Origin of the sequence: Pseudomonas sp. TMW22089, assembly GCF_022496645.1 — a bacterium.
GTDB lineage: Bacteria > Pseudomonadota > Gammaproteobacteria > Pseudomonadales > Pseudomonadaceae > Aquipseudomonas > Aquipseudomonas paraversuta.
Genome location: NZ_SCFG01000002.1, coordinates 1 through 228625, shown reverse-complemented (window position 1 = coordinate 228625; position 228625 = coordinate 1). Strand labels below are relative to the sequence as shown.

Genomic DNA, 228625 nt, shown 5'->3' with positions numbered 1-228625 from the left:
AAGATGCGGGCGAACCAGAAGGCCACAAATGGCCGGTGATGACGTAGCAGGAGCGTTTGACTGGTCATTGAAAGGGTCGGGGCAGAGGGCTGGGGAGATTGAGATTATCATCATTGTGTAACAAATAATGACTCGAATTGGCCAGGCGAAGGGGGCTTGAAACTCTGTTGTCCGGGGCTTTTTCGAGAAAACATTCAATTCCTGCAAGGGTGTATTACTGGCCCTGGGACATCATGTCACGCGGCAACAAACCACATTAGCGCCCTGATGGGAATGGACTACTCTTTCAGCAATGTTTGATCCAGGTCAAAACCCGTTGCGGTTTATCTGGATGGCCAGCCGGCCAGACCCCTTGCGTGGTGGATGAAAAAGCGGACACCGATTCGCTGAGGCCATTATCGGCAGGGAAGTTGGATACAGGCGCCGCTTCTGTGTCCTGAACCACCTGATACCTGATAGAGGAAGACTTATGTTCGGTTTGGAGGCTCTGGATCTCGCCCGAATTCAGTTCGCGTTTACCGTGTCGTTTCACATCATCTTTCCCGCCATTACCATCGGTCTTGCCAGTTATCTCATGGTGCTCGAAGGCATGTGGCTGAAAACCCGTGAGGACACCTACCGCGACCTGTACCATTTTTGGTCGAAGATATTTGCCGTCAACTTCGGGATGGGCGTGGTGTCCGGGCTGGTCATGGCCTATCAGTTCGGCACGAACTGGTCGAGGTTCTCTGACTTCGCCGGAGCCGTTACCGGCCCCTTGCTGACTTATGAAGTACTCACCGCATTCTTCCTTGAGGCCGGTTTTCTGGGGGTCATGCTTTTCGGCTGGAACCGGGTCGGTCGCGGCATGCATATGTTCTCCACGGTGATGGTGGCCCTGGGTACATTGGTTTCGACCTTCTGGATTCTGGCGTCCAACAGCTGGATGCAGACGCCGCAAGGCTTCGAAATCATTGATGGCCGGGTTATTCCGGTGGACTGGCTGGCAGTTATTTTCAACCCTTCCTTTCCTTACCGTCTGGCGCACATGGCCACGGCTGCCTTTTTGGCCACGGCGTTCTTTGTCGGCGCTTCGGCAGCCTGGCACCTGCTGCGCGGCCGAAACACCCCCGCCATTCGCCGCATGCTCTCGATGGCGATGTGGATGGCACTGGTGGTGGCACCGGTGCAAGCCTTTATCGGCGACGCCCACGGCCTGAATACCCTTGAGTATCAACCGGTAAAAATCGCTGCGATCGAAGGTCACTGGGAGAACAAACCCGGTGAAGCGTCGCCGCTGATCCTGTTTGGCATCCCGAACATGAAAACCGAGACTACGGACTACAAGATCGAAGTGCCGTACCTGGGCAGCCTGATCCTTACCCACAGTCTGGACAAACAGATCCCGGCAATGAAGGACTTCCCGGCCGCGGACCGTCCGAACTCGACCATTGTGTTCTTCACATTCCGGATCATGGTTGCGCTGGGCATGCTGATGATCTTTATCGGCTTGTGGAGCCTGTGGCTGCGCAAGACCGGGACACTGTACGAGAACCGCTGGTTCCTGCGTCTGGTGTTGTGGATGGGGCCGTCGGGTCTGGTGGCGATTCTGATGGGCTGGTTTACCACTGAAATCGGTCGCCAGCCGTGGGTGGTGTACGGGCTCATGCGCACCGCCGACGCGTCGTCCAATCACAGCGTTACGCAAATGAGCATCACGCTGGTCCTGTTTGTGCTGGTGTACTTCGCGCTGTTCGGTGTGGGTCTGGGCTACATGATGCGTTTGGTACGCAAAGGCCCGATTACCCATGAAGGCGATACACACAACGAAGGTGGTCCAGGCCAGCCACGCACGCCTGCCCGTCCTCTGTCTGCTGCCCACGAGGGTACGGATGAAGGCCACAGCGACAGCCTGACTAAGGGGAATTGAGTCATGGGTATTGATCTGCCACTTATCTGGGCAATCATCATCATCTTCGGGATCATGATGTACGTGATCATGGATGGCTTCGATCTCGGGATCGGCATCCTCTTCCCCTTTATCAAGGGCGAAAGTGACCGCGATGTGATGATGAACACTGTTGCTCCCGTCTGGGACGGCAACGAAACCTGGCTGGTGCTGGGCGGCGCGGCATTGTTTGGCGCCTTCCCGCTGGCCTATGCGGTCGTATTGTCAGCCTTGTACCTGCCTTTGATCCTGATGCTGCTGGGCCTGATCTTTCGCGGTGTGGCCTTTGAGTTTCGTTTCAAGGCCAGGCCTGAGAAGCGTCATATCTGGGACAAGTCGTTCATTGGCGGTTCTCTGGTGGCTACGTTTTTCCAGGGGGTGGCACTGGGGGCCTTCATTGACGGCATACCGGTAGTCAACCGGGAGTACGCCGGGGGCGGCATGGACTGGCTCTCTCCTTTTACCGTGTTCTGCGGCCTTGCACTGATCGTGGCCTATGCCCTGCTGGGGTGTACCTGGCTAATCATGAAAACCCAGGGCGACCTGCAACAGCAGATGCACAAACTGGGGCGCCCGCTGGCCCTGGCAGTACTGGTGTTGATGGGCATCGTCAGCCTGTGGACACCCTTGGCACATTCTGAAATTGCTGCGCGCTGGTTCACCCTGCCAAATCTGTTCTGGTTCCTGCCGGTACCGATTCTGGTGTTGCTCACGATGTTCGGTTTGTTCAAAGCGATTGCCCGCAACGCCAACTACACGCCGTTTCTGTTGACCCTGGTGTTGATTTTCCTGGGCTACAGCGGTTTGGGCATCAGCCTGTGGCCGTACATCATCCCGCCATCAATCACGATCTGGGAAGCTGCCGCACCGCCGCAGAGCCAGGGCTTTATGCTGGTGGGCACCTTGTTCATCATCCCGTTCATTCTGGGTTACACCTTCTGGAGCTACTACGTGTTCCGCGGCAAGGTCACCCACGAAGACGGTTATCACTAGTTAGAAGTGCCGCTGCGGCCTGATGGTCGCAGCCTTTTTCCGAGAGGAGAGCGCAACATGGCTGGCAAGGACTATCTACATGAGGTGCAAGAGGCCGAGAAAAAGCCGTTATGGCAACGGGTCGGCTGGCTGCTGGTGATCTGGACCGCCAGTGTGGCGTCATTAGGCGTATTCGCCTGGCTGATCCGACTGTTCATGACCGCTGCGGGCATGAAAAGCCACTGATGGTCGCCACTCATAAAAAAACCCTCTACGGAGGGTTTTTTTGTTTGTGGGTAATTCTCTGGCCCGGCCCGGAGTAGGAGCGAGCTCTTTACCAGGCCCATATTGATCACAGAGTGAGCGCGGCCTTCTTGAAAAGCGCGCGAGCAATCGAGTGTGGCCCGGCTGCTCCCGCTGGGGGCTGTGCTTACTTGCGCGCCTTGAGAATGACGAACTTGGGCGTAGCAGCCACTTGTTCAACACCGCGAAACAGTTTGGCCAGCTTGCTGTGATAACCCAGATGGCGATTGCCGACGATATACAGCGCGCCGCCGACGACCAGGGCTTCCCGGGCTTGTTGAAACATGCGCCAGGCCAGAAAGTCGCCCACCACTTGCTGCTGGTGAAAAGGCGGGTTGCACAGCACGACGTCCAGCGAATCAGGTTCTTGCCCTGCAAGGCCGTCTGCGGCACGCACTATTACCTCACGCTCCCCCAGCGCTGCCTGCCAGTTTTCGCGAGCGGACTGCACGGCCATAAACGACTCATCGACCAGCGTGTACTGCGCATCCGGGTTATTCAGTGCACTGGCGATGGCCAGCACGCCATTGCCGCAACCCAGATCTGCTACCCGGGCCGAGCCCAGGTTTTTGGGAAGGTGGGGCAGGAATGCACGGGTGCCGATGTCCAGCCCTTCACGGCAGAAGACGTTGGCATGGTTGAGCAGCTCGATGGCCGGTTCGTCCAGTAAGTAGCGCGAAGGGTAGGGCGAGGTAAACGGCTCTTTGGCTTCAGGGGTGGCCATCAGCAAGCGGGCTTTTTTCACGGCCAGCGAAGCCTGGACCGGGCCGATATAACGCTCCAGCAAATCACCTGCCGCACGGGGCAAATGCTTGATCATCGCGCCGGCAATCACCTGTGCCCCCGGGGCCAGCTGGCCTTGCAACCGAATGAGTTGCTCTTCGAGCAGGGCCAGGGTTTTGGGTACGCGCACCAGCACACAATCGAAAGGGCCAACCAGAGGCTGGCTGGCGGGGATGACCGTGACGGCATCGAACGCCTGGCCATTGCGCACCAGATTTTTTTCCAGGGCCTGGATGGCGAGGAACGAGTCGCTGCTGCTGGTGACCTGCATATTGGCCACCAGACTGATCGCCAGAGCCCCGAAACTGTCATTGAGCACCAGAACCCGGCTGTTGGCGGGCAGACCCTGTTCGGCCAGATGGTTAAGCAAATACTCGTCCGCAGCGTCGAAAGCCTGTAGCGGCTCGTTTTGCTGTTCTGGTTGGCGGATCAAGCGGAGTTGGGCGAAAGGGCTTTCGAGCACAGGCATTTTTACAAACTCTGGGGAATCAACAGTGGCAACCGGGCCGCAGGGCCACTTCGCAGCACTGGCGTCCGTGGGTTTTACAGATGCAGGCGATTTTACTTTTTTTTGCCGGGGATTACCTGATGCGTTTACCCGGCGGGCAACATCCGCCTGGCAGTGGGTGCAAAGCCAGCACAAACCGTCGGTGTTCCTGTGTCTGTCTTTGCGCGACACTACTGCACTAGCCAATGGAGTGCGACATGACTGCCAGTGCAGAAAAATTTACCCGCCAGACGCTGCTTGAGGTTACCCCGCTGACCCCCGGTCTTTTCACGTTGCGTACCACCCGCGACCCGGGTTTTCGTTTCACTGCGGGTCAATTCGCCCGTCTGGGCGTGACCAAGGCCGATGGCAGCACGGTGTGGCGGGCCTATTCAATGGCGTCCTCACCCCATGACGAGTTCCTGGAGTTCTTCTCCATTGTGGTGCCGGGAGGCGAGTTCACCAGTGAGCTCAGTCGTCTGGAAGTTGGCGATACCCTGCTGGTCGAGCGCCAGGCCTATGGTTTTTTGACCCTGGACCGCTTTGTTGACGGGCAGAATCTGTGGATGCTGGCGACCGGGACCGGCATCGCGCCATTTCTGTCGATCCTGCAAGACTTTGAAGTATGGGAAAAGTTTGAGCATATCGTGCTGGTTTACAGTGCGCGGGAAACCAGAGAACTGGCCTATCAGGGCTTGATTGCCGGTCTGGTTGAGCGTGATTACTTGTCTGAATATGCACATAAATTTACCTATGTGCCGATTGTCACGCGCGAGCAGCATGAGGGGGCTTTAAGCGGGCGAGTCACCACATTGATTGAAAGTGGAGCACTTGAAGAGCGGGTGAAGATCAGCCTGACGCCCGAACATTCAAGGGTGATGTTGTGTGGCAATCCGCAAATGATCGATGACACCAGAAAGTTGCTCAAAGCGCGGGGGTTGCAACTAAGCCTGAGTCGCCGTCCCGGGCAAGTAGCGGTTGAAAACTACTGGTAACCGGCCGGCCATAAAAAACGGCGCCCGCAGGCGCCGTCTTTTTATCGGATCGTCAAGGTCGATCGTGTTGCGCCTTGAGCAGATCGCGAATTTCGCTCAGCAGCACTTCTTCGGCAGTCGGTACGGGCGGTGCGCTTGGAGCCACAGCCTCTTCACGCTTCAGGCGGTTGATCGCCTTGACGCCCATAAAGATGGCGAACGCGACGATGATGAAGTCGATCACGCTCTGGATGAACTTGCCATACGCCACAACCACGGCAGGTGCATCACCAACGGCGGCTTTGAGGGTAATGGCCAGGTCACTGAAGTCCACACCTCCGATCAACAGACCCAGAGGTGGCATGACTACATCGCCAACGAAGGATGAAACGATTTTGCCGAATGCCGCGCCGATAATGATACCGACGGCCATGTCGACCACATTCCCTTTGACCGCGAAGGCCTTGAACTCACTTATCACGCCCATAGGTTATTCCTTGTTACATATGAAGTTGGTGAGTGCAGTGTAAGTCAGCCTTGCTGATCTTGCCTGCTGTGATGCTTATTGGCTGTTTAATCGACCGGCTCAAGTGCCGATAGTTTTATAAAAAGCGCGGAAACTTGCGGTCGATACCCCCTCAGATGCCTTAATGCCAGACTTTTATTTCAATCAGGTAGTTGCGACCTTTCTATTTAGAATTTGCTCCCCGGCCCTCTAGCCTTTGGTCAGCGCCCGGATGCGCACCTAATAATCAGAGGACTTACCCATGACCATCCCCCTAGGCTCTGGAGCGTTTTCACAGCGTCGCCTGCTGTGTGTTTTGAGCGCCAGCCTGCTGTCGGTTTCAGTACAGGCCGCCACCTTGACTCGCGACAACGGTGCCGCAGTCGGCGATAACCAGAACTCGCAAACGGCAGGGGCAAACGGCCCGGTATTGCTGCAAGACGTGCAGTTGCTGCAAAAACTTCAGCGCTTTGACCGCGAACGCATCCCGGAGCGTGTGGTGCATGCCCGCGGCACCGGGGCTCACGGCACCTTTACCGTGACCAGTGACATGAGTGATCTGAGCAAAGCCAAAGTATTTGCCGCGGGTGAAACCACGCCGGTGTTTGTCCGTTTTTCGGCTGTGGTGCACGGCAACCATTCGCCGGAAACCCTGCGTGATCCACGGGGTTTCGCCACCAAGTTTTACACCGCCGACGGTAACTGGGACCTGGTAGGCAACAACTTCCCGACCTTCTTTATCCGCGATGCGATCAAGTTTCCGGACATGGTGCATGCCTTCAAGCCCGACCCGCGCACCAACCTTGACGACGACTCACGGCGCTTCGACTTCTTCTCCCATGTACCCGAAGCCACCCGCACCCTGACCGAGCTGTACTCCAACGCAGGTACGCCGGCCAGCTATCGCCAGATGGACGGTAATGGGGTACACGCCTACAAACTGGTGAACGCCAAAGGTGACGTGCGCTATGTGAAATTCCACTGGAAAAGCCTCCAGGGCCTCAACAATCTGGATCCCGCACAGGTCACCCGGGTTCAGGGCCGTGATTACAGCCACCTGACCAATGATCTGGTGGCCCATATCAACAAGGGCGATTTCCCCAAGTGGGATTTGTACGTGCAGGTACTCAAACCGCAAGATCTGAAAACCTTCGATTTTGACCCGCTGGATGCAACCAAAATCTGGCCGGGGGTACCTGAGCGCAAAGTCGGGCAGATGGTGTTGAACCGCAACCCGGCCAATGTGTTTCAGGAAACCGAGCAGGTCGCTATGGCCCCGGCCAATCTGGTGCCGGGTATCGAGCCTTCCGAAGACCGCCTGCTGCAAGGCCGGGTGTTCTCCTATGCCGATACGCAGATGTACCGCCTTGGTGCCAACGCCATGCAGTTGCCGATAAATGCCCCGCGCAATGGTGTCAACAATGGCAACCAGGACGGTTCGATGAACATCGGTCATACCGTCACCGGGGTGAATTATCAGCCGAGCCGCCTGATGCCGCGCGAAGAGCCGCAAGCTGCGCGTTACAGCGAAATGCCAGTGTCGGGCACCACCCAGCAAGCGAAGATTCAGCGTGAGCAAAACTTCAAACAGGCGGGGGATCTTTACCGTTCCTTCAGCAAAAAAGAGCGTCAGGATCTGATTGAAAGTTTCGGTGAGTCTTTGGCGACAACAGACGATGAGAGCAAACACATCATGTTGTCGTTTCTGTACAAGGCCGACCCTGAATACGGCACCGGCGTGACCAAAGTGGCCAAGGGTGACCTGGGCCGGGTCAAGGCACTGGCCGCCAGACTAGTCGACTGACTTAGTTACCAATCCTGCAGGAGCGAGCACGCTCGCTCCCACAGGGCGGTTAAGGTATGAACCTATGAGAACGCTTTTATCCCTGACTCTGCTTATTGTCAGCGGGCTTGCCCTGGCCGCCGAACCTGATGTACAGGCCGAACTCCGGAACTATTACTTCGATGCGGCGCGCCGTGGTGACGTGGCCATGCTCGATACCTTTATCGAGTCCGGCTACAGCCTCAATGTGCAAGACAGCAAGGGTTATACCGCGCTCATCCTTGCGGCCTACAACGGTCAGGGCGAGGCGGTTGAGCACTTGCTGAAGGCTGGCGCAAACCCCTGTGCCCAAGACTTGCGCGGTAATACAGCCCTGATGGGCGCGATTTTCAAGGGCGAAGTCCGGATTGCCCGCCGTTTACTGGGCACTGATTGCAACCCCGATCAGCGCAACGGCGCGGGGCAGACCGCGGCCATGTATGCAGGCCTGTTTCAGCGGGCCGAATTGCTCAGGGATTTGTCGCGCAAGGGGGCGGACCTGAATGCCGAAGATGCACAGGGCAATAGTGCCGCCCGGCTGGCCGATGGCGAAATCCGTATGCCGCGATCGCACTAATACGGGTGCGCTGGGCTATCATCGCGGTTTTTCCGTGGAGTTCAGATGGCCAAGCCCAAGCGCATATACGGCTGCACCGAGTGCGGCGCAACTTTCCCCAAGTGGGCCGGGCAGTGCGGTGAGTGCGGCGTCTGGAACACCCTGGTCGAAACCATTGTTGAAAGTGGTGCTGCCGCGCCACCCAGCGGGCGCACCGGCTGGACCGGGCAACAAGCCCAGATCAAAACCCTGGCCGAGGTCAGCATTGCTGAAATCCCGCGCTTCTCCACCGCCTCGGGCGAGCTGGACCGGGTGCTCGGTGGCGGTCTGGTGGACGGCTCGGTGGTGCTGATCGGCGGCGATCCCGGTATCGGTAAATCGACCATTCTCCTGCAAACTTTGTGTCATATGGCCTCGCGCATGCCTGCGCTGTATGTCACCGGCGAGGAATCGCAGCAGCAAGTAGCCATGCGCGCCCGCCGTCTGGGCTTGCCCCAGGATCAGCTCAAGGTCATGACCGAGACCTGCATCGAAAGCATCATCGCCACCGCCAAGCTGGAAAAACCCAAGGTCATGGTGATCGACTCGATCCAGACCATCTTCACCGAGCAGCTGCAATCGGCCCCGGGTGGCGTGTCGCAAGTGCGTGAAAGTGCGGCATTGCTGGTGCGCTATGCCAAGTCCAGCGGCACCGCGATCTTCCTTGTGGGCCACGTCACCAAAGAGGGCGCGCTGGCCGGGCCCCGGGTGCTGGAGCACATGGTCGATACCGTGCTGTATTTCGAGGGCGAGTCAGACGGTCGTTTGCGTTTGTTGCGGGCGGTAAAAAACCGCTTCGGCGCAGTTAACGAACTGGGCGTGTTCGGCATGACCGACAAGGGCCTGAAAGAGGTCTCCAACCCGTCTGCGATTTTCCTCACCCGGGCCCAGGAAGAAGTGCCCGGCAGTGTGGTCATGGCCACTTGGGAAGGCACACGCCCGATGCTGGTAGAGGTGCAGGCACTGGTGGATGACAGCCACATGTCCAATCCGCGCCGGGTCACCCTGGGCCTGGATCAAAACCGCCTGGCCATGTTGCTGGCCGTCCTGCATCGCCACGGTGGAATTCCGACCCACGATCAGGATGTATTCCTCAACGTGGTGGGCGGGGTCAAGGTGCTGGAGACCGCGTCCGACCTCGCACTGATGGCCGCCGTGATGTCCAGCCTGCGCAATAAACCGCTGCCCCACGATCTGCTGGTATTTGGCGAGGTGGGGTTGTCGGGTGAAGTACGACCAGTGCCCAGCGGTCAGGAACGCTTGAAAGAGGCGGCCAAGCACGGTTTCAAACGGGCCATCGTGCCTATGGGCAACGCCCCCAAAGAGTCGCCGCCGGGTCTGAAGGTAATTGGCGTGACCCGTCTGGAACAGGCGCTGGATGCATTGTTTGAGTAGCGCTTCAAACAGCGGCAAGCACCGCGCAGGCCTGACCGCGCAAACGGATCAATAGCCAAGCATAAAACCGTAAAAGAAGGCTCTAGACCAAGGTAAGGGGGTGGTCTTTAGAGCTGGGGGCGCTAAACTCCGGTGGCAGTCTTTCTTGTCCAACTGGCCGGAATATAAAAATGAATAATAAAAATAGCCTGCTACGCCACATCCCGTGGCTGGTGCTGGCAATTGTAGGAGCCTGCGCCCTTGGCGTAGTGGCCTTGCGCCGAGGCGAGGCGGTCAACGCCTTGTGGATCGTAGTGGCAGCCGTTGCCATCTACCTGGTCGCTTACCGTTATTACAGTTTGTTTATCGCCACCAAGGTGATGCAACTGGACCCACTGCGGGCGACACCGGCGGTGGTCAATAACGACGGTCTGGACTATGTCCCGACCAACAAACACATTCTTTTCGGTCACCACTTTGCAGCCATCGCCGGCGCCGGGCCTCTGGTCGGGCCGGTACTGGCCGCGCAAATGGGCTATCTGCCGGGCACGCTCTGGCTGATTGCCGGGGTAGTGCTGGCCGGTGCAGTACAGGACTTCATGGTCCTGTTCATGTCCGTTCGTCGCAACGGTCGCTCCCTGGGCGACATGGTGCGCGAAGAGATGGGCAAGGTGCCTGGCACCATCGCGCTGTTTGGCTGCTTCCTGATCATGATCATCATCCTCGCGGTGCTGGCGCTGATCGTGGTCAAAGCCCTGGCCGAGAGCCCGTGGGGCATGTTCACAGTGATGGCCACCATCCCGATCGCGATGTTCATGGGCATTTACATGCGCTACATCCGCCCGGGCCGTATCGGTGAAATCTCGATTGTCGGCGTGTTGCTGTTGCTGGGTTCCATCTGGCTGGGGGGCCAGATTGCGGCCAGCCCGGAGTGGGCGCCGATATTTACCTTCACCGGCACGCAAATCACCTGGATGCTGATCGGCTACGGCTTTGTGGCGGCGGTGCTGCCGGTGTGGCTGGTACTTGCGCCCCGTGACTACCTGTCCACCTTCCTTAAAATCGGCACCATCGTGGCCCTGGCGATCGGCATTCTGGTCACCATGCCCGAGCTGAAAATGCCGGCCCTGACCCAATTCGTCGACGGCACCGGTCCGGTGTGGAAAGGCGGTCTGTTCCCGTTCCTGTTCATCACCATTGCCTGCGGGGCGGTGTCGGGTTTCCACGCACTGATTGCCTCGGGTACCACGCCCAAACTGCTGGATAACGAATGCAACTCCCGTTATATCGGCTACGGCGCGATGCTGATGGAGTCATTCGTGGCCATCATGGCAATGGTTGCCGCGTCGGTCATCGAGCCTGGTGTGTACTTCGCCATGAACAGCCCGGCAGCCATTGTCGGCGGTGACGTGGTGACTGTGGCGCAAACGGTGAGCAGCTGGGGCTTTGCAATTACCCCGGACGCACTGACGGCACTGGCCCATGACATCGGTGAAACCACGGTTCTGGCCCGTGCCGGCGGCGCACCGACCCTGGCAGTGGGTATCGCGCAGATCCTGCACAACGTGCTGCCGGGCGAAAACACCATGGCGTTCTGGTATCACTTCGCCATTTTGTTTGAGGCGCTGTTCATTCTGACCGCGGTCGACGCGGGCACCCGTGCCGGTCGCTTCATGTTGCAGGACTTGCTTGGCAGCTTCGTGCCAGCCCTCAAGCGCACCGAGTCGTGGCCAGCCAACGTGCTGGCAACCGGTCTGTGTGTGGCGATGTGGGGTTACCTGCTGTACCAGGGCGTAATCGACCCGCTGGGCGGCATCAACACCCTGTGGCCGTTGTTCGGTATTTCCAACCAGATGCTGGCGGGGATTGCGCTGATGCTGGCCACCGTCGTGCTGATCAAAATGAAGCGCCAGCGCTACATTTGGGTAACCATGCTGCCAGCGGTCTGGCTGCTGATTTGCACCACCTACGCCGGTTTCATCAAGCTGTTCGACGCCAACCCGGCGGTCGGTTTCCTGGCCCTGGCGAAAAAATACAGCACCGCACTGGATGCCGGCCAAGTGATTGCCCCGGCGAAAAACATCGATCAGATGCAGCACGTGATCATCAATGCCTACACCAACGCCGGTCTGACCGTGCTGTTCCTGTTCGTGGTGTTCAGCATTCTGTTCTATGCCGTTAAAGTCGGTGCCGCGGCCTGGGGGCGTAAAGAACGTACGGATAAAGAAGCGCCGTACCACTCCCTACCGGATGCATGACAGAGGATTGCAAGCATGTTCAATGACCTGAGTCGCCTCGGTAAATACCTCGGTCAGGCCGCGCGCCTGATGGTCGGCATGCCCGACTACGACAATTACGTCGAGCATATGCAAACCAAACACCCGGACAAGCCGGTAATGACCTACGAAGCGTTCTTTCGGGAGCGCCAGGAGGCGCGTTACGGCGGCAAGGGCGGGCCCAAGTGCTGTTAATCCGCTAAGGGCGGGTTGTATCTGACTGTGGGAGCGGGTTTGTCCGCGATGGCATCGACTGTCGATACCTTCGCGGGCAAGCCCGCTCCCACATTTTTTTGTGTTCAACAGGAGACCCGACATGACCTCTCCAATCCCCGTCACCATCCTCAGCGGATTTCTCGGTGCCGGTAAAACCACCTTGTTGCGTCATCTGCTCAAGGCCGAGCACGGGCTGAAAATCGCCGTCATTGAAAACGAATTCAGCGATGCCGGAATCGACACCCAGTTGTTGGGCGATGAGCCGGTGCAAGTCATGACCCTGTCCAATGGCTGTGTGTGCTGCACCATTTACACTGATCTGACCAAGGCGCTGTACCTGTTGCTTGAGCGTCTGGACAGCGGTGAAATCACCTTCGACCGGCTGGTCATCGAATGCACCGGCCTGGCTGATCCGGCACCGGTGGCACAAACCTTCTTTATTGACGAAGAACTGCGTGAGCGTTATCTGCTGGACGGCATCATCACGCTGGTGGATGCCGCCCACGCCGAGGTTCACCTGAGCCAGACCATCGCCCAGGCGCAAATCGGCTTTGCCGACCGGCTGTTGGTGAGCAAGCGTGATCTGGTGGATGACGCCACGTTTGATGCGCTGTGCCAGCGCCTGACCCGGATCAATCGCCGGGCGCCGATCCGGGTGGTGGAGCACGGCAAGATTGATCTGGCCGAGCTGCTGGATGTGCGCGGGTTCAACCTGAATGCAGATCCAGGTGGCGGTCTGAATTTGCGCCCGGTACAGCCTGCGGCTTCTGCGGACCGTATTTCCAGCATGGTGCTGCGCACCGAAAAACCGCTGGATATCGACAGCCTCAGCACCTTTATGAACGAGCTGCTGGAAGAGCACGGCAAACAGCTGCTGCGTTACAAGGGTGTATTGAATATTGCCGGTGAAGACCGGCGCCTGGTGTTTCAGGGTGTGCTCAAGCTCTACGGTTTTGATTGGGACACCGAGTGGGCCGAGGGCGAGCTGCGCGAAAGCGTGATGGTGTTTATTGCCGATGAATTGCCGGAGGCCACCATTCGCGAAGGGTTTGCACGGCTCTGATCCATCACCGCCTTATATCTGTAGGCGCGGGCTGTTTATGGTTTGAAGAAGCTCGCGAGCAAGCTCGCTCCTACAGGGGGAGGGCGTGTCCGCAGAGCGCCCAGAAAAAAGCCCGGCTAGAAAGCCGGGCTTTTTTTCAGCTGTTTGCTATCAGTTGCCGTAAACAGGCAGCTTGGCGCAAATGGCTTTGACCTTCTCGCGAACGGCATCAATAACGGCTTCGTTGTTGATGTCGTCAAGGATGTCGCAGATCCAGCCTGCCAGTTCACGGCATTCTTCAACCTTGAAGCCGCGGGTGGTGACAGCCGGAGTACCGAAACGCAGCCCCGAGGTAACGAACGGGGAGCGTGGATCGTTCGGTACGGAGTTTTTGTTCACGGTGATGAAGGCTTTGCCCAGAGCGGCGTCAGCATCTTTACCGGAGATGTCCTGCTTGATCAGCGACAGCAGGAACAGGTGGTTTTCAGTACCGCCCGAGACCACGTCAAAACCGCGCTCGATGAACACCGAAGCCATGGCCTGAGCGTTCTTGACCACTTGTTGCTGGTAAGCCTTGAACTCAGGCTGCAGCGCTTCCTTGAAGCACACGGCCTTGGCCGCGATAACGTGCTCCAGCGGACCGCCCTGGGAACCCGGGAAAACAGCCGAATTCAGCTTCTTCTCGATGTCGGCGTTGGCTTTGGCCAGGATCAGGCCGCCACGTGGACCGCGCAGGGTTTTGTGGGTAGTGGTGGTCACTACGTCAGCATAAGGAACCGGGTTCGGGTAAACGCCCGCTGCAACCAGACCGGCCACGTGTGCCATGTCGACGAACAGGTAGGCGCCGACTTTGTCTGCGATAGCGCGGAAACGCGGGAAGTCGAGGATCTGCGAGTAGGCAGAGAAACCGGCCACGATCATTTTTGGCTTGTTCTCAACGGCCAGACGTTCAACTTCGTCGTAGTCGATCAGGCCATTGGCGTCGATACCGTACTGGATGGCGTTGTACAGCTTGCCCGAGGACGAAACGCTGGCGCCGTGGGTCAAGTGACCGCCGTGGGCCAGGCTCATGCCCAGAATGGTGTCACCGGCCGACAGCAGGGCCAGGTATACAGCGCTGTTGGCCTGGGAGCCGGCGTGCGGCTGAACGTTGGCGTAATCGGCGCCGAACAGTTCTTTTGCACGGTCGATGGCCAGTTGCTCGACGACGTCGACGTATTCGCAGCCACCGTAGTAACGCTTGCCCGGATAACCTTCGGCGTACTTGTTGGTCAGAACCGAGCCTTGAGCTTCCATGACCGCTGGGCTGGTGTAGTTTTCCGAAGCGATCAGCTCAATATGTTCTTCCTGGCGCTGAGCTTCTTGCTCCATGGCGGCAAAAAGGTCGGCGTCGAACTTGGCAAGTGTCAAATCACGGCTGAACATGGCGGTCCTCAAGGATCGGGGGCAGAAAAGGAGGGCATTCTAACCCAATGGGTTTTATCTGGCATATGAAAGCGATTCACGGCGTTCCTGATCAAACTGCAAGCAGGTAACGGCCACTTCAAATGGGTAATTCATCACTGGCAGTGTGCCGCTGCTTGGCCAGTAACTGTTTCTCTAACTGGTGTGCCGGCAGCGGTCGTCCCAGCAGGTAGCCCTGGACTTCGTCGCAGCCGTGCTCGCGCAGGAAAACCAGCTGTTCGTGGGTCTCGACGCCTTCGGCGATGACCGCCAGATTCAGGCTGTGGGCCATTGCAATAATGGCCCGGGCAATCTGGGCGTCCTGCTCGCCACAGGGCAAACCGTCGACAAAGGTACGGTCGATTTTCAGTACGTCGATCGGGAATTGCTTGAGGTAGTTGAGCGATGAATAGCCGGTGCCGAAGTCGTCGACGGCAATGCTCAGGCCGAGATTTTTTAGGCTGGCCAGAATTTGCAGCGCCTCGCTGACTTCGCGCATCAGGATGCTTTCGGTCAGCTCGAGCTCAAGACACGCCGGGGGCAGGCCCGTTTCCTTGAGGATGTTGGCAATCCGGTTGCCCAGCTGGCCGTCCGAAAACTGGCGCGCCGAGATATTGACCGAGACTTTGGGCACCCGCACCTTGGCCTGATGCCAGTGTTTGAGTTGGCGACAGGCTGCGGCCAGCACCCAGTCACCGACGTCGACCACCAGGCCCAGCTCTTCGAGCACCGGGATAAAATCCCCGGGCGGCACCAGTCCGCGGCGCGGGTGATTCCAGCGCAACAGTGCTTCAACCCCGGTTAGGCGTTTGCCGTCGCCACTGAATTGCGGCTGGTAATAGAGTATGAATTCTTCCTGTTCCAGGGCATGGCGCAAATCGCTCTCCAGTTCCAGGCGTTCCAGGGCGCTGGCGTTCATGTCGGCCTGATAGAACTGGAAGTTGTTCTTGCCGCGCTCTTTGGCGTGGTACATCGCCGTATCGGCGTTTTTCATCAACTGGCTGAGTTCGTTTCCGTCTTGCGGGCTCAGGGCTATGCCGATACTGGCCGTGACGAAGAATTCACGGCTTTCGAGGACAAAGGGTTGTACCAGGCTGGCGAGGATCTGTTCGGCCACGCTGATGGCCCGGTTCAGGGCTATTTGACGGGTTGCCCGTGGTTGCAGGAGCAGGGTGAACTCGTCCCCGCCCATGCGCGCCACGGTATCGTCGTCGTCCACACAGGCCAGCAGGCGGGTCGCCATGTCTTTGAGCATGCGGTCGCCGGCGGCGTGCCCCAGGGAGTCATTGATCGGTTTGAAACGGTCGAGGTCGAGGAACATCAGGACCACCCACGACTTGTTCCGGTCGCCCTGTTGCAGTGCGGTGTGCAGGCGATCCTGAAACAGTGTCCGGTTGGGCAGGTGGGTCAGGGCATCGTAATAGGCCAGGCGGTGGATTCGCTGCTCACTGGCCTTGCGTTCGCTGATGTCACTGAAAAAACACACGTAGCTGGCCAGGTCGCCTTCATCGTCCAGCACCGCGGTGATCCCGACCCATGCCGGGTAGTGTTCGCCGCTGCGGCGTTTGAGCCACACCTCGCCCTCCCATGAACGGTGCTGATTGAGTTGCTTGATCACGTAACGCAGATGCGCCTGTTGCTGTTCATCCACGGTCAGCATGCTTGGCAACTGGTCGAGCACTTGCGCTACGGCGTAACCGCTGACCCGGCTAAAGGCCTCATTGGCCTGGACGATATAGCCGGCCGGGTCGGTTATCAGGATCGCCGAGGTCGAGTGTTCGAATACCGTAGCCGCCATTCGCAGGTCTTTTTCTGCGTTGCGCTGCTGACTGATATCGCGGCCAACGCCGAGGATGCCCTCGAACGTATTGCTCTCGTCCCACACCAGTACCAGACGCAGCTCGATGGGGATTTTGCGTCCGTCAGCCCGCAAGCAGTCGAGCAGGAACACCTGGGTTTGCACTTGAGTGCGCAGGGGCGCCAGTTGCTCGGGAGTGTCCAGCGCGGCGCTGACCCGCGCCAGCAGGCTGTAGATACCCGCCAGTTGTTGCGGATTGGCGATGGTCGATTGCCAACCATGGTTGAACACCCATTGCGCGTCGTAGCCCAGCACAGTCTGTACCGACGGACTGACGTAATTCAGGCATAACCTGCTGTCGGTGGAGAAAATCACATCACTGATGCTTTCCGCCAGCATCCGGTAGCGCTGCTCACTGTCGCGCAGCGATTCGCTGGCCTCGATCTGGTCGGTGATGTCTTTGGCAACCCCGACAATCCGCGTTACCTGCTCCCCGGTACCCAGGGCCAGAGCCTGTTCGCGAATCTCAAAACTGCGCCAGACGCCACTGCGATGACGAAAGCGCAACTGGCATTGCAACCGGCGCACATAGTTGCCGTGACGTTGCTGGTGGCGCAGTTCGTGATAGTGCCCGGCGTCGTCGGGGTGCAGCAGCAGCTCCCAGAAATAAGCGCCCATTTGCTTGAGCTCGGCGGCGTTGTAGCCCAGGGTGTGGCCCAGATGGTGATTGCTGAAAATCATCATCTGGCTGGTGACATCCTGCACATACAGGTGATCCGGCACGGTGCGTACCATGTCGGACCAAAAGCTTTCGCGCTCCTGCAAGGACAACTCGATCAGCTTGCGATTGGTAATGTCGGTAATGCTCAGAATGACCGCGTGATAGTCCAGGCGGGTATCGGGCAGACGCAGCACCAGCCATAAATGCTGGTCACGCCCCCCGGCGTCGGCCAGTTTGATTTCCAGCTCCAGTTGTTGCAGCCGGTTGAGCACGGCCTCGACCAGTTGATAACCAATGGCCGAGCCGGTTTGCGGGGCGCCGCTGATCAGTTTTGACCAGGCGCCGTCCTCGGATTCGACCTCCAGCAACTGCATGGCGACCTGGTTCACTTCGGTGATGCGCAATTGTTCAAACAGCTGGCGCCGATGCTGCGGCTGGTTGTTCAGCCATTGTTTGAGGGCATGGCTGTCCTGGATTTTTTCGCGCTCAAGAAAGCCAGGCAGGCTGGACAGGTCGAGTACGCAAAGCGCGACGCCGGTGCCTTCAAAAATATCGTGATAACGACGCCGGCCTTCGTGCAGCTGGCGCTGGCGGCGGCGCATATTCAAAAGTGCGACCACCGGCAGCATCGAGAACAGCAGGCCGAGCAAGCATTTGCCAATCAGCCCGGGTAGCAGCTGTTGCGCCGCCATCTGGTCATTGAACAGCCCGCGCAACTGCCAGTCGCTGTTGCGCAAGGGGGTCAGCAGTACTGTGTCATCCATGTCCCGGGGATCGGAGCTTGATACCCGGGTGACAGGAGCGGTACTGGTGCTGAGCACCTGATCAGTCAGGGTGTTTTCGACCTGCCATTGGGGGCGGTTGCTGTTCAGGGTCTGGCGCGTGAGGTTTTGCAGCAGATCCGGGGTCATGCGCAGCAGCCAGTAACCGTTGGTCGTGTCACCGGTCTGGCGCAACAACAGATAAGCAACGCTGGCATCCCTGTTGTTGCCGTAAAAATACCCGGCTGTACGGCTGTACAACCGGATGTTTTTTATCCAGTCGGCCAGGAAGGCCGCATCGGGGCTGATGCCCGTGCTGTCGAGCAGCACTTCTCCGGCTGGACTCAATAAGGCCAGGCTTTGCAGGGGCGGCAAGGTTTGGCGCAGCCGTTCGAGCAGCTCCTGTAGCTGGAGCGAATCTTTGGGGGGTGCATAGGCAGGCAGCAGGTTGAGGGCGGTTTCGGCCCTGAGTTCCATACTCAGGTTGATGTGGTCGGCCAGGTCTGCGCTGTAATTGATGCTCGACAGGCGCTCCTGCTGGATCGCGTTCCGGAACTGTTCAATCAATAGCCAGAACAGCATTGCCAGCAGCAACAGGACCAGGGTTGCCAGTGCGCCTTTTAACGTGCCGCGCACAGGTGTGCCAAGGAGTTGGCCTGGTGTGCGGGGCAGTGTTGGCGGGGTGACATTGGGCAAGCTGTGATCCTGCGGTTTGGCAAACAAGGCGCGCGCGCACTATAAGCCGGACGCCCAGAGGGCGCCTAGCATGCCTTGGGTTGTGGCAAAGTGCCAGCCCTGTGCTTTGCTCTGGTTTGCCCTGATCAACGCATTCAGGTAGCTTTGCCGGTTATTCGAGCGCCTACACTCAGGCATATACGGTCAGCAGGTATTGATGCATATCAGTCCCTGACTTTTTCCTATTGCCTGATCCGGCAATGCTCGCGCCTTATTCATCAGTCACTGACGCTAGGTTCTCCATGGCTCAATACGTATTCACCATGCATCGGCTGAGCAAAGTTGTTCCGCCGAAGCGGGAAATCCTGAAAAACATCTCCCTGTCGTTTTACCCGGGCGCCAAGATTGGCGTGCTCGGTTTGAACGGTTCGGGTAAATCCACCCTGTTGAAAATCATGGCTGGCGTGGACACCGAGTTCGACGGCGAAGCACGCCCGATGCCGGAATTGAACATCGGCTACCTGCCCCAAGAGCCGCAGCTGGACCCGAACAAAACCGTACGTGAAGTGGTTGAAGAAGCCGTTAGCGTGATCAAGGATGCGCAAGCGCGTCTGGATCAGGTTTACGCTGAATACGCTGACCCGGATGCCGACTTCGACAAGCTGGCTGCAGAACAGGCCAAGCTCGAATCCATTCTGCAGGCAAGCGACGGTCACAACCTGGAGCGCCAGCTGGAAGTCGCTGCCGATGCACTGCGTCTGCCGGCCTGGGATGCCAAGGTTGAACACCTGTCCGGTGGTGAGAAGCGTCGTGTGGCCTTGTGCCGCCTGCTGCTGTCGGCCCCGGACATGCTGCTGCTCGACGAACCGACCAACCACCTGGACGCTGACTCCGTGGCCTGGCTGGAACACTTCCTGCACGATTTCCCGGGTACCGTGGTTGCGATTACGCACGACCGTTACTTCCTGGATAACGTGGCTGGCTGGATTCTGGAGCTTGACCGCGGTGCGGGCATTCCTTACGAGGGCAACTATTCGGGCTGGCTTGAAGCCAAGTCCGATCGTCTGGCTGCCGAATCCAAGCAGCAGTCGGCCCATGAAAAGGCCATGAAAGACGAGCTGGAATGGGTCCGTAAAGGCGCCAAGGCCCGTCAGTCGAAATCCAAGGCCCGTCTGCAACGTTTCGAAGAACTGCAATCGCAGGAATTCCAGAAGCGCAGCGAAACCAACGAAATCTACATCCCGGCCGGTCCGCGCCTGGGTGACAAGGTTATCGAATTCAAGAACGTGTCCAAGGGCTACGGCGATCGCGTGCTGATCGACAACCTGTCGTTCTCCATGCCTAAAGGCGCCATCGTTGGCGTGATCGGCGGTAACGGTGCCGGTAAGTCGACCCTGTTCCGCATGCTGATGGGCAAAGAGCAGCCGGACTCCGGCAGCATCGAAATCGGCGAAACCGTGCAGCTTGCCTGTGTGGATCAGAGCCGCGACGACCTGGATGGCAGCAAGACTGTGTTCCAGGCCATTTCTGATGGTTCTGATGTGATCCGCATTGGTAACTACGAAATCCCGTCGCGTACCTATGTAGGCCGTTTCAACTTCAAAGGTGGCGATCAGCAGAAGTTCGTCAAGGACCTGTCCGGCGGTGAGCGTGGTCGCTTGCACCTGGCCCTGACCTTGAAAGAGGGCGCCAACGTGCTGCTGCTCGACGAACCGTCCAACGACCTTGACGTTGAGACCCTGCGTTCGCTCGAAGAAGCGCTGCTGGACTTCCCGGGCGCTGCCATTGTGATCTCTCACGATCGGTGGTTCCTTGACCGCGTCGCGACTCACATCCTGGCGTACGAAGACGACTCGCAAGCGGTCTTCTTTGAAGGCAACTACACCGAGTACGAAGCTGATCGTAAAAAGCGTCTCGGCGAAGCGGCCAACCAGCCGCACCGTGTACGTCACAAGAAGCTGGCCCAGTAAGGCCGGTTTGCAAGAAACAACGGAGCCCCTCGGGGCTCCGTTTTTTTTTGTGCAGACAGGCATGATTTGCGTAGTTGCCTACGAGGAACGAGGGTTGCGCCTGGGGGCGGGTTTCAGTTGGTGCAAAACTGGGTACAAGAATCACTTTTATGGTGCGCAATGACTGCTTTAACTGGACTAATTTATATAAAAGCACCATTTAAATTCATAACTGCGACATTTTGCGCTGTCGCGGTGCTTCATGAGTTGATAAGGTTCTGGGCAATCAGCTTCTAACGACAACAAATTTGCCGAGACTTTTCCATGATCGAATCCGTCGACCACTTCCTTGCCCGCCTGAAAAAACGCGACCCTGACCAGCCTGAGTTCCATCAGGCCGTAGAAGAAGTTCTGCGCAGTCTGTGGCCGTTTCTTGAAGCCAATCCGCACTATCTGACTTCAGGCATTCTCGAGCGCATTTGTGAACCCGAGCGGGCGATTGTGTTCCGCGTGTCGTGGGTCGATGACGAAGGCAAAGTGCGGGTCAACCGCGGCTTCCGGATCCAGATGAACAGCGCCATTGGCCCTTACAAGGGCGGGTTGCGTTTCCACCCGTCGGTGAACCTGGGGGTTCTGAAATTCCTGGCCTTTGAGCAAACCTTCAAGAATTCCCTGACCTCGTTGCCAATGGGCGGCGGTAAAGGGGGCTCGGATTTCAATCCGAAAGGTAAAAGCGATGCTGAAGTGATGCGCTTCTGCCAGGCCTTCATGAGTGAGCTGTACCGCCACATCGGTTCCGATGTTGACGTTCCGGCAGGCGACATCGGTGTGGGGGCACGTGAAATCGGTTTTATGTTTGGTCAGTACAAACGTCTGAGCAACCAGTTTACTTCGGTGTTGACCGGCAAGGGCATGAGCTACGGCGGCAGCCTGATCCGTCCGGAAGCCACCGGCTTCGGTTGCGTGTACTTCGCCCAGGAAATGCTCAAGCGCAGTGGCCAGCGCATTGATGGCAAGCGTGTAGCGATTTCCGGATCCGGAAACGTGGCCCAGTATGCGGCCCGTAAAGTCATGGACCTGGGTGGCAAGGTGATCTCGCTGTCGGATTCCGAAGGCACGCTATTTTGCGAAGCCGGCTTGAGCGAGGAGCAGTGGGAGGCGTTGATGGAGTTGAAAAACATCAAGCGCGGGCGTATCAGCGAACTTGCCGGCCAGTTTGGTCTTGAGTTCCTGAGCGGCCAGCATCCGTGGAACCTGGCCTGTGACATCGCGCTGCCATGCGCCACCCAGAACGAACTGGACGCCGATGCCGCCCGCACTTTGCTCGGCAATGGCTGCGTCTGCGTGGCTGAAGGCGCGAACATGCCCACCACCCTCGAGGCGGTCGACATGTTTATCGAAGCGGGTATTTTGTTTGCCCCGGGCAAGGCTTCCAACGCCGGCGGCGTGGCAGTGAGCGGTCTGGAAATGTCACAGAACGCCATGCGCCTGCTATGGACAGCGGGTGAGGTGGACAGCAAGCTGCACAACATCATGCAGTCGATCCACCACGCCTGTGTGCACTACGGTGAAGAGAACGGCCGGATCAACTACGTGAAAGGCGCCAACATTGCGGGCTTCGTCAAAGTTGCCGACGCGATGCTGGCCCAGGGCGTGGTTTAAGCCGGATCAATCCTGATGATTTCGACCTGCAGATCCCCTGCGGGCCGAAACCACAGCACTTCATCTCCGAGTTGCGCGCCCAGCAGCGCGCGACCCAGGGGCGAGCCCCAATTGATCAGCCCCTGGCCTGCATCGGCCTGATCCTCGCCCACCAGTTGCACCCGTTGTTCATTGCCCGATTCTTCGGCAAAGGTTACCCAACTGCCAATCTGCACCTTTTGCGTTGATGTCGCAGGGGCGACCACGTGGGCGCTTTGCAGCCGCTGGCTGTAGTAGCGCAGGTCGCGCTCAATCTCGGCTAACCGCTGTTTGTCGGCGTCATCGCGGCGGGCGGACTCGGCACTGTGCTGGCGCTGCAATTCGCTGACTTTGGCTTGCAACTGGTCAAGGCCGGCAGCGGTGACATAGTTGGGCTGGTCGCTGATCTGGCGCTCAATCGGCGTATTGGCCTGCTCGGCGGCGGTGTCTTCGTTGACAAATGCGCGGCTCATGGCGGTGTCCCTCCGGGGCTGTAGGCTTTAGAGCCTGCGCCGGAATCAGGGTTCAGACTGGTTTGCCAGGAAACCTGTAGGAGCGAGCTTGCTCGCGAGCTTTTTCAATCCAGCAGCGAACAGCTCGCGCCTACAGTTTTATTTAGTCAGCCAGCTGCAACGCTGCATGCTCTGCCAGCTCCTGCTGGATAAAAGCAGCAATCATGGCGCGGTAGACGCTTTCGGTTACATCGGGGTTGGCTCCCAGCTCCTCTGCCAGGGCGCGGGCCTTGGCGATAACCTGTTCAACCCGCTGTGGCGCTTTCACCGCTGCACTGTCTTTCTTGAAGCCTGCGGCCTGGGAGACATAGGCTCCGCGTTCGGCGATCAGGCTGACGATCTGGCGATCGAGGCGGTCGATCTGCCCGCGCACTTGTTCAAGGGAATCACAGGTGACTGCCATGTTTTTAAACTCCATTCAGTAGTGATACCACTTCAGTTCCAGCATGACTTCGTTCACCGGGGAGCTGAGGTGGCTGAACTCACGTTGTGCGGTCAATCGCAGCCCGAGGTTGCGTGACACTTCCCATTGCTGGTTCAGGCTCAGGCTGCGGCGGATTTCGCCGTTGGTGAAGTAGTCGCCTTTGGCTTCCAGGCTCAGGTTGCCCAGCGGATTGCGCCACAACACACCGGTGTTGAAGCCCGCCGCTGGCGACACAAAGGCCGCGAAGTCGTTGTTGTGCTCTACGCGCAGGGTGCCCAGGGCGAATCCCAGCATATTTTCGCCCAATTGCCAGGTGCCGCCTGCGCCGCCATTGACGTGGCTGACCAGGTTTTCGTCGCCATGCTTGCCGAGGACGCGCTCGAGCCCGCCACCTACTTGCCAGGACCAGGGCTGCAGCAAGTCGTTGCGTGGGGTCAATGAACGGATATTGGCCAGGTCCAGCTGCTGGACCTGCCAGTGATTACCCTCGTACTGACGCAGCTTGAGTTGCAGAATTTCAATCTGGGCACCCAGAGGAAATCCCGGAGCGTTGTCGTTCAGGTCGTGATAGGCCATGCGCAGGCCGTATTCGGCAAACGCCTTGTCGTCCCGGCTACCGGCGCCCAGCTGCCAGGTGCGCGACTCGTGGCCGTTTTCGGGCAGTTCGGGTTTTTCGACCTCAAGCCCGGGCGCGGGATTCTGGTTAATGGCCCGCAGCAGTTCGAAGCTGCGCTGTGAGCGCTCGGTGTCCCGCTCAAGGCCATTGGCCCGGTAGCGTTCAAGGCGATAAGCCGCGTCGATAATCAGCGCCTGACGCTCTTTGGGCAGCGCCTTGAATTGCGGGTTTTGCAGCTGGGCCTGATCGGCGCTGACCTGCAGTACCCATTGCTGTTCTTCAGGATCCAGCACCTTGGCGCGATCCAGCAGTTCACGCTCGCGGGACGGGCGATATTCGATGCTTTCCACCAGCCCGGCTTCCTTTACCGCTTTCACGGTGTCGGTGGGGATCGCGGTCAGCGGGAACTGGCTGGTCAGTTGCAAGCCGGGGCGCGCTACTTGCAGCAGTTCAAGCAAGCGGTATGAACAGTTTTCGTCGAAGAAGAAATAGTCGAACTGGATTTGTTTGAGTTCCCACACATGTTCGACCATGCGCTGGGTTTCTTCGGGTGTCAGATTCAGGCGGTATTCCCACAGGTCGCGGTTCTCGAGACTGCGGTATTCCGAGAGCTTTTCCTGGTAGGGCACCAGGGCAAACAGGCCGGGATAGCCGCCGGCCAAACCTTTCCAGGCATACAGAATACTGTTGTCGGAACCTTCAATGTAGGCGCCGAAGTTGATCGCATAGCTGAGCAGCGCGGTCTTGTTGCTCTGCACGTCGGCCTGGTCGATACGCAACAGGGTGTGGCCGAACATCGACGACGGGCTGTTGAGGTAGGCCGCCGGGAAAATCATCACCGTGCTGTCGGGAGCCACATCTTTAAACCACTGGCTGAACTCTGCGCACTCGGCCTTGGGCAGGTCGGTCAGGTTCAGCTGGGCCTTGAGCCAGCGGGTGCGTGCCGGGTATACGCATTGCGGGTGCTTGTCTCCCAGGTTCAGGGGGGCATACAACGCCGTCAGGGTCGCGCGCAGTTCGGCATCCGGATGCTCGGCGCCGTCTTTGGCGAGAAAGAATTTGTCATCGCTGACATAGCTGCGCCAGCCGCCCAGTTTGCGGGCTTCATAATGGCCCAGGGAGATCCAGAACGGATCGTTGGCCAGTTGCTGCACTCGTTGATCGTCAATATGAGGTGCGGCATACAGCGGGGCGCAGGCACAGAGCGCCAGGTAGGCAAGGCGTTTGAGCATGGTGGGCAACTGTTGTCAGACAAATAGAAGTGAAGCTGGAGAATACCCGCTCCGGGAGGAGCGGGCGGTGCTCATTTGTTACGCAGCAGTTGCGTATTTCGCCAGGCGTGCGTCGCCTTTGAGGATGGCCAGAGTGTTGGTGTGTACATCGTCAGCGGTTACGTCGGCTTTGCTGAAGATTTGCTGGAAGTGCTCGTGGGTGACAGCTGCGAAATGATCGCGGTCTTCAGGGGCCACACCCAGTACCACCGCATAGGTGGTCAGTGCTTCGCCATTGCCTTTGGCCATGTCTTCGGACAGTTCGTTCATCATGCCGTTCATGGCAATCCACGATTTGCCGCCGTAAGTCAGGGCATCCTTGGTCGTACAGCCGTTGGTCCCGGAAGTCATACCGAAGGTAGCGTTGCCGGAGGTGCCGTTGGTGGTTGATGCGAGGAAGTGAGCCGGTGTGCCGCGCTGACCTTCAAACAACATGTTGCCCCAACCACAGTTCGGGCCACCCGGTGCTTGCGCCATGGCATTGAGGGAAACAACAGTAAAGAGAGTACCAAGAAGAATCCGTTTCATAAGCTTTGTTCTCTATGAGTGTGCAACCAATGGACAAGGGTGTCTGGCCCAGAAGCGCCAGAACGGGCCGGTTATTAATCCAGCCGCGTAACAAGTAGGAGTCTAGGCACGATCGGACGGTTCCGTGAAATTTTGTAAAACAATCTTCGATCGGGCACATTTTCAGCCTGTAAATACCGGGCCCTGATTTTTCAAGTGCTATGCGCCTTGCCAGTGGGATACAGCCAGCGCCAGAATGCGTTCATCTGCCCCGCCCGATGTAAGGAAGCCCGATGCCTGATCCTGTAGCTGCCAGCTTGCGTCTAGCGCCTGACGCGCTAACCCGTCCGTTCTCCGCTGAACAGTTCAGCTTCTCCAACACCAATGATCTGGAGCCTTTTCGCGGCATTCTCGGCCAGGAGCGAGCGGTCGAAGCCCTGCAATTTGGCGTGGCCATGCCACGTCCGGGTTACAACGTATTTGTCATGGGCGAGCCGGGTACCGGACGCTTTTCGTTCGTCAAACGCTACCTCAAGGCCGAGGGCAAACGCCTGAAGTCACCCAGCGACTGGGTCTATGTCAATAATTTCGACGAGCCGCGCGAGCCGCGCGCACTGGAGCTGCCTGCGAGCACCGCCGGTGCGTTCATCAGCGACATCAATGGTTTGATCGACAACCTGCTGGCGACCTTTCCGGCGGTGTTTGAACACCCGACTTACCAGCAACGCAAGAGCGCCATCGATCGCGGTTTCAATCAGCGTTACGACCGTGCCCTGGATGTGATCGAGCGTCTGGCGCTGGAAAAAGGCGTGGCGCTGTATCGCGACAGCAGCAACGTGGCCTTTACCCCGATGAGCGAGGGCAAGGCGCTGGACGAGGCCGAGTTTTCGCAATTGCCCGACGAAGAGCGTGAGCGGTTCCACGAGGATATTTCCGGGCTTGAGGAGCGGCTGAATGAAGAGCTTGCGAGTCTGCCGCAGTGGAAGCGTGAATCGAACAATCAGCTACGCCACCTGAACGAAGAAACCATCACCCTGGCGCTGCAACCTTTGCTGGCACCGCTGTCGCAAAAGTACGCCGAAAATGGTGCGGTCTGCGGATATATGCAGGCCATGCAGGTGTACCTGCTGAAGACTGTGGTCGAGCAACTGGTCGACGACAGCAAAACCGATGCCCAGGCCCGCAAGTTGCTCGAAGAGCAGTACCTGCCGAGCCTGGTGGTGGGCCAGCCCATGAGCGGCGGCGCACCGGTGGTGTTTGAGCCGCACCCGACCTACGACAACCTGTTTGGCCGCATCGAATACAGCACTGACCAGGGGGCGCTGTACACCACGTATCGCCAGCTGCGTCCCGGGGCACTGCACCGGGCCAATGGCGGCTTTCTGATTCTTGAAGCCGAGAAAATGCTCAGCGAACCCTTTGTCTGGGATGCTCTCAAGCGTGCCCTGCAGTCGCGCAAGCTGAAGATGGAGTCGCCGCTGGGCGAGATGGGCCGCCTGGCCACCATCACCCTCAACCCGCAAGTGATTCCGTTGCAGGTCAAGGTCATCATCATCGGTGCCCGCCAGTTGTACTACACGCTGCAGGATCTGGATCCGGACTTCCAGGAGATGTTCCGGGTGCTGGTGGACTTCGATGAAGACATCCCGATGGTCGACGAGAGCCTGGAGCAGTTCGCCCAGTTGCTCACCACTCGCACCTCGGAAGAGGGCATGGCGCCGTTGACCGCTGATGCCGTTGCGCGTCTGGCGACCTACAGCGCACGTCTTGCCGAGCATCAGGGGCGTTTGTCGGCGCGTATCGGTGATCTGTTCCAGCTGGTCAGCGAGGCAGACTTCATTCGCCATCTGGCCAACGACGAGATGACGGATGCCGGACACATCGAGCGGGCGCTCAAAGCCAAGGCCACCCGTACCGGCCGGGTTTCGGCGCGGATTCTTGACGACATGCTGGCCGGGATCATTCTGATCGACACCGATGGTGCGGCGGTCGGCAAGTGCAACGGCCTGACGGTACTTGAAGTGGGGGACTCGGCCTTCGGTGTGCCTGCGCGGATTTCTGCCACGGTGTACCCGGGGGGCAGCGGCATTGTCGACATCGAGCGCGAGGTTAACCTCGGGCAGCCGATTCACTCCAAGGGTGTGATGATTCTGACCGGTTATCTGGGCAGCCGTTATGCCCAGGAGTTCCCGCTGGCGATCTCGGCCAGTATCGCGCTGGAGCAGTCCTACGGTTACGTCGATGGTGACAGTGCCTCGCTGGGTGAGGCCTGTACGTTGATTTCGGCGCTGTCCAAAACAGCCCTCAAGCAGTGCTTTGCGATCACCGGTTCGATCAACCAGTTTGGCGAAGTGCAGGCGGTGGGCGGGGTCAACGAGAAGATCGAAGGCTTCTTCCGTCTGTGCGAGGCGCGTGGTCTGACGGGCGAGCAGGGCGCTATCATCCCGCAAGCCAACGTGGCGACCTTGATGCTGGATGAAAAGGTGTTGCAGGCGGTACGTGATGGCAAGTTCCACGTTTACGCGGTACGCCAGGCGGATGAGGCGTTGAGCCTGTTGGTCGGCGAGCCGGCCGGTGAACCGGATGCCGAAGGTCAGTTTCCGGAAGGCAGCGTAAATGCCCGGGTGGTTGAAAGATTGCGGGCGATTGCCGAGATGATCAACGACGAGGACCTCAAGGAAGCCGAAAAGGAACTACTTGCCGAGGCGCTGGCGGCTAAAAAGCCGGCCTGACGCTGGGGCAACTGTAGAAGCGAGCTTGCTCGCGAGCCTTTCACGGCTTGCACAAGCTCGTTCCTGCAGCGGCCAGGGCATCCGTTTGTCATGGCAGCCTCTGCTGTCAGATTCTTCCTCTATTCTCAATGCAGGACTTCCACTGTCGTCACTGGAATGATGCAGCCCGTAGTGCGTGGCTGATGACAGAATTTACCGAGGGTCGCCGCCATGTCGCGCAACCTTTGTCTTACCCGCCAATGCCTGGGTCTGGTCACCCGTATTGAATGCAGCATTCGTCCGCTGGCAGGCAATACCGGGATGTGGACGCTGTTGTTTGCTGCCGGTCTGGCAGGCGAGCAGCCGACTACGATCAAAGCCCAGGGTCCGTTCCCCGGTCCTTTCGTGGCCGAAACCATTCTGGAATCAATCGTTGAAAGCCTGACGCTGCATGGCTATCGGCTTGCCGATGACCCGCAGATCTGGTGCCTGCACGTGCAGGCCCAGTTGCGCCAGATCAACGGTGGACGCTGTCACGCCTCCCGCTAGGCCGCTGAATCAGCGGGGCGGGGTGACTTCGGGGACTTTGTCGAGCTTGACTTCAAATCCGTACTCGACAGGCAGCAGGTCTTTGCGGGCATAGCTTTCGAGCTGGGTGGGCTGTCCATAGAAATAATGCACGTCAAACAGCGCCGGGCCATTGGGTTCGGCGCTATGGCTTACGGCGAGCACTTCCTTGAGGTAGTTGCCGGTGTCGTCTTTGGCGTAAAAGCGCCAGGCCTCGGACGGGAACAGTTTCTGATCAACAACTAGTGCGTTGCCTTTGAGTTCGAGGCCTTTGGGCAGTTGAGCCGTGTTCAGGGGCTGTTTGTCGATGGCGGCGATAAACATGGGCATCGAGCCAATCGCGTAAGCCGGAGTTTCGGGGAACAGATTGAGGTCATAGGTGATGACCCCGGTATGCGGGTCAACATCGAAGGCTTCGATGGGCAGCTCCAGAGGCTCGCTGCGCTTGCCGTTGTCGTCTTCGGCGAAGAAGGTGACAGGTGCGTCAGCCGTGTCGGGCAACGCGCCCAGCAGCTCGTCATTGAAGGTTTGCGGGTGACTGAACTCAAGGGTGGCGGCGCTGGCGTCATCTACGGTCTGGCTGATGACGACGCTTTTTATCAGTTGCTCAGGCTCAAGGCTCGCGTCCTTGAGGTAGTTGACGGCCTGATCGTCATACACCACCACCGACAGCGGCAGGGGTTGAATGTCTTTGCCCACTACCGTCTTGTCGAGCCGGCGCACAGGCAGGTCGAGGTTTTTGCGGGTGATATTGGCCGTGGAGAAGTCGAGCACGCTGATGTCGAGGTTTTCGATATTTCCGTTGAAATACACCTTGCTGTAGTGATGGGTGTGTTTCTGGTCAAAGTCCTGCTGTTCGTTATCCAGCTGTTGTCCGAATGCTTCGCTCCACGCGGTTTGCTTGAGCATCTGCGCCAGTTGCTGCTGATAGAACGCCAGTTGCTCGGCGTTCTCATTGATCGAGCCTGAGCGCGACAGGAACTGCCCGCTGTGGTCGCGGGCCTGGATGATCAGCGGATTGAGCGGTGTATCGCGTACCTCTTCGGCCAGCTCGGCGCTGTTGTTGATATCGACTTCGGCGAAGTTTTTGCCCAATGCCAGCAGGGTCACGCTGATCGTACCCTCGGTGCTGGTTTTGCCCACATCCTTGCTGCTCAGGTTGAAGTGGACCACTTTGCCGGGCGCGATCACCTCGACCTTGCCGTGCAGCATCAGGGGCTGAGGTTGCTGAATGTTTTCAGTTTCAATCCCGTCGATATAGGGGTAGGTGACCGTGAGATCGTCCGGGTTGCTCAGATTGGCGCTGGAAGGGCTGAGCTGGATGCCGGGATCGGTTTCAGACCACTCGGTCTGGAAGGGCACCTCTTGCTTGTTGCTCAGGGTTACGGATTGCCATTCAAGTGCATGGGGGAACGGAAACTCGGAATCGCTGTTTGCCGGGAACGGGAACACGGGCTCAAGGTCGGTCAGATAATCGGAGCTGGAGTTTTTACGCACCACAAACAGACCATTGATGTAGGTGTCGCTCAGGGCCTGGCTGCTGGGGTAGTGCTTGAGCAGCGCCAGGTCGTCATCGCCATATTCGGTTTCAATCGGCTTCTCCTCGAGCTTGACCCGGGCCCGTTCGAGCAACAGCAACGAGCCACCCAGATCGGCTACCGCATCCTTGAGTTGTTGGTCCTGAATGGTATCGAGGCTCTTTTCGAATGCGGCGCTGCGCTCTTCCAGGCTGGCCTGCTGGTGTTTGTCGTCAGGCGAGCAGCCACCCGTGATGAGCAAAGCAATTGAAAGCCCGAGACAACCCAAGGGAAATCGCAGATCCATTGTTCAGTTTTCCTGTCCGAAAGCGGTGCTGAGGAGGTCGACACTAGCAGATAATTTATTTAACAGGCTGTTTCAAGGGCTTTATCTCTGACGATTTGTCACTGATATACTCGCGCCCATTTTTTTACTTCCTGTGAGTTTCAATGGAACGCTTTATCGAAAACGCAATGTACGCCTCGCGCTGGATTCTGGCGCCGATTTACTTCGGGCTCTCGCTGGGCTTGCTGGCCCTGGCGTTGAAATTCTTCCAGGAAGTGTTTCATGTAATTCCCAACGTGTTCGCGCTATCTGAGTCGGACTTGATCCTGGTCATCCTGTCGTTGATCGACATGGCCCTGGTGGGAGGGTTGCTGGTAATGGTGATGATTTCGGGCTACGAGAACTTCGTCTCCCAGCTGGACATCGATGACCACAAGGAGAAGCTTAGCTGGCTGGGTACCATGGACTCGACTTCGCTGAAGATGAAAGTCGCAGCGTCGATCGTGGCGATCTCCTCGATCCACCTGCTGCGGGTGTTTATGGATGCACGCAACATCGAGCCGCAGTATCTGATGTGGTACGTGATCATTCATATGACTTTCGTGGTGTCGGCGTTTGCCATGGGCTATCTCGACAAGCTGACCAAGCATTGATTGGTGTCGTGGCGCGCGTTACATGAAGGCGGGCTGCGAAGGCTTTGGGGGCTGTGGTAGTCTGCTCGCCCTTTTTTGGTTCTGGGCGGTTGAGGAACGGCTGTTTTTGCAGCTGGTTTTTTCTGAATCGCCCTACAGCGGAGCAGTGTTATGTCCGAAGTAAATCTGTCGACCGACGAAACCCGCGTTAGCTACGGCATTGGCCGTCAGCTGGGTGACCAACTGCGCGACAACCCGCCACCGGGCGTTAGCCTGGACGCAATCCTGGCTGGCCTGACCGATGCTTTCGCCGGTAAAGAAAGCCGTGTAGGTCAGGAAGAACTGAGCGCCAGCTTTAAAGTTATCCGCGAGCTGATGCAAGCTGAAGCGGCTGCCAAGGCAGAAGCTGCAGCGGGCGAAGGCAAGGCTTTCCTGGCTGAAAACGCCAAGAAGGACGGGATCACCACCCTGGCTTCGGGTCTGCAATTTGAAGTTGTGACTGCAGGTGAAGGCGCCAAGCCATCCCGTGAAGACACTGTACGTGTTCACTACCACGGCACCCTGATTGACGGCACTGTGTTCGACAGCTCCTACGATCGTGGTCAGCCAGCCGAATTCCCGGTCGGCGGCGTAATTGCTGGCTGGACCGAAGCCCTGCAACTGATGAACGCCGGCAGCAAATGGCGCATCTACGTGCCGAGCGAATTGGCCTACGGCGCCCAGGGCGTTGGCAGCATCGCTCCGCACAGCGTGCTGGTATTCGACGTTGAGCTGCTGGAAGTTCTGTAAGACTTCGGTGCTTTAACGGTGACCGCGGGTTTGCACGCAAGCCTGCGGTCACACCAGGCGCTTCATATTTCCAGTTTGGCGTGATGCTCGTGAGCATCGGTCGTGCCGATCGGGCGCAATGCCCGGGCATAGCAAAACAGAAACAGATTTCGCACCAGTTCTTTGAGCACCACCGGCTCACTTGAGTTGAGTCCGTTGAAATCCAGGTCGCCCTGATCCTGTAGCTCGTTGAGCGCTTCTTCTTCCAGCACCGCACAGACTTCCCCGGTTTCCCGATGCAGGATTCGCAGATAGGGATGTGGACGGTCCAGCCAGGCATCAATTAAATAAGTCATGGTCGTCATCTCCTTGATGAATACCAATGAGAATAATTCTTATTCAATTAATAGCAAGTGCCTATTGGCGGATTTGTTTTCTTTGTGGGTAAAAGCTGCTGCGGGTCAAAGTTGATGGCTTTTTGATGTTGCGCGGAAGTTTTGCGAGGGGAGTGGCACCTTCCTGCGCGGAACGCAGGAAGGAATACAGCAGGATCAGACCTTGCGCACGAACTCTGACTTGAGTTTCATTGGGCCGATACCGTCGATTTTGCAGTCGATATCATGGTCGCCATCGCACAGGCGGATGTTTTTGACCTTGGTGCCGACCTTGACCACCAGGGAGGTACCCTTGATTTTCAGGTCCTTGATCACGGTGATGGTGTCGCCGTCGGTCAGGACAGTGCCTGCGGAGTCTTTGTAGACTTTTACATCGCTGGCTTCTTCGGCGTCGCCGCTGGCGGACCACTCATGGGCGCATTCCGGGCAGATCAGCTGGACGCCGTCTTCGTAGGTGTATTCGGAATTGCATTTTGGGCAGGGTGGCAACGTGCTCACTAAAGCTCCTTAAGAGTCCGGATGGCTAAAAGGCACGCATTGTATAGGGTTTTGTTGGTGCGCGGTGGTTAGGGATGTGACGAACCTGTGGGAGCGGGCTTGCCAGCGATTGCATCACCTTGCCATCACTGATGGATCGAGGTGTATGCATCGCTGGCAAACCAGCTCCCACAAGGTTTAGTGCGTGCGGGCGACCGCGAACTCGCTCAGCTCAACCAGTGCGTCGCGGTATTCGCTGGGCGGCAGGCTTTCAAGGCAGGCAATTGCACGGGCTACATAATCACGCGCCAGTTGTGCGGTGTATTCCAGTGAACCGGACTCCTCCACGGCAACGCGAATGCTCTCCAGGTCTTCAATGCCACCTTTTTGAATCGCTTTACGAACCAGAGCGGCCTGTTCGGCCGTGCCTTCGCGCATGGTGTAGATCAGCGGCAAGGTCGGTTTGCCCTCTGCCAGATCGTCGCCCACGTTTTTACCCAGGGTTTCGGCATCGCCACGGTAGTCGAGCAAGTCGTCTACCAGCTGGAACGCCACACCCAGGTGATCGCCAAAGGTACGCAATGCTTCGCTCTGTTCAGGTGTGGCACCGGCCAGGGCCGCAGCGCTGTGGGTCGAGGCCTCGAACAGCATCGCGGTTTTGCCGCGAATCACTTCCATGTAGGTTTCTTCGGTGGTGCTGGCGTCGCGCACTTTGGACAGTTGCAGGACTTCGCCTTCAGCAATGATGCGGGTGGCTTGCGACAGGATTTTCATCACTGGCATCGAGCCCAGCTCGACCATCATTTCGAAGGAGCGCGAGTACAGGAAGTCGCCGACCAGTACGCTTGGGGCATTGCCCCAGGTTGCATTGGCGGTCTTGCGGCCGCGGCGCATGCCGGACATGTCCACAACATCGTCGTGGAGCAGGGTCGCGGTGTGCAGGAACTCAATGGTCGCGGCCAGCAAGCGCAAGTCGTCGCCTTCGCGGCCCAGGGCCTTGCCGCACAACAACACTAATAAAGGACGAAGGCGTTTGCCGCCGGCCGAAGTGATGTAGTCGCCGATTTTTGAGACCAGCGGGACGCGTGAAGTCAGCTGCTTCTTGATGATGTCGTCGACGGCGCTAAAATCGTCCGCCACCGCGCGGTAGAAAGCTTGGGGTTGCATCAGCGACAGTTGCTCCAGAAGGGTTGCGCGGCATGCTAGGTCGGGGGGCTGGGCCTGTCAAGGCGTGATGGGCGGCCCCTTGCAACCCTGACGTGGCTTGCGTACAATCGCGCACCCTGAACTTCCTGGGCAGCACCTGCCTTACGCAATTGCACTTGGGCCGTTCCAGCCCCATGCAGCCATGCCAGCCAATACCTTTACCTATAAAGAGCTGGGTGAGCAGGATTATCGGAGAAATACCATGTCGTACGCAGTAATCGTTACTGGTGGCAAGCAATACAAAGTAGCACCAGGTGAATACCTGAAGATCGAGAAACTGGAAATCGCCACTGGCGAATCCGTAACTTTTGATCGCGTTCTGTTGGTCGCCAATGGCGACGACGTTAACATCGGCGCTCCAGTTGTTCCTGGCGCCACTGTTGTTGCTGAAGTGATTTCCCAAGGTCGTCACGACAAGATCCGCATCATCAAGTTCCGTCGTCGTAAGCACCACATGAAGCGTATGGGCCACCGCCAGTGGTACACCGAGATCAAAATCACCGGTATTCAGGCTTAATTTCAGCCTAATTCCTCACTAGGAGAATTGACTCATGGCACACAAAAAAGCTGGTGGTAGTACCCGTAACGGTCGCGACTCAGAAGCCAAACGCCTTGGCGTGAAGATGTATGGCGGCCAGGCTATCATCCCGGGCAACATCATCGTGCGTCAGCGCGGCACTCAATTCCACGCTGGCTACGGCGTTGGTATGGGTAAAGATCACACCCTGTTCGCGAAAGTGGAAGGCGTGATCAAGTTCCAGGTTAAGGGCGCCTTCGGTCGTCGCTATGTAAGCATCGTTCCGAAGACTGCAGTCGTCGCGGCGTAAAAGCTTGGTAGCTGGAAGAGCCCTGTCTTGCGACGGGGCTTTTTCGTTTGTGGGGTGAGTCTCTTGCAAAACTGTTTGTATGGGCTGCCGGCGCTGGATTTAACGGTCGTTGATTGAGGTCGCTGCGCTCATTTTTGCAAGAGTCTTATGTCTTGGTTTTTATCGGCTCGTCCTGATGACGAGAGGCGCGTTTTGTTATGAAGTTTGTTGATGAAGTATCGATCAAAGTAAAAGCTGGCGACGGTGGTAACGGTTGCATGAGTTTCCGTCGCGAAAAATTCATCGAGAACGGTGGTCCGAACGGTGGTGATGGTGGTGACGGCGGCTCGATCTATATGGTCGCTGACGAAAACCTCAACACCCTGGTTGACTACCGTTACACGCGTCACTTTGACGCTCAGCGCGGTTCGAATGGCGGCAGCGCCGATTGCACCGGCCGTAAAGGCGAAGACATGATTCTGCGGGTTCCGGTCGGTACGACCGTGATTGACGCAGGCACCCAGGAAATCATCGGCGACCTGACCAAGGCCGGCCAGCGTTTGCTGGTTGTGCATGGCGGCTGGCACGGTCTGGGTAACACCCGTTTCAAATCCAGTACCAACCGGGCTCCGCGCCAGACCACTCCGGGCAAGCCGGGTGAGCAGCGCGACCTGAAACTGGAATTGAAAGTACTGGCTGATGTCGGTTTGCTGGGCTTGCCGAATGCGGGCAAAAGTACCTTTATCCGTTCGGTATCTGCAGCCAAGCCTAAAGTGGCGGATTATCCGTTCACCACCCTGGTGCCAAACCTGGGCGTAGTCAGTGTCGATCGCTGGAAGAGCTTCGTGATCGCGGATATTCCCGGTCTGATCGAAGGTGCTTCCGACGGTGCCGGCCTGGGGATTCGCTTCCTCAAGCACTTGGCGCGTACGCGTTTGTTGCTGCACCTTGTGGACATGGCGCCAGTTGAAGGCACCGACAGCGCTGCAGATACTGCTGAAGTCATCGTCAACGAGCTGACCAAATTCAGCCCGTCGCTGGCTGAGCGTGATCGCTGGCTGGTGCTGAACAAGTGCGATTCGTTGCCTGAAGAAGAGCACGATGCGCGGGTCAAGGAAGTTGTGGATCGCCTTGAGTGGACCGGTCCGGTGTATGTGATCTCGGCCATTGCCAAGATTGGCACCGAGAAGCTTTGCCACGACATCATGCGTTATCTCGAAGATCGTGCCGATCGTCTGGCCAATGACCCTGCCTACAAGGCTGAGTTGAGTGAGCTTGATCAGCGCATCGAAGATGAAGCGCGTGCCCAGTTGCAGGCGCTGGATGATCAGCGTGCCCTGCGCCGCAGCGGCGTGAAGAGCGTCCACGACATCGGTGAAGATGACTGGGACGAAGAAGATGTTGATGATGAAGATGGTCCGGAAATCATTTACGTCCGCGACTGATTCCTTGCAGTAAACTGAAGCGCCGCTCAATCGAGCGGCGTTTTGGTATCTACGAAACGGTAATCAAAATAATTCCATGGGCAGCGCTCGGTCGTGCTGCTCTCAGGCATAGGTTGGATGATGATGCGGAGCAAGGTGACGGGTGCGCGGCGTTGGGTCGTAAAGATCGGCAGCGCATTGCTGACAGCGGATGGCAAGGGGCTGGATCGCGCGGCGATGGGCGTCTGGGTCGAGCAAATGGTGGCCCTGCACGAGGCAGGCGTGGAGCTGGTGCTGGTGTCTTCCGGTGCGGTAGCGGCCGGGATGAGCCGCCTCGGCTGGACAGTCCGACCCAGTGCGATGCATGAGCTGCAGGCGGCTGCGGCCATTGGTCAGATGGGGTTGGTGCAGGCCTGGGAGTCGAGCTTCGCCGAGCATTCCCGGCACACCGCGCAAATTCTCCTGACCCATGATGACCTGTCTGACCGCAAGCGTTACCTGAATGCCCGCAGTACGTTGCGCGCGTTGGTCGAGCTGGGTGTGATCCCGGTCATCAATGAAAACGACACCGTGGTTACCGATGAAATCCGCTTTGGTGATAACGATACGCTGGCCGCGCTGGTGGCCAATCTGGTCGAGGCTGATCTGCTGGTCATTCTGACGGATCGTGATGGCATGTTTGATGCGGATCCGCGCAACAACCCGGATGCCAAAATGATCTACGAGGCGCGTGCCGATGATCCGGCGCTGGATGCTGTGGCGGGCGGTACGGGCGGTGCGCTGGGGCGTGGCGGCATGCAGACCAAGTTGCGGGCGGCGCGTCTGGCGGCCCGTTCCGGGGCGCACACCATTATCGTCGGCGGTCGTCTGGAGCGGGTGCTGGATCGCCTGAAGGCTGGCGAGCGTCTGGGTACATTGCTGTCGCCGGAACGCGGCATGCTGGCTGCGCGCAAGCAGTGGCTGGCTGGGCATCTGCAGACCCGTGGCACGCTGGTGCTGGATGATGGCGCTGTGTCTGCGTTGTCCCAGGGTAATAAAAGCTTGCTCCCTGTGGGTGTCAAAGCGGTGCAGGGTGGCTTCCGTCGCGGCGAAATGGTGGTGTGCGTGGCGGCGGACGGTCGAGAGATTGCCCGTGGTCTGGCCAACTACAGTGCGGGCGAAGCGCAGAAAATAATCGGACAGTCGTCAGATGCGATTGTCGGTTTGTTGGGGTATATGGCGGAACCTGAACTGGTTCATCGCGATAATCTGATCCTGGTCTGATTTTGAGGTGTGGCATGCGCTTGATTAGCGGTTTGTTGGGGTTGATGTTGGCGATGCCGTTGCTGGCTTCTGCCGAAGAAATCGGCACGGTGTCGACGGTGTTCAAGTTTGTCGGGCCCAATGACCGGATTGTGGTCGAGGCTTTCGATGATCCCAAGGTTGACGGGGTTACCTGCTATCTGTCGCGTGCCAAGACCGGCGGCATGAAGGGCGGGCTGGGGCTGGCCGAGGATCGTGCTGAGGCCTCCATTGCGTGTCGTCAGACGGGCGCTATCAGCTTCAAGGGTGACTTGAAGGATGGTGAGGAGGTATTCAAGGAGCGTACATCGCTGGTGTTCAAGACCATGCAGGTGGTGCGATTCCTCGACAAAAAGCGCAATACACTGGTTTACCTGGTGTATAGCGACCGCCTGATCGAAGGCAGTCCGCAGAATGCGGTGACGGCGATCCCGATTTTGCCGTGGCCGCACGAGTAACGGCTCTTAATAAAAAAGCTGCGACGGGGTAAAGCCTTTCGCGGCTTTTTTTGTGCCTGCGCAATGCTGGGGCTGTGGTGGTTCTGTAGGTGCTTACGAACGCAGCAGCCGTATATCTTGCGGGCGCTGTGCGCTCGATCGCAGTCTCGCGCAGCTCCTGCAGGCCGGGTCGTTCTGGCATAAAACGCAGGCAATAAAAAACCGACCCGGAGGTCGGTTTTTTAAAAAGCTTATCGCTTAAGCGGCTGTCGCAAGGTTCAGTGCCTTGACGTGGCCATTCAGGCGGCTCTTATGGCGAGCAGCTTTGTTCTTGTGGATGATGCCTTTATCGGCCATACGGTCGATAACAGGGACAGCCAGAACATAAGCAGCTTGCGCTTTAGCAGCGTCTTTTGCGTCGATGGCCTTAACTACATTCTTGATGTAGGTACGAACCATGGAACGCAGGCTGGCGTTGTGGCTGCGACGCTTCTCAGCCTGTTTTGCACGTTTTTTGGCGGAAGGTGTGTTGGCCACCGTCGAGCTCCTCGAAAGACTTTTGGGAAATAACAAACAAAATAGGCCGCGAATCATGCCGATGACGACAACTCTTGTCAAGGGCGATTGATACGATCCGCTGAGTGGTGGATCGAGGGAGACGGGAGATTTATTTCCGGCGCTTGACCTGTAAACTCGCGAGCTTGGCTCTGTGCTGTTGCGGCGCGCAGTATCGCATAAGTGGGCGCTTTGTTCGCCTGCTCTTTCTCTATAGGCAAAAACTCTTTCAATGAATTTGCTCAAATCGTTAGCGGCCGTCAGCTCTATCACAATGATTTCAAGGGTTCTGGGCTTTGTTCGTGACACCATTATTGCGCGCACCTTTGGTGCCGGAATGGCCACGGATGCGTTCTTTATTGCCTTCAAATTGCCCAATCTGCTGCGCAGGATCTTCGCCGAGGGGGCTTTTTCCCAAGCCTTTGTGCCGATTCTGGCCGAATACAAAAGTCAGCAAGGCGAGGAGGCGACACGTACATTTGTTGCTTACGTGGCCGGACTGCTGACATTGGTACTGGCGATCGTGACCATTTTGGGGATGATCGCCGCGCCTTGGGTGATCTGGGCTACGGCGCCGGGTTTTGCCACCACCCCGGAAAAGTTCGAACTCACTTCCGATATGTTGCGGGTTACGTTCCCTTATATATTGCTGATCTCGTTGTCATCGCTGGCAGGGGCGATCCTCAATACCTGGAACCGGTTTTCGGTGCCGGCCTTCGTGCCGACTTTGCTTAACGTCAGCATGATTATTTTTGCCCTGTTTCTGACGCCATACTTCGATCCGCCGGTCATGGCCCTGGGGTGGGCGGTACTGGTCGGCGGTTTAGCCCAGCTGTTATTTCAGCTACCGCACCTGAAGAAAATCGGCATGCTGGTGCTTCCGCGGCTCAACCTGCGGGATACCGGGGTGTGGAGGGTCATGAAGCAGATGCTGCCGGCCATTCTGGGAGTCTCGGTCAGTCAGATTTCGCTGATTATCAACACGATTTTTGCCTCCTTTCTGGTCGCCGGATCGGTGTCCTGGATGTATTACGCAGACCGTTTGATGGAGTTGCCGTCTGGCGTACTGGGTGTGGCGCTGGGTACGATTCTGTTGCCGACGCTGTCAAAAACCTACGCCAACAAGGATCGCCATGAGTATTCGCGAATCCTCGATTGGGGGCTGCGCCTGTGCTTTGTGCTCGTATTGCCGTGCTCTCTGGCGCTGGCCATCCTCGCAGAGCCGTTGACCGTGTCGCTGTTTCAATACGGCCAGTTCACTGCGCTGGACTCGGCCATGACCCAGCGTGCCCTGATTGCCTACTCGTTCGGATTGCTCGGGATTATTTTGATCAAAGTCCTGGCGCCGGGGTTCTACGCCCAGCAGAACATACGCACGCCGGTAAAAATCGCAGTATTCACTCTGGTCATCACGCAATTGCTCAATCTGGTATTTATCGTGCCGTTGCAGCATGCAGGCCTGGCGCTGGCGATCAGTGTCGGTGCCTGTATCAATGCCGGCTTGCTGTTTTGGCAGATACGCAAACAGAAGCTGTTTGTCGCTCAGCCGGGCTGGGGCAAATACCTGTTCAAGCTGGTGCTGGCCGTGGCTGTGATGTGCGCTGTTCTGTTGGGGCTGATGCAACTGATGCCGGCCTGGGACCAGGGCCATATGCTGGAGCGCTTCATGCGTTTGGGCGGGTTGGTGGTTGCGGGTGTACTGGTTTATTTCGGCATGTTATTGCTGCTGGGCTTGCGTTTGAAAGATTTCGCCCGCAAGTCTCTTGTGTGAGGTAATTGCAGGTCAGACGTCTATTTTGTCGATTTGACCTGATTTGCCTTGCGCTGTTGCCTGTCGTACAGGGCTGGGTGTGGTTATAATCGGCCACTTTATGAGCAAGAAGCGCGTTATGCAGCTGGTTCGAGGCCTTCACAATCTGCGGCCCCAACATCGGGGCTGTGTCGCCACTATTGGCAACTTTGACGGTGTACACCGTGGTCACCAGGCTATCCTGGAGCGGCTGCGTGAACGTGCACTGGAGTTGGGCGTGCCCAGCTGCGTGGTGATTTTTGAGCCGCAGCCGCGCGAATTTTTTGCCCCTGAGACCGCTCCGGCGCGTTTGGCCCGGCTGCGCGACAAGCTGCAGCTATTGGCTGACGCCGGGGTAGATCGGGTGCTGTGCCTGGCGTTCAATCAACGTCTGTGCGAACTCAGTGCTGCCGAGTTTGTCGACACGATTCTTGTCGACGGTCTGGGCGTACAGCACCTGGAGGTCGGTGACGACTTCCGTTTTGGCTGTGACCGGGTCGGCGACTTTGATTTCCTGCAACAAGCGGGTGTCATGCAAAACTTTACCGTCGAAGCGGCGCAAACCGTTGAACTTGATGGTGTACGTATCAGCAGCACCAAGGTGCGTGATGCCCTGGCCGGTGCTGACTTCGGTCTCGCAGAGCGCTTGCTGGGCCGTCCGTTTCAAATTGCTGGCAGGGTATTGCACGGGCAGAAGCTGGCGCGCCAGCTGGGTACGCCGACTGCCAATATCCAGCTCAAGCGTCGTCGGGTTCCGTTGACCGGGGTTTATCTGGTGAGCGTTGAAGTCGACGGGAAAACCTGGCCGGGCGTCGCCAATATTGGCGTCAGGCCAACCGTTGCAGGGGATGGCAGCGCCCATCTTGAAGTACATCTGTTGGATTACGCCGGCGACTTGTATGGTCGGCGTTTGACCGTGGCATTCCACCACAAGCTGCGTGATGAGCAGCGTTTCGCCTCCCTTGAGGCGCTCAAGACGGCGATCAATGCGGACGTCGCCGCCGCCCGAGCCTATTGGCTGGGTCAACCGCTTAAAAAGAGCCTGAAATGACCGACTACAAAGCCACGCTAAACCTTCCGGACACAGCCTTCCCAATGAAGGCCGGCCTGCCACAGCGCGAACCGCAAATTTTGCAGCGCTGGGACAGCATTGGCCTGTACGGGAAGTTGCGCGAGATTGGCAAGGATCGTCCGAAGTTCGTACTTCACGACGGTCCTCCGTACGCCAACGGCACGATTCACATCGGTCATGCGCTGAACAAGATTCTGAAGGACATGATCATCCGCTCGAAAACCCTGTCGGGTTTCGATGCGCCGTACGTGCCGGGTTGGGACTGTCACGGACTGCCGATCGAGCACAAGGTGGAAGTGACCCACGGTAAAAACCTGAGCCCGGATAAAACCCGCGAGCTTTGCCGTGCCTATGCCACCGAGCAGATCGAAGGCCAGAAGTCCGAATTCATCCGTCTGGGTGTGCTGGGTGATTTTGCCAACCCGTACAAAACCATGGACTTCAAAAACGAAGCCGGTGAAATCCGTGCTTTGGCCGAAATCGTCAAAGGCGGTTTCGTGTTTAAAGGCCTCAAGCCTGTGAACTGGTGTTTCGACTGTGGTTCGGCCCTGGCTGAAGCGGAAGTCGAGTACCAGGACAAAAAATCCGCGGCCATCGATGTTGCATTCCCGATTGCCGACGAAGCCAGGCTGGCCGAGGCCTTTGGTCTGGCGACATTGAGCAAGCCGACATCGATCGTGATCTGGACCACCACTCCGTGGACCATCCCGGCCAACCAGGCGCTTAACGTGCACCCCGAGTTCACCTATGCGCTGGTCGACGTGGGCGACCGGTTACTGGTACTGGCTGAAGAGCTGGTCGAGTCGAGCCTGGCCCGCTACAACCTGCAAGGTTCGGTCATCGCCACCACCACCGGTACTGCGCTTGAACTGATCAACTTCCGTCACCCGTTCTACGACCGTCTGTCGCCAGTCTATCTGGCCGAGTACGTTGAGCTGGGCGCAGGCACCGGCGTGGTTCACTCCGCCCCGGCTTACGGCGTAGACGACTTCGTGACCTGCAAAGCCTATGGCATGGTCAACGATGAGATTATCAACCCGGTTCAAAGCAACGGCGTTTACGTACCGTCGCTGGAATTCTTTGGTGGCCAGTTCATCTGGAAGGCCAACCAGAACATCATCGACAAGCTGATCGAAGTCGGTTCGCTGATGTTCACTGAAACCATCAGCCACAGCTACATGCACTGCTGGCGCCACAAAACGCCGCTGATCTACCGCGCAACCGCGCAGTGGTTTATCGGTATGGACAAGGAGCCGGTTGTCGGCGACACCTTGCGCACCCGTGCGATCAAGGCCATCGAAGACACCCAGTTCGTTCCGGCCTGGGGCCAGGCCCGCCTGCATTCGATGATCGCCAACCGTCCGGACTGGTGCATCTCGCGTCAGCGCAACTGGGGCGTGCCGATACCGTTCTTCCTGAACAAGGAAAGCGGCGAGCTGCACCCGCGTACCGTCGAAATGATGGAGGAAGTGGCCAAGCGCGTCGAAGTCGAAGGCATTGAAGCCTGGTTCAAGATGGATGCTGCCGAGCTGCTGGGCGACGAAGCGCCGCTGTACGACAAGATCAGCGACACTCTGGACGTCTGGTTCGATTCTGGCACCACGCACTGGCATGTTCTGCGCGGCTCGCACCCTATGGGCCACGAGACAGGTCCGCGTGCCGACCTCTATCTTGAAGGTTCCGATCAGCATCGTGGCTGGTTCCACTCGTCGCTGCTGACCGGTTGCGCCATCGACAACCACGCGCCGTACCGCGAACTGCTGACACACGGTTTCACCGTGGATGAGGCCGGGCGCAAAATGTCCAAGTCCCTGGGCAACGTGATTGCACCGCAAAAGGTCAACGACACCCTGGGTGCAGACATCATGCGTCTGTGGGTTGCTTCGACTGACTACTCGGGGGAAATCGCGGTTTCTGACCAGATCCTGCAGCGCAGTGCGGACGCCTACCGGCGTATCCGCAACACCGCTCGCTTCCTGCTCTCGAACCTGAGCGGCTTCAACCCTGCTACCGATATCCTGCCGGCCGAAGAAATGCTGGCCCTGGACCGTTGGGCGGTTGACCGCGCACTGCTGCTGCAGCGCGAGCTGGAGCTGCATTACGGCGAGTATCGTTTCTGGAACGTGTACTCCAAGGTGCACAACTTCTGCGTGCAAGAGCTGGGCGGCTTCTACCTCGACATCATCAAGGACCGTCAGTACACCACTGGCGCCAACAGCAAGGCCCGTCGTTCGTGCCAGACCGCGCTGTTCCATATCAGCGAAGCGCTGGTGCGCTGGATCGCGCCGATCCTGTCGTTCACTGCTGACGAGCTGTGGCAATACCTGCCGGGCGAGCGCAACGAATCGGTGATGCTCAATACCTGGTACGAAGGCCTGAGCGAGATGCCGGAAGGCACCGAGATGGATCGCGCCTACTGGGAGCGAATCATGGCGGTCAAGGTTGCAGTCAACAAAGAAATGGAAAACCTGCGCGCGGCCAAGGCCATTGGCGGCAACCTGCAGGCGGAAGTTACCCTGTTTGCCGAAGATGATCTGGCTGCAGACCTGTCCATGTTGAGCAATGAACTGCGTTTCGTACTGATCACCTCTACCGCCAGCGTTGCGCCGTTTGTCCAGGCACCGGCGGATGCAGTAGTCACCGAAGTCGCGGGCCTCAAGCTCAAAGTGGTCAAGTCGGCACACGCCAAGTGCGCCCGTTGCTGGCATTGCCGCGAAGACGTCGGTGTGAATCCGGAGCATCCGGAAATCTGCGGTCGTTGTGTCGACAACATCAGCGGCGCCGGCGAGGTACGTCACTATGCCTAATACCAGCAATGCCGGGCGCTTCGGGCGCCTGGGCTGGCTCTGGTTGACGTTGCTGGTCCTGGTCATTGACCAGGCCAGCAAGACCTACTTCGATGGCGCCCTGCAGATGTATCAGCGAATCGTGGTGATCCCCGATTTCTTCAGCTGGACCCTGGCCTATAACTCGGGTGCTGCCTTCAGCTTTCTGGCTGACAGCTCCGGCTGGCAGCGTTGGCTGTTTGCCCTGATTGCCGTGGTCGTCAGTGGGGTCCTGCTGGTGTGGCTCAAGCGTCTTGGACGTAACGACACCTGGCTGGCCATCGGGCTTGCACTGATCCTGGGCGGTGCGCTGGGCAACCTGTATGACCGCATCGCCTACGGGCATGTGATCGATTTCATTCTGGTGCATTGGGAACATCGACTGTTCCCTGCGTTCAATGTCGCAGACAGTGCGATTTGTGTCGGAGCAGTAATGCTGGCACTGGATATGTTCAAAAGTAAGAAGTCCGGAGAGTCAGCTCATGACTGAGCAACGTATTGGCCAGAACACAGAAGTCACCCTGCATTTCGCTTTGCGTCTTGAAAATGGCGACACCGTCGACAGCACGTTCGACAAGTCGCCTGCCACTTTCAAGGTCGGTGATGGCAGCCTGTTGCCAGGTTTTGAAGCCGCTCTGTTCGGCTTCAAGGCCGGTGACAAACGCACTCTGGAGATCCTTCCGGAAAACGCCTTTGGCCAGCCAAACCCGCAAAATGTGCAGATAATTCCACGTTCGCAGTTCAAGGACATGGAGTTGTCGGAAGGCTTGCTGGTGATCTTCAACGACGCGGCCAACACCGAGCTTCCGGGTGTGGTCAAAGTTTTTGACGATGAGCAAGTGACTATCGATTTCAACCACCCGTTGTCAGGCAAGACCCTGACGTTCGACGTGGAAATCAAAGACGTAAAAGCGCTGTAATTCAGTGCCCGGCGCAAGCCGGGCCTGATTGGCATTATTTTTCTGCGCGTCCCACGAGGCCCAGCATGCATATCAAACTCGCCAACCCCCGTGGCTTCTGCGCCGGGGTGGACCGGGCGATTGAAATCGTCAATCGCGCTCTGGAAGTATTCGGTCCGCCTATCTATGTTCGCCACGAAGTGGTGCACAACAAATTTGTCGTCGAAGACCTGCGCTCCCGTGGCGCAATCTTTGTTGAAGAACTGGACCAGGTACCGGACGATGTAATCCTCATTTTCAGTGCCCACGGTGTTTCCCAGGCTGTGCGTACCGAGGCTGCAGGCCGTGGCCTTAAAGTGTTCGATGCCACCTGTCCGCTGGTTACCAAGGTGCATATCGAAGTAGCCCGCTACAGCCGTGACGGCCGCGAATGCATCCTGATCGGTCATGCCGGTCACCCGGAAGTCGAAGGCACCATGGGTCAGTACGATGCCAGGAATGGCGGCGCCATTTACCTGGTCGAAGATGAAAAAGATGTCGCCAACCTGAATGTGATCAACCCGGAAAAACTGGCGTTTGTTACTCAGACCACCTTGTCGATGGACGATACCAGCCGGGTGATCGACGCTCTTCGCGCGCGTTTTCCGGCAATTGGCGGTCCGCGCAAGAATGACATCTGCTACGCCACGCAAAACCGCCAGGACGCCGTCAAACAACTGGCTGACGAGTGTGATGTGGTGTTGGTGGTGGGCAGCCCCAACAGCTCCAACTCCAACCGTCTGCGTGAGTTGGCCGAGCGCATGGCAACCCCGGCGTACCTGATTGATGGTGCCGAAGACCTGCAGCAAAGCTGGTTTGAAGGCGTCGAGTCGATTGGTATCACGGCGGGTGCTTCGGCGCCTGAAGTGCTGGTACGCGGCGTGATACGCCAATTGCATGCCTGGGGCGCAACGGGTGCCGATGAATTGGCCGGTCGCGAAGAGAACATTACATTCTCCATGCCTAAAGAGCTGCGCGTTCGCTCGCTGCTTTAAGCGCATAAATCTTGCGCCGCCTGATTGCGGCGCAAGCTGATACGCCCACTTTTTGCCAGTACCACTTGATAGTGACTCAGGGCTGTCTGTGCCTGGCAAACATGCAACGTCCCGGCCTGAAACGCTCCGCCGATCAGCAAAGGTTCACCCAGCGGGTTGAACCGGACGTAGCTCTTAACGGGCGTATTACCGGCAATCGGTACCTGAAAGCTGCCTTGCCTCTCGGCCAGCACCGGATTGTCCGGATCGAGATGGCCCTGGCCGCTCAGATCCAGAATGGTCTTCCAGCCTCGGCTCCAGTCTTGTTCCTGTGCCTGTACGATCACGTATTGATGGCGTACCAGCGCCTCTGTGCGGGCATTGCGCAGGCTGCCGGCCAGTTGCTCCGCCATGCCCAGGCGCCGTTGCTGTTCTATAAGTGTGTTGTAGACCGGGCTCGCGAACTGGGCGGTCAGCGCAACGATCAACAGCGTGAATGACAGTTGGATCAGGCTCATGCCTCGTTGCTTCATGATGTCCTCCGTGACCATGCGCAATCCTTGCGCCCTTTGATGTATAGATCAGAAAAAAGACGACCTGGCCGGGCAACGGTTTCATCATGTTTAAGCTGTATTGCCTGTCCCGTGGCGTACTTGATCAGACGAACTGTCCTCGCGCGTCTTAGGCGCACTCCTACATGTAGAACCATCTCGCCAGACTAGGCTCTGGTTATGGCGACGCAGGACGTGGCGCCAGGAAAATGCTCAGGGATGGCACATATGTTTCGATCTGAAAAAAACCGTCAAACCGGAATGACCCTGATCGAGGTTCTGGTCGCGACGTTGATTTTATCCGGGGGCCTGCTGGGGGGCGCCGTGGCTCAGCTCAATGCCCTCAAACACACTGACAGCGCAATGATGAGCACCCAGGCCAATTTTATTGCCTACGACATGCTCGATCGGATTCGTACCAACGCTGGCGCGGACTACAGTTTTTCAGGGGCGGACCTGCAGCAGGGGGTTGCCGGCCCGGGGAGCGTGCAGGGGCAGGATCTGAATGATTTCAAACGCAATATTCTTCAGTTCGGCGGTGCAAGTGCCAAGGGAGCCATCGCGCTCAGTGGTCAGCAGGTGACCATCACCCTGGAGTGGGATGACTCGCGCGCCAGCAATAGCCCCGGTTCGCTTCGAACCTTTACGCTGACCAGTCGAGTGGCAGCAGATGCCATTGAGCGTGCGTCGTGAGGCGCTCTGAAGCGGGGTTTGGCCTGATTGAGCTGATGCTGTCGCTGGGGTTGGGTTTGCTGGTGGTGCTGGGGCTGACCGAAGTTTTTTTAAGCGCGCGCGAAACCTACGCCAGCCAGCGATCATCCGCGTCGCTACAAGAAGACGCGCGCTACGTGCTGAGCAAAATCGCTCAGGAAGTTCGTATGGTCGGCATGTTCGGTTGTCTGTCGACTGATCGCATCATTGATGCACCTTCCGCTTTTCAGAGACCTATCTCCTGGCAGGGGCCGAAGGGATCCAGGTCGTTACATATGATCAGCGCTGACATAGGCCTTCAGGGGGCAAAGCCCGACTGGACCGTCATATCCGACTGTACGACGTTCGCGCAGGCATACAGCGGGGCGCGACTGTCTCTGGCACCCGGTGAAATAGCCTTTGCCCTGCGTGAGCTGCATTACCGTTTTGAAAACGGGCAATTGAAGTCCGGGGCCAATAATGCCGTGTTGCTGGACAATGTGGCGGCGTTTGATGTGAGCTTTGGGGTGGCCGATTCCTCGAGCGCGCAGTCAGTTTTGCGCTATGAAGACAGTCCTGCCGATGTGGCCGGTATCCGCAGCGTGCGTATCGCCCTGGTCTTGCGAGATCCCGGGGGGCGGGTAAAAGATCAGGGCTATAACGTGCTGGTGGCTCTACGTAATCGACTGGCGTAGGGCGCGTCATGTGTTTTTCTTCGAGCACGCAACGCGGCGTGGCGCTATTGGCCAGTATGGTTTTCTTGCTGTTACTCACTCTGCTTGGCCTGACCGCCATGGAGACTGCAGTGCAGCAGGAGAAAATGACCGGCAGCGTCCAGCATGCCAATCATTCATTTCAGGCTGCCGAAACTGCACTGCGCAGCGGTGAGTCCTGGGTGGCTCAGCAGTGGTCCGCAATCGCGGTCTGCAGCTCACCTGCAAGATGCGCCCCGCCAGCAGAGGTGCGCACTCAGCTATCACCCGGAATACACCCGGTATCCGCAGTTCACTGGATAGGAGCTGCGGATGGGCTCTACGGTGTCCAGAACCTTGGTTTGAGCATTGCTCCGGCAGATTTTCCTGCGACCACTTTGACCCGTTTGTACCGCGTCACGGGCATTGGCCTGTACGGGCAGTCACGTACCGTCCTGGAGAGTGTTTATGCGCATTATCAGGACGAGGATGCCGAAGAGGGTGGGGCAGGCTCCCGGCAATTGAGCAGGATCATGTGGCGGCAAATCCAGTAGGAGGGCGTGATGCGCAGGCATGGGGCAGGCTTTACCCTGATCGAACTCGTTATCGTGGTGGCAATCGTCGGTTTTCTTGGGGCAGTGGTTTATCCGGTTTACAGCGGCTCGGTCCAGCGTGCCTACCGCGCTCAAATAGTGGTCTTGTTGTCGGAGCAATCCCAAAGTCTGGAGCGTTTTTATACGAAAAAAGGTTTATACAGTGGGGCGGAAAATCTTGGTTCGGGCAACGAGCACTATCTGATTACCCACGACCTCGCTGATCATGCCTTCTTGCTGACGGCTACCCGCAGAGCGGGCTCGTCCATGGCGGACGATGCGTGTGGGAATTTCACCTTGGCCCATACCGGTTTGACCGCAATTACCCAGGCCGCTCCGGACCTGACAGTGCAGCAGTGTTGGGGGCGCTAACAATTTATTTTCATTTTGGGCTGAGTTGATTGATGGCTAAGCAACAACGCGTAGTGATTGTAGGGGGCGGCGTTATCGGGCTGCTGACAGCGTTCAATCTGGCAGCTGAAGTCGGGCAGGTAACGCTTCTTGACCAGAGTGCTGTAGGGCAGGAGTCCTCCTGGGCCGGTGGCGGGATCGTTTCTCCGCTTTATCCCTGGCGCTACAACCCTGCTGTTACAGCCCTGGCTCACTGGTCGCAGGACTTTTATCCACAGTTGGCAGAACGTTTGTTTGCCGCTACAGGTGTAGATCCTGAAGTTCACACCACCGGTTTGTACTGGCTTGACCTTGAAGACGAGGCGCAAGCCCTGGTGTGGGCCAAGCGTGAAGGCCGGCCCTTGAGTACGGTCGAAATCTCTGCGGTTGAAGGGGCGGTACCGGTATTGGGGGGCGGTTATTCAAGGGCCATTTACATGGCCGAAGTGGCCAATGTGCGTAATCCGCGGCTGGTTAAATCACTGAAGGCCGCGTTGCAAGCCATGCCCAATGTCACCATCCATGAGCAGTGCGAGGTTCTGGGATTTATCCGTGAGGGCGAGAATGTCTGCGGCGTGAACACGGCTCAGGGGGACATTCGCGGCGATGAGGTGGTGCTGGCGGCAGGTGCCTGGAGCGGTGAACTGCTAAGTAGTCTGGGCCTTGAATTGCCGGTAGTGCCTGTCAAAGGGCAGATGATTCTTTACAAGTGCGCACCTGACTTCTTGTCCTGCATGGTGCTGGCCAAAGGACGCTACGCGATTCCGCGGCGTGACGGGCATGTCTTGATTGGTAGCACCCTCGAGCACGAAGGTTTCGATAAAACCCCGACCCGAACAGCGCTGGAAAGCCTGCAGGCGTCTGCGATCGAGCTGATTCCGGCTCTGGCCGGTGTGCAGCCGGTGGGGCATTGGGCGGGATTACGGCCGGGCTCGCCTGAGGGAATTCCATATATTGGCCGGGTCGCAGGTGTTGGCGGGTTGTGGCTTAACTGCGGGCACTATCGCAATGGGCTGGTACTGGCTCCGGCGTCCTGTCAGTTGTTCGCCGACTTGCTGCTGGGGCGTGAACCGATCATCGATCCGGCGCCCTATGCACCGCAAGGACGCATCCAGAATATCGCTTGAAGCTTGTGGGAGCCCGCAATTGGCGGCTATTGCCGGCAAGCCGGCTCCCGCAAGTCCGGGGTGCTGCCTTTAATCCCGGGGCTTTGGTCCTTGTTCCAGATGGTTTTGCGTGCAATACCACTCTTGCTGCTGGTGCAGGGCGCGATCGCGGGGCAGGTGAACTCCGCAGTGGGCGCAACGAACCATGGGTTGAGCACCCGGGTCGACCGGGTTCTTAGTGGTTGCCAGCCCGGCTTTGTACTTGCGCCAAAACCACACGCCAGCAGCAATCAAAGCAGCCCAGATCAGTAAACGAAGCATGGTTATTCGCTATTCGAGAAAAGATGCGCCAGTTTAGCCAAGCTATTGGCAGGCGCACAGGACCAAATCGAACATAAAAAAAGAGCCCCGCAGGGCTCTTTTTACATGGGCTGGACGATTAGTCGAACAGACCCAGGGTCATGTAGCTGAACCAGGAGCGGCTTGGACCTTCCGGCTCAGGCTCCGGAATGACATTGCCGTCAGCATCTTTAGGCTTCAGATCAGACGGGATCGCGTCTTTGGCATCCTGATACTGCTTCTTGATGTCCAGGTTGGCACGGGTTTCACCCGGTGGCAGCGGTGTGCTGGATTCGATCAGGCCCAGTGTGGCCTTGCTCAACCAGGAGCGGTTATCCGAGTCGGAAACCTGTGGCACAAACTGACCGTCAACCAGGCTTGGGTGGTTCGGGTAGTTGTCTTTCAGTACTTCGAGGCTGGTGTTGGCCAGTTGATCGAGGTGCATGCGCTGATAGGACTCAACCATCACCGCAAGCCCGTCGCCGACTGCAGGGGTTTCCTGGAAGTTTTCGACCACATAGCGACCACGGTTGGCAGCAGCTACATAGGCCTGGCGGGTCAGGTAGTAGTCGGCTACGTGGATTTCATACGCAGCCAGCAAGTTACGCAGATAGATCATGCGTTGCTTGGCGTCGGGAGCGTAGCGGCTATTCGGGAAGCGGCTGGTGAGCTGGGCAAACTCGTTGTAGGAGTCGCGTGCAGCTCCAGGGTCGCGCTTGGTCATGTCCAGCGGCAGAAAGCGGGCCAGCAGGCCTACGTCCTGGTCAAACGAAGTCAAACCTTTGAGGTAATAGGCGTAATCAACGTTTGGATGCTGTGGGTGCAGGCGAATGAATCGCTCGGCAGCGGACTTGGCAGCTTCCGGTTCGGAGTTCTTGTAGTAGGCGTAGATCAGTTCGAGCTGGGCCTGATCGGCATAGCGTCCGAACGGATAGCGCGACTCTAAAGCCTTCAGCTTGGCGGTAGCACTGGTATAGCTGTGGTTATCCAGGTCGGCCTGCGCCTGCTGGTACAGCTCGACTTCGCTCAGGTTGTCGTCCACGACTTCTTTTGTCGACGAGCAGGCGGCGGTCAGTGCGAGGATGGCGATCAGCAGCAGGTGTCTCACTTGCATGGCGGCTTGCGTCCCTATGACGGCCGCTGTCTTGGGCGGGTCCGTCCTGTTATGATGAGCGCCCCGTGAAAAGCCTCGGGGCAAAAGACGCCGTATTTAACCACAAGCGCGCAGCCGAAACCAAAGGCTTGGCGCGGTCCTGATGAGCATGTCCGAGAAAATTCAACTTCGCGAAGAGGTGCCGTCCGAACTGGGTGGCCAACGCCTCGATCAAGTCGCCGCACAATTATTCGCTGAGCACTCGCGCTCGCGCCTTTCCGCCTGGATCAAAGACGGCCGCCTCACTGTGGACGGAGCGGTCATCCGCCCCCGTGACATCGTGCATGGTGGCGCCATCCTGGAGTTGACTGCCGAGCAGGAAGCCCAGGGTGAGTGGGTCGCCCAAGACATTCCTCTGGATATCGTTTACGAAGACGATGACATCCTGGTTATCAACAAGCCTGCCGGCTTGGTGGTACACCCGGCTGCCGGGCATGCCGACGGTACTTTGCTCAATGCGTTGCTGCATCACGTACCGGACATTATTAATGTGCCGCGTGCGGGGATCGTGCACCGTCTGGACAAAGACACCACCGGTCTGATGGTGGTCGCCAAGACCATCCAGGCGCAGACGCAACTGGTTACACAGTTGCAGAGCCGCAGTGTCAGCCGAATCTATGAGTGCATTGTCATTGGTGTCGTTACTGCCGGGGGCAAGATCGATGCGCCCATCGGCCGTCACGGCCAGCAACGCCAGCGTATGGCGGTGATGGAAGGCGGCAAGCAGGCGGTGAGTCATTACCGTGTGCTTGAGCGTTTCCGTTCCCACACCCATGTGCGGGTCAAGCTGGAAACCGGTCGTACGCACCAGATTCGTGTGCATATGTCCCACATCAACTTCCCGTTGGTCGGAGACCCTGCCTACGGCGGTCGCTTCCGTATCCCGCCGGCAGCCAGCGTGACGATGGTCGAATCCCTGAAAAACTTCCCGCGTCAGGCTCTGCACGCGCGCTTCCTTGAGTTGGATCATCCGACGACCGGTAAGCGCATGAGCTGGGAATCGCCACTTCCGGACGATTTTGTCTGGCTGTTGACGTTGCTCAAGCAAGACCGAGAGGCATTTGTCGGGTGAATACCTTCCTGATTCCTGACTGGCCAGCGCCGGCAGGCATCAGGGCCTGTGTGACCACCCGTGCGGGCGGCGTCAGTCTGGCGCCGTTCGACAGCTTCAACCTGGGCGACCATGTCGACGACGATCCCGTAGCCGTTGCACATAACCGCCAGCGCCTGACCCATGTTTTCGACGTACAGCCCGCTTGGCTCAGCCAGGTTCACGGGGTTGTGGTCGTGCCTGCCAATCCTGAACGTATCGTCGAAGCGGACGGCAGCTGGACAGCCACGCCCGGTATTGCCTGTACGGCGATGACGGCAGATTGCTTGCCCGTGCTGTTCTGCGATCGCGCCGGAACCCGGGTTGCTGCCGCCCACGCCGGTTGGCGCGGGCTGGCAGCAGGCGTACTTGAAGCAGCAGCCATGAGTCTCAATGTTGAGCCCCGGGAGATTCTGGTATGGCTGGGCCCGGCGATTGGCCCCAAGGCATTTGAAGTCGGTGCCGAGGTGCGGGAAGTCTTTATAAATGACCTGCCCGATGCTGATGCCGCTTTTGTGCCCAGCATCAATCAAGGTCGTTTTATGGCCGATATCTATGAGCTGGCGCGCCTGCGTCTGGCTCGCATGGGGATTGGCGCGGTCTACGGCGGTGGTTTTTGCACCGTGAGCGACCCGCGTTTTTATTCCTACCGGCGCAGTCCTCGTACTGGCCGTTTCGCGTCTCTGGTCTGGATCGAAAAGACCGCCTAGCTGATCTACGTCACTTCCTTCAGGCTTGAAACTCCCGGAATTGCCCGCATCTACTATGGTATCTGGCAGGTTTCTTCATTCAGGAGTTTCCATCCCTCCGGCCTGCTCATAAGGAAGGTGACGAATGCGTATAGATAGATTAACCAGCAAGTTGCAATTGGCCTTGTCCGATGCTCAGTCGTTGGCTGTAGGCCTTGACCATCCGGCCATTGAGCCGGCGCACTTGATGCAGGCATTGCTGGATCAGCAGGGCGGTTCGATCAAGCCGCTGCTGATGCAAGTCGGTTTTGATGTAAACAGCCTGCGTAAAGAGCTGACCAAAGAGCTCGATCAGTTGCCAAAAATCCAGAATCCTACTGGCGACGTGAATATGTCGCAGGATCTGGCTCGCCTGCTGAATCAGGCAGACCGTCTGGCCCAGCAAAAAGGCGACCAGTTCATCACCAGTGAAATGGTGTTGCTGGCGGCCATGGACGACAACAGCAAACTGAGCAAGTTGTTGCTGGGGCAGGGCGTGAGCAAGAAAGCCCTGGAAAACGCCATCAACAACTTGCGCGGCGGTGAAGCGGTCAACGACCCGAACGTCGAAGAGTCGCGTCAGGCGCTGGATAAATACACCATCGACCTGACCAAGCGTGCCGAAGAAGGCAAGCTCGACCCGGTGATCGGTCGTGACGATGAAATTCGCCGCACCATTCAGGTGTTGCAGCGCCGGACTAAAAACAATCCGGTCCTGATCGGCGAGCCTGGTGTGGGTAAAACTGCCATTGCCGAAGGCTTGGCGCAGCGGATCATCAATGGCGAAGTGCCTGATGGTCTCAAGGGCAAGCGCCTGCTGTCGCTGGACATCGGTGCATTGATTGCCGGTGCCAAGTTTCGCGGTGAGTTTGAAGAGCGTCTGAAAGCGCTGCTTAACGAACTGTCGAAGCAGGAAGGGCAGATCATCCTGTTTATCGACGAGCTGCACGTGATGGTCGGTGCCGGTAAGGGCGAAGGCGCAATGGATGCGGGCAACATGCTCAAGCCTGCGCTGGCCCGGGGCGAGTTGCATTGCGTGGGTGCGACCACGCTCAACGAATACCGCCAATATATCGAGAAGGACGCAGCCCTTGAGCGTCGCTTCCAGAAAGTGCTGGTTGAAGAGCCGAGTGAAGAAGACACCATCGCAATTTTGCGGGGTCTGAAAGAGCGCTATGAAGTTCACCACAAGGTGGCTATCACCGACGGTGCAATCATTGCCGCGGCCAAACTCAGCCATCGCTATATCACTGATCGCCAATTGCCGGACAAGGCGATTGACCTGATCGACGAGGCTGCCAGCCGTATCCGCATGGAGATCGACTCCAAGCCGGAAGTGCTGGACCGTCTGGAGCGTCGCTTGATTCAACTGAAAGTTGAAGCTCAGGCGCTGAAGAAAGAAGAGGATGAGGCGGCGAAAAAACGTCTCGAGAAATTGCAGGAAGAAATCGAGCGCCTTGAGCGCGAGTATTCCGACCTGGAAGAAATCTGGACCTCGGAAAAAGCCGAAGTGCAGGGTTCTGCCCAGATCCAGCAAAAGATCGAGCAAGCGCGTCAGGAACTCGAAGTGGCGCGCCGCAGCGGCAACCTCAACCGCATGGCCGAGTTGCAGTACGGGGTTATTCCCGATCTGGAGCGCAGCCTGCAGATGGTCGACGAGCACAGCAGCAAAACTGAGAATCAGTTGTTGCGCAGCAAAGTGACCGAAGAGGAGATCGCCGAGGTCGTGTCGAAGTGGACCGGTATTCCGGTATCCAAGATGCTCGAAGGTGAGCGCGACAAGCTGATGAAGATGGAAAGCTTGCTGCATGAGCGTGTAATTGGCCAGGACGAGGCTGTTGTGGCCGTGTCCAACGCGGTTCGCCGTTCCCGTGCAGGCTTGAGCGACCCGAACCGTCCAAGCGGCTCGTTCATGTTCCTGGGCCCGACCGGTGTGGGTAAAACCGAGTTGTGCAAGGCGCTGGCAGAGTTCCTCTTTGATACTGAAGAGGCGATGGTGCGGATCGACATGTCCGAGTTCATGGAGAAACATTCCGTGGCTCGACTGATTGGTGCGCCACCAGGCTATGTGGGCTACGAAGAAGGCGGTTACTTGACCGAAGCTGTACGGCGCAAGCCTTACTCGGTAATCCTGCTGGATGAAGTCGAGAAGGCCCACCCGGATGTGTTCAACGTGCTGCTGCAAGTGCTTGAAGACGGTCGCCTGACTGACAGCCACGGTCGTACAGTGGACTTCCGCAACACGGTGATCGTGATGACCTCCAACCTGGGCTCTGCACAGATCCAGGAGCTGGTGGGTGATCGCGAAGCACAACGGGCTGCGGTAATGGATGCGGTGAGTACCCACTTCCGTCCGGAGTTTGTGAACCGGATCGACGAAGTGGTGATCTTCGAGCCTCTGGCCCGTGATCAGATCGCCGGCATTGCCGAGATCCAGTTGAGCCGTCTGCGCAGTCGTCTGGCAGAACGCGATCTGAGCCTGGAGCTGGACAAGGATGCTCTGGAAAAACTGATCGCAGTAGGTTACGACCCGGTATATGGCGCACGGCCACTGAAACGTGCGATCCAGCGCTGGATCGAAAACCCGCTGGCACAACTGATTCTTTCGGGTCAGTTCATGCCTGGCACCACTGTGACAGCGAGCGTAAAAGACGACGAAATCGTCTTCGCGTAAGCTCCGGCGCCAGTGTTTTAAGGAAGGCCTCGCATTGCGAGGCCTTTTTTTACTTAGGGTGTTGATCTGTAAGGAAAACGCTTGTAAGATGCGCCCCGCAGTAAGTCACCCGCAACGGCAACTTGGCCCAAACCAAGAAGCCCGCTAGAAGAGCTAAATCATTGTCTTCTAACGAAAAATAAGGGTTGACAAGGGTTTGAAAGGTTGTAGAATGGCCCGCCTCAGAGACGCCAACGTAGAGATACGCTGAAGTCAACGAGAGTTGCAAAGAGTCACAATGTTGTAGATTGAAATATGTAGTTCCGCGATAGCTCAGTTGGTAGAGCAAATGACTGTTAATCATTGGGTCCCTGGTTCGAGTCCAGGTCGTGGAGCCATTTTCAAGCCGGGGTATAGCGCAGTCCGGTAGCGCGCCTGCTTTGGGAGCAGGATGTCAGGAGTTCGAATCCCCTTACCCCGACCATTTTTGGGTCGTTAGCTCAGTTGGTAGAGCAGTTGGCTTTTAACCAATTGGTCGTAGGTTCGAATCCCACACGACCCACCATTTTTGGCTTCAGTTAGTTCTGGAGCTAGATCTTAAGATCAGAGGCCAAAAGCACTGATCGCAGAAGGCGCCTCTAGAAGGTGCCTTTTTTTTACCGGGGTATAGCGCAGTCCGGTAGCGCGCCTGCTTTGGGAGCAGGATGTCAGGAGTTCGAATCCCCTTACCCCGACCATTTTCAGCCCAGCAGTAGCGGGTGCGAAAATAAGGCACTGATGACATTCTCATCAGCGGCCAATAAAAAAAGCGACCTTCGGGTCGCTTTTTTTATGCCTGCGAAAAACTGGACGGGTTGGCATGGGGCTTTGTGGGAGCTGACTTGCCAGCGATGAAGACACCTGGTCAGGCCGGCTCCCACATATTCGGCGTGCTACAAGCCGGCGCAGTTTGTGGTGCGTAATTATGCTCTCTGAGCATCAGCCGCCCCTGTAGGAGCGAGCTTGCTCGCGAGCTGTTCGAAAATGCCCCGAGCAAGCGCCTGCAGGTTTAGTGGTGATCAGTGCAGTTTCAGTCGTGGCTCGGTACCGCGTCCGATCCTGCTGCCGAGCATCAGCATCAAGGTACGGAACGTTCCGTACAGCGCCATTTGGTGCATGCGGTACAGCGAGATGTAAAACATCCGGGCCAGCCAGCCTTCCAGCATGACGCTTCCCATCAGGCTACCCATCAAGTTGCCCACAGCCGAGAAGCTCGACAGTGAAATGAGCGAGCCGTAATCACGGTAGTGGTAATCAGGCAGTTGCGACTTGCCTTCAATCCGCAGTTTCAGCGACTTGGCCAGCAGCGAGGCTTGCTGGTGGGCAGCCTGGGCGCGAGGTGGGACCATCTTGTCGGTACCCGGCTGCGGGCAGGCAGCACAATCGCCAAAGGCAAAAATGTTGTCGTCGCGGGTGGTTTGCAGCGTAGGGCGAACCACCAGCTGGTTGATGCGATTGGTTTCCAGCCCTGCAATTTCTTGAAGAAACCCCGGTGCGCGGATCCCTGCCGCCCAAACCTTCAGGCTCGCAGGAATGACCTGACCGTCCTTGGTGATCAAGCTGTCAGCAGTCACTTCGCTCACCGCTGAGTTGGTCAGAACGGTGACCCCGAGCTTCTCCAGGGTTTTATGCACAGGGCCGCCAATGCGTTCCGGCAGCGCGGGCAAAACCCGTGGCCCGGCTTCAATCAGGGTGATGTGCATGTTTTCCGGCTTGATGCGGTCCAGGCCATATGCGGCCAGTTCATGTGCCGCGTTATGCAGTTCGGCGGCCAGCTCGACACCGGTCGCGCCGGCGCCGACGATGGCCACACTGATCTGCTCGACCACATCGGTTTGCCCGGCATGGGCGCGCAGATAATGGTTAAGCAATTGCTGATGAAAACGCTCGGCTTGCTTGCGGGTATCCAGAAACAGGCAATGCTCAGCCGCGCCCTTGGTCCCGAAGTCGTTGGTGGTGCTGCCCACCGCAATCACCAGCGTGTCGTAGCCCAGCTCGCGGGCGGGCACCAGTTCCTGACCATTTTCGTCGAGAGTTGCCGACAATGAGATCTTTTTCTGCTCACGATCCAGCCCGCTCATACGGCCCAGCTGAAATTCGAAATGGTTCCATTTGGCCTGGGCGACGTAGTTGAGCTCGTCTTCGGAGGAGTTCAGCGACCCTGCCGCAACTTCATGCAGCAGCGGTTTCCAGATGTGGGTCAGGTTGGCATCGACCAGCATCACGCTGGCTTTGCCGCGTTTGCCCAGGGTCTTGCCCAGGCGGGTAGCCAGCTCCAGACCGCCGGCACCGCCGCCGACGATAACAATACGATGGTTCATAGGTATCACTCACAAGGCTTGAAAAATTCTGTGTTGCAACGATCCGGGCGAGCGCAATGCAGCTCATAGCGCCAGATAACTCAGGAGGCGGCTCAAAAAGCCCATGCCAATGACCACGATCACCACCACACCAAGGAGCAGCAAGGGCCTGAAAGGCCGGCGCTCAACCTGGTTTTGTGGCAGTTGCAGGTACTCTTCGACATGCTTTTGATCATCTGGGTTCAGGCGGCTGGACATAATTGTGGCCTCGTCAGATAGACGTTGCGGGAGGTGTAAAAGCTACAGCGGTGATTCAACCGGGATTAAAAGGAGCATAGCCGCTGGGCTGCAATGGCTCGACCCGCAGTTCGTCGTCTAGACGAATGATCCCGCTTTCGATTACCCGGGCCGTGATTCCGCCATGGCCACGCACTGCCTGGAAAGTGCCAGGGCCCAGCCGCTGCTCCAGTCGGGCACAGGGCTGGCACCAGCCGGTGGTCTCAAAAATGGCCTGGCCAATCCTGAAGCGCCTGCCTTTAAGGCTGAACAGATTGATCCCGCTGATCACCAGATTGCGTCGCAAATCCGGGGCCAACAGCGGCTGATCTTGCGGGCGCCCCATCAGCGAGTTGATAACGGCCAGATGCTCCCATTGAATCAACGTCACTTGCCGGGCATTGCGGGGCCCCGGGCGCGCATGATCGCCAGTCAGCCCGGCTTCGCGGCGGGCTTCCACGGCGTCGAGTTCCAGCATGTCTGCACGGGACTCGGGGCGTACGCCGATCCAGCGCACGCGGCCGGTTTGCGGTACCTCGGCAAGCAGTTCCTGCAGCGGGCTCACAGGCTGATCCCGACATCGAAAATAATGCTGCGCCCCAGGTTATTGCGCAAAAAGTCCGGCGCATCCGGTTGCGCGAACAACACCCGGGCAAAGGTAGGGCCCACCAGTGACAGCGAGCGCCAACCCATGCGCAAATATTCGGTAGGGGGCGGGAAGTGGCTGTTAAGGTCCAGAACTTCGCGCTTGAGGCTGGAGAAGGCAATGATGTCCAATTGACTTAAATCGATATCGCGTTCGCGGTAGTTGGTGGCTTTTTTGTGCAGGGTAGGGCCCAGTCGTTGCAGTAGCTTGCTCGCCGGAATTCGTTTGGGTCGTGCCTCGCGACGTACCAGCTGGCTCAGCGAATAGGCGCTGCGGCGGCGCTGGAGCTCTTCACGCCATTCATCATTCAAGCGTCGACCTTCATCAAGTACAAAGAACACTTCAAAGCGGGCCTCGCCAAACAATACATCCGGAGGTTCCTGGCTGGCCTGGGTGAAGTCTTCGGAGTGATACGGAATATTCAGGCCCTGGAGCAGGCGCTGGCAGACCCAACGCTCACGCTCCCACTTGCGGGCATTGGATAAAAAGGCATTGGCCTGTTCGGCCTGAATGGTGAGCAGGCGCAGATAATCAGAGTCGTCCATGGACGCAGCTTAGCCTTGAAACAGGTGTTCCTGAAAGTCTGCGGTGTAGACTCGTGTGCATCACCAACAGGGGCATCAAACACGGAGGGTTGAGCGGTGTGCTTTAACAGGATGAGGACGCGAACATGATCAGTGCCGCAGTGTTGTCCACTGAAACGATGTTGACCGGCTGGATGCTCTATGTGCCCGTGGTGGTCTGGGCGATCTGGCGAGCGCCGTGGGTTGAGCTGTTTGCCGACCCGCGCCGCCAGCACTTGCTGTTCGGGACTGTATTCGGACTGTTCTTGCTGTGGCTGGTGCGACGTGATTTCGATACGGGTGTGTCGTATCACTTTATTGGCCTGACAGTGGTCACATTACTGCTCGACTGGCCGCTGGCCGTTATCGGTGCGCTTATGGCGCAAGGAGGGCTGGTGCTGCTGGGGCGGCAGGACCTGGCCGCGATGGGCGTCAATGGCATGCTGCTGATTGTGTTGCCCATTGCAGTGACGGAATGTTGCGCGCGACTGGTTGAGCGTGCGCAACCGCGTAATCCCTTCGTATATATCTTTTGCTCAGGCTTCTTTGCGGCGGCGCTGGCGGCGTTGTTGTGTTTGCTGGCAGTGCTTGGCGTGTTGTGGCTGGACGGGATCTTCGTCATGGCGCAGTGGCTGGAAGACTTTATTGGCTATCTGTGGCTGATCATCTTTCCGGAAGCGTTCATCAACGGGATGCTGGTCACTGCACTGGTAGTGTTTTGTCCTGAATGGCTCGAGACCTTCAACCGTACCCGTTACCTGGCCGCCCCCTGGAAGGATGAAGACCCCAGGTGACGGTCAGGCGCTGGCCTGCCAGCGATACAAAGGGCGCTGTAATCGCTGACGAGCCGGCTGGCGCAGGGGGGATTTCAATGCAGGCGGTCTGGCAAGTCCTCGGAAAACAGGTCGTCCTCTGCATCCGGGCTTACCGGGATTTTGTGTTCTTCGCTGGCCCAGGCGCCCAAATCGATCAGTTTGCAGCGGTCCGAGCAGAATGGCCGGAACGCGTTGGTGGTTTTCCATTCCACGGCGGTGCCACAAGTCGGGCAGTCTACGGTCATAGGTTTGGTCATGGTTGGCCTCCACGCAAAGTTAAGTAAAAGTGATGCAGGCGCTCGACTTCAGTCTGGAGCGTCTTCAGGTCGCTATCGTTGACCAGGATGTCATCAGCGTGACTCAGGCGTTCTTCGCGGCTGGCTTGAGCCTTCAGAATGGCCTGTACCTGCTGTTCGCTGGTGTTGTCGCGCAATAACGTGCGCTCAATCTGCAAGGCTTGCGGGGCGTCGATCACCAGTACGCGCTGGGTGGTTGCGTACTGGCCGGACTCTATCAGCAGTGGCGAAACCAGAATGGCGTAGGGCGATTTTGCCTGGGCCAGGTTGAGCGCGATTTCTTCCCGAATCAATGGGTGCAGCAGGGCTTCGAGCCAGCGCCGAAGTTCAGGGTCGCTAAAGATCAGGCTGCGCAAGGCGCTGCGATCGAGCTGTCCATCGGCCTGCAGCACGGCATCGCCAAAGTGTTCGGCGATTTTCGCCAGCGCCGGGCGCCCGGGCTCAACCACCCAGCGTGCCGCATGGTCGGCGTCCACCACATGAACACCCAGGGCGGCGAAGTGCTCGGCAGCGGCGCTTTTACCACTGCCAATGCCGCCGGTCAGGCCGAGGATCCAGGGTCTGGAAGATGAGGTATTCATTTCAAACCGAAAGCTACCAATAGAAGGCGGTTATTTGACCACCCCAGAGCAATCCAATCCAGCCGGCAATTGCCAGATAGGGGGCAAAGGGAATCGGGGTGGAGGTTTTGGCCCGGCGTAATGCCAGCAGGCTCAGGCCTGCGATCGCACCCATCAGTGACGAGAGCACAATGGTCAAGGGTAATACTGCAATGCCGCCCCAGGCTCCGAGCATCGCCAGCAGCTTGAAGTCACCATAGCCCATGCCGTCCTTGCCGGTGAGCAGCTTGAAGATCCAGAAGATCGACCACAGGCTTGCATAGCCCAGCGCTGCGCCCCATACCGCTTGTGACAGGCTGGTAAAAGTATCGAAGCTGTTGAGCAGCAAGCCCATCCAGAGCAGGGGCAGCACCAGAACATCGGGCACGATCTGGTGCTCGGCATCGATCAGGCAAATAGCCAGCAGCCCCCAGGTCAGCACCAGCATCCAGCCCGCCTGCAGGCTCAGGCCGAAATGCCAGGCTATAAACGCCGACAATAATCCGCAAGCCAGTTCGGTCAGGGGGTAGCGCGGGCTGATAACGGTCCTGCACCGGGAGCACTTGCCACCCAGTAGCAGGTAGCTGAGCAGCGGAATCTTTTCCCACAGGCGCAACGGGTGCTGGCATTGCGGGCAGTGGGAGCGGGGCAGCATCAAGTTATACACAGGCATTTTTTCGGCTGCGGGCAACTCCAGCAACTCCCTGGCCTGTGCTCGCCAGTCCTGCTCGAGCATCCTGGGCAAGCGCCAGGCCAGGACATTGATAAAGCTGCCCACCAACAAGCCGAAGATCAGGGCGCAGACGATAAAAGCGTCGGGGTGGCGGGTGAAAAATTCAATCATGCTCAAATCACTTGGCCCAATTTGAAAATCGGTAAATACATGGCGATCACCAGTCCGCCAACCATGACGCCGAGTACCACCATGATTGCCGGCTCCATCAATGCTGTCAGGTTATCGACCAGAGTGTCGACCTGGCTCTCATAATAGGTGGCTACGTGGTTGAGCATCTCGTCCAGTGTGCCGGACTCTTCGCCAATTGCTGTCATCTTGATCACCATGCCCGGGAATACTCTGACATCGCCCATGGCAACATGGATCTGACTGCCTGTTGCCACCCGCTGCCTGAGTTGCAGTACCGCGTCTTTGAACAGGCTGTTGCCCGTGGCTCCGGCGACTGCGTGCAGCGCTTCAAGCAATGGAACTCCGGCGGCAACGGTGGTGGACAGCGTGCGGGCAAAACGGGCGATGGCCGAAAAATGCAGCAGGTTGCCCAGCACCGGGAGTTTCAACAGCCAGCGATCAAGGCGCTGACGCAACGCCGCGCAGTGTTTGTAGCGATAGCCCAGAGCTGCACACCCCAGGCCGGCCCCGGCGAGCAGCCACAGGCCGAACTGTTGCAGCGCCTGGGAGACAGCGATTACCCAGAGCGTGAACAGTGGCAGTTGGGCGTCAAAAGAGTCGAACACGCGCTGGAACTGCGGCACCACTTCAATCAATAAAATTGCGCAGACCCCTGATGCCACCACCAGCACGGCTATGGGGTAGGTCATGGCCTTTTTGATTTTGTTTTTCAGAGTTTCGGTTTTTTCCTTGTACGTCGCGATCCGCTCCAGCAACACATCCAGTGCCCCGGCCTGCTCGCCAGCCTCAATCAGATTGCAGAACAATGCATCGAACTGTGCCGGCCTTTTTCGCAACGCACTTGCCAGGCTGATACCTGCATTGATGTCCTGCTGCAGATCATTCACCAGCTTGCCCATGGACTGATGTTCCAGGCCGTTGGCAATTACCTCCAGTGCTTGCAGCAGCGGGATGCCGGCTCTGATCAGCGTGGCCAACTGGCGAGTGAAAAGTGTGATCTGTACGGCTTTGACGGGTTTGCCTGCGGGGGTGTTGCGGTCTGTATGCCGGCGAATTTTACTAACGGTAATACCTTGTCGGCGTAACCGGGCCCGGATCATTGCCTGGCTGTGGCCAGTGCTTTCACCACTGGCCGGAGCGCCTTGGCGATCAGTGCCTTGCCACCGATAAACACTGGTTTTATCTGCCTGCGCTGGCATTTTTTCCATCCCTGAATAGTTGATTGCTTTGTTGTGCTCCTGGCCTCAAAGGCTAGATGGCCCAAAGTCGGGACGGCCATTGGAGCGTTTCCACAGATGTCAGCCATGTAGTTGTGGAGCAACCGCCCGCTAACCTTGATAGCCTGTGCGCACTTTTTGGGCGGCTCAGTACTGCTTTGGCGTTTGGCCACAGGGCCGCGTCCCACTTTTGGAGATTTCATGTGAAACAACAAAAAGGCTTCACCCTGATCGAGTTGATGATTGTGGTTGCGATCATTGGCCTGATCGCCTCTTTTGCATTGCCGGCTTACAACGAACACACCATGAAGGCCCGTTTTGCCGAGGTGAACTCAATCAGCAACAGTTACAAGACCGCCGTCGCCCTGTGTTACAGCGAGAGTAATGATTTGACTGTCTGCGATGCGGGCAGCCACGGCATTCCAGGCCCGGCCGCAGCCACTGACAACCTGGCAGCGGGCATGACAGTGGTAGATGGCGTGATCAGCATGACCGGCACCCAGGCAGCCGGTGGCTGGACCAGCGTGATGACGCCTGCCTTGAGCGGCAGCACACTGGTGTGGACCCAAACCGGCACCTGTCTGCAAAGCGGTGCCTGTAAATAGTCAGGGTTCTGCAGGAGCCAGGTCGGCTCCTGCAATGTGAGATGCCGGAAAAAATGCCAGCCAGGGGCAATCTGATCAAACCCTCTGCCGGGCGCAGATGATTGCCGCTCATGCAGTACGGCCAGGGCGACGGTGCGGGCATTGGGGTGTGCAACCCCTCTCCAGAACCCGCTGATCGACGGCCGACATTGAGGTCCGAAAATGGCGAGAATCAGCCATGACCCAGTGCTATTGTGCGCTCCATGAACACACACAACAGCCTTCTTGCGCCCAGCACCGCCGCCTGCGAAATCGCCCGGTTAAGCCGTGATGCGCGTTTTGACGGGGTGTTTTTTACGGCGGTGCTCAGCACCCGGATCTACTGCCGGCCGGTATGCCCGGCGCGCCCGCCAAAGCCCGAAAACGTGGTGTATTACCCCAGCGCGGCGGCTGCTCAGGCCCAGGGTTTCAGACCCTGTTTGCGCTGTCGGCCAGAACTGGCGCCGGGCAATCTGCTGTGGCTGCATGGCGAGCATCTGGTGTCCCGTGGTTTGAAGTTGATCAATGAAGGTTTCCTGGCCGATCACTCGCTGGAGATGCTGGCCGATCGTCTGGATATCGGTGCCCGGCAATTGCGGCGCCTGTTCGTCAAGCACCTGGGCGCCCCCCCGATAGCGGTACACGCGACTCAGCGTTTGCTGTTTGCCAAGCAGCTCCTGAGCGAAACACACCTGTCGATCACCGAAGTAGCCATGGCCTCCGGCTTTGGCAGCTTGCGGCGCTTCAATGCCGCGTTTGCCGAGGCCAATCATGCGCAGCCCAGAGACTTCAGGCGCAGCCCGAAAGCCCGGGCCGACAAGGCATTGGTGCTGCGTCTGGGCTATCGCCCGCCTTACGATTTCAGCGCGTTACTGGGCTTTCTGCAGACTCGGGCCCTGCCAGGCATCGAACAGGTGGACGCCCACAGTTATCAGCGGGTATTTGGTGCCGGCGATGCCCCCGGCTGGTTGCGGGTCAGTGCCTGGCCGGGTGAGCAGCATGCGCTGCAACTTGAACTGTTGAATGTGCCGCCGAGCCAGATGCTTGGTGTGGTCACCCGGATCCGGCGGATGTTTGATCTGGATGCCGATCCTCTGGCAATAGCTCAGACCTTGAGTAGCAGTGCGCTGCTGGCGCCGCTTGTCGAACGCTATCCGGGCCTGCGGTTGCCCGGTGGCTGGGATGGATTTGAAGTGGCGGTGCGGGCGGTACTGGGCCAGCAGGTCAGCGTGGCAGCTGCACGGACCCTGGCCAGCCGCATAGTGCACCGCTACGGCATTGCGATTGAGAGCCCGCCAGGGGCAGGGCTTGATCGTCTATTCCCGGGGCCCGAGCAACTGGCAGAGGCCGATCTGGGGCATATGGGCATTACCCAGGCGCGGATAGACACAATCAAGGGTATCGCCCGCGCCCTGATCGAAGGCCGGGTGGATTTTGCCGTCGAGCAACCGTTGCACAGCTTTATCCAGCGCTGGGTACAGCTGCCGGGAATCGGCGAGTGGACCGCACATTACATCGCCATGCGGGTGCTCAAACACCCCGATGCATTCCCGGCGGCGGACCTGATACTGCGCCGCGAAGCCAATCCCCACGACACGCCGTTGAGTACCCGGGCCCTGCAAACCCTGGCCGAAAGCTGGCGTCCGTGGCGGGCCTATTCAGTAATGTATTTATGGCGTGCGGCCACTGACTCGGCCGCCGCCCGCAAGGAGTCAACATGACCCGGATTTACTACGATCAAATGCCGTCACCCATTGGCCCGCTGTTTCTGGTGGCCGATGACGAAGGGTTGCGCGAAGTGCGTTTTGAGCTGGATCGTCGGCCCCATACGCCACTGGCGGGCTGGGTGCATTCAGCGCCAAAACTGGCTGAAGCGCGGCGTCAGCTCGAGGAGTATTTTTCGGGTACACGGCTGGCTTTCGATCTGTCGCTCAAGCCTGTGGGCACGGCGTTTCAACAGTCGGTTTGGGGGGCACTGACCACCATTCCCTACGCGGCCACCACCAGCTACGGGCAGATCTCGCAACAAATCCTTAGGCCCAAGGCATCGCGTGCGGTGGGGGCGGCGAACGGGCGTAACCCGATCCCGATCATCATTCCGTGTCATCGCGTGATTGGCAGCAATGGCACGCTGACCGGCTTTGGCGGCGGCCTGGCGGCCAAGCAATGGCTACTGGAACATGAGGTGAAGTGTCAGGGCTTTGTATTGTCCTGACTGCAACCCTGAGGGAGCGAGCTTGCTCGCGACTCAGGCAACGTGCAGTTTCGGGCTGACTGCGCTGATGCCGTCGCGAGCAAGCTCGCTCCTGCAGGTGCGGGTTTTTTACAGGCTCAACCGCATCGACAGATCCACCGCTTTGACATCCTTGGTCATTGCGCCAATCGAGATGTAGTCAACGCCGGTTTCGGCGATCGGGCGCAAGGTGGCATGGTTGATGCCGCCACTGGCTTCCAGCTTGGCTTTGCCTGCATTCAGGCGCACCGCTTCACGCATGTCGTCCATGCTCAGTTCGTCGAGCATGATGATATCGGCCCCGGCTGCCAGCGCTTCCTTGAGTTCGGACAGGCTCTCGACTTCGATTTCCACCGGTTTTCCCGGAGCGATCTTGTGCGCGGCACTGATCGCCTGGGCAATGCCGCCGCAGGCCGCAATGTGGTTTTCCTTGATCAGGAATGCGTCGTACAGGCCTATGCGGTGGTTGTGGCAACCACCGCAGGTCACCGCGTATTTTTGCGCCATGCGCAGGCCCGGCAGGGTTTTGCGTGTGTCCAGCAACTTGACCCCGGTATCCGCCACTTGATCGGCCAATGACTGGGCGTGGGTGGCTACCCCCGATAACAGTTGCAGAAAATTCAGCGCGCTACGTTCACCACTGAGCAGTGAGCGGGCCGGCCCTTCGAGGTGAAACAGCACTTGATTGGGGCTCACGCGCTCGCCGTCGACCACTTGCCAGTGCACTGCAACGCGTGGATCAAGCTGGCGAAATACACAGTCGACCCAGGCCGTACCACTGATGACAGCGGCTTCGCGGGTAATGATTGAGGCAGTGGCCAGACGTTCGGCCGGGATCAGCCGTGCAGTGATGTCGCCACTGCCAATGTCCTCGGCTAACGCACGGCGTACGTTGGCTTCGATTTCGGCGGTGAGGTCGGCCAGGCATAAATTCGGCATAACGGGCTCCACAAACAAAGTGCGCCGATTATAGGGCCATGCTGGCGGTGAACCCAAGGAGCGTGCGGGGTAACTGCCGGTTCTCTGCAACTGTGCGGCTTTTGGCACTTTCGGGATTAATTTGCCGGCGCACAGACTGAAATGCAGAGTCTGCTGGCACAAGCGACAGCTTTTACAAGATAATCCGCCTTCTATTTGGCGTCATGAGTTTGACGTCCAGCGCTGGAGGCCGGGATGCACATTGACGGGAAAGCGGGGGCTGACCACAGGTCCTCAATCGAGCTGGCGATTCACTCGCCTCTCGCCCGCCTGCCTGTGATCCTGTTGCAGGTCCATGACAAGGCCGCACAGCAGCTCAAGTCCCACTTGCAAGTACTGTTCGATAACGCCGATGCAACCCTGTTCGAAATGGCCGACAAGGCCCGCAGCGACGCAGAACAGAGCCTGTTTTTTGAAGCCATGCGCGATGTACGGCTCAAGCGCAAAAACATCGAGCGCAGTTTTCTCGAGCGGTTGCTCTACGCGTTTATCAAGTTGACCCAACCCGCTGCCAGTGACTCCACGCTGTTGATGGCAACCCCCGCGCAGGGCGTGTTTTCGCTGTTGGGCAACGACCTTGAGCGCGCCCAGGTCATCAATGCCATGGTGGCGAAGGTGCTGGTACGCGATCAGTCGGCCCTGTGCCACTTGAGCACTCGCCTCAATACGTTGAGCCGGGTCGTGCTCAATGAGCAGAACAACCCGCTGGGGCCGGCCATGCTGTGCGAATACTTTTTGCAGGCCGAGCGTGATCAGGGCATCGAGATCAAGGTCAAGTTGATCATGCTGCAACTGTTTGAAAAGTATCTGCTCAGCCATACCGGGCAATTGTATGCCGATGCCAACCAGCTGCTGATCGCCACTGGCGCGCTGCCCGACCTGGTGTCCGCAACGTCCTGCTGCTCCGCACAACCGGCCGGGCACCCGCAGCAATCCCCTGAAACGGGTGAATATGCGGGCAACCTGGTGGAGTTGTTATTCGATTACATCCGCGGCGATCGCAACCTGTCGGCGCCGTTGCAAAACATCGTCGGCCAGTTACAGGCGCCGATGTTCAGAATTGCGCAGATGGATCAGAACTTTTTCAGCTGTGATAGCCACCCGGCGCGCCGTTTGCTCAATGCAATCGCCAGTGCTGCCATCGGTTGGGACTCCAGTGTCGATTGCCGTAGCCATCCGTTGCACCGGCAAATCAGTCACGTGGTTCAGCAACTGGCGAGTTACTCGGGGCACGATCCCGGTCTGCTCGAGTCCTGGTTGCACGACTTTTTGATGCTTACCCAGACCGAACATGACCGTGTTGAATTGCTTGAACAACATATCCGCGACAACGAACTGGCGACACATCGCCAGCTGCAGGCAATCAGGCCGTGGCTGGTGTCGTCATTGCCTCTGCCCGTCCTCGACGAACAGGACCATTTAGGGCTGCTGCTGGTCAGCCAGTTGCGAATCGGTACCTGGATCGACCAGCAGGACGATCAGGGTTCGCATCTGCGCTGCAAGCTGATCGCGATAGTCGAACCCGAGGGCAGGTATGTTTTTGTTAATCGCAGTGGCATCAAAACCCTGGAAAAAAACCGTTCCGAATTAATTCGCCAACTGCGTTGCGGCACGATATTGCTGCTCGACGACAGCCTGCTGTTCGACCGGGCACTGGCCTCGGTGATTGAGAGCCTGGGCCAATCCGCCGCGCAGTAATACGCGGCGTTACAGATTGCTCCCCATCGGCCTGCGCATCGCGGCATACTGGGCCTTTCGTTTTTCCCGTTGAAGGAGCCTGTATGCAGCTGGACCCCGCGAGCGGTTGGTGCCAAGGCGTATGCCATTGTCCGTCACCCAACTTCAATGCGCGCCCGAACGGCGAAGTCTCCTTGCTGGTTATCCACAACATCAGCCTGCCACCGGGGCAATTCGCTACCGGCAAGGTTCAGGAATTTTTCCAGAATCGCCTGGATGTCACAGAACATCCCTACTTTGAAGGCATCAGTGAGTTACGGGTCAGCGCGCACTTTCTGATTGAACGTGACGGCAAAATCACTCAGTTTGTGTCTTGTCTGGATCGTGCCTGGCATGCAGGTGTCTCGAGCTTCGAGGGGCGTGAGACCTGCAATGACTTTTCGCTGGGGATCGAGCTTGAAGGCACCGACGACCTGCCGTTCAGCGATGCGCAGTATCAGGCGCTGATCGGGTTGACCCGGCAATTGCAAGCGGCTTTTCCCGCCATTACCCTGCACCGGATATGTGGCCACAGTGACGTGGCCCCCGGGCGCAAGACTGACCCTGGCCCGGCTTTTGACTGGACGCGCTTTCGCGGCGCGTTGCAGCACACAGGAGAGATGCAATGAGTTTTGTGGTGTTACTGCTGGCGATACTGATCGAGAAACTCTCGGGTTTGCGTCAGCGTCTTCAGTGCGATGGCGGCTGGCTGCGCGAGCTGCACAAGCTGGAGTCCAGCCCCGGGCTCGGGCGCAGGCCATGGTGGGTACTGGCTATCCTGATTCTGTTCCCGGTGGCTGTATTGGGGCTGCTGCTATGGGTGCTGGAACCTGTGGCCTATGGCTTGCTGGTGCTGCCGGTGCATTTGCTGGTGGTGATTTACAGCTTGGGGCGAGGCGACTTGCTGGCCGGGCTCGGACCGTTCCGGGATGCCTGGCGCCGTGGTGACTTGCAGGCCTGCGCCCATGTTGCCGAGCGCGATCTGGGCGAAACCGCCGACAGTGGCGAGCAATTGCTGGAAAGGGTGCAGAGCCATTTGTTATGGCAGGCGTATCAAAGTTTCTTCGCCGTGATTTTCTGGTACTTCCTGCTGGGGCCGGTCGCCGCCTTGAGCTATCGCCTGCTGGCGCTGGCTGCCGAGCATGGCAACAACCCGGAACTGGTCGAGCGTGCACAGCAGCTGCGTCACGCTTTTGACTGGTTGCCGGTTCGGTTGCTGGGAGCAAGTTTTGCGCTGGTGGGCAACTTCGCGGCCGTCAGCCGGGTGATGTTGCATGAACTGCTGAGCTGGGACATCAGCGCCGAACAGTTGATCAACAAGGCTGGCTGTGCCGCCGCTGAAATCCCCGCCCCCCAGGCCGGCCCTGAAGGCGTCGCCAGCCTTGATACCCTGTGGGCGCTGCTGCTGCGGGCTGCCGTGCTGTGGTATGCAGGTTTTGCGGTATGGACATTGTTGCTCTGATGGCCATTTAAAACCCTTGCGAGCAGGCTCGCTCCTACACCGGCAGCGTCCAGCCAAACACTTCACAGGCATTGGCTGTTGAAGCCTTGGCCAGTTGCTCCGGGTGCAAGCCCATCACTTCGGCCAGTGCCCGGCAAATATCCGGCAAATGTTCGGGGCTATTGCGCTGGTTGGGGTACATGGCCGGGGCCATGTCGGGCGAGTCGGTTTCCAGCACTATTGTGTCCGGTGCCAGGTCGGCAAGCACTTTGCGCAGGCGCAATGCCTGTGGCCAGGTCGCCGCACCGCCCAGGCCCAGTTTGAACCCCAGCTTCAGGTATTCACGCGCCTCTTCCCGGCTACCCGCAAACGCATGAATGATCCCGCCGCGCTGGAGCCGGAAACGCTTGAGCGTGGCGATCACTTGCGCATGGCTGCGGCGAACGTGGAGCAGGGCCGGGAGCTGGAAGTCCGACGCCAGCTTCAGCTGCGCTTCAAACAGCTGTTGTTGAGCGTCGCGGTCAAGTTCGGGAAGGAAGAAGTCGAGGCCGATTTCGCCTACGGCGCATAGTTGCGGATGCCCGGCAAGACGGTTCAGCCATTGACCCAGTTCAGTCACATGCTCAGGTCGATGCCGGTCGAGGTACACCGGGTGCAAACCCAGGGCGGCATATAGCTGACTGTCTGTTTGCACCAGATCCCACAACCGCTGCCAGGTATTCTGCTCAACCCCCAGCACCACCATCTGCTCAACCCCCAGTGCTCTGCTGCGTGCCAGCAACGGCAGGCGGTCGGCGTCAAAGTCCGGGAAATCGAGATGGGTGTGGCTGTCGATCAGTTGCATGCTCAGGCCTGATGGATGCGCTGTTTGAACACTCGGGCAATGGCATGAATGCCGGGCTCATAGTGCTGCTCTTCAATCGCCGACAAGGCCAGGCTCAGGGCTTTTTCGGCAATCAGCCTGTGTTGCTGGCCCATGGCATTGACCGGCAATGGCAGGAAGTCCAGCAGTTGAGTGTCGCCAAAGGTGGCAAGACGCAACGGCGGACGCTGGCTCGGGTGCTCCAGCAGTGCATCAAACATCCCTTGCAGCAGAACGTATGAGGTCGTGATCAGCGCCTCGGGGAAGTGCCCCTGGCGAGCCAGCAGATCATCGATGATCCGGCGTCCGCATTCGCGGCTGAAGGCAGCACCATGCTCGATCAGGATTTCGCCGTCGAAATTTTCCAGGGCTTGCTTGAACCCCGCCGCCCGGGCCTGGCTGATACTCAGCTCGGGGCGCGCGCCGATCAATGCAATTTGCCGTGGCATCGGTTGTAGCAAACTGCGGGTCAATTGCAGACTGGCTTCGCAGTCATCGCTGATGACCGAGCAAAAGCGCGAAGGCTCCAGAGTCCGGTCAATCGCAATGATCGGCATGCCCAGGTCTTGCAGTTGACGGTAGCTGTCATCGTCCGCAGGCAAGCAACTGGCGACGAACAGGGCGTCACAACGGCGGGCGCGAAACAGTTTGAGCAACTGGCGCTCACTGTCCGGCGCATCGTCCGAGCTGGCGATAAGCAATTGATAGCCGCGGGCCCGGGCCCCTTGTTCCAGTTGCTTGGCCAGGCGCGCATAGCTCGGGTTTTCGAGGTCCGGGAGGATAAAGCCCAGGGTGCGCGTGTGCCGGCTGCGCAGCCCTGCGGCTTGCGGGTTGGGGGTAAAACCATGCTCTTCGACCACCGCGCGGACACGCTCGACTGTGCTGCTGCTAATGCGCTGCTGTTCGGCCTTGCCATTGATGACGTAGCTGGCGGTGGTCACGGAAACACCTGCCAGTTGAGCGATATCACTGAGCTTCACGCCGGAAATTCCTTATTTTTTGTAGTACATGTCGACATTTTGGCCAATCCTAACCGATAAAGGCAGTCGATCTTCGTCTGCCTTGTCGGCATCTGGTTTTTTTGCAAGCCCGGCCGTTTTGCATTGATCAATACGACAAGTTGGGCTTCAAGCGCGGGCAATTATGCAGTAACGTGCCGGACATTCTTGGTTAAACGTTTCAGCAAGCGTGTTTAATGGATCTTTACCCCGCAGAGCAATGTGCTTGCCACACATGACTCAGGCCTTCGGGGGGAGCTATCTACGCTGACTTAATTCAAAACAATACCTGGTGCCATGGAGCACCGGAAAAGGAGAACGCATGCTCGAGCTCACCATAGAGCAGATTTCCATGGGCCAGACGGCTGTGGATAAGTCTGCGGCGCTGCATTTACTCGCCGATAAGCTGGTCGCCGATGGTTTGGTGGCCGAAGGTTATCTGAAAGGCTTGCAAGCGCGTGAGGCTCAGGGCTCGACCTTCTTGGGTCAGGGAATTGCCATTCCCCACGGCACTCCTGAAACCCGCGACCTGGTGTATGCCACGGGCGTGCGTTTATTGCAGTTTCCCGATGGAGTGGACTGGGGCGACGGTCAGATCGTGTACCTGGCGATCGGCATTGCGGCCAAGTCCGACGAGCATTTGCGCCTGCTGCAACTGCTGACCCGGGCTTTGGGTGAAACCGATCTGGGCCAGGCATTGCGTCGTGCCAGTTCCGCCGAAGCCTTGCTCAAATTGCTCCAGGGCGCGCCACAGGAACTGGCACTGGATGCGCAGATGATCGGCCTCGGTGTCTCCGCCGATGATTTCGAAGAACTGGTCTGGCGCGGTGCCCGCCTGCTGCGTCAGGCCGATTGTGTGAGCAACGGCTTTGCTGCGGTGTTGCAACAGGTGGACGCATTGCCCCTGGGCGATGGTTTGTGGTGGCTGCACAGCGAGCAAACAGTCAAGCGCCCGGGCCTGGCTTTCGTGACCCCGGACAAGCCGATGCGCTATCTGGGCCAGCCACTGAGCGGGCTGTTCTGCCTGGCAAGCCTGGGAGAAGCCCACCAGGCATTGCTTGAACGCTTGTGTGCGCTGCTGATCGAAGGTCGCGGGCATGAACTGGGACGCGCCACCAGCAGTCGTGCAGTACTTGAAGTGCTGGGCGGCGAATTACCGGCTGACTGGCCGAGTGCCCGTATCACCCTGGCCAACGCCCACGGCTTGCACGCCCGTCCGGCGAAAATACTCGCGCAACTGGCGAAGAGCTTTGATGGCGAGATCCGTGTACGAATTGTTGACGGCCAGGAGTCGGCAGTATCGGCCAAGAGCCTGAGCAAATTGCTCAGCCTGGGCGCACGTCGCGGCCAGGTGCTGGAGTTTGTCGCCGAACCCGCAATTGCCGGTGATGCATTGCCGGCGATACTGGCCGCCATTGAAGAAGGCCTGGGCGAAGAAGTCGAGCCGCTGCCGCTGCTGGCCGAGTCAGCAGCGCCCGTGGCCGACATCGCCACGCTGCTCACAGCCCCGGCTGACGGCAGCGTGATCCAGGCCATCGCCGCCGCGCCCGGAATTGCCATCGGCCCGGCACACATTCAAGTGCTGCAAATTATCGACTACCCGCTGCGTGGCGAATCAGCGGCGATTGAGCGTGAACGTCTGAAAAAAGCTTTGGCCGAGGTACGTCAGGACATCGAAGGCCTGATTCAGCGCAGCCAGTCCAAGGCCATTCGCGAAATTTTCATCACCCATCAGGAAATGCTCGATGACCCGGAGCTGACGGATGAGGTCGATACCCGGCTCAAGCAGGGCGAAAGCGCCGAGGCCGCGTGGATGTCGGTCATCGAGGCGGCTGCACGTCAGCAAGAGTCGTTGCAGGATGCATTGCTGGCCGAGCGCGCCGCGGATTTACGTGACATCGGGCGCCGTGTTCTGGCGCAGTTGTGTGGCGTGCAAACCCCGGCCGAACCTGATCAACCCTATGTGCTGGTGATGGACGAAGTGGGCCCGTCCGACGTGGCGCGTCTTGATCCGGCACGGGTTGCAGGCATTTTGACGGCCCGTGGTGGTGCCACCGCGCACAGTGCGATTGTCGCCCGGGCCTTGGGGATTCCTGCATTGGTCGGAGCTGGCGAAGCGGTATTGCTGCTGGCGCCCGGCACTCAACTATTGATTGATGGCCAGCGTGGCCGCCTGCATGTCGCACCGGATGCCGACGCCCTGCAGCGCGCCACTTCTGAGCGTGACAGCCGCGAACAGCGCTTATTGGCTGCCTCCGAGCAACGTCATGAACCGGCCGTTACTGTGGATGGGCACGGGGTCGAAGTGTTTGCCAATATCGGCGAGAGCAAGGGTGTGGCCAACGCGGTCGAGCAGGGCGCCGAAGGTATAGGCCTGCTGCGCACCGAGCTGATTTTCATGGCCCACAGCCAGGCGCCGGACGAAGCCACCCAGGAAGCCGAGTACCGTCGGGTGCTCGATGGCCTGGACGGGCGGCCTCTGGTGGTACGCACCCTGGACGTGGGCGGCGACAAGCCGCTGCCGTACTGGCCGATCGAGAAAGAGGAAAACCCGTTTCTTGGAGTACGGGGTATTCGTCTCACCTTGCAACGTCCGCACATCATGGAAAGCCAGTTGCGGGCGCTGTTGCGCTCAGCGGATAACCGCCCGCTGCGCATCATGTTTCCGATGGTTGGCAGCGTGGCCGAATGGCGCGCCGCCCGTGATATGACCGAACGTCTGCGCCTGGAAATCCCGGTGGCTGACTTACAGCTGGGGATCATGATTGAAGTGCCGTCCGCCGCCTTGCTGGCCCCGGTGCTGGCCAAGGAAGTCGATTTTTTCAGCGTCGGCACCAACGACCTGACCCAGTACACCCTGGCCATCGACCGGGGCCACCCGACCCTGTCGGCACAGGCCGACGGTTTGCATCCGGCGGTGTTGCAATTGATCGATATCACCGTGCGTGCCGCCCATGCCCATGGCAAATGGGTCGGCGTATGCGGCGAGCTGGCGGCCGATCCGCTGGCGGTGCCGGTGCTGGTTGGCCTGGGCGTGGATGAGTTGAGTGTGTCTGCGCGCAGCATTCCCGAGGTCAAGGCGCGGGTTCGCGAATTGAGCATGGAGCGTCTCAAGACCCTGGCTACCCAGGCCTTGAGCGTCGGTAGCCCGGAAGAAGTCCGGGCCTTGGTGGAGGCGCTCTGATGGCCAGAATCCTGACCGTAACCCTTAACCCGGCCCTGGACCTGACCGTGCGCCTGTCCCATCTGCAACCGGGGCAAGTCCACCGCAGCCAGGCTTTGCTGAGCCATGCCGCGGGCAAGGGGGTGAATGTCGCACAGGTGCTGGCCGATCTGGGTCACAGCGTCACCGTTAGCGGTTTTCTCGGTGAAAACAATCAAGCGCCGTTCAACGCCTTGTTTGCCAGCCGCGGTTTTGTCGACGCCTTTATCCGCGTGCCCGGTGACACCCGCAGCAACATCAAGCTGGCTGAAGACGATGGCCGCGTAACCGACCTCAACGGGCCGGGGCCACAGGTCAGTGAGCTGGCGCAACAGGCCTTGCTCGACAAGCTCGATCAGATTGCCGCCAGCCATGACGCGGTGGTGGTGGCTGGCAGCTTGCCCCAAGGCATCAGCGCGCAGTGGTTGTGTGAATTGCTGCGACGTCTGAAGTCCCTTGGCCTGAAAGTGGTGCTGGACACCAGCGGCGAAGCCTTGAAGCAAGGTTTGAGTGCGGGCCCCTGGTTGATCAAACCCAACACCGAAGAACTCAGCGCCGCGCTGGGGCACGACATTGCCAGCCTTGAGGCGCAGACCGCGGCTGCCGCGCAATTGCAGGCCCGGGGCGTTGAGCATGTGGTGATTTCCCACGGTGCTGAAGGGGTGAACTGGTTCAACCCGGCATTTGCCTTACAGGCGCGGCCGCCCAAGGTTCGCGTCGCCAGCACCGTGGGTGCCGGCGACTCACTGCTGGCGGGCATGCTGCATGGCCTGCTCAGCGGCCACACCCCCGAGCAGACCTTGCGCACCGCCACCGCCATCGGGGCGCTGGCGGTCACTCAAATCGGTTTTGGCATCAGCGATGCGGTGCACCTGGCGACGCTTGAAAGCGGTGTCAGCCTTTGCCCCCTGACACAAGAATAAGAGGACTGCACATGAAATTAGCCATTGTCACGGGCTGCCCCAACGGCATGGTCACCAGCGTGCTGTGCGCCCGATTGCTGGACGCAGCGGCGCAACGTCAGGGGTGGAGCACCAGTGTCGAAGTGCATGACCCCAAGCATCCGGAACGCCAGCTGTCCCAGGCAACCATCGATCAAGCGCAATGGGTCCTGGTGGTCAGCAGCACGCCTCTGGACATGCAGCGCTTTGTTGGCAAACCCGTGTTCCAGAGCACCCCGGCCCAGGCCCTGCAAGATGTCGAAGCGATACTGCAGCGCGGCGCCCAGGAAGCCCGGGTGTATGTCGCTCCAGTAGTCTCTACCGAGGCTGAGAGCCCGCAGCACGGGCCGAAAATCGTCGCCATCACCGCCTGTCCGACCGGGGTGGCGCACACCTTTATGGCCGCCGAAGCATTGCAGCAGGCGGCCAAGCGTCTGGGCTACGAGCTGCAGGTCGAAACCCAGGGCTCGGTCGGTGCGCGCAATCCGCTGAGCCCGCAGGCCATCAGAGAAGCCGATGTGGTGCTGCTGGCGGCTGATATCGAAGTGCCGACCGAGCGTTTTGCCGGCAAGAAGATTTACCGCTGCGGCACCGGCATCGCCCTCAAGCAAGCCGAAGCCACCCTGAACAAAGCCTTGAGCGAAGGCCGGGAAGAGACGGCAGCGGCTGATGGTTCAGCGCCGGCCAAGCAAGAGAAAACCGGGGTCTACAAGCATCTGCTGACCGGCGTGTCGTTCATGTTGCCAATGGTGGTGGCGGGCGGCTTGCTGATTGCCCTGTCCTTCGTGTTCGGGATCACGGCCTATAAAGAGCCCGGCACGCTGGCGGCGGCACTGATGCAGATCGGTGGCGATGCGGCGTTCAAACTGATGGTGCCATTGCTGGCGGGCTATATCGCCTACTCGATTGCCGACCGCCCGGGCCTGGCGCCGGGGATGATTGGCGGGCTGCTGGCCAGTACCCTGGGTGCCGGGTTTATCGGCGGGATCATTGCCGGGTTTATCGCCGGTTACTGCGCCAAGGCGATCAATCGCTATGCGCGATTGCCGCAAAGTCTGGAAGCGCTGAAGCCGATTCTGATCATCCCGTTGTTTGCCAGCCTGTTTACCGGCCTGGTGATGATCTATGTGGTCGGCAAGCCAGTGGCCGGCATGCTCGAAGGCCTTACCCACTTCCTCGACAGCATGGGCACCACCAACGCCATTTTGTTGGGCGTTCTACTGGGCGGCATGATGTGTGTCGACTTGGGCGGGCCGATCAACAAGGCGGCCTACGCGTTTTCGGTGGGGCTGCTGGCTTCGCAGAGTTACGCGCCGATGGCCGCCACCATGGCTGCCGGCATGGTGCCGCCGATCGGCCTGGGGATTGCGACCTTTATTGCCCGGCGCAAATTTGCCCAGACCGAACGCGAGGCGGGCAAAGCCGCGTTGGTGCTGGGACTGTGCTTTATCTCCGAAGGTGCGATTCCGTTCGCCGCCAAAGACCCGCTGCGGGTGATTCCGGCGAGCATTCTGGGGGGCGCCTTGACCGGTGCACTGTCGATGTACTTCGGCTGCAAGCTGATGGCACCGCACGGTGGCTTGTTCGTGCTGCTGATCCCGAATGCGATCAACCATGCGCTGCTGTACTTGCTGGCGATTGTCGCCGGTAGCCTGGTGACGGCAGTGGTATATGCCGTGATCAAACGTGCGGAACCGGCGGAAATGGCGCTGGAGACTGCCAAGGCCTGAGGCCTTGACTCAAACCGCTCGCGAGCCCTTGAACCGCTCGCGGGCAAGCCCGCTCCTGCAGGGGGGCGGGCATCGGTTCAATACACATCCCGCCGATAACGCCCTTGCTCGATCAGTGCTTGCAGCGCTGGCTCGCCCAGCAGCTCGGTCAAGGCCTGATCCACACCCGCCGCCATCCCTTGCAGACTGCCGCAGATATAAATAGCGGCGCCGTCTGCCAGCCATCTGCGTATTTCATCAGCTGACTCGCGCAAGCGATCCTGTACATAAATCTTCTGTGCCTGATCCCGTGAAAACGCCAGATCCAGCCGCGCCAGATCACCACTGGCCAGCCAGCCCTGCAGTTCTTCGCGGCAGTGGAAGTCATGGGCGGCATTGCGTTCACCAAAGAACAGCCAGTTACGCTGCTGGCCCTTGGCAATGCGCGCTTTGAGCAGGCTGCGCAGCCCCGCCAGGCCGGTGCCATTGCCCAGCAAAATAAGCGGACAAGGTTCGGCGGGCAGATGGAAACCACTGTTGCGCCGTACCCTCAGGCTGATGGCAGAACCCACATTTGCGTGTTCCGTCAGCCAGCCCGAACCCAGGCCCAGGCTGCCATCGGCATGGCGCTCCTGACGCACGATCAGTTGCAGCAGGCCATCTTCGGGGATCGAGGCAATGGAGTATTCACGCATGTGCAGCGGGATCAAGGCGTCGACCAATGCCTGTGCATGCATGCCCACCAGATGCCCGCGATTGTCCGGCAGCTGACGCCCGCCCAAGGCCTGGGCCAGGGTTTCTTGCAGACCATCGAGCTGTACCCGGGTGTCTGCCGACAGACCCAGACCTTGCAGGAAATGCTCAATCGCTGCCGGGGACTGCCGTGGCATGACTTCAACCAGATCACCTGCCTGCCATGAATCGCTGGCATGGGGGGCCTTGAGCCCCAGCAGGTAAACCCCGGAGCCGCTGCTGCCAGGGTTGAGCAGTTGGCGTTGTTCAAGGGTCCAGTTGTTGTAACCCGGTGCCTGCCAGTTGGCCGCCGGCGCAGTACCGGTCAGTTGACCGAGCTGTTGCTGCCAGTGCTGCAGCGCCTCGGGGTCGCCGCTGTCGACCTGGACCGGAGTGAACAATGATTGTGCGCCACGCTCGTTCAGCCATTGCTGAACCCGGGTCGCAAAGCCGCAGAAGTGCGGGTATTGGCGATCGCCCAGGGCCAGCAACGAATACTTGAGACTGCTCAGGGCCAAAGGCTGGTTCAGGACTTTGCGTTCAAAGCCACGGGCACTGTCGGGGGCTTCACCATCGCCAAAGGTACTGACGACAAACAGTGCATTGCTGGCCTGCAGCAAGTCCTGCTCGCTGAGCGCTGCCAGCGGTTGCACCCGCACTGCAAATCCGGCGGCCTGCAATTGTCCGGCGCTCTGCCAGGCCAGTTGTTCGGCCAGACCGCTCTGGCTGGCAAAGCCGATCAACCAGGGCGATGCATCGCTGTGCGCCGTGGACAAACCCTGGCGCGCCTGTTTGATCTGACGCTTTTTACGACGCCGGTCCAGGTACAGCAACCAGCCGGTAATAAAGAACAACGGCATGCTGAGGCTGGCGATGGTCACCAGGATGCGCCCGGGGAGGCCCCAGTAACTGCCCACGTGAAGCGCGTAAATGCTGGTCAGCAATTGCGCCTTGTAGCTTTTGTCTGCGTAGCGCTGGTGTTGTTTGATTACGCCAGTGACCGGGTCGAGCACGATCTGATTGAAGGCGCGCTCATGGGGCGAGTCGCTGCGCAGATAAAAAACCGTGGCCGGCTGCCCGGCCACCGGTGGCATCCGCACGTTGTACAGGCTCAGTTGCGGCCCGGCAGCCTGCTGGATAGTGGCCCAGATGGCATCGTAATCGGCTACAGGGGCCGGGGCCGCAGGGCCGGGCTGACCGCGACCGCCTTTGCGCTGCTGGCTGTTGGGGCTGTCCGAAAACAGTTTTTGCAGGCCTTTGTTGTACCACTCGTAGGACCACGACAAGCCGGTCAGGGCGGCCAGCAGGTAAAAGATCATGCACCAGGTACCCGCCACGGAATGCAGGTCCCAGTTGAAGCTGCGGCCTTTTTTGGCCCAGTCCAGGGTCAGCCAGGCACGCCAGTTCAGTGCCTGGCGCGGCCAGCGCAGGTAGAGGCCCGAGAGGCAGAAGAAAATCAGCATCAGGGTGCAGGCACCGGTGATCTGGCGACCGGTTTGGCCCATGGCCAGAAAGCGGTGCAGTTGCAGCATCAGATCGAAGAAGCCCTGGCCGCTGGCGTCGCCCTGATAGGTGCCGGTGTAAGGGTCGACATAGCGCAGTTGACCGCGGCGCTCCCCCGGCGGCGGGGTGAAGAAAATCCGTGCGGCACTGTCGCTGTCCACCCCGACCCAGAGCATGGACACCTGTTTGCCTTCAGTGGCCTCGACCCGGCGTACAAGTTCGGCGGGCGCCAGGGTGCCGCTGTCGAGTTTCTCGACCTTGAGCACCGAGGGGTTGAGCAAGTTCAGCAGTTCGTCCTGGAACGACACCGTCGCGCCGGTAATCCCCATGAGGGCCAGGACCAGCCCTGCGGTGATCCCGAAAAACCAGTGCAGCTGAAAAAGGGTTTTCTTAAACACGACGACCGCCTTGCTCGCTCAATTGAATGCTTCACGGCGCAGTTTGCCGTGCAGGTTGTTTACACACAAAAGCCCCGACCATCGTTGGACAGGGCTTTGCGCTAAAGCTGTGGCATCTCTGTGTGGGCGGCTGGCTTGCCAGCGATTGCAGCTGCGCGGTTTAACGGTAAAACCGTATCGCTTGCATCGCTGGCAAGCCAGCTCCCACCAGTGATCATTACCAGGTTGGCATCAAAAATGAACGCTGGTGGTCAACAAGGCTGTACGGCCCGCCGCCTGGTTGGCGAAGTGGGTCGAAAAGGCTTTGTCGTAGTAAGTCTTGTCGGTCAGGTTCTGTACGTTCAGTTGCAGATCAACGTTTTTGGTCAGCTTGTAGCTGGCCATTGCGTCGTAGCGGGTGTAAGCCGGAACGTAAGTCGAGTTGGCGACGTTACCGAATACTTCATCCACGTAGAACGCACCGCCGCCGATGGTCAGCTTGGGTGTGATCGCATAAGTGTTCCACAGGCTGGCGCTGTTTTTCGGGGTGTTGGGCAGCTGGTTGCCATCGGTAGCCTTGTTCAAAGGGCCGCCATCGCGCTGCTTGCCGTCCAGATAGGTGTAGCCCGCAAACACTTGCCATTGCTCGGTGATTTTACCGGAGGCAGACAGTTCGATGCCGTCGACGCGGGTTTTGCCGGCGTTCTCGTAGGTATCAGCGTCTGTCTGGACCCGGGTGTTCTCTTTTTCGGTGCGGAAGATGGCTGCCGTCAGAGACAGGCGGTCGTTGAACACATCCCACTTGGTACCGAGTTCGTAGTTGGTGGTTTCTTCCGGTTCCATGTCGCTGGCCAGAATCTTGCCGGTGCGATCCGGAGTACCGCTCAACGGGTTGGTTTCATTGCTGTCCAGCATCGAGCCCGGCGGGGTGGCCGAGGTGGCGTAAGACACGTACACGCTGCCGTTAGGCTGGACTTTCCACACCAGGCCGAGCTGGCCGGAGAAGAAGTCGCTGGTGTCAGATCCCTTGTAAGTGGTCGCTCCGGCGGCCGTGTACGATTTGTACTTGGTCTCGAAGTGGTCGTAACGCAGGCCCATGTTCAGCAGCCACTCAGGTGACAGTTCCAGCGTGTCCATCGCATAAATGGCGCGTGTGGTGTTGGCGCTGTCAGTACCGGCATAGTTGCGTGCGATCGAGCCGTTCCATGGATCATTGGCATTCGGGTTGCCCAGGGATGTGCAGTTCCAGTCGCTTGGGGCGCCGATCATGCCCGGAGTGCAGTTAGTGCCGCCAGCGGTACCCGGGGTGGTGCTGGTATTAACGGTATAGGACGACTTGCTGCTGGTCTCGCGGCTGAGTTCGATACCGGTGGAGTAGCTGTTTTTGAAGCCGGCGATATATACGTCACCAAACAGATCGGTCTGGTTGGTGGTGGTGGCGGTGTTGCTCACACGGGTGTTGGCCCGGCGCCAGACGCTGCCGTTGTTGACGTTGCCTTTACTGTCGTCCGGCTGGGTCAGGATGTAATCCTGCAGGGTGTTGCCGTGGCGCAGGGTGTTCTTGACGTGCAGGTCTTCGCTGAAGTCGTGTTCAAACGAAAAAGTAGTGATATCGGCGCGGGTTTTGCGGAAATCACGATCTTTCAGGCCGTAGAAATTGCTGCTGTCGCCACCGTCGTTCGGCTTGTCCGGGCTGTCTGCGGTATGGGTTTTGCCCACCGAGAAACCGTAAGGAATACCCGAATCCGGCAGGTCGTTACTTTCCATGTGGTAGTAATCGACGTTGACCCGGGTATCGGTGCCCAGGCCAAACGCCAGGGAAGGAGCAATACCCCAGCGGTCGTAATTGACATTGTCGCGACCGGCCACATTGCTTTCGTGGCTCATCAGGTTCAGACGACCGGCAACGGTATCGCTGAACTGATAGTTACCGTCCAGGGTATAGCGTTGGGTCTGATCCGAGCCCCAGGTGTAGCCGCCATCAAACGAATTACCCAGATGGGCTTTCTTGCTGACCATGTTGATGGTGCCGCCGGCTGCACCGCGACCGCCGAAGGCCGAGTTCGGGCCTTTGGCGACTTCAATCGATTCTACGGCGAAAATCTCGCGGGTCTGGGCGCCGGTATCGCGTACGCCGTCCAGATAGGTGTCGCCCTGGGCGTCAAAGCCGCGAATGAACGGCCGGTCGCCTTGCGGGTTACCGCCTTCACCTGCGCCGAAGGTAATGCCTGGAACGGTGCGCAATGCGTCTTGCAGGGAAGTTGCGGCCGTATCCTTGATCAGTTGTTGCGGGATCACGGTGATCGAGCGGGGCGTATCAATCAGGGGCGCGGTGTACTTCGGGGAGTCGGCTTTTTCAATCTGGTAGGACTGCTCGTTCTGCTCGCCTGAAACCGTGGTCGCGCCAAGGGAAATACTGTTGCCCTGTGCTTTGCTGTCCGTGCTTTCGGCAGCCTGAGCCATATGGGCTGCAGAGGTCGCGGTAATCGCGACACCGATAGCCGAAGCCAGTAAACGCGGTGAGCTGACAGGTATTTTTATAAGTTGGCGCGACATGTGAAGATCCCTTGCCCCAGAATTTGAGCCGCGAAATATAGTGCAAACAATTCCTTGTATCAATTGAGATCAATTACTATTAGCGCTAAATTTACAATCTTTACAATTTCCCTTTACGGTTTTTTCACACTCATTCGTCTCCGGTGTCCTAACAGGGTTTTACACGAACAATAAGAATCAATACCATTGCCGTCCCTTCGCTAACTGGTATCGCGCCATGCTGTTGCATATTCCCGGCTTGTTTTCCCGTGAAGAGGTGCAGCGCATTCGTGAGGCGCTGGAGCAGACCGAGTGGGCTGACGGCAAAATCACCGCCGGCTTTCAGTCCGCCAGGGCCAAGCACAACCTGCAGTTGCCTGAAGGGCACCCGTTGGCGAAGGAAATTGGCGCGGCAATGATTGACCGGCTGTGGCAAACCCCGTTGTTCATGTCGGCTGCCTTGCCGCACAAAGTCTTCCCGCCGCTGGTCAATTGCTACACCGGCGGTGGCAGTTTCGATTTTCATATCGACAACGCCGTGCGCCAGCCCAAGGGCAGTCCCGAGCGGGTGCGGACTGACTTGTCGGCCACCCTGTTTTTCAGCGACCCCGATGACTATGACGGTGGCGAGCTGGTGATTCAGGACACCTACGGTGTGCAGCAGGTCAAATTGCCTGCTGGCGACATGGTCCTGTACCCCGGTACCAGCCTGCACAAGGTCAATGCGGTCACCCGTGGCGCACGCTATGCCTCGTTCTTCTGGACCCAAAGCCTGGTGCGTGAAGACAGCCAGCGCACCTTGCTGTTTGAAATGGATAACGCCATTCAGCAGCTGACCCGCGACGTACCCGATCACCCCTCGTTGATCCGGCTCACGGGCACTTATCACAACCTGTTGCGGCGCTGGGTTGAGGTTTAGGGATGCCATTTCAACTGCGTCGTGAAGAAGTACTCGACGGCGAGCAGCTCAAAGCCATGCTCGCTGAAAACCCGGCGCGGGCAGCGCAGGCGATTTTGCTCGCGGCCCGCCAGGGCATCGTCGACGGTCAGGCCTTGCTGGGGCAGATTCTGTTGGACGGGCAGGGGATTGAGCGTGATCCGGTGCTGGCCAGACGCTGGTTTCAGATTGCCGCCAATGCTGATCACCTGATGGCGCGCAACATGTTGGGGCGCTGCTGGGAACTGGGCTGGGGCGGGCCTGTGGACTGGACCCTGGCCAGCCTGGAGTATCGTCAGGCGGCTGAAGCCGGGCTGGACTGGGCGATGTACAACTACGCCAACTTGCTGGCCACCGGGCGCGGCGTGGCTGAAGACCAGATCACGGCTCAGTTTTATTACCGTCGGGCGGCGCAGTTGGGGCACGCCAAATCCATGAACTTGCTGGGGCGTTATCTGGAGGAGGGTGTGCATTGCCCTGCCGATCAAGAGGCAGCATGCCTGTGGTACCGGCGCTCGGCTGAAGCGGGGGACTTTCGTGGGCAGTTCAGCCACGCCTCGGTGCTGGCCGAGTCGGGGGAAATCGATCAGGCGTTGATCTGGTTTGAGCGCGCGTTGGCGGGGGGCAATCTTAAATTTCTCAAGGTCGCAGCCCTGACCTTATTGAATGCCGGGCACCCGCAAATCCGGGCATTGGCCACGGCTTACCAGCAGCGGGCAGCCGAGATTCTGTAGGCGCGAGCTCGCGGCTACAGGCTGCGGGCTGCGGGCTGCGGGCTGCGGGCATAAAAAAACCCATGACAGGTCATGGGTTTTTTTAGGGGCTGCGTTTACAGGTAGAAGGATTTCAGCGGCGGAAAGCCATTGAATTCAACTGCGCTGTAGCTGGTGGTGTAAGCACCGGTGGACAGCCAGTACAGGCGGTCACCGATTGCCAGGTTCAGTGGCAGGCCGTATTTGTAGTTTTCATACATGATGTCGGCGCTGTCGCAGGTCGGGCCGGCGATGACCACTTCTTCCATCTCGCCTTTCTTCTCAGTCCAGATCGGAAACTTGATGGCTTCGTCCATGGTTTCGATCAGGCCCGAGAATTTGCCCACATCGGTGTAAACCCAGCGCTCGACAGCGGTACGGGATTTACGCGCAACCAGCACCACTTCACTGACCAGGATCCCGGCGTTGGCAATCAGCGAACGGCCAGGCTCAAGGATGATTTCCGGCAGTTCGTCACCGAAGTCTTCCTTGAGGAAACGGATGATCTCTTCAGCGTAGGTTTCCAGGCTGTTGGTGCGGGTGATGTAGTTGGCCGGGAAGCCGCCGCCCATGTTGATCAGCTTGAGAACAATGCCGTCTTCTTCCTTGAGGCGCTCGAAGATCACTTTGACCTTGGCAATCGCCGCGTCCCACACGCTGATGTCCCGTTGCTGCGAGCCCACGTGGAACGAAATGCCGTAAGGCACCAGGCCCAGGTCACGGGCGAGGATCAGCAGATCCATGGCCATATCGGTCTGGCAGCCGAATTTGCGCGACAGTGGCCAGTCAGCCGTAGTCGAGCCTTCGGTGAGGATGCGCACGTAGATTTTCGAACCCGGGGCGGCCTTGGCGATGTTGCGCAGGTCAGCTTCGGAGTCGGTGGAAAACAGGCGCACGCCCTTCTCGTAGAAGTAGCGGATGTCCTTGGACTTCTTGATGGTGTTGCCGTAGCTGATGCGATCCGGGGAAACGCCCCGATCCATCACTTTGTCCAGTTCATAGATCGACGCGATGTCGAAGCTTGAGCCCTTGTCGCGCAGCAGGTCGATGATTTCGACTGCCGGGTTGGCCTTGACCGCGTAGTACACCTTGGCGAACTCGAAACCTGCGCGCAGGTCATCGTAAGCCTTGCTGATCATGGCGGTGTCGATCACCACGAACGGGGTTTCCTGGGTGTCGGCAAAAGCCTTCATTTTGTTGAAGGTTTCGCGCGCGTAATAGTCTTCGACCTGAATCGACATGAGGAGGGACTCCAAGTGGCAAACGTCATAGATAAATGGGTGCAACTGAACATCCTCCGTATCCCCACTTTGGTTCGCCTACTTCCCAAGGCATGTCCGCCGAAAGCAAAAAAGGTAAATGGACCTTGCTGTCTCGTCGTCAGTACTTGAGCCGGATGGATCGTTTCCAGCATGGATGTTCGGCGCGAACTTTAGGGCGTGATTGCCCTTTGATCAACTAAAAATGTCGCGTATGTGCACGAATTCGTCGGGGGTTCAATTTCGGCTATTTAAGTAACCGACCTTGATGACAGTGTGATGTTCCCGCAGAAGGGGATTTGAAGGGGAGCGATGAGTTGTGCCCTGCTGCGCGAGCCTGGCTTGCCAGCGATGGCATCTTCACGGTCTGTCAGTAAAACCGCGTAGTTTGCATCGCCGCCAAGCCAGGCTCCCGCAGGATCGGTTATCTAGGCAGTGGCCATATCAGCCGGTGAAACAATGCTGGTCTTGGCCCCGCGGGAGCGGCCGGAGCTCAAGTAGGCAGCGATGGATTCCTGGGTCACTTCACCGAGGAATACCCGTTCGGCATCCATTACCGGCAACCATGAGCGGTTGAACTCGTACATGCGCGACAGCAGGATGCGCAAGTGTTCGTCGGAGGCTGCAGTGGCGGTGAACTCGCGCAGGTACTGGCCGCAAGTGCCGGTCTGGCGATGCAGGTCGCGACGGCGCACATAGCCCAGGGCCTTGTTGTCGGCACAGGTGACGACGACGTAGCGACGGTCCAGTTCGTCCATCAGTTCCAGTGCTTCGGCCACCGGTGTCTCAGGGCTGACCGACGGCGCGTTGTCGGCCGCGTCTTCAGCCTTGACCAGCAACAGGCGCTTGAGGGTGCTGTCCTGACCGACAAAGTTGCTGACAAAGTCGTCGGCCGGGTGGGCGAGCAGAGTGTCCGGGTGATCCATCTGCAGCAGCTTGCCGCCGCGGAAGATGGCGATTTTGTCGCCCAGCTTGATCGCTTCGTCAATGTCGTGGCTGACCATGATCACGGTCTTGTTCAGCGCGCGCTGCATCTCGAAGAATTCGTTCTGGATCATTTCGCGGTTGATCGGGTCGACCGCGCCGAACGGCTCATCCATTAATAGCAGCGGTGCGTCGGCGGCCAGGGCGCGAATCACGCCGATGCGCTGTTGCTGGCCACCCGACAGTTCACGGGGGTAGCGGGTCAGGTACTGCTTGGGCTCGAGCTTGATCATGCTCATCAGTTCGCGGGCACGGTCATGGCACTTTTGCTTGTCCCAGCCCAGCAGGCGCGGAACGATGGTGATGTTCTCCTCGATGGTCATGTTGGGGAACAGACCGATCTGCTGGATCACATAACCGATATTGCGGCGCAGGGTGACCGGGTCGAGGTCGGTGGTGTCTTCGCCGTTGATCAGGATCTTGCCGGAGGTTGGCTTGATCAGGCGGTTGATCATTTTCAGCGTGGTGCTTTTACCGCAACCCGAAGGCCCGAGGAACACGCAGATTTCGCCTTCGTTGACGGTCAGGCTTACCGAGTCCACGGCTTTTACATCTTTGCCGTTGCTTTGGAAGGTCTTGCTGAGGTTTTGAAGTTCGATCATTTGAGTAATCCTTTTGGAGTCAGCGTGCGTTGCAGCCATTGCAAAAGCAGGTCGGCGAAGATGGCCAGAAGACTGACCAGTACCGCGCCGACGATCAGCATCGACATGTCGCTACGGCTGATTGCAGCAAGAATAAGTACACCCAGACCGCCGGCACCGATGGTGGCGGCAATCGTCATTACACCAATGTTCATCACCACGGCGGTGCGCACACCGGCCAGGATCACCGGTACCGCGATCGGCAGTTCAACCATGCGCAGGCGCTGGGCGAAGGTCATGCCGATACCGCGGGCGGCTTCACGTATGCCCGGTTCCACGCCGGTCAGGGCAAGGAAGGTGTTACGCATGATCGGCAGCAATGAGTACAGGAACACGGCGGTGATGGCGGGCATCGGGCCCAGGCCCTGGCCGAACTTGGAATAGAACGGCAGCAGCAGGCCGAACAGGGCAATCGAGGGGATGGTCAGCAACACGGTGGCGCTGGCCTGCATGGGGCCGGCCAGTGACGGGAAGCGCGTCATCAGTACGCCCAGCGGTACGCCAACCACAATGGCCAGGGTCACGGCGATCCCGACCAGAGCAATGTGTTGCAGGGTCAGGTGCATGACCTGATTCCAGTCCATGTTGGAAAAGGCGTTTAGAAATTCCATGTCTTTTCCTCCGGGTCAGTTAGCTAAAAGCTGTGGGTGCTGGCGCAGGAAGTCTGCGGCCACCTTGGACGGGCTTTCGTGGTCGACGTCGACCCGGGCGTTGAGTTGGCGCATGGTTTCGTCGTCAAACAGGTCCGCCAGTGGCTTGAGCAGGTCAGCCAGATCCGGGTGCTGGTCCAGGTAGGCTTTGCGTACTACGGGAGCGGCGGTGTAATCCGGGAAGTAATGCTTGTCGTCGTCGAGCAACTTGAGGTTGAAAGCGCTCAGGCGACCGTCAGTGGTGTAGACCAGCCCTGCAAACACCTGGCCGTTTTTCAGCGAGGTATAGACCAGGCCAGCGTCCATTTGCCGGATGTTTTTGCGGGTCAGGTCCATGTCATACAGCTCGGCCATGCCGATCAACCCGTCGGAGCGATTGGCAAACTCGGTATCCAGTGAGACCAGGGCGCCTTTATTCGCCGGGTCGCGCAGGGCCTTGTTCAGATCGCTGATGCTGTTGATTTCCGGGTGTTCCTTGGCCACGTTTTCTGGCAGCGCCAGGGCATAGGTGTTGCTGAACTTGGACGGGTGCAGCCAGACCAGGCCTTTTTTACCGTCGAGCTCTTTGACCCGCTCGAAGGATTGCTCGCTGTCGAGTTTTTCGGTCACGTGGTTATAGGCCACCAGTGACACGCCGGTGTATTCCCAGATCAGGTCCAGCTGCCCGGACTCCTGGGCGCTGCGCGCCAGGCTGCTGCCCAGCCCGCCGGTTACCTGAGCGTTGTAGCCCTTGCTCTTGAGGTATTGCGAGGTGATTTCAGCGAGCAGGGTTTGCTCGGTAAAAACCCGCGCCCCAATCCGGACCAGGGGTTTTTCTGCGGCCTGGGCAATTCCTGCGAACAGCAGGATGCAGCCTAAAAACAAGCTTAATTTTTTCATGCGTATTCCTTTGCTCAGCCAGACCTTATGCAGGTCGTAGACCGCGTTCCAGCCAGCGGCGGCTGATGAAGATCACCAGGCCGTCAAGCAGCAATGCCAGCAGCGCGGTACAGGCTGCGCCGAGGATGAGTTGCGGCTGATTATTGAGGGCGATACCAGGGAAAATCAGGCTGCCCAGGCTGTTGGCGCCAATCAGGAACGCCAGGGGGGCGGTGCCGACGTTGATCGCCAGTGCGACCCGTACGCCACCCATGATGATGGGTACGGCGTTGGGCATTTCGACTCGCCACAGCACTTGGCGCGGGGTCATGCCGATGCCGACGGCGGCTTCTTTGAGTGAACCCTGAACGTTTTTCAGGCCCTCATAGGTGTTGCGCACAATGGGCAGCAACGAGGCGAGAAACAGGGCGAAGATGGCAGGGCCGCTACCGATCCCCAGAAAGCCAAGCGCAATGGCCAGTACGGCCAGCGGTGGCACGGTGTTGCCGATGTTGAAGACTTGCATGAAGCGTTCCGCACGTCCGGCCATACTTGGTCGGCTGAGGAAAATGCCCGCGGGGATCCCTACAAGGAGGGCGGCAAACATTGAAACGAGTACGAGGTACAGATGGGCTTGCAGGTAGAACAACAGATCATCTTGATAGTGTTCGATAGTGCTGATGCCGATCCAGTGGACCAACAGGGCCAGGAGTGCGAGAACAATCACACCTCCTATAAGCCCTTTTCCATAGCGATTAGCCACAGGCGGACTCCTTGCGATTAGCCACAGGCGGACTCCTTTTTTTTCTTGGTCGGCGAACACATTGTCGTGTGGCAATGCCATTCCTGGCTGCCGACGATGAGTTCGCGAAGAGCAACGGGTGGGGGGCGAAAATGCGCCGCCATCACCTGTCATTAGCGCAGCCTCGTCAGGCTAACTTGCTGATATTTCAGCACCTGACGGTTTGTCGTATCAGGAGAGTGGACGCCTCCACTGCACAAAAGGTTCACATTTTTTACGGCAGATTGCCACCCTTGTCCGACGAGCCATGGCACCAACGGTGGCTGCATGGGCCTAATTTGAGCTATAATCCGCGCCCTTTTTTGAATCAATCGTCAGGCGATTTCCCATGACCAACCAGGCCGCCGAAGTCGCGAAACGCCGCACTTTCGCCATTATTTCCCACCCCGATGCGGGTAAGACCACCATCACCGAAAAGCTGTTGCTGATGGGTAAGGCGATTGCGATCGCCGGTACGGTGAAATCGCGAAAGTCCGACCGCCATGCCACCTCCGACTGGATGGAAATGGAGAAGCAACGGGGTATTTCGATTACCACGTCGGTCATGCAGTTCCCGTATCGCGACCACATGATCAACCTGCTCGACACCCCGGGCCACGAAGACTTCTCGGAAGATACTTACCGCACCCTGACCGCGGTCGACTCGGCCTTGATGGTGCTCGATGGCGGTAAAGGTGTTGAGCCCCGGACCATCGCCCTGATGGACGTTTGTCGTCTGCGGGACACGCCAATCGTCAGCTTTATCAACAAACTCGACCGCGATATCCGTGACCCGATCGAGTTGCTGGACGAGATTGAAGCTGTCCTCAAGATCAAGGCCGCGCCGATCACCTGGCCGATTGGTTGCTACCGCGATTTCAAGGGTGTTTACCACCTGGCCGATGACTACATCATTGTCTACACCGCCGGTCATGGCCATGAGCGCACTGAAACCAAAATCATCGAGAAGCTCGATTCCGATGAGGCCCGTGCGCACCTGGGTGACGAGTACCAGCGCTTTGTTGACCAGCTGGAGCTGGTCCAGGGTGCCTGCCATGAATTCAACCAGCAGGAGTTCCTCGACGGCCAGCTGACACCGGTGTTCTTCGGTACGGCACTGGGCAACTTTGGTGTCGATCACGTGCTCGACGCGGTGGTCAACTGGACTCCGGAGCCGTTGCCCCGGGTGGCCAACGAGCGCACGGTGGAGCCGACTGAAGAGAAGTTCAGTGGCTTCGTGTTCAAGATCCAGGCGAACATGGATCCCAAGCACCGTGACCGTATCGCTTTTATGCGTATCTGCTCGGGCAAATACGAAAAGGGCATGAAAATGCGCCACGTGCGCACCGGCAAAGACATCCGTATCGGCGACGCCCTGACGTTCTTCTCTTCCGAGCGTGAACAGCTGGAAGAGGCGTTTGCCGGGGACATCATCGGCTTGCACAACCACGGCACGATCCAGATCGGTGACACCTTCACCGAAGGTGAGAGCCTGAGCTTTACCGGTATTCCGCACTTCGCCCCGGAGCTGTTCCGTCGCGTCCGTCTGCGCGATCCGCTCAAATCCAAGCAGCTGCGTCAGGGTTTGCAGCAACTGGCCGAAGAGGGCGCCACCCAGGTGTTCTTCCCGGAGCGCAGCAACGACATCATTCTGGGTGCCGTTGGTGTGCTGCAGTTCGACGTGGTCGCCAGCCGCCTGAAAGGCGAATACAAGGTGGAATGCTCCTATGAGCCGATCACCGTGTACTCGGCGCGCTGGATTGATTGCGACGATAAGAAGAAGCTTGAGGAGTTCAAGATCAAGGCAGTGGAAAACCTGGCGATTGACGGCGGTGGTCACCTGACCTACCTGGCGCCGACCCGGGTTAACCTGGCGTTGATGGAAGAGCGCTGGCCAGATGTGAAATTCCGCGCCACCCGTGAGCATCACTAAGAGCCACGGAGTTCTGGTTAAAAAAGCGAAGCCTGCGGGCTTCGCTTTTTTTTGCCCGTAAATCCTCGAACCTCGGGTTACAAAAGCCCATAACAATTTCGGTCGGGTAAGTCCAAATAGATCTATTGCGGGCAAAAGCTTTTAGGGAAAAAGCGCCGCAGGCGGACTAGGTTTAAATCGTATCTTTCCTACGACAAGGTGGAGTTCGCGATGAGGCTTTTTCAACGCATGGTGTTGTTGCTCAAAGTATTGGTCTTGCTGACGGTGAGTGCTTCAGCCGCATGGGCGAGCAATCCGCTGACGCTTCCGGGAGTCGGGGCTTCGGCCACTGGTGTCGCTGGCCCCACGGTGCATGCCATCTACAAGTCTGACTCTGAACCTGGTGATCAGGGGCAGGGCGGAAGTTCGGGGGATGATGATCAAACGGACGGTGATGGTGGCGCGGATGGCGGTGGCGACAACGGCGACAACGGTGATGAAGGCGACGAGGGGGACAGCCAGTCCTGACAGTCAGAATCCGGCTTTGTCCCTGCTCCCCGGCCCGGTGACGCGGTGACATGATGTAGGAGCGAGCTTGCTCGCGAGCTTTTTATCGAGCGCTGTATTGTTGAGAGGCTCGCTCCTGCAGGGTTATGAGCTGGATGTTACATGGCCCGTGGGAGCTGGCTTGCCAGCGATAAGGGTGCCCGGCTCCCACAGGTTGTTTGTCGGTGTTATACGCTCAAGAACTGCTCCGCGTGATGGCAGGCAACCTGGCGGTTGTCCAGCAGGCGCAGGGCAGGTTCCTCTGTACTGCACAGCTCGGACGCATAGGGGCAGCGCTTGTGGAAGGCGCAGCCCGACGGCGGGTTCAACGGGTTGGGCAACTCGCCGACGATTTTGATTTTCGGCTTGTTCGGGTCCGGGTGGATGGTCGGTGTGGCCGACAGCAGCGCCTGGGTATAGGGGTGCAACGGGCGGGTGTAGATCTCCTCCTTGGGCCCCATTTCTACCGGGCGGCCGAGGTACATCACCAGGACCTGATCGGCGACATGCCTGACCACCGCCAGGTTGTGGGAGATGAACACGTAGGCGGTGTTGAATTCCTGCTGCAAATCCATGAACAGGTTGAGCACCTGCGCCTGAATCGATACGTCGAGGGCGGAGGTCGGTTCGTCGGCCACCAGCACCTTGGGTTGCAGCATCATGGCGCGCGCCAGGGCGATCCGCTGGCGCTGGCCACCCGAGAACATGTGCGGGTAGCGATGGTAATGCTCAGGGCGCAAACCCACTTGCTTCATCATCGCCTGCACTTTATCGCGGCGTTCGCTGGCGTTCAGGCTGGTGTTGATCAGTAACGGCTCGGCCAACTGATCACCGACCTTTTGCCGCGGGTTGAGCGAGGCGTAAGGGCTCTGGAACACCATCTGAACGTCTTTGCGCAGTTGCTTGCGTTCAGCCTTGTTGGCCCCGGCGACTTCCTGGCCGGCGATTTTCAGCGAACCTGAAGACGGCTCTTCGATCAGGGTCAGGGCGCGGGCCAGGGTGGATTTTCCGCACCCGGACTCGCCAACCACGGCGAGGGTTTTGCCTGCCTCCAGTTCAAAGGATACGCCGTTGAGGGCGCGTACCAGGGCGTGGCCCTTGAACATGCCGCGGGACACTTCGTAGTGACGGGTGAGGTCACGGGCGGTAAGAACGACAGTCATTACGCCACCTCCTGGTTCAAGGGGAAGAAGCAGCGTACCTGGCTGTGAGCCCTGGGCTCCAGCGCCGGACGTTGCTGGCGGCAGGTGTCTTGTACATAAGGGCAGCGCGGCGACAGCAGGCAGCCCTGGGGACGGTCGTAACGCCCCGGCACGATGCCGGGCAAGGTCGCCAGACGGGAAGCCCCCATGCTGTGTTCCGGGATCGCCGCCAGCAGGGCTTCGCTGTAAGGGTGAGCCGGTACGTCAAACAACCCTGGCACGCTACCGACTTCGACCGCCTGGCCGGCGTACATCACGCACACCCGTTGCGCGGTTTCGGCAACCACCGCCAGGTCGTGAGTGATCAGCACCAGGCCCATGTTTTGCTCACGTTGCAGATTGAGCAGCAAGTCCATGATCTGGGCTTGAATGGTCACGTCCAGCGCAGTGGTCGGTTCGTCGGCGATCAGCAGTTTCGGTTCGCCGGCAATCGCCATGGCGATGGCTACGCGCTGGCTCATGCCGCCCGAAAGCTGATGCGGGTAGGCTTCCATGCGGCTGGCCGCGCCGGGAATTTCGACCTTTTCCAGCAGCTCGATGGCGCGTTTGCGTGCTTCTTTCTTCGACATCTTCAGGTGCAGGCGCAGGACTTCTTCGATCTGGAAACCCACGGTGTAGCTGGGATTGAGCGCGGTCATCGGGTCCTGGAAGACCATGGCCATGTCCTTGCCGACGATTTTCCGGCGTTGACGGGCGCTGAGGGTCAGCATGTTTTTGCCGTCGAAATTCAGCGCGTCGGCAGTGACGATACCCGGATGCTCGATCAGGCCCATCAGCGCCATCATGGTCACGGATTTACCGGAACCGGATTCGCCGACAATGGCCAGAACTTCGCCTTTATCCACAGACAGGCTCAAACCGTCGACCACAGGCACAGCCTTGGCGTCGCCAAAACGGACGTTGAGATTCTTGATTTCTAAAAGTGACATGGGAATCTCCTCAGGCGGCGTTCTTGAGTTTCGGGTCCAGCGCATCGCGCAGACCGTCGCCCATCAAGTTGATTGCCAGCACGCTGAGCAAAATGGTCAAACCGGGCAGACTGACGACCCACCAGGCGCGTTCGATGTAGTCACGGGCCGAGGCCAGCATGGTGCCCCATTCAGGGGTTGGCGGTTGTACGCCCAAACCGAGGAAGCCCAGAGCCGCAGCGTCGAGAATCGCCGAGGAGAAGCTCAGGGTGGCCTGTACGATCAGGGGAGCCATGCAGTTGGGCAGTACGGTGACGAACATCAGGCGCGGCAAGCTGGCACCGGCCAGGCGGGCAGCGGTCACGTAGTCGCGGTTCAGTTCGCCCATCACCGCAGCACGGGTCAGACGCACATAGGACGGCAATGAAACCACGGCAATTGCGATCACGGTGTTGATCAGGCCAGGGCCGAGGATGGCGACGATTGCCACCGCCAGCAGCAAGGACGGCAGGGCCAGCATGATGTCCATCAGACGCATGATGCCCGGGCCGAGGATGCGCGGGAAGAACCCGGCAAACAGGCCCAGAATCACGCCGGGGATCAGGGAAATGACCACCGAGGACAAGCCGATCAGCAGTGACAGGCGCGAACCTTCGATCAGGCGTGACAGCAGGTCGCGGCCCAGTTCGTCGGTGCCCAGCAGAAATTGCCATTGGCCGCCTTCCAGCCACACCGGCGGGGTCAGCAGGAAGTCGCGGTATTGCTCACTCGGGTTATGGGGTGCGACCCAGGGGGCAAACAGGGCGCAAAACACAATCAGGCACATGAACATCAGGCCGGCAACGGCCCCTTTGTTCCTGGAAAAGGCGTGCCAGAATTCTTTGTAAGGCGAGGGATAAAGCAGGCTTTGATCCACTTCGGTAGCGTTGGTCGATGTACTCATGGTCAGAATCTCAGCGCTGGTGGCGAATGCGTGGGTTGGCAAAGCCGTAGAGGATGTCCACTACGAAGTTGACCAGAATCACCAGGCAGGCGATTAACAGGATGCCGTTTTGCACCACGGGATAGTCCCGGGCACCAATGGCTTCGATCAGCCACTTGCCGATGCCGGGCCAGGAGAAGATGGTTTCGGTCAGGACGGCGCCGGCCAGCAGGGTGCCGACTTGCAGACCCACGACGGTCAGTACCGGGATCAGCGCATTGCGCAGGCCGTGCACGAATACGACCCGGGCAGGTGACAAGCCTTTGGCGCGGGCCGTGCGGATGTAGTCTTCGCGCAGCACTTCGAGCATGGATGAACGGGTCATCCGGGCGATCACGGCCAATGGAATGGTGCCGAGCACGATGGCCGGCAGAATCATGTGGTGCAGCGCGTCCCAGAAAGCTTCTGGCTCGTCGCTGAGCAGTGTGTCGATCAACATGAAACCGGTTCTCGGCTCAATGTCGTAAAGCAGGTCGATACGTCCGGAAACCGGGGTCCAGCCCAGGGTTACCGAGAAGAACATGATCAGAATCAGGCCCCACCAGAAGATGGGCATCGAATATCCCGCGAGGGAGATGCCCATCACCCCGTGGTCAAATAGCGAGCCTCGTTTGAGTGCTGCAATGACCCCTGCCAGAAGCCCGAGGATGCCGGCGAACAACAGCGCGGCCATCGACAGTTCAAGGGTGGCCGGGAACAGCGCTGAAAACTCGGTCCATACGCTTTCACGGGTTCTCAGTGATTCACCCAGGTCACCGTGGGCGAGCTTGCCGATGTAGTCGAAATACTGCTCATAGAGCGGCTTGTTCAGGCCAAGCCGTTCCATGGCCTGGGCGTGCATCTCAGGGTCAACCCGACGTTCACCCATCATGACTTCGACCGGGTCGCCCGGAATCATGCGGATCAGGGCAAAAGTCAGCAAGGTAATGCCGAAGAAAGTGGGTATCAACAACCCCACTCGGCGGGCAATAAAACTAAACATCGTGTGGTGTACCTCATCAGCCGGTTAGGCAGGTCCGCCAGAGCCCGGGTGGGCAATGGCGGGTGTTTTTATTGTTCTACTTCACCCGGGTGGTGGCGAAGTTGTTGTTGGTCAGGGGGCTAAGGATGTAGCCCTCGACGTTTTTGCGCATGGCGGTAAAGAGCATTGGGTGTACTACGTTAATCCAGGGTTGATCCTGATGGAATATCACCTGTGCCTGCTCATAGAGTGCAGCGCGCTGCTCGGGTTCAGTGATGTTGCGGGCCCTGGTGATCAGTGCTTCGAAGTCCTTGCTGCACCAGCGGGCGTAGTTTTCGCCGTTTTTGGCCGCCTCGCAACTGAGCAGTGGAGTCAGGAAGTTGTCCGGGTCGCCGTTATCTCCGCCCCAACCGGTGGAGACCAGATCATGTTCGCCACTTTTTGCACGCTTGAGCATTTCGCCCCATTCCATGACCCGGATGTCGAGTTTGATCCCGATCTTCTGCAGGTCGGACTGTAACAGCTGCGCTCCGAGCATCGGGTTGGGATTGGTCGGACCCCCGCCATTGCGGGTGAAGAGGGTGAGTACCGTGCCTTCGGGAACGCCTGCTTCCTTGAGCAGCGCCCGGGCCTTGTCCAGGTCCCGGGGCGGGCTTTGCATGTCCTTGTTGAAGCCAAGCATGGTCGGCGGGTAGGGGTTGATGGCAACCAGAGCATTGCCTTCACCGTGCACGGTGTTGAGGTAGGTCTGTTTGTCGAAGGCCATGTCTATGGCTTTGCGCACCCGCACATCGCTGAGGTATTTGTGGCTGGAGTTCATGGCGATGTAACTGGTCATCAGTGCGGCCAGTTCATCCACCTTGAGGTTCGGGTCCTTGCGGATGTTTTTGACTTCGTCGGGCTTGGGGTACAGCGCGATCTGGCACTCGTTGGCCTTGAGTTTCTGCAGGCGTACGTTGCTGTCGGTGGTGACGGCGAAGATCAGTACGTCGCTGGGCGGCTTGCCACGGAAGTAATCCGGGTTGGCCTTGAAGCGCACCTGTGCGTCCTTGTTGTAGCGCACAAAAATGAACGGCCCGGTGCCGATCGGCTTGCTGTTCAGCTCTGCGGTTTTACCGGCCTTGAGCAACTGGTCGGCGTACTCGGCAGAGTAGATAGAGTTGAACGGCATGGCGATGTCCCGCAGAAACGGCGACTCGGCGTGGTTGAGGGTGATCTTGACGGTCATGTCGTCAACTTTGTCGACGCTCTTGAGCAGGTCTTTAAAGCCCATGCTTTCAAAGTAGGGGTAGCCGACCAGGGAAAGTTTGTGCCACGGGTGATTCGGGTCCAGCTGGCGCTGAAAGCTCCAGAGCACATCATCGGCATTGAGGGTGCGGGTCGGTTTGAAATAGTCGGTGCTGTGGAACTTCACGCCGGGGCGCAGGTAGAAGGTGTATTCGAGTCCGTCGGGGCTGATGTCCCAGCGTTCGGCCAGGGCCGGTTCTACATCGGTGGTTCCGGGGGCGAAGTCGACCAGGCGGTTGAGCACGGTTTCCGCAGAGGCGTCGGCCGTCACGGCAGTGGTGTACTGAACGATATCAAACCCTTCCGGGCTGGCTTCGGTGCAGACCACCAGGTTTTTCGCCGAAACACTGACTGCTGTACTGAGCAGTGCCACAGCAAGAGCGGTGCGTAGTGGAAGTCTTTTCATGGCAACCCTTCTCCAATCGCTTGAACCAGCTAGAGGGTTACGGCTGATGCCCGGATCAGCCGTAACCTTGTTTTTTAATCGGGTGATTAAAGGATGTTGAATGGAATGGTTGTTACCAGACGGAACTCGTTGATGTTGCCGTCAGACTGGTTTTTGCTGGCGCGGTGCGTGGTATAGGTCGCGCGGATCGCGGTGGCCTTGAGTGGTCCGCTCTGGACAGCATAAGACGTGCCAACGCTGTACTCGTAGTGGGTTTCGCCGTCCATGTTCTTGACGTCATAGGCGGTGCCCTTGTAATGGGTACCGTCAATGTCCCAGCCACGGGCGTGGTAGGCGTTGAACTTCAGACCCGGAATGCCGTACTGCGCCATGTTGATGCTGTAGGCCAGTTGCAGCGATTTCTCGTTCGGGCCGTTGAAGTCCGAGAGCAAGGAGTTGGCCAGGTAAATGCCGTTGGTTTCGTGCAGGTAGTCGAAGTACTCGTCACCGACGATTTGCTGGAATGACAGCGACAGGGTATGAGCCTGGTGGCTCAGGGCGAAGGCCAGGCTGTAGGCGTCGTTGTTGATGTTGCCCAGGGCCTTGCTGCCGGTGTCGAGGGTCTTGTAGTAGTTGAAGTTGGTGTTCAGGCCCAGTACGGCGCTGTCACCGATATCGTGCACGGCGCCGAAGTAGTACTGGTTCCAGAAATCTTCAACGTGGGTGGCATACAGCGTGGTTTTCAGATTTTTGAACGGCTGGTAGTTAAGGCCGGCCACACTGGCGCGATCGGTTTCTACGCCGGTGGCGCCGTATTCACTGCGGAACTTGCTCAGGCTTTGCTCGGTCCGTGGCGATACACGATCGAAGGAGCCGGCGTCGAAGGACAGGTTGTTGAACTCTTCACTGTGCAATCCCACGCCCTGGAAGCTGGAAGGCAATGCGCGGTTGCCGATCACGTCGATGGTCGGGCTGCTGAAGTTCTGTCGGCCTACGGTCAGCGTGGTGTTGGAGATGCGGGCGCTGAGGTTGGCCAGGCCCAGCTTGCTCCATTGACCGACAGCATCACCATCGCTGTGGGTCAGGGTGCGGTTGTTCGGTCCGGCGATGTCCTTGGCGTCGCGGTCAAGGGCAACGGCGTTGTAAGCCGCGACCTGGGTGCTGAAACCGACGGTACCCTCAGTGAACCCCGACCGGTAGTCGATGATGGTGCCCTGTACCCAGTTGATCCGGCGCGGAGTGGTTTCCCGGGTGCCGTTGTGGTTGTAGGTAAAGCGGTCATCACGGCGTTTGAGCTCGTTGGCGTACCAGTTACGCGTGGTACCGCCCAGTGTCTGCTCTTCAACAAAACCCTTGGTTTCACTTTGCGCGCTGGCGCCGGTTTTAAGTTCAGTCGCGATGAATTCTTCAGCAACTGCCATCGAGGCAAGGCCGCTGATGGATAAAGCTAACAATGCGCTGCTTGTGACTTTCATGGTTGAGGCTCCTTGGCTTTCTTTTTTTATTGCCGTTCTTTTTTGTTTGAATCGGCTGTTGTGGAACGTTTTGAAGCATTGCAAACGTTTGCGCTGCGCACGATCGGCGACACTTCAGCGGGCCACTGGAGGTGGCCTGCCGAGGTTGTAGCGAATCGGAGCAGTTAGTCGTTGAGACTCACGCCGGAGAAGGCGTTACGACCAAACGGGCTGACCTGGAAGCCTTCCACCTTGGCGCTGAGCGGCTGGTTGACCGTCGAGTGCGCTATCGGAGTCATCGGCACCTGTTGCTTGATCAATTGCTGGGCCTGTTTGTAGAGCACTGTGCGCTGGTCGCGATCGGTAACGATCTTGGCGTTCTTGACCAGGGTGTCGTACTCCTTGTTGCACCACATGGAGTAGTTGTTGCCGCCGATCGCATCGCAGCTGTACAGGGTGCCGAGCCAGTTGTCCGGGTCACCGTTGTCACCGGTCCAGCCAATCAGGCTGATGTCATGCTCGCCATTTTTGGTGCGCTTGATGTACTCGCCCCATTCATAGCTGACGATCTTGACCTTGAGCCCGATCTTGCCCCAGTCCGACTGCAGCATTTCAGCCATGAGTTTGGCGTTCGGGTTGTACGGGCGCTGTACGGGCATGGCCCACAGGGTGATTTCGGTGCCTTCCTTGACGCCTGCGGCCTTCAGCAGCTCTTTGGCTTTTTCGGGGTTATAAGGTGCGTCGACAATGGTTTCGTCATAGGACCACTGCGTTGGCGGCATGGCGTTGACCGCTTTTTGCCCGGCGCCCTGGTAAACCGCCTTGAGGATGGCGTCCTTGTTGACCGCCATGTCCAGCGCCTGACGCACTTGCAGCTGGTCGAAGGGCTTGTGTTGCACGTTGTAGGCGATGTAGCCCAGGTTGAAGCCCGGCTTTTCGATGACTTGCAGCTTGGGGTCGGCCTTGAGGGCTGCCACGTCCGCAGGGCGCGGGCTAAGGGAAACCTGACATTCGTTTTTACGCAGTTTTTGCATGCGCGCAGACGCGTCGACGTTGATCGAGAAAATCAGGTTGTCGAGTTTGACCTGGTCCGGCTTCCAGTAATCCTTGTTGGCCGCGTAGCGAATGTTCGAGTCTTTTTGATAGCGCTGAAATACGTACGGCCCGGTGCCCACAGGTTTCTGGTTGATGTCGCTGGGCTTGCCGGTCTTGAGCAACTGGTCGGCGTATTCGGCCGACAGGATCGAGGCAAAGCTCATGGCCAGGTTCTGGATGAACGCCGCGTCCACCGAGTTGAGTTTCATGACCACGGTCATCGGGTCGGTCTTTTCGACGCTGGCGATGTTCTTGTCCAGGCTCATCCCGGTGAAATACGGGAATTCGGTCGGGTAGGCCTTACGGAAGGGATGGTCGGCGCTGAGCATGCGGTTGAAGGTGAACAGCACGTCATCGGCATTGAAATCACGGGTCGGGGTGAACCATTTGGTGGTGTGAAACTTGACCCCGTCGCGCAGATGGAAGGTGTAGGTCAGGCCGTCTTCGGAAATATCCCAGCGGGTGGCCAGCGCCGGACCGGCAGCAGTGCCGCCTTTTTCAAATTCGGCCAGGCGGTTGTAAATGGGTTCGGCCGCGTCGTTGTCGGTGGCGGTGGTGTATTGCGCAGTATCAAAACCGGCCGGGCTGCCTTCGGAGCAGAACACCAGGCTGTTGGCGGCGTTCGCGAGCGGGCTGCCGGCAAGTACGCCGGCGCTCAATAGCACAGATAAAACCAGTGGGTTGCGCATGGCGTTCCCAATCCTTTTTTTTGTTTTTGGTCCCTGAACGCGCGCCGTGGGCTGGGCTGTTCAGTGGTTCGGTAGCATCAGCCAGAGAGCCGCACCCTGCGCAATAAACTTGCTGTACCTCGACGTTAGGACGTCGGCGTGCAGCCGTAAATGCGCCAGGCCTGACAATCACGTAGGAAACGTCTCGACGTCCTATAGCCTCTGCGTCAGTACGCAGCAGCTTCAAGATGAGGGGGATTTCCGTTGTCCTGGCAGGCAAGCGAGTGCGCCATTCAGGCCGCACTCGCCAGTGCTTTTATTTGCTGATGCCTACGCCGTAGAAGGACGTCAGGCCAAGGGGGCTGATTTTGAAGTCCTGGACGGTGCTGCGCATCGGTTGATACACCGTCGAGTGGGCGATAGGTGTCATCGGAACCTGCTCTTTGAGAAGGTGCTGCGCCTGTTTGTACAGCTTGGTGCGCTCAGCCACGTCGGTGGTGGCCTTGGCAGTCTTGATCAGCTTGTCGAACTCTGGATTGCACCACTTGGAGAAGTTGTTGCCTTCAATGGCATCGCAACCGAACAGCGTACCGAGCCAGTTGTCCGGGTCACCGTTGTCGCCGCTCCAGCCAATCAGCATCGCACCGTTTTCACCGCCCTTGGAACGCTTGATGTACTCGCCCCATTCGTAGGTCATGATCTTGGCCTTGATGCCAATCTTGCTCCAGTCCGACTGGAGCATTTCAGCCATCAGCTTGGCGTTGGGGTTGTAGGGGCGTTGAACCGGCATGGCCCACAGGGTGATTTCGGTGCCTTCCTTGATGCCGGCTTCCTTGAGCAGCTCTTTGGCTTTCTCAGGGTTGTAGGGCGCGTCCTTGATCGTGTCGTCATAAGACCACTGGGTGGGCGGCATTCCGTTAACCGCCAATTGCCCCGCCCCCTGATATACCGAATCAATGATTTGCTGTTTGTTTACCGCCATGTCCAGTGCCTGTCGCACCTTAAGCAGGGCCATCGGGTTGGGTTCGTTGCTGCCCTTGATCTTGTCCATGACGTTGTAAGCGATATAGCCGACGTTGAACCCAGGCTTTTCGGGCATCTGCAGGTCTTTGTCGGCTTTAAGTGCCGCGAGGTCAGCCGGGCGCGGGTAAATGGTGACCTGGCATTCGTTCTTTTTCAGCTTCTGGATGCGCACTGACGGGTCAGTGGTGATGGCGAAGATCAGGTTGTCGATTTTGACGTCTTCAGGCTTCCAGTAATCCTTGTTGCCGGTGTAGCGGATGTTGGAGTCTTTCTGGTAGCTCTTGAATACAAAAGGCCCGGTGCCGATCGGCTTTTGATTGATATCGGAAGGCTTGCCTTCCTTGAGCAGTTTGTCGGCGTACTCGGCAGAGCCTATGGATGCAAAGTGCATCGCCATGTTCTGGATAAACGCAGCATCAACCGTGTTCAGCGTGAACTTGACGGTCTTGTCATCGATTTTTTCCACCTTGGCGATGTTTTTATCCATGCCCATGTCGGTGAAATAAGGGAATTCGGTGGGGTAGGCCTTACGGAACGGCATGTCTTTATCGAGCATGCGGTTGAAGGTGAAGAGCACGTCATCGGCGTTGAAATCGCGCGTAGGCTTGAAATAAGGGGTGGTGTGAAACTTGACCCCATCGCGCAGGTGGAAGGTGTAGGTCAGGTTGTCCGGCGAAATGTCCCAGCTGGTGGCCAGACCGGGCTCAACGTTGGTGCCTCCACGTTCGAACTGGCTCAGGCGGTTATAGATGGTTTCTGCTGATGCATCGAAGTCAGTACCAGTGGTGTACTGACCCGGGTCAAAACCGGCCGGGCTGCCTTCGGAGCAAAACACCAGATTGGTCGCCGCCTGGGCGAAAGGTGCACTGGCGAGCAGGCTGGCGCCCACTAGAAACGGAATGACCGCGTGTTTGAACATGGTGACCTCATGATTTTTGTCATTTTTGGTTTGAGGGCGACCTTGTGAGTCGACCCGGCGATACTTATGCACAGCCCATACCCAATGCAATATGCGTAGGCCAACGAACTGATAAAACGTGGAACGATCGTACAAGAATGTCGCTTATGTATAACTTCTGGCGCATTTGATCGTTTGCGTGGCGTTTTTCGACTCATTTAGTTACACGTATGCGACATTTCGGGTGCTGCTCTGCACTGGTATGGAGCGGGCTGTTACTTATCTGGATTTCAGTCGGGAAAAGATGTCAGCCAGTGCTGATTGGGGATGTAGGATTTATCCGATTGTTCATCCGTATGTTCCGGGTGCGGCTCCTGAAAACGCAAAAGCCCTTGCGGCGTGAGCACGGCAAGGGCTTTTGGTGTTGCGTCGGGGACTTATTGCATCTGGACTTCAATCACGCCATCGGCGCTCATGCTGACTTCGCTGGTGCCGGCTTCGACATCGGGAGTCGGTGCGGAGTCCATCGCCGGTGCGGCGGCTTTCATCATCATCGCGCTGCGCATGTAGGGTTGCGGATAACCGTTGGTGTTGAGGTTCAGGTTGACGATCTTGTAACCCTTGCCGCCCAGTGCGTCGGTGGCCAGTTGAGCACGGGCCTTGAATGCGTTGACGGCATCCTTGAGCAATGCGTCTTCACTGGTTTTGCGGGTGGCGTTGGCGACGGTGAACTGCATGTTGCCCATTTTCAGGGTTTGCATCAGATCGCCGGTGAGCTTGGACAGTACGGCAAAATCTGTACTCTCCAGGCGTAGCTCGGCGCGCTCGCGCCAGCCGGTGATCTTCTGGGTCTTGTTGTCATAGATGGGGTAGCTGCTGCGATTGCCCTGGCGCAGGGTCACGGCCTTGACTTGCTTGGCCTCGCCAATGGCCTTGTTCATCGCGGTGGTGATTTCTGCGGCCAGCTTGGCCGAGTCGGTGTTCTGGGCTTCGGTGTACAGGGTCACGATCATCAAGTCGCGCGGCACTTCCTGACTGGCTTCGGCACGCAAGGAAACCTGATTGTAATGAACCTCTTCAGCCAGGGCTGGCAAGCTGGCAAGTGCGCCGAGGCTCAGGGTCAAAAGGGCAGCGGTGGGCTGGAAAGTAGACATAAAGGCTCCTGGGGTGGGGAACGCAGTCCAGTCGTGCCAGCTGCGTCAGATCCTTAAGACTGTAGAGAGTGGCCATCAGTTCGCCCAGTTACATTTTCAATACATCTTCCAGCCGTATGCAGGAGCGAGCTAGCTCGCGAGTTCTTCGCTGCTGGATCCAGGCTCGCGAGCAAGCTCGCTCCTGCGGGTTGAGGGGCTGTTAGCCTGTTTTCTGACAAATACACTGTGGCCGTTTGCCGCACTTCTGTCTGTCAGGTCGCCTGCTTGGTTATACTCCCGGCGATTCGCCTGCAGCGCTCATCAGGAGAGCTCATGCTCGCCCCCGTACAGTTATTGTCAGAAACACGCCAAAACCTCTGGCGTCTTACCCTTATCCGCACTCTGGTGCTGGCCGCGCAGGCAGGTTCCGTCGGTATTGCCTACGCATTCGATCTGCTGCCGCTGCCCTGGTTCCAGCTGAGTGTGACCCTCGGGTTTTCCATGCTGTTGTGTGCGTTTACCGCTATCCGGCTGCGTACCACATGGCCGGTGACTGAGCTGGAGTACGCGTTGCAACTGGCGTGCGACCTGTTTATCCACAGTGCATTGCTGTATTTCTCGGGCGGCTCGACCAATCCGTTTGTCTCGTACTATCTGGTGCCCCTGACCATTGCCGCAGTGACGCTGCCCTGGCGTTTTTCCGTGGTGCTCTCCGGCATCGCCCTGGCCCTGTACACCCTATTGATGATGCAGTCCTACCCGCTGGATGCGGGCGCCTTCTTCCGCGAAAAGCTGCAGATTTACGGCATGTGGCTGAGCTTTGCGTTATCAGCGGCAGTGATCACTTTTTTTGCCACGAAAATGGCCCATGAGCTGCGCCGTCAGGAAGAACTGCGCGCCCTGCGCCGTGAAGAAGGTTTGCGCGACCAGCAATTGCTTGCGGTCGCCACCCAGGCGGCAGGTGCGGCCCATGAGTTGGGGACGCCCTTGTCGACCATGAGCGTGCTGATCAAAGAGATGCGCCGCGATCACCTCGATCCGGAGCTGCAGGATGATCTGAGCGTGCTGCAGGACCAGGTCAAATTATGCAAAGAGACGTTGCAGCAGTTGGTACGTGCCGCCGAAGCCAATCGCCGCCTGGCCATTGAAGAGCAGGATGTTACCGACTGGCTGAACGAAGCCTTGAATCGCTGGCACTTGATGCGCCCGGAAGCGACCTATCGTTTTCAATGCCTGGGACACGCGCCGGTTCCGCGTATGGCACCGCCCCCCGATCTGACCCAGGCATTGCTCAACTTGTTGAACAATGCAGCGGATGCCTGCCCTGAAGGGCTGGAGGTTTGCCTGGACTGGGATGCCGTGGATTTGACGATCAGTATTCGCGACCACGGTCCGGGTGTACCGTTGGCCATCGCCGAGCAAATCGGCAAACCTTTTTTTACCACCAAGGGCAAAGGTTTCGGCCTGGGCCTATTCTTGAGCAAAGCCAGCGTGACACGCGCCGGCGGCTCGGTAAAACTCTACAGTCACGAGGATGGCGGCACGCTCACCGAGCTGCGCCTGCCACGTGTCGCCCGAGGAAACGAAAATGAGTGAAGAAATCCAGGTCGAAGGCGAAGAGCTGCCACATTTGCTGCTGGTGGATGACGACGCCACATTTACCCGCGTCATGGCACGGGCCATGGGCCGCCGCGGATTTCGCGTCAGCACCGCAGGGTCGGCTGAAGAAGGCCTGATCCTGGCACAGCAGGACCTGCCTGATTATGCTGCGCTGGATCTGAAAATGGAGGGTGACTCGGGGTTGGTATTGCTGCCCAAGCTGCTCGAACTTGACCCGGAAATGCGGGTGGTGATCCTCACCGGTTATTCGAGCATCGCCACTGCTGTCGAGGCGATCAAGCGCGGCGCCTGCAATTATCTGTGCAAGCCGGCCGATGCTGACGATGTGCTGGCAGCCTTGCTCTCCCAGCATGCCGACCTTGAAACCCTGGTGCCGGACAATCCGATGTCGGTTGACCGCTTGCAGTGGGAACACATCCAGCGCGTTCTGGGTGAGCATGAAGGCAATATCTCTGCTACGGCCCGCGCCCTGGGCATGCACCGCCGCACGTTGCAGCGCAAATTGCAGAAGCGTCCGGTTCGACGCTGAACCGCAGCTGTAGCCATGGTGTTGCGGCTTGCAACAAAATGGCTGCAGCCCCTAATCTGTATCGAAACGTGTCATAGCGTTACAGGCCGGTTGTCCTGACCGGCCTGCAGAGTGCTCTTTACTCCAACCGAGGCTGAACGATGAATCAGAACGCTGAGGCTTCTGTGGTGAATGATGCTGTGCGTGGAGATTTCATACCTCGGGTCTGGGGCCTCATAACACCCTACTGGCGCAGTGAAGAGCGGGCCAAGGCCTGGCTGTTGTTGATCGCGGTGATTGCCCTGTCGTTGGTCAGCGTGGGCATCTCGGTGTGGATCAACCACTGGTACAAGGACTTCTATAACGCGCTGGAGAAAAAGGACGGCGAGGCGTTCTGGAGCCTGATCGGTTACTTCGGGATCATCGCTGCGGTGGGGATTGTCGGTGCGGTGTACCGGCTGTATCTGACCCAGATGCTGACTATCCGCTGGCGACGCTGGCTGACCGAGCAGCATTTTTCACGCTGGCTCGCCCACAAAAATTATTACCAGCTGGAGCAGGGCGGTTACACCGACAACCCTGACCAACGTATCAGTGAAGACCTCAACTCGTTCACCGACAGCACCCTGACCCTGGGTCTGGGCTTGATCCGCACCGTGGTCAGTCTGGTTTCGTTCTCGATTATTTTGTGGGGCGTTTCCGGCAGCATCGAAGTCTTCGGCATCACTATTCCCGGTTACATGTTCTGGTGTGCGTTGCTGTATGCCGCTGTCGGCAGCTGGCTGGCGCACTTGATCGGTCGACGTCTGATCGGTCTGAACAACCAACAACAACGCTTTGAAGCTGACCTGCGTTTTTCGATGGTCCGGGTACGTGAAAACGCCGAAAGTATTGCCCTGTACAACGGCGAACCCAATGAACATGAGCGCCTCAGCACCCGCTTCGACAAGGTCTGGAAAAATTTCTGGACCCAGATGAAGGTGCAAAAACGCCTGACGTTCTTCACCGCGGGCTACTCGCAAATCGCCATTATCTTTCCGTTTATCGTTGCGGCACCGCGCTACTTCGCCGGCAAGATCGAGCTGGGCGAGCTGATGCAAATCAACTCGGCCTTTGGCAACGTACAAGAGAACTTCAGCTGGTTTATCGATGCCTACGTCACCCTGGCCGCATGGCGCGCCACCTGCGACCGTCTGCTGAGTTTCCGGCAGGCCATGACCGACAACGAACAGCGTCCGCCGGCGATTGACCTCGAGACCCGGGGCCATGCCTTGAAGATTGATGATCTGAGCCTGGACCTGGCCGATGGCCGGCATTTGTTGCATGAGGCCAGCCTGCAAGTGGCGCCGGGGGAACGATTGATGCTCAGTGGTCGTTCCGGCAGCGGTAAAAGTACCTTGCTGCGGGCAATGGGAGGCCTCTGGCCGCAAGGCGGCGGGGCGATTCGCCTGCCGGAGGAACGCGGGCTGTTTTTGCCGCAGAAACCTTATTTGCCCATAGGCACTTTGCGTGACGCATTGAGTTATCCACAGACCGGCGACAGCTATCCGTCCGAACGTTATGAGCAAGTGCTGCGTACCTGTCGCCTGGAGCATCTGATTCCCAAGCTGGATGAGCCCAACCACTGGCAGCGCCTGCTTTCCGGGGGCGAGCAACAGCGGCTGGCCTTTGCCCGTGTGCTGCTGTATCGCCCGCAGTGGCTGTATATGGACGAGTCGACCTCGGCGATGGATGAGGAAGATGAGGCCATGCTGTATCAAGCCCTGATTGATCAGTTGCCGGGGCTGAGCATTGTCAGTGTGGGGCATCGCAGTAGTCTGACGCGCTTCCATCCACGGCATGTGCGGATTCAGGACGGGCAGTTGATTGCCCGCTAGGGAGGCGGGCGGGAGGCTGCGAGGGTCTCCCGATGCCCGCAGCCCGCATGCTAGAGTGCGGCTCCCTGCGTTCTGGAGCCCTACATGAGTCTTTTACTTCGCTGTGCTGCTCTGAGCCTGATGCTGGCCAGCCTGCCTCTGGTGGCGGCACCCGCCGCTACACCGCCCCTGCATGGGCAGTTCTTGCCTGCCGATGATCTTCAGCTGCGGGCCGGACAGCCCGAGCAACAGCAGTTGATGCTGGTGACCTCGTATTCCGTGGTGCTGGGCAGTCAGCGCCAGTCCAATCAGCAGCCGATTCCCGTAACGTCTCCCTTGTCGGTGCGATTGAAGGGCAAGCCGATGAGTCAGGGGGCGACCGTGCGCCAGGTGCTGATATCGTTCGATGGCGAAAGCAAGAGCCTGAAAAAGCCTGTGTTTGACAGCAAAACCCGGACCTTGAGCCTTTCCTATCCGCAGTCCCAATACCGGGTGGTGATGGATCTGCTGCGCAACGACACGGTCTACTGTCAGTTTTTGACCTATGCCAATGGCCATGTTTGGGCCGACTTGCACACCGGCAGCGTGCGCGCGCGTTGAGCCTTGGGTAAACTGCGGGCCCCGTGAAGTATCAGCAGGCTGGAGTCGGACATGCGTAAAGATAAGAAACAGTTGATTGGTGACGAGATCGGCGATGAGCAGATCAAATTGTTCCTGGACTTCGAGCCCGTGGACGCCACTTCGCCGTCGCTGCACAAACTGATCAAAGCCTATCGTGGTCTGCGCATCGACGATTTCGAGCGTTTCCTGACCTTCTTCAAGGAAGCCGGGTATGACCTGGATGGCAAGGATGAACATGGCCAGACGTTCGTCGAAATCATCAAGGATCAGCGCCACGCTGCCGATTACATCGAGCTCATCGACAACGCCCGCGGTTAACCAGACGAGCGGTCAATGTAGTCGCTGACGAGGTACGAGGCGGCGACCAGGGTGCAAGCATTGTCGAAGCAACAAAAAAGCCCGTCCCCCAAAAGGGGACGGGCTTTTTTTCAGGCGCAGAGGTTACGCGATGCTGGTGGTGGTCGGTTCAACCAGTTCCAGCAACTCGGAGTTGCGGGTGCTGACTTCACGGTACAGCTGAGCATCGGTTTCGAGGACCTTCTCCCGGGCCGGGAAAATTTCCTTGAGCTTGGTCGCCCATTCGCCAGCAGCCTTTTGAGGGAAGCAACGTTCGATCAGGTCGAGCATGATCGAGACAGTTACCGAAGCACCCGGAGACGCGCCCAGCAGAGCGGCCAGCGAGCCGTCCCTTGCTGCAACCAGTTCGGTGCCGAACTGCAGCACGCCACCTTTTTTCGGGTCTTTCTTGATGATCTGTACCCGTTGTCCGGCCACTTCAAGACGCCAGTCTTCGGCTTTGGCCTGCGGGTAGAAGCGACGCAGGGAGTCCAGGCGTTGCTCCATCGACTGACGCACTTCGCTGACCAGGTATTTGGTCAGGTCCATGTTGTCCCGTGCCACAGCGAGCATTGGCCCGATGTTGCCCGGACGAATCGACATCGGCAGATCAAGGAATGAACCGTGTTTGAGGAACTTGGTGGTGAAGCCGGCATAGGGTCCGAACAGCAACGATTTCTTGCCATCCACCACCCGGGTGTCCAGGTGCGGTACTGACATCGGTGGCGAGCCCACTGCCGCCTGGCTGTAAACCTTGGCCTGGTGCAGTTTGACCACTTCAGGGTTATCGCAACGCAACCACTGGCCACTTACCGGGAAGCCACCGTAGCCTTTGCTCTCTTCGATGCCTGAAGCCTGCAGCAACGGCAATGCCGCGCCACCAGCGCCCAGGAATACGAACTTGGCATCGATGTGCCGGGTAGTGCCGCTATTGGTGTCCTTGATGCTCACCGTCCAGCCGCTGCCGTTGCGCTTGAGGCCGGTGACCTTTTTGCTGTACTTGATCTGCGTGTCCGGTGCGCTGCCCAGGTGTTTGAGCAGTTGCTGGGTCAGGGCCCCGAAGTTGACGTCGGTACCCTGCATCACGCGGGTCGCCGAGATGGCCTGGTCCGCAGGGCGGCCCTGCATCATCAACGGCATCCATTCGGCCATTTTGCCTTTGTCTTCGGTGTATTCCATGTCTGAAAACGCGTGGTGCCGGCTCAGCACTTCAAAGCGTTTTTTCAGGAAGGACACGCCTTTTTCGCCTTCGACATAGCTCAGGTGAGGCACCGGGCTAATAAAGGATTTGCAGGAGCCGAAGGTCCCTTTTTGCGCCAGATAGGCCCAAAACTGCTTCGATACCTCGAACTGGGCATTGATATGCACAGCCTTTTTGATATCGATCGAACCATCTGCCGCCTGCGGCGTGTAGTTCAATTCACAAAGGCCAGCGTGACCGGTGCCTGCGTTGTTCCACGGGTTGGAACTTTCCGCGGCACCCGAGTCCATCTGCTCAACAACTTCCAGCTTGAGGCCGGGGTCGAGCTCTTTGAGCAGTACGGCGAGGGTGGCACTCATGATGCCCGCTCCAACCAGTACTACGTCGACTGCTTCGTTATGCGCCATTAACGCGTCTCCAAAATCTACGGCACCAAATTGACGGCATAGCTGCCAGGTCACCCGGGGCATGTTTGAGTCAGGGCCCCGGGTCACTCATGGCCAGGATCGCCATGTCCGATTATTCGCAATTTCTTGCAGCTTCAGCGCACGCTCAGACCAGGGCCTTCAGGGTTCATATGAACGCATTTCAGTACCCGTGAGGCAATTCGACTTAAGGTCTAGAGCGTCCGTTTGTGCAACCAAATCCGTAAGCGGACAGGCTTTCAGTCGTGTGCGCAGTAGCCCGCGACTGTCCTGCTTGGTGAGACTGTTTCAGACGCTAATGGTGCATGTTCAGACGCAAAACTTTTCATTTGCTCGCCACACTCTTGTGAAGTTGTGAAACCCGTTTTTTTTTCACGCTCTTTTGAAGACGTGAACCTCAAAAAAGGGCTGCCGCAAGCCTGGTACCTGACCCGTGAATGGCATGCCGCAAACGGCATAACGGGAAAAAAGCAGTGGCCTGGCCAATGGCAGTTCTGGCAGATCGAGTAAAGGCGGTGGTTTGCGCAGTGAACAGCAAGCTCGCCAGCTTCACATGATCTGTGTGGGCGACTCTCTGTGGGCGGTGCCGGGGAGCTAATACAAGCGCATTAGCGGTGCTGCGAGGCCCGATCAGGAGACGTCCTTATAATCGGGGGGAGATTGTAACGAAGAAACGCGGGCAATTGATCCTGTTAAATGACTTTTATTGGTTCGCCAGTCAAAGACCTAACAGCGGTAGCACCGCCGAACGCGTTGCACGCGAGGGGATACAGGCGCTGGAGGGTAGTACCTGGTGTAACCAGTTGAGGCGGATTTCTTCGATTTCGACCCAGGCATCGCCGACGGGCGGTTGTTTGCATTGCTTGAATGCCTGGCAGCGGCCTGCGCTGTCCAGTCGGGCGAAGCAGCGACGGGGGCGGGTAAAGCTGAGCAGCGACCATAGACTGTTCATGGGCGGGCACCTCGGGAGTCAGTAACGCAAACACTACCGGCATGAGGTGACAGCCCCATGTATCGGTCATGACAAGGGGGTGACAGCAAGCGGCTAGTTAGCAAGTGCAGTGCACCGCTATACTGGCGACCTGTTTTACCCAGTCCTGGAGAGATGAGCATGTTGCAACGCCTGTTGTTCGGTTTGATTACTGTGACCAGTTTGACCCTGGTCGGCTGTGCCCACAGCCCGCAACAACTCAGCCCGCAACCCAAGCTGACCGCGCAACTGGCGCCAGTGGGACGTGGTCAACCGGTGGTGGTGCGTGTGGTGGACGGTCGTCCGGGGCCGACTCTGGGCACCCGTGGCGGCATGTATCCGGAGACCAGCGCGATCAGCGTCAGCAGCGCAGATCTGATCCCCAAGCTGCAAGCCCAGGCCGAAGCGGCTGTGCGTCTGTTGGGCTACACGCCGACGTCCAATGCGATGAATGCGCCAACCCTGACCGTGACCCTGGCCGAACTGAAATATCAGTCGCCCAAGGACACCATGTACGTGACCGAAGCGACCATCGGCGCAACCTTTCGCTCTGATGTGAAAAACGGCGGCCGTACCTATAGTGGCCGTTACGGCGCGTCGCTGGACCAGCGCTTTGGCATGGCACCGAACCAGGAAACCAACACCAAACTGGTGAGTGACGTACTGAGTGATGCCCTGACCCGAGTGTTTAAAGACCCGGCTATTGGTCGTTTGCTCGGCGAGTAATGCCAGTAAGACAAAAAGCCCGGACTCTGTGAGTTCGGGCTTTTTTATGGGCAAAGGTTTCAGGCGGCTTCGGCATACAGTTCAAGCCGGCTGACGCCGGTCAGCAGGTCCAGCTCGGGCAAGTCGGCATGGGTGTGGCCGCTGAGTGCGCAATAGACCAGCCAATGGTGATCCTGGACGTTGAATGCCAGACCTTCGATCAACGCCTGCTGTTCATCGCTGGGAGTGATGAGGTAGAGGCGGTCCTGGTTTTCTGCGTGCAGCATGACAAGCTCCGTGTCGGTGTCGAGGGGCCATAGAGTGACCTCTCTACATGACGATACGGTGACAGCTGAAATTACCCTGTGCCTGCAGGCGCGAGCTCTTGAAATCTCGCGAGACCGCGCCTGCAGCAGAGAAGGGGTTACAGAGGCAGGCCGGCCTTGACCCGATACTGGTTACGTACCGGCATCGCATACTGCAACACCAGATACGGCCGGTGTTCAACAGGGCAGGCGTCCATGCGGCGTTGCCATTCTTCCTGGGCCTTGGCCAGTTCTTCGGCAGGGAATACTTGCGCAGCCAGTGGAACCTGCAGTTGCGGGTCGGCATCACTCCATTGTGCGTACGCCAGGTAGTGCGCCGGGAACAGGCGATAGCCGCTCAGAATGTGCCGGTCCATTTCGCTGGCCAGCAATTTGCTGTCCTCGAATGGCTCGCTGACAGGTGTCGAAAAGTTAACGTGCACACGGCCCTTGTAGCCGGTAATGCCGTTGGCAATGCTGGTGTCGTCTTCGCCCGCAGCCTTGCTGTAAGTGCCCGTGGTGGCGCGTATGTACAGCTCGCGAGCCTTGGCCTGGTCACAGGGGTCGTATTCGTAGCTGATGGACACCGGAGTCAGGTTCAGTGACTGAATAACCTCGGCAAACGGCTCGTTTTTACGGCTCATATGGAACATTTTCAGAATCGCCGAATCAGTACGGTCATCACCGTCCTTGGCGCGGCCTTCAGCCTGTGCAATCCAGATCGACTGGCAGTCGTTGCGAATCGAATGGTTGATATAGGCCGACAGCAACTGATACGCCGCCAGCTTTTCACGGCGGCCGGTGATCGAGCGATGCACGATGAAGCTCTTGTTGAGGCGCATCAGATCGCTGACAAAGGGTTTTTGCAGCAGGTTGTCGCCAATGGCGATCCGCGGTGTTGGCAGGCCAGCGTGATAAACCGCGTAGTTGACGAAGGCCGGGTCCATCACGATATCGCGGTGGTTGGCCAGAAACAGATAGGCATTGCCGGCCTTCAACTGCTCGACGCCGGTGTAGGTCACACCGTCGGTTGCGTTTTCGATGGTGCGGTCGACATAGACTTCGACCTTGTCCTGTAAGGTGGCGACAGAAGTAACGCTGGCGAACTCTTTACGCAGACGATGCGCTATAAGGGGTTTTAACAACCAGCCGAAAGCGCCGGCCAGGCGCGGAAAGCGAAAGTGGGTCAGGATATCTAGAAACGCCTTGTCGCCGAGCAGCCGGGCCAGCACTGCTGGGACTTCTGCGTCGTCGTAAGGTCGGATGGTATCGAATTCGCCCATCATGCTCTCTTGTTGGAAACGGCTAGGGTTAGTACACAGGGCAGGACAAAAATAATAGCCCTGCAAATAGACGGCGATTATACGCACAAGTCACTCTGGAGACCGCGATGCTTGAGACTGAACACTACGATTGCCCGTATTGCGGTGAGGTGGCTGAAGCCGTGCTCGACCTCTCGGGTGGCGATCAGACCTACGTTGAAGATTGCCCCGTGTGTTGCCGGCCGATTGTGTTCCATCTTCAAACCGACGGTCAGGAGTGGATGCTTGATGTGCGTAGCGAGAACGAGTGATCACCATGCGCCGCATCTACGAGCCCCAGAATCTGATGGAAGCCGAGCTATTGCTGGGCATGCTTGCCAGTGAAGGGGTAGAGGCCCGACTGGACGGGGCTGATCTGGTCGGGGGGACCGGCGAGTTGCCGGCGCTCGGGTTGCTGGGGTTGACGGTGGCCGATGATCAGGCGCAATACGCGCGCCAGTTGATCGATGCGTACAATGCGGCGTCACCCGTGGCGGGCGATGAGCCTGAAAGCTTCCCGGATGTACTGATCTGCTGATCAGTGAATATTTTTTGCATCTATATAGAAGAGTTGTGCTGCCCCATGTGTGGACGTTTTGCCCTGTTTCGCTGGAACCCTGCATTTGCAGCCTTGCCCGGTTTTCCGGCGGATCAGCAGGCCCAGTGGAACATTTCACCCAATGACTCGGTATTGATCCTGCGTGCCGGTGCCGAACCCGGCCAGCGTGAACTGGCGCGGGCACGCTGGGGGCTGACCCCGCCGTGGCTGACTGACCTGTCGCGCACCCCGGCCCATGCCCGGGCCGAAACCGTGGCCGAGCAACCGATGTTTCGCGATGCCCTGCGCCAGCGCCGCTGCCTGATCCCGGCCAACGGTTTTTACGAATGGCGTGGGACCACGCGTAAAAGACCCTACTGGCTGACGCCGGGTGAGGGCGCTTCGCTGTTTTTTGCCGGCATCTGGGAGGCCTATCCGGTCGAGGGGCATGTGTGGCTCAGTACTGCGGTGATTACTCAGGCCGCCGCCAGTCAGCGTCGACCGCTGATTCTGGATGAGGCCGGGCAGCAGGCCTGGCTCGACCCTGAAACCCCGCTGCAGGACCTTCAGGCATTGCTCGCCAGCCCGCAAACGCCATTGCGCGAACGGCCGCTGGCCAATCTGGTCAATGATCCAAAACTTAATGCGCCCGAGTGTCTGACACCGGGTTGAGATACGATGCGCGCCATGTTTATGGAGAGTCATGATGGGTAAGTTAGCGGTAGTGTGCGCGGTGGGCGCCGGGGTATTGCTCGCAGGTTGCCAGGCGGTGAACACCACCAGTGGCGGCGCGGTAGGGGTTGAGCGCAAGCAGTACATGTTCAGCATGCTGTCGAGTCAGCAAGTGGATCAGATGTATGCGCAGTCGTACCAGCAGACTGTCACCGAGGCCAGCAGCAAAGGCGCACTGGACAAAACCAGCGCCAACGCCAAGCGTTTGCAAGCCATTGCCAACCGCCTGGTTGCCCGGGCGCCGTTTTTTCGTCCGGATGCCGCGCAATGGAACTGGGAGGTCAATCTGATCAAGAGCGACGAGCTCAACGCCAACTGTGGCCCGGGCGGCAAGATCATTTTCTATAGCGGGATCATTGATCAGCTCAAGCTCAGCGACGACGAAATCGCCGCCATCATGGGCCATGAAATTGCCCACGCCTTGCGCGAGCACGGGCGTGAATCCATGTCCAAAGCCTATGGCATCGAGATCGCCAAACAGGGCGCGGGTGCGTTGTTGGGCCTGGGCCAGGACAGCCTGCAACTGGCCGATACCGTGGTCAACTACAGCCTGACGCTGCCCAACAGCCGCAGCAACGAAAACGAAGCCGACCTGATCGGCCTTGAGCTGGCTGCCCGGGCGGGTTACAACCCGAATGCAGCGATTACCCTGTGGCAGAAAATGGCCGCGCAAGCGCAAGATGCGCCGCCGGAATTCATGAGCACCCACCCGGCGTCCAGCAGCCGGATTGCGGCATTGCAAGCGGCGATCCCCAAGGTGATGCCGCTGTATGAGCAAGCGCCGAAGACCCAGTAGGGTTAAGACCGCAGTGTTCCCATAGCCGGCAAGCCAGCTCCCACAATTCAGACCGCCTTGTGGGAGCCTGGCTTGCCGGCGATTGCATTGGCCTGCATCGCAGAACGCCTGCAGGGATCAGTGGCCGTTACAGCCAGCCGCTGATCACCATCGCCTTGTACACCGCCACTATGGCCAGCACGAAGAACGCGGTCGCGGCCAGTCGGCGAATCAGGGTCAATGGCAGTTTGTCGGCCGCAAAGTTACCCGCCAGCACCACCGGCACGTTGGCAATCAGCATGCCCAGGGTGGTACCGATAATCACCAGCCACAAATCCGGGTATTGCGCCGCCAGCATCACGGTCGCAACCTGGGTCTTGTCACCCATTTCAGCGATGAAGAATGTAATCAGCGTGGTGATGAAGGGGCCGTATTTGCGGGCTGTACTGGCCTCGTCGTCGTCCATCTTGTCCGGGACCAGAGTCCACAGGGCCGTGGCGGCAAAGCTCGCGGCGAGCACCCAGTGCAACATCACATCGGTGAAGAAGGTGCTGAACCAGGCGCCCACGGCACCGGCTGCCGCATGGTTGGCGAGGGTTGCCACCACGATGCCGGCGATGATCGGCCAGGGTTTGCGAAAGCGTGCGGCGAGAATCAGCGCGAGCAGTTGCGTCTTGTCACCGATTTCGGCCAAGGCAACGATTGCTGTAGGAACGAGTAAGGAATCGAGCATCATCAGGTAGTTTTCCAGGGGCGGGTCGACACGGCTATGACACGTACAGCCTTCCCGCCCCGGGTAAGGTGTTCGTGTCATAGGTCTTGTCAAACCCCGGTCCGTCTGTGCGGACACCTGGGTCGCATGCACCATGGTCTGTTGACCAAGTATGTTGACGCATGCCGGACGAGCGCGAGGCTCGTGGGAGACTACTCCCCTAGGACGGAGCGGATTTTGCCTAGGCAAATCCGATCCGGCAAGCCCTTATTGCGCTTTTCTGTCAGCGGCGTTTGGCGCTGTAAATCCGGAAACCCTGACCTTGCGCCTTGACTGTGCAGTGGCCGAACTGCTCTTCGATCAGCGGCTGGTAGCGCAGGAAGCTATTGGCTACAAGACGAAGTTCGCCACCTGTTTTCAGATGTTTGACTGCTTTTTGCAGCAAGTTTTCTGTGGCGTGGTAATCGGTATGAACCCCGACGTGAAACGGCGGATTGCTCAAAATCGAGTTCAGGCCCATGGGCGCCGCATCAATGCCATCGCCGGTAATGACCTCGGCTTCCAGACCGTTTGCGGCAAGGGTCAGACGACTGCTGGCGGTGGCAAAGGCATCGACATCGAGCAGGGTGACGTTGTTATGCGGGTAGCGGCGCTTGACTGCGGCTCCCAGCACCCCGGCACCGCAGCCGAAGTCCAGCACGTGGCCGCTGGGCAGTTTGTCCAGGTGCTCCAGCAACAGGGCGCTGCCCCGATCCAGGCGGCCATGGCTGAACACACCCGGCAGGCTGACGACTTTCAACGGGCCTTCGGCCAGCGGCAGTTCGTAATGCTGGGCGAGGTCGGCGAGCACCGGTGCGGCCGGGGCGTTGACCACAGTGACTTGCCACAGCTGGCAATGACGCGCGCTGTCGAGCTTGCGCGGCTTGCCAAACGGAACCAGTTGCTTGGATGCGCCTTCGATTCCGCCCTTCTTTTCGCCCACCAGAAATACGTCCGCACCGGGCAGGCGAGCCGCCACGGCGTTGAGCAGATAATCAGCCAGTTCCTTGGACTTGGGCAGAAACACCACGGCGGTGTCGAAGCTGCGCTCAGGCAGCTCGATGCCGAAATGCACCCGTCCTTCAAAGCGCGCATCCAGGGTGGCCTGGTCGCCGGCGCGCCAGCACCAGCCGTGGGCATTTGGCAGTTCGCCGAGCAATTCGTCAGCCGGTAATCCTACCAACAGCAACGAGCCCTGAAAGTATTCAGGCTGACGAAGCAGTACTTCACTGCGCGGATCCATAATCTGCTCCTCAAAAAGGGCCGCAGTCTATCAACTGACGACCCGCAGCGCTGTACCGTTAAAGAATGCTTCGGCGTTTTGCGTCAGTTGGCCGACGATCCGCTGGCGCGCTTCACGACTGCCCCAGGCGCTGTGCGGAGTAATGATCAGGCGCGGGATGTCATGGGCAAGCAGCGGGTTGCCGTCGCGCGGCGGTTCGACGCTCAGTACGTCGGTGGCCGCGCCGCCCAGATGGCCGCTGCGCAGCGCATTGGCCAGGGCCAGTTCATCAATCATGCCGCCGCGGGCAGTGTTGACCACAAAGGCCCCCGGCTTGAGCAGTGCCAGTTCACGGGCGCCGATAAAATTGCGAGTGTGTTCATTGAGCGGGCAGTGAAAGGTCAGGGCGTCGACCTGTGGCAGCAACTCATCCAGTGGCAGCCGGTCGGCTCGGGCCGGACGGCCGGGGATCTGGCCCAGCAAGACGCGCATGCCAAAGGCTTCGGCCAGCCGGGCCACGGCGCTGCCCAGTTCACCGTGACCGAACAGGCCCAGGGTCTTGCCTTCGAGTTCGACAATCGGGAAGTCCAGCAAGCAGAACTGCCTGGCCTGTTGCCACTGGCCCGCAGTCACGGCTTTGTTGTAGTCGACAAGGCGGGTGGCCAGTGCCAGCAACAGCCCCAGAGTGTGCTGGGCCACCGAGGGCGTGCCGTAGCCCTGGCAGTTGGCGACGGTAATGCCGCGTGCGCGTGCGGCTTCAAGGTCAACGTTATTGGTGCCGGTGGCCGCCACCAGAATCAGCTTCAGCTCGGGGCAGGCCGCGAGGGTTCGGGCATTGAGCTGGATTTTATTGCTGATGGCCACGCTGGCGCCTTGCAGACGTTCGATCAGGTTATCGGCGTCGGTGTCCGACCACAGCTGCAACTCGCTGAAACACTGGCGCAGAGGGGCAAGGTCGAGGTCGCCCAGATCCAGTGAGGTGTGATCCAGGAATACTGCGCGCTGAGTGTTCGTCATCAACTGTACCTTTTGTGCTGTCGAGTGAAGGCGTAATGTGGCGAGCCTAACAGAAGAAACAATTTGTAATGGAGCCGTGCATGTACTGGACAGAATTTTTGACCGTTGCCCTGATTCACTTGCTGGCCGTGGCCAGCCCCGGGCCCGACTTTGCTGTGGTGGTGCGTGAAAGCGTGACTCACGGCCGTCGCGCCGGGATGTTTACCGCCTTCGGTGTGGGCACGGCAATTTTCGTCCATGTCGGCTATTCGCTGCTGGGGATCGGGATCATTGTCTCGCAGTCGATTGTGTTGTTTAACGCCCTCAAATGGCTGGCAGCTGCCTACCTGCTGTACATCGGGATCAAGGCATTGCGCGCCAGGCCTGCTGATCCGGCAGCCGTGGCTGCTTCTTTGCCGGTTGGCGAGCGCACTGCGCGCGGAGCCTTCACTTCGGGCTTTGTAACCAATGGCCTGAACCCTAAAGCCACGCTGTTTTTCCTGTCGTTGTTTACCGTGGTCATCAATCCGCATACGCCACTGTCCATTCAGGCCGGGTATGGCGTGTACCTGGCGGTCGCGACGGGGCTGTGGTTTTGCATGGTTGCGATGTTGTTCAGCCATCAGCGCGTGCGCACCGGCTTTGCACGCATGGGCCACTGGTTTGATCGCACCATGGGCGCGGTGCTGGTCGCCCTGGGTGTGAAGCTTGCGTTCACTGAGATGAATTGATTTTTCGTATCGCTCCATGGGCCCACCCCGGCTAGCGGGAACGCTGCAGGGGCTGGCTTGGCCGCAACGCGAGCCAGCCAGTTGGCCACAGGTTTGGCGTTGCGCCACCGGCGATCTTGTCAATTTCTGGTTTTCCTTCATCCTTGCGGCTCATTGTGCGTGCCCTCGGAGAAGTATCGATGTCCTCAGTCAACCGGTTCTGGCGCCAGGTCAAACTGCCACTGGCAGTCAGCCTTGTCTCGACGCTCGCCGGGCCCGCCTGGGGCGTGAGCTTTAACATAGGCGAGATCGAAGGCCAGATCGATTCCGAACTGTCCATTGGCGCCAGCTGGTCCACGGCCAAGGCCGATCGCAAGCTGATCGGCGCCAACAACGGCGGCAAGGGGCAATCGCAAATCTCGGATGATGGCCGCCTCAACTTCAAGCGCGGCGAAACCTTCTCCAAGATTTTTACCGGCATCCACGGGCTGGAGCTCAAGTACGGCGACAGCGGTGTGTATGTCCGGGGCAAGTATTGGTACGACTTTGAACTGCAGGATGACAGTCGTCCCTTCAAACCAGTCAGCGACAGTGGGCGCAAAGCCTCGGCCCAGTCTGCCGGAGCCCAGTGGCTGGATGCCTACGCCTATCACAACTACGCCATTGCCGATCAGCCCGGGGCCGTGCGCCTGGGCAAACAGGTGGTCAACTGGGGTGAGAGCAGCTTTATCGGTGGCGGGATCAATGCCATCAACCCGACAGATGTCGCGGCGTATCGGCGACCGGGCACTGAATACAAAGACGGACTGGTGCCGGTCAATCTGTTCTACATTTCGCAAAACCTCACCGACAACCTCTCGGCCCAAGCCTTTTATCAACTGGACTGGGAGCAGTCAGAAACCGATAACTGCGGAACATTTTTCTCCCAGTCCGACGTAACCGCCGACGGTTGTGACGGCAATTATCGAGTGATGAGCAAACGTTCGGCACTGAATGTGGCGGACCTTTCAGCCCTGACGTCGGCGGGTGTCGATGTGAACGGCGAGGGCGTGCTGGTGCGTCGTGGTGCTGATCGCGATGCGCGCAACAGCGGGCAGTTCGGCGTGGCCATGCACTACGTGTTCGAGCCGCTGGACACCGATTTCGGCGCCTACTTCATGAACTACCACAGCCGCGATCCGATCCTCAGCGGGCGTGCAGCATCGCAGTCGGCCTACGACTCGGCCTCGGCTGCAGGCGCTCTGGCGCCGATGATCGTCGCCGGTAACTCCAGTTACTACGTCGAGTATCCCGAGGATATCCGCCTGTACGGCCTGAGCTTCGCCACCACCTTGTCCACAGGCTCGGCATGGAAAGGTGAACTGAGTTATCGGCCCAATGCGCCGGTACAGCTCAACAGCAATGATCTGCTGTACGCCAATGTGACCCTGTTGCCGGGACTGGCCGCTGCATCGCCGCTGAGCGTTACTCCGGGTGCCGATTCCCAGGGCTATCGGCGCAAGGAGATCACTCAGTTTCAGACCTCTCTGACCCATGTCTTCGACAATGCCATGGGAGCTGACCGGCTGACCTTGATCGGTGAGGTTGGCGTGAGCCACGTGGCCGGTCTCGGCGGCAGTTTGCGCTACGGGCGTGATCCGGTATTTGGTAGCGACGGCAACGACGGCTTCACCACGGCTAATTCATGGGGCTATCGCGCACGTGCCGTATGGGCCTACAACAACGTGTTTAACAGCCTCAACCTGAAGCCGAATCTGGCCTGGTCCCACGATGTCAGCGGCTATTCGCCGGGCCCCGACAATACCTTTGCTGAAGGGCGCAAGGCAGTGAGCATGGGCATTGATGCCGAGTACCAGAACACCTACACCAGCAGCCTTTCATACACCAATTTCTTTGGTGGGCGTTACAGCACGGTCAGCGACCGGGACTTTATGACGCTCACGGTGGGGGTGAAGTTTTAAGCCGCAGCTCAGAGCCCGTGGAGAAGGGGTTGGCTGGCGCTTTTTGATATAAATATTTTCACTTTGTTGATTTCTGAAATAATACGTGTCATCTATAGCCGCACACAGTCGACGGACTGATCCTGCGCGCCAGCTTGGATGGCAAGTGTTTCTTCACCCCCGAACGCCCTTCAGGAGTCAATAATTTGAACAAGACAGTACTTCTAGGTGCACTGGCCCTGTGCGCTTTCAGCTTTGTGGCCCGCGCCGATGACGCGCCTCTGCGTATTGGTATCGAAGCGGCCTACCCACCGTTTTCGATGAAAACCCCTGAAGGTGAGATCAGCGGTTTTGACTACGACATTGGCAACGCGCTGTGCGAGGAGATGAAAATCAAATGCACCTGGGTGGTCCAGGAGTTCGACGGCATGATTCCTTCGCTCAAAGTGCGCAAGGTTGATGCGGTGCTGTCTTCCATGTCGATTACCGAAGACCGGCTCAAGTCCGTCGATTTCAGCAAAAAGTACTACCACACGCCCGGCAAGTTCGCGATGAAGGCGGGCACTGTGATCAACGATCCGCTGGTGGATCTCAAGGGCAAACGTGTCGGGGTGCAGCGCTCTTCGACCTATGACCGCTTTGCCACCCAAAAGCTTGAGACGGCCGGGGTCGTGGTGGTGCGCTACTCGACCCAGAGTGAAGCCTTCCTCGATCTGGTCTCGGGCCGTCTGGATGCCACGCTCGCCGATATCATCTACACCGATGAAAGCTTTATCAAAACCCCGCTGGGCCAGGGATACGCCCTGGTCGGACCGGATATCAACGACCCTGCCTTCTTCGGCCGGGGCGCAGGCATCGCTGTGCGTAAAGGCGACACGGCCAACGCCGAACGCCTGAATGCCGCCATTGATGCAATCCGCGCCAACGGCAAGTACGAACAAGTGATGACCAAGTACTTCACGTACGACATCTACGGTCAAAGGTAAGTCAACCCGTATCCCTGATGCGGCTCCCCCGGTGGGAGTCGCCGGGGCTTGTCTCGCGCGTTTTTTGGCGCTCGCTTGAGGAACTTCATCATGCTCCACGGCTACGGATCGAGCATTCTCGAGGGTGCCTGGCTGACCGTAAATCTGGCTCTGACCGCCATGGCCCTGGCCATTGTCCTGGGACTGATTGGCGCGACGCTGCGCTTGTCACCGATCAAGTGGCTGGCACGGCTGGGAGAGGTCTATACCACCCTGATTCGCGGTATTCCGGATCTGGTACTGATTCTGCTGATTTTCTATGGCGGTCAGGATCTGGTGAACCGCATCGCTATGGCCCTGGGCTCCACGGACTATATCGATATCAACCCCTTTGTCGCGGGGGTCTGCACCATGGGCTTCATCTTTGGTGCCTATCTCTCGGAAACCTTTCGCGGTGCATTTATGGCCATCCCCAAAGGCCAGATCGAGGCGGGGCTGGCGTATGGCATGGGCAGCGCCCAGGTGTTCTGGCGAATTCTGGTACCGCAGATGGTCCGTTTCGCACTGCCGGGGTTCACCAATAACTGGCTGGTGCTGACCAAGTCCACTGCGCTGATCTCGGTCATTGGCTTGCAGGACATGATGTTCAAAGCCAAAAGCGCAGCAGATGCGACCCATGAACCCTTTACGTTTTTTCTCGCCGTGGCGGGGCTGTATCTGATGCTGACCAGCGTGTCATTGCTGGTGCTGCGCTTTCTGGGACGACACTACTCGGTCGGCATAAAAGCCGCTGAGTTGTGATTGGGAGCACCTCATGATTCTTGATTACAACCTGATCTGGGAAAACCTGCCGCTGTATTTCGGTGGCGCGCTGATAACCCTCAAGGTACTGCTGATTTCCCTGTTCTTTGGCCTGGTGCTGGCGATTCCGCTGGCGCTGATGCGAGTCTCGCGATCGCCTTTGATCAACTTTCCGGCCTGGCTCTACACCTATGTCATTCGTGGCACGCCGATGCTGGTGCAGCTGTTTCTGATCTATTTCGGGCTGGCGCAGTTTGAAGCCGTGCGCCAGAGCGTGTTTTGGCCATACCTGTCCAGCGCCACCTTTTGTGCGTGCATGGCGTTTGCGATCAATACCAGTGCCTACAGCGCGGAACTGCTGGCGGGCAGTCTGAAGTCCATCCCCTATGGCGAGATCGAAGCGGCCAAAGCCATGGGCATGTCGCGAGTGACTTTGTATCGGCGGATTCTCCTGCCTTCGGCCCTGCGCCGGGTGTTGCCGCAGTACAGCAACGAAGTGCTGATGATGATGCAGACCACGAGCCTGGCGTCGATTGTCACCCTCGTCGATATCACCGGGGCCGCCCGTACGGTCAGTGCACGTTATTACCTGCCGTTTGAAGCGTTCATTACCGCGGCGGTTTTCTATCTGGTGCTGACCTTTATTTTGACCCGTCTGTTCAAGCTGGCCGAGCGCCGCTGGCTGGCGTATCTGGCACCGCGCAAATACTGAGGGGCGTGTTATGGAACACATTAAATACCTGTTGCCGTGGAGCGCCTCGGGCACTGAGCGCCACCTGTCCCTGTTTCGTTTTGGCCAGGGCACGCGCAAGGCCTACATCCAGGCCTCGCTGCACGCGGACGAGCTGCCGGGGATGCGCGTTGCGGTGGAGCTCAAGCGTCGCCTGCTGGAGCTTGAGGGGCAAGGCCGGTTGAACGGGGTGATCGAGCTGGTGCCGATGGCCAACCCCATCGGCATTGCCCAGATGTTTCAGGCGACCCACCAGGGGCGCTTTGAGTTTTCCAGCGGCAAGAATTTCAATCGTGACTTCCCAGTGCTGGCAGACGGCGTGGCTGAGCGGGTGGCCGGCCAGTTGGGTGGCGATGCCGAGGCCAACACACTGCTCATCCGCCGGGCCATGCTCGATGTGCTGAGTGAGCAGCCAGCCCCGGCCTCGGAGCTCGATGGCTTGCGTTGCCTGTTGCTGCGCCATGCCTGTGACGCCGATGTGGTACTGGATCTGCACTGTGATTTCGAGTCGATCATGCTGCTGTACGCCTTGCCGCAAAACTGGCCGCGCTTGCGCTCGCTGGCCGCGCGTTTGCGCGCCGGGGTGGCCCTGTTGGCAGAGGATGCGGGGGGCAGTGCGTTTGATGAAGCCTGTGCGCTGCCCTGGTTGCACCTGGCCGAGCGCTTTCCCGAGGCTGAGATTGCCCTGGGCTGTATCGCCACCACCATTGAACTGCGCGGCATGGCGGATACCGAGTCGGGGCCATGCGTGGAGAGTGCGGAGGCGATTCTCGGCTATCTCGCCGAGCAAGGGCTGATCAGCGGTGCATGGCCGGACGCCCCGGTTCACAGCTGTGAGGCCATGCCGTTTGCGGGTGCCCAGTACGCCTATGCACCGCATCCGGGGGTTGTGAGCTTTATCCAGCCGCTGGGGGCGCGGGTCAAAGCGGGCGATCCGCTGTTTGAAGTGATGGACCCGCTGACTGATCGCCACAGTGTGGTGCGTGCCAGTACCGACGGCATCCTCTATGCCCGTGAACGCCTGCGCTTTGCCCAGCCCGGTTTGTGGCTGGCCAAAGTTGCCGGCAATACCCTTATTCGCCAAGGTCGCTTGCTTAGCGACTGATCCCGAGAGTGGATGTCATGTACAAACTTGAAGTTCAGGATTTGCACAAAAGCTACGGCTCCCATGAAGTGCTCAAGGGCGTTTCGTTGCAGGCGAAGGCCGGGGATGTGACCAGTATCATCGGTTCCAGTGGTTCCGGGAAAAGTACGTTCTTGCGGTGCATCAACCTGCTGGAGCAACCCAGCGGCGGCAGTATCGTGCTCGACGGCGAACCGCTCAAACTGATCAGTAGCAGGCGGGGAGGGCTTGAGGCGGCAGATCCGAAACAGTTGCAGCGCATGCGGTCGCGACTGTCGATGGTGTTTCAACATTTCAATCTGTGGTCGCACATGAATGCTCTGGAAAACGTCATGGAGGCCCCGGTGCACGTGCTCGGCATGGGCAAGGGCGAAGCGCGGAACAGGGCCGAGCATTACTTGAACAAGGTCGGCGTGGCGCACCGCATGCGCGCCTGGCCGGCCCATATGTCCGGCGGTGAACAGCAGCGTGTGGCGATTGCCCGGGCCCTGGCCATGGAGCCGGAAGTGATGCTGTTCGACGAGCCGACTTCGGCCCTGGATCCTGAGTTGGTGGGGGACGTGCTCAAAGTGATGCAGGATCTGGCGCAGGAGGGGCGGACCATGGTGGTGGTCACTCACGAAATGGGCTTTGCCCGTGAGGTTTCCAACCAGCTTGTGTTCCTTCATCAGGGTGTGGTTGAAGAGCGTGGCGACCCGCGCAAGGTGCTGGCCAATCCTCAGTCTGAACGCCTGCAGCAGTTTCTTTGCGGCAGTTTGAAATAGCCGGCGACCGCTTCGGATACACTTCGGGGCGTCACAAGTCGACGCAGTGTCTACTGCACGGACCGGCTTTGGGCGCCACCCCTTTTTTATCCACAGGGAATGTTGAGCCGGATATGCCAAGCCCATCCAAAGACACCACGATTTATGCCGCCGCGGTCATGCGCAAGCTGGCAGAGATCGTGCCCGAGTTGCAGCCTTCATTGCGCAAGGTCGCCGATTTTATCCTGCGTCATCCGCTGCGTGCCGCGACCCTGACGATTGAGGAAATGGCCCACGAGACCAGCACCTCGCCAGCGGCGGTCAATCGCCTGGCCAAAGCCCTGAATCTGGGCGGGTACAGCGGCATGAAGGCCGAGCTGGTGGCAACACTGCAACAAGTGGTGTCTCCGGTGGACAAGCTGCGTAACGAACTGGCCCATCGTCCGGACGGGGCGTTTGGCCTGCATGAACAAATTCAAAGTGCCAGCAGCAACCTGGCCACGGCCGCGACCAGCAATCATCCGGACACCTTTGAAGCCTTTGTGAATCACCTGGTCAAGGCGCGCAAGATTTACATCCTGGGCTTCGGTAACAGTGTCTATTTCGCGGGCCTGGCGGCCTCGACCCTGATTCCGTTTTGTGCCGATGCCACGGCTATCAGCATGGAAGGCGGTAACGAAAACGCCGCCTATCGACTGGCTGCGATTACTGATCAGGATGTTTTACTGGCGATCTCTCTGCCGCGGTATTCCATCGACACCCTGCAACTTTCCCGCTTCGCCAGCGAGCGCGGTGCCACGGTGCTGGCCATTACCGACTCACCTGCCTCGCCTCTGAGCAGCATTGCCCGGCATGTGCTGTTTGCCCCGGCCGACCATCCGGTGCTGACCAGCTCCAGCATCGCAGTACTTGCCTTGATCGAAGGACTGGTGGCGGGGGTCATGGCGCGGAACAAGGAGGCGGTCAAACTGGCGACAGAACTGACAGAGAGCGTCATGTCTTACCTGCATATTCCTGTGGGCAGTAAATTGACTAAAAAGTAATCAGCGATGCCGGTGTGGGCAGGGCATATCTATTTGTGGGCAGGCGATCGGACGACTATCGTTTATGGAACACGAATATTGGCGGCCTGAGGAATTTTTACCGCTGGTCGCGTTCCAACGCCCACAGAGGTCTAATGCCAACGACCTTTGCCTCCAGAAAGACTGACAGGAGCTTCACCATGTTCACCTCGCGTCGTTTGATTATTGCCGCAAGTGCTATCGCCTTGCTGGCAGGCTGCGCCTCGCCCAACCCATATGACAATCAAGGCCAGGCCTCTTCGGGCATGAGCAAAACCGCTACCTATGGTGGTCTTGGGGCGTTGGCCGGTGCCGTTGCCGGTGCTGCCATCGACCATAACAACCGTGGCAAGGGTGCATTGATCGGTGCCGCAGTGGCAGGTCTGGGGGCCGCAGGTTACGGCTACTACGCAGACAAGCAGGAAGCTGCGTTGCGCGCGAGTACGGCCAACACCGGGATTGAAGTTCAGCGTCAGGGCGACAACATTACCCTGGTGATGCCGGGCAACATTACGTTTGCCACCAGCTCGGCGAACATTGCTCCCAGCTTCTATCAGCCGTTGAACAACCTGGCGAACTCGCTGAAGCAGTTCAACAACCAGAACCTGATTCAGATCGTCGGCTATACGGACAGCACCGGGAACTACAACTACAACATGCAGTTGTCCCAGCAGCGTGCGCAAAGCGTGGCGACCTATCTGACGTCCCAGGGTGTCAGCGGTCAGTACCTGTCGGTCAGCGGTAAAGGCCCGGCCGACCCGATTGCCAGTAACGCCACGCCTGATGGCCGTGCTCAGAACCGCCGCGTGCAGATCACCCTGGCACCGATTCCGGGCGTGAACTACCAGCAGCAGGGGCAAGTTCAGCAGTACCCGTAAGACCCAGGTCTTGCAGGTGCCGCAGGCATTTGCTGGCAGCATAAAAAAAGCCCCGTGATCCTTACCGATCACGGGGCTTTTTGTTGAGCGCTTTACCGGATGAATTACTTCTTCAGGCCGTAATGCTCATCGAGCATGCCGGGGGCGTTCGGGGTTTTTGGCGCGTAGTCCAATGGTGGCTCAGTGCTGTGCGGCGGGGTGATGCGCTCGCGATGCGGTTGAGGGACATCAGAGTGCAGAGCGGCCAGCAGACGTTGGCGAGTTTGCTCGTCCAGGGCCAAACGGTTGGCGCCCTCGGCGAGGTGGTCTTGTACGTCCTGGTAGCTCTGAGTGAGTTTTTTCACCAGATTGGCGGTGCTGTTGAAGTGGGTAACCACTTCACTTTGATAACTGTCAAAACGTTTCTGAATGTCGTCCAGCTGACGCTGCGTGCTGTTAGGCGCGGCATTAGGCAGCAGACGCGCGATCAGAAAACCAATGGCGACACCTGCAACCAGGGCTAGAGTCGGCAATAACCAAATCAAGAGCGAGTGTTCCACGAGTCCTTCCTCTATAAACGGCTTTGCTTTACGTTAACGGCTCGGACCTGCGCTGTATACCGCGATGCACTCGCAAATATGCCAGACAGAATCTATCAGCTAGACGAGTCGACCCAGTTTGAGGTCACGGAGTTCCTTCTTGCTTACCCGCGAAACCCCTGTAGTAATTGATGGCCCTGTGGGCCAACTGGAAGCCTTGTACCTCGATTTGCCTGAGCCAAAAGGCCTGGCGCTACTGTGTCACCCCAACCCGGTTCAGGGTGGGACGATGATGAATAAAGTGGTTTCGACCCTGCAACGTACCGCCCGTGATGCTGGCCTGATTACATTGCGATTTAATTATCGCGGTACGGGAGCCAGCGAAGGCAGCCATGACATGGGCAGCGGCGAAGTCGACGATGCGCTGGCGGCTGCCCTCTGGTTGCGCGCCCGGCACCCGGAACTGCCGATCACCTTGCTCGGTTTTTCGTTTGGCGGTTTTGTGGCAGCCAGCCTGGGCGGTCGCCTTGAAGCCCGGGGCGAGAAACTGTCGCGCCTGTTCATGGTGGCCCCGGCGGTGATGCGTTTGCGCGCCGAAGACGATTTGCCCCAAGCCTGTGCGGTGACCGTAATTCAGCCCGAAACCGATGAAGTGATCGACCCGCAACTGGTCTATGACTGGTCAAACGCGCTGTCACGCCCCCATGAGCTGCTTAAAGTGGCAGAATGCGGGCACTTTTTTCACGGCAAGCTGCCTGAGCTCAAAGAGTTGGTAGCGCCACGCCTTTCGAATTGATTGCAGCCTGATAAGCGATTACCCATGACCACTCGTACCCGTATTCTCACCGGTATCACCACCACCGGCACGCCGCACCTGGGCAACTATGCCGGGGCTATTCGCCCTGCAATCGTGGCCAGCCTGGACAGTAATGCCGACTCGTTTTACTTCCTGGCTGACTACCATGCCCTGATCAAATGCGATGACCCGCAGCGCATTCAGCGCTCGCGTCAGGAAATCGCTGCGACCTGGCTGGCGGCAGGGCTGGATGTCGAGCGTGTGACCTTCTATCGCCAGTCAGATATCCCGGAAATCCCGGAGCTGACCTGGTTGCTGACCTGCGTAGCGTCCAAGGGCTTGCTCAACCGTGCTCACGCCTACAAGGCTTCGGTCGACAAGAACCTGGAAAACGGCGAGGACCCGGATGCGGGCATCACCATGGGGCTGTTCAGCTACCCGGTGCTGATGGCTGCAGACATCCTGATGTTCAACGCCAACAAGGTGCCGGTCGGTCGCGACCAGATCCAGCACGTTGAAATGGCCCGTGATATTGGCCAGCGCTTCAATCACCTGTTCGGCCAAGGCAACGATTTTTTCGCCATGCCGGAAGCGATAATTGAAGAAAGCGTTGCCACCTTGCCGGGGCTTGACGGGCGCAAGATGTCGAAAAGCTATGACAACACCATTCCGTTGTTCAGTAGCGCCAAAGACATGAAAAGCGCGATTTCGCGGATCGTCACCGACTCCCGTGCGCCGGGCGAAGCCAAGGACCCGGACAATTCGCACCTGTTCACTCTGTATCAAGCCTTCTCTACGCCTGAGCAGTGCGCAGAGTTCCGTGGCGAGTTGTTGCAGGGCCTGGGCTGGGGCGAAGCCAAAGAGCGTCTGTTCAAGCTGCTGGATGCCGACCTGGGCGAGTCCCGCGAGCGTTATCACGAACTGATGTCGCGCCCGTCCGATATGGAAGAAATCCTTCTGGCCGGGGCCCAGAAAGCCCGCAAAACCGCGACCCCGTTTCTGGCGCAGTTGCGTGAAGCGGTTGGCCTGCGCTCGTTTGTCGGCGCTGCCCAGACGGCCACGACCAGCAAGAAGAAAGCCACCAAGGGCCCGCGCTTCGTCAGCTTCCGCGATGAAGACGGCAGCTTCCGTTTCCGCCTGCTGGCAGCCGATGGCGAGCAACTGCTGTTGTCGCGCAACTTTGCGGATGGCAAAACCGCAGGTCAGGTGAGCAAACAGCTGCAAGCGGGGGGCGTGCTTGATATTCGTCCTCAGGACCTGAGCTTCAGCGTCTGGCTGGATGACGGGTGCGTCGCCGACAGCCCGGCATTCGCCGATAGTGCGACCCGTGACGCGGCAATCGAAGCCTTGCGTGTGGCGCTGGTGCCTGCGCAGGATTAAAAAGTGCGGCGTTTCGACTCAGGGTTGATTGCCATTCCCAAGGGCCGTCGCTACAGTGGCGGCCCGTTTCTGTTGCCTTGCTAACGAATTATGACGCCTCTAGAACGATATCAAGCTGATCTGAAACGCCCGGACTTCTTCCACGATGCCGCGCAGGAAAACGCTGTGCGCCATCTGCAGCGTCTGTATGACGACCTGGTTGCCTCTTCGCAGAGCAAGCCAGGCCTGTTCGGCAAGCTGTTCGGCAAAAAAGAACAGGCTCCGGTCAAGGGGCTGTATTTCTGGGGCGGTGTGGGCCGGGGTAAAACTTACCTGGTCGATACGTTCTTTGATGCGCTGCCGTTCAAACAGAAGGTGCGTACCCACTTTCACCGTTTCATGAAGCGTGTGCATGAAGAAATGCGCACCCTCAATGGTGAAAAGAACCCGCTGACCATCATCGCCAGGCGGTTCGCCGATGAAGCGCGGGTGATCTGCTTTGACGAGTTTTTTGTATCGGACATTACCGATGCCATGATCCTCGGCACCCTGATGGAAGAGTTGTTCAAAAATGGCGTGACCCTGGTCGCGACCTCGAACATCGTGCCGGACGGTCTGTACAAGGACGGTCTGCAGCGGGCGCGCTTCCTGCCGGCGATTGCGCTGATCAAGCAGAACACCGATATCGTCAACGTCGACAGCGGCGTCGATTATCGTCTGCGCCACCTGGAGCAGGCCGAGCTTTACCATTTCCCGCTGGATGAGGCTTCCGAGAAGTGCCTGCGCGAGAGTTTTAAAGCGTTGACGCATAACTCTTCCAAGGTGATCGAGAATGACGATCTGGTGATCGAGAACCGGACCATTCGCGCGCTGCGTACCTGTGATGATGTGGCCTGGTTTGATTTCCGCGAGCTGTGCGATGGCCCGCGTAGCCAGAACGATTACATCGAACTGGGCAAGATTTTCAATGCGGTGATCATCAGCGGTGTGGAGCAGATGGACGTCAAGACTGACGACATCGCGCGACGCTTTATCAACATGGTCGATGAGTTCTATGACCGGGGCGTAAAGCTGATCATCTCGGCTGAAGTCGAGCTTAAAGATCTGTACAAGGGCGGGCGCCTGAACTTCGAGTTCCAGCGCACCCTGAGCCGCCTGCTTGAGATGCAGTCCCATGAATACCTGACGCGGGCGCACAAGCCATAGTCGAGCGCTGTATCAAAAAAGGCCTGCATTGCAGGCCTTTTTTATATCTCGCGATCCATGCAGGAGTCGGACTCGCTGCCACAGAGCGCCTGGTTGAAGGTCAGGCGGCCTGCTGGAACTGCTGGCGGTATTGATTGGGCGACAGTTCGGTGTGCTGCCTGAACAGCCGTGCAAAGAAGCTGGCGTCGTCGTAGCCCACGTCGTAGCTGATGGTCTTGATGCTCTTGCGGGAGGCCGAGAGCAGGCCCTTGGCGGTCTCTATGCGCAGGCGTTGCAGGTAGTGCAAGGGTTTGTCGCCTGTTGCCATCTGAAAGCGGCGCATAAAGTTGCGGATGCTCATGCCGTGTTCACGGGCTACGTCTTCAAAGCGGAACTTGTCCGCAAAATGCTCTTCGAGCCAGTGCTGGATTTGCAGGATTATCACGTCCTGATGCAGCTTTTGCCCGCCGAAACCGATGCGCCCGGGGGTGTAGTTGCGCTGCACTTCGTAAAGGATGTCGCGGGCCACGGCCTGGGCGATGTTGGCGCCGCAGAAGCGCTCGATCAGATAAATATAGAGGTCGCAGGCTGAGGTCGGGCCGCCGGTGCAGTAGAGGTTGTCGGCATCGGTCAGGTGTTTGTCCTGGTTCAGGTGCACCCGTGGGAAACGTTCGGCGAAGGTGCTGAAAAAACGCCAGTAGGTGGTGGCTTCCTTGCCGTCCAGCAGCCCGGCTTCGGCCAGCCAGAACGCGCCATTGGCTTCTGCGCAGAGAACGGCACCGCGGGCATGTTGTGCGCGTAGCCAGGGCAGGATCTGCGGGTAGCGTTGGCACAGGGTGTCAAAGTCGTCCCAGAAGGCCGGGAGGATGATGATGTCAGTGTCTTCCAGTGCGCCATCGACCGGCAGTACCACGTCGCTGAAGCTGGTGACAGGTTTGCCGTCGGGACTGACCAGTCGGGTTTCGAAGCTGGCGTTGAGGCCCTGGCCCAGTTGTTTGCCATGGCGCAGGCTGGCGAGGTGAAAGAAATCCTTGGCTTGCATCAGGGTCGAGGCAAATACCCGATCGATGGCCAAAATGCTGACGCGCCGCAGGGGCGTGGAGAGATGGTTAGACATGATTTGATTATTCTTATAGGTGAAATTGGTCAACTTACGGCTGGATCGTCTTATTTTTTATCCTGTATGTCTAGGGGGAAGGGGTAGAGGCTAATTCCGTAGCAGCCAAAGGCTGCTACGGAGGCCGGACAGCTAGGGGGCCGGGTTCGGCTGGTCCCTGTGGATGGCTTCAATGCCGGCGAGGACTTCATCCGACAGTTTCAGGTCGAAGCTGCCAATGTTGCTGGCAAGTTGCTCCATCGTCGTCGCGCCGATGATGTTGCTGGTGACGAAGGGCTGTTGCGTGACATAGGCCAACGCCATTTGCGCCGGGTCCAGGCCGTGTTCGCGAGCCAAGGCCACGTAACGTTCGCTGGCAGCCACTGCCTGCGGGTTTGAATAGCGCGAGAAGCGGCTGTAGAGGGTCAGGCGGCCTTTTGCAGGTTGGGCGCCGCCGTTGTACTTGCCAGAGAGCATGCCGAACGCCAGGGGCGAATAGGCGAGCAGGCCGCATTGTTCGCGAATGGCAATTTCAGCCAGGCCGACTTCAAAACTGCGGTTAAGCAGGCTGTAGGGGTTCTGGATCGAAACGGCGCGCGGCCAGCCACGGCTTTCAGCCAGTTGCAGGAATTTCATGGTGGCCCAGGGTGTTTCGTTGGACAGGCCGATATGGCGAATTTTGCCGGCCCTGACTTGTTCGTCCAGGGCTTCGAGGGTTTCTTCGAGGGGGGTAAAGTCTTCATCGGCGTTGTGCTTGTAGCCCAGTTGCCCGAAAAAGTTGGTACTGCGCTCTGGCCAGTGCAGCTGGTAGAGGTCGATCCAGTCGGTTTGCAGGCGTTCAAGGCTGGCATCCAGTGCCTGGACGATATGATTGCGGTTGTGTTTGAGCTGGCCGTCGCGAATGTAGTCGATGCCATTGCCGGGGCCGGCGATCTTGCTGGCCAGGATCCAGTCGGCCCGATCACCCCGGCTTTTGAACCAGTTGCCGATGTAACGCTCGGTGCTGGCGTAGGTTTCTGCTTTGGGTGGCACCGGATACATTTCGGCGGTGTCGATGAAATTGATCCCGGCGTTTTTCGCGTAATCGATTTGTGCGAAGGCTTCATCCTGGGTGTTTTGCTCGCCCCAGGTCATGGTTCCGAGGGCAATGGCGCTGACTTGCAGATTGGTGCGGCCTAGCTGGCGATAGTCCATCAGTGACTCCTTCGGGTAAAGAATCATAAAAGCAGGTTGTATTTTTTTTCGCAATCTGGATAATTGCCGACCTCTTTCTGCGGTGGAATTGATGCGCCGCCTGCCGAAGAATCTTGCCGTTGAACGGACGCGCTGACCCGAGCCCCCGATAGCGTCTGTATCCGGCTGCCTTTGACTTGTCAAAGTACGCACTATTCAGTAAGATCCGCCGTCTAATTTACAGGGCGGCCCCTGAGGCTATAAAGAATGAAAACTTTTACTGCTAAACCGGAAACAGTTACGCGCGACTGGTTTGTCGTCGACGCGGCTGGCCAGACACTGGGTCGTCTGGCCACCGAAATCGCGAGCCGTCTGCGTGGCAAGCACAAGCCTGAATACACTCCGCACGTTGACACCGGTGACTACATCGTTGTTATCAATGCCGAGCAGATTCGTGTCACTGGTGCTAAAACCACTGACAAAATGTACTACTCTCACTCCGGTTTCCCGGGCGGGATTAAGTCGATCAACTTCGAAAAGCTGATCGCCAAAGCTCCTGAACGCGTGATCGAGACCGCGGTTAAAGGCATGCTGCCTAAAAACCCGCTGGGTCGCGACATGTACCGTAAGCTGAAAGTATATGCGGGCGCTGCTCACCCTCATACTGCTCAGCAGCCCCAAGAACTGAAGTTTTAACGGAATAGTTCATTATGTCGGCGACTCAAAACTACGGCACTGGCCGTCGTAAAACCGCAACTGCACGCGTTTTCCTGCGTCCAGGTACCGGTAACATCTCGATCAACAACCGCACTCTGGAGAATTTCTTCGGTCGCGAAACTGCCCGCATGGTAGTTCGTCAGCCGTTGGAACTGACTGAGACTGTCGAGAAATTCGATATCTACGTCACCGTGATCGGTGGTGGTGTAAGTGGTCAGGCTGGCGCAATCCGCCACGGTATCACTCGCGCACTGATGCAGTACGACGAAACTCTGCGTGGCGCTCTGCGCAAAGCAGGCTTCGTAACTCGCGATGCTCGTGAAGTTGAACGTAAGAAAGTCGGTCTGCGTAAAGCGCGTAAGCGTCCGCAGTACTCGAAGCGTTAATTCGCAGCTTCGTTCAAAAAAGCCCAGTCTCCTTAGGAGCTGGGTTTTTTTTATGGGTGATGAATTGTTGGTGTGACAACTTGCCACATTCAGCAAATGCCTATACTACAAGGCCTGTAGCCGACCCAGAGCGGTAATTACCTTGTCAGAGTAGGGGCTTTTCATTACCATTCTGCAAAATTTTTATAAGTTCAGATTTTTACTTAGTAGATGCCTGATTTAACAGGCCACAAAGCTGATGGGAGAGGACTGAATGAGCAATGACGGCGTAAATGTCGGCCGGCGTCGCTTCCTCGTAGCAGCCACATCCGTGGTGGGTGCTGCAGGAGCGGTGGGGGCGGCGGTCCCGTTCGTGGGGTCGTGGTTTCCCAGTGCCAAGGCGAAAGCCGCAGGCGCACCGGTGAAAGTGAATATTGCAAAGATTGAGCCAGGGCAGCAGATGATTGCTGAATGGCGTGGTCAGCCAGTATTCATTGTCCGCCGCACTGAGGAGATCCTGGCAAATCTCAAGAAGATTGAAGGGCAGCTCGCTGATCCCGAATCCAATCAATCCGATCAACCTGAAAACTCAAAAAACGAGTGGCGATCCATCAAGCCAGAAGTTTTGGTGTTGATCGGAATTTGCACTCACTTGGGTTGTTCGCCGACTTTCCGCCCCGAGGTCGCTCCTGCTGACCTGGGCAAGGATTGGGTAGGGGGTTATTTCTGCCCTTGCCATGGTTCCCACTATGACCTGGCCGGCCGCGTCTACAAGTCGCAACCTGCTCCATTGAACCTGCCAGTACCGCCTTACTACTATGTTGAGGGCAGTGACAATGTGATTGTCGTTGGCCTTGAAGGGGAGAGCGCGTAATGAGCAAGTTCATGGACTGGATTGATGCCCGCTTCCCCGCGACTAAAATGTGGGAAGACCATCTCAGCAAGTACTACGCCCCGAAGAACTTCAACTTCTTCTATTTCTTCGGTTCTCTCGCATTGCTCGTTCTGGTTAATCAGATTGTCACCGGTGTGTGGCTGACCATGAGCTACACGCCGTCGGCAGAAGAAGCTTTTGCTTCTGTCGAATACATCATGCGTGACGTCGAATACGGTTCCATCCTGCGCTATCTGCACTCAACGGGTGCGTCGGCGTTCTTTGTGGTGGTCTACCTGCACATGTTCCGTGGCCTGCTCTACGGCTCCTATCAGAAGCCGCGGGAGCTGGTCTGGCTGTTCGGTATGATGATCTATCTGGCCCTGATGGCAGAGGCCTTCATGGGCTATCTGTTGCCTTGGGGGCAGATGTCCTACTGGGGTGCCCAGGTGATCATCTCGCTGTTCGGTGCGATTCCGGTTATCGGTAACGACCTGACACAGTGGATTCGCGGTGACTACCTGATCTCCGGCATTACCCTGAACCGCTTCTTTGCCTTGCACGTTGTGGCCTTGCCTATCGTGATTCTGGGTCTGGTGGTGCTGCACGTTCTGGCCTTGCATGAAGTCGGCTCGAACAACCCTGACGGCGTGGACATCAAAAAGCATAAAGACGAAAACGGCGTACCGCTGGATGGCATTCCCTTCCATCCGTACTACACCGTGAAGGATATCGTCGGCGTAGTGGTGTTCCTGTTTATCTTCTGTTCGATTGTGTTCTTCTTCCCGGAAATGGGTGGCTACTTCCTGGAAAAACCGAACTTTGAACAGGCTAACGCCTTTAAAACGCCGGAGCACATTGCGCCTGTCTGGTACTTCACACCGTTCTACGCGATCTTGCGTGCAATCCCGGACAAGTTGCTTGGCGTCATCGCCATGGGGGCTGCGATTGCCATGCTGTTCGTATTGCCATGGCTTGACCGTAGCCCGGTCAAATCCATGCGCTACAAGGGCTGGCTGAGCAAAATCTGGCTCTGGGTGTTTTGCATCTCGTTCGTGATTCTGGGCGTGCTGGGTGTATTGGCGCCGACCCCGGGTCGTACGTTGCTGTCGCAGGTCTGTACGTTCCTGTACTTCGCCTACTTCATTCTGATGCCGTTCTACACCAGGCTTGAGAAGACCAAACCGGTTCCGGAAAGGGTGACTGGCTGATGAAAAAGCTATTTGCTGTATTGATGCTTGCGGTGATGCCTGTGCTGTCCTTTGCGGCGGAGCAGGGCGTTCAGCTCGACAAGGTCGACATCGATGTTTCTGACAAGGCAGCCATGCAGGACGGCGCACGTACGTTCGCCAACTACTGCATGGGTTGTCACAGTGCCAAGTTCCAGCGTTACGAGCGTGTAGCCGATGACCTGGGGATTCCCCATGAGCTCATGCTCGAGAATCTGGTGTTCACCGGGGCCAAAATCGGCGACCACATGAACATCGGCATGCAGCCGGAAGACGCCAAGGCCTGGTTCGGTGCTGCACCGCCAGACTTGACCCTGGTGGCGCGTGTGCGTGGTACTGACTGGCTGTATAGCTACCTGCGGTCTTTCTATGAAGACCCGTCACGGCCATGGGGTGTAAACAACAAAGTCTTCCCGAATGTGGGAATGCCGAACGTTCTGGCACCGTTGCAAGGTCGTCAGGTGGTAGGCTGCAAGCAAGTTCAGATCGTCGAAGACGGCAAGAAGCAGTATGATCCGCTCACTGGCACGCCTTTGACACATGAAGCATGCGACCAGCTGACAGTTTTGCCTAAAACCGGCACGCTGACTGAAGAGCAGTTCGATGAGAAGATCAAGAACCTTGTGACCTTCCTGGCCTATTCGGCCAACCCGGTGAAGCTGGAGCATCAGCGCATCGGTACCTACGTACTGCTCTATCTGGCCTTCTTCTTCGTATTCGCTTATCTGCTCAAGCGCGAATACTGGAAAGATGTGCACTGATATCGTTACACGCATCGCTGTTAATCGTGCGCGCCCGAGGGTGTCTCTGAAAAGGTAACAGTGCAGGATGAGTGGCGGGCAAGGTCGCAAGGCCTTGCCCGCCCGGGTTCTGCGGTTGCCAGAGACGTTCCTTGGGCGCGTTCGTTTTTCCGCTCCTGATAATTTCAACAAGCGAGGAGGACCGCCATGGGCGTGACCAATCGGTTGGCCTGTTACTCCGACCCCGCCGACCACTATTCCCATCGAGTACGTATCGTGCTCGCCGAGAAAGGTGTCAGCGCCGAGATCATCAGTGTGGAGGCGGGCCGTCAGCCGCCGAAGCTGATCGAAGTGAACCCCTACGGCAGCCTGCCAACCCTGGTCGATCGTGACCTGGCGTTGTGGGAGTCGACTGTGGTGATGGAATATCTGGATGAGCGTTATCCGCATCCGCCGCTGTTGCCGGTTTATCCGGTGGCGCGGGCCAATAGCCGTCTGCTGATTCATCGCATCCAGCGCGACTGGTGTGTGCTGGTGGACCTGATTCTCGATTCGCGTACCAAGGAGCCGGCTCGGGTCCAGGCGCGTAAAGAGCTGCGTGAGAGTCTGACAGGCGTGTCTGCATTGTTTGCAGACAAACCTTTTTTCCTCAGTACAGAGCTAAGTCTGGTCGACTGCTGTCTATTGCCGATACTCTGGCGCTTGCCCATTTTGGGCATTGAATTGCCGCGGCCGGCCAAGCCGCTGCTTGACTATATGGAGCGCCAGTTTGCGCGTGAGACCTTCCGGGCAAGTTTGTCTGGTGTCGAACGCGACATGCGCTAAGGCTTTAGGAGCCCCTTGATGAATTCAAGTCGACCTTATCTGGTGCGTGCGCTCTATGAGTGGATTGTTGATAACGATTGCACTCCGCACATGCTGGTTAACTCTGACTACCCGAAGGTGCAAGTGCCCCAGGGTTTTGCCAGTGACGGGCAGATTGTCCTGAATGTTTCGCCAACCGCCGTGCGTCAATTGCACATGGACAACGAAGCAGTGAGCTTTGAAGGGCGTTTTGGTGGTGTGCCGCACACGTTGTACGTGCCTATTGCGGCCATTCTGGGGGTTTACGCCCGCGAGAATGGTCAGGGTATGGTGTTTGACCTGGAAGAGCCTATGGACGGCGATGACGAGGTTGAGCCGGATGACGATGGGCCGCCGCCAGGTACTGAGCCGCCAAGACCTACGGGTCGGCCTAGCCTGAAAGTGGTCAAGTAACAAAAAAAGGCGACCTGCAAGGGTCGCCTTTTTTGTGTCCGGGCTGCAGGAGCGAGCTTGTCAGTCGATGTACTCAAACAGCTTCACGATTTTCTGTACGCCGGAAACACTTTGCACCAGATTGGTTGCGCGGGTGGCTTCCTGTTTGGTCACCAGGCCCAGCATGTAGACAATGCCGTTCTCGGTAACGATTTTGATCCTTGAGCCCGGGATCTGGCTGTCGGTCAGCATCTGGGTCTTGATCTTGGTAGTCAGCCAGGCGTCGTTGTTGCGGGCGAGGATCGAGGACGGAGCCATGACCTGCAACTCATTGTTGACCTTCTTCACCCGTTGAACCGCGGCGGCAGCCTGCTCGGCCTGGGCCTTGAGCTCGGCGCGGGGAGTCTGGCCGGCCAGCAATACGATGCCGTTGTAGCTGGTGACGACGATATGCGAGCCGGTGTCCAGGTCAGGGCTGGCTTTGGCCACGTTCACGGCGACCTTGGTTTCAATCAGCGAGTCATCGATCTTGCTGCCGAAAGTGCGGGTGCCGCGATCATCTTCAATAGGCGTATCGCGGGTAGCTGTCAGCACCGAGCTGCAGCCGGCAGTCAGGCCCAGGCACAGAGTCAGTGCCACAAGGCTAAGGCGTTTAAAGGTCATTCTTCACTCCCGAACAGTTGGCTGTCGATCAGGTCGCACAAGCAGTGGATCGCCAGCAGATGGACTTCTTGAATACGTGCAGTGACATTGGACGGGACGCGAATCTCCACGTCCTCGGGCAGCAGCAGCGAGGCCATGCCGCCGCCGTCGCGGCCGGTCATGGCAACCACGATCATTTCGCGGTCGTGGGCCGCCTGGATTGCCTGGATGATGTTGGCCGAGTTGCCGCTGGTGGAAATGGCCAGCAATACATCCCCGGGCTGGCCAAGGGCGCGGATCTGCTTGGAGAAAATCTCGTTGAAGCTGTAGTCATTGGCGATCGAGGTGATCGTCGAGGTGTCGGTGGTGAGTGCAATGGCGGGCAAGCTGGGGCGCTCGCGCTCAAAGCGATTGAGCAGCTCGGATGAAAAGTGCTGGGCATCGCCTGCCGAGCCACCGTTACCGCACGAAAGCATTTTTCCTTCATTGAGCAGGGCATTGACCATCACTTGGCTGGCTTGCTCGATGTGGGGTGCAAGAACGTCCATCGCCTGCTGCTTGGTGTCGATGCTGGCCTGAAAAAGCTGGCGAATCCGGGATTGCATGTCCATCTATGTGACCTTAAGTAGGGCGGCTGGTCGAGCGTGATCCAGGTGTTCCTGGGTGACTTCCCGGCACAAGAATGTGCAGCCCGCAAAGCAAAGCAAAATCGTTTAATAAAAGGGTGCTGGAATCGGCCTGACAGCGGGTCAGCTGTCAAAGGCATTCCGTAGCCAGTTCAAGTGAGGTGTTGCGCTGTCCATTGTTACGACATCAAAGCGGCAGGGATGATTGGCCCAGCGCGACTCGCGTTGCAAAAAGTACTGAGCTGCAAGTATCAGCTTTTGCTGCTTGCGTGCGTCAATGCTGGCCAGTGCGCCACCCCATTGCGCGTGTTGCCGGTAACGAACTTCGACGAATACTACTGTATCGCCGTCAAGCATGACCAGATCCAGCTCGCCGCGCTTGCAAAGCCAGTTCTGTGCCAGCAAGCGTAAACCCTGTTGCTCAAGATGCCGCAGCGCCAGGCGCTCGGCATCCTTGCCTGTTTGCAGGCTTGAGCGCTCGGGCATCAGTTGGGAGTATCGGGCAGGCGTTGAATCTGGCCGTTAACGAACTCGGCCCACGGCAGCTGACGCTCGACATGTTGTGTCGGGCTCATGCCGAGGCTGCCCGACAAGCCGTCGATCCGGCTGTCTGGCAGAGCCTTGAGCTGGCCCAGGCGCGATGCCAGGGTGTAAGCGTCAACGCCCATGGCGTACAGGCGGCCCATGCTGCTTGAAGCCTGTGGCCATTGTGCAGCCACTTGCTGGCGTAGCGGGTTGCCGGGCTCCAGCAGCCATGGGGTCTCGCAGAAGCGCACGCCATTCATGTCTTTGTACTGGTCCTGATTGCCGCTGGCACTGAAGACGTGGGACGTGGCGTAAACCGGCAGATCGCCTGCGTATTGGTAGTTCAGGGTCGGCTTGATCTGCTGGGCTTGCTGGGGCGTGGCGGCGAGGAACAGGAACTGCAGCGGCTCGGCGGCGTTTTTACGCAGTTGCACCAGATCGCCGACCTGCTGGGCCAGGGCTACGGGTTTGTCGATGTACTCGATACCCACGATGGAGCCGCCGTGGGCGACCCATTCCTGACGGAATGCATTGAGTACGCGCTCGCCCCATTCGCCTTTCGGAACCATGGCGCCGGCGTGGGTCAGGCCGTCGGCGCGTGCGCGGCGAGCCACTTCACGGGCTTCGTCTTCAGCGGCGAGGCCAAACTGAAACAGCTGGGCCGGGCCATGTGCGCTTTCGCTGTAATTGAGGGCCAGTGTAGTGATGGGCAGCTGCGGGCGAGCACTCAGCTGCTTGACCAGTGATTTCTCCAGCGGGCCGATCACCAGTTGCACGCCATCGGCTTGTGCCTTGTTGTAGAAGTCGTCCAGGGATACCAGGCGCGAGCTGTCATAAAACTGGATGCTTGGCGGGTTTTGCCCGGCCTGCTGAGCTTGATAGTGAGCAGCCATGAAGCCGTCGCGCAATGCCTTGCTCACAGAGGCCAGCTGGCCGTCCTGAGGCAGTAGCAGGGCGATTTTGGTCAAAGGCTGGCTGGCCAGCTCCTTGAGCTTGATCAGTGGCGCGGGTAGCTGGATGGCAGCGGGGTGATTCGGGTTTTGCGCACGCCACTGGTCTATGGCGTTTTGCTGGTCCTGAACGGTGCCGGCGCTCTTCACGGCCAGGGCCAGGGACATCCATCCGCCCAGAACATCGTTGCTTTGTGCCTGCAGTTGCTCCACCGGCAATGCGGCAACCAATGTCCAGATGGCGTCATTGTTGCTGTTGGCAGCATCGCCGGTCAGGATCGGGCTCATCGCTACACGTTCGCGTGCTGCGGCCAGTGTTTGCCCGTCTGCTTCAAGGGCACGGGCGTGCACGGTATGGGTGCGTACTTGCAAATCGTTCGGTAGCTCGCCGATGCGCGACACGCTTGGATGATTCAGGGCGGCCACGGCAGCCTTGGGATCATTGCGCTTCATTGCCAGTTCGGCTGTCAGCGTGCTGGCAAAGACTTGCTGTGCTGGCTTGAGCTGATCCAGCGGGACCTGGGCCAAAATCTGCGCGGCGCGCTGATCATTGTTCTGGCCCATGGCCAGATCAGCCGCGGACAGGCGCAGCAAGGCGGCCTTCTCCGGATTTTTGGTTTCGGAGGCCTGCTGCAGCAACTGCTCAAGGCTGGCATCCGGGGTTCGGGGGAGTTCGCCAAGGCTGGACGAGGGCGAGCTGGCGCAAGCCGCCAACAGGGCAGCAAGGCAGAGGGCAGTGAACAGCCGCAGGCAAGCGATCATGTAGTGTTCCTGTTACTCGAACAAAAGAGCGGGAATTGTACCCAAGCACTGGCCGGGGCGCGATGTTACAGGCGATAAAGCCTGAATTTAGATGAGTTCTGCGGGTTGTGGCGGTGAAATTTTTGCGAATAAGCACTCTGCAGTCTGACTGGAAGGTGCGTTCAGGAGGGGTCTACGCGCTACAATGGCGCCTTTAACTCTCATGAGGTGTGCGTTTTGACTGCTCCAGGTGCTATGAATTCCGTTGTCGGGTCGCTTTATGTGGTGGCGACGCCCATCGGGAACCTGGACGACATCAGTGCGCGTGCGCTCAAAGTGCTGCGTGACGTGTCGCTGATTGCGGCCGAAGACACGCGTCACTCCCTGCGTTTGATGCAGCATTTTGGCATCACCACTCCCTTGGGTGCCTGTCACGAACATAACGAACGTGATGAGGGTAGTCGCTTTATTCAGCGCTTGCTGGCTGGCGAAGATGTCGCCCTGATCTCTGATGCCGGGACGCCGTTGATCTCCGATCCGGGGTATCACCTGGTACGCCAGGCACGCGCGGCCGGGGTCAAGGTGGTGCCTGTGCCGGGTGCCTGCGCCCTGATTGCGGCGTTGTCAGCTGCAGGCTTGCCTTCCGACCGATTTATCTTCGAGGGATTTCTTCCGGCTAAGGCTGTTGGGCGCCGTACGCGCCTTGAGTTGCTGAAGGAAGAGCCGCGCACTCTGATTTTTTACGAGGCACCACATCGTATCCTTGAGTGCCTGCAAGATCTGGAGCTGGTATTTGGTCCGGACCGCCCGGCCTTGTTGGCGCGGGAACTGACCAAGACCTTCGAAACCCTCAAGGGTTTGCCATTGTCCGAGTTGCGCGCCTTTGTCGAGGGCGACAGTAACCAGCAGCGTGGCGAGTGCGTGGTGCTGGTTGCAGGGTGGACTGCGCCTGAAACAGACGAAGCAGTCAGCAGTGAAGCGATGCGCATTCTCGACTTGCTGCTAAAAGAAATGCCGCTAAAACGCGCGGCCGCACTTGCAGCTGAAATAACCGGCGAGCGAAAGAATGTGTTGTATCAAGTGGCGCTGGAAAAACAAAAAGTTGATTAAGGCCTCTGTTTAAGTAGTGGCCTTTTGCTATTTTTTTGTTGTCCGGGCTGGCAGGCAAAGGCTTTGCGCAGGGTGAATGAAACTGCCATCTGGCTTTTAACGCTTGTTCTATACGCTCTGTACAGTTAATCTTCGCGCCGGAGAGTCGATTGGACAGTCGCTGCCCTCTATGAAAATTAGGGGGGGGAGGAAAGTCCGGGCTCCATAGGGCGAAGTGCCAGGTAATGCCTGGGAGGCGTGAGCCTACGGAAAGTGCCACAGAAAATAACCGCCTAAGCGCTTCGGCGCCGGTAAGGGTGAAAAGGTGCGGTAAGAGCGCACCGCACGACTGGCAACAGTTCGTGGCTAGGTAAACCCCACTTGGAGCAAGACCAAATAGGGTTCCAAGGCGTGGCCCGCGCTGGAACCGGGTAGGTTGCTAAAGATGTCCAGTGATGGCCATCGTAGACGAATGACTGTTCACGACAGAACCCGGCTTACAGATCGACTCTCCACCTTTTTTCTTCTGCTTGCGCTGCAGGCAGATTGCCACAAGAAACAAGCGCTCCATCTCCCCCGATGTATTCGCAAGAAAATCTGCCGAGTAATGCCAAAAAGTTCTTACTCTTAACAAACTACTTTAAGTTTGAAGTCCAGGGCTTTGAGTTTGTTGCACTTCGCGAGTCAAAAAATCCCTCCGGTTATTGCTGCACGTCTGTTTACCCTCCTAAATCTCAGTTATGTAAGGATTTTCCTTCGGGCCGCTCCTTGACGGTGTGGTGGGCGCATTCCTATAGTGTGCGCAAGTGGCGAAAAGTGGCATAAAGTGGGTTTTTTAGACGTAAAACGCTAATTTTGGGAGTGACGCCTCGTGTTTCGCGGAGCTAACGCAATCAGTCTCGATGCCAAGGGCCGTCTCGCAATGCCGAGCCGGTACCGTGACGAGTTGATTTCGAGAAGTTCCGGGCAACTGATCGTGACCATTGATGCGGTAGATCCCTGCTTGTGTGTGTACCCGCTCGATGAGTGGGAGCTGATTGAAACCAAGCTTCGGGCGTTGCCTTCGTTGCGTGAAGAGAACCGCCGTTTGCAACGTCTGTTGATTGGTAACGCCGTCGACCTAGAGCTCGATGGCAGTGGTCGTTTTCTGGTGCCGCCGCGTTTGCGTGAATATGCCAGGTTGGATAAGCGCGCGATGTTGGTAGGCCAGTTAAACAAGTTTCAACTGTGGGACGAGGATGCCTGGGAAGCTGTTTCTGCCGCTGACCTTGCAGCCATTCAACAACCGGGCGCGATGCCTGAAGAACTGCGTGATTTAATCCTGTGACTATAGATAGCGACTTCAACCACATCACCGTACTGCTCGACGAAGCCGTAGAGGCTCTCGCCGTACGTCCTGATGGATGCTATCTGGATGGCACCTTCGGTCGCGGCGGACATAGCCGCCTGATACTCCAGAAGCTTGGCCCTGAGGGCCGTTTGCTCGGGTTTGATAAAGATCCCCAGGCGATTGCCACCGGGCAAGCGCTAGCGGCCGAAGACGGCCGCTTTGTCATTGTGCAACGCAGCTTTGCCGAGATGGGCTCCGAGATCGCCGCCCGCGGCCTGGCCGGAAAGGTCAGCGGTGTTCTCCTCGATCTGGGGGTTTCTTCGCCACAGCTCGACGATCCTGAGCGCGGCTTCAGTTTCATGAACGACGGCCCGCTGGACATGCGCATGAACCCTGATGAAGGGATCAGCGCGGCTGAGTTTGTAAACACCGCATCCCAGGACGAAATTGCCCGTGTATTCAAAGAATATGGCGAAGAGCGTTTTTCCGGGCGTATGGCCCGCGCAGTGGTTGAGCGCCGGGCAATTACCCCGTTTGAACGCACGGGCGATCTGGCTGAAGTGCTGAAAGTGGCCAACCCGGCCTGGGAAAAGGGCAAGCACCCTGCAACCCGCACCTTCCAGGGCCTGCGCATCCACGTCAATAACGAGCTGGGTGATCTCAAGGCCGGCCTCGAAGCGGCACTTGAATCCCTGGAAGTCGGCGGTCGCCTGGTGGTGATCAGCTTCCACTCCCTGGAAGACCGCATCGTCAAATTGTTCATGCGTGACCTGGTCAAAGGTGAACCCGACAACCTGCCCCGCGGCCTGCCGGTTCAGCACACCAGTTTCGATCCCATTATAAAAATCCATGGCAAGGCCCAGTTCGCATCTGAAGCGGAGCTCAAAGCCAATCCGCGCTCGCGCAGCGCTGTCATGCGCGTCGCGGAGAAGCTTCGTTGAACAAGCTCTTCGCCAAACCACTTCCCGGCGGAAGTTTTTTCATGCTGCTGCTGTTTATTGCCGTATTGGTTTCGGCAGTGGGCGTTTCCTATAGCGCCCACTGGAACCGCCAACTGCTCAACACCCTGTACGGGGAGCTGAGTGTGCGTGACAAGGCCCAGGCCGAGTGGGGGCGTCTGATCCTCGAACAAAGCACCTGGACTGCCCATAGCCGTATCGAAACCCTGGCCAGCGAACAACTGAAAATGCGCATCCCGGGCGCAGCAGAAGTTCGGATGGTGGCGCCATGATCAAACTCGAAGGCGCACTCTATCCGTGGCGTTTTCGTGTAGTGCTGGCATTGCTGGCACTGCTGGTAGGTGCGATTGCCTGTCAAATTGTCTACCTGCAGGTGATCGACCATGACTTCCTCAAGGGGCAGGGCGATGCCCGCAGTCTGCGTCACATCCAGATCCCGGCACACCGCGGCCTGATTACTGACCGTAATGGCGAGCCGCTGGCCGTCAGTACCCCGGTGACCACGTTGTGGGCCAACGCCAAGGAAATGCAGGTGGCCAAGGATCGCTGGCCGGCCCTGGCCCACGCGCTTGGGCAAGATCCCAAGGTGCTGACGGCGCGTCTTGAACAGCAAGCCAATAAAGAATTCATCTATCTGGTCCGCGGCTTGACACCCGAGCAGGGCCAGCTGGTGCTCGACCTTAAAGTGCCGGGTGTATATGGCATCGAAGAGTTCCGTCGTTTTTACCCGGCGGGTGAAGTGACTGCGCACATGGTCGGCTTTACCGATATCGACGATAAAGGCCGCGAAGGTGTTGAGCTGGCCTATGACGAGTGGCTGGCCGGCGTGCCGGGCAAGCGACAGGTGATCAAGGATCGGCGCGGTCGTCTGATCAAAGACATTCAGGTTACAAAAAACGCCAAGGCAGGGAAGACCTTGGCGTTATCGATTGACCTGCGCCTGCAGTATCTGGCCAACCGCGAACTGCGCAATGCGCTGGTCGAAAACGGTGCCAAGGCCGGCAGCCTGGTAATTATGGATGTGAAGACCGGCGAGATTCTGGCCATGGTCAACCAGCCGACCTACAACCCGAACAACCGTCGCAACCTGCAGCCAGCGATGATGCGTAACCGCGCCATGATCGACGTGTTCGAGCCGGGCTCAACGGTAAAGCCGATTTCGATGAGTGCTGCGCTGGAAACCGGACGCTGGAAACCCACCGATAAAGTCGAGGTGTATCCGGGCACGCTGCAACTGGGCAAATACACCATTCGCGACGTATCGCGCACTGAAGGCCCGATCCTTGATCTGACGGGCATTCTGATCAACTCCAGTAACGTCGGCATGAGTAAGGTTGCCTTCGATATCGGTGGTGAAGCGATTTTCCGCCAGATGGCCAAAATGGGTCTGGGTCAGGACACGGGCCTGGGCTTCCCGGGTGAGCGCGTCGGCAACCTGCCGAACTACCGCGAGTGGCGCAAGGCTGAAACCGCGACCCTGTCTTATGGCTACGGCGTTTCGGTGACGGCGATCCAGCTGGTACACGCATTTTCGGCGCTGGCCAACAACGGCAAGCTCGCCCCGCTGACCCTGCTCAAGGCCGACAAGCCGGCGCAGGCCGCGCAAGTCATGCCCGAGCAGGTCGCCAAGACCGTTCAGGGGATGCTCCAGGAAGTTATCGAGAACCCGCGCGGCGTCTGGCGGGCCAAGGTGCCGGCCTATCACGTGGGCGGCAAGTCCGGTACTGCGCGTAAAACATCCTCGGGTGGCGTCAAGGGTTATGCCGTCAACTCGTACCGCTCCCTGTTTGCCGGGTTTGGCCCGATGAGCGATCCGCGTTACGCAATCGTTGTGGTCATCGATGAGCCAAGCAAGGCGGGCTACTTCGGTGGTCTGGTTTCGGCTCCAGTATTCAGCAAAGTAATGTCCGGCACCCTGCGCCTGATGAACGTGACGCCGGATAACTTGCCGACGGCCGCGGAGCAACAAGCAGCCGCGACCGCTGCAGCAGCCAAAGGAGGGCGCGGCTAATGTCCCTGAGCCTGAACAAGATTTTCCCTCACGCAGGTCACGATCTGTTGATCCGTGAGCTGACCCTCGACAGCCGCAATGTGCGAGCCGGGGATCTGTTCCTCGCGGTACCGGGTGGCAAGCTCGATGGTCGTGAACATATCGCTGACGCCCTGCAACGTGGCGCAGCAGCCGTGGCCTATGAAGTAGAAGGCGCGGACGTATTGCCGATCACCGCCGTACCGCTGATCCCGGTCAAGGGGCTGGCGGCGCAACTGTCGTCTATCGCCGGGCGTTTTTATGGTGACCCGAGCCATCACGTGAACCTGGTGGGCGTTACCGGTACCAACGGCAAAACCAGCGTTACCCAGCTGGTTGCGCAAGCGCTGGACCTGCTGGGGCAGCATTGCGGCATTGTTGGCACCCTGGGCACGGGCTTTTATGGCGCACTGCAAAGCGGTCGCCATACCACCCCGGACCCGATTGCCGTACAGGCCATGCTGGCTGACCTGAAGAAAGCCGGTGCCAAGGCCGTGGCGATGGAAGTGTCGTCCCACGGGCTGGATCAAGGCCGGGTCAGTGCTCTGGCGTTTGATGTTGCCGTCCTGACCAACCTGTCCCGCGACCATCTGGATTATCACGGCACCATGCAGGCGTATGCCGAGGCCAAGGCCAAGCTGTTTGCCTGGCCTGACCTGGGTTGCCGCGTGCTTAACCTTGACGATGACTTCGGTCGCCAGCTGGCGGCAGAAAAACATGATTCACGCCTGATCAGCTACAGCCTCGAAGACAGCAGCGCCTACCTTTACTGCCGCGAAGCGACCTTCGACGACGATGGCGTGCGCGCCACACTGGTCACGCCACAGGGCGAGCACCATTTGCGCAGCAGCCTGCTGGGTCGTTTCAACCTGAGCAACGTACTGGCTGCGGTCGGCGCCTTGCTCGGCCTGGACTACGCGCTGGATGAAATCCTCGCCGTGTTGCCAAAGCTTGAAGGCCCTGTGGGGCGCATGCAGCGTCTGGGCGGCGGCACCAGGCCGCTGGTAGTCGTTGATTACGCCCACACGCCGGATGCCCTGGAAAAAGTCTTGCTGGCCCTGCGTCCTCACGCCAAAGGCCAACTGCTGTGCCTGTTCGGTTGCGGCGGCGATCGCGATCGCGGCAAGCGCCCGTTGATGGCCGAAGTGGTTGAACGCTTGGCGGACGGGGTTTTGGTTACGGACGATAACCCCCGTTCGGAAGCACCTGGACAAATTTTCGACGACATCCGCGCAGGTTTCGTTACGCCCCAGAGCGTCACCTTCGTCGCCGGTCGCGGTGAGGCCATTGCCCGATTGATTGCAGGTGCCAACGCCGAAGACGTCATTGTGCTGGCCGGTAAAGGTCACGAGGACTATCAGGAAATCAATGGCGAGCGTCATGACTTCTCTGATCTGGTGCAAGCCGAGAAAGCCCTGAATGCCTGGGAGGCCGCCCATGCTTAAGCCTCTGTTGCTGAGCGAAGTTGCCGCTGCCCTGGGTGGTCGGCTGGTCGCTGCCGACAGCCTTTTCAATGGTGTCAGCATCGACAGCCGCGGGATCACCAAGGGCCAGCTGTTTATTGCCCTGACCGGCCCGCGTTTCGATGGCCATGATTATTTGAATGAAGTGGCGGCCAAAGGTGCGGTTGCGGCACTGGTCGAACGCGAAGTGCCCGAGTCGGCATTGCCGCAGCTGGTGGTCAAGAATGCCCGGGTGGCATTGGGTCAGCTGGGTGCGCTCAATCGTGCCGGCTACCACAAGCCGGTTGCCGCGATTACCGGTTCCAGTGGCAAAACCACAGTTAAAGAAATGCTCGCCTGCATCCTGCGCACCCGTGGTCCGGTGCTGGCGACCAAAGGCAACTTGAACAATGACCTGGGCGTGCCGCTGACGTTGCTCGAACTGACCCAGGAACACACGGCGGCAGTGATTGAGCTGGGTGCTTCGCGCCTGGGTGAAATTGCTTATACCGTCGGCATGACCAAGCCCCATGTTGCCGTGCTCAACAATGCCGGAACCGCCCATGTTGGCGAATTCGGCGGGCCGGAAAAAATCGTCGAGGCCAAGGGCGAAATTCTCGAAGGGCTGGACGCTGATGGCGTCGCGGTTCTGAACCTGGATGACAAGGCTTTTGGTATCTGGCAGGCCCGGGCTGCTGGCCGCAAGGTACTCAGCTTTGCCCTGACAAACCCAGAAGCAGACTTTTACGCCAGCAATCTGGCCCGCGATGCACGGGGTTGCCCCGGGTTTGATTTGCACTGCCCGTTGGGTGTTTCCCGCGTTCAGCTCAACCTGCTGGGCACGCATAACGTCGCCAATGCCCTGGCCGCAGCAGCTGCTGCCCATGCCCTGGGCATCTCGCTGTTTGGCATAACCAGCGGCTTGCAAGCCGTGCTTGCGGTCAAAGGTCGCGCGGTGGCGCAACTGACCGCTGGCGGCCTGCGAATTATTGATGACACTTACAACGCAAACCCCACCTCAATGTGCGCTGCCGTTGATATACTCGCCGCCTTTTCCGGCCGCACCGTCCTGGTGCTCGGAGATATTGGCGAGTTAGGTGAGTGGGCGGAGCAAGGACATCGTGAAGTAGGCGCTTATGCCGCCGACAAAGTTTCAGCGCTCTATGCGGTGGGACCCATGATGGCTCATGCCGTCACTGCATTTGGACACCATGCTCGTCACTTCGCCAATCAGGCTGACCTGATCCAGGCGCTTCGTGCTGAGCACGAAACAAACACCACTATTTTGATCAAGGGCTCGCGCAGCGCAGCGATGGAAAACGTCGTTGCGGCTTTGTGCGGTTCCAGCGGGGAGAAACATTAATGCTGCTGCTTCTAGCGGAGTATCTACAACAGTTCTACAAGGGCTTCGCAGTCTTCCAGTACCTGTCCCTGCGCGGGATTCTTGGGGTGCTCACCGCGTTGACCTTGTCCCTGTGCCTGGGGCCGTGGATGATCCGCACCCTGCAAAACCGTCAGATCGGCCAGTCGGTGCGTAACGATGGTCCGCAATCGCATTTGTCCAAGTCCGGTACGCCAACCATGGGCGGCGCGCTGATCCTGTCGGCGATCACCATCAGCACCATGCTTTGGGCTGACCTGAGCAACCGCTATGTGTGGGTCGTGATGATTGTGACTCTGCTGTTCGGTGCAATTGGCTGGGTCGATGACTACCGCAAGGTGATCGAAAAAAACTCTCGCGGTCTTCCTAGCCGCTGGAAGTATTTCTGGCAGTCGGTGTTCGGTCTGGGCGCGGCGATCTTTCTATATATGACGGCACCCAGCGCAGTCGAAACCACGCTGATTCTGCCCATACTCAAAGACGCCAGCATTCCGCTGGGTATCGGCTTTGTGGTGCTGACCTACTTCGTGATCGTAGGCTCGAGCAACGCAGTCAACCTTACTGATGGCCTGGACGGTCTGGCGATCATGCCGACCGTTATGGTTGGTGGTGCCCTGGGTATCTTCTGCTACCTGTCGGGTAACGTGAAATTTGCCGACTACCTGTTGATCCCGTATGTCCCGGGCGCAGGCGAACTGATTGTGTTCTGCGGCGCACTGATCGGTGCCGGTCTCGGATTCCTGTGGTTCAACACCTACCCCGCACAAGTCTTCATGGGCGACGTTGGCGCACTGGCGCTGGGCGCAGCCCTGGGCACCATTGCCGTGATCGTGCGTCAGGAAATCGTGCTGTTCATCATGGGCGGTGTGTTCGTGATGGAAACCCTGTCTGTGGTGATCCAGGTAGCGTCTTTCAAGTTGACCGGCAAGCGGGTGTTCCGCATGGCGCCGATCCATCACCACTTTGAACTCAAGGGCTGGCCTGAGCCACGCGTGATTGTCCGTTTCTGGATCATCACCGTGATTCTGGTACTGGTCGGCCTTGCCACGCTGAAGCTGAGGTAGAATCTGTGTCTCTGATCGCTTCTGACCACTTCCGCATCGTTGTCGGCCTCGGCAAGAGCGGCATGTCCCTGGTGCGCTTTCTGGCGCAGCAGGGCGTGTCCTTTGCTGTGGCGGATACGCGGGAAAATCCGCCGGAGCTGGCCACGCTGCGCCGTGACTACCCCCAGGTGGAGGTGCGTTGTGGCGAACTGGATGTCGAGTTCCTGTGCCGCGCCGATGAGCTCTACGTGAGCCCCGGCCTGGCATTGGCGACTCCGGCACTGCAGGCAGCGGCTGCCCGTGGCGTGAAGTTGTCCGGTGATATCGATCTGTTCGCGCGTAACGCAAAGGCACCGATCGTGGCAATCAGCGGTTCCAACGCCAAGAGCACCGTGACCACCCTGGTGGGTGAAATGGCCCTGGCTGCCGGCAAGCGTGTTGCCGTCGGCGGCAACCTGGGCACGCCGGCGCTGGATCTGCTCAGTGATGACATCGAGCTGTACGTCATGGAGCTGTCGAGCTTCCAGCTGGAAACCACCAACCAGCTGGGCGCAGAAGTGGCCACCGTGCTCAATGTCAGCGAAGACCACATGGACCGTTACAGCGGTCTGCCGGCCTACCACCTGGCCAAGCACCGGATTTTCCGCGGTGCCAGGCAGGTGGTGGTCAACCGTCAGGACGCCTTGACCCGGCCGCTGATGAGCGAAGGGCTGCCGTGCTGGACCTTCGGTTTGAGCGCGCCCGACTTCAAGGCTTTCGGCCTGCGTGAAGAAAACGGCGAAAAATATCTCGCCTTCGAATTTGAAAACCTGATGCCGGTCCGCGAGCTGAAAGTGCGCGGCGCCCACAATCAGGCCAATGCCCTGGCGGCACTGGCGCTGGGGCATGCCGTGGGCCTGCCGTTCGACGCCATGCTGAGCGGCCTGCGCAGCTTCACCGGTCTTGAACATCGCTGCCAGTGGGTACGCGAATTTGAGGGTGTGAGCTACTACAACGACTCCAAGGCCACCAACGTGGGGGCCGCACTGGCCGCCATCGAAGGCCTGGGAGCGGACATGGACGGCAAGCTGGTACTGATCGCCGGCGGTGACGGCAAGGGTGCAGACTTCAGTGGCCTGCACGACTCAGTGGCCAGGTACTGCCGCGCAGTGGTCCTGATGGGCCGCGATGCCGGCCTGATCGCCGACGCCTTGGGCGATAGCGTGCCCCAGGTGCGCGTCAGCTCCCTGGACGAAGCCATTGCCCAAAGCCGTTCGCTGGCCCGCCCGGGTGACGCGGTATTGCTGTCGCCGGCCTGCGCCAGTTTCGACATGTTCAAAAATTACGAAGAGCGTGGCCATCTGTTTGCGCGTGCAGTGGAGGCCCAGGCATGATTTTCGGCATTCTGAAACCTTACCCTTCGCCGTTGATCACGGGCCGTGGCATTGACCTCGACTTCCCGTTTCTGGCCGGTTGCATGGCCTTGCTCGGCCTGGGCCTGGTGATGATCACCTCGGCATCGTCTGAAGTGGCCGCCCTGCAGTCGGGCAACACCCTTTATCACATGATCCGCCACCTGTTTTATATCGTGCTTGGCCTTGTTGCATGCGTGCTGACCATGATGGTGCCGATTGCTACCTGGCAGCGCCTGGGCTGGTTATTGCTGATCGGTGCGTTCGGCTTGCTGGTGATGGTGCTGCTGCCGGGCATTGGCCGTGAAGTGAACGGTTCGATGCGCTGGATCGGCTTCAGTTTCTTTAACGTACAGCCCTCGGAAATCGCCAAGGTTTTCGTGGTGATCTACCTCGCCGGTTATCTGGTCCGTCAGCAGAAGGAAGTCCGCGAAAGCTGGATGGGCTTCTTCAAGCCTTTCATCGTGTTGCTGCCGATGGCCGGTCTGTTGCTGATGGAGCCTGACTTCGGTGCCACCGTCGTAATGATGGGGGCAGCGGCAGCGATGTTGTTCCTGGGCGGTGTCGGCCTGTTCCGCTTCGCCCTGATGGTGGCGCTGGCAGTCGGTGCGGTCTTCGTGCTGGTGCAGGCGCAACCTTATCGTATGGCCCGCTTGATCACCTTTACCGACCCGTGGTCCGACCAGTTTGGCTCCGGTTATCAGCTGACCCAGGCCCTGATCGCATTCGGTCGTGGCGAGTGGTTCGGGGTCGGTCTGGGCAACAGCGTACAGAAGCAGTTCTACCTGCCGGAAGCGCACACCGACTTCGTATTCTCGGTACTGGCTGAAGAGCTGGGTGTGGTCGGCTCCTTGCTGACCGTGGCCCTGTTCGTATTCGTCTGCGTGCGCGGCATGTACATCGGCATGTGGGCCGAGCGGGCCAAACAGTATTTCGCCGCCTACATGGCGTACGGCTTGTCGTTCCTGTGGATCGGCCAGTTCCTGATCAATATCGGGGTGAACGTCGGCCTGTTGCCAACCAAGGGTCTGACCTTGCCATTCCTCAGTTATGGCGGCAGTTCCCTGGTGATTTGCTGCGTATGTATGGGTCTGCTGCTGCGAATCGAGTGGGAGAGTCGAACCCACCTGGGCAGCGAAGAGACTGATTTCAAAGAAAGTGATTTCGCAGAGGAGCCGAACAATGGGCGCTAATGTGCTGATCATGGCGGGCGGTACCGGCGGACACGTGTTCCCTGCGCTGGCCTGCGCCCGTGAGTTTGAAGCACGCGGCTACAGCGTGCACTGGCTTGGAACCCCGCGCGGGATCGAGAACGAACTGGTTGAACCTGCCGGTTTTACCCTGCACCGGATCAACGTCACCGGCCTGCGTGGCAAGAGCAAGCTGTCGTTGTTCAAGGCGCCGTTTGTATTGCTCAAGGCCATGTTTCAGGCGCGCAAAATCATTCGCCAGCTCAAGCCGGTCTGCGTGCTCGGGTTTGGTGGCTATTTGACCGGGCCTGGTGGTCTGGCAGCCAAAACCTGCGGTGTGCCGGTGATCATTCACGAGCAAAACGCCGTGGCCGGTACTGCCAACCGCTTGCTGGTGCCGATGTCGAGCCGTGTGTGCGAAGCCTTCCCCGGAACCTTCGCGGTATCGGACAAGCTGCGCAGTACCGGTAACCCGGTCCGCCCTGAATTGTTCAGCCTGGCGCCACGGGCCGCACTCGAAGGCCGCAAGGCGCGCCTGCTGGTGCTGGGCGGCAGTCTGGGGGCCGAGCCGTTGAACAAGTTGTTGCCTGAAGCACTGGCCAAAGTACCGGTTGAGGTGCGTCCTGAAGTGTTTCACCAGGCCGGCAAACAGCACGACCAAATTACCGCCGAGCGCTATGGCGCGGTCGGCGTCGAGGCTCAAGTGCAGCCTTTTATCAAAGACATGGCCCAAGCCTATGGCTGGGCCGACCTGGTGGTTTGTCGCGCAGGCGCGCTGACCGTCAGTGAACTGGCTGCGGCCGGTCTGCCATCGCTGCTGGTGCCATTGCCCCACGCGATTGATGACCATCAGAGCCGTAATGCCGACTTTCTGGCTCGCGAAGGTGCTGCCTTCCTGATGCCGCAAGCGACAACTGGCGCAGCCGAACTGGCCGCACGCCTGACAGAGGTTTTGATGCAACCGGAACGACTGAACAGCATGGCGACCAATGCTCGCCGCCTGGCCAAACCTGATGCAACCCGCAACGTTGTAGATATCTGCCTGGAGGTGGCCAATGGTTGAGAATCAGAAAGCCATGCCGCAACCGGAAATGCGCCGTATCCGTCGCATCCACTTCGTCGGCATCGGCGGCGTGGGCATGTGCGGTATTGCCGAGGTGCTGCTGAACCTGGGTTATGAAGTGTCGGGTTCCGACCTGAACGCATCGCCAGTTACCGAGCGTCTTGAGTCGTTCGGTGCGCACATCTTTATCGGTCACCGCGCCGAGAACGCTGCCACTGCCGATGTATTGGTCGTGTCGAGTGCGGTCAACACCTCTAACCCTGAAGTCGCGACTGCCCTGGAACGCCGTATTCCGGTGGTGCCGCGGGCTGAAATGCTGGCCGAGCTGATGCGTTATCGCCACGGCATCGCCGTAGCCGGTACCCACGGCAAGACCACCACCACCAGCCTGCTGGCCTCGGTGTTCGCAGCCGGTGGCCTCGATCCGACGTTCGTGATCGGTGGCCGACTGAATGCAGCGGGCACCAATGCACAACTGGGCACCAGCCGTTACCTGATTGCCGAAGCTGACGAAAGCGATGCCAGCTTCCTGCACCTGCAGCCGATGGTTGCGGTGGTGACCAACATCGACGCCGACCACATGGCGACCTATGAGGGTGACTTCAACAAGCTGAAGAAAACCTTCGTCGAGTTTCTGCACAACCTGCCGTTCTACGGCCTGGCCGTGCTGTGCCTGGATGATCCGGTGGTGCGTGAAATCCTGCCCCTGGTCAAGCGTCCCACCGTCACCTACGGCTTCAGCGAAGCCGCCGATGTGCGTGCGATCAATGTTCGCCAGCAAGGCATGCAGACCTTCTTCACGGTGCTGCGCCCCGATCGCGAGCCGCTGGATGTGTCGGTGAACATGCCGGGTAACCACAACGTGCTGAACGCTCTGGCGACCATCTGCATCGCATCTGATGAAGGCATCAGCGATGAGGCCATTGTCCAGGGCCTGTCCGGCTTCGAGGGTGTAGGCCGACGCTTCCAGGTCTACGGCGAGCTGCCGGTTGAAGGCGGTCACGTGATGCTGGTTGACGATTACGGTCACCACCCGACCGAAGTCGCGGCCGTGATTAAAGCAGTGCGCGGTGGCTGGCCGGACCGTCGTCTGGTCATGGTTTATCAGCCCCATCGCTTCAGCCGTACCCGCGATCTGTACGACGATTTCGTGCAGGTGTTGGCCGACGCCAACGTACTGCTGTTGATGGAAGTCTACCCGGCCGGCGAAGAGCCGATTCCGGGCGCCGACAGCCGTCAGCTGTGCCACAGCATCCGCCAGCGTGGCCAGCTGGACCCGATCTACATCGAGCGTGGCGTTGAGCTGGCGCCGATCGTCAAGCCGCTGCTGCGTGCCGGCGACATCCTGTTGTGCCAAGGGGCGGGCGATATCGGCCGTCTGGCACCGCAACTTATTAACAGTCCACTATTCGCCGGTGCCGTTGTCGCAGCCAGCGGGGGGAAGTTGAAATGACCGCTGCCTACGCCAATCTGTTCTCCACCATTGCCCCTGCCGACTTCGGTCGCGTTGCCGTGTTGTTCGGCGGCAAAAGCGCTGAGCGCGCAGTGTCCCTGAAGTCGGGCAATGCCGTGCTTGAAGCACTGCAAAGTGCCGGCGTGAATGCCTTCGGGATCGATGTCGGCGACGATTTCATCGCCCGCATCACGCACGAAAAAATCGACCGTGCCTTCATCATTCTCCACGGTCGTGGCGGTGAAGACGGCAGCATCCAGGGCCTGCTCGAATACATGGGCATCCCTTACACCGGCAGCGGCATCCTTGCCTCGGCGCTGGCAATGGACAAATTGCGCACCAAGCAGGTGTGGCACAGCCTGGGTATTCCAACCCCGCGTCATGCCGTGCTGACCAGCGAAGCCGATTGTATTTCTGCGGCGAAGGAACTGAGCTTCCCTTTGATCGTCAAACCGGCACATGAAGGTTCAAGTATCGGTATGGCCAAAGTGAACAGCGCTGACGAGTTGATCGTTGCGTGGACAGAGGCCAGTAAGTACGACTCGCAAGTGTTGGTTGAGCAATGGATCACCGGTCCCGAGTTCACCGTCGCCACCCTGCGTGACCAAGTGCTGCCACCTATTGCACTGGGCACCCCGCATTCGTTCTACGACTACGACGCCAAGTACCTGTCCTCGGATACTCAGTATCGGATCCCGTGCGGGCTCGATAGCACCAAGGAGCAAGAACTCATGGACCTCACGGCTAAAGCCTGTGAGGCGATAGGTATCGCCGGTTGGGGCCGTCTGGACGTGATGCAGGACACCGATGGCCAGTTCTGGCTGCTCGAAGTCAACACCGCTCCGGGCATGACCGATCACAGCCTGGTGCCGATGGCGGCCCGTGCTGCCGGTCTGGATTTTCAACAGCTGGTGCTGTCGATTCTGGCAGCCAGCGTCGAGGCTCGAGGTTAAAAACATGCAAGGCGCATCGCTTCGTCATCAGCAACCCGTTCCCGGCCGCAAGCCGGTGCCTCGGGGCGCAAGCCGGATGGTGGCTAAAGAGCCGATGTCAGTGCGTCTGCCGAAAGCCAATTTTGGCTTCCTGAAAGTGTTGTTCTGGCCCGTGTTGCTGGTGGTGCTGGGGTACGGCACGTACGAAGGTGCGCAGCGCCTGATGCCGTACGCCGACCGGCCGATCACCAACATCAACGTGCAGGGTGATTTGACCTACATCAGCCAGCAGGCCGTGCAGCAGCGCATTGCCCCTTACATGGCGGCGAGCTTCTTCACCGTCGACCTGGAAGGCATGCGTACCGAGCTGGAACAGATGCCCTGGATTGCCCACGCCGAAGTCCGGCGCGTATGGCCTGACCAGGTGGTGATCCGTCTCGAAGAACAGTTGCCGGTAGCCCGCTGGGGTGATGAAGCGCTGTTGAACAACCAGGGCCAGGCATTCACCCCGCGTGAGCTGGCCAATTACGAACACTTGCCGCAGCTGTTCGGCCCACAACGGGCTCAGCAGCAAGTGATGCAGCAGTATCAGGTGTTGAGCCAGATGCTGCGTCCGATGGGCTTCTCCATTGCCCGGCTGGAATTGCGTGAACGCGGTAGCTGGTTCCTGACCACCGGAGCCGGCAGTGCAGGGCCCGGGATCGAGTTGCTGTTGGGGCGCGATCACCTGGTAGAAAAAATGCGTCGCTTCATAGCCATCTATGAAAAAACGCTGAAAGAACAGATTACAAACATAGCGCGCATCGATTTGCGTTATGCCAACGGATTGGCCGTCGGCTGGCGGGAACCTGTGGCACCGACGATAGCCCAACCCGCTGTCGCGAAGAATTAAGAAGAGGCAGGACCCATGGCAAACGTGCAAAGCGGAAAAATGATCGTCGGTCTCGATATCGGCACCTCCAAGGTGGTGGCGCTGGTGGGCGAGGTCGGGGAAGACGGCACCATCGAAATCGTCGGTATTGGCACGCATCCGTCCCGTGGCCTGAAGAAAGGCGTGGTGGTGAATATCGAGTCCACCGTGCAATCGATCCAGCGCGCCATCGAAGAAGCGCAGCTGATGGCCGGTTGCCGGATTCACTCGGCGTTTGTCGGTGTTGCCGGCAACCACATCCGCAGCCTGAACTCCCACGGCATCGTGGCAATTCGGGACCGTGAGGTCAGCTCCGCCGACCTTGAGCGCGTGCTTGACGCTGCTCAGGCCGTTGCGATTCCGGCAGACCAGCGCGTGCTGCACACTTTGCCCCAGGACTACGTGATCGATAACCAGGAAGGCGTTCGTGAGCCACTGGGGATGTCGGGCGTACGTCTGGAAGCCAAGGTGCACGTAGTAACGTGCGCAGTGAATGCAGCACAGAACATCGAGAAATGTGTGCGCCGCTGTGGCCTTGAGGTGGACGACATCATCCTCGAGCAACTGGCGTCGGCTTACTCGGTGTTGACCGATGACGAGAAAGAACTGGGTGTGTGCCTGGTCGACATCGGCGGCGGTACCACCGATATCGCGATCTTCACCGAAGGCGCCATTCGCCACACGGCGGTGATCCCGATTGCCGGTGACCAGGTGACCAACGACATCGCGATGGCGTTGCGTACACCGACCCAGTACGCCGAAGAAATCAAGATCCGTTACGCCTGCGCCCTGGCCAAACTGGCCGGCGCCGGTGAAACCATCAAAGTCCCGAGCGTAGGCGACCGTCCACCGCGCGAACTGTCCCGTCAGGCCCTGGCCGAAGTGGTCGAGCCGCGTTACGACGAGCTGTTCACCCTGATTCAGGCCGAGTTGCGTCGCAGCGGCTACGAAGACCTGATCCCGGCCGGCATCGTGCTGACCGGCGGTACCTCGAAAATGGAAGGTGCGGTCGAACTGGCCGAAGAAATCTTCCATATGCCGGTTCGCCTGGGCGTGCCGCACAGCTTCAAGGGCTTGTCCGATGTTGTGCGCAATCCGATTTACTCCACCGCTGTGGGCTTGTTGCTGTACGGGCTGCAAAAGCAGTCAGACGGCATCTCCATGTCGGGTATCAGCAACCGCGACAACTACAGCAGTGATGAACAAAAAGCCCCTGTGCTTGAGCGCCTGAAGCGCTGGGTCCAGGGCAACTTTTAAAGCTTGAGCAGTAAAAGATTCAAAGCAGTAGAAGTAGGCGAAAAAACTAGAGAAATGAAAGGAGAGGGAAAATGTTCGAACTCGTAGACAACATCCCGCAAAGCCCGGTAATCAAGGTTATCGGTGTTGGTGGTGGCGGTGGCAATGCTGTTAATCATATGGTTAAGAGCAACATCGAAGGCGTGGAATTCATCTGCGCCAACACTGACGCGCAAGCGCTGAAAAGCATCGGCGCCCGAACCATCCTGCAATTGGGCACCGGTGTGACCAAAGGCCTGGGTGCGGGTGCAAATCCTGAGGTCGGTCGTCAGGCCGCTCTGGAAGACCGAGAGCGCATCGCTGAAGTGCTGCAGGGCACCAATATGGTGTTCATCACCACGGGCATGGGCGGAGGTACCGGTACCGGTGCAGCGCCGATCATTGCCGAAGTGGCCAAGGAAATGGGGATCCTCACCGTTGCGGTGGTGACCCGTCCGTTCCCGTTTGAAGGCCGCAAGCGCATGCAGATCGCTGACGAAGGTATTCGTCTGCTGTCCGAAAGCGTTGACTCGTTGATTACGATTCCGAACGAAAAACTGCTCACCATCCTGGGCAAGGACGCCAGCTTGCTGTCGGCTTTCGCCAAGGCCGATGACGTACTGGCCGGTGCCGTTCGCGGTATCTCCGACATCATCAAGCGTCCGGGCATGATCAACGTCGACTTTGCCGACGTACGTACCGTGATGAGCGAAATGGGCATGGCGATGATGGGCACTGGCTGCGCCAGCGGTCCGAACCGTGCACGTGAAGCAACCGAAGCGGCGATCCGCAACCCGTTGCTCGAAGACGTGAACCTGGAAGGTGCACGCGGCATCCTGGTGAACATCACCGCCGGTCCTGACCTGTCCCTGGGTGAGTACTCCGACGTGGGTAGCATCATCGAAGCCTTCGCTTCCGAGCACGCCATGGTCAAGGTCGGTACCGTTATCGATCCGGACATGCGCGACGAACTGCATGTGACCGTGGTTGCGACCGGTCTGGGCGCGAAAATCGAGAAGCCGGTCAAGGTTATCGACAACAGCGTTCAAGCCTCTTACGCAGCCTCTTCGGCACACGCAGCTTCTACTCGTCAGGAAGCACGTACCGAGCGTCAGGAACAGCCAGTGGTTAACTACCGTGATCTGGACCGCCCGACCGTGATGCGTAATCAGGCCCAGCAAGGTGCGACTACCGCTGCCAAGCTCAACCCGCAAGACGATTTGGATTATCTGGATATCCCGGCTTTCCTGCGTCGACAGGCTGATTAATGAAATCAATCAGGGGGATTAAGGTGATTGGTATTCAGCAAAGGTTCGGTCTGCTATTATCGCCAGCCTTTGTTGATACCAGTTCGCAATTTGCGCTGAAGCGGCCAATGCCATGATTAAACAACGCACCCTGAAAAATATTATCCGTGCCACAGGTGTCGGCCTGCACTCCGGTGAGAAGGTCTACCTGACCCTCAAGCCTGCGCCTGTGGATACCGGCATCGTGTTTTGTCGTGCAGACCTTGACCCTGTTGTGCAGATTCCTGCCCGCGCGGAAAACGTCGGCGAGACAACGATGTCGACCACGTTGGTCAACGGCGATACCAAAGTAGACACGGTAGAGCACTTGCTCTCGGCCATGGCTGGCCTGGGGATCGATAACGCCTACGTCGAACTCTCCGCGTCTGAAGTCCCGATTATGGACGGTAGCGCCGGACCTTTCGTGTTTCTGATTCAATCTGCCGGCCTGGAAGAACAGGACGCGCCGAAGAAGTTCATCCGTATCCTGCGTGAAGTGACAGTGGAAGATGGCGACAAGCGCGCCACTTTCGTCCCTTTCGAAGGCTTCAAAGTGAGCTTTGAGATCGATTTCGATCACCCGGTTTTCCGTAACCGTACCCAAAGCGCAACCGTGGATTTTTCCAGCACTTCGTTTGTAAAAGAAGTCAGCCGCGCGCGTACTTTCGGTTTCATGAGTGACATCGAGTACCTGCGCAAGCACAACCTCGCACTCGGCGGTAGCGTTGAAAACGCGATCGTGGTCGACGCCAATGGTGTACTGAACGAAGACGGGCTTCGCTACGAAGACGAATTCGTGAAGCACAAGATTCTCGACGCTATTGGTGACCTCTACCTGCTGGGCAATAGCCTGATTGGTGAGTTCAAGGGCTTCAAGTCTGGCCATGCACTGAACAACCAGCTGCTTCGCAAGCTGATTGAACAGAAAGATGCGTGGGAAGTCGTGACCTTTGAAGACGCCAGCACAGCACCGATCTCGTACATGCGTCCGGTTGCAGCAGTTTAAGTAAAACTTCTTTCTCTAGTTTTTGAAGGCCACCCCCGGGTGGCTTTTTTTTGCCCTGAAATTGGTGGGGGCTGTACGAGTTCTGTCGGAGCGAGCTCTTGGGCCTGGTTGAAAAGATCGCGATCAAGCCAGTTCCTGCAAAATCTGCTGCCGCTGGGGAAGTCTTCAGGCCTCCGGCTTCGGCTGCAGCGCGTTCAGTCCCGTTTCATTGATGCAAACCACCCGGTTGCGCCCGCCTTTTTTGGCCTGGTAAAGCGCCTTGTCGGCCGTGCTGATCAGGGCTTGCTGGTCATCCCCGGGTTTTGCGTAGCGGCTGCAGGCGCCCAGGCTGATGGTCAGTTTCCTGTGCTCGGCAACAGGCTCCAGCTGCTCCACTGCGCAGCGAATCTTCTCGGCCAGCAGGCGTGTACCTGTTGCCTCGGTCTCGGTCAGTATCACGGCGAACTCTTCACCGCCATAGCGGGCGGCCAGATCGGCGGGGCGACGGGTGTGGGACTTGATCACCTGGGCAACCCGCCGTATGGCTTCATCCCCGGCTTGATGGCCGTAGCAGTCATTGAAAGCCTTGAAATTATCTATATCAATCATGACCAGGGATACAGGATTGCCCGAGCGCTGCGCCCGGCGCCATTCCAGATCCAGGGTTGTGTCCAGGGTACGGCGATTGGCCAGTCCGGTCAGGGGGTCGGTTGCGGCGAGCTCGGCCAGCACCCGCTCGGCCTTGCGCCGCAAGCGCAGCTCCCGCGTCAGCAGCCAGGTGAGCCACAGCAAGCCCAGGCAGAGCAGAAGGGTGGCACTGCCGATCAACAGGGCGGTATGCCACCAGTTGTCGAAAATACTCGAGGTGGAGATGGCGACCACCACCACCAGCGGCAACTCGCCCACCTGAGCGAAGTTGTACAGACGCTCCTGATGATAGACCCCGGACATGGCAGTAAAGCTGCCATGTCGTTCTTCCAGGAAGCGAATGAAGTTAGGGGTCCGGCTAAGGTCCTGGCCGATACTGACGCGGTTTGTCCCGGGATATTGGGTCAACAGAATTCCGTCAGCGCTGACCAGACTGATGTTGCCGGTAGGCCCTATGTCCAGACCGCGGAACATGCTCTGGAAGTAGCTCAATTTTATCTGGCCCACCGCAACCCCCCGGAAATCGCCTTCCGGGCCTGAGACTCTGCGGCTAAGAATAATATTCCAGTCATTGGCGCCCTGGCCGGCGAGAAATGGGCGGCTGATGAAGATTTTGTCGTCTGCCGCACCGAGGTGGGCCTTGAACCACGGCTGCTGGCTGGCCTGGTCCGGCACGGGCATACCCGGTGCAGAGCTGGCAATCAGTTGGCCCGCGGCATCCAGAACGAAGAATCCGGCATTGGACGGGGCTTCATTGGCCCTGGCAAAGAGCAGCGACTGTCGGGTTGCAGAGGGAAGGGTGGAGAGCTCCCGGCTTTGCAGAAAATCGATCAGGCTGGTGAGCGCGGAGTCATAAATCGAAAAGGTGTTACGAATGTCGCGATTGATCAGTTGCACCAGGTTCAGGGCTGAACGCGTGGCATCCTGCTCGGTATTGCGATACTCCCTGACCAGCAAATAGCCAACGATGCCGAGGATGGCAACCACTGACAGCGTTGTTGCCCTGATCAGCATGCGCCGGGTAATGAAGGATGTGCGGCGGGAATGTGGAATGGCCTTGACCTCACTGATGCGTTTGGTGCCCAGACCTAAGGTTACGCCATATTGGCATAAGGCCAGCTGGGATGCTGGCCTTATGGTCATTGTTTAGAACACATCGATAGGATAGTCGATGATCACGCGGTATTCGTCTACATCGTTGTCCACCGTCCGGTAGGCATCGTTGCCGCGGTTGGTTGCCCAGCGCAGGCTAACCGCCAGATCCTTGGCCTTGCCATCCTGAACCACATACTTCAGAGCCATGTCGCGCTCCCAGTGATGGGCATTCTTGCCCTGTGGGTTGTACCAGTTACCGTAACCGATACTGTTGGTGCTCGCCTTGGTCAGGTCCAGTTCGCCGCGCGAATACGAGATGCTGGAAGTCAGACCGGCGATACCCAGACCGGCAAAGTCGTATTCATATTGCAGCTTCCAGGAGCGCTCGTTGGGCCCGTTGAAGTCCGAATATTGCTGCGAGTTGTCGAGGTAAACGCTGTCGCCCTGATTGATGTAGTCAAACGGCGTGTTGCCATTGACCTTTTGCAGCACGGTGGTGAACTTGTGGCCGGCCATGGCAAGCGCAAGGTGCAGGCTGAAGGTGTTGTTGTTGATATCCCCCAGCAGTGCTTTACCGCTGTCGCGGGTGTGATAGTAATGCAGCCCCGGGTTCAGGCTGATGCTGTCAGACAGGGCGTAGGTGTAATCCAGATCGTAGTAGTACTGATCCCACACATCCTTGAGCTGGGCGGCATACAGGTTGCTGGTGATCTCGGGAATGGCGCTCCACGACGCGCCGGCCCAGGTCAGGTGTTTGCTGGTCTGGTCGTCAAGGTTGCCGTAGGTGGTCGTCAGGCGACGCATACCGCTCTGGTTGTAGGGTTTGTTGAAGCTGGCCTGGCCGCCCTCGAACATCCAGCCGTCGAAACTGTGGTTGGTCAGGCTGACGCCACGGAAGGTCTGCGGCAGCATGCGGGTTTCGCCGCCGGCGATGACCGGGTTGGTCAAGAACAGATCACCGGCTTTGAGCTCGGTATCAAAGGCGCGGATTTTCAGCGCCGCACCGGCTGATGAAAAGGCAGTAGGCGCTTTGCCATTGCCATCACTGACCGGCAGGATGCTGCTGCCATCGGTGCCGCCACCGCCGTCCAGTTTCAGGCCGAGCATGCCGTAGGCATCCAGGCCAAAGCCGACTACACCCTGGGTGAAGCCCGACTCAAATTTCCCCACAAAGCCCTGGCCCCATTCCTTGCTGTCATCGGCATGGGGGCTACGGATATCGTGGTTCATGTAGTAGTTGCGGGTATGAATCTTGAGGCTCGAGCCTTCAATAAAACCGTCTTTGGACGCTTCGTCGTCTGCGTGGGCGAAAGCGGGGATCGTTGCAGCCAGGGCAATGAATAAAGGACTGAGTTTGAGTGAATGCTTCACCGGTTTGGAGCTCCTTTTTAGTGCTGAAAATTGTTGTAATTCTCGATGAATCCGGTGCCCGGCATAGGGCGCCAAAGGAGCAGGCGCCTTAATTAAAGACCAAAAAAAAGCCGCTATGATAGCGGCTTTTGAAACAGTTAGTCACATCTGTAACGAGTGACCAACTGGGTCGGGAAGTTTTCAGGTGGCTGTTCAGCTGTCTTCAGACTCATCAGAAATGCTGTGTTTTGCCTGTGTTTGCTGGGGCTTGGCGTCGCTGTCGGGACGTGTTGCCAACTCTGTTCGAGCCTGATCAAAAGAAGCTGCGCGGGCTGCATTTTGTGCGACAAACGCGGGTGACTCTTCCGCCATGGCCATAGGCGACAACAACAAAGACGACAAAACGAAAACGCTGGCCATACCCATACTGCTGGACATTTCAAAGACCTTCTTGCTGAGCAAGTTCTGTGTGGTGTCAGCAATTTATAGCGATCCTGACCAGTGAAAAAGCCCTGTTTCATACAAGGACTTTTGCGTTTGGGGTAACAAACCCGGGGAGGTGCCGGGTAGACACATTGAGTGTTCAGGCACTGCTGAGTCTTGTGGGAGCTGGCCTAGCGATAGGATCAAGTCAGTGACACCGATGTGCCTGTATCCCCATCAAGCTGGCTCCCACAGGGCCCGGAGCTGACACATACACTATTGTGGGAGCTGGCTTGCCAGCGATGGCATCAAGTCAGTGAAACCAATGTGCCTGTATCGCCAGCAAGCTGGCTCCCACAACAGGCCCGGGCCTCAAGCCGGTAAAAACAGGCCAAAGGTATTGCGCCCTTCGGCGCTGCGCACAAAGACATCCCCGCCATGCATCTGCGCAATGGCTTTGACGATGGCCAGCCCCAGACCATGATTGGCTCCGCTGTTGTGACGCGAGGCATCCACGCGATAAAAACGCTCGAACAGCCGCGGCAGGTGCTCGTCGGCAATCGGCTCGCCCGGGTTGCTGATGCCGATGGTCACGCCCCCGGGGCTTTGATCGATCTGCACCTCAATCCGTTGTCCGGCTTCGGTGTGCTGTACGGCATTGCTCAGCAAGTTGATCAACGCCCGGCGCAGGTGGGGCTTTTCGATATTGACCTGGGCATCGCCGTTGACCTGCACCTCGACCCGCGCGTCTTCAAGAATGAACTCCAGATACTCCAGGGTCGTCGCCACTTCATCCGCCAGTGAGGCACGGGTCAGCTTGCTGGCCTTGCTGCCTTGATCGGCGCTGGCCAGAAACAGCATGTCGTTGATGATGCTGCGCAAGCGCTCCAGCTCCTCCAGGTTGGACTGCAGCACCTCAAAGTAGTGTTCGGCAGAGCGCCCCCGGGTCAGCGCCACCTGAGTCTGGCCAATCAGATTGGTCAGCGGCGAACGCAGTTCATGGGCCACGTCGGCATTGAACGACTCCAGTCGCGTATAAGCCTGCTCGACCCGCTCCAGGGTTGAATTGAAAGCGCTCACCAGTTGATCCAGTTCCGGCGGCAGTGGCGACAAGTGCAAGCGCCCGGACAGGCGTGGCGGGGCCAGTTTCAGCGCTTCTTCAGAGAGCTTGATCAAGGGTTTAAGGCCGATTCTGGCCACCCAGTAACCCAGCAGTGAGGCCAGGACCACACCAATAGATGCCAGGCTGATCAACGCCACCAGCAAGTGGTGCTGGGTCTGGCGGAAGGTTTCGGTATCGATGGCGGTCAGGAAGCGCAGGGCCGGTCGTTGTTCCTTGGCCGGGATCTGGCTGATCAACACCTTGAGCGGGTAGGTATGGCCGGGCAGATACAGGTCGCGGATCCCGGTCGGGCCCCTGGCAAACTCGCGTACCGGCGCCTCGGGATTGCCGTACTCATACTCCGGGTCGCCACTGATGGCCCAAAACCGCAGGCGCTTGTCTTCTTCACTGAGCAGCTTGAGTTTGGCGCTGATCTTGGCCCAGTGCTCGGGGGTTCCATAGCGATTGATCGAGGACTCAAGCACGCTGAAGCGCGCATCCAGCTCGGCCTCGGGCAGACGGCCGATACCCTTGTCGACCTGCTGGTACAGCGCCCAGCCGATCAGCACGAACACCAGCAGCGCCACCAGGGTGAACATCGCGCTCAAGCGCAGGGCGATGGAGTTCAGGCGACCGGGCCGCTTAAACACTGCGCCGCTCCAGTACGTATCCCATGCCGCGAATGGTGTGCAGCAGCTTGTGCTCAAAGGGGCCGTCGAGCTTGGCGCGCAGGCGTTTGATCGCGACTTCGACCACGTTGGCGTCGCTGTCGAAGTTAATGTCCCAGACCATTTCGGCGATGGAGGTTTTGGACAGAATCTCCCCCTGACGCCGCGCCAGTACGCTGAGCAGCGAGAACTCCTTGGCCGTCAGGTCCAGGCGGCTGCCGGCGCGGGTAGCCTTGCGGCTGATCAAATCTATCCACAGGTCATCGACCGTTACCTGCACCGGTTCGTGGCCGCCGCTGCGCCGGGTCAGGGCCTGCAGACGGGCTACCAGTTCCAGAAATGAAAACGGCTTGCCCAGATAATCGTCGGCGCCTTCGCGCAAGCCGCGAATCCGGTCTTCGACCCGCTCGCGGGCCGTCAGCATGATCACCGGCGTCTGCTTGCGCGCGCGCAGTGCCCGCAGCACGCCGAAGCCATCCAGGCCGGGCAGCATCACATCGAGCACGATTACGGCGTAATCGCTCTCCAGCGCCAGGTGCAAACCCTCGATCCCCTCCCGCGCAACATCCACCGTGTAGCCTTGCTCGGTCAGGCCGCGATGCAGGTAATCGGCGGTTTTTTCTTCATCTTCAATTATCAGGACTCGCATAACCCGCCTCAGTGATTCGTCGCCAGCAAGCTGACGGGTTTGGAACGCTGGAACAGTCGTTCCAGCCACAAGTATATGACCGGCGTGGTGAACAGCGTCAGCGCCTGGCTCACCAGCAACCCGCCGACCACGGCGATCCCCAGCGGCTGGCGCAGTTCGGCACCGGTGCCATAGCCGAGCATCAGCGGCAGGGCGCCGAGCAAGGCGGCGAGGGTGGTCATGATGATCGGCCGGAACCGCGTCAGGCAGGCTTCATAGATCGCTTCTTCCGGGCTTAGCCCGCGAGTGCGTTGTGCGTCGAGGGCGAAGTCGATCATCAGGATGCCGTTTTTCTTGACGATGCCGATCAGCAGTACCAGCCCGATCAGCGCCATGATCGAAAAGTCCTGGCCGCAGATCCATAGCATCACCAGCGCCCCCAGGCCTGCGGAGGGCAGGGTGGAAATGATCGTCAGCGGATGCACGAAGCTTTCGTACAGCACCCCGAGAATGATGTAGACCGCCACCAGCGCCGCCAGAATCAGCCACGGCTGGCTGGCCAGCGAGCTCTGGAAGGCTTGCGCCGCGCCCTGGAAGTTGCCGCTGATGGTGCTTGGCATGCCGATTTCATTTTTCGCCTGATTGAGCATCAGTACGGCATCGCCCAGGGCTACGCCGGGGGCAAGGTTGAATGACAGGTTGGCCGCCGGGAACATGCCGTCATGGCTGATCGACAGCGGACCACTGACTGGCGCATCGACTTTGGCCACGGCCGACAGCGGCACCATCTCGCCCGTCAGCGGCGAGCGCAGGTAGAAATAATTAAGGCTTTCGGCCTTGCCACGCTGCTGCGCGTCGACCTCCAGAATCACGTTGTACTGGTTGGTCTCGGTCTGGAACTCATTGACCTGACGCTGACCAAAGGCGTCATACAGGGCTTCGTCGACATCGGTGGCAGTCAGGCCGAAGCGGGCGGCGGCGTTCCGGTCGATGCTGATATGGGTGATGCTGCCGCCCAGTTGCAGATCGTTGGACAGGTCGCGGAATGCCGGATTGGTGCGCAGTTTTTCGGTCAGACGCTGGGTCCAGGTATTGAGCGTTGGCCCGTCATTGCTCTTGAGCACGTACTGATACTGGCTGCGGCTGGGGCCCGAGCTGAGGTTGATGTCCTGGCCGGCGCGCAGGTACAGGACGATGCCCGGGACTTTGGCCAGCTGCGGGCGAATCCGGTCGATAAATTCACTGGCCGACACATCGCGGTCGCTGCGGTCCTTGAGGGCAATCCAGAAGCGACCGTTGGCGATAGTCTGGTTGCTGCCGGTCACCCCCACCGAATGGGAGAACGCCTGCACCGCCGGGTCGGCACTGATGATGTTGGCCAGTTGCAGATGTTTTTTGCGCATGTCGGCAAATGAAATATCCGACGCCGCTTCGCTGGTACCCAGCACGAAACCTGTGTCTTGCACCGGGAAGAAGCCCTTGGGGATCAGTACGTAGCCGGCAATGGCCATCGCCAGCGTCACCGCGAAAACCCCCAGCATCAGCCGTTGGTGGGCCAGTGCCCGCTTCAGGCCCTTGTCATACAACGCCAGCAGGCGTTCACCAAAACCGGGGCGGGCATCGGCGTGGTGCACTGGCGAGCGCATGAACAGCGCCGCCAGGGTGGGCGCCAGGGTCAGGGATACCAGCACCGAAATCAAAATGGTCGAGGTCGCGGTCAGGGCGAACTCCTTGAACAGCCGACCCACCACTCCGCCCATGAACAGCAGCGGAATAAAGGCGGCCACCAGCGAAAGGCTGATCGAGACCACGGTGAAGCCAATCTCGCTGGAGCCCTTGATCGCCGCATCGCGCATGCTCTGGCCCGCTTCGAGATGACGGTGGATGTTCTCCACCACCACAATCGCATCGTCGACCACAAACCCCACGGCCACCACAATCGCCACCAGCGTCAGGTTGTTGAGGCTGAAGCCGAGCACATACATCAGGGCAAAACTGGCAATCAGCGACACCCCCAGTACCGCCGAAACGATCAGGGTTGCCGACCACTGGCGCAAAAACAGCGCCATCACTGCGATCACCAGCAGCACCGCAATCAGCAGGGTAATTTCCACTTCGTGCAGCGAGGCCCGAATGGTTTTGGTCCGGTCGCTGAGGACCGTGACTTGCACCGAAGCCGGGAGCATGGCCTGCAGGGCGGGGAGGGCGGCCTGGATGCGGTCCACCGTTTCAACAATGTTGGCCCCCGGCTGGCGCGAGATCACCAGGTTCAGCCCCGGCTGATGCCCGGACCATGCCTGCACGTAGTCGTTCTCGGAGCCGTTGATCACCCGCGCCACGTCGCGCAACTGCACCGGGGCGCCGTCCTTGTACGAGACGATCAGCTGGCCGTACTCGTCGGCATCGAACAACTGGTCGTTGGTCGACAGGGTGGAAATGCTCGAGGGGCCGTACAGTGCACCTTTGGCCAGGTTGAGGCTGGTTTGCTGAATCGCCAGGCGGATATCGGCCAGGGTCAGGCCGATGGCCGCCAGCTTGTCGGCTGAGGCCTGGACCCGGATCGCCGGACGTTGCTGGCCGGTGATGTTGATCAGGCCTACACCGTCGATCTGGCTGATCTGGCGTGCCAGCAGGGTTTCGACGTAATCGCTGAGTTCGGTGCCGGGCATCTGCATCGAGCTGATGCTCAGAATCAATACCGGGCTGTCCGCCGGGTTGACCTTCCTCCAGGTCGGCAGGGTGGGCATGTCTTTGGGCAATTTGCCGGACGCGGTATTGATTGCCGCCTGTACCTCCTGGGCAGCGGTATCGATGCTTTTATCGAGGGTGAACTGCAAGGTCAGGGTAGTGGAGCCCAACGCGCTGCTGGAGGTCATTTGGGTCATGCCGGGGATGGCGCTGAATTGCACCTCCAGCGGTGTGGCCACCGACGATGCCATGGTGTCGGGGCTGGCGCCGGGCAGTTGCGCCGACACTTGAATGGTCGGGAACTCCGCTTCGGGCAAGGGGGCGACGGGCAGCCGCGGGAAGGCGATCAGCCCCAGCAGCACCAGGGCAAAGGTCAGCAACACCGTGGCGATCGGGTGATCGACACACCAGGCTGACAGTGAACGACCGTTATTCATGGTTGCACCGCTTGGGCGCTGGTCAGCGCTGGCTCGCTCAAGACTTCAACCCGTGATCCCGGTTTGAGACGCGACTGGCCATCGCTGACCAGGGTGTCCCCCGGGTTGACGCCGCTGATGATGTTGAGTCCGCTGTCCTGATACAGCATCTGTACCGGCACGGTTTCGACCTTGTCGCCCACGATGCGATACACAAAATAATTATCCAGGCCGCGCTGCACCACCTGGGGCGGTACCACCAGTGCATTTTGCGAAACACCGGTCTGAATCTCGACATTCACCAACTGGCCGGGCCACAGGTTGTGCTCGGGGTTGTCGAACCGGGCTTTGACCTTGATCGTACCGGTGCTGGCCGACACCTGATTGTCGATCAGGCTCAGCCGGCCTTCGCCCAGTGCCGTGCCGCTGTGGCTGGAGTCGCCAAGGAAGGCTTTGACCAGGGCCGGGTCTTTGGCGCCGAGCAACTTATGCAAAGTGGGCAGGAGCTGCTGGGGGAGTGAGAACTCCACGGCAATCGGATCGATCTGGGTGACGGAAAACAGCCCCTGGGTATCACTGACCCGCAGGAAATTGCCCGGGTCGACAGCGCGAATCCCTACTCTGCCGCTTACCGGCGAGTGAATCCGGGTGTACGACAATTGCACCTGCGCCGCTGCAATCGAGGCCTGATTACCTTGTGCGGTGGCTTTGAGCTGATTGACCAGGGCCTGTTGCTGGTCGAGGGTTTGTTTGGACACGCCGTTGTCGACACTCAGCAACTGATAGCGTTTGAGGTCGATCAGGGCGACTTGCAGCTGGGCCTGGTTTTGCCCCAATTGGGCCTTGGCCTGATCGAGGCTGGCCTGGATCGAGCGGTCATCCAGGGTTGCCAGCAGGTCACCGGCCTTGACGGTCTGGCCTTCCTTGACCAGCAGTTGGGTGAGGATGCCGTCGATTTGCGGACGAATCATCACGCTGTGCAGCGACAGCACAGCGCCTATGCCGCTGACATAGTGCGGCACATCTTGCCGGGCCACCTGAACCACCCGGACCGGAACCGCCACACCGGCGGTCGATTTAACGGGGGTCGGGCGAGCCGCCCACCAGGCGCCGCAACCAATCAGGGCTACCATAAGCATGCCCAGCAGGATTTTTTTTGTTTGAGTGCGCATGCCGGGTAAACGCCGTGTACGTGGAATTAGGGGACGCTAAGGTTATAGCCGGTCAACCGGGTCAATAAAGTGACCGCAAACTGACATTACCGACAGGCAGATAAAAATAGTGTTCTGGTGGTCAAGTAAACCGCCCCGGCGTCGATAGTTCTTTAAAGGGAGCACTTACGCGTTCCCATTCAAGGGGCGGTCATCATGAAAAACCTGGCGTTGGGTTTTGCAGCTTGCTCGATTTTCCTCCTTTGTCAGCCGACTCAGGCTCAGACCCTGATCGGCAGTGGCCAGATTCAGTTCCATGGCGCTATTGTCGAGCCGGCCTACGAGCTGGGGCTGGCCAGTAATGTGGACTACGGCGAGTCCGGCCAACTGATTGAAGTCGCGCCGGGTGTGGTCATCGCCATGAATATGGCCTTGCGCAAAGGCCGTGGCAGCGAGCCTCTGTATTCCATGTCTTTCACCGAGCTGAAAAATCCGCCAAACCCCGGCGCAAACCTGTCGTCGGGGGAAAAAGGCGTGGTGACTATTTCCTACCGCTGATTGCTCCGCGGGGAAGGTCAGGCAGGTATACTGCGCGGTCTTGCGCCACCCGGCCTGATCATTTCCCCCGTATTACGGAGCTTTCATGACTACTCCTACACCAACGACCGCTCCTGATGCCGTGGGCACTGAGCAGGTTGACAGCGAAACCGGCCTCGACACCCCGAAAAAACCGGTCATTCCAGCCTTCACCTTTCCGTTCAAGCCTTCGGAGTTTGCCAAGGCCAAGGCCGAAGGTCAGGCCTACTACCAGAAAAGCGGTCTGGGCGGTCACGATAAAACCCCGGGCGCTCCGCCCCACGGTACCCGTCGCACCATGGGCAAGCGCTGATTTCAGGTTCTACAGTGCCAGCCGTTGAACCTGGCGCATGCCGTGTTTGTGGTACAGGCGCAAGGCCCGCTGATTGTGCTCCATGACTTTAAGGTCAACCCAGGCTTCATTGCGTTGCCGGAACACTGCAAACATATGGCGCAATAGCGTGCCGCCCAATCCTCGGCCCTGCTGCCGGGGATGCACCACCAAATCCTTGAGGTAGGCGCTGGTCCAGGCCTGGGCAACTGCCACCACCTCGCCTTCGAGCAGCACCACAAAGCACAGTTGCGCATCGTATTCGGCGTCATGCTGCAGGCAGTCTTGCCACTCTTGCAGCGACGGGACACTGCCCTCGCCCTGTCCGTAGCCCTGAACCAGCAAGTCATGGACGGGTTGCAGCAGCGCTTCGTTGAGCGTCACCAGAGTTACTCCCCGGGGCCACTGTACAGGCTCCGGCGGCTGGTTCAGGTCTTTGCGCAACAGCAGGCAATACGCGCTCATTGAATTCAGTAACCCTGCTCGGCAACCGTGCGCGCGGCCTTGATCAGGCACTGGGTCAGCTCCGGCGACGAGAACTTGGTCAGCACTGCGTTGGCTCCGGCCAGGCGTGCTTTTTCGCTGTTCATGGCACTGTTCAGCGAGGTGTGCAGCAGCACATAAAGATGAGCAAAGTCCGGGGTTTCGCGCACGGTGCGGGTGAAGGCATAGCCATCCATCTCGGACATTTCGATGTCTGACACCAGCACATTGATTTGCTCCGGCGTTCCCTGCAGCTCCAGAAGTCGCTCGATGGCCTCCTTGGCGCTGCGGGCCGTGTGGCAATGCAGCCCCAGGTTGCGCAAAGTAATCACCGACTGTTGCAGCGCGACCTGACTGTCATCCACCACCAGAATCCGGGCCCCGGCCAGCAGTTTGCTGTCTTCGCGGCTGAGGGCCTCGGGGAGGTCTTCGATCCGGGCGGGGGCGATGCCATGAATCACTTTTTCGATATCCAGCACCTGCACCAGCGCCCCGTCGACCTGGGTCACCCCGGTGATATAAGAGCGCTTGCCCGAACCGTAGGGTGGCGGGCGAATGTCGGTGCTCAGGCAGTGCACGATTTTGCTTACCGCCTGTACGTGAAGCCCCTGTTTGGAGCGACTGACGTCGGTGACGATCAGGCAGCCGCCGTCAGGATCAAGCAGCGGTTGTTCGCCGATGGCGCGACTGAGGTCGATCACCGCCAGGGATGCGCCGCGCAATACCGCCACCCCTTTCACGTGGGGGTGCGACTCGGGCATTTTGGTCAGCGCCGGGCAGGGAATGATTTCACTGACCTTCAGCAGATTGATTGCCATCAGCTTGCCGCTGCGCAAAGTGAACAGCAGAAGCGAAAGTGAATCTGCGCGAGCGTTGTTCGATGACATAAAAACCTTCTGGAGGGGGCAGTGATACAGGGTTATCGACCTGGAACCGGAATTCTGTAATCGCCGCAGCCCCGTTCCTCGTCAGCGACTACGTTTATTTCAACCCCAGCCGCCTGGCCATCCGCCCGAGGTTGGCCCGGTCCAGCCCCAGCTCCCGGGCCGCACTGGCCCAGTTATGTTGATGGCGTTCAAGGCAGGCACTGATGAGCTGGCGCTGATAATTTTCGGTGGCCAGGCGCAAGTCACCCACGGTGTCCGGTACGGCCTCAGGCTTGGCCATTGCCGGAACAACAGTGGTTGTGGGCAACTGCAGATCGGCCGCGGTCAATGTCAGGATCCGTGGCCGCGGATGGCAGCGGCCCAAGGCCTTGAGCGCGCTGCGACCAATCAGGTGCTCCAGTTCGCGCACGTTGCCCGGCCAGTCGTAATGCAGCAGGGCGGCCTGGGCGTCCGCGCTCAGACGCAAGCTGCCAAGACCCATACGTGAACGGTTCTGCTCCAGAAAAAAACCGCTTAACAGCAGCACATCACGGCCGCGCTCACGCAGGGCGGGGACCTTGAGCGGGTAAACGCTCAGGCGATGATAAAAGTCGGCGCGGTAACGGCCGGCACGCACTTCTTCTGCAAGATCACGGTTGGTGGCTGCGATCAGCCGCACATCAACCTGATGCTCCTGATCCGAGCCCAGGCGCTGCAACTGTCCGCTTTGCAGCACCCGCAGTAGCTTGGCCTGCACCGTCAGGGACAGCTCGCCCACCTCATCCAGAAACAGGGTGCCACCATTGGCCAGCTCGAACTTGCCCCGTCGATCATGGGTTGCGCCGGTAAAGGCACCACGCACATGGCCGAACAGCTCGCTCTCCACCAGGGTGTCGGGCAGGGCGGCGCAATTGAGGCTGATCAGCGGCTTTTCAGCCCGGGGCGAAGCGGCGTGAATAGCCTGGGCCACCAGCTCCTTGCCGACCCCGGTTTCACCGGTGATCAGCACGGTCAGATCGCTGCCGCCCACCAGAGCGATTTCTTCGAGCAGGTGTTTGTGGGCTTTGCTTTGCCCTATCAGTTCTTTATTCGGGGTGCCGTGGGCCTGTCGATAGAGCTCGGCTTTTTGCTGCTCGTCTTCAACCCGTAACGCCAGACGCTCGATGCGCCGGGCCACGTTGACCGTGGCGGCGGCCAGGCTGGCAAAGGCTTGCAGGTCGTCCAGATCGATGGGTTCGAAGCGCTTGGGGTCAAGTGCATCGAGGGTCAGCAATCCCCACGGCCGCTCTTCGACAAACAGCGGGCAGCCCATGCAGTCGTGCACTTCGAGGTGCTCGGCCAGTCCGTCGACCAGGCCGTCATAGGGGTCGGGCAGCTCGCAGTTGCCGGGAAAGCGCGTTGGCCCCGGACTGCTGAGCAGCGCTTCAAAGCGCGGGTGTTCACTGATTCGGAAACGTCGGCCCAGGGTGTCGAGACTCAAGCCGTCAACGGCCAGCGGCACCAGCCATTCGCCGTCCAGCCGCAACAGGGCCGCAGCGTCGCAGGGCAACACGGCGCGCAGCGCTTGCAGCAGGCGGCGAAAGCGTTCGCTGTCCGGCAGATCCCGGGACAGGTCGGCCACCAGCGGCAGCAGGGCAGTGAGTAGGGGTTTTGCAGTCATTTTGACCTCATCTAGTCGATATGACTCTAAATCAGGGTGAGTCAAAATGACAATAATGTTTTTATCTTATTGATTTTAAAGGTTTTTATACTTGGCACGAATACTGATAAGTAAAGGGTAATAGTCAAGTCTATGTACTCAGGAGTCACCCTATGCTTACTGCCCAGGACCGTGCCATCGTCAAATCCACCGTGCCATTGCTCGAAAGCGGCGGTGAGGCCTTGATCACCCACTTCTACCGCATGATGCTCGCGGAACATCCCGAAGTCCGCTCGATGTTCAATCAGGCCAACCAGGCCAGTGGTGACCAGCCGCGGGCGCTGGCCACCGGGGTTTTGATGTATGCACGGCACATCGATCAGCTAGACCAGCTGGGCGATCTGGTGGCCCGCATCATCAACAAGCATGTTGCTCTGCAAATTCTCCCCGAGCATTACCCGATCGTCGGCAGCTGCCTGCTGCGGGCCATCGAAGAAGTACTGGGCAGCGACATTGCTACTGCCCAGGTTCTGGCGGCCTGGGGCGCAGCCTACAACCAGCTGGCCGATATCCTGATCGGTGCCGAGGCTGCAATTTACGACGAACAGGCCGCTGCGCCCGGCGGCTGGAGAGGCGGGCGTGAGTTCAAGCTGGTGTCCCGGGTTGAAGAGAGCTCGGAAATCACCTCGTTCTACTTCCGTCCGGTGGATCAACAGGCGATTCTTGATTGCGCCCCCGGCCAGTACATAGGCCTCAAGCTGATCATCGATGGTGAGGAAGTGCGTCGCAACTACTCACTGTCGGCCCTGGCCCGGGTCGGACGCTATCGCATCAGCGTCAAACGCGAGGCCGGTGGTGTGGTCTCGAACTTCCTGCATGACCGGCTGCAAGTCGGCGACACCCTGGAACTGTTCCCGCCGGCAGGCGAGTTCACCCTGACCCACAGCGAAAAACCGCTGGTATTGATCAGTGGCGGCGTGGGTATTACCCCGACCCTGCCGATGCTGGAAGCCGCGCTGGCCACCCGGCGCCCGATCCACTTTATCCACTGCGCGCGCAATGCCGATGTGCATGCATTCCGTACCTGGGTCGACGAGCTGGCAGCGCAGCACCCGCAGTTGCAGCGCTTCTACTGTTACGCCGAGCAGCATGCTGCGGCGGATCATGTCGGCCTGTTGACCGAAGACGTGCTGGCGCAGTGGTTGCCTGCCGATCGCGACGTGGATGCCTACTTCCTGGGGCCTAAAGGTTTCATGGGCGCGGTCAAGCGTCAGCTCAAGGCCCTGGGCGTGCCCCAGAGCCAAAGCCGCTACGAGTTCTTTGGCCCGGCAGCTGACCTGCAATAACCCTGGAATCGCGAAAACCTGCGGGAGCGAGCATTTGCTCTTGAAACAGCTCACTCCTGCAGGGTGTCAGGGCGGGGCGGGGGCTTAACACTGGATTAATCTGCCTGCGCCACCGTCGCCGCTCCGTTCAGATACCTCCAGGCCGCAGGTCTGGGTGTAAACTGCGGGTTTTACACACTCAGGCTAAGGGAAGCGGGATGACGGAAGACATGATGCGATTGGGCCCGGAAAAGCGCTTTCTGGTCTTGTTGGGGCTGATCTGCCTGGCACTGATCGGCGGCGCGCTGTACATGCAAATCGTGCTCGGTGAGGCCCCTTGCCCACTGTGCATCCTGCAACGCTATGCGTTGCTGCTGATCGCGATCTTTGCCTTTATTGGCGCGGCGATGCCGACCCGGCGCAGCATGACGGTGTTTGAAGTGCTGGTGGTGCTCAGTGCCATTGGCGGAATCGTCGCTGCTGCACGCCACGTCTTTATTCTGGCCAACCCGGCGGTGAGCTGCGGGCTTGATGTGCTGCAACCGATCGTCGATGGCCTGCCCCTGGCGAGCATTTTCCCGCTGGGCTTTCAGGTCGACGGGTTCTGCTCCACGCCATACCCGCCGGTGCTGGGCCTGTCCCTGGCGCAATGGGCGCTGGTGGCCTTTGTGCTGACCGCGGTTCTGGTACCCCTGGGGATTTATCGCAATCGCAACAAGGCCGTTTGAATTAAACCTGCGCCGCCCCGTACTTCGGTCTTGAAGTGCGGGGCGTTTTTTGTCGCCGCTCAAATGTCAACAGCCTGTGATGAAGCCCCGCAAACAGGGGGTGCGACACTGCGACATATTGTCACGGATAAGTGGTCGCAGCCTGTGGCCGGAACTGATTCAGCGCTGAAAAAACCCTGCGCCGGGTACAACTGGCAACCGTTGATTTTCTGAGCGCGGGGGGGCTTGAAAAGGTCCCTTGGTGGCTCCATGAAAATCGCCTGTAGCCCTTTTTATTTGGGCGTTCAGGCGGGTTGGCAGTCATGGGGGCATGCGCTAAAAAGGGGCGCGTATCGACTGTGGCAATGACGTGCTACATGCCGCCGCAAAGGAGGTTTTCCGGCTCGCAGCGTAACAATAAGTAGGGATTGTTACCGTAGTCGAGAAGAATTATTTCTGGATGAGACATGGTTTATAGGGAGCTACCTAACTACAATCGCCCGCACTGAACGTCCAGCCTGCTCGTCCCTGAGCCCAAGCGGGAAGTTGAAGGGCGACTGGGCAGTTCATGACAGGCGTCCCATGCGACTCCCAGGTACTGGCAACCCTTCTAAGTTCCGCACCAAATGGAATTGGTCTGTAACAAGGCCATTGACCACGTATCGAATAAGAAACCACTGCTAACCCGGAATTTGCCTATCTGCCTGATGGTGATAGAGCAGGGCGACATGCAATTCCGGAAAAGAGCCAACCCTTGGCAGGGCGAAGTGTTGGCGAAAAAAACCAACTGCATTGTGCAAGCTGTTTTAGAGGTCGTGAGATGACTAAAAAAAGGTACACCAGACTCCTTGGCTTATTGCCACTTTTCGGCACGTTGCTGCTGGGAGGTTGCAATTGGACATTGCTCAATCCGGTGGGGCAGGTCGGGATCGAAGAGAAAAATCTGATCATCACCGCAACACTGCTGATGCTTCTGGTCGTGGTTCCGGTCATTGCGATGACTTTTATCTTCGCCTGGAAATACCGTGCGTCGAACACCAAGGCGACCTACGCACCAAAATGGTCTCACTCCACCAAGATCGAAGTCGTGATCTGGACTGTACCTATCCTGATCATCATCGCCCTGGGCATCCTGACCTACAAGTCGACCCACGCGCTGGATCCATATCGTCCGCTCGAATCTGACGTCAAGCCGATTACCATCGAAGTGGTGGCAATGGACTGGAAGTGGCTGTTCATCTACCCGGAACAGGGTATCGCCACTGTCAACAAGATCGTGTTCCCGGCTAACACTCCGGTTAACTTCCGCGTCACTTCCGACACGGTCATGAACTCGTTCTTCATTCCAGGCCTGGGCGGTCAGATCTACGCCATGGCCGGTATGACCACCAAGCTGCACTTGATTGCCAACCACAACGCTGAGCTGGAGGGCATTTCTGCCAACTACAGCGGCGCTGGTTTCACGGGCATGAAATTCAAAGCGATCGCGACTTCTCAGGCTGACTTTGATGCCTGGGTAAGTGAAGTCAAAGCATCACCTAAACAGCTTGAACAAGCTGAATACGAAGCTCTGTCCAAGCCAAGTCAGAACAACCCCGTTGAGCTCTACTCCTCGTTCACCCCGAACCTGTTTCAGAAAATCGTCGACAAGTACGAAGGTATGAATCCAGGCAAGCCGGTGAAACACGAGAAGAAAGAAGTGGCCGGGACCGATGGGTTGGACACGAGTTCGAATTCAGCTGCCGGGGCAGAGGAGTAAACGATGTTTGGTAAATTAAGTTGGGAAGCGGTCCCGTTCCACGAGCCGATTGTCATGGTCACTATTGCCATGATCGCGCTCGGTGGTCTGGCACTGTTTGCAGCAATCACCTATTTCAAGAAGTGGACCTACCTGTGGACCGAATGGCTAACGTCAGTCGACCACAAGAAAATCGGCGTGATGTACATCATCGTCGCCATGATCATGCTTCTGCGCGGCTTTGCCGACGCCATCATGATGCGTACCCAGCTGGCCATGGCCACCGAGGGTTCGCCTGGCTACCTGCCGCCTGAACACTATGACCAGATCTTCACCGCTCACGGTGTGATCATGATCATCTTCATGGCGATGCCATTCTTCACCGGCCTGATGAACCTTGCAGTGCCGCTGCAGATCGGCGCGCGTGACGTGGCCTATCCGTTCCTTAACTCCCTGAGCTTCTGGCTGCTGGTGTCCGGCGTTGTGCTGGTCAACCTGTCGCTGGGCGTCGGCGAGTTCGCCAAAACCGGTTGGGTTGCCTATCCGCCACTGTCGGGCCTGCAGTACAGCCCTGGCGTGGGGATGGACTACTACATCTGGGCGCTACAGCTATCGGGGCTAGGTACGACGTTAACCGGGGTTAACTTCCTGGCGACCGTGCTGAAAATGCGTGCTCCTGGCATGAAGCTGATGGACATGCCGATCTTCACCTGGACCTGCACCTGGGCCAACGTCCTGATCGTGGCTTCGTTCCCGATCCTGACCGCTACCCTGGCACTGCTGACACTTGACCGTTACATGGATTTCCACATTTTCACCAGTGAACTTGGTGGCAATCCGATGATGTACGTCAACCTGTTCTGGGCGTGGGGTCACCCTGAGGTATACATCCTCATTCTGCCGGCATTCGGGATCTTCTCTGAAGTCATCTCGACCTTCACCGGCAAGCGTCTGTTCGGTCACCACTCGATGGTCTACGCCAGCGGCGCGATCTCGATCCTGGGCTTCATGGTCTGGCTGCACCACTTCTTCACCATGGGTTCGGGGGCCAGCGTCAACGCCTTCTTCGGCCTGGCGACGATGCTGATTTCGATCCCGACGGGGGTGAAGCTATTCAACTGGCTGTTCACCATCTATCAAGGTCGTCTGCGTTTCACCAGCCAGGTTCTGTGGACCCTGGGCTTCATGGTGACCTTCGCCATCGGCGGCATGACCGGCGTACTGCTGGCCATTCCGGGTGCTGACTTCGTACTGCACAACAGCCTGTTCGTAATTGCTCACTTCCATAACGTGATCATCGGCGGCGCAGTATTCGGCTACATCGCAGGCTTCAGCTTCTACTTCCCTAAAGCGTTCGGCTTCAAGTTGAACGAATCCTGGGGCAAGGCAGCATTCTGGTTCTGGATCTCGGGCTTCTTCGTCGCGTTCATGCCGCTCTATGCACTGGGCTTCATGGGCATGACCCGTCGTCTGAACGCCAGCACCAACCCTGAGTGGGTGCCTTACCTGTACGTGGCTCTGTTCGGCGCTGTACTGATCGCTATCGGTATCGCTTGCCAGCTGATCCAGCTGTACGTCAGCGTGCGTGACCGCAAGCTGCCACAGAACGCCTGCGAACACGGCGATCCATGGAATGGCCACACCCTGGAATGGTCGACTTCGTCGCCACCTCCTTTCTACAACTTTGCTGTCGTGCCACGCGTTGACACCATCGATGCGTTCACCGAAGCCAAGGAAAACGGCACTGCTTACCAGGCTCCGGCCAAGTACTCGCCGATCCACATGCCTAACAACACCGCTACCGGTGTGTACATGGGTGCTTTGCTGACCGTGTTCGGTTTCGCAATGATCTGGCACATCTGGTGGCTGGCCATCGTTGGTCTGGTTGGCACTGTCGTGGTCTTCGTTGCCCACGCTGCCCGTGACGACCAGGGCTATATGGTGCCGGTTGAGACCATCGAGCGTATCGAGGCCGAGCAGCACAAGCGTCTGGTAGCCGCCAAAGCAATCCCGGCTACCCGTGTTGAAACCAAGTTGGAACAGGCTTAAACCATGTCGAACTTAGCGACCACTGCTGGACACGCTCATGGTCACGACCATGAGCACGAGGAACACCACGACGCGGGCGAGACTACCGTATTCGGTTTCTGGCTCTACCTGATGACCGACTGCATTTTGTTCGCGTCGATCTTCGCGGTATATGCAGTTCTGGTTAACAACGTAGCGGGTGGCCCGTCGGGCCACGACATCTTCGAGCTGCCTTACGTACTGGGTGAAACCGCCCTGTTGCTGTTCAGCTCGATCACCTACGGCTTCGCCATGCTGGCGTTGTTCAAGGGCAAGAAACAGCAGGTATTGTTCTGGCTGGCCATGACGTTCCTGCTGGGCGCCGGCTTTATCGCCATGGAAATCAACGAATTCCATCTGTTGATCTCCGAAGGCTACGGCCCTAGCCGTTCAGGCTTCCTGTCCGGGTTCTTCACCCTGGTCGGTACCCACGGTCTGCACGTGACCAGCGGTCTGATCTGGATGGCGATCATGATGTATCAGGTGCAGAAAAATGGCCTGACGTCGACCAACAAGACCCGTCTGAGCTGCCTGAGCCTGTTCTGGCACTTCCTGGACGTGGTCTGGATCTGCGTATTCACCGTTGTTTACCTGATGGGGACTTTGTAATGGCTAACGCACATTCCGACGGCGCCAACCACGGCAGCGTGAAGTCCTACGCAATTGGCTTCATCCTGTCTGTAATCCTGACTGTCATTCCGTTCGGCCTGGTGATGTACCCAAGCCTGCCGAAAATGACCACCCTGGCGATCGTGCTGTTGTTCGCCGTGGTGCAAGTAGTTGTTCACCTGGTGTACTTCCTGCACCTGGACCGCTCGGCGGCACAACGCAACAACGTCACGGCGCTGGTATTTGCCGCGATGGTTATCGTTCTGCTGGTGGGCTTGTCCCTGTGGATCATGTTCAGTATCCACACCGAAATGATGGCGAAGTGAGGTAAAACCCGATGTCCTTCAAGCACTTTATCCAAATCACCAAACCGGGGATCATTTTCGGTAACGTGCTTTCTGTGGCAGGCGGGTTTTTCCTGGCCTCGAAGGGGCATTTCGATCTTGCCCTCTTCCTGGCCGCGGTAATCGGCACCTCCCTGGTGGTTGCGTCCGGTTGCGTGTTCAACAACTGCATCGACCGCGACATCGACATCAAGATGGACCGCACCAAGAACCGGGTACTGGTACAAGGTTTGATCTCCCTCAAGGTGGCATTGATCTACGCCACCTTGCTGGGGGTTGCCGGCCTGGTACTGCTGTATCGCGTGGCCAACCCGCTGGCGGCATTGTTCGCCGCGATCGGCTTCGTGATCTACGTCGGTCTGTACAGCCTGTACTTCAAGCGCAAGTCGGTTCACGGCACGCTCATAGGCAGTCTGTCGGGTGCAATGCCGCCGGTTATCGGCTACGTCGCAGTCAGCAATAACTTCGACATGGCCGCGCTGACCTTGCTGGTGATGTTCAGCCTGTGGCAGATGCCGCATTCCTACGCCATCGCGATCTTCCGCTTCAACGATTACCTGGCCGCATCGATTCCGGTGTTGCCAGTGAAGCGCGGGATCAAGGTTGCCAAGAAGCACATCCTGCTCTACATCCTCGCGTTCCTGATCGCGACCCTGATGCTCACCCTTGGCGGTTACGCCGGCATGAGCTACATGGCCGTGGCAGCTGCGATGGGCATGTACTGGCTGTACATGGCGTGGACCGGTTACAAGGCGGTCGACGACAAGGTCTGGGCACGCAAGCTGTTCGTGTTCTCGATCTTTACCATTACCGCCCTGAGCGTCATGATGTCCCTGGACTTCAAAGTGCCTGCTGAGTTGTTACTGACTTACGCGCACTGAGTTAGCCAGATCAAAAAAGCCCCGCCTTCGAAAGAAGAGCGGGGCTTTTTTTTGCCGCCGATTCCTGTGGCTCAGGGGTTTAACCGGGTTGCCGCATTATCGGCATAAGGCCGCAGCACGCTCAGCAGCAACCCGCTGGCCAGCAGGTAGCTGCTGGCACAGATCACCAGCGACCAGCGCAGTGCATCCACTCCCAGTGCGGGCGTCAGATGGTCGCTCAGTACCCCCACCGCCAAGGGTCCGAAACCCGCACCCAGGGCCATGATCCCGAAGTTATACAGGGCAATCATGGTCGCCCGGCGCTCAGGGGCGACCAGCTGGGCGATGGCGGTGTAGCTCGGTGCCATCCACCACATGCCGAACACTGACATGCCGAACATGAAGACAGCGGCTTGCGGTACTTGCAGCGCCCCCAGCGACCAGGGATTGCCCGCCGGGTAAAGGGCAAACGCAATGGCCATCGGGCAGGCGATCAACGCCCCGACAATGGGCACACCCAGTTGCCAGCGGCTGTCATGCCGGGCCAGGCCTGCGCTCAGCCAACCGCTGGAAAGTGAACCGATAATGGCCCCCGGCCCGGCAGCGAGGCCCATGATGATCCCGGCGTCCTTGAGGCTCAGGCCGTGGCTGCGCACCAGAAAGGCAGTGCTCCAGATGCTGAAGGCGTAACTGGCAAAGGCCAGCAGGGCTCCGGCCATGGCAATCCGGACAAAGGTTGTGCACTGCCAGGCGGCTCGCATCACCTGCATCAGGCTTTCATGGGGTAAGTCGGGGCGTGACTGGCTGGCTTTTTCCCAGAGTCCGCGCAACGGCTCGGTCGCCGTAAAGCGCAGCAGCACGGCGGCAATGATCCCCGGAACAGCCATCCAGATAAACGCTTCGCGCCAGCCGTGGTAATACGCGATCCAGGCTCCCAGGCTCATGCCCAGCAGGGCGCCGATGGGAGCACCGAGCATGAACACGCTGATGGCCTTGGATCGCTGCTGCGGTGGATACAGATCCACGATCATCGACATCGACGCGGCACCGCTGCCGGACTCGCCTACAGCGACACCGATGCGGGCCAGTGCCAGGCTCAGGAAGTTCCCGGAAAACCCGCAGAGCATGGCCATGACGCTCCAGAAAGCACAGCACCAGCCAATCAGATTGCGTCGGTTGCCACGGTCGGCGTAGCGTCCCAGGGGGATCGCAAACACACAGTAGATCAACGCAAAAGCCAGGCCGGTGAGCAGACCGATCTGGGTGTCGGAAACCTGAAACTCGGCCTTGACCGGTTCAATCACCACGCCCATGACCTGGCGATCAATCAGGCTGACAGCCGAAATCAGGAACAGCACAAACAAGGTGTAATGACGGCGAAATCCGCTGACCTGGGTGTTCATCATTTCAATCCTGTGCGGCAGTGTTGATGGTTGAGGGTGTTACAGCTGCGGGCGCCGACCGGCCCAGGGGCTGGCCAGTTCGAGTTGCCCGGCCAGTTGCAGCAACAGGTCTTCGCGGCACAGGCCAGCGGTAAACATCATGCCCACGGGCAAGCCCTCAGGGCTGGTGCCCAGCGGCACCGACATCGAAGGCTGGCCAGTGACATTGGCCAGCACGGTGTAGCCGATGCTGGCGACGACACCCTGAATATAATCCCCATAGTCCTGGTCCAGGCTGGCGAGCCCCAGCTCGGGGGTGACACTGCTGGTGACCGGGCTGAGCAACAGATCGTAGTCGTTGAATACATGCTCCATGCCACTGCCGATCAGTTCAAAGGCGCGTCGCGCACGGTACAGGCTTTCAGCGCTGAGGGCGGTGGCGTCCGTCAGTAAATGACGACTGATACGCTCCAGCTCATGGGGGTGAAAGCTGCGGCCCAGCACCGCTTCGCGATCACGTACGGCGGCCAGCAGGGTTGCCGCACCGACAGTCCCGTGGGCGCTGTATAGCTGTTGTGGATCAATCGGCAGCGTCAAAGGCGTAACCCGGTGTCCGAGGCTCAACAGCAATTCAACAGTACTGTGCAGAATCGAGCGGATATCGGGGGCCAGTTCAATGCCGGTCATGGCCTGATCAACCACGCCAATGCGCAACGAACCGGGGGCTCGCCCCACGGCTTCGCTGAAACTCCCGGTCTGCGGTGCCAGCCAGTACGGGCTGCCATATTCGTGACCGTGGCTGGCATCCAGCAACAGCGCCGAATCGCGCACGCTGCGTGACACCACATGCCCGCAACTGGCACCGAACCAGCCTTCAAAGGCCTGTGGCCCCTGGGGGTTGCGGTAGCGGGTGGGCTTGAGGCCAAACACCCCGCAATAGGACGCCGGGATGCGGATCGAACCGCCGCCGTCGGTGGCGTGGGCCACCGGCACTATGCCTGCCGCCACGGCCGCTGCCGCCCCTCCCGACGAGCCACCGGCACTGTGGGCCAGGTTCCACGGGTTACGGGTCTGGCCCCACAGCGACGACTCGGTGGTGGTGCTCAGACCAAATTCGGGGCTGGCGGTTTTGCCGAAAATCAGCATGCCTGCGTCCTGATAGCGCTGGACGATGGTGCTGTCAAAGGTGGCAGGCGGGGCGTCTGCCAGTAGCCGCGAGCCATTGCTGGTCACGGTGCCCCGCAGGTGGGTGTTCAGATCCTTGAGCAGCATCGGCACCCCGGCCAGAAGCCCCGAGCGTTCTGTACCGGTGGCACGGCGTGCCTGCAGGATCGTCGCGGCATGGTCGTCATGGCGCATGTTCACGGCGTTGATCTGCGGGTTGACTGCATCACAGCGGGCTTGCGCCCCATGGAGCAGTGCCTGGCCCGAGAGTTCGCCGCAGCGGACCGCTTCGGCCATGGCCGTGGCGTCCAGCGACAAGTAGTCAGCGGCGGATAATTGATTCACTTCAGTGCTCATGTTTTCTGGCCTCGCGAAAGGATTTCGCCCTGCAGATGACGGGGCGAAATCAGGCTGCTATGGGCTGCGGTCCGGGTCTTAAAACAGGAAGTTCAGCGATTCCTGCCACAACAGGGCATCGGAATGAATCGGGGTAAATACCGGGTTTTTGGTGTAGGTCAGGCCGCTGATCAAGTACACCCCGGGGATCAGCCGGGCGGCATAGGAGGCGGTCACGGCCAGGGTATAGGGCGCGCTTTCCTGGCCGTAGGCCCGGGTGGCTTTGCGTAAATCGTCGCTGTAGTAACTTTTGGTCAGGCCCACGGCGGCCATGTCTGCGGGGCGGCTGGCGAACGGGCCGATGTTGAAGGCGCTGATCTGGAATGCCTTGTTGATGGCGTTGACCGAGTCGGGGGAGTAATCGATTTTGCTGTCCAGGTACCAGCCCCGTGCATCGCCGTAGGGCTTGCTGACCTGCACCGTTTCGGCCAGATACACCCCGTAGTTGTTGTCCGACTTCCTGGTGCTCAAAAACTCGGTGTACTCACTGCTGTTGTACATCGCTCCGGCCCGCAGCCACATGCCGTTGGTGGTCGGGGAGGCGGCCTGTTTGTAGCCGGCCTCGTTGATGAACAGGGCGCGGGCATCCTGCACACTCAGGCGAAAGCCGCTGGGGTTGAGATCGATGTCTTTTTGAATGCCTTCGGGGCTGACGCTGCGGGTCACGGCGGTACTGTTGTAAAAGTGCAGCGATGGGTCGCGGACGATGACGTTGAAGGTGGGCGTCGGCTCGGTGGCGGACATCCCGACCTGGAACGGCACCACACTGCTGGGCCCCAGAGCGGCGGTGGACGCACTGCCACCCAGGGCCATGCCGTAGAACAACCGCACACCGGGGATAAAGCCGTATTCCAGCTCCAGCTGGTGGTCGAAAAAGGACTGGTTGATGGCAAACACCGACATGGTTTTGACCCGCGGGTTGGCCGGGGTGTAGGTCGAGTCCACCCAGTTGCCCGACAGCGTCAGCTGGGCATCGTTGGCAAAACCGATGCGGGTCAGGTCGTAGGTCAGGTACAGATTGACCGAGGTGTTGTAGCTGGGGTTCTGGCCGTTGTACACCTGGGGTTTTCCATTGTGGCCCAGCACGTCATAGGTGTAGCCGTTGTACGAGGTGGCGGTGAAGCCGATGCCGTGCTCGGCCAGTTCCTTGCGCAGCCCCCACAGTTCGGGGTTGATGCGTGCACAAACCGGCACGTTCTTGAATGACAGTTCGGCGCGGGTCAGGGTTTTTTCGTATTGCGCGCACGCTGGCGCTGCTGGAGTGTCAGCGGCCAGCGCGTGATGAGCAAAGGCTGTCGCGGCAACGCAGACGGCTAACGAAGACTTGGAGCACATAGTGTGAGGTTCCCATCCTTAAAATGTTTTCAGGACGACGCCAGGTGTGTGGTGGTCAGCATTAGTACTGCATTTTCACAACCAGCGGATGGGGCCAACGGTGAGTATCGATGAGGCCAGCAGCCAAGGCAAAATCTGTAGTCGCTGACCAGGCACGAGCCTGCGATAAGGGCCGCAGGCCCGGCAAAATTTCAGGGTCGCTGCGTAACCCATCGCAGCCTTGTGCCTGGTCAGCGATCAGCGCTGGGGAAAGTGTTGTTGTGGTGCAAGTCCCTCAGGAGCGCACAACCCCGGGGCGCCGGGCGTGGCTGTTGATGACCTGGCCCAATAGCTGGATCCCGGGCGCAATCAACTCCTGGGCAATGGAGCCAAATCCCAGGCGAATGCTCGGCCGGGTCAGGGTGTCGGGATCAAGGCAGAACGCATTGCCCGGATCAAACAGCACGCCTTTGGCCACGCCTGCGTAGTACAGGCTCAGCAGGTCATGCCGGCCCGCCAGTTTCAGCCACAGGGTAGCGCCGCCACTGGGCATGGCGAACTCGGCGTCGGGCAATGCTTCACGCAGTGCCCGGGTTACCGCGAGGGCGCGCAGCTGCAGGTTCTCCCGGGCCTGCTGCAACAGACGGTCGTAGTGGCCTTGCTGAATAAACAGCGCTGCGGTGATCTGATTGTTGCCGGGGATTTGCCGAATCATCAGGCGTTGCAACTGACGCAACTGCTCGATGACGGGGGCGGGTGCCACGATGTAGCCGATGCCCAGCCCCGGTGACAGCAGTTTGGACAAACTGCTGAGATAGATCACCCGCTGCGCCGGGTCGATGGCCTTGAGGGCCGGCAAGGCGTGGCCGTCATATTCGGTTTCGGGGTCGTCATCGTCCTCGAACAGCACCTGGTCATGCCGTTGCGCATGTTCGAGCAGGGCCAGCCGCCGGGCCTGGCTCATGGTCACCCCGGTGGGGCACTGGTAGGCCGGCGTGCAGTACAGGTAGTCGCACTGTGCCAGGGCCGGGGAAATTTGCAGCCCCTGCTCGTCGACGGGCAAGGGCAGCACCTGGGCGCCATCGTGGGCAAAGGCATTGCGCGGATCGCGATAGCCGGGTTCTTCAACCCCGATGACGCTGCCCGGTCGGGCAAATAATCGCGCCAGCAAGTAAAAGCTCTGCTGACGGCCCAGGGTCAGCAGCACTTGATCGTGGGTCGCAGCAATTCCGCGGCGGGGCAACACGCGGCGAATCAACTGGTCGATCAACTGGCTTTCACCAACGTTCTCGCCTTCTTGCCACCAGCGATCCACCGCTTTGACCTCCAGGGCCTGACGGCTGCACTGGCGCCACTGCGAGAGCGGAAACTGCTTGGGATCGAACTGGCCGTAGATGAAGGGGTAGCGCACTTCGCGCCAGATCGGCGGGCGATCGGCCCACACTATTTCAGGCCCGGCGCGGTGCATGCGGGCAGACCAGTCCGGCGGCTGCGCTGTCGGGGCGGGCGAGGCCCGGGCCTGTTGCGTCGGGGTAATGGCCCCGCAAACAAAGAACCCGTCGCGGGGGCGTGAATCCACATACCCCTCGGCCACCAGTCGCTCATACACCAGCACCGCGGTGTTGCGCGAAACCCCGGTCAGCAGCGCCAGATCCCGACTCGACGGCAGGCGTGTACCGGCGGGCAAACGTCCCTCCAGCATGGCTGTGACAAAGGCGGTGCACAGTTGAACCTGCAGCGGTTCATCATGCTTGCGCACTTTGGGCAGCAGCTGGCGCCACATCAAATCATGCTGGCTGGAGCGCATGGGTAACCCTGGATCATTCGGCGGAACGCCACCCTAACCCAAGACTCTTTTGCAGCGCTATGGAGTCTTTGATCAGTTGCCCGTCACTGTGCACCCGGTCCAGCTCTGCGCGGTACCGGGTACGGTTTTCAGCGGCTTGCGCGAGTGATGCCGTTGAGTTGGTCGGTCAGCCGGCTGATGTACGGTCATGGTGGCCTGAATTGTTAGCCGTTGAATAATTACTGCGATCGGTAAAGTTATTTCTATCGATATAAATTGAGGCACACTCGCCTCCTCATCGATCAAGGAGAAACCCATGAGCACCATTCACCGGCGCCGATCAGCCAGCGAAGGCGGTTACCCCTGTGGGGATGAAACCAGTGCGCGGATTATCGAAGCAGCGTTGAAGCTGTTCGGCGAGCAGGGTTACGAGGGTGCATCGACACGAGAAATTGCCGAGTTGGCAGGGGCCAATGCGCCTGCGCTCAATTACTATTTCAAAAGCAAGGAAGGGGTCTATAACGCCTGCATCGAACATATGGTCGAGCACATCTGGGACTTCCTGGCGCCGACCATCGAAGAGGCGCAGGCGCAACTGGGTGGCCGGCCCGACACTGAGCAGCTGATTGAAACCTTCTGCTCGATCCAGAGCAGAATTGCCGAGTTCATGCTGGTTTCCAACCGCACCAGCAGCTGGCGCAAGTTTTATGCGCGCGAGCAGTCCGGGTTGGGGCCGAATGCAGGTGAAGAGGTGATCAACCAGCGCATTGGCCAGCGCATTATCGGTGTGACCAGTGGCATCATCTCGCGGTTGATGGGGCCGCAGGCGAGTCAGGAGGAGTGCATCCTGCGCTCCATGACCCTGACCGGGCAGTTGCTGCCATTCCACCTGACCCGTGCCAGCTCGCTCAGGGCGCTGGACTGGGATGTGCTGACGCCGAAGCGCTACGCCCTGTTGATGAAGATAGTGCACGAGCAGACCGTGGCCCTGTTGCGCGGCCTGGCGCGATAAAACCGCTGCAAACAAACGGGCATGCCCGCGCCGTCCTCTGCAGGAGCGAGCTTTTATCGAACCGATATTGATTGGCAAAAGAATGCAGTCTTCTTGAGAAGCTCGATCCAGCAGGGTTACAGGAATGATGTTGCACTTACCCCCGGCCTTTCCACGGCACCAGTCTGCGCTCTAGCCAGCGCATCCCCAGGTCGAACAGCAGCGCCAGTACGCCGATCATCAGGATGCCCATGATCACCACGTCGGTGGCCATGAACTTGGACGCTGTGAGTACCATGAACCCCAGCCCTGCGGTGGCTGCGACCATTTCCGCCGCCACCAGGGTGGTCCAGCCAAAACCTATGGCGATGCGCATTCCGGTGAGTATTTCGGGCAACGCGGCGGGCAGGATCACGTACTTGAGCACCTGCCCCCGGCTGGCGCCCATCGAGTACGCCGCATGGATTTGCTCGATGGCCACCGACTTGACGCCGGCCCGGGCACTCAGAGCCAACGGGGCGAACATTGCGAGGTAGATCAACAGCACTTTCGAGCCTTCGCCGATGCCCATCCAGATCACCACCAGCGGCAGGTAGGCCAGCGGCGGCAAGGGCCGATAAAACTCCACCAGCGGGTCGAACATCCCGCGGGCGACCCGATTGACGCCCATCAAAATACCCACCGGAATCGCCGTCAACGCGGCCAGTGCAAAGGCGCCAAATACCCGCAAGGCACTCCAGCCTATGTGGGTCAGCAGGCTGGCATCGGCAAAACCGTCGCGACTGACATCCACGATTTGCGCCCATACCGCTTGCGGTGAGGGCAGAAACAACGGTTTGATCCAGCCGTTACGGGTGGCCAAGAACCACAGGGCGACTATCACGCAGACGGTGCCGAAGCTGAGCAGCAGACTTGAGCCGTTACCCGGGGCACCGTATTGCTCGCCCGGTCTGGCGGGAGCTGCGCGGCGCAGTTCGTTCAGGGTGCGCAGTACGGCATTGCGTTGTTTTTCATCTAGCAGGCTCATTACGCCGCCTCCTCATCACCGTGGATGATGCTCAGGATCTGCTCGCGCAGGGCAATAAAGTCAGGGCTGGATTTCACCGCGCGGGCATCCCGGCATTCGAGAAAACGCTGGCCGAAATCCACCGCGAATTCATGGGTGATACGCCCCGGACGCGGTGACATGATGATCAGGCGGGTGGCCATGAACAGTGCTTCTTCCACATCGTGGGTGATGAAAAACATCATCTTTTGCGTGCGCTGCCAGATCTCCAGAATCAGCTCCTGCAAGCGTTCCCGGGTCAGGGCATCCAGCGCCCCCAGGGGCTCGTCCAGCAACAGCATTTTCGGATCGTTGGTCAGGGCCCGGGCGATCCCGACCCTTTGCTGCATGCCGCCCGACAGTTGATACGTGGCGTGGTCGCGAAACTCCGCGAGCCCGGTCAATTGCAAAAAATGCATGGCCCGCTCATAGCGCTCGGCGCGGGCAATACCGCGCAACTTGAGGCCGAAGGCGACGTTGTCGATCACATTCAGCCACGGCAACAGCGCGTGCTTCTGGAACACCACGCCGCGCTCGGCACCGGGGCCGGTGACTTGATCGCGCAACTCGGCGCCATGGATCCGTGCCGGCACCAGGCCGTGATAATCGCCCAAAGTAATCACGCCGCTGCTGGGTTGAATAAACCCGGCCATCAAATTCAGCAGCGTGGTTTTACCGCAACCCGAGGCGCCCAGGGCGACCACAAAATCTCCGGCGGCGATGTCCAGGTTGACCCCGGACAAGGCACGCACCGGCTGACCCTTTTGCTGTCCCGGATAGAGCACCGAAACATCATGGATTTTAAGGCTGAGGCTCATGGTGGATTCCTCTTTTGTTCGCTGAGTCATGTGGGAGCCGGCAAGCGCGCTCCCACAATCGGGTGACTGGTTTATTTGATGTTTTGCACAAATGCCGGGTTGATCGCCACGCTGTAGTCGGGCAACAGCGCCGGGATCTTCTTTTGCGCCTTGAGGAAGTCCGCGGTGGCTCCCAGGGCCTTGGCGGCCCCGCCGCCCAGCCACGCGGTACCTGCCTGTTCGCTGGCCAGCGGGAACCGGTACAGCGCCAGTACCTGCGGCACTTCATCAGGTTTGGCCCCGGATTGTCTGGCCACGTTGATCACCTGCGGCGAATCGGCGGTCCAGGTTTTTGGCGCGTTGACGTAACTGGCGGTACTGTCTTGCAACACCTGGGTAAAGGCCTGCATGCCCGGGCCGTTTTCGGCAGCGAATTTTTTGTCCACCACCAGCCCGTCAAATGTGGCCTTGCCCCAGTGGGTCAACTGGCCGGACGTCAGCAGTACATGACCGCTCTGTTTGAGGCGGCCCAGTGCCGGGTCCCAGATAAACGCCGCATCGATATCCCCACGTTCCCACGCGGCCGGAATGTCCGAGGGTTGCAGGTTGATGACCTTGACCTTGCCGGTCAGGCCGAACTGCTCAAGGGCAAACAAGGCGTGAAAGTGGGTGGTCGAGACGAACGGCACCGCCAGGGTTTTGCCCGCCAGATCCTGGGGCGCGACGATGCCGCTGCCATTGCGCACCACCAGCGCCTCGGCGTCGGCGATGTTGTCGAGAATCCAGAACAGTTGCGCGTCCACGCCGCGACTCAGCGCCGCGGCAATCGGGCTGCTGCCGGCCACCCCGATCTGCACATCGCCCGAGGCCATGGCCAGCATCACGTCGCCGCCGCTGTCGAAGTTGCGCCACTTGATGTCCCAGCCGGTGGCCATTTCGAAAGCTTGCCGGGCGATGGCGTCCTTCCATGGCGCAAACATGCTTTGCACGCCGATGGTGACGGTTTGCGCCTGGGCATTGACCGCCAGACCCAGGGTCAGGGCGGTGAGCGGCAGCAACACCGCGCGACGAATCCATTTATTCAGGGGCTTGAGCATGGTGAGGCTCCGGGAAGGGGAAGGCGTTGTTTGAGTCAGCCCGATCTTAGGCGGCGGCCCGAAGCTTGCTTTAGATCCAGTTGCTGCAACCTGTGGTGCCAGAGGTCGTTGCAGGCCTTGCGGGGCAAGGGCTGTAGCGTATCGGGTGCGTCATAAGGGTGCGCCGGGGCAGGAGCTTGAGCCATGTTGGAGCGTTATTTCCGGCCCTTTGAAACCGGGCGCGGGTTACAGGAGCAACTGCGTGAGAGTCTGGTCAGCGCGATTCTGGACGGCGCCATGCCCCCCAGTGAGCCGATGCCGTCGTCGCGCAAACTGTGTGAACTGCTCAAGGTGTCGCGCAACACCGTGGTGCTGGTCTACGAACAGTTGGTACAGGACGGTTACCTGATCCCCTCGGATCGGCGCGGCCACTTCATTAACGAGAAGTACCTGCGTCAGCAACTCAACCTCAGCCTCAAGCCGGCCACCCGCAAGATTTTCGAGCGCCCCGATCACGCGCCGGACTGGGAGGCCCGCCTGCAAAGCAGCTCGTCGCGTTTGCGGGCCATTGTCAAACCGCGCAACTGGCGCGAGTACCGTTACCCGTTTATTTATGGCCAGGTCGAGGCTGACGAACAAACGGCTGCCCGCTGGCGTGACTGTTCGCGTATCGCCAGCACCGGCGCGCATATGCGCAGCTGGGTCGATGATCAGGTGATGCTCGACGATCCATTGCTGGTGGAACAAATCATCCAGCGGGTACTGCCCAGGCGCGGCATCAGCGTCTCGGCGCAAGAAATACTGGTGACCATCGGTACCCAGAATTCGCTGTACATGCTGGGACAACTGCTTGGCCGCCCGGGGTTGGTGATGGGGCTGGAAGAGCCGGGCTATGTCGATGCGCGCAATATTTTCGGCCTCAGCGGCTGTGAACTGAAACCGCTGTGCATTGACCGTCAGGGATTGGTGGTCGATGCACAGCTGGATGGCTGCGAGATGCTGTTCTGTACCCCCAGCCATCAATCGCCCACCGGCGTGACCATGCCGCTGTATCGGCGCTTGGAGCTGATGGCCAGCGCCCGGGAACGGGACTTTTTGATCATCGAAGACGACTACGAAAGCGAGCAGAATTTTTTGGGCAGTAACCATCCGGCGCTCAAGAGTTTTGATGACAGTGGCCGGGTGATCTATCTGGGCAGCCTCACCAAAAGTCTGTTGCCGGGGCTACGTTTGGGGTTTATTGCGGCCGATGCGGAGTTGATCCATGAGCTGCGTGCGCTGCGTCGCTATATCTACCGGCATCCGCCGTCGAATAACCAGCGTGCGCTGGCGCTGTTCCTGTCCATGGGCCATTACGATGCCCATGGGCGGCGCTTGCGTGACCGGCTGGCGCGTAAATGGCGGGTAATCAGCCGGGCGATGGCCGAACACCTGCCCGAGTTCAATGCCACCGGCATGGCGGGCGGGTCATCGTTGTGGGTTCGTTGCCCGCCGGGTGTCGATGCCTGGGTCCTGCAACGGCTGGCGGCCAGGCGCGGGGTATTGATCGAGCCGGGGGATATCCACTACCTGAGCGAACATCGCCCGCGCAATTGTTTCCGGCTGGGGTTTGGCGCGATTGCCCAAGAGCTGATCGAACCCGGGATTACCGCCCTGGGCGCGGCATGGCGGGAGATGAGCAGGAGCGAGCTTGCCTCGCGATGACGGCGGCGCGGTTTTGCAGAGGCAACGAGGTGATTGCATCGCGAGCTCTTCGTTGCCGGTCTGAAAGGCTCGCGAGCAAGTTCGCTCCTACAGGGTGGGGGTTACAACTGCTCGCGGCCGAGGGTGTCTTTGAGCACCGCGAACATCGCATCCAGATCCACCCGCGAAGTTACCAGCGCCGGGGCGAAGATGATGGCATCACCGGTGGTTTTGACGTGCAGGCCGGCGTCATACAGCGCACGCTGGACCCGCGCGCCCTTGGCCCCTGGGGCTTCGCCAGGGGTCAGCTGAATGCCGCTGAGCAACCCGCAACCACGCAAATCGCTGACCTGGGGCAAGCCGCGCAAAGCGCTCAATGACTCCAGGAAATAAGGCGTCAGCTGCGCGCCTTTATTGAACAAGTCCTCATCACGGTAAATATCCAGCGCCGCCAATGCCGCCGCACAGGCCACCGGGTGCCCTGAGTAGGTATAACCGTGAAACAGCTCCGGCCCGGCGCCTTTGCTGGCGTTGATCACGGTGTCGTAGACCTGCTCGTCGACCGCCACTGCGCCCATCGGGATCGCGCCGTTGGTCAAGGCCTTGGCCATGGTGATGAGGTCGGGCCTGACCTCGAAACTCTGCGCCGCAAACCCTTGCCCGGTACGGCCGAAGCCGGTGATGACTTCATCGAATACCAGCAGGATTGCGTGCTTGTCGCAAATCTCGCGCAGGCGCTTGAGGTAGCCGGCAGGCGGCACATACACGCCAATGGAACCGGCAATCGGCTCAACGAAACACGCGGCTATGCTGTCGCCGCCATGCATGGCGATGATCCGTTCCAGATCGTCTGCCAGGTCTGCACCATGCTGCGGCTCGCCCAATTGATAGCGCTGATTTTCTTGCCAGGTATGACGCATATGACTGACGTGGGGCAGCCCGCCCGCCGCGAATGCCTGACGGTTGCGCATCATCCCGGACAGCGCCACGCCACCGAAATTTACCCCGTGATATGCCCATTCGCGGGACACAAATCGCGTGCGCTGGGCCTCGCCGCGAGCACGGTGATACGCCAGGGCGATTTTCATCGCGCTGTCCACCGACTCGGAGCCGGAGTTGGTGAAAAACACTTTGTTCAGGCCTTCAGGCAGCAGTTCGCTCAAGCGTTCGGCCAGTTCAAAGGACAACGGCGAAGCGCGCTGAAAATGCGGGGTGAAGTCCAGGGTCAGCAACTGTTTGCAAACGGCTTCGGCGATCTCGCTGCGGCCATGGCCGGCGGCACTGCAGAACAGCCCCGAGCTGCCATCGAGCAACGCGCGACCTTCGCTATTCCAGTAGTGCACACCCTCGGCGCGGACAAACAATTGCGGGGTCCGCTGGAACTCGCGGTTATCGGTAAAAGGCAGCCATTGGTGATTCAGATTCATCGTCATGCGTATCACTCCTGAGGGGCAGTCCGGGTGTTCCAGTTGCTCTCAGACTAGGCACCGCAACAGCCGGTGACTTAGATCCAGACGGGCTTTTCGATGGAGCCAGTTCTGGCACCATCGAAAGCGCCGGCTGGCTCTAAGCCTGTGGGGGCGTGCTGACTACAGTGGCGCCATCGAGCACCCCGGAGCGGCGCATGAACCCTGAAACGAGTTGGGCCTTGAGCGCTCTCTGTGTGTTGGTGGCAGCGGTGGTACGCGGGCTGACCGGCTTCGGCTTTGCCGCCATCGCGGTGGTCGGGCTGGCGATGCTTGGATCATTGCAGCAGGCGGTGCCACTGGTGTTGTTCCTGGAGGTCGCATCCAGCGTGATGCTGTTACGCAGTGCCTGGCGCGGGGCCAATTACCCCTTGCTCAGGCGTCTATTGCTGGCGGCGGCCTGCGGTGTGCCTTGCGGGATTTTGCTGTTGACCGGCAGCGACAGCCGCGGGCTGACGCTGGGGGTTTACGGGCTGGTGGGGTTGCTGGCGGTTCTGGGGCTGGCGCGGGTTCGCCTGCCAATGGGCGAGGGGCGGGCGGGGGCCTGGCTGGTGGGTGGCAGCAGCGGCGCGTTGATTGCCGCGTTCAGCATTGGCGGCCCACTGGTGGTGGCGTGGCTCAGCCATTGCGGGTTGCGGGCACAGGTGCTGCGGGCGACGCTGATCATGTTCTTTTTCGCTGTGGATATTGCTGCACTGGTGGGGCTGGCGATGGCCTCGGCTATCCCTTCGGATACAGGCTGGCAAGCGCTGCAGATGTTGCCCGCATTACTGCTCGGGCTGTGGCTGGGCCAGCAATTGTTTTTGCGTATCGAGGCCGAACAGGCTGCCCGTTTTACTCAATGGCTATTGCTGTTACTGGCAGGCACAGGCCTGTTGGGGCGGGCGTGGTCCTGATTTTTTCCAGGGGGAAACTTATGCGATCGAGTGTTTTTATCACGGGTGCCACTTCCGGTTTTGGCGAAGCCTGCGCCAGGCGTTTTGCGGCCGCTGGCTGGGCGCTGGTGCTGACCGGGCGCCGCGCCGAGCGATTACAGGCACTGGCGGATGAACTGGGGGCACAGACCGAAGTCCTGGCGCTGGTGCTCGATGTCCGCGATCGCGACGCCATGCAACAGGCCATCGAGCAACTGCCGCCGGCCTTCAGCACCTTGCGCGGCCTGATCAACAACGCCGGTCTGGCCTTGGGCACCACCCCGGCCCAGCAATGTTCGCTGGATGACTGGGACACCATGGTCGACACCAATATCAAGGGCCTGCTGTACAGCACGCGCTTGCTGTTGCCGCGTCTGATTGCCCACGGCGCCGGAGCGGGAATCGTCAATCTGGGTTCGATCGCGGGTAACTGGCCGTACCCCGGCAGCCATGTGTATGGCGCGAGCAAAGCCTTTGTCCGGCAGTTTTCCCTGAGCCTGCGTTGCGACCTGCAAGGCACTGGTGTGCGGGTGACCAATCTGGAGCCGGGGTTGTGCGAGAGCGAGTTTTCCCAAGTGCGCTTTGCCGGCGACCAGGCCCGGTATGACGCGTTATACACCGGCGCCCAGGCCATTCAGCCAGCAGATATTGCCGAGACGATTTTCTGGCTGCTCAATCAGCCGGCGCACATCAACATCAATAGCCTTGAACTGATGCCCGTCAGCCAGTCGTGGAGCAACTTTGCAATTGAGCGCGCTCAGGGCACGTGAGGCTGGCCCCGGGGGCAATACAGCACTATGCCCAAGAGCCGTTTTGCTACCTGTCCGGCATCAGGAGTTCAACTAGGAAATATCCTAAAGACAGCCAGGAGTCCTTGCCATAGTGTGCCCGCAGGCTGGTTTCATTCAAAAAGCGGCACAGGTGGCAAACCACTCTGGAAGAGTGTTTGCAAACTTACCAGCCCGTCCCGTCAAGGAGGTACTTGCTTCAGTCAGCAGGTGCCGCTGTTGTTTTTTTTATCAATAAACAGCAAAGACATTGACGGATTAATTGCCTGTGAAGTCCTGTCTTATTCCTGGTCGTGGAGATAAAAAAATGTACGGATCCCTGGCAGAACAAGTACGTGAAACAGCGCAAACAGAACAATCAAAAGAGGACATGTTATTTGCCATTCTTGCTGGAATGACCGGTGTACATCCGGGAATGTCGGCCATAAACCTTGCACGAAGCTATATGAAAGTCTGTGCCGTCAGCGGGTTGAAGCTCAACCCTTACTTTGTCAAAGACGGCAATTCCCGACCCTCCCCTAAAACCGCAAGAATGCTTGCCAATCGCAATTTCAAGGGGTTGGGCGTTACGTCTACCAGTCTTGGACTGGCTGCATTGGCTCCTGCCATCTCGCCCGTTCCGGCTCCCTTCGCGGCCATCCGTCACGCGTCTGCAACCGCCTCGACCACCCTGCATCTACACCGGCTTTCAAGATTGCTGGCGTCCTGCCAACCATTTGCCGTTGGCGACGAACAGGTCGCCCATGCAATCAAATGGCTGCAACTGGCCATAGAAGTAAAGTTGGTAAAACTGGCATTTCGGGGAACAGAAACCGCATTGTCCACCACCTCGACTCTGCTCTCGTTTACCGGCATCGGGCTGGCTGGAAAGATCCCGATGATCATGATCAGCGTGCAACTTGAACTGGCCAGACAAGGGGTCAGTAATAAATATGCCGCCCTGTGCAAGATCGCGGCAATGGAACTGCAATGGGCCGCATTTCTCGAACAAAACAACAGTAACGCCGGTCTGCCGGAATTCAATTTCAACGCATCATCCCCGGCGGCCATGATCGAAAAACTCGAGCAGAGAAAAATGCAGCTGGGTGCGGCAATAACCGGCCAGGTGCGCAGCAGTGCGCTGGACGCCCGTACCGGCAACACCGGGTTAGGACCGGCAACTCTGATCATTAAAGAAATCATGGCCAAATACACCCTGCAAGGGCAGTTCTGCTCGGGGCACGACTATATGGCCATGATCAATGAACCCGCAGGCTGGAATGCCATTGCGGCAAAGCTCATGAACATTTAAGACCGGCTATCCAGGGTGTGCATTCAACCCCCTTGAACGTGCTGGTCATGCCTTGGGTGTCAGGGGTGAAACCCGGCATGGGCCTGCAGGCGCGCAACGCGCTCCTGCAGGCAGTGCGGTGGTGAATCAGAACAGCCATTGAGCGCCGAGGGAGTAGCCGGTCTGGCTGCCCTCATCATTGCCAAGGCGGCCATTGATTTCGGCGTAAAGCCCCAGTTGCGGGGTGATCGCCAACTGGCTGCCGACCTGGGCCCGACCAAAGCTCTTGTCGACGCTGCCCAGTTTTGCCTCTCGGGCTTTTCCGTCCGCGAGGCTGGTCAACAGGATGTCGTCCAGACCTCCGTCACCCATTTCCCTGACCCAGGCAATGTCGCCGTACGGCTGCAGGCTCATGCCGGCCGGCAGGTCGAAACTGCCCCGTACACGCCAGCCGAGGCTGGCCTGCAGGGAGTCGAAACTTTGCTCCTCATAGGTGAGGGCAGTACGCAGCTGCTGTTTTTCGTGAAACTTGTCGATCCGGTAATGGCTGTAATCAAGCCCGGCGAAAGGACCGCTTTTGATTGGGCCGACGTCGAAGTCATAGCCGCCGATCACCCGCGCACCGAGGCTGAGGGCATCGGTTTCACCGGTCTGCTTCTGACTCAGCAGCACCGGGCCGCCGTTGGCCTGGATCAGCAGATTGCGCTTGCTGTCGAAGCTGCTGTGCCCGGCGCTCAGGTCGCCTGCCAGCCATGCCGGGCCGCCGTCGTTGAGCAAGGCATAGAGCGCCGCCTGCCAGCTGTCATTGTCGAGCTTGCCGCCATGTTCCAGCTTGTCGCGGCCATTGAGGTAACTGAGGCTGGCGCCCAGGGTCAGGCTCGGGGTCAATTGATAATCTCCCAAAGCATGCAGGCCCAGTCGACGGCCTTCGTGGAAGGGGCCACTGTCTGCGGTGTACTCGCCATCAATGCCTATTTCGCCATCAAAGGTGCCCGCCTCACGACTGGCAGACTGCAAGGTCAGCCAGCGCCGGTCCAGCAGGTTTACCTGAGTCTGGTGCTGACGTTGCAGGCTGTCCTGCATCGCACGGGCGACGGCCCCGCCAGACGCCGTTGACGCCATGAGGTCGGCATTGGTCAGCTCCAGCACCAGACGGCTGAGCAGGCGCGAATAGTCGCGCAGGCGCTGCTCGATACGTTCCTGGCCAAAGGCATCGGTGAGCACGGTTTCATTGTCTTTTTTGGGATCATGCCAGGTCGCTCCGCCCGGGATTGCCGGGTTGTCGGTCTGGGTGTAGCCGTCCATGTCCCCCAGTTCCCAGTTGGTGGCTTCGACGTAGAGCACCGGAATATTCAGTTTTTCAAAGGATTCGCCATCACTGCAGCAACCGGTGCCGGCAGGATAGGCCGCGTCCAGACCGGGGTTAGTGTGCAGGTCGATATTGAGCTCTTTGGCCAGCTTGAACGCATGTTCGCGCAGTGCCGCCAGCCCCGGGTTGGTCGCACTGTTCTTGCCGGAGTGGGCATACATCATGTCGCCGGTGATCAGGCTGTCGAGGTTGATCATGGCCAGCATGTTGTTCTTCTGGCTGGTACTCAGGCTGTTCACAAAGGCCTTGGATCCTTGCAGGCCTTCTTCTTCGGCGCCAAAGCCGATCACCTGCAGCCCGTACTCCAGCGGCAGGCCGTTGAGATTGCGGGCGATTTCGGTGAGCACGCTGGCGCCCGAACCGTTGTCGTCGACCCCTTGCAGGGCAGGGCGACCGAAGTAGGTATCAAAGTGGGCGCCGACCACCACGTATTGCGGCAGTGTGCCCGGGGCATAAGCCACGACGTTTTGCGAGCTGCGACTGTTGTCGGCGCCCCAGGAAAAATCCTGGCGGGAGATGCTGTAGGCGTCGCCCATCCGGCTTTGCATCCAGTCGGCCGCCCCGGCGAAATTGGCCGTGCCCCGATAGCGGCCCGGGTAGTCATGAATCAGCGTGTCGAGGGTGTCACCAGCGTATTCGCCGTAGTCATGGGCCTGGCCTGATGTTGACAGCAGGGCGCCGGCAACGCTGACAGCGAGTGCGAGAGGTTTGATCACAACGTCTTCCTTGAGTTTTTTTTTTGGATTGAGGCAATACGTCTAGACCATTTGCATGATGTGCGCCCCTTTATCGACTTCTTGAACAATTGACGCCCAGCGTTAAGGATTCGTCGCCAATATGTAAAAGAGAACCGGTTTTGAATTGAAACCCAGCGCTGCGGCGGGCCGAGAATGCCCCGCAAGCGGGCAGGCCCTGGTGCAAGTGCTGCGAAAAGTAGCACGTAGATATCGATGCTTATCTGAAGGAGCTGGCTTGAAGACCGCGGCGCTACCATCGCGGGCAAGCCCGCTCCCACAGGAGGAGGGGGCAGATTACGATGCCTTTCTGTAGGAGCTGGCTTGCCAGCGAGCTCTGCCTTGAAACCAGCGGCGCCGCCATCGCGGGCAAGCCCGCTCCCAGAGGGAGATGGGCAGATTACGATGCCTTTCTGTAGGAGCTGGCTTGCCAGCGAGCTCTGTCTTGAAACCAGCGGCGCTGCCATCGCGGGCAAGCCCGCTCCCACAGGAGGAGGGGACAGATTGCGATGCTTTCTGTAGGAGCTGGCTTGCCAGCGAGCTCTGCCTTGAAGACAGCAGCGCTGCCATCGCGGGCAAGCCCGCTCCCACAGGGGGAGGGGACAGATTGCGATGCTTTCTGTAGGAGCTGGCTTGCCAGCGAGCTCTGCCTGAAGCCCGCAGCGCTGCCATCGCGGGCAATCCCGCTCCCACAAGGGGAGGGGGGAGATTGCGGTGCTTTTCTGTAGGAGCTGGCTTGCCAGCGAGCTCTGGCTTGAAACCAGTGGCGCTGCCATCGCGGGCAAGCCCGCTCCCACAGGAGGAGGGGCGGGTTGCGATGCTTTTCTGTAGGAGCTGGCTTGCCAGCGAGCTCTGCCTGAAGCCCGCAGCGCTGCCATCGCGGGCAAGCCCGCTCCCACAGGGGGAGGGGGCAGATTGCGATGCTTTCTGTAGGAGCTGGCTTGCCAGCGAGCTCTGGCTTGAAACCAGCGGCGCCGCCATCGCGGGCAAGCCCGCTCCCACAGGAGGAGGGGGCGGATTGCGATGCTGCTTTTCTGTAGGAGCTGGCTTGCCAGCGAGCTCTGGCTTGAAGTCAGCGGCGCTGCCATCGCGGGCAAGCCCGCTCCCACAGAAGGAGGGGGCGGGTTGCGGTGCTTTTCTGTAGGAACTGGCTTGCCAGTAATTCAGGCTGCGAGGTCTGGGATCTGCACTCAGAAATCTGCCTTGAGCGACATCACGAAGTTGCGCGGCTCGCCGTAGAAGTTGCCGAAGCCTTCGGTGCCGACGGTGGCGTAGTAGCGCTTGTCGAACAGGTTGTTGCCGTTGAGTGCCACGGACCAGGTGTCATCGATGCGGTAGCCGATGCGGCTGTTCCAGATCGCATAACCGGCCTGGCTGATGTCGATGCCGCTGATGGGCGAGACCCGGTAGTTGCTGCTCTGGGCATTGACTCCGGCGCCGACAGTGATGCGGTCCAGTGAGCCGTCCAGGGCATAGTCGGCCCACACGCGCAGCAGGTGGCGCGGCACATAGGTGTTGTAGGCCAGACCATCCTGGTCGTCATTGGCATCTTCCAGAACCTTGGTCTGGGTGTAGGTGTAGCCGGCCAGCACTTGCAGGCGCTCAATGACTTCGCCACTGACTTCAGCTTCGAAACCTTGAGCCTGCACCTTGCCGGAGTTCTGTGAGCAAGTACTGTCCGGGCACAGCGGATTGTCCTGGGCCGCGTCTTTCTGAATGGTGCGGAACAGGTTGAAGGAACTGTTCAGGCGCCCGTCGAACCATTCGCCCTTGATCCCCACTTCATAGCTGGTGCCGATCAATGGCTTGAGGGTTTCGCCGTTGAGGGTTTTGTAGCCGCCCTGCGGGGTGAAGATGTCCGTGTAGCTGGCATAGGTGGTCAGGTTGTCGTTGAGGTCGAACAGTACGGCCGCGAACGGGGTGACCTGGCCGGTTTCGGTCGCTCTGGAACTGACTGGCGTGCTTTCGCCCTGGTACCAGGACTCGCTATCGCTGTCGGACTTGTACCAGCTCACGCGGCTACCCAGCACGAAGGTCAGCGGCTCGGCCAGCTTCAGGCGGGCCGTGGAGTAAAGACCGTATTGTTTGATCCTCATGTCCATCGGCCCGCCACGTGAGGCATTACTCAGGTAGTAGCTGTCATCAGGTTTGGGCAGGTGATGATCGGGGTTGAGTACATTCTGGCGCTGGGGCAGGACGGCCACGGCGTAAAAGTCATCCTTGTGCGAACGGCTGGCGTTGGCGCCGATGGTCAACTCCTGCTCCAGGCCAAGTGCGTCGAATTTGCCGTTCAGGTAAGCGTCGAAGCCATAGTCGGTCTGGTCATAGTCATAGATGCTGCCCAGCATCAGGGTTTTGGTGCTGGTAGCACCGACCGGTACCGAACCGCTGGGGAACGCGTATTCCATGTCCTGGGTGTTTTTTGAATAGACCCCCGCGACCTTCAGTGACCAGTCGTCATTGAGTTGCTGCTTGAGGTCGCCGAACCAGGTGGTGCGCTTGCTGCGCTGGTTGTTCCAGGCGGTGTTCAGGCAGGTTGAACGTTTGAGTTTCAGGTCGCTGCCATCGGCGTAGCGCGGCAGCCCGCCCCAGCAGGGGGTGGCGTCCACATCTTCATAAGCCAGGCCCACACCGAGGGTGGTATCGGGGCTCAGGTCAAAATCCAGGGCGCCAGAGTAGATCTGGTCTTTGCGTGCGCCGATGTCATAGAAGTACTGCCGGGTCTGTTGGGTGAGCACCGCCCGGCCGCGCAGGGTGCCGGAATCATTTAAAGGGCCGCCGGTATCAACCTGACCCCGATAGTTGTCCCAGGTGCCTGCAGACAGTGACAGCTGGGTGTGAGGGGTGGATTCGCCGCGTTTGCGGATGAAGTTCACCGCCCCGGCCGTGCCGCCCGCGCCTTTCATCATGCCTGCGGCACCGCGCAGTACCTCGACCCGGTCGTAGATCGCCATGTCGCTGTTGAAGCTGTCGGCCTGGACGTAGCTGCTGCCGATGTCCAGCGGCACGCCGTCGTACTGGTACTGGCCGGTCATGCGAAAGCCCCGGGAGTAGAAGTACTTGCCACCCATGGGCGAGTCATAAACGGTAATGCCCGGAGTCTTTTCCATGACCTGTTCAATGGTGTTCAGGTTCTGGTCATCGAGCATTTTGCGGGTAATGACGGTAACCGATTGCGGGGTCTCTTTAAGGCTGTGTGAACCCTTGCCGATGGTCACCGCCTGTGCGGTGTAGGAGCCAGAACCTTCGGTGGTGGCGTCGCTGCTGCGCTCGGTGATGCTGGTGACCCCCAGTTGCAATGCTTCGCCGGTTTGCGGTGCCGCTTCGACACTGAAGTTGCCTTGCCCGGTGATACGCAATTGCAAACCGCTGCCCCGCAGGGCGGCCTCCATGGCCTGTTCGGGCGACATGTGGCCGATCACCGCCGGTGCCTGTTTGCCCTGCACCAGCGCGGGTTCCAGCGACACGATCTGGCCGCTCTGACTGGCGATGGTGTTAAGGGTACTGGCCAGGTTGCCGGCCGGCAGATTGAAGCTCAGGTCTTGCGCCAGGGCAGGACTGGCCATGGTTGCCAGGGCAACGGCGAGGCAAAGGGTGTGGGGCCACGGGTTGAGCACGGCATTCTCCTGATCGTGTGAAAGTCTCAGGAGATAGGTGCGCCGAGAAAACAAAACCGGACACCGATGCGAACAATTATCAAAAAAAACTTTCCACGGCCGTTATACCGCCCCGATCAGAGTCAGCCATGGACTGTAACGATCCACACGAATTGGCAGGGTTTCAGCCAGTGCGGTGAAGGCCCGGTCGGGATCGTTGAGCGGGTACACACCCTGCACCCGCAGGCCGCGAACCTGGGGAGCAACCCGCACCAAACCACGGGTGTAAGGGCGCAGGGCCGCGACCACTTGCTCCAGAGGATCGTCCAGCACGTTCAGTTTGCCGTTAAGCCAGTCAGCGCGACGGCGCTGGTCACCCTCCACAGGGACGATTTGCCTGGCATACAGCAGGGCCGACTGACCTTCGTCCAGATTCAGGGACATGCCGTTGAACAGCTGTGCCTGCACGGAGTGTTGCAGCACCACCACCCGGCTTGCTGCAGGCTCCTGAGCCACCAGGAAGCGACTTGCCGAAGCGCGGATTTCACCTTCTGCGGTGCGTACGCAAAAGGGCCGGCCCGCATCCGCGGCCACCTCAATCACCAGCTCGCCGTGACGCAGAATCAGCAGCCGTTGCCGGTTATCGAACCTCAGGTCCACGGCACTGTTGGCGTTCAGGCGCAGGCGGCTGCCGTCAGCCAGGTTGAAGTCCTGGCGCTGACCACGGCCGGTGGACAGATCGGCCAGCAGCGAATTACCCATCGGGCTGCGCGCGCCTAGCCACAAACCGCCACCGAGCAGGCCCAGACCGGCAATAGCGCGCAGCGTGTCGCGCCGGGTTGTGTGGGGTTGCAAGAGCAACTGACGGGCTTCACCGGCTTGTCCGGGCAGCCGATCATCCAGTGAACGCAGAGGGCTGAAGGAGCCGCTGAGGCGCTGCTGCAATTTGTCCCAGGCCTGAGCATGTGCGGGGTCTTTGGCCAGCCAGGCGTTGAAGCGCTCTTGCAGCATTACGTCGGGAGTGCCGGCGCGCAGTTGCACCATCCAGTCGATGGTCTGTTCGCTCACCGGGTCCAGCCGCTGCTTGCTCACAGGCCGGCCTCGCTCAGGTAACACTGGCGCAATGCCTGTTTCATGTAGCGGCTGACCGTGCGTTCGGACAGCCCCAGTTTTTGCGCAATTGCCACGTAACTCAGGCCATCCAGCTGGCTGTAAAGAAAGGTGGCTTTGACGATCATCGGCAAACCGTCGATCGCCCTGTCGATGGCAACCAGAGCTTCGATCAACTGCAACTGTTCTTCGGGGGACGGCGCCACGGCCTCGGGCAGCAAGGCCAGGCGGTCGAGATAGGCGGTTTCCAGTTTGCGCCGACGGTGGCGGTCGAAAATCAGGCGCCGGGCAATGGTGGACAGGTAGGCCCGAGGCTGTTCAATGCTGTCCGGATCTACCCGCGCCGCCAGCATCTGGCAAAAGGTATCGGCGGCGGTGTCCTCTGCGTCGGCGTGATTACGCAGGCGGCGCTGAATATGTTGCAGCAGCCAGCGATGGTGGCTGCTGAAAAAGAAGCCCAGTTTTTGGGTCGCGAGAGGGTGCACCGGTCGGGTTTCCAGATGTGAGTGCGAATAGTTCTCAATATTAGCGGCCACATGATGGCCACTGCAATCGCAGACTTCTGTCAGGCAATCCAGAAATGGGTTTGAGGGGGTGATTCAGGCTGCGATGCTTATCTGTAGGAGCTGGCTTGCCAGCGAGCTCGGCCTTGAAGACAGCGGCGCTGCCATCGCGGGCAAGCCCGCTCCCACAGGGGGGAGGGGCAGATTGCGATGCTGGTTTTCTGTAGGAGCTGGCTTGCCAGCGAGCTCTGCCTTGAAACCAGCGGCGCCGCCATCGCGGGCAAGCCCGCTCCCACAAGGGGAGGGGGCAGATTGCGGTGCTTTTCTGTAGGAGCTGGCTTGCCAGCGAGCTCTGCCTTGAAGTCAGCAGCGCCGCCATCGCGGGCAAGCCCGCTCCCACAGGGGGATGGGCAGATTACGATGCCTTTCTGTAGGAGCTGGCTTGCCAGCGAGCTCTGGCTTGAAACCAGCAGCGCTGCCATCGCGGGCAAGCCCGCTCCCACAGGAGGAGGGGGCAGATTGCGATGTTTTTCTGTAGGAGCTGGCTTGCCAGCGAGCTCTGGCTTGAAGTCAGCGGCGCTGCCATCGCGGGCAAGCCCGCTCCCACAGGGGGGAGGGGCAGATTGCGGTGCCAGCGAGCTTCGCGCTGAATTCAGGGGGGCGAGGTGCTCAATAGGCAAAAGCGCTGCGGTGCTTTTGCACGAAATCTTCCCAGGTCACGGGCTGGCGGCCGGTGATGGCGGGGAAGTTGTCGAAGGTCTCTTCAACCCCGGGAATCTGCCGGGCCGCCATGCGCGTGAAGTTGTCGTGCACGCAGGTCATGTAGGCCATTTCGGCTCCGGCCGCGCGCATGTTTTCCAGGAATACGTCAGGTGACTTCGCGTCGTAACGGAACGGCTGGCCCAGGACTCGGGTCATGATGGCGGCGATGTCGCCGTAGGACTGCACGTCGTAGCCCAGGCGGTAGGTCTTGCCGGCATGTTTGTGCGGGTGCAGCAAGGTTTGTGCGGCGACACGGGCGACGTCTTCGCCATCCACCCAGCTGAAACGTGCATCGCCGGTGTATTGCTCGATAACCCCCGCTTTCACTGCCTGGGTGCCGTCGTAGCTGAGCAGGTTCTGCATGAAGCATTCAGGGCGCAGGTGGGTGAACGAAAAGCCTGACCACTCGATGTAGCGCTCCACGAACTGGTGCCAGGCCCAGTGTCCGATGGTGGTGTCGTCCCGTCCGCAGGCACCCAGGTGGACGATGTGTTGCACGCCGGCTTTTTTTGCCTGGTCCACGAAGGCTTTGCTCTGGCGCAGCATGTCCACGGTGTAGCCCGTCACCAGGAACGCGCGATCGATACCTTGCAGGGCAGGGGCCAGGGTGTGTTCCTTGTCGAAATCCATAATCACCGTGCGAATGCCTTGGGCCTCGAAGGGTTTGGCCTTGGCCGGTGAACGGACGGCGGCCACCAGGGTGATGCTGTCGTCGGCCAGCATGTTGCGCAGGGTGTCGCCGCCGATCTGGCCGGTGGCACCGGTGATCAGCACCGTTGGTTTTTGCGGGGTCATGGGAGCGCCTGTAGGTTGAGGAGTGGCATGGGCTCCAGTTTACTGGGGAAAAACGGTCGTATTTACGATACCTTTTACCGAATGACATGAATTCAGTTCACGAATACGAGGCGGGTATGTTTACTTCCGAGCGCCTGAAGGGCATCGATGTGTTTGTCTGCGTGACCGAAGCCGGCAGCTTCAAAGCTGCTGCCGAGCGCCTGAACCTGAGCCCTTCGGCCATCAGCAAAGGCATCGCCCGACTGGAGAGCCGGCTGGAGGTGCGCCTGTTCAATCGCACCACCCGGCGTTTGTCGTTGACCGATGCCGGGGCCGCGTTCTATCGGACCTGTACCGGGGTGCTGGCCGAACTGGAAGAGGCCGAGTTGTCCATGCAGGCGGAAAATACCGAGCCGCGGGGCCGGCTGCGAATTGACCTGCCGGCAGCGTTCGGGCGTCTGCAGGCGTTGCCGGTGGTGCTGAAATTTGTGCAGCAACATGCGCTGTTGCTGCCGCACATTTCGTTTTCGGACCGCTTTATCGACCCGGTTGAAGAGGGGGTTGATATCGTCGTCCGGGTCGGCGGTTCGGATGTCTGGCCCGGTGCACTGGGGCATCGTTACCTGGGACGTGAGCGGCATGTGTTCTGCGCCGCCCCGGCTTACCTGAAGATTCACGGTACGCCGGTGACGGACCGCGACCTGGAGCATCATCAGTGTGTTGCCTATGGGCGGGCCGATGGCACGGTCAGCCCCTGGAGTTTTTCCGGCAATCGGCCCGGTGAGACCGAGCGCCGGGTGATGCCGGCCAAATACATCGTCGGTGATGGCGAAGGGCAGGTCATGACGGTGCTGGCGGGTTGCGGCATTGCGCAATTACCGACCTGGCTGATCAAGCAACAGCTGGCCGACGGGTCTTTGGTGCAGGTGCTGCCGCATCTGGCCAGCGACGGCCTGGCGATCAATCTGGTGTGGCCGAAAAGCCGCCAGGCTTTACCCAAAGTCAGCGCTTTGCTGGATGCCCTGGCGGCCGGGCTGATGCCCCTCGACCGGTAATGGCGGCAGCGACTACCGGTTTTCGGTTACAGCGGCAGCACCCTGTCGTGGATCACGCTTTTCATCACCAGGGTCGAGACCAGCCGTTGTACGTTGGGCAGCGAGGTCAGGCGTTCGTCGTACAGTTGCTGAAAGGCCTGCAGGTCTTTGGCGATCACTTGCAGCAGGTAGTCCGGGTCGCCGAACAGTCTTTGCGCTTCGATAATCTGTGGAATCTGCGGCAAGGCCGCCTCGAAGTCGGCGACGGCCTGGCGGGTCACTTCGCGCAACGTCACAAACACAATCGCAGAAAAGCCCAGGCCCAGTTCTTTCGGCGCCAGCAGGGCCCGATAGCCCAAAATCACCCCCGACTCTTCCAGAGCCCGCACCCGCCGATGACAGGGCGAGAGGCTCAGCCCGACCCGGTCCGCCAGTTCGGTGAGAGAAAGACGGCCGTCCCCATGCAGCTCCGCGAGAATCTTTCGATCAATTCGATCCACCTGGAAGAACCTTCTAATATGGTCGCTAATGATTGGGATAAACGAAAGATAATCCTATCAGCAAATCTCTAATCTTCTACTGAGCGCATTCGCTTCATTCGGCGCATTGCACAATCCCCCCGGCTTCGTAGAAGGCAGACACTCCGTGACTCTCAGCATCCTGGCCGCCTTTTGGGCGGTGTCGTTCCTGTTCATCATCACCCCCGGCGCCGACTGGGCTTACGCGATTTCAGCCGGTATTCGCGGTCGTCGGGTTGCGCCTGCGGTCGCGGGCCTGCTCTCGGGCCACTTGCTGGCGACCCTGGTTGTGGCTGCAGGTGTCGGCGCGTTACTGGCCAGGAGTCCGTTGATCATGTCGCTGCTCACCCTCGGCGGGGCCCTGTATTTGCTGTGGCTGGGCATCAGCATGATTCGCCAGCCGTCCACCCCCGAGGCCGGGCAGATGCAGGTGGCGGATTCATGGTTTCGCTGGGCCTGGAAGGGCACGTGCGTCAGTGGCATGAACCCCAAGGTATTTCTGCTGTTTCTGGCCCTGTTGCCGCAATTCACCGACCCGTTATCGACGTGGCCGATCCCGGCGCAAATCATCGCCCTGGGTTCATTGCATGCGGTGAGTTGCGCAGTGGTTTATCTGCTGGTGGGGTTCAGCGCTCAGGCGGTATTGCAGACCCGGCCGGGGGCGGCGAAAAAGGTCAGCCGGGTGTCCGGGACGGTGATGATCCTTATCGCGCTGGGACTGCTGGCGGAGCAGGTTTTGCGTTGAGCCTGTAAGATTGCCGGCGAGCCCGACCCTGACCCCGGAGTGTGGAACCGCCCATGAAACAAACAGCATTACTGAGCCTGGCCCTGATCCTCGCAACCGGATTCACCGGCACCGCTGTGGCGGCCGGGGATACCGAGGCGGGAGCCAGACTGTTCAGCAAAACCTGTGGCGGCTGTCACAGCATTGGCGAAAACGCCCGGGGCGGGTTCGGGCCGCAGCTCAACGGCATAATCGGCCGGCCAGCCGGGACCACGGCGGACTACCAGTACTCCGAGGCGATGAAAAACTCGGGTGTGGTGTGGACGCGGGACAAACTGGCCGCGTACATCGAAGCCCCGAAGAAAGTGGTGAGCGGTACGCGGATGATTTTCTGGGGCATCAGTGACCCCGAGAAGATCGACAATTTGCTGGCGTACCTTGAGACCTTTCAGGGGCAGTGATCACTGAATATCTTTGAGATAGTCCCTGAGGGTCAGCAGCGGGGCGTCGAGTTGTTCCAGCGTGCGGGCGTTTTTCACATCCAGGGACAGGCGCTCGAGCTCGCGGCCCATGGGCTTGTCGGTGCCGCCCAGGGCGTTCAGGGCCAGGCCCAGGCAGGCATCGAGCTTGGCTTGAATGGCGCCGATATCGCCCTTGCGCACCAGCAGGGCAAAGACCTCGCGCTCGTAGTCCGCCATGACCAGGTCGTCACGCAATATCGGGCTTGAGCCTTCGGTCTCGTAGGCCAGTTTCAGCGCGAAAAGGGCGACTGTTTCCAGTGGCAATTCCATGAAGCGGGTTCCTGTGCTGTGGAGCGGGGCGGCGATCATCGCTGTTCTGCCGGCGAAAAAAAAGCCTTGGCCCTGCGCACCCCTGAATCGGGCAGGCCCTCAGGGTGCGCCAGCCTCGGCCGGCTGCGAGCTTAGCCTCCACAACACATCCAGCACATGTTGCGTGGCGCGCTCGACATCGCCGTCACGGTGGGCAATCCCCAGTTGGCGCCACAACAGGGGCTGTAACGGGCGCATGGCGATCCGGCTGTCAGGCAGCGGGGTGCAGGCTTCATGGGGCAACAACGTGGCCCCATAACCGGCCGCCACCAGACTTTTGATTGCATCGTTGTAGTTCAGTTGAATACGCGCTGCGGGCTGGTGCCCATCGCTGGCGAACCACTCCGCGGTGAGGCGTGAAAGCCGGGTGGTGTTGTCATTCAGGATCAAGGGCTGCGCTGCCAGCCAGGCGGGGGTCACTACCTGCGGGCATTCCCCGCGCGCCGGCAGGAAGGCCATGACCGGGTCGCGCCGCCAGGGCTTGATCCGCAATTGTTTGACCGGGGTCTGTGGCAGCGCCACCAGGCCGATTTCCAGAGAGCCTTCGGCCAGCCTGTGCAAGGTTTCCCGGGAGGTGAGCACGGCGACCTGCACATCGATAGCGGGATGATGTTGGCTCAAGGTCTCCAGCGCTTGCGGCAGCAACTGGGCGATGGCCCCGGTGGAGGCTCCCAGCCGCACGCGTCCGGCCAGCCCCTGCACCTGTCGCTGCACGTCCTCAAGGGCCTGCTGCGCATCTGCCAGCAGACGCCGCGCGCGTTCCACCAGGGTGGCGCCAATCGCCGATGGCTGGACCCGGCCCCGGCTGCGGGATAACAGCCTGGCGCCTACTCGCGATTCCAGGTCGGCGATATGCAAACTGACCGTGGGCGGGGCCAGGTTCAGCACCCGGGCCGCCTCGGCAAACGAGCCCAGGTCGGCAATAGCCACCAGCGTGCGCAACCGGTCCAGGCTGATTTCGCGCATGGATCATTCCTTGTTCAGAAAAACTGAAGTTAATCGTTTGGAAATTCAACTTTTCCTATCTTAGCCCCTCGCTGAAGATTGCCGCTCCTGATTTCCTGAGTTCGAGAGCATTCCATGGCAAGTCCTCTGATCTTCATCGACGGCGACCAAGGCACCACCGGGTTGCAAATTCATCAACGGCTACGGGATCGCCCCGACCTGCGTTTGATCAAGCTCGATCCCGAGCATCGCAAGGATGCCCGGCGTCGCGCCGAAATCATCAACGCCTGCGACATCGCGATTCTGTGCTTGCCCGATGACGCGGCACGGGACGCTGTAGCCAGCATCGAAAACCCTGGCGTACGGGTAATCGACGCAAGCTCGGCGCACCGTACCGATCCGCACTGGACCTATGGTTTCGCCGAGATGAACCCGCAACAGGCCCGGCGTATTGCCACGGCGCGGCGGGTCAGTAACCCGGGTTGTTATCCCACCGGAGCAATAGGGCTGCTGCGTCCGCTACTGGAGGCCGGTTTACTGCCTGGGGACTACCCGCTGACCATTAATGCCGTGTCGGGTTATTCGGGAAAGGGGCGGGCCGCAGTGGAGGAGTTTGAAGGGGAGGGTGCCATCGGAGGGGCAGCATTCCAGGTGTATGGCCTGGGGCTGGCGCACAAACATGTGGCGGAGATCCAGCAGCAAAGCGGCCTGCTGCAGCGGCCGGTATTTATCCCGGCCTATGGTGCTTTTCGCCAGGGCATAGTGCTGACCATACCTTTGCAACTGCGCTTGCTGGCGCCGGGGGTGGACGGGTTGCGGTTGCATGAATGCCTTGTGCAGCACTACGCCGCTGCGGCCCATGTTCAGGTGATGGCGCTGCAGGAGGCCAAAGCCTTGACCGGCCTTGATCCGCAGGCGCTGAACGGGACTGATGATTTGCAATTGGTGGTGTGTGAAAACCAGCAGACCGGCCAGGTACTGCTGGCTGCCGTATTCGACAACCTCGGCAAGGGCGCTGCCGGAGCGGCGGTGCAGAACCTGGATTTGATGATGGCGGGGGACTAACGGAGGTTACCTGCAACTATTTTACGAGAGCGGAATGATCAACCCGGTGTCTGGATCACAGATTATCCTTCCTGTATTTATGCCCGGGATTGATTACCAGGTCTTTCGTCTGTTCGTCCAGTTCGCTGCTGTGATAGAGGTCCAGACATTTCAGAAAGTCGAAACGTACATCCTTGATTTCCGGTTCGACTAACGGGTTGTGGTAATTGCGCGCCAAATAACTATCGACCAGGGACTTGATAGCATCTGGCGCCCTTTCCAAGTCGTATTCGGTCCAGTCGCGTAATGCACTCACACTACTGCCGGCATCAATAGCAGCACTCTTGTCATTTTGGTAGGCGTTCGCGACACAGGTGGCCAGGATCATGTCTTTATAGTTCTGGGCATGGGGACGTGCCCCAGCGCCAGGAAAGCTAAACTGGCTGTTCTGTGCATGGCAAACTGACAGATAGAGGGCCAGGGCCGAAACAGTCAGGCCACCTCTCCAGATTATGTTCATGGCAAATTCCAAAAGTTAGCGCGGTCGGTGCTGTATCTCGCTTCTGGTTCATTGAAGTAACACTGGTCGTAGCAGATATTGCCATCGAATAGTGTTGCGTGGCCTTGAGCATCTGACCAGCCTGTAACTTCAAACAGGATCAGCCCCTTTCTACCGGCAAGGGATCCTCCACCAGTGGGCGGGTATTTCAGGATATCAGGTTGCCCCCAACGCTCCTTGAGGAATGCAACAAGATTCCTTACCCGGAAAAAATATTGGCGATTGTCCGCCCTGATACTGTCTGTCCTGGAGTTTTTGGAATGTTCATGCCAGATTGATTCAAAATATAACTAATTCGAACGGCACAGGTATTACTCCAGCGCTACTGGGGTATGGGGTTGTTGATATTCTTTTCAACATATCCACCAATTATTTGTGCAACTTTTGCGCCGGAGTTGATAGGGTCGTAAATTCGCTGTGAAGCAGCCCAGGCAACAGAGAAAAAAGGTCGAGTCATTTGTTATCCTTGGTTTTTATTTGGTCAAGCCATGCGCAATGGCAATAGCTTTGTTCATTGAGGAAGAACCCTGTGTCGGCCGCTATCTATTGTTATGTAACCAGTAGATTCGGAGTCTAAATCAGTGGGGTTTAACTTTATGTCGGTCCTTGTTTTCAACGCTTATGGTGGCGATGTATTTAAAGTTAAAGTCCATAGCGCTACTTGGCTTTCTGTCGGGTAAAGACATCCGCTGCGAATAACTCACTCTCTGCGCAATATGTAGAACAGCATTTCCAGGTGTGAATAAGCCATACATCAGGCTGATCCTATCTTTGGCTCGCTGTCGCTATGTGCAGGGCGAATTGTCAAGTGTGCGCAGAGTTTCAGGGGCGAGTGGGTGGATATAAAGCGCGGGCAGCGATCCATTCATGTTGTTGCTCCAGGGGTGTCAGCAGCGCTGCACCTTGATGCCGTAACCGTCGAAAATAAATCAGAGCCCTCTGAAAAATAGTCGTCCTTTAAAAATTGCCACTGCGCTCCCCCAAGCCCTGATCAAAGCCATGTTCCAAGAGCATCAAGCGCTCTCGGCGATCACTCGCACCTGATTGCAATCTGGTAAGGCCAATTCATGTTTTTTATAAATTGGTCTTGCCAATGTATTTTGCCGCGTGTAGTTTTCGAGCCGTGATCATCCAGGCGGCACTCACGCTGCACACAATAAGAGGAGATCCCCATGCCCTGTCTCCATCTCCCGTTGCTGCCGTTCCCCGCCGCCTGTCTCGCCTTGCCCATACCCCGTAGCCCGCGTGCTATTGCCGGAGAATAAAAATGCTGACTGTGATTTGTAACGAGCCGCGCTCGCTCAGTGCTGTCCAGAGCCCGATACCCGCCCGCCAGCCCGGCGAAACCCTGATCCGGGTCAAACGGGTGGGGGTGTGTGGCACCGACCTGCATATCTTCACCGGCAATCAGCCCTTCCTTGAATACCCGCGGGTCATGGGCCATGAGTTTTCCGGCATCGTTGAAGCCAGCGATGAAGGCAGTGGCCTGGTGGCCGGCGACGTGGTCTACGTGATGCCGTATATCTCGTGCGGCACCTGCATCGCCTGCAGCAAAGGCAAGACCAACTGCTGCACCCGGATCCAGGTACTGGGCGTGCACTGCGATGGCGCCTTTACCGAATACCTGAGCGTTGCCCATCAGTTCATCCACAAGGCTGACGGGGTGTCGCTGGATCAGGCGGCAATGATCGAGTTCCTGTCCATCGGGGCCCATGCCGTGCGTCGCTCTAACCTGCAGGCCGGGCAGCGGGTGCTGGTGGTCGGCACCGGGCCCATTGGCATGGCGGCGGCGATTTTTGCCGGGTTGCGCGGGGCCAGAGTCACGGTGCTCGACACCCGCGACGATCGTCTGGATTTTTGCCGCCAGCACCTGGGCATTCACGCCGCGGTGAAAATCGGTGAGGGCGACAAGGACGCTCTGGCCGACCTCACCGAAGGCGATTTTTATGACGTGGTATTCGACGCCACCGGTAACGCCCGGGCCATGGAGCGCGGCTTCGAATTTATCGCCCACGGCGGCACCTACGTGATGATCTCGGTGGTGCGTGACTCGATCACCTTTTCCGACCCCGAGTTCCACAAGCGCGAAGCCACCCTGATGGGCAGCCGCAACGCCACCGTCGAAGACTTCCGCTATGTCGAGCAATGCCTGCGCGACGGCTTGATTCCCGACCGGGCCCTGAACACCCATCGCATTGCACTCAGCGAGGTGGTCAATCTGTTCCCCACTTTGCTGGACCCGCAGCAAGGCGTTGTCAAAGCCATTATCGAGTGCTAGGCGATGAGCGATAACCAATTTCCGCCGATCCTGCAGTTTGGCACCAGCCGCTTTCTCCAGGCCCATGTCGATCTTTTCGTGTCCCAGGCGCTGGAGCGTGGCGCAGCCCTGGGCCGTATTGCCGTGGTGCAGACCACCGACAGCCCGGCCAGTACTGCCCGCACCGCGGCGCTGGCCAGCGGCAAGCCGTACCGGGTGCTGATCCAGGGCATCGACCGGGGTCAGGTAGTCGAACAAAACCTCCAGGCTTCGGCGATCAGCCGCGCAGTACATGCCGCCCAGCAGTGGCCGGCGCTGCGCCAGTGCTTTATCGAACAGGTCCGGGTGGTGATTTCCAATACCGGTGACCGCGGTTATCTGCTGGACCCGCGGGACACTCCCGTGCTGCTCGGCGCCCAGGCCCCGGCGCCGATCAGCTTCCCGGCCAAACTTCTGGTTTTGCTCCACGATCGCTGGCAACACAACCCGCACTCCACGCTGTCGCTGTTCCCCTGTGAACTGGTGGCGCGCAATGGCGATGTGTTGCGTGATCTGCTGGTGGGCCTGGCCCGCAGCTGGGCACTGGGCGACGCATTCGAGAGCTACCTGACGCAGAACTGCCGCTGGGCCAACTCGCTGGTGGACCGCATCGTTTCCCAGGCCCTTGAGCCGGTGGGCGCGGTGGCTGAACCCTATGCGCTGTGGGCGATCGAGCGTCAGGAGGGGCTGACGCTGCCCTGCAGCCACGAAGCCATTGTGCTGACCGATGACCTCGATCATTACGAGCGGCTAAAACTGTTCACCCTGAATCTGGGCCACAGCTATCTGGCCGAGCGCTGGCTCAGTGACGGGCGCCCCGAGCACGAGACTGTGTACCAGGCCATGCATAGCCCGGCACTGCGCGCCGATCTGGAAGCACTGTGGGCCAGCGAAGTGCTCCCGGTATTCGCCGCCCTCGGTCAGCTGGATGCCGCCCGGCGCTATGTCGACAGCGTGCGCGAGCGCTTCGCCAACCCGTTCTTGCAACATCGTCTGGCTGACATCGCCGCTAACCATAAAGACAAGAAACAGCGCCGCCTTCTGCCCCTGATCGAGCTCGCTGAGCAGGTTGCGCCAGGCCTTGAGCAACCGATATTACGGGCCGTCCTGCTCAGCCAGCACTGAGCGGCGCACCAGAACCGTTGAGGATCCACCATGAACCTTGCAAGCTCATCCTTACTTGTACTGACCCCGGGAGATGACGTCGCCGTTGCCCGCGGCGACATCGCCAAGGGCCAGGAACTGTTCGCCGACGGCCTGGGCGTGACGGCGCTGGCCGATATTGCCTCGGGGCATAAAATCGCCCTGCGCGGTGTCGCCCAGGGGCAGCCGGTGCGCAAGTACGGGCAAATCATCGGCCAGGCCAGCGCTGCCTTGCGACCTGGCGACTACGTCCATGTGCACAACCTGCAGATGCCTGCGGCCAGTTCCACCCAGGCGCTGGCCAATGTCTATCAACCCACGGTTTATCACGCCGACGAGGCCCGGTTTGCCGGCTATGTACGTGCAGATGGCCGGGTCGGCACGCGCAACTACATCGGGGTGATTTCCAGCGTCAATTGCTCGGCCACGGTGTGTAAACAGATCGCTGCGACATTCGACGCCGGGCGTCTGCGCGATTACCCCAATGTTGACGGCGTGGTCGCCATCACCCATGGCAGCGGTTGCGGCATGGGCGCCAAGGGCGAGGGCATCGAGATCCTCCAGCGCACCCTGCGCGGCTATGCCGACCACGTCAATTTCGCCGGGGTGCTGGTGATCGGCCTGGGCTGTGAAGTCAATCAACTGGCCCCGCTCATGGAGCAACTGGCCGATCGCCCGGCGTTGCTCAAGGCCAGCCTGGTGATCCAGGACGCTGGTGGCACCCGGGAAACGGTGCAGCGCGGGATAGCGCTGGTAGAGGCGATGCTCGACGGAGTCAACCGCCAGCAGCGCAGCAGCGTGTCGGCCAGACACCTCACCGTGGGTCTGCAATGCGGTGGCTCAGACGGATATTCGGGGATCAGCGCCAACCCGGCGCTGGGTGCGGCGGTCGACCTGGTGGTGGGCCATGGCGGCACCGCGATCCTCTCGGAAACCCCGGAAATTTATGGCGCCGAGCACCTGCTGACCGCCCGTGCTGCATCTGCGCAGGTTGCCGACAAGTTGATGAGCCGCATTCATTGGTGGGAAGACTATGTACGTCAGCATGACGGCGACATGAACAACAATCCGTCCCCGGGCAACAAGGCCGGGGGCATTACCACCATTCTCGAAAAGTCTCTGGGGGCGGTGGCCAAGGCCGGCGCGACTGGGCTGATGGCCGTGTATCAGTACGGCGAGGCGATTGAACAAAACGGCCTGGTGTTCATGGACACCCCGGGCTACGACCCGGTGTCGGCCACCGGTCAGGTGGCGGGCGGGGCGAACCTGATTTGCTTTACCACCGGACGCGGCTCGACCTATGGCTGCAAGCCGACACCGTCGCTGAAAATCGCCACCAATACCCGGCTGTTTCAACGCATGTCGCTGGACATGGATTTCAATGCCGGGGCGATTGTCGACGCTGAAGAATCGGTGGCCGAGGCGGGGGCGCGTCTGTTCGGGCTGATGCTGGCAACGGCCTCTGGTCGCAAAACCTGCAGTGAAGAAAACGGGCTGGGCGACAACGAGTTTCTGCCCTGGCAAATCGGCGCGGTGATGTGACATGGGCCAACTCACCGAATCGATTGCAGTCGTTACCTGCGGCGAAGCCATGGGTCTGTTCAGCGCCCGGGATGACGGCAGCCTGCGCGAGGCCAAAGATTATGTGCGCGGCGCTGCCGGCGCCGAGTTGAATGTGGCCACCGGCCTGGCACGTCTGGGTTTTGGCGTCGGTTATATCAGCCGTCTTGGCAATGACACCCTTGGCCACTGGCTGGGCGATGTCATGGCCCGCGACGGCATTGATCACCGTTACACAGTGCTGGACCCCGCGCATCCCACCGGCCTGATGTTCAAGTCACGCCGTTCGGACGGCGGCGACCCCGACATCGAATATCACCGCAAAGGCTCGGCGGCCAGTCATCTGAGCCTGGCCGATTACCCCGGCGATTACTGCCGTGGCGCCAGGCATCTGCACATCACCGGTATCAGCCCGGCGCTGAGCGACAGCGTGCGCGAACTGATTTTTCATATGGCCGGCGATATGCGCGCGGCGGGCCGCAGTGTGTCGTTCGATCCGAATTTGCGCCCGCGGTTATGGCAATCCCAAGCCAGCATGGTGGCGTGCCTGAACGATCTGGCCGGTCTGGCTGACTGGGTCTTCCCCGGCCTGGCGGAGGGCCGGCTGCTGAGCGGCCTTGAACACCCGGCCGATATCGCCGGCTTCTACCTGGCCAAGGGCTGCTCGCTGGTGGTGCTCAAGCTGGGTGCCGAAGGTGCCTATTACGCAACCGCCAATGAGAGCGGCTACTGCCCCGGGTACCCGGTGACCCGGGTGGTGGACACCGTGGGCGCGGGTGACGGTTTCGCCGTGGGCGTGATCAGCGCCTTGCTCGAAGGTCTCGGCGTCGCCGGGGCTGTGGCCCGGGGCAATCTGATCGGCGCCCGGGTGCTGGGCTTCCCGGGTGACAGCGATGGTTTACCCACTCGCGCTGAACTCGAGAGGTTTGCAGAACAGTTCTGACACCCGCAGTAAAGATGCCTGCAGGCATCCTGGATAACACCTACTCCAACAATAAGAAGAGGTACGCTCCATGAGTTATCAAGACCTGTATGACTCGCCCGCGCTGGCGAGTGGTGTAAAGAAAGCCGCTATCCGGCTCTTGCCGTTTCTCGCACTGATGTACGCACTGGCATTTATCGACCGGGCCAACGTCGGCTTTGCCAAGATTGCCTATCAGGCCGACACCGGTATCGGCGACGCGGCCTTTGCCCTGGGGGCGGGGATCTTTTTTATCGGCTATGCGCTGTTTGAAGTGCCCAGCAACCTGATCCTGCAGCGCGTTGGCGCGCGAGTGTGGATGGCGCGAATCATGGTCACCTGGGGGCTGGTCTCGGCGTCGATGATGTTCGCCAACAGCGAAACTTCGTTCTACGTGATCCGCTTTTTGCTGGGGGTTTCTGAAGCCGGGTTCATGCCCGGGATCATCCTGTACCTGACCTACTGGTTCCCGGCCAAACAACGCTCGCGGGCCATTGGCCTGTTCTACTTCGGGGTGCCGGTAGCGATGTTGATCGGCAGTCCGCTATCGGGCTTTATCCTCGATACCCACAACCCGTTCGGTCTGGCCAACTGGCAGTGGATGTTCGTGGTTGAAGGCCTGGCCGCCTCGGTGGTCGGGGTGATTGCGTTCTTCTATCTGGCGAGCCGTCCCGGCGATGCCAAATGGCTCAGCGCCGAAGAGAAACACGCCATGAACACCGTCATCGAAGCCGAGGAAAAGGAGAAAGGCTGCAGCAGCCACAGCTCGATTTTTGGTGTACTCAAAGACAAGCGCGTGCTGATGTTTATCGCCATCTACTTCTGCGTGCAGATCGGCAACGCCCCCCTGGCGTTCTACCTGCCGGCCAAACTGGCTTCGACCCTGGACGGTCACGTCAACACCTCGGTCGGGCTGCTACTGATGATTCCCTGGCTGTGCACCATTGTCGCCATGCGCATTGCCACGGTGTACGCCGACAAGCACAACAACCACCGGCTGGTTGCCACCTGCATGCTTGCCGTAGGCACGCTGGCCTTCGCGTCGATTTCGGTGATCAATACGCCGGTGCTGACCCTGCTGGCGTTCTGTATCGCCATTCCCGGGCTGGTGGCCAGCCAGCCGGTGTTCTGGAGTCTGCCGACCCGCCATCTGGGCGGCACCAGTGCGGCCACCGGGATCGCCTTTATCATTTCCATCGGCAATCTGGGCGGCTTTGTTTCGCCGCAGATCAAGGCCTATGCCGATAGCGTGACGGGGACCAGCAGCACCGGCTTCCAGGTGGTGGCGGCGCTGTGTTTTGTCAGCGTGTTGTTGCTGATGTTGTTGAAGCGCACACCGTCCCGGGTAGCGACTTACCCGGCGCCGGCGGATCTGACGTCTAGTCGCTCGTAATCACGCCTTGACCTTCAAGGCCGGCCTGCACCCGCAGCTCGGCCTTGACCACCTCCATGGCCGCAGTGGGTACCCGGCCCTTGCGGCTGATCAGGCCGAATGGCATCAGGCGCGCCGAAACCGCGACCGGCAGCGCTGCCAGCACCCCCAGCTTGCTGTAGTACTCGACCAGCGACAGCGGCATCAAGGTAATCATGTCGGTCTGCTGGAGCAGCGCCACGGTCAGCATCGTCGAGGCTGTTTCGAGCTGGCTGGCGGGTGCCTGCACCTGGGCCTGGCGGAAAATCTGCTGGTAGATTTCCCGCAGCGGTGCCGGCTGCGATTGCACGATCCAGGGATAGCGGGCGAGTGTCTCCAGGTTCAGCCCGGTGCTGTGCTGCAACGGATGGCCGGTGCGCGCGACGATCTGAATCAGCTCCTCATCGAACTCCTCGAAGTTCAGTTCGTCGGTGGGCCGGCCCTGGGCGACACGGGCCACGACCAGGTCCAGCTGGTCGAGACTCAGGGCCTGCAGCAGTACGTCGCTGGTATCGATCACCACTGTGATGTTCAGCTTGGGGTGACGCCGGGTCAATTGCGCCAGGGCCCTTGGCAGCAGGTCGCCCGCCAGCGAGCCCATGGCGCCCAGGCGCAGGGTTCCGAGGTTGCCCGATTGCAGTGCGCTCATTTCTTCGTGCAGGCCGCTGAGATCGGCGAACACCAGTTGAGCATAACGAATCGCCGCCTCCCCCAGCTTGTTTGGCAGCAAGCCCTGATGGGTGCGGGTAAACAATGCCTCGCCCACCAGGTTCTCGAGTTCGTGCAGTGCCTTGGTCACCGCTGGCTGGGTCAGCGCCATGATTTGCGCGGTCTTGCGCAATGAGCCTTGTTCAGACACCACAAACAGCAACTGCAAATGGCGCATTCGCAGGCGGCTGCGCAACTGCTCGAGGGAGTTGATCATGGGGCTATTACCTGAGGTGATCGGTGTAGTCGAAACATTCAATTTCGCGTACTGGCAGCGCAGGACAGACTGCGCCCGCGGCACGAAAATAACATGAATAAGCCTGCTGCCAGCGGCAACGGCGCAGCCGGCTTCAATTTCAGGATAACCCCATGTCTACCCTCATTACTCAGGTCGCTGTACGTGACATTCGCTTCCCCACCTCCAAGAGCATGGACGGCTCGGATGCGATGAACTCGACGTCCGACTACTCCGCGACCTATGTCACGTTGCACACGGATTCGGACGATGGCCTGCAAGGCCACGGCCTGACCTTCACCATCGGTCGCGGCAACGATTTGTGCGTCGAAGCGGTCAAGGCCCTGGCCAAATTGTTTGTCACCGGCCGCACCCTGGAAAGCATCACCGACAACTTTGGCGCCTACTGGCATGAAATCGTTGCCGGTGACTGCCAGCTGCGCTGGGTCGGCCCGGAAAAGGGCGTGGTGCATCTGGCGACCGCGGCCATCATCAACGCGCTGTGGGACCTGTGGGCGAAGAAGGAGGGCAAGCCGGTCTGGAAACTGCTGGTGGACATGAGTCCCGAAGAGCTGGTGCGCTGTGTCGACTTCACCTTTATTACCGACGCGCTGACGCCCCAGGAAGCCATCGCAATGTTGCGTCGGGCGGCGCCGGGCAAGGCCGCGCGCGAACAGAAAATGCTGGATGAGGGCTACCCCGGTTACACCACCGCCGCCGGTTGGCTCGGTTACTCCGAAGAGAAAATGCGCCGCCTGGCCCGTGAAGCGGTCGAGGCCGGCTGGACGCATCTCAAGCAAAAGGTCGGGGCCGATATCGAGCAGGACATGCGCCGCGCGCAAATCCTGCGTGAAGAGCTGGGCTGGGATCGCAAGTTGATGATGGACGCCAACCAGACGTGGGACGTGGATCAGGCGGTGACCAACATGCGGCGGCTGGCCGAATTCGATCCCTGGTGGATTGAAGAACCCACCAGCCCGGACGATGTACTTGGCCACGCAGCGATTCGCCAGCGTATCCATCCGATCGGTGTCGCCACCGGCGAGCACGCGCACAACCGGGTGATGTTCAAGCAGTTCTTCCAGGCCGCTGCCATGGATTTTTGCCAGCTCGATCCGGCGCGTCTGGGGGGCCTGAACGAAGTGCTGGCGGTGGTGCTGATGGCGGCCAAATTCGGCGTGCCGGTATGCCCCCATGGCGGCGGCGTCGGCCTGTGCCAGTACTCGCAGAACATTGTGCTGTTCGATTACATAGCGGTGTCGGCGTCCCTGGAAAAACGGGTACTGGAGTATGTCGACCACCTGCACGAAAACTTTCTCGAGCCGATCGTGATCCGCCGCGGGCGCTACATGCCGCCACAACAGCCGGGGTACAGCGTGACCATGAAGGAGTCCTCGCTGGAGCACTTTGAATACCCCAATGGTCCGCAGTGGCAAGACCAGCAATAGGCTCTGTACCCAATGCCGGGAAATGACTGTCAGGCTGGCGGCGAGGTTTCTGCTGCCCGCAGCGGGCTGTGTGATAGCCTTTGGCATCATTTCCCGGACTCTGCCTCGATGGTCTCCTCGTATCCTCCTTCAGAGCGCAAGCTCTATCAGAAAATCGCCGACCGGCTGCGTGAATACATCGTCCAGGGCGACTTCAAGGTCGGCTCGCGCTTGCCTCCCGAGCGCGATCTGACCCAGTTGCTGGGGGTGTCGCGGCCGTCGCTGCGCGAGGCGCTGATTGCCCTGGAAATCGAAGGCAGTATCGAAATCAGGATGGGTTCCGGGGTCTATGTGGCTGCGCGCCTGCAAGAGGGTGGCACACGCACCGTAACCCTCGGCGAGAGCCCCAACGAGTTGATGCAGGCCCGGGCGCTGATCGAAGGCGAAGCCGTGGTGCTGGCGTGCCTGCACGGGAAAAAAAGCGATTATCGCTACCTGCAGGACTGCATCGATGCCATGCGCGCGAGCATCGAAGCCAATCGTCCGCCCCTGGCTGACGACCGCAAGTTTCACCATCGGCTGGCAAAAATGACCGGCAACTCGGCGCTGGTGCGGATCATCACCTCGCTGTTCGATGAGCGCCACAGCCCGATCTCATCGCACCTCAGCGAGCATCTGGAAAACCCAGGCACCTGGGACGCCGCGGTGATCGAACACCAGGCGATCCTGCGGGCACTGGAATGCAAAGACGTGATCGCTGCCCAGACAGCCATGCGCCAGCATTTGCTGCGCTCCGAAGCGCGCTGGCTGGTGGCGCTGGAGGCGGAGTAAGCAGGTATTTCCAGGGTTTGCCCGGTGGTTACTTGAGTCCCCCATGCTGGTTGTGAGCGTTCCTCGTTACCAGCACGGATAGGGTTGGGAACCGGACCCTGCGCCAGCATTCAGCCGATCGACCTGTCTCCAGGTATTAACCCACCATGCCAATGCCTTCAGAATGACTGAGTTCATGGACACCCTTAAAATATTGGCTTGTTCATTTATTTGATGGACTTGTCCTTTTTTAAACTTGCAGGGCAGATGTTTGATGTTGTCGGGCGGGGTGCGCAGATCAATACGAGTGACCTCGGCTTTATGTTCATTGCCATAACGGGATGTTAAAAGTGCCAGTATCACCTTGAGGTCAGACAACTGGTCGGTCCATTGCACCCAGGCTTGTTTGATTTCGCCGTTGATACTGCGGTCATGGCGGGCGGCCAGAAAAGCCAGCGATTCATAGAGGTTCTGCGGAATACTCAATTCGAGTTTGTCAGCAGGTTCAACGTTAAATGCAGGGCTGGTATTCATGGTGCTTCTTCCTCCTTGAGTGTGGGGTATATTCCTAAGGCAACATTGTTTTTATTGGCGTCGCGGGTTAGAGAAGTCCGTTGCTAAAGCCGATAAGCAGCCGTCACCAACCCTTAAACTATCGAGTTTAATGGTCGGTTTAAAATATAGTTAAATCAGTGTTATCGGTGTCGCCCATGCCCGTGCAAAGGAGGCTGATTTTAGTTCTATTTTTATAACGCTTGTCCGGTTTTAGACTTGACTACTATAACTTAAGCCAAATAGTTAATCCAAACCTATCCATTTTTCTTGAACGGGTCGAGTCACTGTAGTTACCTGTCTGAGGCGCAGGGTTCAATGGCTTATTTAAAGGTGACATCAATATTCGCAGAGGCTCGAAAGGGGCCGACTTTCGGATTGGTATTAAGCCATTTCAAGCTCGCCAGAAAGTTTTTCCTGACGCTGGAGCCATTCACCAGTCCCATTTCCACGGGGGTATTCATCGGGATGAAGGTCATCGGCGTGTCTTGTTGTGACAGTAAAATTCCGAAGCCGCTGTCGCTGGTCGGCAGAATGGTCGTGGTGTCCTGCACGGGGTAAGTCGAACTGAAACTGGCGTTCAATACCTGGCCCTGGCAGTCCTGGCCACTCTCCGGGCCCGAGGTGTCGGCAGTCACGGAAAAGGGCACCTGTTTCTCTATAAAACCGACCCGCGCATTCTGCCGCGGGATGCTGCCAAAGTTTACCGCCGAGCCATTATTGGCACTGACCGTTATTTTCGGATTGCAGGAGATGAAACGGATATTGCCCAACCCGGAAATATAAGCGTTGAAGTTACTGTCGGCGACATTATTAAGCCCGCCTACACCGTCGACCTGAAACAAGGAATAAGCACCGGTGTTGGTGATCTTGCCGCCCGCAGGCGGCGGTCCTCCCGTGGCCTTGATATAGATTGAATACGACACGGTAATACTGAGCGACTGTGCCGGGGATAAACATCGGCTGCCCTGTTTGCGGCAGCGGGTTCCGGGGCCGACATCCTGTCTCGCGGAATTGACCAGTTTGTAATCGATGCTGTTGTAGTTGACCCCGACTTCAATTGAATTATGAATATTCTTCAAATTCATTTTAGGGTCCCAATACAGATAGGCATTTTCCCCGGCGGGTTTGTTTCGGTCATCCGTACACTGGAAAGTTGAAGTGAATGTCGGGGAACGCCACAACAAGGCGCCCGCTGCTGTATTGGCAGTCGAGACCCTGATTAACTGGGCCAGCACAATATCCTGGCGAATATTGCCGTTTTCTTTACATGACAAGGCATGGCTGCTCTGCGAGAACAGTCCCAACATGATCATCAATCCGGCAGCGAGCCCCGGACGGTTATGCTTCAACAAGAAAAACATGGACTTTCCTTTTATGGTGTTACGCAGACCAGCGAAAGTTCTTGATAGCCCGTGGCCTTTTCGCCCATGGGTTTCAACTCAGGCACCTGTAACGAGCAACTTTCGCTTGGGTCTTCTCCCCACTTGACCATCAACCGGTCACCTGCAGAGGCACCCGAGATGTAAATATCTCCGTTGGTGCCCACGGTGCCGCTGTTCTTGCCTGACGCGCTGAAAATACTGGCGCCCAGGGGCGGGGAGTCAGCGTCATTGATCTTGCTGTGTACCAGCAGGCTTTGGCCGGTATGGGTTTCAAACCTCACATGGGAAATGGCGCCACGTGTGGGCACTACTGAATAGTCCCGGGTTTCCTAGACACTCTCCAGGCTCGCTGCGTAACGCTTTTCAAACTCTACCGGTGACAGCTGATTGTTGAAACTGTGGCGTCGTTTTGGGTTGTAAAACATCTCGATGTAATCGAACACATC

The 228625-nt window shown here is 59.0% G+C and carries 210 protein-coding genes, 4 tRNA genes, 1 other RNA gene, 1 pseudogene and 1 riboswitch (1 of these 217 cut by a window edge); of the genes and pseudogenes, 125 read left to right on the top strand and 91 right to left on the bottom strand.

Annotation, left to right across the window (positions count from 1 at the left end; all coding sequences use genetic code 11):
• A protein-coding gene (locus tag EQV90_RS03420; protein WP_240877748.1) for an MFS transporter crosses the window boundary here: on the bottom strand, positions 1 to 68 show its start. 1168 nt of this gene lie to the left of the window's left edge; the window shows 68 of its 1236 coding nt (coding positions 1-68); the start codon lies at positions 66 to 68; the stop codon falls past the left edge of the window.
• 401 nt (positions 69 to 469) lie between these two features.
• On the opposite strand from EQV90_RS03420, the gene EQV90_RS03415 reads away from it, so the two are divergent.
• Genes EQV90_RS03415 through EQV90_RS03405 form a run of 3 tightly spaced genes read left to right on the top strand, consistent with a single transcriptional unit; the run spans position 470 to position 3145 of the window.
• Positions 470 to 1909 carry a cytochrome ubiquinol oxidase subunit I gene (locus EQV90_RS03415; protein WP_003443987.1) on the top strand — a complete coding sequence of 480 codons (1440 nt, stop codon included), beginning with the start codon at positions 470 to 472 and terminating at the stop codon, positions 1907 to 1909.
• A gap of 3 nt (positions 1910 to 1912) precedes the next feature.
• On the top strand, positions 1913 to 2920 hold the full coding sequence (gene cydB / locus EQV90_RS03410) for a cytochrome d ubiquinol oxidase subunit II (RefSeq protein ID WP_003443985.1): 1008 nt from the start codon (positions 1913 to 1915) through the stop codon (positions 2918 to 2920).
• Positions 2921 to 2977: 57 nt separating this feature from the next.
• Positions 2978 to 3145 carry a DUF2474 domain-containing protein gene (locus EQV90_RS03405; RefSeq protein WP_003443983.1) on the top strand — a complete coding sequence of 56 codons (168 nt, stop codon included), beginning with the start codon at positions 2978 to 2980 and terminating at the stop codon, positions 3143 to 3145.
• Positions 3146 to 3329: 184 nt separating this feature from the next.
• Here the strand turns inward: EQV90_RS03405 and EQV90_RS03400 are convergent, their stop codons facing one another.
• Positions 3330 to 4454, bottom strand: coding sequence for a class I SAM-dependent methyltransferase (locus tag EQV90_RS03400; RefSeq protein WP_003443981.1), 1125 nt, complete (start codon positions 4452 to 4454; stop codon positions 3330 to 3332).
• Positions 4455 to 4690: 236 nt separating this feature from the next.
• Between EQV90_RS03400 and EQV90_RS03395 the strand changes: the two genes are divergently transcribed.
• Entirely contained in the window at positions 4691 to 5467 is a 777-nt protein-coding gene (locus EQV90_RS03395; protein WP_010655541.1) for a ferredoxin--NADP reductase, read from the top strand.
• 52 nt (positions 5468 to 5519) lie between these two features.
• Here the strand turns inward: EQV90_RS03395 and mscL are convergent, their stop codons facing one another.
• On the bottom strand, positions 5520 to 5933 hold the full coding sequence (gene mscL, locus EQV90_RS03390) for a large-conductance mechanosensitive channel protein MscL (RefSeq protein WP_003443977.1): 414 nt from the start codon (positions 5931 to 5933) through the stop codon (positions 5520 to 5522).
• Between the two features lie 280 nt (positions 5934 to 6213).
• On the opposite strand from mscL, the gene katB reads away from it, so the two are divergent.
• The 6 genes from katB (at position 6214) to yjiA (ending at position 13297) form a co-directional block, all read left to right on the top strand.
• Entirely contained in the window at positions 6214 to 7755 is a 1542-nt protein-coding gene (gene katB / locus EQV90_RS03385; protein ID WP_240877747.1) for a catalase KatB, read from the top strand.
• Positions 7756 to 7819: 64 nt separating this feature from the next.
• The gene (locus tag EQV90_RS03380; protein ID WP_003443973.1) at positions 7820 to 8350 is read left to right on the top strand and encodes an ankyrin repeat domain-containing protein; all 531 of its coding nucleotides are present in this window, start codon (positions 7820 to 7822) and stop codon (positions 8348 to 8350) included.
• A gap of 45 nt (positions 8351 to 8395) precedes the next feature.
• Positions 8396 to 9763, top strand: a complete 1368-nt coding sequence (gene radA, locus EQV90_RS03375; RefSeq protein WP_003443972.1) for a DNA repair protein RadA — start codon at positions 8396 to 8398, stop codon at positions 9761 to 9763.
• A 170-nt stretch (positions 9764 to 9933) separates the two neighbouring features.
• Entirely contained in the window at positions 9934 to 12000 is a 2067-nt protein-coding gene (locus tag EQV90_RS03370) for a carbon starvation CstA family protein (RefSeq protein WP_003443970.1), read from the top strand.
• 15 nt (positions 12001 to 12015) lie between these two features.
• Positions 12016 to 12213 (top strand): YbdD/YjiX family protein, encoded by a 198-nt coding sequence (locus EQV90_RS03365; protein WP_003443968.1) that lies wholly within the window; start codon positions 12016 to 12018, stop codon positions 12211 to 12213.
• Between the two features lie 121 nt (positions 12214 to 12334).
• Complete coding sequence (yjiA, locus tag EQV90_RS03360; protein WP_003443966.1) at positions 12335 to 13297, top strand: GTPase; 963 nt, start codon at positions 12335 to 12337, stop codon at positions 13295 to 13297.
• A gap of 150 nt (positions 13298 to 13447) precedes the next feature.
• Here the strand turns inward: yjiA and glyA are convergent, their stop codons facing one another.
• A complete protein-coding gene (gene glyA, locus EQV90_RS03355) occupies positions 13448 to 14701 on the bottom strand; it encodes a serine hydroxymethyltransferase (RefSeq protein WP_003443962.1) in 1254 nt (417 codons plus the stop codon).
• A 118-nt stretch (positions 14702 to 14819) separates the two neighbouring features.
• Positions 14820 to 18695 (bottom strand): bifunctional diguanylate cyclase/phosphodiesterase, encoded by a 3876-nt coding sequence (locus tag EQV90_RS03350; RefSeq protein WP_276617483.1) that lies wholly within the window; start codon positions 18693 to 18695, stop codon positions 14820 to 14822.
• A gap of 281 nt (positions 18696 to 18976) precedes the next feature.
• Between EQV90_RS03350 and ettA the strand changes: the two genes are divergently transcribed.
• Both ettA and gdhA read left to right on the top strand, forming a co-directional pair.
• Positions 18977 to 20644 (top strand): energy-dependent translational throttle protein EttA, encoded by a 1668-nt coding sequence (gene ettA, locus EQV90_RS03345; protein WP_003443957.1) that lies wholly within the window; start codon positions 18977 to 18979, stop codon positions 20642 to 20644.
• Positions 20645 to 20947: 303 nt separating this feature from the next.
• A complete protein-coding gene (gene gdhA / locus EQV90_RS03340) occupies positions 20948 to 22285 on the top strand; it encodes an NADP-specific glutamate dehydrogenase (RefSeq protein WP_240877746.1) in 1338 nt (445 codons plus the stop codon).
• On the opposite strand, the gene EQV90_RS03335 is transcribed toward gdhA, so the two are convergent.
• From EQV90_RS03335 to EQV90_RS03320, 4 genes are all read right to left on the bottom strand, one after another.
• Positions 22282 to 22776 (bottom strand): GreA/GreB family elongation factor, encoded by a 495-nt coding sequence (locus EQV90_RS03335; RefSeq protein WP_003443952.1) that lies wholly within the window; start codon positions 22774 to 22776, stop codon positions 22282 to 22284. The genes gdhA and EQV90_RS03335 overlap by 4 nt on opposite strands.
• Before the next feature lie 142 nt (positions 22777 to 22918).
• A complete protein-coding gene (locus EQV90_RS03330) occupies positions 22919 to 23218 on the bottom strand; it encodes a chorismate mutase (RefSeq protein WP_029612191.1) in 300 nt (99 codons plus the stop codon).
• Between the two features lie 15 nt (positions 23219 to 23233).
• Positions 23234 to 25087 (bottom strand): DUF4105 domain-containing protein, encoded by a 1854-nt coding sequence (locus EQV90_RS03325; RefSeq protein WP_127196768.1) that lies wholly within the window; start codon positions 25085 to 25087, stop codon positions 23234 to 23236.
• A gap of 78 nt (positions 25088 to 25165) precedes the next feature.
• Positions 25166 to 25654 carry a DUF3015 domain-containing protein gene (locus EQV90_RS03320; protein WP_003443943.1) on the bottom strand — a complete coding sequence of 163 codons (489 nt, stop codon included), beginning with the start codon at positions 25652 to 25654 and terminating at the stop codon, positions 25166 to 25168.
• A gap of 272 nt (positions 25655 to 25926) precedes the next feature.
• Between EQV90_RS03320 and EQV90_RS03315 the strand changes: the two genes are divergently transcribed.
• Entirely contained in the window at positions 25927 to 28365 is a 2439-nt protein-coding gene (locus EQV90_RS03315; protein ID WP_003443940.1) for an ATP-binding protein, read from the top strand.
• Positions 28366 to 28575: 210 nt separating this feature from the next.
• Positions 28576 to 28893, top strand: a complete 318-nt coding sequence (locus EQV90_RS03310; protein ID WP_003443937.1) for a hypothetical protein — start codon at positions 28576 to 28578, stop codon at positions 28891 to 28893.
• 9 nt (positions 28894 to 28902) lie between these two features.
• Here the strand turns inward: EQV90_RS03310 and EQV90_RS03305 are convergent, their stop codons facing one another.
• Positions 28903 to 30735 (bottom strand): hypothetical protein, encoded by a 1833-nt coding sequence (locus EQV90_RS03305; RefSeq protein WP_060781721.1) that lies wholly within the window; start codon positions 30733 to 30735, stop codon positions 28903 to 28905.
• A gap of 143 nt (positions 30736 to 30878) precedes the next feature.
• Between EQV90_RS03305 and EQV90_RS03300 the strand changes: the two genes are divergently transcribed.
• Positions 30879 to 31367, top strand: coding sequence for a TIGR00645 family protein (locus EQV90_RS03300; protein WP_003443930.1), 489 nt, complete (start codon positions 30879 to 30881; stop codon positions 31365 to 31367).
• A gap of 150 nt (positions 31368 to 31517) precedes the next feature.
• A complete protein-coding gene (locus tag EQV90_RS03295) occupies positions 31518 to 32135 on the top strand; it encodes an FKBP-type peptidyl-prolyl cis-trans isomerase (protein ID WP_003443927.1) in 618 nt (205 codons plus the stop codon).
• 62 nt (positions 32136 to 32197) lie between these two features.
• Here EQV90_RS03295 and EQV90_RS03290 read toward each other — a convergent pair whose 3' ends face one another.
• From EQV90_RS03290 to EQV90_RS03280, 3 genes are all read right to left on the bottom strand, one after another.
• A complete protein-coding gene (locus tag EQV90_RS03290; RefSeq protein ID WP_003443924.1) occupies positions 32198 to 32470 on the bottom strand; it encodes a hypothetical protein in 273 nt (90 codons plus the stop codon).
• Between the two features lie 195 nt (positions 32471 to 32665).
• Entirely contained in the window at positions 32666 to 33007 is a 342-nt protein-coding gene (locus EQV90_RS03285) for a zinc ribbon domain-containing protein YjdM (protein ID WP_003443921.1), read from the bottom strand.
• 177 nt (positions 33008 to 33184) lie between these two features.
• A complete protein-coding gene (locus tag EQV90_RS03280) occupies positions 33185 to 34153 on the bottom strand; it encodes a polyprenyl synthetase family protein (RefSeq protein WP_003443918.1) in 969 nt (322 codons plus the stop codon).
• Positions 34154 to 34394: 241 nt separating this feature from the next.
• Here EQV90_RS03280 and rplU point away from each other — a divergent pair, with 241 nt between their 5' ends.
• The 5 genes from rplU (at position 34395) to EQV90_RS03255 (ending at position 38161) form a co-directional block, all read left to right on the top strand.
• Complete coding sequence (gene rplU / locus EQV90_RS03275) at positions 34395 to 34709, top strand: 50S ribosomal protein L21 (RefSeq protein WP_003443915.1); 315 nt, start codon at positions 34395 to 34397, stop codon at positions 34707 to 34709.
• 34 nt (positions 34710 to 34743) lie between these two features.
• Positions 34744 to 35019, top strand: coding sequence for a 50S ribosomal protein L27 (rpmA, locus tag EQV90_RS03270; protein ID WP_003443913.1), 276 nt, complete (start codon positions 34744 to 34746; stop codon positions 35017 to 35019).
• 197 nt (positions 35020 to 35216) lie between these two features.
• Positions 35217 to 36443: an Obg family GTPase CgtA gene (cgtA, locus tag EQV90_RS03265; RefSeq protein ID WP_003443910.1), complete on the top strand. Its 1227-nt coding sequence runs from the start codon at positions 35217 to 35219 to the stop codon at positions 36441 to 36443.
• 123 nt (positions 36444 to 36566) lie between these two features.
• Positions 36567 to 37685 carry a glutamate 5-kinase gene (proB, locus tag EQV90_RS03260; protein WP_003443907.1) on the top strand — a complete coding sequence of 373 codons (1119 nt, stop codon included), beginning with the start codon at positions 36567 to 36569 and terminating at the stop codon, positions 37683 to 37685.
• A gap of 14 nt (positions 37686 to 37699) precedes the next feature.
• A complete protein-coding gene (locus EQV90_RS03255; protein ID WP_003443905.1) occupies positions 37700 to 38161 on the top strand; it encodes a CreA family protein in 462 nt (153 codons plus the stop codon).
• Positions 38162 to 38398: 237 nt separating this feature from the next.
• On the opposite strand, the gene rpsT is transcribed toward EQV90_RS03255, so the two are convergent.
• Positions 38399 to 38677, bottom strand: a complete 279-nt coding sequence (rpsT, locus tag EQV90_RS03250) for a 30S ribosomal protein S20 (protein WP_003443902.1) — start codon at positions 38675 to 38677, stop codon at positions 38399 to 38401.
• Positions 38678 to 38927: 250 nt separating this feature from the next.
• Here rpsT and murJ point away from each other — a divergent pair, with 250 nt between their 5' ends.
• The 6 genes from murJ to ispH all read left to right on the top strand — a co-directional run bounded on the left by murJ (position 38928) and on the right by ispH (position 46314).
• Positions 38928 to 40466 carry a murein biosynthesis integral membrane protein MurJ gene (murJ, locus tag EQV90_RS03245; protein ID WP_003443899.1) on the top strand — a complete coding sequence of 513 codons (1539 nt, stop codon included), beginning with the start codon at positions 38928 to 38930 and terminating at the stop codon, positions 40464 to 40466.
• A 118-nt stretch (positions 40467 to 40584) separates the two neighbouring features.
• Positions 40585 to 41535 (top strand): bifunctional riboflavin kinase/FAD synthetase, encoded by a 951-nt coding sequence (ribF, locus tag EQV90_RS03240; protein ID WP_003443896.1) that lies wholly within the window; start codon positions 40585 to 40587, stop codon positions 41533 to 41535.
• Positions 41532 to 44363: an isoleucine--tRNA ligase gene (gene ileS, locus EQV90_RS03235; RefSeq protein ID WP_003443893.1), complete on the top strand. Its 2832-nt coding sequence runs from the start codon at positions 41532 to 41534 to the stop codon at positions 44361 to 44363. Before ribF ends, ileS begins: the two co-directional genes overlap by 4 nt.
• Positions 44356 to 44871, top strand: coding sequence for a signal peptidase II (gene lspA, locus EQV90_RS03230; protein ID WP_003443891.1), 516 nt, complete (start codon positions 44356 to 44358; stop codon positions 44869 to 44871). Before ileS ends, lspA begins: the two co-directional genes overlap by 8 nt.
• The gene (fkpB, locus tag EQV90_RS03225; RefSeq protein WP_003443888.1) at positions 44864 to 45301 is read left to right on the top strand and encodes an FKBP-type peptidyl-prolyl cis-trans isomerase; all 438 of its coding nucleotides are present in this window, start codon (positions 44864 to 44866) and stop codon (positions 45299 to 45301) included. Before lspA ends, fkpB begins: the two co-directional genes overlap by 8 nt.
• A 65-nt stretch (positions 45302 to 45366) precedes the next feature.
• On the top strand, positions 45367 to 46314 hold the full coding sequence (ispH, locus tag EQV90_RS03220) for a 4-hydroxy-3-methylbut-2-enyl diphosphate reductase (RefSeq protein ID WP_003443885.1): 948 nt from the start codon (positions 45367 to 45369) through the stop codon (positions 46312 to 46314).
• Here ispH and EQV90_RS03215 read toward each other — a convergent pair.
• Complete coding sequence (locus tag EQV90_RS03215) at positions 46311 to 46826, bottom strand: GspH/FimT family pseudopilin (RefSeq protein ID WP_235972393.1); 516 nt, start codon at positions 46824 to 46826, stop codon at positions 46311 to 46313. The genes ispH and EQV90_RS03215 overlap by 4 nt on opposite strands.
• Positions 46827 to 47063: 237 nt before the next feature.
• Between EQV90_RS03215 and pilV the strand changes: the two genes are divergently transcribed.
• Genes pilV through thiO form a run of 5 tightly spaced genes read left to right on the top strand, consistent with a single transcriptional unit; the run spans position 47064 to position 50336 of the window.
• Complete coding sequence (gene pilV, locus EQV90_RS03210) at positions 47064 to 47537, top strand: type IV pilus modification protein PilV (RefSeq protein ID WP_240877745.1); 474 nt, start codon at positions 47064 to 47066, stop codon at positions 47535 to 47537.
• 35 nt (positions 47538 to 47572) lie between these two features.
• Positions 47573 to 48229, top strand: a complete 657-nt coding sequence (locus EQV90_RS03205; RefSeq protein WP_240877744.1) for a pilus assembly protein PilW — start codon at positions 47573 to 47575, stop codon at positions 48227 to 48229.
• 8 nt (positions 48230 to 48237) lie between these two features.
• Complete coding sequence (locus tag EQV90_RS03200; RefSeq protein WP_160626733.1) at positions 48238 to 48780, top strand: PilX N-terminal domain-containing pilus assembly protein; 543 nt, start codon at positions 48238 to 48240, stop codon at positions 48778 to 48780.
• Between the two features lie 9 nt (positions 48781 to 48789).
• Positions 48790 to 49191: a type IV pilin protein gene (locus EQV90_RS03195; protein WP_003443874.1), complete on the top strand. Its 402-nt coding sequence runs from the start codon at positions 48790 to 48792 to the stop codon at positions 49189 to 49191.
• Between the two features lie 32 nt (positions 49192 to 49223).
• Complete coding sequence (thiO, locus tag EQV90_RS03190) at positions 49224 to 50336, top strand: glycine oxidase ThiO (RefSeq protein WP_240877743.1); 1113 nt, start codon at positions 49224 to 49226, stop codon at positions 50334 to 50336.
• A gap of 69 nt (positions 50337 to 50405) precedes the next feature.
• Here the strand turns inward: thiO and EQV90_RS03185 are convergent, their stop codons facing one another.
• Both EQV90_RS03185 and EQV90_RS03180 read right to left on the bottom strand, forming a co-directional pair.
• Complete coding sequence (locus EQV90_RS03185; protein WP_003443869.1) at positions 50406 to 50636, bottom strand: PP0621 family protein; 231 nt, start codon at positions 50634 to 50636, stop codon at positions 50406 to 50408.
• 118 nt (positions 50637 to 50754) lie between these two features.
• Positions 50755 to 51768 carry an outer membrane protein assembly factor BamD gene (locus EQV90_RS03180; protein WP_003443867.1) on the bottom strand — a complete coding sequence of 338 codons (1014 nt, stop codon included), beginning with the start codon at positions 51766 to 51768 and terminating at the stop codon, positions 50755 to 50757.
• 148 nt (positions 51769 to 51916) lie between these two features.
• Here EQV90_RS03180 and rluD point away from each other — a divergent pair, with 148 nt between their 5' ends.
• The 7 genes from rluD (at position 51917) to EQV90_RS03145 (ending at position 57015) form a co-directional block, all read left to right on the top strand.
• Positions 51917 to 52879: a 23S rRNA pseudouridine(1911/1915/1917) synthase RluD gene (gene rluD, locus EQV90_RS03175; RefSeq protein ID WP_003443864.1), complete on the top strand. Its 963-nt coding sequence runs from the start codon at positions 51917 to 51919 to the stop codon at positions 52877 to 52879.
• Positions 52876 to 53607 carry a peptidoglycan editing factor PgeF gene (gene pgeF / locus EQV90_RS03170; RefSeq protein WP_127196776.1) on the top strand — a complete coding sequence of 244 codons (732 nt, stop codon included), beginning with the start codon at positions 52876 to 52878 and terminating at the stop codon, positions 53605 to 53607. The genes rluD and pgeF overlap by 4 nt, the downstream gene beginning before the upstream one ends.
• A gap of 124 nt (positions 53608 to 53731) precedes the next feature.
• Positions 53732 to 56299, top strand: coding sequence for an ATP-dependent chaperone ClpB (gene clpB / locus EQV90_RS03165; protein ID WP_003443858.1), 2568 nt, complete (start codon positions 53732 to 53734; stop codon positions 56297 to 56299).
• A 301-nt stretch (positions 56300 to 56600) separates the two neighbouring features.
• Positions 56601 to 56676 (top strand) — tRNA-Asn (locus tag EQV90_RS03160).
• Positions 56677 to 56685: 9 nt separating this feature from the next.
• Positions 56686 to 56762, top strand: a tRNA-Pro gene (locus EQV90_RS03155).
• Between the two features lie 5 nt (positions 56763 to 56767).
• Positions 56768 to 56843, top strand: a tRNA-Lys gene (locus EQV90_RS03150).
• Positions 56844 to 56938: 95 nt separating this feature from the next.
• Positions 56939 to 57015 (top strand) — tRNA-Pro (locus EQV90_RS03145).
• A 321-nt stretch (positions 57016 to 57336) separates the two neighbouring features.
• Here EQV90_RS03145 and EQV90_RS03140 read toward each other — a convergent pair.
• The 4 genes from EQV90_RS03140 to EQV90_RS03125 form a co-directional block, all read right to left on the bottom strand.
• Complete coding sequence (locus EQV90_RS03140) at positions 57337 to 58638, bottom strand: NAD(P)/FAD-dependent oxidoreductase (protein ID WP_003443854.1); 1302 nt, start codon at positions 58636 to 58638, stop codon at positions 57337 to 57339.
• Positions 58639 to 58701: 63 nt separating this feature from the next.
• Positions 58702 to 58875 carry a DUF3094 family protein gene (locus tag EQV90_RS03135; RefSeq protein WP_003443851.1) on the bottom strand — a complete coding sequence of 58 codons (174 nt, stop codon included), beginning with the start codon at positions 58873 to 58875 and terminating at the stop codon, positions 58702 to 58704.
• A gap of 55 nt (positions 58876 to 58930) precedes the next feature.
• Positions 58931 to 59458, bottom strand: coding sequence for an MOSC domain-containing protein (locus EQV90_RS03130; protein ID WP_003443848.1), 528 nt, complete (start codon positions 59456 to 59458; stop codon positions 58931 to 58933).
• Complete coding sequence (locus EQV90_RS03125; protein ID WP_003443844.1) at positions 59455 to 60084, bottom strand: DUF1780 domain-containing protein; 630 nt, start codon at positions 60082 to 60084, stop codon at positions 59455 to 59457. Before EQV90_RS03125 ends, EQV90_RS03130 begins: the two co-directional genes overlap by 4 nt.
• A gap of 125 nt (positions 60085 to 60209) precedes the next feature.
• Here EQV90_RS03125 and EQV90_RS03120 point away from each other — a divergent pair, with 125 nt between their 5' ends.
• Entirely contained in the window at positions 60210 to 60896 is a 687-nt protein-coding gene (locus EQV90_RS03120) for an energy-coupling factor ABC transporter permease (RefSeq protein WP_003443841.1), read from the top strand.
• Positions 60897 to 60970: 74 nt separating this feature from the next.
• Here EQV90_RS03120 and yacG read toward each other — a convergent pair whose 3' ends face one another.
• The 4 genes from yacG to EQV90_RS03100 are packed head-to-tail and all read right to left on the bottom strand — an operon-like array spanning position 60971 to position 63876.
• The gene (gene yacG, locus EQV90_RS03115) at positions 60971 to 61174 is read right to left on the bottom strand and encodes a DNA gyrase inhibitor YacG (protein WP_003443840.1); all 204 of its coding nucleotides are present in this window, start codon (positions 61172 to 61174) and stop codon (positions 60971 to 60973) included.
• Complete coding sequence (gene coaE, locus EQV90_RS03110) at positions 61171 to 61794, bottom strand: dephospho-CoA kinase (protein WP_003443839.1); 624 nt, start codon at positions 61792 to 61794, stop codon at positions 61171 to 61173. Before coaE ends, yacG begins: the two co-directional genes overlap by 4 nt.
• Before the next feature lie 13 nt (positions 61795 to 61807).
• Positions 61808 to 62656 (bottom strand): A24 family peptidase, encoded by an 849-nt coding sequence (locus EQV90_RS03105; protein WP_127196778.1) that lies wholly within the window; start codon positions 62654 to 62656, stop codon positions 61808 to 61810.
• Between the two features lie 2 nt (positions 62657 to 62658).
• Entirely contained in the window at positions 62659 to 63876 is a 1218-nt protein-coding gene (locus tag EQV90_RS03100; RefSeq protein ID WP_240877742.1) for a type II secretion system F family protein, read from the bottom strand.
• Positions 63877 to 64097: 221 nt separating this feature from the next.
• Here EQV90_RS03100 and EQV90_RS03095 point away from each other — a divergent pair, with 221 nt between their 5' ends.
• From EQV90_RS03095 to EQV90_RS03085, 3 genes are all read left to right on the top strand, one after another.
• On the top strand, positions 64098 to 64499 hold the full coding sequence (locus tag EQV90_RS03095; RefSeq protein ID WP_010655555.1) for a prepilin-type N-terminal cleavage/methylation domain-containing protein: 402 nt from the start codon (positions 64098 to 64100) through the stop codon (positions 64497 to 64499).
• A gap of 242 nt (positions 64500 to 64741) precedes the next feature.
• Complete coding sequence (locus EQV90_RS03090) at positions 64742 to 66238, top strand: DNA-3-methyladenine glycosylase 2 (protein ID WP_240877741.1); 1497 nt, start codon at positions 64742 to 64744, stop codon at positions 66236 to 66238.
• The gene (locus EQV90_RS03085) at positions 66235 to 66732 is read left to right on the top strand and encodes a methylated-DNA--[protein]-cysteine S-methyltransferase (RefSeq protein ID WP_240877740.1); all 498 of its coding nucleotides are present in this window, start codon (positions 66235 to 66237) and stop codon (positions 66730 to 66732) included. The genes EQV90_RS03090 and EQV90_RS03085 overlap by 4 nt, the downstream gene beginning before the upstream one ends.
• A 108-nt stretch (positions 66733 to 66840) precedes the next feature.
• Here the strand turns inward: EQV90_RS03085 and nadC are convergent, their stop codons facing one another.
• Positions 66841 to 67689, bottom strand: a complete 849-nt coding sequence (nadC, locus tag EQV90_RS03080) for a carboxylating nicotinate-nucleotide diphosphorylase (RefSeq protein ID WP_010655557.1) — start codon at positions 67687 to 67689, stop codon at positions 66841 to 66843.
• 234 nt (positions 67690 to 67923) lie between these two features.
• Here nadC and EQV90_RS03075 point away from each other — a divergent pair, with 234 nt between their 5' ends.
• From EQV90_RS03075 to ampE, 3 genes are all read left to right on the top strand, one after another.
• Entirely contained in the window at positions 67924 to 69426 is a 1503-nt protein-coding gene (locus EQV90_RS03075; RefSeq protein WP_202210273.1) for a DUF1631 family protein, read from the top strand.
• An 83-nt stretch (positions 69427 to 69509) separates the two neighbouring features.
• Entirely contained in the window at positions 69510 to 70073 is a 564-nt protein-coding gene (gene ampD, locus EQV90_RS03070) for a 1,6-anhydro-N-acetylmuramyl-L-alanine amidase AmpD (RefSeq protein ID WP_003443825.1), read from the top strand.
• Complete coding sequence (gene ampE, locus EQV90_RS03065; RefSeq protein ID WP_003443823.1) at positions 70070 to 70906, top strand: regulatory signaling modulator protein AmpE; 837 nt, start codon at positions 70070 to 70072, stop codon at positions 70904 to 70906. Before ampD ends, ampE begins: the two co-directional genes overlap by 4 nt.
• A 34-nt stretch (positions 70907 to 70940) precedes the next feature.
• On the opposite strand, the gene EQV90_RS03060 is transcribed toward ampE, so the two are convergent.
• Positions 70941 to 71729 carry a TatD family hydrolase gene (locus tag EQV90_RS03060; RefSeq protein ID WP_003443820.1) on the bottom strand — a complete coding sequence of 263 codons (789 nt, stop codon included), beginning with the start codon at positions 71727 to 71729 and terminating at the stop codon, positions 70941 to 70943.
• A gap of 2 nt (positions 71730 to 71731) precedes the next feature.
• On the bottom strand, positions 71732 to 72727 hold the full coding sequence (cra, locus tag EQV90_RS03055; RefSeq protein WP_010655559.1) for a catabolite repressor/activator: 996 nt from the start codon (positions 72725 to 72727) through the stop codon (positions 71732 to 71734).
• A 340-nt stretch (positions 72728 to 73067) separates the two neighbouring features.
• Between cra and ptsP the strand changes: the two genes are divergently transcribed.
• From ptsP to EQV90_RS03040, 3 genes are read left to right on the top strand one after another with little or no spacing between them, the layout of a single operon-like run.
• Complete coding sequence (gene ptsP / locus EQV90_RS03050) at positions 73068 to 75929, top strand: phosphoenolpyruvate--protein phosphotransferase (RefSeq protein ID WP_010655560.1); 2862 nt, start codon at positions 73068 to 73070, stop codon at positions 75927 to 75929.
• Positions 75929 to 76870, top strand: a complete 942-nt coding sequence (gene pfkB, locus EQV90_RS03045) for a 1-phosphofructokinase (RefSeq protein ID WP_003443814.1) — start codon at positions 75929 to 75931, stop codon at positions 76868 to 76870. The genes ptsP and pfkB overlap by 1 nt, the downstream gene beginning before the upstream one ends.
• Before the next feature lie 11 nt (positions 76871 to 76881).
• Positions 76882 to 78618, top strand: coding sequence for a PTS fructose-like transporter subunit IIB (locus tag EQV90_RS03040; protein WP_240877739.1), 1737 nt, complete (start codon positions 76882 to 76884; stop codon positions 78616 to 78618).
• Positions 78619 to 78695: 77 nt separating this feature from the next.
• On the opposite strand, the gene EQV90_RS03035 is transcribed toward EQV90_RS03040, so the two are convergent.
• Together EQV90_RS03035 and EQV90_RS03030 are read right to left on the bottom strand one after the other, a co-directional pair.
• Positions 78696 to 81230: a sulfite reductase flavoprotein subunit alpha gene (locus EQV90_RS03035; RefSeq protein WP_240877738.1), complete on the bottom strand. Its 2535-nt coding sequence runs from the start codon at positions 81228 to 81230 to the stop codon at positions 78696 to 78698.
• Between the two features lie 231 nt (positions 81231 to 81461).
• On the bottom strand, positions 81462 to 83765 hold the full coding sequence (locus EQV90_RS03030) for a TonB-dependent receptor (RefSeq protein WP_240877737.1): 2304 nt from the start codon (positions 83763 to 83765) through the stop codon (positions 81462 to 81464).
• A 217-nt stretch (positions 83766 to 83982) separates the two neighbouring features.
• Between EQV90_RS03030 and EQV90_RS03025 the strand changes: the two genes are divergently transcribed.
• Entirely contained in the window at positions 83983 to 84663 is a 681-nt protein-coding gene (locus EQV90_RS03025; RefSeq protein ID WP_003443806.1) for a Fe2+-dependent dioxygenase, read from the top strand.
• Between the two features lie 2 nt (positions 84664 to 84665).
• Positions 84666 to 85415: a tetratricopeptide repeat protein gene (locus tag EQV90_RS03020; protein WP_127196787.1), complete on the top strand. Its 750-nt coding sequence runs from the start codon at positions 84666 to 84668 to the stop codon at positions 85413 to 85415.
• Between the two features lie 95 nt (positions 85416 to 85510).
• Here EQV90_RS03020 and EQV90_RS03015 read toward each other — a convergent pair whose 3' ends face one another.
• From EQV90_RS03015 to EQV90_RS02995, 5 genes are all read right to left on the bottom strand, one after another.
• The gene (locus EQV90_RS03015) at positions 85511 to 86674 is read right to left on the bottom strand and encodes a type III PLP-dependent enzyme (RefSeq protein WP_003443803.1); all 1164 of its coding nucleotides are present in this window, start codon (positions 86672 to 86674) and stop codon (positions 85511 to 85513) included.
• Between the two features lie 446 nt (positions 86675 to 87120).
• A complete protein-coding gene (locus EQV90_RS03010; RefSeq protein WP_003443800.1) occupies positions 87121 to 88278 on the bottom strand; it encodes an ABC transporter ATP-binding protein in 1158 nt (385 codons plus the stop codon).
• Positions 88275 to 88928, bottom strand: a complete 654-nt coding sequence (locus EQV90_RS03005) for an ABC transporter permease (RefSeq protein ID WP_003443798.1) — start codon at positions 88926 to 88928, stop codon at positions 88275 to 88277. Before EQV90_RS03005 ends, EQV90_RS03010 begins: the two co-directional genes overlap by 4 nt.
• A 15-nt stretch (positions 88929 to 88943) precedes the next feature.
• Complete coding sequence (locus EQV90_RS03000) at positions 88944 to 89846, bottom strand: glycine betaine ABC transporter substrate-binding protein (protein WP_003443797.1); 903 nt, start codon at positions 89844 to 89846, stop codon at positions 88944 to 88946.
• Between the two features lie 25 nt (positions 89847 to 89871).
• Complete coding sequence (locus tag EQV90_RS02995; protein ID WP_029612199.1) at positions 89872 to 90588, bottom strand: ABC transporter permease; 717 nt, start codon at positions 90586 to 90588, stop codon at positions 89872 to 89874.
• Between the two features lie 367 nt (positions 90589 to 90955).
• Here EQV90_RS02995 and EQV90_RS02990 point away from each other — a divergent pair, with 367 nt between their 5' ends.
• Complete coding sequence (locus EQV90_RS02990; protein ID WP_003443795.1) at positions 90956 to 92539, top strand: peptide chain release factor 3; 1584 nt, start codon at positions 90956 to 90958, stop codon at positions 92537 to 92539.
• A 210-nt stretch (positions 92540 to 92749) separates the two neighbouring features.
• The gene (locus EQV90_RS02985) at positions 92750 to 93046 is read left to right on the top strand and encodes a hypothetical protein (RefSeq protein ID WP_003443794.1); all 297 of its coding nucleotides are present in this window, start codon (positions 92750 to 92752) and stop codon (positions 93044 to 93046) included.
• Positions 93047 to 93252: 206 nt separating this feature from the next.
• Here the strand turns inward: EQV90_RS02985 and EQV90_RS02980 are convergent, their stop codons facing one another.
• The 9 genes from EQV90_RS02980 to EQV90_RS02940 form a co-directional block, all read right to left on the bottom strand.
• Positions 93253 to 94227 (bottom strand): peptide ABC transporter ATP-binding protein, encoded by a 975-nt coding sequence (locus EQV90_RS02980; RefSeq protein ID WP_240877736.1) that lies wholly within the window; start codon positions 94225 to 94227, stop codon positions 93253 to 93255.
• Positions 94227 to 95195 carry an ABC transporter ATP-binding protein gene (locus tag EQV90_RS02975; RefSeq protein WP_003443792.1) on the bottom strand — a complete coding sequence of 323 codons (969 nt, stop codon included), beginning with the start codon at positions 95193 to 95195 and terminating at the stop codon, positions 94227 to 94229. Before EQV90_RS02975 ends, EQV90_RS02980 begins: the two co-directional genes overlap by 1 nt.
• Before the next feature lie 10 nt (positions 95196 to 95205).
• The gene (locus EQV90_RS02970; protein ID WP_003443791.1) at positions 95206 to 96117 is read right to left on the bottom strand and encodes an ABC transporter permease subunit; all 912 of its coding nucleotides are present in this window, start codon (positions 96115 to 96117) and stop codon (positions 95206 to 95208) included.
• Between the two features lie 10 nt (positions 96118 to 96127).
• Positions 96128 to 97138 carry an ABC transporter permease subunit gene (locus EQV90_RS02965; RefSeq protein ID WP_003443789.1) on the bottom strand — a complete coding sequence of 337 codons (1011 nt, stop codon included), beginning with the start codon at positions 97136 to 97138 and terminating at the stop codon, positions 96128 to 96130.
• Between the two features lie 76 nt (positions 97139 to 97214).
• The gene (locus EQV90_RS02960; protein ID WP_010655566.1) at positions 97215 to 98810 is read right to left on the bottom strand and encodes an ABC transporter substrate-binding protein; all 1596 of its coding nucleotides are present in this window, start codon (positions 98808 to 98810) and stop codon (positions 97215 to 97217) included.
• Between the two features lie 86 nt (positions 98811 to 98896).
• A complete protein-coding gene (locus tag EQV90_RS02955; protein WP_240877735.1) occupies positions 98897 to 100264 on the bottom strand; it encodes an OprD family porin in 1368 nt (455 codons plus the stop codon).
• Positions 100265 to 100428: 164 nt separating this feature from the next.
• Entirely contained in the window at positions 100429 to 102027 is a 1599-nt protein-coding gene (locus EQV90_RS02950; protein WP_003443782.1) for an ABC transporter substrate-binding protein, read from the bottom strand.
• A 295-nt stretch (positions 102028 to 102322) separates the two neighbouring features.
• Positions 102323 to 103948: an ABC transporter substrate-binding protein gene (locus EQV90_RS02945; protein WP_003443773.1), complete on the bottom strand. Its 1626-nt coding sequence runs from the start codon at positions 103946 to 103948 to the stop codon at positions 102323 to 102325.
• A gap of 416 nt (positions 103949 to 104364) precedes the next feature.
• Positions 104365 to 105081 carry an SIMPL domain-containing protein gene (locus EQV90_RS02940; RefSeq protein WP_003443772.1) on the bottom strand — a complete coding sequence of 239 codons (717 nt, stop codon included), beginning with the start codon at positions 105079 to 105081 and terminating at the stop codon, positions 104365 to 104367.
• Between the two features lie 312 nt (positions 105082 to 105393).
• Between EQV90_RS02940 and EQV90_RS02935 the strand changes: the two genes are divergently transcribed.
• From EQV90_RS02935 to EQV90_RS02915, 5 genes are all read left to right on the top strand, one after another.
• Positions 105394 to 106656, top strand: a complete 1263-nt coding sequence (locus EQV90_RS02935) for an ATP-binding protein (protein ID WP_003443771.1) — start codon at positions 105394 to 105396, stop codon at positions 106654 to 106656.
• Positions 106649 to 107209 (top strand): response regulator transcription factor, encoded by a 561-nt coding sequence (locus tag EQV90_RS02930; RefSeq protein WP_003443770.1) that lies wholly within the window; start codon positions 106649 to 106651, stop codon positions 107207 to 107209. Before EQV90_RS02935 ends, EQV90_RS02930 begins: the two co-directional genes overlap by 8 nt.
• Before the next feature lie 140 nt (positions 107210 to 107349).
• Positions 107350 to 109065 carry an ABC transporter ATP-binding protein/permease gene (locus EQV90_RS02925; protein ID WP_003443768.1) on the top strand — a complete coding sequence of 572 codons (1716 nt, stop codon included), beginning with the start codon at positions 107350 to 107352 and terminating at the stop codon, positions 109063 to 109065.
• Positions 109066 to 109149: 84 nt separating this feature from the next.
• Complete coding sequence (locus EQV90_RS02920; RefSeq protein WP_003443766.1) at positions 109150 to 109644, top strand: hypothetical protein; 495 nt, start codon at positions 109150 to 109152, stop codon at positions 109642 to 109644.
• Positions 109645 to 109695: 51 nt separating this feature from the next.
• On the top strand, positions 109696 to 109983 hold the full coding sequence (locus EQV90_RS02915; RefSeq protein WP_010655567.1) for a PA4642 family protein: 288 nt from the start codon (positions 109696 to 109698) through the stop codon (positions 109981 to 109983).
• A gap of 123 nt (positions 109984 to 110106) precedes the next feature.
• Here the strand turns inward: EQV90_RS02915 and mqo are convergent, their stop codons facing one another.
• Together mqo and EQV90_RS02905 are read right to left on the bottom strand one after the other, a co-directional pair.
• Positions 110107 to 111609, bottom strand: coding sequence for a malate dehydrogenase (quinone) (gene mqo / locus EQV90_RS02910; RefSeq protein ID WP_003443760.1), 1503 nt, complete (start codon positions 111607 to 111609; stop codon positions 110107 to 110109).
• 736 nt (positions 111610 to 112345) lie between these two features.
• Positions 112346 to 112579 (bottom strand): hypothetical protein, encoded by a 234-nt coding sequence (locus EQV90_RS02905; RefSeq protein WP_240877734.1) that lies wholly within the window; start codon positions 112577 to 112579, stop codon positions 112346 to 112348.
• A 159-nt stretch (positions 112580 to 112738) separates the two neighbouring features.
• On the opposite strand from EQV90_RS02905, the gene EQV90_RS02900 reads away from it, so the two are divergent.
• Positions 112739 to 113323, top strand: a complete 585-nt coding sequence (locus EQV90_RS02900) for a YajG family lipoprotein (protein ID WP_003443754.1) — start codon at positions 112739 to 112741, stop codon at positions 113321 to 113323.
• A gap of 59 nt (positions 113324 to 113382) precedes the next feature.
• Here EQV90_RS02900 and EQV90_RS02895 read toward each other — a convergent pair whose 3' ends face one another.
• Both EQV90_RS02895 and EQV90_RS02890 read right to left on the bottom strand, forming a co-directional pair.
• Entirely contained in the window at positions 113383 to 113589 is a 207-nt protein-coding gene (locus tag EQV90_RS02895; protein WP_003443751.1) for a hypothetical protein, read from the bottom strand.
• Positions 113590 to 113726: 137 nt separating this feature from the next.
• Positions 113727 to 114890: a 1-acyl-sn-glycerol-3-phosphate acyltransferase gene (locus tag EQV90_RS02890; RefSeq protein WP_203009241.1), complete on the bottom strand. Its 1164-nt coding sequence runs from the start codon at positions 114888 to 114890 to the stop codon at positions 113727 to 113729.
• Between the two features lie 107 nt (positions 114891 to 114997).
• Between EQV90_RS02890 and EQV90_RS02885 the strand changes: the two genes are divergently transcribed.
• Genes EQV90_RS02885 through EQV90_RS02870 form a run of 4 tightly spaced genes read left to right on the top strand, consistent with a single transcriptional unit; the run spans position 114998 to position 116974 of the window.
• A complete protein-coding gene (locus EQV90_RS02885) occupies positions 114998 to 115180 on the top strand; it encodes a CPXCG motif-containing cysteine-rich protein (RefSeq protein WP_003443745.1) in 183 nt (60 codons plus the stop codon).
• A gap of 5 nt (positions 115181 to 115185) precedes the next feature.
• Positions 115186 to 115446, top strand: a complete 261-nt coding sequence (locus EQV90_RS02880) for a DUF2007 domain-containing protein (RefSeq protein WP_003443742.1) — start codon at positions 115186 to 115188, stop codon at positions 115444 to 115446.
• Positions 115447 to 115491: 45 nt separating this feature from the next.
• Positions 115492 to 116118: an SOS response-associated peptidase gene (locus EQV90_RS02875; RefSeq protein ID WP_003443741.1), complete on the top strand. Its 627-nt coding sequence runs from the start codon at positions 115492 to 115494 to the stop codon at positions 116116 to 116118.
• A 34-nt stretch (positions 116119 to 116152) separates the two neighbouring features.
• Positions 116153 to 116974, top strand: coding sequence for a M48 family metallopeptidase (locus EQV90_RS02870; protein WP_127196807.1), 822 nt, complete (start codon positions 116153 to 116155; stop codon positions 116972 to 116974).
• Positions 116975 to 117101: 127 nt separating this feature from the next.
• Here the strand turns inward: EQV90_RS02870 and EQV90_RS02865 are convergent, their stop codons facing one another.
• From EQV90_RS02865 to EQV90_RS02855, 3 genes are all read right to left on the bottom strand, one after another.
• Positions 117102 to 117686, bottom strand: a complete 585-nt coding sequence (locus EQV90_RS02865; RefSeq protein WP_003443736.1) for a TMEM165/GDT1 family protein — start codon at positions 117684 to 117686, stop codon at positions 117102 to 117104.
• 92 nt (positions 117687 to 117778) lie between these two features.
• Positions 117779 to 117898: riboswitch (yybP-ykoY riboswitch) on the bottom strand.
• Positions 117899 to 117948: 50 nt separating this feature from the next.
• Positions 117949 to 118947 (bottom strand): class I SAM-dependent methyltransferase, encoded by a 999-nt coding sequence (locus EQV90_RS02860; RefSeq protein ID WP_240877733.1) that lies wholly within the window; start codon positions 118945 to 118947, stop codon positions 117949 to 117951.
• Positions 118948 to 118977: 30 nt separating this feature from the next.
• Positions 118978 to 119943 carry a 2-hydroxyacid dehydrogenase gene (locus tag EQV90_RS02855; protein WP_003443731.1) on the bottom strand — a complete coding sequence of 322 codons (966 nt, stop codon included), beginning with the start codon at positions 119941 to 119943 and terminating at the stop codon, positions 118978 to 118980.
• Between the two features lie 80 nt (positions 119944 to 120023).
• On the opposite strand from EQV90_RS02855, the gene EQV90_RS02850 reads away from it, so the two are divergent.
• The 9 genes from EQV90_RS02850 to EQV90_RS02810 all read left to right on the top strand — a co-directional run bounded on the left by EQV90_RS02850 (position 120024) and on the right by EQV90_RS02810 (position 128873).
• On the top strand, positions 120024 to 120653 hold the full coding sequence (locus EQV90_RS02850; RefSeq protein WP_003443728.1) for a LysE family transporter: 630 nt from the start codon (positions 120024 to 120026) through the stop codon (positions 120651 to 120653).
• A gap of 179 nt (positions 120654 to 120832) precedes the next feature.
• Positions 120833 to 122593: a DUF1302 domain-containing protein gene (locus tag EQV90_RS02845; RefSeq protein WP_003443726.1), complete on the top strand. Its 1761-nt coding sequence runs from the start codon at positions 120833 to 120835 to the stop codon at positions 122591 to 122593.
• A 185-nt stretch (positions 122594 to 122778) separates the two neighbouring features.
• The gene (locus EQV90_RS02840; RefSeq protein ID WP_003443724.1) at positions 122779 to 123558 is read left to right on the top strand and encodes an ABC transporter substrate-binding protein; all 780 of its coding nucleotides are present in this window, start codon (positions 122779 to 122781) and stop codon (positions 123556 to 123558) included.
• A gap of 90 nt (positions 123559 to 123648) precedes the next feature.
• On the top strand, positions 123649 to 124338 hold the full coding sequence (locus tag EQV90_RS02835; RefSeq protein ID WP_003443721.1) for an ABC transporter permease: 690 nt from the start codon (positions 123649 to 123651) through the stop codon (positions 124336 to 124338).
• A 13-nt stretch (positions 124339 to 124351) separates the two neighbouring features.
• On the top strand, positions 124352 to 125050 hold the full coding sequence (locus EQV90_RS02830; RefSeq protein WP_003443719.1) for an ABC transporter permease: 699 nt from the start codon (positions 124352 to 124354) through the stop codon (positions 125048 to 125050).
• Between the two features lie 10 nt (positions 125051 to 125060).
• The gene (locus EQV90_RS02825; RefSeq protein WP_127196793.1) at positions 125061 to 126173 is read left to right on the top strand and encodes a succinylglutamate desuccinylase/aspartoacylase family protein; all 1113 of its coding nucleotides are present in this window, start codon (positions 125061 to 125063) and stop codon (positions 126171 to 126173) included.
• A gap of 17 nt (positions 126174 to 126190) precedes the next feature.
• Positions 126191 to 126955, top strand: a complete 765-nt coding sequence (locus EQV90_RS02820; RefSeq protein ID WP_240877732.1) for an ABC transporter ATP-binding protein — start codon at positions 126191 to 126193, stop codon at positions 126953 to 126955.
• Between the two features lie 113 nt (positions 126956 to 127068).
• Positions 127069 to 127977: a MurR/RpiR family transcriptional regulator gene (locus EQV90_RS02815; protein ID WP_003443711.1), complete on the top strand. Its 909-nt coding sequence runs from the start codon at positions 127069 to 127071 to the stop codon at positions 127975 to 127977.
• A gap of 179 nt (positions 127978 to 128156) precedes the next feature.
• The gene (locus EQV90_RS02810) at positions 128157 to 128873 is read left to right on the top strand and encodes an OmpA family protein (protein ID WP_003443708.1); all 717 of its coding nucleotides are present in this window, start codon (positions 128157 to 128159) and stop codon (positions 128871 to 128873) included.
• A gap of 104 nt (positions 128874 to 128977) precedes the next feature.
• Here EQV90_RS02810 and EQV90_RS02805 read toward each other — a convergent pair whose 3' ends face one another.
• Entirely contained in the window at positions 128978 to 129412 is a 435-nt protein-coding gene (locus EQV90_RS02805; protein ID WP_003443705.1) for a DUF1043 family protein, read from the bottom strand.
• A 139-nt stretch (positions 129413 to 129551) separates the two neighbouring features.
• On the opposite strand from EQV90_RS02805, the gene EQV90_RS02800 reads away from it, so the two are divergent.
• From EQV90_RS02800 to zapE, 3 genes are all read left to right on the top strand, one after another.
• Complete coding sequence (locus tag EQV90_RS02800; RefSeq protein WP_003443703.1) at positions 129552 to 130187, top strand: alpha/beta fold hydrolase; 636 nt, start codon at positions 129552 to 129554, stop codon at positions 130185 to 130187.
• A 24-nt stretch (positions 130188 to 130211) separates the two neighbouring features.
• Positions 130212 to 131567, top strand: coding sequence for a tryptophan--tRNA ligase (locus tag EQV90_RS02795; RefSeq protein ID WP_240877731.1), 1356 nt, complete (start codon positions 130212 to 130214; stop codon positions 131565 to 131567).
• A gap of 90 nt (positions 131568 to 131657) precedes the next feature.
• Entirely contained in the window at positions 131658 to 132752 is a 1095-nt protein-coding gene (gene zapE / locus EQV90_RS02790; RefSeq protein WP_003443696.1) for a cell division protein ZapE, read from the top strand.
• 100 nt (positions 132753 to 132852) lie between these two features.
• Here zapE and EQV90_RS02785 read toward each other — a convergent pair whose 3' ends face one another.
• Together EQV90_RS02785 and EQV90_RS02780 are read right to left on the bottom strand one after the other, a co-directional pair.
• Positions 132853 to 133773, bottom strand: a complete 921-nt coding sequence (locus EQV90_RS02785; protein WP_177412996.1) for a GlxA family transcriptional regulator — start codon at positions 133771 to 133773, stop codon at positions 132853 to 132855.
• A 207-nt stretch (positions 133774 to 133980) separates the two neighbouring features.
• Complete coding sequence (locus EQV90_RS02780; RefSeq protein ID WP_240877730.1) at positions 133981 to 135021, bottom strand: NADP(H)-dependent aldo-keto reductase; 1041 nt, start codon at positions 135019 to 135021, stop codon at positions 133981 to 133983.
• Between the two features lie 246 nt (positions 135022 to 135267).
• Between EQV90_RS02780 and rplM the strand changes: the two genes are divergently transcribed.
• From rplM to EQV90_RS02745, 7 genes are all read left to right on the top strand, one after another.
• Positions 135268 to 135696 (top strand): 50S ribosomal protein L13, encoded by a 429-nt coding sequence (gene rplM, locus EQV90_RS02775; RefSeq protein WP_003443674.1) that lies wholly within the window; start codon positions 135268 to 135270, stop codon positions 135694 to 135696.
• A gap of 14 nt (positions 135697 to 135710) precedes the next feature.
• Positions 135711 to 136103: a 30S ribosomal protein S9 gene (gene rpsI / locus EQV90_RS02770; protein ID WP_003216038.1), complete on the top strand. Its 393-nt coding sequence runs from the start codon at positions 135711 to 135713 to the stop codon at positions 136101 to 136103.
• A gap of 253 nt (positions 136104 to 136356) precedes the next feature.
• Positions 136357 to 136956 carry a ubiquinol-cytochrome c reductase iron-sulfur subunit gene (petA, locus tag EQV90_RS02765; RefSeq protein WP_003443673.1) on the top strand — a complete coding sequence of 200 codons (600 nt, stop codon included), beginning with the start codon at positions 136357 to 136359 and terminating at the stop codon, positions 136954 to 136956.
• A complete protein-coding gene (locus EQV90_RS02760) occupies positions 136956 to 138167 on the top strand; it encodes a cytochrome bc complex cytochrome b subunit (RefSeq protein WP_003443672.1) in 1212 nt (403 codons plus the stop codon). Before petA ends, EQV90_RS02760 begins: the two co-directional genes overlap by 1 nt.
• Entirely contained in the window at positions 138167 to 138946 is a 780-nt protein-coding gene (locus EQV90_RS02755) for a cytochrome c1 (protein WP_003443669.1), read from the top strand. The genes EQV90_RS02760 and EQV90_RS02755 overlap by 1 nt, the downstream gene beginning before the upstream one ends.
• 186 nt (positions 138947 to 139132) lie before the next feature.
• Complete coding sequence (locus EQV90_RS02750) at positions 139133 to 139750, top strand: glutathione S-transferase N-terminal domain-containing protein (protein ID WP_010655575.1); 618 nt, start codon at positions 139133 to 139135, stop codon at positions 139748 to 139750.
• An 18-nt stretch (positions 139751 to 139768) separates the two neighbouring features.
• Positions 139769 to 140182 (top strand): ClpXP protease specificity-enhancing factor, encoded by a 414-nt coding sequence (locus EQV90_RS02745; RefSeq protein WP_003443662.1) that lies wholly within the window; start codon positions 139769 to 139771, stop codon positions 140180 to 140182.
• Between the two features lie 60 nt (positions 140183 to 140242).
• Here the strand turns inward: EQV90_RS02745 and EQV90_RS02740 are convergent, their stop codons facing one another.
• The 4 genes from EQV90_RS02740 to EQV90_RS02725 all read right to left on the bottom strand — a co-directional run bounded on the left by EQV90_RS02740 (position 140243) and on the right by EQV90_RS02725 (position 143666).
• A complete protein-coding gene (locus tag EQV90_RS02740) occupies positions 140243 to 140824 on the bottom strand; it encodes a BON domain-containing protein (RefSeq protein WP_003443659.1) in 582 nt (193 codons plus the stop codon).
• Positions 140821 to 141414: a phosphoheptose isomerase gene (locus tag EQV90_RS02735; protein ID WP_029612203.1), complete on the bottom strand. Its 594-nt coding sequence runs from the start codon at positions 141412 to 141414 to the stop codon at positions 140821 to 140823. The genes EQV90_RS02740 and EQV90_RS02735 overlap by 4 nt, the downstream gene beginning before the upstream one ends.
• Positions 141415 to 141552: 138 nt before the next feature.
• Complete coding sequence (locus EQV90_RS02730; RefSeq protein WP_127196795.1) at positions 141553 to 141915, bottom strand: YraN family protein; 363 nt, start codon at positions 141913 to 141915, stop codon at positions 141553 to 141555.
• The gene (locus tag EQV90_RS02725; RefSeq protein WP_240877729.1) at positions 141915 to 143666 is read right to left on the bottom strand and encodes a penicillin-binding protein activator; all 1752 of its coding nucleotides are present in this window, start codon (positions 143664 to 143666) and stop codon (positions 141915 to 141917) included. The genes EQV90_RS02730 and EQV90_RS02725 overlap by 1 nt, the downstream gene beginning before the upstream one ends.
• 234 nt (positions 143667 to 143900) lie before the next feature.
• Between EQV90_RS02725 and rsmI the strand changes: the two genes are divergently transcribed.
• From rsmI to lpxC, 18 genes are all read left to right on the top strand, one after another.
• Positions 143901 to 144755, top strand: coding sequence for a 16S rRNA (cytidine(1402)-2'-O)-methyltransferase (gene rsmI / locus EQV90_RS02720; RefSeq protein WP_003443648.1), 855 nt, complete (start codon positions 143901 to 143903; stop codon positions 144753 to 144755).
• Between the two features lie 141 nt (positions 144756 to 144896).
• Positions 144897 to 145250: RNase P RNA component class A (gene rnpB, locus EQV90_RS02715), an RNA gene on the top strand.
• A 355-nt stretch (positions 145251 to 145605) separates the two neighbouring features.
• Positions 145606 to 146061 carry a division/cell wall cluster transcriptional repressor MraZ gene (gene mraZ, locus EQV90_RS02710; RefSeq protein ID WP_003443645.1) on the top strand — a complete coding sequence of 152 codons (456 nt, stop codon included), beginning with the start codon at positions 145606 to 145608 and terminating at the stop codon, positions 146059 to 146061.
• Between the two features lie 2 nt (positions 146062 to 146063).
• Complete coding sequence (gene rsmH / locus EQV90_RS02705; RefSeq protein ID WP_085985550.1) at positions 146064 to 147005, top strand: 16S rRNA (cytosine(1402)-N(4))-methyltransferase RsmH; 942 nt, start codon at positions 146064 to 146066, stop codon at positions 147003 to 147005.
• Positions 147002 to 147295 carry a cell division protein FtsL gene (gene ftsL / locus EQV90_RS02700; RefSeq protein ID WP_003443637.1) on the top strand — a complete coding sequence of 98 codons (294 nt, stop codon included), beginning with the start codon at positions 147002 to 147004 and terminating at the stop codon, positions 147293 to 147295. Before rsmH ends, ftsL begins: the two co-directional genes overlap by 4 nt.
• Positions 147295 to 149034 (top strand): penicillin-binding transpeptidase domain-containing protein, encoded by a 1740-nt coding sequence (locus tag EQV90_RS02695; RefSeq protein WP_177412997.1) that lies wholly within the window; start codon positions 147295 to 147297, stop codon positions 149032 to 149034. The genes ftsL and EQV90_RS02695 overlap by 1 nt, the downstream gene beginning before the upstream one ends.
• Positions 149034 to 150497, top strand: coding sequence for a UDP-N-acetylmuramoyl-L-alanyl-D-glutamate--2,6-diaminopimelate ligase (locus tag EQV90_RS02690; RefSeq protein ID WP_003443629.1), 1464 nt, complete (start codon positions 149034 to 149036; stop codon positions 150495 to 150497). Before EQV90_RS02695 ends, EQV90_RS02690 begins: the two co-directional genes overlap by 1 nt.
• On the top strand, positions 150490 to 151857 hold the full coding sequence (gene murF / locus EQV90_RS02685; protein ID WP_003443626.1) for a UDP-N-acetylmuramoyl-tripeptide--D-alanyl-D-alanine ligase: 1368 nt from the start codon (positions 150490 to 150492) through the stop codon (positions 151855 to 151857). Before EQV90_RS02690 ends, murF begins: the two co-directional genes overlap by 8 nt.
• Positions 151857 to 152939 (top strand): phospho-N-acetylmuramoyl-pentapeptide-transferase, encoded by a 1083-nt coding sequence (mraY, locus tag EQV90_RS02680; RefSeq protein ID WP_240877728.1) that lies wholly within the window; start codon positions 151857 to 151859, stop codon positions 152937 to 152939. The genes murF and mraY overlap by 1 nt, the downstream gene beginning before the upstream one ends.
• Positions 152940 to 152944: 5 nt before the next feature.
• Positions 152945 to 154291: a UDP-N-acetylmuramoyl-L-alanine--D-glutamate ligase gene (gene murD / locus EQV90_RS02675; RefSeq protein WP_003443619.1), complete on the top strand. Its 1347-nt coding sequence runs from the start codon at positions 152945 to 152947 to the stop codon at positions 154289 to 154291.
• Positions 154291 to 155502, top strand: coding sequence for a putative lipid II flippase FtsW (ftsW, locus tag EQV90_RS02670; RefSeq protein WP_177412998.1), 1212 nt, complete (start codon positions 154291 to 154293; stop codon positions 155500 to 155502). Before murD ends, ftsW begins: the two co-directional genes overlap by 1 nt.
• Positions 155492 to 156562: an undecaprenyldiphospho-muramoylpentapeptide beta-N-acetylglucosaminyltransferase gene (gene murG / locus EQV90_RS02665; RefSeq protein ID WP_003443612.1), complete on the top strand. Its 1071-nt coding sequence runs from the start codon at positions 155492 to 155494 to the stop codon at positions 156560 to 156562. The genes ftsW and murG overlap by 11 nt, the downstream gene beginning before the upstream one ends.
• Positions 156555 to 158015: a UDP-N-acetylmuramate--L-alanine ligase gene (gene murC / locus EQV90_RS02660; RefSeq protein WP_003443610.1), complete on the top strand. Its 1461-nt coding sequence runs from the start codon at positions 156555 to 156557 to the stop codon at positions 158013 to 158015. Before murG ends, murC begins: the two co-directional genes overlap by 8 nt.
• Positions 158012 to 158968: a D-alanine--D-alanine ligase gene (locus EQV90_RS02655; RefSeq protein WP_003443607.1), complete on the top strand. Its 957-nt coding sequence runs from the start codon at positions 158012 to 158014 to the stop codon at positions 158966 to 158968. The genes murC and EQV90_RS02655 overlap by 4 nt, the downstream gene beginning before the upstream one ends.
• 4 nt (positions 158969 to 158972) lie before the next feature.
• Entirely contained in the window at positions 158973 to 159839 is an 867-nt protein-coding gene (locus tag EQV90_RS02650; RefSeq protein WP_037001571.1) for a cell division protein FtsQ/DivIB, read from the top strand.
• 15 nt (positions 159840 to 159854) lie between these two features.
• Positions 159855 to 161114, top strand: coding sequence for a cell division protein FtsA (ftsA, locus tag EQV90_RS02645; RefSeq protein ID WP_003443600.1), 1260 nt, complete (start codon positions 159855 to 159857; stop codon positions 161112 to 161114).
• Between the two features lie 71 nt (positions 161115 to 161185).
• A complete protein-coding gene (gene ftsZ / locus EQV90_RS02640; protein ID WP_003443576.1) occupies positions 161186 to 162400 on the top strand; it encodes a cell division protein FtsZ in 1215 nt (404 codons plus the stop codon).
• 112 nt (positions 162401 to 162512) lie between these two features.
• Positions 162513 to 163424: a UDP-3-O-acyl-N-acetylglucosamine deacetylase gene (gene lpxC, locus EQV90_RS02635; protein ID WP_003443572.1), complete on the top strand. Its 912-nt coding sequence runs from the start codon at positions 162513 to 162515 to the stop codon at positions 163422 to 163424.
• A gap of 165 nt (positions 163425 to 163589) precedes the next feature.
• Here lpxC and EQV90_RS02630 read toward each other — a convergent pair whose 3' ends face one another.
• From EQV90_RS02630 to EQV90_RS02600, 7 genes are all read right to left on the bottom strand, one after another.
• Positions 163590 to 165194 (bottom strand): sensor domain-containing diguanylate cyclase, encoded by a 1605-nt coding sequence (locus tag EQV90_RS02630; protein ID WP_240877727.1) that lies wholly within the window; start codon positions 165192 to 165194, stop codon positions 163590 to 163592.
• Positions 165195 to 165197: 3 nt separating this feature from the next.
• Positions 165198 to 166517, bottom strand: a complete 1320-nt coding sequence (locus EQV90_RS02625) for an OprD family porin (protein ID WP_010655581.1) — start codon at positions 166515 to 166517, stop codon at positions 165198 to 165200.
• 192 nt (positions 166518 to 166709) lie between these two features.
• Complete coding sequence (locus EQV90_RS02620) at positions 166710 to 166934, bottom strand: hypothetical protein (protein ID WP_081481295.1); 225 nt, start codon at positions 166932 to 166934, stop codon at positions 166710 to 166712.
• A gap of 357 nt (positions 166935 to 167291) precedes the next feature.
• A complete protein-coding gene (locus tag EQV90_RS02615) occupies positions 167292 to 168671 on the bottom strand; it encodes a heavy metal sensor histidine kinase (protein ID WP_346769529.1) in 1380 nt (459 codons plus the stop codon).
• Positions 168664 to 169338, bottom strand: coding sequence for a heavy metal response regulator transcription factor (locus tag EQV90_RS02610; protein ID WP_003443564.1), 675 nt, complete (start codon positions 169336 to 169338; stop codon positions 168664 to 168666). Before EQV90_RS02610 ends, EQV90_RS02615 begins: the two co-directional genes overlap by 8 nt.
• Positions 169339 to 169346: 8 nt before the next feature.
• A complete protein-coding gene (locus tag EQV90_RS02605; protein WP_003443563.1) occupies positions 169347 to 172442 on the bottom strand; it encodes a multidrug efflux RND transporter permease subunit in 3096 nt (1031 codons plus the stop codon).
• Complete coding sequence (locus tag EQV90_RS02600; protein WP_161719040.1) at positions 172439 to 173593, bottom strand: efflux RND transporter periplasmic adaptor subunit; 1155 nt, start codon at positions 173591 to 173593, stop codon at positions 172439 to 172441. The genes EQV90_RS02605 and EQV90_RS02600 overlap by 4 nt, the downstream gene beginning before the upstream one ends.
• Positions 173594 to 173788: 195 nt before the next feature.
• Here EQV90_RS02600 and EQV90_RS02595 point away from each other — a divergent pair, with 195 nt between their 5' ends.
• On the top strand, positions 173789 to 174130 hold the full coding sequence (locus EQV90_RS02595) for a hypothetical protein (RefSeq protein WP_240877726.1): 342 nt from the start codon (positions 173789 to 173791) through the stop codon (positions 174128 to 174130).
• Positions 174131 to 174215: 85 nt separating this feature from the next.
• On the top strand, positions 174216 to 174461 hold the full coding sequence (locus EQV90_RS02590; RefSeq protein WP_029612219.1) for a hypothetical protein: 246 nt from the start codon (positions 174216 to 174218) through the stop codon (positions 174459 to 174461).
• Positions 174462 to 174470: 9 nt separating this feature from the next.
• Here EQV90_RS02590 and EQV90_RS02585 read toward each other — a convergent pair whose 3' ends face one another.
• The 3 genes from EQV90_RS02585 to norR all read right to left on the bottom strand — a co-directional run bounded on the left by EQV90_RS02585 (position 174471) and on the right by norR (position 177488).
• A complete protein-coding gene (locus tag EQV90_RS02585; RefSeq protein ID WP_240877725.1) occupies positions 174471 to 174944 on the bottom strand; it encodes a GNAT family N-acetyltransferase in 474 nt (157 codons plus the stop codon).
• 5 nt (positions 174945 to 174949) lie between these two features.
• Positions 174950 to 175849, bottom strand: a complete 900-nt coding sequence (locus EQV90_RS02580; RefSeq protein WP_003443555.1) for a chemotaxis protein — start codon at positions 175847 to 175849, stop codon at positions 174950 to 174952.
• Positions 175850 to 175943: 94 nt separating this feature from the next.
• Complete coding sequence (norR, locus tag EQV90_RS02575; protein ID WP_240877724.1) at positions 175944 to 177488, bottom strand: nitric oxide reductase transcriptional regulator NorR; 1545 nt, start codon at positions 177486 to 177488, stop codon at positions 175944 to 175946.
• A 152-nt stretch (positions 177489 to 177640) separates the two neighbouring features.
• On the opposite strand from norR, the gene hmpA reads away from it, so the two are divergent.
• The 7 genes from hmpA to cyoE all read left to right on the top strand — a co-directional run bounded on the left by hmpA (position 177641) and on the right by cyoE (position 185138).
• A complete protein-coding gene (gene hmpA, locus EQV90_RS02570; protein ID WP_240877723.1) occupies positions 177641 to 178813 on the top strand; it encodes an NO-inducible flavohemoprotein in 1173 nt (390 codons plus the stop codon).
• Positions 178814 to 179010: 197 nt separating this feature from the next.
• Entirely contained in the window at positions 179011 to 179520 is a 510-nt protein-coding gene (locus tag EQV90_RS02565) for a disulfide bond formation protein B (RefSeq protein WP_003443547.1), read from the top strand.
• Positions 179521 to 180319: 799 nt separating this feature from the next.
• Positions 180320 to 181258, top strand: coding sequence for a ubiquinol oxidase subunit II (gene cyoA, locus EQV90_RS02560; protein ID WP_240877722.1), 939 nt, complete (start codon positions 180320 to 180322; stop codon positions 181256 to 181258).
• Between the two features lie 3 nt (positions 181259 to 181261).
• Positions 181262 to 183286, top strand: a complete 2025-nt coding sequence (gene cyoB, locus EQV90_RS02555) for a cytochrome o ubiquinol oxidase subunit I (protein WP_003443538.1) — start codon at positions 181262 to 181264, stop codon at positions 183284 to 183286.
• 3 nt (positions 183287 to 183289) lie between these two features.
• Positions 183290 to 183913, top strand: a complete 624-nt coding sequence (locus EQV90_RS02550) for a cytochrome o ubiquinol oxidase subunit III (RefSeq protein ID WP_003443536.1) — start codon at positions 183290 to 183292, stop codon at positions 183911 to 183913.
• Positions 183913 to 184239 (top strand): cytochrome o ubiquinol oxidase subunit IV, encoded by a 327-nt coding sequence (gene cyoD / locus EQV90_RS02545; RefSeq protein ID WP_003443534.1) that lies wholly within the window; start codon positions 183913 to 183915, stop codon positions 184237 to 184239. The genes EQV90_RS02550 and cyoD overlap by 1 nt, the downstream gene beginning before the upstream one ends.
• 11 nt (positions 184240 to 184250) lie before the next feature.
• Positions 184251 to 185138 (top strand): heme o synthase, encoded by an 888-nt coding sequence (gene cyoE / locus EQV90_RS02540; RefSeq protein ID WP_003443531.1) that lies wholly within the window; start codon positions 184251 to 184253, stop codon positions 185136 to 185138.
• A 71-nt stretch (positions 185139 to 185209) separates the two neighbouring features.
• Here cyoE and EQV90_RS02535 read toward each other — a convergent pair whose 3' ends face one another.
• The 4 genes from EQV90_RS02535 to EQV90_RS02520 all read right to left on the bottom strand — a co-directional run bounded on the left by EQV90_RS02535 (position 185210) and on the right by EQV90_RS02520 (position 191180).
• Entirely contained in the window at positions 185210 to 186523 is a 1314-nt protein-coding gene (locus tag EQV90_RS02535; RefSeq protein WP_232286831.1) for an MFS transporter, read from the bottom strand.
• Between the two features lie 36 nt (positions 186524 to 186559).
• Positions 186560 to 188020: an amidase gene (locus EQV90_RS02530; protein ID WP_240877721.1), complete on the bottom strand. Its 1461-nt coding sequence runs from the start codon at positions 188018 to 188020 to the stop codon at positions 186560 to 186562.
• Positions 188021 to 188098: 78 nt separating this feature from the next.
• Complete coding sequence (locus EQV90_RS02525) at positions 188099 to 189394, bottom strand: carbohydrate porin (RefSeq protein WP_010655588.1); 1296 nt, start codon at positions 189392 to 189394, stop codon at positions 188099 to 188101.
• Positions 189395 to 189668: 274 nt separating this feature from the next.
• Positions 189669 to 191180: a PLP-dependent aminotransferase family protein gene (locus EQV90_RS02520; RefSeq protein ID WP_010655589.1), complete on the bottom strand. Its 1512-nt coding sequence runs from the start codon at positions 191178 to 191180 to the stop codon at positions 189669 to 189671.
• 295 nt (positions 191181 to 191475) lie between these two features.
• Between EQV90_RS02520 and EQV90_RS02515 the strand changes: the two genes are divergently transcribed.
• Positions 191476 to 192171 carry a CerR family C-terminal domain-containing protein gene (locus EQV90_RS02515; RefSeq protein WP_003443517.1) on the top strand — a complete coding sequence of 232 codons (696 nt, stop codon included), beginning with the start codon at positions 191476 to 191478 and terminating at the stop codon, positions 192169 to 192171.
• 136 nt (positions 192172 to 192307) lie between these two features.
• On the opposite strand, the gene EQV90_RS02510 is transcribed toward EQV90_RS02515, so the two are convergent.
• The 3 genes from EQV90_RS02510 to tauA all read right to left on the bottom strand — a co-directional run bounded on the left by EQV90_RS02510 (position 192308) and on the right by tauA (position 195089).
• A complete protein-coding gene (locus tag EQV90_RS02510; protein ID WP_240877720.1) occupies positions 192308 to 193177 on the bottom strand; it encodes an ABC transporter permease subunit in 870 nt (289 codons plus the stop codon).
• Positions 193177 to 194013, bottom strand: a complete 837-nt coding sequence (locus EQV90_RS02505; RefSeq protein WP_003443515.1) for a taurine ABC transporter ATP-binding protein — start codon at positions 194011 to 194013, stop codon at positions 193177 to 193179. Before EQV90_RS02505 ends, EQV90_RS02510 begins: the two co-directional genes overlap by 1 nt.
• Before the next feature lie 71 nt (positions 194014 to 194084).
• The gene (tauA, locus tag EQV90_RS02500; protein WP_240877719.1) at positions 194085 to 195089 is read right to left on the bottom strand and encodes a taurine ABC transporter substrate-binding protein; all 1005 of its coding nucleotides are present in this window, start codon (positions 195087 to 195089) and stop codon (positions 194085 to 194087) included.
• Between the two features lie 183 nt (positions 195090 to 195272).
• Between tauA and EQV90_RS02495 the strand changes: the two genes are divergently transcribed.
• On the top strand, positions 195273 to 196772 hold the full coding sequence (locus EQV90_RS02495) for a PLP-dependent aminotransferase family protein (RefSeq protein WP_240877718.1): 1500 nt from the start codon (positions 195273 to 195275) through the stop codon (positions 196770 to 196772).
• Between the two features lie 101 nt (positions 196773 to 196873).
• Here EQV90_RS02495 and EQV90_RS02490 read toward each other — a convergent pair whose 3' ends face one another.
• Positions 196874 to 198184 carry an aminotransferase class III-fold pyridoxal phosphate-dependent enzyme gene (locus tag EQV90_RS02490; protein WP_240877717.1) on the bottom strand — a complete coding sequence of 437 codons (1311 nt, stop codon included), beginning with the start codon at positions 198182 to 198184 and terminating at the stop codon, positions 196874 to 196876.
• Between the two features lie 191 nt (positions 198185 to 198375).
• Here EQV90_RS02490 and EQV90_RS02485 point away from each other — a divergent pair, with 191 nt between their 5' ends.
• The 3 genes from EQV90_RS02485 (at position 198376) to EQV90_RS02475 (ending at position 201210) form a co-directional block, all read left to right on the top strand.
• Positions 198376 to 199113, top strand: a complete 738-nt coding sequence (locus EQV90_RS02485) for a sulfite exporter TauE/SafE family protein (RefSeq protein ID WP_010655593.1) — start codon at positions 198376 to 198378, stop codon at positions 199111 to 199113.
• Positions 199114 to 199133: 20 nt separating this feature from the next.
• On the top strand, positions 199134 to 199901 hold the full coding sequence (locus EQV90_RS02480) for an SDR family oxidoreductase (RefSeq protein ID WP_010655594.1): 768 nt from the start codon (positions 199134 to 199136) through the stop codon (positions 199899 to 199901).
• A 325-nt stretch (positions 199902 to 200226) separates the two neighbouring features.
• On the top strand, positions 200227 to 201210 hold the full coding sequence (locus EQV90_RS02475) for a hypothetical protein (RefSeq protein ID WP_178105508.1): 984 nt from the start codon (positions 200227 to 200229) through the stop codon (positions 201208 to 201210).
• A 126-nt stretch (positions 201211 to 201336) separates the two neighbouring features.
• Here EQV90_RS02475 and EQV90_RS02470 read toward each other — a convergent pair whose 3' ends face one another.
• The 5 genes from EQV90_RS02470 to EQV90_RS02450 all read right to left on the bottom strand — a co-directional run bounded on the left by EQV90_RS02470 (position 201337) and on the right by EQV90_RS02450 (position 210058).
• Positions 201337 to 203274: an autotransporter domain-containing protein gene (locus EQV90_RS02470; RefSeq protein ID WP_127196093.1), complete on the bottom strand. Its 1938-nt coding sequence runs from the start codon at positions 203272 to 203274 to the stop codon at positions 201337 to 201339.
• Between the two features lie 1208 nt (positions 203275 to 204482).
• A complete protein-coding gene (locus EQV90_RS02465) occupies positions 204483 to 206858 on the bottom strand; it encodes a TonB-dependent receptor (RefSeq protein WP_240877773.1) in 2376 nt (791 codons plus the stop codon).
• Between the two features lie 153 nt (positions 206859 to 207011).
• On the bottom strand, positions 207012 to 207980 hold the full coding sequence (locus EQV90_RS02460) for a FecR domain-containing protein (RefSeq protein ID WP_161718282.1): 969 nt from the start codon (positions 207978 to 207980) through the stop codon (positions 207012 to 207014).
• The gene (locus EQV90_RS02455) at positions 207977 to 208483 is read right to left on the bottom strand and encodes a sigma-70 family RNA polymerase sigma factor (RefSeq protein WP_003443479.1); all 507 of its coding nucleotides are present in this window, start codon (positions 208481 to 208483) and stop codon (positions 207977 to 207979) included. The genes EQV90_RS02460 and EQV90_RS02455 overlap by 4 nt, the downstream gene beginning before the upstream one ends.
• 687 nt (positions 208484 to 209170) lie before the next feature.
• On the bottom strand, positions 209171 to 210058 hold the full coding sequence (locus EQV90_RS02450; RefSeq protein ID WP_240877716.1) for an SDR family oxidoreductase: 888 nt from the start codon (positions 210056 to 210058) through the stop codon (positions 209171 to 209173).
• Positions 210059 to 210174: 116 nt separating this feature from the next.
• Between EQV90_RS02450 and EQV90_RS02445 the strand changes: the two genes are divergently transcribed.
• On the top strand, positions 210175 to 211092 hold the full coding sequence (locus EQV90_RS02445; protein WP_003443475.1) for a LysR family transcriptional regulator: 918 nt from the start codon (positions 210175 to 210177) through the stop codon (positions 211090 to 211092).
• A gap of 26 nt (positions 211093 to 211118) precedes the next feature.
• Here the strand turns inward: EQV90_RS02445 and EQV90_RS02440 are convergent, their stop codons facing one another.
• The gene (locus EQV90_RS02440; RefSeq protein ID WP_029612224.1) at positions 211119 to 211571 is read right to left on the bottom strand and encodes an Lrp/AsnC family transcriptional regulator; all 453 of its coding nucleotides are present in this window, start codon (positions 211569 to 211571) and stop codon (positions 211119 to 211121) included.
• 145 nt (positions 211572 to 211716) lie between these two features.
• Between EQV90_RS02440 and EQV90_RS02435 the strand changes: the two genes are divergently transcribed.
• On the top strand, positions 211717 to 212334 hold the full coding sequence (locus tag EQV90_RS02435) for a LysE family translocator (RefSeq protein WP_160626809.1): 618 nt from the start codon (positions 211717 to 211719) through the stop codon (positions 212332 to 212334).
• A gap of 53 nt (positions 212335 to 212387) precedes the next feature.
• Positions 212388 to 212774, top strand: a complete 387-nt coding sequence (locus tag EQV90_RS02430; protein ID WP_240877715.1) for a cytochrome c family protein — start codon at positions 212388 to 212390, stop codon at positions 212772 to 212774.
• On the opposite strand, the gene EQV90_RS02425 is transcribed toward EQV90_RS02430, so the two are convergent.
• Positions 212775 to 213104 (bottom strand): hypothetical protein, encoded by a 330-nt coding sequence (locus EQV90_RS02425; protein WP_003443445.1) that lies wholly within the window; start codon positions 213102 to 213104, stop codon positions 212775 to 212777. It lies immediately after the preceding gene.
• 99 nt (positions 213105 to 213203) lie between these two features.
• Entirely contained in the window at positions 213204 to 214109 is a 906-nt protein-coding gene (locus tag EQV90_RS02420) for a LysR family transcriptional regulator (RefSeq protein WP_240877714.1), read from the bottom strand.
• Between the two features lie 114 nt (positions 214110 to 214223).
• Between EQV90_RS02420 and argC the strand changes: the two genes are divergently transcribed.
• On the top strand, positions 214224 to 215153 hold the full coding sequence (gene argC, locus EQV90_RS02415; RefSeq protein ID WP_010655602.1) for an N-acetyl-gamma-glutamyl-phosphate reductase: 930 nt from the start codon (positions 214224 to 214226) through the stop codon (positions 215151 to 215153).
• A gap of 55 nt (positions 215154 to 215208) precedes the next feature.
• On the opposite strand, the gene EQV90_RS02410 is transcribed toward argC, so the two are convergent.
• Entirely contained in the window at positions 215209 to 215652 is a 444-nt protein-coding gene (locus tag EQV90_RS02410) for a type VI secretion system amidase immunity protein Tai4 (protein WP_003443442.1), read from the bottom strand.
• Positions 215649 to 216148, bottom strand: a pseudogene (locus EQV90_RS02405) (type VI secretion system amidase effector protein Tae4). The gene EQV90_RS02410 and the pseudogene EQV90_RS02405 overlap by 4 nt, the downstream one beginning before the upstream one ends.
• Positions 216149 to 216958: 810 nt before the next feature.
• On the opposite strand from EQV90_RS02405, the gene EQV90_RS02400 reads away from it, so the two are divergent.
• The 5 genes from EQV90_RS02400 (at position 216959) to EQV90_RS02380 (ending at position 223044) form a co-directional block, all read left to right on the top strand.
• Complete coding sequence (locus EQV90_RS02400; RefSeq protein WP_240877713.1) at positions 216959 to 217969, top strand: zinc-binding alcohol dehydrogenase family protein; 1011 nt, start codon at positions 216959 to 216961, stop codon at positions 217967 to 217969.
• A gap of 3 nt (positions 217970 to 217972) precedes the next feature.
• Complete coding sequence (locus EQV90_RS02395; RefSeq protein ID WP_003443438.1) at positions 217973 to 219112, top strand: D-mannonate oxidoreductase; 1140 nt, start codon at positions 217973 to 217975, stop codon at positions 219110 to 219112.
• Positions 219113 to 219142: 30 nt separating this feature from the next.
• A complete protein-coding gene (locus EQV90_RS02390) occupies positions 219143 to 220672 on the top strand; it encodes an altronate dehydratase family protein (protein ID WP_240877712.1) in 1530 nt (509 codons plus the stop codon).
• Position 220673: 1 nt separating this feature from the next.
• Positions 220674 to 221633 (top strand): sugar kinase, encoded by a 960-nt coding sequence (locus EQV90_RS02385; protein ID WP_003443426.1) that lies wholly within the window; start codon positions 220674 to 220676, stop codon positions 221631 to 221633.
• Between the two features lie 70 nt (positions 221634 to 221703).
• On the top strand, positions 221704 to 223044 hold the full coding sequence (locus EQV90_RS02380; RefSeq protein ID WP_003443425.1) for an MFS transporter: 1341 nt from the start codon (positions 221704 to 221706) through the stop codon (positions 223042 to 223044).
• On the opposite strand, the gene EQV90_RS02375 is transcribed toward EQV90_RS02380, so the two are convergent.
• Entirely contained in the window at positions 223031 to 223987 is a 957-nt protein-coding gene (locus tag EQV90_RS02375; protein ID WP_203009219.1) for a LysR substrate-binding domain-containing protein, read from the bottom strand. The genes EQV90_RS02380 and EQV90_RS02375 overlap by 14 nt on opposite strands.
• Before the next feature lie 152 nt (positions 223988 to 224139).
• Here EQV90_RS02375 and EQV90_RS02370 point away from each other — a divergent pair, with 152 nt between their 5' ends.
• Both EQV90_RS02370 and EQV90_RS02365 read left to right on the top strand, forming a co-directional pair.
• Positions 224140 to 225453 carry an L-fuconate dehydratase gene (locus EQV90_RS02370; RefSeq protein WP_240877711.1) on the top strand — a complete coding sequence of 438 codons (1314 nt, stop codon included), beginning with the start codon at positions 224140 to 224142 and terminating at the stop codon, positions 225451 to 225453.
• A 108-nt stretch (positions 225454 to 225561) separates the two neighbouring features.
• A complete protein-coding gene (locus EQV90_RS02365; protein ID WP_003443407.1) occupies positions 225562 to 226263 on the top strand; it encodes a FadR/GntR family transcriptional regulator in 702 nt (233 codons plus the stop codon).
• Between the two features lie 66 nt (positions 226264 to 226329).
• Here the strand turns inward: EQV90_RS02365 and EQV90_RS02360 are convergent, their stop codons facing one another.
• The 4 genes from EQV90_RS02360 to EQV90_RS02345 form a co-directional block, all read right to left on the bottom strand.
• Entirely contained in the window at positions 226330 to 226776 is a 447-nt protein-coding gene (locus EQV90_RS02360) for a hypothetical protein (protein ID WP_003443405.1), read from the bottom strand.
• Positions 226777 to 227117: 341 nt separating this feature from the next.
• Positions 227118 to 228158, bottom strand: coding sequence for a fimbrial protein (locus EQV90_RS02355; RefSeq protein ID WP_240877710.1), 1041 nt, complete (start codon positions 228156 to 228158; stop codon positions 227118 to 227120).
• 11 nt (positions 228159 to 228169) lie between these two features.
• A complete protein-coding gene (locus EQV90_RS02350) occupies positions 228170 to 228487 on the bottom strand; it encodes a FimD/PapC C-terminal domain-containing protein (protein ID WP_240877709.1) in 318 nt (105 codons plus the stop codon).
• 21 nt (positions 228488 to 228508) lie between these two features.
• Positions 228509 to 228625: IS3 family transposase (locus EQV90_RS02345; protein WP_139145696.1), on the bottom strand; the 117-nt coding region annotated here is incomplete at its 5' end.

Bases quoted from the DNA above. Each gene is read 5' to 3' on its own strand.
- lspA (WP_003443891.1), top strand. From the start codon at position 44,356: ATGCCTAATACCAGCAATGCCGGGCGCTTCGGGCGCCTGGGCTGGCTC.
- EQV90_RS02970 (WP_003443791.1), bottom strand. From the start codon at position 96,117: ATGAGTACATCGACCAACGCTACCGAAGTGGATCAAAGCCTGCTTTAT.
- EQV90_RS02905 (WP_240877734.1), bottom strand. From the start codon at position 112,579: ATGAACAGTCTATGGTCGCTGCTCAGCTTTACCCGCCCCCGTCGCTGC.
- EQV90_RS03075 (WP_202210273.1), top strand. From the start codon at position 67,924: ATGCACATTGACGGGAAAGCGGGGGCTGACCACAGGTCCTCAATCGAG.
- EQV90_RS02785 (WP_177412996.1), bottom strand. From the start codon at position 133,773: ATGCAAGCCAAGGATTTCTTTCACCTCGCCAGCCTGCGCCATGGCAAA.
- EQV90_RS03325 (WP_127196768.1), bottom strand. From the start codon at position 25,087: ATGCTCAAACGCCTTGCCTACCTGGCGCTCTGTGCCTGCGCCCCGCTG.
- rplM (WP_003443674.1), top strand. From the start codon at position 135,268: ATGAAAACTTTTACTGCTAAACCGGAAACAGTTACGCGCGACTGGTTT.
- EQV90_RS02860 (WP_240877733.1), bottom strand. From the start codon at position 118,947: ATGGATCCGCGCAGTGAAGTACTGCTTCGTCAGCCTGAATACTTTCAG.
- EQV90_RS02950 (WP_003443782.1), bottom strand. From the start codon at position 102,027: ATGCGCAACCCACTGGTTTTATCTGTGCTATTGAGCGCCGGCGTACTT.
- EQV90_RS02865 (WP_003443736.1), bottom strand. From the start codon at position 117,686: ATGCTCGATTCCTTACTCGTTCCTACAGCAATCGTTGCCTTGGCCGAA.
- EQV90_RS02740 (WP_003443659.1), bottom strand. From the start codon at position 140,824: ATGACCTTTAAACGCCTTAGCCTTGTGGCACTGACTCTGTGCCTGGGC.
- ftsZ (WP_003443576.1), top strand. From the start codon at position 161,186: ATGTTCGAACTCGTAGACAACATCCCGCAAAGCCCGGTAATCAAGGTT.
- EQV90_RS02600 (WP_161719040.1), bottom strand. From the start codon at position 173,593: ATGCGCACTCAAACAAAAAAAATCCTGCTGGGCATGCTTATGGTAGCC.
- EQV90_RS02650 (WP_037001571.1), top strand. From the start codon at position 158,973: ATGCAAGGCGCATCGCTTCGTCATCAGCAACCCGTTCCCGGCCGCAAG.
- EQV90_RS03090 (WP_240877741.1), top strand. From the start codon at position 64,742: ATGAACACACACAACAGCCTTCTTGCGCCCAGCACCGCCGCCTGCGAA.
- EQV90_RS02390 (WP_240877712.1), top strand. From the start codon at position 219,143: ATGAACCTTGCAAGCTCATCCTTACTTGTACTGACCCCGGGAGATGAC.
- ribF (WP_003443896.1), top strand. From the start codon at position 40,585: ATGCAGCTGGTTCGAGGCCTTCACAATCTGCGGCCCCAACATCGGGGC.
- EQV90_RS02505 (WP_003443515.1), bottom strand. From the start codon at position 194,013: ATGAGCCTCAGCCTTAAAATCCATGATGTTTCGGTGCTCTATCCGGGA.
- murC (WP_003443610.1), top strand. From the start codon at position 156,555: ATGGTTGAGAATCAGAAAGCCATGCCGCAACCGGAAATGCGCCGTATC.
- EQV90_RS03380 (WP_003443973.1), top strand. From the start codon at position 7,820: ATGAGAACGCTTTTATCCCTGACTCTGCTTATTGTCAGCGGGCTTGCC.
- EQV90_RS03025 (WP_003443806.1), top strand. From the start codon at position 83,983: ATGCTGTTGCATATTCCCGGCTTGTTTTCCCGTGAAGAGGTGCAGCGC.
- cydB (WP_003443985.1), top strand. From the start codon at position 1,913: ATGGGTATTGATCTGCCACTTATCTGGGCAATCATCATCATCTTCGGG.
- zapE (WP_003443696.1), top strand. From the start codon at position 131,658: ATGACGCCTCTAGAACGATATCAAGCTGATCTGAAACGCCCGGACTTC.
- EQV90_RS02915 (WP_010655567.1), top strand. From the start codon at position 109,696: ATGCGTAAAGATAAGAAACAGTTGATTGGTGACGAGATCGGCGATGAG.
- EQV90_RS02445 (WP_003443475.1), top strand. From the start codon at position 210,175: ATGTTTACTTCCGAGCGCCTGAAGGGCATCGATGTGTTTGTCTGCGTG.
- EQV90_RS02590 (WP_029612219.1), top strand. From the start codon at position 174,216: ATGACTACTCCTACACCAACGACCGCTCCTGATGCCGTGGGCACTGAG.
- EQV90_RS03180 (WP_003443867.1), bottom strand. From the start codon at position 51,768: ATGCAAGTGAGACACCTGCTGCTGATCGCCATCCTCGCACTGACCGCC.
- EQV90_RS03370 (WP_003443970.1), top strand. From the start codon at position 9,934: ATGAATAATAAAAATAGCCTGCTACGCCACATCCCGTGGCTGGTGCTG.
- ampD (WP_003443825.1), top strand. From the start codon at position 69,510: ATGCAGCTGGACCCCGCGAGCGGTTGGTGCCAAGGCGTATGCCATTGT.
- EQV90_RS02430 (WP_240877715.1), top strand. From the start codon at position 212,388: ATGAAACAAACAGCATTACTGAGCCTGGCCCTGATCCTCGCAACCGGA.
- EQV90_RS02610 (WP_003443564.1), bottom strand. From the start codon at position 169,338: ATGCGAGTCCTGATAATTGAAGATGAAGAAAAAACCGCCGATTACCTG.
- EQV90_RS02935 (WP_003443771.1), top strand. From the start codon at position 105,394: ATGCTCGCCCCCGTACAGTTATTGTCAGAAACACGCCAAAACCTCTGG.
- EQV90_RS02550 (WP_003443536.1), top strand. From the start codon at position 183,290: ATGTCGAACTTAGCGACCACTGCTGGACACGCTCATGGTCACGACCAT.
- mqo (WP_003443760.1), bottom strand. From the start codon at position 111,609: ATGGCGCATAACGAAGCAGTCGACGTAGTACTGGTTGGAGCGGGCATC.
- EQV90_RS03365 (WP_003443968.1), top strand. From the start codon at position 12,016: ATGTTCAATGACCTGAGTCGCCTCGGTAAATACCTCGGTCAGGCCGCG.
- glyA (WP_003443962.1), bottom strand. From the start codon at position 14,701: ATGTTCAGCCGTGATTTGACACTTGCCAAGTTCGACGCCGACCTTTTT.
- proB (WP_003443907.1), top strand. From the start codon at position 36,567: ATGCGGAGCAAGGTGACGGGTGCGCGGCGTTGGGTCGTAAAGATCGGC.
- EQV90_RS02960 (WP_010655566.1), bottom strand. From the start codon at position 98,810: ATGAAAAGACTTCCACTACGCACCGCTCTTGCTGTGGCACTGCTCAGT.
- EQV90_RS02745 (WP_003443662.1), top strand. From the start codon at position 139,769: ATGAATTCAAGTCGACCTTATCTGGTGCGTGCGCTCTATGAGTGGATT.
- EQV90_RS02485 (WP_010655593.1), top strand. From the start codon at position 198,376: ATGAACCCTGAAACGAGTTGGGCCTTGAGCGCTCTCTGTGTGTTGGTG.
- norR (WP_240877724.1), bottom strand. From the start codon at position 177,488: ATGACTGCAAAACCCCTACTCACTGCCCTGCTGCCGCTGGTGGCCGAC.
- EQV90_RS02535 (WP_232286831.1), bottom strand. From the start codon at position 186,523: ATGATGAACACCCAGGTCAGCGGATTTCGCCGTCATTACACCTTGTTT.
- ftsA (WP_003443600.1), top strand. From the start codon at position 159,855: ATGGCAAACGTGCAAAGCGGAAAAATGATCGTCGGTCTCGATATCGGC.
- EQV90_RS02630 (WP_240877727.1), bottom strand. From the start codon at position 165,194: ATGACCATAAGGCCAGCATCCCAGCTGGCCTTATGCCAATATGGCGTA.
- EQV90_RS02845 (WP_003443726.1), top strand. From the start codon at position 120,833: ATGTCCTCAGTCAACCGGTTCTGGCGCCAGGTCAAACTGCCACTGGCA.
- EQV90_RS02425 (WP_003443445.1), bottom strand. From the start codon at position 213,104: ATGGAATTGCCACTGGAAACAGTCGCCCTTTTCGCGCTGAAACTGGCC.
- EQV90_RS02595 (WP_240877726.1), top strand. From the start codon at position 173,789: ATGAAAAACCTGGCGTTGGGTTTTGCAGCTTGCTCGATTTTCCTCCTT.
- yjiA (WP_003443966.1), top strand. From the start codon at position 12,335: ATGACCTCTCCAATCCCCGTCACCATCCTCAGCGGATTTCTCGGTGCC.
- EQV90_RS02810 (WP_003443708.1), top strand. From the start codon at position 128,157: ATGTTCACCTCGCGTCGTTTGATTATTGCCGCAAGTGCTATCGCCTTG.
- mscL (WP_003443977.1), bottom strand. From the start codon at position 5,933: ATGGGCGTGATAAGTGAGTTCAAGGCCTTCGCGGTCAAAGGGAATGTG.
- EQV90_RS02475 (WP_178105508.1), top strand. From the start codon at position 200,227: ATGTACGGATCCCTGGCAGAACAAGTACGTGAAACAGCGCAAACAGAA.
- EQV90_RS03140 (WP_003443854.1), bottom strand. From the start codon at position 58,638: ATGAACCATCGTATTGTTATCGTCGGCGGCGGTGCCGGCGGTCTGGAG.
- EQV90_RS03310 (WP_003443937.1), top strand. From the start codon at position 28,576: ATGTCGCGCAACCTTTGTCTTACCCGCCAATGCCTGGGTCTGGTCACC.
- EQV90_RS02750 (WP_010655575.1), top strand. From the start codon at position 139,133: ATGGGCGTGACCAATCGGTTGGCCTGTTACTCCGACCCCGCCGACCAC.
- rpmA (WP_003443913.1), top strand. From the start codon at position 34,744: ATGGCACACAAAAAAGCTGGTGGTAGTACCCGTAACGGTCGCGACTCA.
- EQV90_RS02940 (WP_003443772.1), bottom strand. From the start codon at position 105,081: ATGTCTACTTTCCAGCCCACCGCTGCCCTTTTGACCCTGAGCCTCGGC.
- EQV90_RS02975 (WP_003443792.1), bottom strand. From the start codon at position 95,195: ATGTCACTTTTAGAAATCAAGAATCTCAACGTCCGTTTTGGCGACGCC.
- ispH (WP_003443885.1), top strand. From the start codon at position 45,367: ATGCATATCAAACTCGCCAACCCCCGTGGCTTCTGCGCCGGGGTGGAC.
- EQV90_RS02985 (WP_003443794.1), top strand. From the start codon at position 92,750: ATGAGGCTTTTTCAACGCATGGTGTTGTTGCTCAAAGTATTGGTCTTG.
- EQV90_RS02480 (WP_010655594.1), top strand. From the start codon at position 199,134: ATGCGATCGAGTGTTTTTATCACGGGTGCCACTTCCGGTTTTGGCGAA.
- EQV90_RS03295 (WP_003443927.1), top strand. From the start codon at position 31,518: ATGTCCGAAGTAAATCTGTCGACCGACGAAACCCGCGTTAGCTACGGC.
- EQV90_RS02655 (WP_003443607.1), top strand. From the start codon at position 158,012: ATGACCGCTGCCTACGCCAATCTGTTCTCCACCATTGCCCCTGCCGAC.
- EQV90_RS03335 (WP_003443952.1), bottom strand. From the start codon at position 22,776: ATGAGCCGCGCATTTGTCAACGAAGACACCGCCGCCGAGCAGGCCAAT.
- EQV90_RS02530 (WP_240877721.1), bottom strand. From the start codon at position 188,020: ATGAGCACTGAAGTGAATCAATTATCCGCCGCTGACTACTTGTCGCTG.
- EQV90_RS02620 (WP_081481295.1), bottom strand. From the start codon at position 166,934: ATGTCCAGCAGTATGGGTATGGCCAGCGTTTTCGTTTTGTCGTCTTTG.
- EQV90_RS02920 (WP_003443766.1), top strand. From the start codon at position 109,150: ATGAGTCTTTTACTTCGCTGTGCTGCTCTGAGCCTGATGCTGGCCAGC.
- EQV90_RS02835 (WP_003443721.1), top strand. From the start codon at position 123,649: ATGCTCCACGGCTACGGATCGAGCATTCTCGAGGGTGCCTGGCTGACC.
- cyoD (WP_003443534.1), top strand. From the start codon at position 183,913: ATGGCTAACGCACATTCCGACGGCGCCAACCACGGCAGCGTGAAGTCC.
- EQV90_RS02980 (WP_240877736.1), bottom strand. From the start codon at position 94,227: ATGACTGTCGTTCTTACCGCCCGTGACCTCACCCGTCACTACGAAGTG.
- tauA (WP_240877719.1), bottom strand. From the start codon at position 195,089: ATGCTCAAGCCCCTGAATAAATGGATTCGTCGCGCGGTGTTGCTGCCG.
- radA (WP_003443972.1), top strand. From the start codon at position 8,396: ATGGCCAAGCCCAAGCGCATATACGGCTGCACCGAGTGCGGCGCAACT.
- EQV90_RS02395 (WP_003443438.1), top strand. From the start codon at position 217,973: ATGAGCGATAACCAATTTCCGCCGATCCTGCAGTTTGGCACCAGCCGC.
- rsmI (WP_003443648.1), top strand. From the start codon at position 143,901: ATGAATTCCGTTGTCGGGTCGCTTTATGTGGTGGCGACGCCCATCGGG.
- EQV90_RS02375 (WP_203009219.1), bottom strand. From the start codon at position 223,987: ATGATCAACTCCCTCGAGCAGTTGCGCAGCCGCCTGCGAATGCGCCAT.
- EQV90_RS02370 (WP_240877711.1), top strand. From the start codon at position 224,140: ATGTCTACCCTCATTACTCAGGTCGCTGTACGTGACATTCGCTTCCCC.
- EQV90_RS03300 (WP_003443930.1), top strand. From the start codon at position 30,879: ATGGAACGCTTTATCGAAAACGCAATGTACGCCTCGCGCTGGATTCTG.
- EQV90_RS03135 (WP_003443851.1), bottom strand. From the start codon at position 58,875: ATGTCCAGCCGCCTGAACCCAGATGATCAAAAGCATGTCGAAGAGTAC.
- mraY (WP_240877728.1), top strand. From the start codon at position 151,857: ATGCTGCTGCTTCTAGCGGAGTATCTACAACAGTTCTACAAGGGCTTC.
- EQV90_RS03315 (WP_003443940.1), top strand. From the start codon at position 25,927: ATGCCTGATCCTGTAGCTGCCAGCTTGCGTCTAGCGCCTGACGCGCTA.
- EQV90_RS03215 (WP_235972393.1), bottom strand. From the start codon at position 46,826: ATGAAGCAACGAGGCATGAGCCTGATCCAACTGTCATTCACGCTGTTG.
- EQV90_RS02495 (WP_240877718.1), top strand. From the start codon at position 195,273: ATGTTGGAGCGTTATTTCCGGCCCTTTGAAACCGGGCGCGGGTTACAG.
- EQV90_RS02385 (WP_003443426.1), top strand. From the start codon at position 220,674: ATGGGCCAACTCACCGAATCGATTGCAGTCGTTACCTGCGGCGAAGCC.
- hmpA (WP_240877723.1), top strand. From the start codon at position 177,641: ATGCTTACTGCCCAGGACCGTGCCATCGTCAAATCCACCGTGCCATTG.
- murG (WP_003443612.1), top strand. From the start codon at position 155,492: ATGGGCGCTAATGTGCTGATCATGGCGGGCGGTACCGGCGGACACGTG.
- EQV90_RS02755 (WP_003443669.1), top strand. From the start codon at position 138,167: ATGAAAAAGCTATTTGCTGTATTGATGCTTGCGGTGATGCCTGTGCTG.
- EQV90_RS02580 (WP_003443555.1), bottom strand. From the start codon at position 175,849: ATGTCATCGAACAACGCTCGCGCAGATTCACTTTCGCTTCTGCTGTTC.
- EQV90_RS03125 (WP_003443844.1), bottom strand. From the start codon at position 60,084: ATGGACGACTCTGATTATCTGCGCCTGCTCACCATTCAGGCCGAACAG.
- murJ (WP_003443899.1), top strand. From the start codon at position 38,928: ATGAATTTGCTCAAATCGTTAGCGGCCGTCAGCTCTATCACAATGATT.
- EQV90_RS02760 (WP_003443672.1), top strand. From the start codon at position 136,956: ATGAGCAAGTTCATGGACTGGATTGATGCCCGCTTCCCCGCGACTAAA.
- thiO (WP_240877743.1), top strand. From the start codon at position 49,224: ATGGCTAAGCAACAACGCGTAGTGATTGTAGGGGGCGGCGTTATCGGG.
- cgtA (WP_003443910.1), top strand. From the start codon at position 35,217: ATGAAGTTTGTTGATGAAGTATCGATCAAAGTAAAAGCTGGCGACGGT.
- EQV90_RS03305 (WP_060781721.1), bottom strand. From the start codon at position 30,735: ATGGATCTGCGATTTCCCTTGGGTTGTCTCGGGCTTTCAATTGCTTTG.
- EQV90_RS02945 (WP_003443773.1), bottom strand. From the start codon at position 103,948: ATGTTCAAACACGCGGTCATTCCGTTTCTAGTGGGCGCCAGCCTGCTC.
- cyoE (WP_003443531.1), top strand. From the start codon at position 184,251: ATGTCCTTCAAGCACTTTATCCAAATCACCAAACCGGGGATCATTTTC.
- EQV90_RS02515 (WP_003443517.1), top strand. From the start codon at position 191,476: ATGAGCACCATTCACCGGCGCCGATCAGCCAGCGAAGGCGGTTACCCC.
- EQV90_RS02365 (WP_003443407.1), top strand. From the start codon at position 225,562: ATGGTCTCCTCGTATCCTCCTTCAGAGCGCAAGCTCTATCAGAAAATC.
- EQV90_RS03185 (WP_003443869.1), bottom strand. From the start codon at position 50,636: ATGCTTCGTTTACTGATCTGGGCTGCTTTGATTGCTGCTGGCGTGTGG.
- EQV90_RS02895 (WP_003443751.1), bottom strand. From the start codon at position 113,589: ATGCTGCACGCAGAAAACCAGGACCGCCTCTACCTCATCACTCCCAGC.
- EQV90_RS02850 (WP_003443728.1), top strand. From the start codon at position 120,024: ATGTACTGGACAGAATTTTTGACCGTTGCCCTGATTCACTTGCTGGCC.
- katB (WP_240877747.1), top strand. From the start codon at position 6,214: ATGACCATCCCCCTAGGCTCTGGAGCGTTTTCACAGCGTCGCCTGCTG.
- EQV90_RS02870 (WP_127196807.1), top strand. From the start codon at position 116,153: ATGGGTAAGTTAGCGGTAGTGTGCGCGGTGGGCGCCGGGGTATTGCTC.
- EQV90_RS02355 (WP_240877710.1), bottom strand. From the start codon at position 228,158: ATGTTTTTCTTGTTGAAGCATAACCGTCCGGGGCTCGCTGCCGGATTG.
- EQV90_RS03105 (WP_127196778.1), bottom strand. From the start codon at position 62,656: ATGATTGAATTTTTCACCCGCCACCCCGACGCTTTTATCGTCTGCGCC.
- EQV90_RS02490 (WP_240877717.1), bottom strand. From the start codon at position 198,184: ATGACGATGAATCTGAATCACCAATGGCTGCCTTTTACCGATAACCGC.
- EQV90_RS02735 (WP_029612203.1), bottom strand. From the start codon at position 141,414: ATGGACATGCAATCCCGGATTCGCCAGCTTTTTCAGGCCAGCATCGAC.
- rplU (WP_003443915.1), top strand. From the start codon at position 34,395: ATGTCGTACGCAGTAATCGTTACTGGTGGCAAGCAATACAAAGTAGCA.
- EQV90_RS02780 (WP_240877730.1), bottom strand. From the start codon at position 135,021: ATGGACTATCGCCAGCTAGGCCGCACCAATCTGCAAGTCAGCGCCATT.
- EQV90_RS02585 (WP_240877725.1), bottom strand. From the start codon at position 174,944: ATGAGCGCGTATTGCCTGCTGTTGCGCAAAGACCTGAACCAGCCGCCG.
- EQV90_RS02410 (WP_003443442.1), bottom strand. From the start codon at position 215,652: ATGAACATAATCTGGAGAGGTGGCCTGACTGTTTCGGCCCTGGCCCTC.
- lpxC (WP_003443572.1), top strand. From the start codon at position 162,513: ATGATTAAACAACGCACCCTGAAAAATATTATCCGTGCCACAGGTGTC.
- EQV90_RS02900 (WP_003443754.1), top strand. From the start codon at position 112,739: ATGTTGCAACGCCTGTTGTTCGGTTTGATTACTGTGACCAGTTTGACC.
- petA (WP_003443673.1), top strand. From the start codon at position 136,357: ATGAGCAATGACGGCGTAAATGTCGGCCGGCGTCGCTTCCTCGTAGCA.
- EQV90_RS03015 (WP_003443803.1), bottom strand. From the start codon at position 86,674: ATGTCGATTCAGGTCGAAGACTATTACGCGCGCGAAACCTTCAACAAA.
- EQV90_RS02925 (WP_003443768.1), top strand. From the start codon at position 107,350: ATGAATCAGAACGCTGAGGCTTCTGTGGTGAATGATGCTGTGCGTGGA.
- EQV90_RS02380 (WP_003443425.1), top strand. From the start codon at position 221,704: ATGAGTTATCAAGACCTGTATGACTCGCCCGCGCTGGCGAGTGGTGTA.
- rpsI (WP_003216038.1), top strand. From the start codon at position 135,711: ATGTCGGCGACTCAAAACTACGGCACTGGCCGTCGTAAAACCGCAACT.
- EQV90_RS03205 (WP_240877744.1), top strand. From the start codon at position 47,573: ATGCTGTCGCTGGGGTTGGGTTTGCTGGTGGTGCTGGGGCTGACCGAA.
- EQV90_RS02815 (WP_003443711.1), top strand. From the start codon at position 127,069: ATGCCAAGCCCATCCAAAGACACCACGATTTATGCCGCCGCGGTCATG.
- yacG (WP_003443840.1), bottom strand. From the start codon at position 61,174: ATGACCAAACCTATGACCGTAGACTGCCCGACTTGTGGCACCGCCGTG.
- EQV90_RS02885 (WP_003443745.1), top strand. From the start codon at position 114,998: ATGCTTGAGACTGAACACTACGATTGCCCGTATTGCGGTGAGGTGGCT.
- ptsP (WP_010655560.1), top strand. From the start codon at position 73,068: ATGCTCGAGCTCACCATAGAGCAGATTTCCATGGGCCAGACGGCTGTG.
- EQV90_RS02725 (WP_240877729.1), bottom strand. From the start codon at position 143,666: ATGATCGCTTGCCTGCGGCTGTTCACTGCCCTCTGCCTTGCTGCCCTG.
- EQV90_RS03060 (WP_003443820.1), bottom strand. From the start codon at position 71,729: ATGCAACTGATCGACAGCCACACCCATCTCGATTTCCCGGACTTTGAC.
- ampE (WP_003443823.1), top strand. From the start codon at position 70,070: ATGAGTTTTGTGGTGTTACTGCTGGCGATACTGATCGAGAAACTCTCG.
- EQV90_RS03020 (WP_127196787.1), top strand. From the start codon at position 84,666: ATGCCATTTCAACTGCGTCGTGAAGAAGTACTCGACGGCGAGCAGCTC.
- EQV90_RS02875 (WP_003443741.1), top strand. From the start codon at position 115,492: ATGTGTGGACGTTTTGCCCTGTTTCGCTGGAACCCTGCATTTGCAGCC.
- EQV90_RS02855 (WP_003443731.1), bottom strand. From the start codon at position 119,943: ATGACGAACACTCAGCGCGCAGTATTCCTGGATCACACCTCACTGGAT.
- rluD (WP_003443864.1), top strand. From the start codon at position 51,917: ATGTCCGAGAAAATTCAACTTCGCGAAGAGGTGCCGTCCGAACTGGGT.
- pfkB (WP_003443814.1), top strand. From the start codon at position 75,929: ATGGCCAGAATCCTGACCGTAACCCTTAACCCGGCCCTGGACCTGACC.
- EQV90_RS03290 (WP_003443924.1), bottom strand. From the start codon at position 32,470: ATGACTTATTTAATTGATGCCTGGCTGGACCGTCCACATCCCTATCTG.
- coaE (WP_003443839.1), bottom strand. From the start codon at position 61,794: ATGAATACCTCATCTTCCAGACCCTGGATCCTCGGCCTGACCGGCGGC.
- nadC (WP_010655557.1), bottom strand. From the start codon at position 67,689: ATGCCGAATTTATGCCTGGCCGACCTCACCGCCGAAATCGAAGCCAAC.
- EQV90_RS03040 (WP_240877739.1), top strand. From the start codon at position 76,882: ATGAAATTAGCCATTGTCACGGGCTGCCCCAACGGCATGGTCACCAGC.
- EQV90_RS03085 (WP_240877740.1), top strand. From the start codon at position 66,235: ATGACCCGGATTTACTACGATCAAATGCCGTCACCCATTGGCCCGCTG.
- EQV90_RS02825 (WP_127196793.1), top strand. From the start codon at position 125,061: ATGGAACACATTAAATACCTGTTGCCGTGGAGCGCCTCGGGCACTGAG.
- EQV90_RS02690 (WP_003443629.1), top strand. From the start codon at position 149,034: ATGTCCCTGAGCCTGAACAAGATTTTCCCTCACGCAGGTCACGATCTG.
- EQV90_RS02400 (WP_240877713.1), top strand. From the start codon at position 216,959: ATGCTGACTGTGATTTGTAACGAGCCGCGCTCGCTCAGTGCTGTCCAG.
- EQV90_RS02360 (WP_003443405.1), bottom strand. From the start codon at position 226,776: ATGAATACCAGCCCTGCATTTAACGTTGAACCTGCTGACAAACTCGAA.
- EQV90_RS03320 (WP_003443943.1), bottom strand. From the start codon at position 25,654: ATGAAACGGATTCTTCTTGGTACTCTCTTTACTGTTGTTTCCCTCAAT.
- EQV90_RS03195 (WP_003443874.1), top strand. From the start codon at position 48,790: ATGCGCAGGCATGGGGCAGGCTTTACCCTGATCGAACTCGTTATCGTG.
- EQV90_RS02890 (WP_203009241.1), bottom strand. From the start codon at position 114,890: ATGGGCGAATTCGATACCATCCGACCTTACGACGACGCAGAAGTCCCA.
- EQV90_RS03255 (WP_003443905.1), top strand. From the start codon at position 37,700: ATGCGCTTGATTAGCGGTTTGTTGGGGTTGATGTTGGCGATGCCGTTG.
- gdhA (WP_240877746.1), top strand. From the start codon at position 20,948: ATGATCGAATCCGTCGACCACTTCCTTGCCCGCCTGAAAAAACGCGAC.
- EQV90_RS02795 (WP_240877731.1), top strand. From the start codon at position 130,212: ATGACCACTCGTACCCGTATTCTCACCGGTATCACCACCACCGGCACG.
- EQV90_RS03330 (WP_029612191.1), bottom strand. From the start codon at position 23,218: ATGGCAGTCACCTGTGATTCCCTTGAACAAGTGCGCGGGCAGATCGAC.
- EQV90_RS03395 (WP_010655541.1), top strand. From the start codon at position 4,691: ATGACTGCCAGTGCAGAAAAATTTACCCGCCAGACGCTGCTTGAGGTT.
- EQV90_RS03400 (WP_003443981.1), bottom strand. From the start codon at position 4,454: ATGCCTGTGCTCGAAAGCCCTTTCGCCCAACTCCGCTTGATCCGCCAA.
- EQV90_RS02420 (WP_240877714.1), bottom strand. From the start codon at position 214,109: ATGCGCGAAATCAGCCTGGACCGGTTGCGCACGCTGGTGGCTATTGCC.
- fkpB (WP_003443888.1), top strand. From the start codon at position 44,864: ATGACTGAGCAACGTATTGGCCAGAACACAGAAGTCACCCTGCATTTC.
- argC (WP_010655602.1), top strand. From the start codon at position 214,224: ATGGCAAGTCCTCTGATCTTCATCGACGGCGACCAAGGCACCACCGGG.
- EQV90_RS03030 (WP_240877737.1), bottom strand. From the start codon at position 83,765: ATGTCGCGCCAACTTATAAAAATACCTGTCAGCTCACCGCGTTTACTG.
- EQV90_RS02930 (WP_003443770.1), top strand. From the start codon at position 106,649: ATGAGTGAAGAAATCCAGGTCGAAGGCGAAGAGCTGCCACATTTGCTG.
- EQV90_RS02990 (WP_003443795.1), top strand. From the start codon at position 90,956: ATGACCAACCAGGCCGCCGAAGTCGCGAAACGCCGCACTTTCGCCATT.
- EQV90_RS02820 (WP_240877732.1), top strand. From the start codon at position 126,191: ATGTACAAACTTGAAGTTCAGGATTTGCACAAAAGCTACGGCTCCCAT.
- EQV90_RS03415 (WP_003443987.1), top strand. From the start codon at position 470: ATGTTCGGTTTGGAGGCTCTGGATCTCGCCCGAATTCAGTTCGCGTTT.
- EQV90_RS03405 (WP_003443983.1), top strand. From the start codon at position 2,978: ATGGCTGGCAAGGACTATCTACATGAGGTGCAAGAGGCCGAGAAAAAG.
- ettA (WP_003443957.1), top strand. From the start codon at position 18,977: ATGGCTCAATACGTATTCACCATGCATCGGCTGAGCAAAGTTGTTCCG.
- EQV90_RS02880 (WP_003443742.1), top strand. From the start codon at position 115,186: ATGCGCCGCATCTACGAGCCCCAGAATCTGATGGAAGCCGAGCTATTG.
- EQV90_RS02830 (WP_003443719.1), top strand. From the start codon at position 124,352: ATGATTCTTGATTACAACCTGATCTGGGAAAACCTGCCGCTGTATTTC.
- EQV90_RS03100 (WP_240877742.1), bottom strand. From the start codon at position 63,876: ATGCCAGCGCAGGCAGATAAAACCAGTGTTTATCGGTGGCAAGGCACT.
- cyoB (WP_003443538.1), top strand. From the start codon at position 181,262: ATGTTTGGTAAATTAAGTTGGGAAGCGGTCCCGTTCCACGAGCCGATT.
- cyoA (WP_240877722.1), top strand. From the start codon at position 180,320: ATGACTAAAAAAAGGTACACCAGACTCCTTGGCTTATTGCCACTTTTC.
- EQV90_RS02605 (WP_003443563.1), bottom strand. From the start codon at position 172,442: ATGAATAACGGTCGTTCACTGTCAGCCTGGTGTGTCGATCACCCGATC.
- EQV90_RS03120 (WP_003443841.1), top strand. From the start codon at position 60,210: ATGATCAGTGCCGCAGTGTTGTCCACTGAAACGATGTTGACCGGCTGG.
- ileS (WP_003443893.1), top strand. From the start codon at position 41,532: ATGACCGACTACAAAGCCACGCTAAACCTTCCGGACACAGCCTTCCCA.
- EQV90_RS03005 (WP_003443798.1), bottom strand. From the start codon at position 88,928: ATGGAATTTCTAAACGCCTTTTCCAACATGGACTGGAATCAGGTCATG.
- pilV (WP_240877745.1), top strand. From the start codon at position 47,064: ATGGCACATATGTTTCGATCTGAAAAAAACCGTCAAACCGGAATGACC.
- EQV90_RS02465 (WP_240877773.1), bottom strand. From the start codon at position 206,858: ATGGCCAGTCCTGCCCTGGCGCAAGACCTGAGCTTCAATCTGCCGGCC.
- EQV90_RS03280 (WP_003443918.1), bottom strand. From the start codon at position 34,153: ATGCAACCCCAAGCTTTCTACCGCGCGGTGGCGGACGATTTTAGCGCC.
- EQV90_RS02520 (WP_010655589.1), bottom strand. From the start codon at position 191,180: ATGCGCTCCAGCCAGCATGATTTGATGTGGCGCCAGCTGCTGCCCAAA.
- EQV90_RS02525 (WP_010655588.1), bottom strand. From the start codon at position 189,394: ATGTGCTCCAAGTCTTCGTTAGCCGTCTGCGTTGCCGCGACAGCCTTT.
- murF (WP_003443626.1), top strand. From the start codon at position 150,490: ATGCTTAAGCCTCTGTTGCTGAGCGAAGTTGCCGCTGCCCTGGGTGGT.
- EQV90_RS02965 (WP_003443789.1), bottom strand. From the start codon at position 97,138: ATGTTTAGTTTTATTGCCCGCCGAGTGGGGTTGTTGATACCCACTTTC.
- EQV90_RS02955 (WP_240877735.1), bottom strand. From the start codon at position 100,264: ATGAAAGTCACAAGCAGCGCATTGTTAGCTTTATCCATCAGCGGCCTT.
- EQV90_RS03000 (WP_003443797.1), bottom strand. From the start codon at position 89,846: ATGAAAAAATTAAGCTTGTTTTTAGGCTGCATCCTGCTGTTCGCAGGA.
- clpB (WP_003443858.1), top strand. From the start codon at position 53,732: ATGCGTATAGATAGATTAACCAGCAAGTTGCAATTGGCCTTGTCCGAT.
- EQV90_RS03010 (WP_003443800.1), bottom strand. From the start codon at position 88,278: ATGATCGAACTTCAAAACCTCAGCAAGACCTTCCAAAGCAACGGCAAA.
- EQV90_RS02510 (WP_240877720.1), bottom strand. From the start codon at position 193,177: ATGAGCCTGCTAGATGAAAAACAACGCAATGCCGTACTGCGCACCCTG.
- EQV90_RS02450 (WP_240877716.1), bottom strand. From the start codon at position 210,058: ATGACCCCGCAAAAACCAACGGTGCTGATCACCGGTGCCACCGGCCAG.
- EQV90_RS03200 (WP_160626733.1), top strand. From the start codon at position 48,238: ATGTGTTTTTCTTCGAGCACGCAACGCGGCGTGGCGCTATTGGCCAGT.
- EQV90_RS02565 (WP_003443547.1), top strand. From the start codon at position 179,011: ATGACGGAAGACATGATGCGATTGGGCCCGGAAAAGCGCTTTCTGGTC.
- EQV90_RS02730 (WP_127196795.1), bottom strand. From the start codon at position 141,915: ATGCCCGAGCGCTCAAGCCTGCAAACAGGCAAGGATGCCGAGCGCCTG.